General features: G+C 71.4%; 219 protein-coding genes, 1 tRNA gene, 3 pseudogenes and 1 riboswitch (2 of these 224 cut by a window edge). Of the genes and pseudogenes, 109 read left to right on the top strand and 114 right to left on the bottom strand.

The annotated features are described in order from the left end of the window. A protein-coding gene (locus RCR19_RS32385; protein ID WP_331268324.1) for a FadR/GntR family transcriptional regulator crosses the window boundary here: on the top strand, nt 1–481 show its 3' portion. Its footprint begins 257 nt before the window's first position; 481 of the gene's 738 nt are visible here — the last part of the coding sequence; the start codon falls outside the window, past its left edge; it ends in the stop codon at nt 479–481. A gap of 128 nt (nt 482–609) precedes the next feature. On the opposite strand, the gene RCR19_RS32380 is transcribed toward RCR19_RS32385, so the two are convergent. The 6 genes from RCR19_RS32380 to RCR19_RS32355 are packed head-to-tail and all read right to left on the bottom strand — an operon-like array spanning nt 610 to nt 10,083. Next, nucleotides 610–3,627 (bottom strand): glycoside hydrolase family 38 C-terminal domain-containing protein, encoded by a 3,018-nt coding sequence (locus RCR19_RS32380; protein ID WP_331268323.1) that lies wholly within the window; start codon nt 3,625–3,627, stop codon nt 610–612. Nucleotides 3,628–3,657: 30 nt separating this feature from the next. Next, the gene (locus tag RCR19_RS32375; protein ID WP_331268322.1) at nt 3,658–5,676 is read right to left on the bottom strand and encodes an endo-beta-N-acetylglucosaminidase; all 2,019 of its coding nucleotides are present in this window, start codon (nt 5,674–5,676) and stop codon (nt 3,658–3,660) included. Between the two features lie 40 nt (nt 5,677–5,716). Beyond that, a complete protein-coding gene (locus RCR19_RS32370) occupies nt 5,717–6,949 on the bottom strand; it encodes a glycosyl hydrolase (RefSeq protein WP_331268321.1) in 1,233 nt (410 codons plus the stop codon). A gap of 36 nt (nt 6,950–6,985) precedes the next feature. After that, complete coding sequence (locus RCR19_RS32365) at nt 6,986–7,891, bottom strand: carbohydrate ABC transporter permease (RefSeq protein ID WP_059126814.1); 906 nt, start codon at nt 7,889–7,891, stop codon at nt 6,986–6,988. Further along, a complete protein-coding gene (locus RCR19_RS32360; protein ID WP_331268320.1) occupies nt 7,888–8,781 on the bottom strand; it encodes a sugar ABC transporter permease in 894 nt (297 codons plus the stop codon). The genes RCR19_RS32365 and RCR19_RS32360 overlap by 4 nt, the downstream gene beginning before the upstream one ends. 6 nt (nt 8,782–8,787) lie before the next feature. Further along, a complete protein-coding gene (locus tag RCR19_RS32355; protein ID WP_331268319.1) occupies nt 8,788–10,083 on the bottom strand; it encodes an extracellular solute-binding protein in 1,296 nt (431 codons plus the stop codon). A 216-nt stretch (nt 10,084–10,299) separates the two neighbouring features. Between RCR19_RS32355 and RCR19_RS32350 the strand changes: the two genes are divergently transcribed. After that, complete coding sequence (locus RCR19_RS32350) at nt 10,300–11,379, top strand: LacI family DNA-binding transcriptional regulator (protein ID WP_331268318.1); 1,080 nt, start codon at nt 10,300–10,302, stop codon at nt 11,377–11,379. A 148-nt stretch (nt 11,380–11,527) separates the two neighbouring features. Here the strand turns inward: RCR19_RS32350 and RCR19_RS32345 are convergent, their stop codons facing one another. Continuing rightward, nucleotides 11,528–13,873 carry an alpha-L-fucosidase gene (locus RCR19_RS32345; protein ID WP_331268317.1) on the bottom strand — a complete coding sequence of 782 codons (2,346 nt, stop codon included), beginning with the start codon at nt 13,871–13,873 and terminating at the stop codon, nt 11,528–11,530. Between the two features lie 269 nt (nt 13,874–14,142). On the opposite strand from RCR19_RS32345, the gene RCR19_RS32340 reads away from it, so the two are divergent. The 3 genes from RCR19_RS32340 to RCR19_RS32330 all read left to right on the top strand — a co-directional run bounded on the left by RCR19_RS32340 (nt 14,143) and on the right by RCR19_RS32330 (nt 18,324). After that, a complete protein-coding gene (locus RCR19_RS32340) occupies nt 14,143–15,486 on the top strand; it encodes an amidase (RefSeq protein ID WP_331268316.1) in 1,344 nt (447 codons plus the stop codon). Nucleotides 15,487–16,739: 1,253 nt separating this feature from the next. After that, nucleotides 16,740–17,924, top strand: a complete 1,185-nt coding sequence (locus RCR19_RS32335; protein WP_331268315.1) for an alcohol dehydrogenase catalytic domain-containing protein — start codon at nt 16,740–16,742, stop codon at nt 17,922–17,924. A gap of 34 nt (nt 17,925–17,958) precedes the next feature. Then, on the top strand, nt 17,959–18,324 hold the full coding sequence (locus RCR19_RS32330) for a TraR/DksA C4-type zinc finger protein (RefSeq protein WP_331268314.1): 366 nt from the start codon (nt 17,959–17,961) through the stop codon (nt 18,322–18,324). 149 nt (nt 18,325–18,473) lie between these two features. On the opposite strand, the gene RCR19_RS32325 is transcribed toward RCR19_RS32330, so the two are convergent. Together RCR19_RS32325 and RCR19_RS32320 are read right to left on the bottom strand one after the other, a co-directional pair. Then, nucleotides 18,474–18,956 carry a GNAT family N-acetyltransferase gene (locus RCR19_RS32325; protein ID WP_331268313.1) on the bottom strand — a complete coding sequence of 161 codons (483 nt, stop codon included), beginning with the start codon at nt 18,954–18,956 and terminating at the stop codon, nt 18,474–18,476. A gap of 54 nt (nt 18,957–19,010) precedes the next feature. Continuing rightward, nucleotides 19,011–19,187, bottom strand: coding sequence for a hypothetical protein (locus RCR19_RS32320; protein WP_181923006.1), 177 nt, complete (start codon nt 19,185–19,187; stop codon nt 19,011–19,013). A 514-nt stretch (nt 19,188–19,701) separates the two neighbouring features. On the opposite strand from RCR19_RS32320, the gene RCR19_RS32315 reads away from it, so the two are divergent. Together RCR19_RS32315 and RCR19_RS32310 are read left to right on the top strand one after the other, a co-directional pair. Continuing rightward, on the top strand, nt 19,702–20,262 hold the full coding sequence (locus tag RCR19_RS32315) for an HD domain-containing protein (protein ID WP_331268312.1): 561 nt from the start codon (nt 19,702–19,704) through the stop codon (nt 20,260–20,262). Between the two features lie 262 nt (nt 20,263–20,524). After that, on the top strand, nt 20,525–21,724 hold the full coding sequence (locus RCR19_RS32310; RefSeq protein WP_331268311.1) for a glycosyltransferase 87 family protein: 1,200 nt from the start codon (nt 20,525–20,527) through the stop codon (nt 21,722–21,724). On the opposite strand, the gene RCR19_RS32305 is transcribed toward RCR19_RS32310, so the two are convergent. Then, nucleotides 21,694–22,398 (bottom strand): nucleotidyltransferase domain-containing protein, encoded by a 705-nt coding sequence (locus tag RCR19_RS32305; protein ID WP_331268310.1) that lies wholly within the window; start codon nt 22,396–22,398, stop codon nt 21,694–21,696. The genes RCR19_RS32310 and RCR19_RS32305 overlap by 31 nt on opposite strands. 172 nt (nt 22,399–22,570) lie before the next feature. Here RCR19_RS32305 and RCR19_RS32300 point away from each other — a divergent pair. Next, nucleotides 22,571–23,390, top strand: a pseudogene (locus RCR19_RS32300) (SDR family oxidoreductase). A 53-nt stretch (nt 23,391–23,443) separates the two neighbouring features. Here RCR19_RS32300 and RCR19_RS32295 read toward each other — a convergent pair. From RCR19_RS32295 to RCR19_RS32265, 7 genes are all read right to left on the bottom strand, one after another. Continuing rightward, nucleotides 23,444–23,677, bottom strand: a complete 234-nt coding sequence (locus tag RCR19_RS32295) for a hypothetical protein (protein WP_059126801.1) — start codon at nt 23,675–23,677, stop codon at nt 23,444–23,446. A gap of 100 nt (nt 23,678–23,777) precedes the next feature. Further along, complete coding sequence (locus tag RCR19_RS32290; protein WP_331268309.1) at nt 23,778–25,265, bottom strand: SDR family NAD(P)-dependent oxidoreductase; 1,488 nt, start codon at nt 25,263–25,265, stop codon at nt 23,778–23,780. Nucleotides 25,266–25,493: 228 nt separating this feature from the next. Next, nucleotides 25,494–26,855 (bottom strand): wax ester/triacylglycerol synthase family O-acyltransferase, encoded by a 1,362-nt coding sequence (locus RCR19_RS32285; RefSeq protein WP_331268308.1) that lies wholly within the window; start codon nt 26,853–26,855, stop codon nt 25,494–25,496. A gap of 145 nt (nt 26,856–27,000) precedes the next feature. Then, nucleotides 27,001–29,331: a GH92 family glycosyl hydrolase gene (locus RCR19_RS32280; protein ID WP_331268307.1), complete on the bottom strand. Its 2,331-nt coding sequence runs from the start codon at nt 29,329–29,331 to the stop codon at nt 27,001–27,003. A gap of 618 nt (nt 29,332–29,949) precedes the next feature. Then, nucleotides 29,950–31,170 carry a glucose-1-phosphate adenylyltransferase gene (gene glgC, locus RCR19_RS32275; protein ID WP_059126797.1) on the bottom strand — a complete coding sequence of 407 codons (1,221 nt, stop codon included), beginning with the start codon at nt 31,168–31,170 and terminating at the stop codon, nt 29,950–29,952. Between the two features lie 45 nt (nt 31,171–31,215). Further along, complete coding sequence (gene glgA, locus RCR19_RS32270) at nt 31,216–32,367, bottom strand: glycogen synthase (RefSeq protein ID WP_331268306.1); 1,152 nt, start codon at nt 32,365–32,367, stop codon at nt 31,216–31,218. Between the two features lie 75 nt (nt 32,368–32,442). Further along, entirely contained in the window at nt 32,443–33,180 is a 738-nt protein-coding gene (locus RCR19_RS32265) for a (2Fe-2S)-binding protein (RefSeq protein ID WP_331269615.1), read from the bottom strand. Nucleotides 33,181–33,390: 210 nt separating this feature from the next. On the opposite strand from RCR19_RS32265, the gene RCR19_RS32260 reads away from it, so the two are divergent. Next, nucleotides 33,391–34,467, top strand: coding sequence for a DMT family transporter (locus RCR19_RS32260; RefSeq protein ID WP_331268305.1), 1,077 nt, complete (start codon nt 33,391–33,393; stop codon nt 34,465–34,467). Between the two features lie 16 nt (nt 34,468–34,483). Here RCR19_RS32260 and RCR19_RS32255 read toward each other — a convergent pair whose 3' ends face one another. Then, nucleotides 34,484–35,629 carry a transglycosylase family protein gene (locus RCR19_RS32255; protein WP_331268304.1) on the bottom strand — a complete coding sequence of 382 codons (1,146 nt, stop codon included), beginning with the start codon at nt 35,627–35,629 and terminating at the stop codon, nt 34,484–34,486. A gap of 315 nt (nt 35,630–35,944) precedes the next feature. Between RCR19_RS32255 and gndA the strand changes: the two genes are divergently transcribed. Further along, nucleotides 35,945–37,384: an NADP-dependent phosphogluconate dehydrogenase gene (gene gndA, locus RCR19_RS32250; protein WP_331268303.1), complete on the top strand. Its 1,440-nt coding sequence runs from the start codon at nt 35,945–35,947 to the stop codon at nt 37,382–37,384. A 530-nt stretch (nt 37,385–37,914) separates the two neighbouring features. Here the strand turns inward: gndA and RCR19_RS32245 are convergent. Next, a complete protein-coding gene (locus tag RCR19_RS32245; RefSeq protein WP_331268302.1) occupies nt 37,915–38,586 on the bottom strand; it encodes an aspartate/glutamate racemase family protein in 672 nt (223 codons plus the stop codon). Nucleotides 38,587–38,600: 14 nt separating this feature from the next. Further along, a complete protein-coding gene (panD, locus tag RCR19_RS32240; protein WP_331268301.1) occupies nt 38,601–39,020 on the bottom strand; it encodes an aspartate 1-decarboxylase in 420 nt (139 codons plus the stop codon). Nucleotides 39,021–39,421: 401 nt separating this feature from the next. Here panD and RCR19_RS32235 point away from each other — a divergent pair, with 401 nt between their 5' ends. Beyond that, nucleotides 39,422–40,642 (top strand): metallophosphoesterase, encoded by a 1,221-nt coding sequence (locus tag RCR19_RS32235; RefSeq protein WP_331268300.1) that lies wholly within the window; start codon nt 39,422–39,424, stop codon nt 40,640–40,642. A gap of 144 nt (nt 40,643–40,786) precedes the next feature. On the opposite strand, the gene RCR19_RS32230 is transcribed toward RCR19_RS32235, so the two are convergent. Continuing rightward, nucleotides 40,787–40,993, bottom strand: a complete 207-nt coding sequence (locus tag RCR19_RS32230; protein WP_331268299.1) for a hypothetical protein — start codon at nt 40,991–40,993, stop codon at nt 40,787–40,789. Next, complete coding sequence (locus RCR19_RS32225) at nt 40,980–41,231, bottom strand: DUF6400 family protein (RefSeq protein ID WP_059126788.1); 252 nt, start codon at nt 41,229–41,231, stop codon at nt 40,980–40,982. The genes RCR19_RS32230 and RCR19_RS32225 overlap by 14 nt, the downstream gene beginning before the upstream one ends. A gap of 305 nt (nt 41,232–41,536) precedes the next feature. Here RCR19_RS32225 and RCR19_RS32220 point away from each other — a divergent pair, with 305 nt between their 5' ends. Beyond that, the gene (locus tag RCR19_RS32220) at nt 41,537–42,403 is read left to right on the top strand and encodes an oxidoreductase (protein ID WP_331268298.1); all 867 of its coding nucleotides are present in this window, start codon (nt 41,537–41,539) and stop codon (nt 42,401–42,403) included. Nucleotides 42,404–42,448: 45 nt separating this feature from the next. Here the strand turns inward: RCR19_RS32220 and RCR19_RS32215 are convergent, their stop codons facing one another. Then, nucleotides 42,449–43,687 carry a SpoIIE family protein phosphatase gene (locus RCR19_RS32215; RefSeq protein ID WP_331268297.1) on the bottom strand — a complete coding sequence of 413 codons (1,239 nt, stop codon included), beginning with the start codon at nt 43,685–43,687 and terminating at the stop codon, nt 42,449–42,451. A gap of 72 nt (nt 43,688–43,759) precedes the next feature. Next, nucleotides 43,760–45,649 carry an ABC transporter ATP-binding protein gene (locus tag RCR19_RS32210; RefSeq protein WP_331269614.1) on the bottom strand — a complete coding sequence of 630 codons (1,890 nt, stop codon included), beginning with the start codon at nt 45,647–45,649 and terminating at the stop codon, nt 43,760–43,762. Between the two features lie 204 nt (nt 45,650–45,853). On the opposite strand from RCR19_RS32210, the gene RCR19_RS32205 reads away from it, so the two are divergent. The 4 genes from RCR19_RS32205 (at nt 45,854) to RCR19_RS32190 (ending at nt 51,555) form a co-directional block, all read left to right on the top strand. Continuing rightward, nucleotides 45,854–46,816 carry a lysylphosphatidylglycerol synthase transmembrane domain-containing protein gene (locus RCR19_RS32205; RefSeq protein ID WP_331268296.1) on the top strand — a complete coding sequence of 321 codons (963 nt, stop codon included), beginning with the start codon at nt 45,854–45,856 and terminating at the stop codon, nt 46,814–46,816. 74 nt (nt 46,817–46,890) lie between these two features. Next, nucleotides 46,891–47,655, top strand: coding sequence for a crotonase/enoyl-CoA hydratase family protein (locus tag RCR19_RS32200; RefSeq protein WP_331268295.1), 765 nt, complete (start codon nt 46,891–46,893; stop codon nt 47,653–47,655). Nucleotides 47,656–47,981: 326 nt separating this feature from the next. Continuing rightward, a complete protein-coding gene (locus RCR19_RS32195; protein ID WP_319114263.1) occupies nt 47,982–49,079 on the top strand; it encodes a mechanosensitive ion channel family protein in 1,098 nt (365 codons plus the stop codon). 256 nt (nt 49,080–49,335) lie between these two features. Beyond that, nucleotides 49,336–51,555 carry an NADP-dependent isocitrate dehydrogenase gene (locus tag RCR19_RS32190; protein WP_331268294.1) on the top strand — a complete coding sequence of 740 codons (2,220 nt, stop codon included), beginning with the start codon at nt 49,336–49,338 and terminating at the stop codon, nt 51,553–51,555. A 143-nt stretch (nt 51,556–51,698) separates the two neighbouring features. Here RCR19_RS32190 and RCR19_RS32185 read toward each other — a convergent pair whose 3' ends face one another. Beyond that, nucleotides 51,699–52,592, bottom strand: a complete 894-nt coding sequence (locus RCR19_RS32185; protein ID WP_331268293.1) for a glutathione S-transferase C-terminal domain-containing protein — start codon at nt 52,590–52,592, stop codon at nt 51,699–51,701. A 407-nt stretch (nt 52,593–52,999) separates the two neighbouring features. Here RCR19_RS32185 and RCR19_RS32180 point away from each other — a divergent pair, with 407 nt between their 5' ends. After that, nucleotides 53,000–53,485, top strand: a complete 486-nt coding sequence (locus RCR19_RS32180; protein ID WP_331268292.1) for a MarR family transcriptional regulator — start codon at nt 53,000–53,002, stop codon at nt 53,483–53,485. 152 nt (nt 53,486–53,637) lie between these two features. Here the strand turns inward: RCR19_RS32180 and RCR19_RS32175 are convergent, their stop codons facing one another. After that, nucleotides 53,638–53,976 carry a GNAT family N-acetyltransferase gene (locus RCR19_RS32175; protein ID WP_059126778.1) on the bottom strand — a complete coding sequence of 113 codons (339 nt, stop codon included), beginning with the start codon at nt 53,974–53,976 and terminating at the stop codon, nt 53,638–53,640. 22 nt (nt 53,977–53,998) lie between these two features. Next, a complete protein-coding gene (locus RCR19_RS32170) occupies nt 53,999–54,988 on the bottom strand; it encodes a pirin family protein (protein ID WP_331268291.1) in 990 nt (329 codons plus the stop codon). Nucleotides 54,989–55,115: 127 nt separating this feature from the next. Here RCR19_RS32170 and RCR19_RS32165 point away from each other — a divergent pair, with 127 nt between their 5' ends. Then, nucleotides 55,116–55,604, top strand: a complete 489-nt coding sequence (locus RCR19_RS32165) for a carboxymuconolactone decarboxylase family protein (protein WP_331268290.1) — start codon at nt 55,116–55,118, stop codon at nt 55,602–55,604. Nucleotides 55,605–55,811: 207 nt separating this feature from the next. Beyond that, a complete protein-coding gene (locus tag RCR19_RS32160) occupies nt 55,812–57,074 on the top strand; it encodes an MFS transporter (RefSeq protein WP_331268289.1) in 1,263 nt (420 codons plus the stop codon). Nucleotides 57,075–57,128: 54 nt separating this feature from the next. On the opposite strand, the gene RCR19_RS32155 is transcribed toward RCR19_RS32160, so the two are convergent. From RCR19_RS32155 to RCR19_RS32145, 3 genes are read right to left on the bottom strand one after another with little or no spacing between them, the layout of a single operon-like run. Next, on the bottom strand, nt 57,129–57,401 hold the full coding sequence (locus RCR19_RS32155) for a DUF6510 family protein (protein WP_331268288.1): 273 nt from the start codon (nt 57,399–57,401) through the stop codon (nt 57,129–57,131). A gap of 30 nt (nt 57,402–57,431) precedes the next feature. Then, the gene (locus tag RCR19_RS32150; RefSeq protein ID WP_331269613.1) at nt 57,432–58,142 is read right to left on the bottom strand and encodes an FAD-binding oxidoreductase; all 711 of its coding nucleotides are present in this window, start codon (nt 58,140–58,142) and stop codon (nt 57,432–57,434) included. Nucleotides 58,143–58,144: 2 nt separating this feature from the next. Continuing rightward, nucleotides 58,145–58,744, bottom strand: a complete 600-nt coding sequence (locus RCR19_RS32145) for a molybdopterin-dependent oxidoreductase (protein ID WP_331268287.1) — start codon at nt 58,742–58,744, stop codon at nt 58,145–58,147. 201 nt (nt 58,745–58,945) lie between these two features. Here RCR19_RS32145 and RCR19_RS32140 point away from each other — a divergent pair, with 201 nt between their 5' ends. Then, nucleotides 58,946–59,362, top strand: a complete 417-nt coding sequence (locus tag RCR19_RS32140) for a hypothetical protein (protein WP_059126772.1) — start codon at nt 58,946–58,948, stop codon at nt 59,360–59,362. A 213-nt stretch (nt 59,363–59,575) separates the two neighbouring features. Then, the gene (locus tag RCR19_RS32135) at nt 59,576–60,112 is read left to right on the top strand and encodes an NUDIX hydrolase family protein (RefSeq protein ID WP_059126771.1); all 537 of its coding nucleotides are present in this window, start codon (nt 59,576–59,578) and stop codon (nt 60,110–60,112) included. Nucleotides 60,113–60,416: 304 nt separating this feature from the next. Here RCR19_RS32135 and RCR19_RS32130 read toward each other — a convergent pair whose 3' ends face one another. The 4 genes from RCR19_RS32130 to RCR19_RS32115 all read right to left on the bottom strand — a co-directional run bounded on the left by RCR19_RS32130 (nt 60,417) and on the right by RCR19_RS32115 (nt 67,145). Further along, nucleotides 60,417–61,571, bottom strand: coding sequence for an SGNH/GDSL hydrolase family protein (locus RCR19_RS32130; protein WP_331269612.1), 1,155 nt, complete (start codon nt 61,569–61,571; stop codon nt 60,417–60,419). Between the two features lie 44 nt (nt 61,572–61,615). Then, a complete protein-coding gene (locus RCR19_RS32125; RefSeq protein ID WP_331268286.1) occupies nt 61,616–63,985 on the bottom strand; it encodes a glycoside hydrolase N-terminal domain-containing protein in 2,370 nt (789 codons plus the stop codon). A 22-nt stretch (nt 63,986–64,007) separates the two neighbouring features. Beyond that, entirely contained in the window at nt 64,008–65,867 is a 1,860-nt protein-coding gene (locus RCR19_RS32120) for a carbohydrate-binding protein (protein WP_331268285.1), read from the bottom strand. Nucleotides 65,868–65,966: 99 nt separating this feature from the next. Then, a complete protein-coding gene (locus RCR19_RS32115; protein ID WP_331268284.1) occupies nt 65,967–67,145 on the bottom strand; it encodes an ROK family transcriptional regulator in 1,179 nt (392 codons plus the stop codon). Nucleotides 67,146–67,318: 173 nt separating this feature from the next. On the opposite strand from RCR19_RS32115, the gene RCR19_RS32110 reads away from it, so the two are divergent. The 6 genes from RCR19_RS32110 (at nt 67,319) to RCR19_RS32085 (ending at nt 73,079) form a co-directional block, all read left to right on the top strand. Further along, nucleotides 67,319–68,470, top strand: a complete 1,152-nt coding sequence (locus RCR19_RS32110) for an FAD-binding oxidoreductase (RefSeq protein ID WP_331268283.1) — start codon at nt 67,319–67,321, stop codon at nt 68,468–68,470. Beyond that, on the top strand, nt 68,467–68,766 hold the full coding sequence (locus RCR19_RS32105; protein WP_331268282.1) for a (2Fe-2S)-binding protein: 300 nt from the start codon (nt 68,467–68,469) through the stop codon (nt 68,764–68,766). The genes RCR19_RS32110 and RCR19_RS32105 overlap by 4 nt, the downstream gene beginning before the upstream one ends. Then, nucleotides 68,756–70,159 (top strand): NAD(P)/FAD-dependent oxidoreductase, encoded by a 1,404-nt coding sequence (locus tag RCR19_RS32100; protein WP_331268281.1) that lies wholly within the window; start codon nt 68,756–68,758, stop codon nt 70,157–70,159. The genes RCR19_RS32105 and RCR19_RS32100 overlap by 11 nt, the downstream gene beginning before the upstream one ends. 64 nt (nt 70,160–70,223) lie before the next feature. Next, nucleotides 70,224–71,120: a dihydrodipicolinate synthase family protein gene (locus RCR19_RS32095; RefSeq protein ID WP_331268280.1), complete on the top strand. Its 897-nt coding sequence runs from the start codon at nt 70,224–70,226 to the stop codon at nt 71,118–71,120. Between the two features lie 145 nt (nt 71,121–71,265). Continuing rightward, complete coding sequence (locus tag RCR19_RS32090; RefSeq protein WP_331268279.1) at nt 71,266–72,267, top strand: proline racemase family protein; 1,002 nt, start codon at nt 71,266–71,268, stop codon at nt 72,265–72,267. 119 nt (nt 72,268–72,386) lie between these two features. Beyond that, on the top strand, nt 72,387–73,079 hold the full coding sequence (locus RCR19_RS32085) for a GntR family transcriptional regulator (RefSeq protein ID WP_331268278.1): 693 nt from the start codon (nt 72,387–72,389) through the stop codon (nt 73,077–73,079). A gap of 60 nt (nt 73,080–73,139) precedes the next feature. Here RCR19_RS32085 and RCR19_RS32080 read toward each other — a convergent pair whose 3' ends face one another. Then, nucleotides 73,140–73,709: an ester cyclase gene (locus RCR19_RS32080; RefSeq protein ID WP_331268277.1), complete on the bottom strand. Its 570-nt coding sequence runs from the start codon at nt 73,707–73,709 to the stop codon at nt 73,140–73,142. Nucleotides 73,710–73,863: 154 nt separating this feature from the next. Here RCR19_RS32080 and RCR19_RS32075 point away from each other — a divergent pair, with 154 nt between their 5' ends. Beyond that, complete coding sequence (locus tag RCR19_RS32075) at nt 73,864–74,475, top strand: helix-turn-helix domain-containing protein (protein ID WP_331268276.1); 612 nt, start codon at nt 73,864–73,866, stop codon at nt 74,473–74,475. A gap of 63 nt (nt 74,476–74,538) precedes the next feature. On the opposite strand, the gene RCR19_RS32070 is transcribed toward RCR19_RS32075, so the two are convergent. Next, entirely contained in the window at nt 74,539–75,237 is a 699-nt protein-coding gene (locus RCR19_RS32070) for a TetR/AcrR family transcriptional regulator (RefSeq protein ID WP_331268275.1), read from the bottom strand. A 176-nt stretch (nt 75,238–75,413) separates the two neighbouring features. Here RCR19_RS32070 and RCR19_RS32065 point away from each other — a divergent pair, with 176 nt between their 5' ends. Continuing rightward, on the top strand, nt 75,414–76,418 hold the full coding sequence (locus tag RCR19_RS32065; protein ID WP_059126868.1) for a LuxR family transcriptional regulator: 1,005 nt from the start codon (nt 75,414–75,416) through the stop codon (nt 76,416–76,418). A gap of 66 nt (nt 76,419–76,484) precedes the next feature. On the opposite strand, the gene RCR19_RS32060 is transcribed toward RCR19_RS32065, so the two are convergent. After that, a tRNA-Pro gene (locus tag RCR19_RS32060) sits at nt 76,485–76,558 on the bottom strand. A 263-nt stretch (nt 76,559–76,821) separates the two neighbouring features. On the opposite strand from RCR19_RS32060, the gene RCR19_RS32055 reads away from it, so the two are divergent. The 3 genes and pseudogenes from RCR19_RS32055 (at nt 76,822) to RCR19_RS32045 (ending at nt 78,076) form a co-directional block, all read left to right on the top strand. Continuing rightward, on the top strand, nt 76,822–77,241 hold the full coding sequence (locus RCR19_RS32055; protein WP_331268274.1) for a hypothetical protein: 420 nt from the start codon (nt 76,822–76,824) through the stop codon (nt 77,239–77,241). A gap of 246 nt (nt 77,242–77,487) precedes the next feature. Then, a pseudogene (locus RCR19_RS32050) lies at nt 77,488–77,857 on the top strand (SHOCT domain-containing protein). A gap of 21 nt (nt 77,858–77,878) precedes the next feature. Then, on the top strand, nt 77,879–78,076 hold the full coding sequence (locus RCR19_RS32045; protein ID WP_220295033.1) for a hypothetical protein: 198 nt from the start codon (nt 77,879–77,881) through the stop codon (nt 78,074–78,076). A 58-nt stretch (nt 78,077–78,134) separates the two neighbouring features. Here the strand turns inward: RCR19_RS32045 and RCR19_RS32040 are convergent, their stop codons facing one another. The 5 genes from RCR19_RS32040 to RCR19_RS32020 form a co-directional block, all read right to left on the bottom strand. Further along, nucleotides 78,135–80,825: a LuxR C-terminal-related transcriptional regulator gene (locus RCR19_RS32040; protein WP_331268273.1), complete on the bottom strand. Its 2,691-nt coding sequence runs from the start codon at nt 80,823–80,825 to the stop codon at nt 78,135–78,137. A gap of 238 nt (nt 80,826–81,063) precedes the next feature. Further along, the gene (locus RCR19_RS32035) at nt 81,064–81,975 is read right to left on the bottom strand and encodes a YceI family protein (protein ID WP_331268272.1); all 912 of its coding nucleotides are present in this window, start codon (nt 81,973–81,975) and stop codon (nt 81,064–81,066) included. 146 nt (nt 81,976–82,121) lie between these two features. Next, nucleotides 82,122–83,210 carry a maleylacetate reductase gene (locus RCR19_RS32030; RefSeq protein WP_331268271.1) on the bottom strand — a complete coding sequence of 363 codons (1,089 nt, stop codon included), beginning with the start codon at nt 83,208–83,210 and terminating at the stop codon, nt 82,122–82,124. Beyond that, nucleotides 83,207–84,076, bottom strand: a complete 870-nt coding sequence (locus RCR19_RS32025; RefSeq protein WP_331268270.1) for a dioxygenase — start codon at nt 84,074–84,076, stop codon at nt 83,207–83,209. Before RCR19_RS32025 ends, RCR19_RS32030 begins: the two co-directional genes overlap by 4 nt. A gap of 49 nt (nt 84,077–84,125) precedes the next feature. After that, nucleotides 84,126–85,901, bottom strand: a complete 1,776-nt coding sequence (locus RCR19_RS32020; RefSeq protein WP_331268269.1) for an FAD-dependent monooxygenase — start codon at nt 85,899–85,901, stop codon at nt 84,126–84,128. A 129-nt stretch (nt 85,902–86,030) separates the two neighbouring features. On the opposite strand from RCR19_RS32020, the gene RCR19_RS32015 reads away from it, so the two are divergent. From RCR19_RS32015 to RCR19_RS32005, 3 genes are all read left to right on the top strand, one after another. Then, nucleotides 86,031–87,740, top strand: coding sequence for a helix-turn-helix domain-containing protein (locus RCR19_RS32015; protein ID WP_331268268.1), 1,710 nt, complete (start codon nt 86,031–86,033; stop codon nt 87,738–87,740). A 57-nt stretch (nt 87,741–87,797) separates the two neighbouring features. Continuing rightward, complete coding sequence (locus RCR19_RS32010; RefSeq protein ID WP_331269611.1) at nt 87,798–88,169, top strand: DUF779 domain-containing protein; 372 nt, start codon at nt 87,798–87,800, stop codon at nt 88,167–88,169. A 73-nt stretch (nt 88,170–88,242) separates the two neighbouring features. After that, on the top strand, nt 88,243–89,472 hold the full coding sequence (locus RCR19_RS32005; RefSeq protein WP_331268267.1) for a phosphodiester glycosidase family protein: 1,230 nt from the start codon (nt 88,243–88,245) through the stop codon (nt 89,470–89,472). A 3-nt stretch (nt 89,473–89,475) separates the two neighbouring features. On the opposite strand, the gene RCR19_RS32000 is transcribed toward RCR19_RS32005, so the two are convergent. From RCR19_RS32000 to RCR19_RS31975, 6 genes are all read right to left on the bottom strand, one after another. Further along, nucleotides 89,476–89,670, bottom strand: a complete 195-nt coding sequence (locus RCR19_RS32000; protein ID WP_059126747.1) for a hypothetical protein — start codon at nt 89,668–89,670, stop codon at nt 89,476–89,478. Between the two features lie 101 nt (nt 89,671–89,771). Beyond that, complete coding sequence (locus tag RCR19_RS31995; RefSeq protein WP_331268266.1) at nt 89,772–90,635, bottom strand: phosphatidylinositol-specific phospholipase C/glycerophosphodiester phosphodiesterase family protein; 864 nt, start codon at nt 90,633–90,635, stop codon at nt 89,772–89,774. 177 nt (nt 90,636–90,812) lie between these two features. Beyond that, a complete protein-coding gene (locus RCR19_RS31990; protein ID WP_331268265.1) occupies nt 90,813–91,904 on the bottom strand; it encodes an acyl-CoA dehydrogenase family protein in 1,092 nt (363 codons plus the stop codon). Beyond that, the gene (locus RCR19_RS31985; RefSeq protein WP_331268264.1) at nt 91,901–93,082 is read right to left on the bottom strand and encodes an acyl-CoA dehydrogenase family protein; all 1,182 of its coding nucleotides are present in this window, start codon (nt 93,080–93,082) and stop codon (nt 91,901–91,903) included. Before RCR19_RS31985 ends, RCR19_RS31990 begins: the two co-directional genes overlap by 4 nt. Then, entirely contained in the window at nt 93,079–94,050 is a 972-nt protein-coding gene (locus tag RCR19_RS31980) for an NADPH:quinone oxidoreductase family protein (RefSeq protein WP_331268263.1), read from the bottom strand. The genes RCR19_RS31985 and RCR19_RS31980 overlap by 4 nt, the downstream gene beginning before the upstream one ends. A gap of 138 nt (nt 94,051–94,188) precedes the next feature. Further along, nucleotides 94,189–94,761, bottom strand: a complete 573-nt coding sequence (locus RCR19_RS31975; protein ID WP_331268262.1) for an XRE family transcriptional regulator — start codon at nt 94,759–94,761, stop codon at nt 94,189–94,191. A gap of 78 nt (nt 94,762–94,839) precedes the next feature. On the opposite strand from RCR19_RS31975, the gene RCR19_RS31970 reads away from it, so the two are divergent. From RCR19_RS31970 to RCR19_RS31935, 8 genes are all read left to right on the top strand, one after another. Then, the gene (locus RCR19_RS31970) at nt 94,840–95,775 is read left to right on the top strand and encodes an NAD(P)/FAD-dependent oxidoreductase (RefSeq protein WP_331268261.1); all 936 of its coding nucleotides are present in this window, start codon (nt 94,840–94,842) and stop codon (nt 95,773–95,775) included. A 29-nt stretch (nt 95,776–95,804) separates the two neighbouring features. Further along, nucleotides 95,805–97,343 (top strand): ATP-dependent DNA ligase, encoded by a 1,539-nt coding sequence (locus RCR19_RS31965; RefSeq protein WP_331268260.1) that lies wholly within the window; start codon nt 95,805–95,807, stop codon nt 97,341–97,343. Then, the gene (locus RCR19_RS31960; protein ID WP_331268259.1) at nt 97,340–97,810 is read left to right on the top strand and encodes an NUDIX domain-containing protein; all 471 of its coding nucleotides are present in this window, start codon (nt 97,340–97,342) and stop codon (nt 97,808–97,810) included. Before RCR19_RS31965 ends, RCR19_RS31960 begins: the two co-directional genes overlap by 4 nt. A 74-nt stretch (nt 97,811–97,884) precedes the next feature. Then, a complete protein-coding gene (locus tag RCR19_RS31955; protein WP_331268258.1) occupies nt 97,885–99,270 on the top strand; it encodes an NADP-dependent succinic semialdehyde dehydrogenase in 1,386 nt (461 codons plus the stop codon). A gap of 25 nt (nt 99,271–99,295) precedes the next feature. Beyond that, nucleotides 99,296–99,526, top strand: coding sequence for a DUF6213 family protein (locus tag RCR19_RS31950; protein ID WP_059126737.1), 231 nt, complete (start codon nt 99,296–99,298; stop codon nt 99,524–99,526). Nucleotides 99,527–99,670: 144 nt separating this feature from the next. Beyond that, nucleotides 99,671–100,849, top strand: coding sequence for a type III polyketide synthase (locus tag RCR19_RS31945; RefSeq protein WP_331269610.1), 1,179 nt, complete (start codon nt 99,671–99,673; stop codon nt 100,847–100,849). A gap of 35 nt (nt 100,850–100,884) precedes the next feature. Beyond that, nucleotides 100,885–101,172, top strand: a complete 288-nt coding sequence (locus tag RCR19_RS31940) for a hypothetical protein (RefSeq protein WP_331268257.1) — start codon at nt 100,885–100,887, stop codon at nt 101,170–101,172. Between the two features lie 25 nt (nt 101,173–101,197). Further along, on the top strand, nt 101,198–101,755 hold the full coding sequence (locus RCR19_RS31935) for a cupin domain-containing protein (RefSeq protein WP_331269609.1): 558 nt from the start codon (nt 101,198–101,200) through the stop codon (nt 101,753–101,755). Here the strand turns inward: RCR19_RS31935 and RCR19_RS31930 are convergent, their stop codons facing one another. Further along, entirely contained in the window at nt 101,756–102,982 is a 1,227-nt protein-coding gene (locus RCR19_RS31930) for an acyl-CoA dehydrogenase family protein (RefSeq protein WP_331268256.1), read from the bottom strand. 189 nt (nt 102,983–103,171) lie between these two features. On the opposite strand from RCR19_RS31930, the gene RCR19_RS31925 reads away from it, so the two are divergent. Further along, on the top strand, nt 103,172–103,813 hold the full coding sequence (locus RCR19_RS31925; protein ID WP_331268255.1) for a TetR family transcriptional regulator: 642 nt from the start codon (nt 103,172–103,174) through the stop codon (nt 103,811–103,813). A gap of 72 nt (nt 103,814–103,885) precedes the next feature. On the opposite strand, the gene def is transcribed toward RCR19_RS31925, so the two are convergent. After that, nucleotides 103,886–104,446: a peptide deformylase gene (gene def, locus RCR19_RS31920; protein ID WP_331268254.1), complete on the bottom strand. Its 561-nt coding sequence runs from the start codon at nt 104,444–104,446 to the stop codon at nt 103,886–103,888. Nucleotides 104,447–104,588: 142 nt separating this feature from the next. On the opposite strand from def, the gene RCR19_RS31915 reads away from it, so the two are divergent. From RCR19_RS31915 to RCR19_RS31895, 5 genes are all read left to right on the top strand, one after another. After that, nucleotides 104,589–105,827: a MurT ligase domain-containing protein gene (locus RCR19_RS31915; protein WP_331268253.1), complete on the top strand. Its 1,239-nt coding sequence runs from the start codon at nt 104,589–104,591 to the stop codon at nt 105,825–105,827. Nucleotides 105,828–105,846: 19 nt separating this feature from the next. Then, nucleotides 105,847–106,575, top strand: a complete 729-nt coding sequence (locus tag RCR19_RS31910; RefSeq protein WP_059126729.1) for a glutamine amidotransferase — start codon at nt 105,847–105,849, stop codon at nt 106,573–106,575. 234 nt (nt 106,576–106,809) lie between these two features. Then, nucleotides 106,810–107,835, top strand: a complete 1,026-nt coding sequence (locus RCR19_RS31905) for a 6-phosphofructokinase (protein WP_331268252.1) — start codon at nt 106,810–106,812, stop codon at nt 107,833–107,835. Nucleotides 107,836–107,938: 103 nt separating this feature from the next. Next, nucleotides 107,939–108,889 carry a cytochrome c oxidase assembly protein gene (locus RCR19_RS31900; RefSeq protein ID WP_331268251.1) on the top strand — a complete coding sequence of 317 codons (951 nt, stop codon included), beginning with the start codon at nt 107,939–107,941 and terminating at the stop codon, nt 108,887–108,889. Nucleotides 108,890–109,355: 466 nt separating this feature from the next. Beyond that, entirely contained in the window at nt 109,356–109,514 is a 159-nt protein-coding gene (locus tag RCR19_RS31895) for a hypothetical protein (RefSeq protein ID WP_331268250.1), read from the top strand. A gap of 3 nt (nt 109,515–109,517) precedes the next feature. On the opposite strand, the gene RCR19_RS31890 is transcribed toward RCR19_RS31895, so the two are convergent. From RCR19_RS31890 to RCR19_RS31875, 4 genes are read right to left on the bottom strand one after another with little or no spacing between them, the layout of a single operon-like run. Continuing rightward, a complete protein-coding gene (locus RCR19_RS31890) occupies nt 109,518–110,723 on the bottom strand; it encodes a histidine kinase (protein WP_331268249.1) in 1,206 nt (401 codons plus the stop codon). Then, entirely contained in the window at nt 110,720–112,432 is a 1,713-nt protein-coding gene (locus RCR19_RS31885) for a cation acetate symporter (protein WP_331268248.1), read from the bottom strand. Before RCR19_RS31885 ends, RCR19_RS31890 begins: the two co-directional genes overlap by 4 nt. A gap of 9 nt (nt 112,433–112,441) precedes the next feature. Further along, nucleotides 112,442–112,798, bottom strand: coding sequence for a hypothetical protein (locus tag RCR19_RS31880; RefSeq protein WP_331268247.1), 357 nt, complete (start codon nt 112,796–112,798; stop codon nt 112,442–112,444). Nucleotides 112,799–112,809: 11 nt separating this feature from the next. Further along, entirely contained in the window at nt 112,810–113,568 is a 759-nt protein-coding gene (locus RCR19_RS31875; protein ID WP_331268246.1) for a LytTR family DNA-binding domain-containing protein, read from the bottom strand. A gap of 77 nt (nt 113,569–113,645) precedes the next feature. Here RCR19_RS31875 and RCR19_RS31870 point away from each other — a divergent pair, with 77 nt between their 5' ends. From RCR19_RS31870 to RCR19_RS31850, 5 genes are all read left to right on the top strand, one after another. Beyond that, nucleotides 113,646–114,149, top strand: a complete 504-nt coding sequence (locus RCR19_RS31870; protein ID WP_059126724.1) for an Lrp/AsnC family transcriptional regulator — start codon at nt 113,646–113,648, stop codon at nt 114,147–114,149. Nucleotides 114,150–114,270: 121 nt separating this feature from the next. Continuing rightward, complete coding sequence (gene ddaH, locus RCR19_RS31865; RefSeq protein ID WP_331268245.1) at nt 114,271–115,083, top strand: dimethylargininase; 813 nt, start codon at nt 114,271–114,273, stop codon at nt 115,081–115,083. Beyond that, the gene (gene rocD / locus RCR19_RS31860; protein WP_331268244.1) at nt 115,080–116,300 is read left to right on the top strand and encodes an ornithine--oxo-acid transaminase; all 1,221 of its coding nucleotides are present in this window, start codon (nt 115,080–115,082) and stop codon (nt 116,298–116,300) included. Before ddaH ends, rocD begins: the two co-directional genes overlap by 4 nt. A gap of 141 nt (nt 116,301–116,441) precedes the next feature. Then, entirely contained in the window at nt 116,442–116,858 is a 417-nt protein-coding gene (locus RCR19_RS31855) for a hypothetical protein (RefSeq protein ID WP_331268243.1), read from the top strand. Beyond that, entirely contained in the window at nt 116,786–117,394 is a 609-nt protein-coding gene (locus RCR19_RS31850) for an N-acetyltransferase (protein WP_331268242.1), read from the top strand. The genes RCR19_RS31855 and RCR19_RS31850 overlap by 73 nt, the downstream gene beginning before the upstream one ends. Here the strand turns inward: RCR19_RS31850 and RCR19_RS31845 are convergent. Then, a complete protein-coding gene (locus RCR19_RS31845; RefSeq protein ID WP_331268241.1) occupies nt 117,375–117,851 on the bottom strand; it encodes a TIGR00725 family protein in 477 nt (158 codons plus the stop codon). The genes RCR19_RS31850 and RCR19_RS31845 overlap by 20 nt on opposite strands. Before the next feature lie 189 nt (nt 117,852–118,040). Here RCR19_RS31845 and RCR19_RS31840 point away from each other — a divergent pair, with 189 nt between their 5' ends. From RCR19_RS31840 to RCR19_RS31820, 5 genes and pseudogenes are all read left to right on the top strand, one after another. Then, complete coding sequence (locus RCR19_RS31840) at nt 118,041–118,409, top strand: low affinity iron permease family protein (RefSeq protein ID WP_331268240.1); 369 nt, start codon at nt 118,041–118,043, stop codon at nt 118,407–118,409. 111 nt (nt 118,410–118,520) lie between these two features. Next, on the top strand, nt 118,521–118,712 hold the full coding sequence (locus tag RCR19_RS31835) for a hypothetical protein (protein WP_059126719.1): 192 nt from the start codon (nt 118,521–118,523) through the stop codon (nt 118,710–118,712). Nucleotides 118,713–118,943: 231 nt separating this feature from the next. Continuing rightward, entirely contained in the window at nt 118,944–119,669 is a 726-nt protein-coding gene (locus tag RCR19_RS31830; protein WP_331269608.1) for a lysophospholipid acyltransferase family protein, read from the top strand. Nucleotides 119,670–120,186: 517 nt separating this feature from the next. Further along, entirely contained in the window at nt 120,187–120,681 is a 495-nt protein-coding gene (locus RCR19_RS31825) for a LysM domain-containing protein (RefSeq protein WP_331268239.1), read from the top strand. 14 nt (nt 120,682–120,695) lie between these two features. Beyond that, nucleotides 120,696–121,028: pseudogene (locus tag RCR19_RS31820) on the top strand (transglycosylase SLT domain-containing protein); the annotation flags it as partial. 87 nt (nt 121,029–121,115) lie between these two features. Here RCR19_RS31820 and RCR19_RS31815 read toward each other — a convergent pair. From RCR19_RS31815 to RCR19_RS31780, 8 genes are all read right to left on the bottom strand, one after another. After that, nucleotides 121,116–122,714 (bottom strand): alpha/beta hydrolase, encoded by a 1,599-nt coding sequence (locus RCR19_RS31815; RefSeq protein WP_331268238.1) that lies wholly within the window; start codon nt 122,712–122,714, stop codon nt 121,116–121,118. A gap of 138 nt (nt 122,715–122,852) precedes the next feature. Beyond that, nucleotides 122,853–123,617, bottom strand: coding sequence for an urease accessory protein UreD (locus RCR19_RS31810; RefSeq protein ID WP_331268237.1), 765 nt, complete (start codon nt 123,615–123,617; stop codon nt 122,853–122,855). Next, nucleotides 123,605–124,282 carry an urease accessory protein UreG gene (gene ureG / locus RCR19_RS31805; RefSeq protein WP_331268236.1) on the bottom strand — a complete coding sequence of 226 codons (678 nt, stop codon included), beginning with the start codon at nt 124,280–124,282 and terminating at the stop codon, nt 123,605–123,607. Before ureG ends, RCR19_RS31810 begins: the two co-directional genes overlap by 13 nt. A gap of 98 nt (nt 124,283–124,380) precedes the next feature. Beyond that, a complete protein-coding gene (locus RCR19_RS31800; protein ID WP_331268235.1) occupies nt 124,381–125,055 on the bottom strand; it encodes an urease accessory UreF family protein in 675 nt (224 codons plus the stop codon). Beyond that, on the bottom strand, nt 125,055–126,776 hold the full coding sequence (locus RCR19_RS31795; protein WP_331268234.1) for an urease subunit alpha: 1,722 nt from the start codon (nt 126,774–126,776) through the stop codon (nt 125,055–125,057). The genes RCR19_RS31800 and RCR19_RS31795 overlap by 1 nt, the downstream gene beginning before the upstream one ends. After that, the gene (locus RCR19_RS31790) at nt 126,769–127,080 is read right to left on the bottom strand and encodes an urease subunit beta (protein ID WP_220294977.1); all 312 of its coding nucleotides are present in this window, start codon (nt 127,078–127,080) and stop codon (nt 126,769–126,771) included. Before RCR19_RS31790 ends, RCR19_RS31795 begins: the two co-directional genes overlap by 8 nt. A gap of 13 nt (nt 127,081–127,093) precedes the next feature. Next, the gene (locus tag RCR19_RS31785; RefSeq protein WP_059126710.1) at nt 127,094–127,396 is read right to left on the bottom strand and encodes an urease subunit gamma; all 303 of its coding nucleotides are present in this window, start codon (nt 127,394–127,396) and stop codon (nt 127,094–127,096) included. Between the two features lie 398 nt (nt 127,397–127,794). Continuing rightward, complete coding sequence (locus tag RCR19_RS31780) at nt 127,795–128,070, bottom strand: type II toxin-antitoxin system Phd/YefM family antitoxin (RefSeq protein ID WP_059126709.1); 276 nt, start codon at nt 128,068–128,070, stop codon at nt 127,795–127,797. 227 nt (nt 128,071–128,297) lie between these two features. Here RCR19_RS31780 and RCR19_RS31775 point away from each other — a divergent pair, with 227 nt between their 5' ends. The 4 genes from RCR19_RS31775 to RCR19_RS31760 all read left to right on the top strand — a co-directional run bounded on the left by RCR19_RS31775 (nt 128,298) and on the right by RCR19_RS31760 (nt 130,908). Then, nucleotides 128,298–128,933, top strand: a complete 636-nt coding sequence (locus RCR19_RS31775) for an ATP-dependent Clp protease proteolytic subunit (protein WP_331268233.1) — start codon at nt 128,298–128,300, stop codon at nt 128,931–128,933. Nucleotides 128,934–128,940: 7 nt separating this feature from the next. Further along, complete coding sequence (locus RCR19_RS31770; protein WP_115974934.1) at nt 128,941–129,246, top strand: hypothetical protein; 306 nt, start codon at nt 128,941–128,943, stop codon at nt 129,244–129,246. A 371-nt stretch (nt 129,247–129,617) separates the two neighbouring features. After that, nucleotides 129,618–129,815: riboswitch (cyclic di-AMP (ydaO/yuaA leader) on the top strand. Between the two features lie 3 nt (nt 129,816–129,818). After that, nucleotides 129,819–130,292: a C40 family peptidase gene (locus RCR19_RS31765; RefSeq protein ID WP_331268232.1), complete on the top strand. Its 474-nt coding sequence runs from the start codon at nt 129,819–129,821 to the stop codon at nt 130,290–130,292. Nucleotides 130,293–130,371: 79 nt separating this feature from the next. Beyond that, nucleotides 130,372–130,908, top strand: coding sequence for a DUF6328 family protein (locus RCR19_RS31760; RefSeq protein WP_331268231.1), 537 nt, complete (start codon nt 130,372–130,374; stop codon nt 130,906–130,908). Here RCR19_RS31760 and RCR19_RS31755 read toward each other — a convergent pair. Then, complete coding sequence (locus RCR19_RS31755) at nt 130,847–131,476, bottom strand: LysE family translocator (protein ID WP_331268230.1); 630 nt, start codon at nt 131,474–131,476, stop codon at nt 130,847–130,849. The genes RCR19_RS31760 and RCR19_RS31755 overlap by 62 nt on opposite strands. A gap of 107 nt (nt 131,477–131,583) precedes the next feature. On the opposite strand from RCR19_RS31755, the gene RCR19_RS31750 reads away from it, so the two are divergent. Beyond that, the gene (locus tag RCR19_RS31750; RefSeq protein ID WP_331268229.1) at nt 131,584–132,501 is read left to right on the top strand and encodes a LysR family transcriptional regulator; all 918 of its coding nucleotides are present in this window, start codon (nt 131,584–131,586) and stop codon (nt 132,499–132,501) included. A gap of 53 nt (nt 132,502–132,554) precedes the next feature. Here RCR19_RS31750 and RCR19_RS31745 read toward each other — a convergent pair whose 3' ends face one another. Beyond that, a complete protein-coding gene (locus tag RCR19_RS31745; RefSeq protein WP_331268228.1) occupies nt 132,555–133,013 on the bottom strand; it encodes an ATP-binding protein in 459 nt (152 codons plus the stop codon). Between the two features lie 249 nt (nt 133,014–133,262). Here RCR19_RS31745 and RCR19_RS31740 point away from each other — a divergent pair, with 249 nt between their 5' ends. Next, complete coding sequence (locus RCR19_RS31740) at nt 133,263–134,123, top strand: helix-turn-helix transcriptional regulator (protein WP_220294970.1); 861 nt, start codon at nt 133,263–133,265, stop codon at nt 134,121–134,123. A gap of 9 nt (nt 134,124–134,132) precedes the next feature. Continuing rightward, the gene (locus RCR19_RS31735; protein WP_059126702.1) at nt 134,133–134,357 is read left to right on the top strand and encodes a DUF397 domain-containing protein; all 225 of its coding nucleotides are present in this window, start codon (nt 134,133–134,135) and stop codon (nt 134,355–134,357) included. Between the two features lie 143 nt (nt 134,358–134,500). Here the strand turns inward: RCR19_RS31735 and RCR19_RS31730 are convergent, their stop codons facing one another. Then, nucleotides 134,501–135,628, bottom strand: coding sequence for an 8-amino-7-oxononanoate synthase (locus tag RCR19_RS31730; protein ID WP_331268227.1), 1,128 nt, complete (start codon nt 135,626–135,628; stop codon nt 134,501–134,503). Nucleotides 135,629–135,775: 147 nt separating this feature from the next. On the opposite strand from RCR19_RS31730, the gene bioB reads away from it, so the two are divergent. The 4 genes from bioB (at nt 135,776) to RCR19_RS31710 (ending at nt 139,755) form a co-directional block, all read left to right on the top strand. After that, entirely contained in the window at nt 135,776–136,963 is a 1,188-nt protein-coding gene (gene bioB / locus RCR19_RS31725; protein ID WP_331268226.1) for a biotin synthase BioB, read from the top strand. Continuing rightward, a complete protein-coding gene (locus RCR19_RS31720; protein WP_331268225.1) occupies nt 136,956–138,236 on the top strand; it encodes an adenosylmethionine--8-amino-7-oxononanoate transaminase in 1,281 nt (426 codons plus the stop codon). The genes bioB and RCR19_RS31720 overlap by 8 nt, the downstream gene beginning before the upstream one ends. 1 nt (nt 138,237) lies before the next feature. Next, on the top strand, nt 138,238–138,954 hold the full coding sequence (bioD, locus tag RCR19_RS31715; protein WP_331268224.1) for a dethiobiotin synthase: 717 nt from the start codon (nt 138,238–138,240) through the stop codon (nt 138,952–138,954). A gap of 141 nt (nt 138,955–139,095) precedes the next feature. Next, the gene (locus RCR19_RS31710) at nt 139,096–139,755 is read left to right on the top strand and encodes a class I SAM-dependent methyltransferase (protein ID WP_331268223.1); all 660 of its coding nucleotides are present in this window, start codon (nt 139,096–139,098) and stop codon (nt 139,753–139,755) included. Here RCR19_RS31710 and RCR19_RS31705 read toward each other — a convergent pair whose 3' ends face one another. Next, nucleotides 139,756–140,130 (bottom strand): fic family toxin-antitoxin system, toxin component, encoded by a 375-nt coding sequence (locus RCR19_RS31705; RefSeq protein ID WP_331268222.1) that lies wholly within the window; start codon nt 140,128–140,130, stop codon nt 139,756–139,758. It lies immediately after the preceding gene. 4 nt (nt 140,131–140,134) lie between these two features. Then, complete coding sequence (locus RCR19_RS31700; RefSeq protein WP_059126695.1) at nt 140,135–140,389, bottom strand: toxin-antitoxin system HicB family antitoxin; 255 nt, start codon at nt 140,387–140,389, stop codon at nt 140,135–140,137. Between the two features lie 214 nt (nt 140,390–140,603). Here RCR19_RS31700 and RCR19_RS31695 point away from each other — a divergent pair, with 214 nt between their 5' ends. The 10 genes from RCR19_RS31695 to mug all read left to right on the top strand — a co-directional run bounded on the left by RCR19_RS31695 (nt 140,604) and on the right by mug (nt 151,302). Then, on the top strand, nt 140,604–141,413 hold the full coding sequence (locus tag RCR19_RS31695; protein ID WP_331268221.1) for an ABC transporter ATP-binding protein: 810 nt from the start codon (nt 140,604–140,606) through the stop codon (nt 141,411–141,413). Between the two features lie 7 nt (nt 141,414–141,420). Continuing rightward, entirely contained in the window at nt 141,421–143,988 is a 2,568-nt protein-coding gene (locus RCR19_RS31690) for an FtsX-like permease family protein (protein WP_331268220.1), read from the top strand. Between the two features lie 44 nt (nt 143,989–144,032). After that, nucleotides 144,033–144,923, top strand: coding sequence for an LLM class F420-dependent oxidoreductase (locus tag RCR19_RS31685; RefSeq protein WP_331268219.1), 891 nt, complete (start codon nt 144,033–144,035; stop codon nt 144,921–144,923). 57 nt (nt 144,924–144,980) lie between these two features. Further along, a complete protein-coding gene (locus tag RCR19_RS31680) occupies nt 144,981–145,406 on the top strand; it encodes a GNAT family N-acetyltransferase (protein ID WP_331268218.1) in 426 nt (141 codons plus the stop codon). Nucleotides 145,407–145,571: 165 nt separating this feature from the next. Further along, nucleotides 145,572–146,897 carry a hemolysin family protein gene (locus tag RCR19_RS31675; RefSeq protein WP_331268217.1) on the top strand — a complete coding sequence of 442 codons (1,326 nt, stop codon included), beginning with the start codon at nt 145,572–145,574 and terminating at the stop codon, nt 146,895–146,897. Then, a complete protein-coding gene (locus RCR19_RS31670) occupies nt 146,894–147,925 on the top strand; it encodes a hemolysin family protein (RefSeq protein WP_331268216.1) in 1,032 nt (343 codons plus the stop codon). Before RCR19_RS31675 ends, RCR19_RS31670 begins: the two co-directional genes overlap by 4 nt. Before the next feature lie 93 nt (nt 147,926–148,018). Further along, complete coding sequence (locus RCR19_RS31665; protein WP_331268215.1) at nt 148,019–148,801, top strand: SGNH/GDSL hydrolase family protein; 783 nt, start codon at nt 148,019–148,021, stop codon at nt 148,799–148,801. A gap of 28 nt (nt 148,802–148,829) precedes the next feature. After that, nucleotides 148,830–149,189 (top strand): DUF4326 domain-containing protein, encoded by a 360-nt coding sequence (locus RCR19_RS31660; RefSeq protein WP_331268214.1) that lies wholly within the window; start codon nt 148,830–148,832, stop codon nt 149,187–149,189. Between the two features lie 128 nt (nt 149,190–149,317). Continuing rightward, nucleotides 149,318–150,760, top strand: a complete 1,443-nt coding sequence (gene purB / locus RCR19_RS31655) for an adenylosuccinate lyase (protein ID WP_331268213.1) — start codon at nt 149,318–149,320, stop codon at nt 150,758–150,760. Further along, nucleotides 150,757–151,302 carry a G/U mismatch-specific DNA glycosylase gene (gene mug, locus RCR19_RS31650; protein WP_331269607.1) on the top strand — a complete coding sequence of 182 codons (546 nt, stop codon included), beginning with the start codon at nt 150,757–150,759 and terminating at the stop codon, nt 151,300–151,302. Before purB ends, mug begins: the two co-directional genes overlap by 4 nt. 4 nt (nt 151,303–151,306) lie before the next feature. On the opposite strand, the gene RCR19_RS31645 is transcribed toward mug, so the two are convergent. Then, the gene (locus RCR19_RS31645; RefSeq protein ID WP_331268212.1) at nt 151,307–151,750 is read right to left on the bottom strand and encodes a hypothetical protein; all 444 of its coding nucleotides are present in this window, start codon (nt 151,748–151,750) and stop codon (nt 151,307–151,309) included. A gap of 495 nt (nt 151,751–152,245) precedes the next feature. Here RCR19_RS31645 and RCR19_RS31640 point away from each other — a divergent pair, with 495 nt between their 5' ends. Further along, nucleotides 152,246–153,403, top strand: coding sequence for an ROK family transcriptional regulator (locus RCR19_RS31640; RefSeq protein WP_331268211.1), 1,158 nt, complete (start codon nt 152,246–152,248; stop codon nt 153,401–153,403). A 132-nt stretch (nt 153,404–153,535) separates the two neighbouring features. Here RCR19_RS31640 and RCR19_RS31635 read toward each other — a convergent pair whose 3' ends face one another. The 3 genes from RCR19_RS31635 to RCR19_RS31625 all read right to left on the bottom strand — a co-directional run bounded on the left by RCR19_RS31635 (nt 153,536) and on the right by RCR19_RS31625 (nt 156,534). Further along, nucleotides 153,536–154,297, bottom strand: coding sequence for a GntR family transcriptional regulator (locus tag RCR19_RS31635; RefSeq protein WP_331268210.1), 762 nt, complete (start codon nt 154,295–154,297; stop codon nt 153,536–153,538). A 256-nt stretch (nt 154,298–154,553) separates the two neighbouring features. Then, nucleotides 154,554–155,438 (bottom strand): RNA polymerase sigma-70 factor, encoded by an 885-nt coding sequence (locus tag RCR19_RS31630; protein ID WP_331268209.1) that lies wholly within the window; start codon nt 155,436–155,438, stop codon nt 154,554–154,556. A 79-nt stretch (nt 155,439–155,517) separates the two neighbouring features. Beyond that, on the bottom strand, nt 155,518–156,534 hold the full coding sequence (locus RCR19_RS31625) for a transposase (protein WP_331269606.1): 1,017 nt from the start codon (nt 156,532–156,534) through the stop codon (nt 155,518–155,520). 517 nt (nt 156,535–157,051) lie between these two features. Between RCR19_RS31625 and RCR19_RS31620 the strand changes: the two genes are divergently transcribed. The 3 genes from RCR19_RS31620 to RCR19_RS31610 all read left to right on the top strand — a co-directional run bounded on the left by RCR19_RS31620 (nt 157,052) and on the right by RCR19_RS31610 (nt 161,469). Continuing rightward, nucleotides 157,052–157,882: an alpha/beta fold hydrolase gene (locus tag RCR19_RS31620; protein WP_331268208.1), complete on the top strand. Its 831-nt coding sequence runs from the start codon at nt 157,052–157,054 to the stop codon at nt 157,880–157,882. A gap of 283 nt (nt 157,883–158,165) precedes the next feature. Next, nucleotides 158,166–159,752: an alkaline phosphatase D family protein gene (locus RCR19_RS31615; RefSeq protein ID WP_331268207.1), complete on the top strand. Its 1,587-nt coding sequence runs from the start codon at nt 158,166–158,168 to the stop codon at nt 159,750–159,752. 283 nt (nt 159,753–160,035) lie between these two features. Then, nucleotides 160,036–161,469 carry a GNAT family N-acetyltransferase gene (locus RCR19_RS31610; RefSeq protein WP_331268206.1) on the top strand — a complete coding sequence of 478 codons (1,434 nt, stop codon included), beginning with the start codon at nt 160,036–160,038 and terminating at the stop codon, nt 161,467–161,469. Nucleotides 161,470–161,583: 114 nt separating this feature from the next. On the opposite strand, the gene RCR19_RS31605 is transcribed toward RCR19_RS31610, so the two are convergent. After that, entirely contained in the window at nt 161,584–162,807 is a 1,224-nt protein-coding gene (locus RCR19_RS31605; RefSeq protein ID WP_331268205.1) for a PLP-dependent transferase, read from the bottom strand. 60 nt (nt 162,808–162,867) lie between these two features. Here RCR19_RS31605 and RCR19_RS31600 point away from each other — a divergent pair, with 60 nt between their 5' ends. Next, nucleotides 162,868–163,371, top strand: a complete 504-nt coding sequence (locus tag RCR19_RS31600; RefSeq protein WP_331268204.1) for an Lrp/AsnC family transcriptional regulator — start codon at nt 162,868–162,870, stop codon at nt 163,369–163,371. A 130-nt stretch (nt 163,372–163,501) separates the two neighbouring features. After that, on the top strand, nt 163,502–165,196 hold the full coding sequence (locus RCR19_RS31595; RefSeq protein WP_331268203.1) for a DUF885 domain-containing protein: 1,695 nt from the start codon (nt 163,502–163,504) through the stop codon (nt 165,194–165,196). A gap of 46 nt (nt 165,197–165,242) precedes the next feature. Here the strand turns inward: RCR19_RS31595 and RCR19_RS31590 are convergent, their stop codons facing one another. The 3 genes from RCR19_RS31590 to RCR19_RS31580 form a co-directional block, all read right to left on the bottom strand. Further along, a complete protein-coding gene (locus RCR19_RS31590; protein ID WP_331268202.1) occupies nt 165,243–166,088 on the bottom strand; it encodes an SDR family oxidoreductase in 846 nt (281 codons plus the stop codon). A 1-nt stretch (nt 166,089) separates the two neighbouring features. Beyond that, nucleotides 166,090–166,605: an immunity 21 family protein gene (locus RCR19_RS31585; RefSeq protein WP_331268201.1), complete on the bottom strand. Its 516-nt coding sequence runs from the start codon at nt 166,603–166,605 to the stop codon at nt 166,090–166,092. 72 nt (nt 166,606–166,677) lie between these two features. Further along, nucleotides 166,678–167,193, bottom strand: coding sequence for a rhodanese-like domain-containing protein (locus tag RCR19_RS31580; RefSeq protein WP_331268200.1), 516 nt, complete (start codon nt 167,191–167,193; stop codon nt 166,678–166,680). Nucleotides 167,194–167,316: 123 nt separating this feature from the next. Here RCR19_RS31580 and RCR19_RS31575 point away from each other — a divergent pair, with 123 nt between their 5' ends. Continuing rightward, complete coding sequence (locus RCR19_RS31575) at nt 167,317–167,763, top strand: Lrp/AsnC family transcriptional regulator (protein WP_331268199.1); 447 nt, start codon at nt 167,317–167,319, stop codon at nt 167,761–167,763. A 6-nt stretch (nt 167,764–167,769) separates the two neighbouring features. On the opposite strand, the gene RCR19_RS31570 is transcribed toward RCR19_RS31575, so the two are convergent. The 6 genes from RCR19_RS31570 to RCR19_RS31545 form a co-directional block, all read right to left on the bottom strand. Next, entirely contained in the window at nt 167,770–170,763 is a 2,994-nt protein-coding gene (locus RCR19_RS31570) for an SMC family ATPase (protein WP_331268198.1), read from the bottom strand. 31 nt (nt 170,764–170,794) lie between these two features. Then, entirely contained in the window at nt 170,795–171,958 is a 1,164-nt protein-coding gene (locus RCR19_RS31565) for an exonuclease SbcCD subunit D (RefSeq protein ID WP_331268197.1), read from the bottom strand. Nucleotides 171,959–172,054: 96 nt separating this feature from the next. Next, nucleotides 172,055–172,681, bottom strand: coding sequence for a YigZ family protein (locus RCR19_RS31560; protein WP_331268196.1), 627 nt, complete (start codon nt 172,679–172,681; stop codon nt 172,055–172,057). A 22-nt stretch (nt 172,682–172,703) separates the two neighbouring features. Further along, a complete protein-coding gene (locus tag RCR19_RS31555; RefSeq protein ID WP_331268195.1) occupies nt 172,704–173,681 on the bottom strand; it encodes a hypothetical protein in 978 nt (325 codons plus the stop codon). Nucleotides 173,682–173,780: 99 nt separating this feature from the next. Then, the gene (locus RCR19_RS31550; protein WP_331268194.1) at nt 173,781–174,347 is read right to left on the bottom strand and encodes a histidine phosphatase family protein; all 567 of its coding nucleotides are present in this window, start codon (nt 174,345–174,347) and stop codon (nt 173,781–173,783) included. Continuing rightward, on the bottom strand, nt 174,344–175,027 hold the full coding sequence (locus RCR19_RS31545) for a hypothetical protein (protein WP_331268193.1): 684 nt from the start codon (nt 175,025–175,027) through the stop codon (nt 174,344–174,346). The genes RCR19_RS31550 and RCR19_RS31545 overlap by 4 nt, the downstream gene beginning before the upstream one ends. Before the next feature lie 181 nt (nt 175,028–175,208). Between RCR19_RS31545 and RCR19_RS31540 the strand changes: the two genes are divergently transcribed. After that, nucleotides 175,209–175,616, top strand: a complete 408-nt coding sequence (locus RCR19_RS31540) for a CoA-binding protein (RefSeq protein WP_331268192.1) — start codon at nt 175,209–175,211, stop codon at nt 175,614–175,616. 58 nt (nt 175,617–175,674) lie between these two features. Here the strand turns inward: RCR19_RS31540 and RCR19_RS31535 are convergent, their stop codons facing one another. Together RCR19_RS31535 and RCR19_RS31530 are read right to left on the bottom strand one after the other, a co-directional pair. Continuing rightward, nucleotides 175,675–177,255 (bottom strand): IS1182 family transposase, encoded by a 1,581-nt coding sequence (locus RCR19_RS31535; RefSeq protein ID WP_331269605.1) that lies wholly within the window; start codon nt 177,253–177,255, stop codon nt 175,675–175,677. 107 nt (nt 177,256–177,362) lie between these two features. Next, nucleotides 177,363–178,112, bottom strand: coding sequence for a PP2C family serine/threonine-protein phosphatase (locus RCR19_RS31530; protein WP_331268191.1), 750 nt, complete (start codon nt 178,110–178,112; stop codon nt 177,363–177,365). Between the two features lie 585 nt (nt 178,113–178,697). Between RCR19_RS31530 and RCR19_RS31525 the strand changes: the two genes are divergently transcribed. Further along, entirely contained in the window at nt 178,698–178,874 is a 177-nt protein-coding gene (locus tag RCR19_RS31525; protein WP_331268190.1) for a hypothetical protein, read from the top strand. Between the two features lie 8 nt (nt 178,875–178,882). Here the strand turns inward: RCR19_RS31525 and RCR19_RS31520 are convergent, their stop codons facing one another. The 6 genes from RCR19_RS31520 to RCR19_RS31495 form a co-directional block, all read right to left on the bottom strand. Further along, on the bottom strand, nt 178,883–179,743 hold the full coding sequence (locus RCR19_RS31520; protein ID WP_059126662.1) for an ABC transporter permease: 861 nt from the start codon (nt 179,741–179,743) through the stop codon (nt 178,883–178,885). After that, nucleotides 179,703–180,557, bottom strand: coding sequence for an ATP-binding cassette domain-containing protein (locus RCR19_RS31515; RefSeq protein WP_331268189.1), 855 nt, complete (start codon nt 180,555–180,557; stop codon nt 179,703–179,705). The genes RCR19_RS31520 and RCR19_RS31515 overlap by 41 nt, the downstream gene beginning before the upstream one ends. Next, nucleotides 180,554–181,009 (bottom strand): MarR family transcriptional regulator, encoded by a 456-nt coding sequence (locus tag RCR19_RS31510; RefSeq protein WP_331268188.1) that lies wholly within the window; start codon nt 181,007–181,009, stop codon nt 180,554–180,556. The genes RCR19_RS31515 and RCR19_RS31510 overlap by 4 nt, the downstream gene beginning before the upstream one ends. Before the next feature lie 79 nt (nt 181,010–181,088). Next, complete coding sequence (locus tag RCR19_RS31505) at nt 181,089–182,099, bottom strand: cation diffusion facilitator family transporter (protein ID WP_331268187.1); 1,011 nt, start codon at nt 182,097–182,099, stop codon at nt 181,089–181,091. A gap of 150 nt (nt 182,100–182,249) precedes the next feature. Further along, nucleotides 182,250–182,774, bottom strand: coding sequence for a DinB family protein (locus tag RCR19_RS31500; protein WP_331269604.1), 525 nt, complete (start codon nt 182,772–182,774; stop codon nt 182,250–182,252). Nucleotides 182,775–182,829: 55 nt separating this feature from the next. After that, the gene (locus RCR19_RS31495; protein WP_331268186.1) at nt 182,830–183,489 is read right to left on the bottom strand and encodes a helix-turn-helix domain-containing protein; all 660 of its coding nucleotides are present in this window, start codon (nt 183,487–183,489) and stop codon (nt 182,830–182,832) included. A gap of 355 nt (nt 183,490–183,844) precedes the next feature. Between RCR19_RS31495 and RCR19_RS31490 the strand changes: the two genes are divergently transcribed. The 4 genes from RCR19_RS31490 to ppk2 all read left to right on the top strand — a co-directional run bounded on the left by RCR19_RS31490 (nt 183,845) and on the right by ppk2 (nt 187,007). Next, complete coding sequence (locus RCR19_RS31490; RefSeq protein ID WP_059126656.1) at nt 183,845–184,402, top strand: NADPH-dependent FMN reductase; 558 nt, start codon at nt 183,845–183,847, stop codon at nt 184,400–184,402. A 290-nt stretch (nt 184,403–184,692) separates the two neighbouring features. Then, nucleotides 184,693–185,847, top strand: a complete 1,155-nt coding sequence (locus RCR19_RS31485) for an inorganic phosphate transporter (protein ID WP_331268185.1) — start codon at nt 184,693–184,695, stop codon at nt 185,845–185,847. 19 nt (nt 185,848–185,866) lie between these two features. Next, nucleotides 185,867–186,100, top strand: a complete 234-nt coding sequence (locus tag RCR19_RS31480) for a hypothetical protein (protein WP_331268184.1) — start codon at nt 185,867–185,869, stop codon at nt 186,098–186,100. 19 nt (nt 186,101–186,119) lie between these two features. Further along, on the top strand, nt 186,120–187,007 hold the full coding sequence (gene ppk2, locus RCR19_RS31475; RefSeq protein ID WP_331268183.1) for a polyphosphate kinase 2: 888 nt from the start codon (nt 186,120–186,122) through the stop codon (nt 187,005–187,007). 214 nt (nt 187,008–187,221) lie between these two features. On the opposite strand, the gene RCR19_RS31470 is transcribed toward ppk2, so the two are convergent. Further along, nucleotides 187,222–187,611 (bottom strand): metalloregulator ArsR/SmtB family transcription factor, encoded by a 390-nt coding sequence (locus tag RCR19_RS31470; protein ID WP_331268182.1) that lies wholly within the window; start codon nt 187,609–187,611, stop codon nt 187,222–187,224. A gap of 59 nt (nt 187,612–187,670) precedes the next feature. Here RCR19_RS31470 and RCR19_RS31465 point away from each other — a divergent pair, with 59 nt between their 5' ends. Further along, nucleotides 187,671–188,753, top strand: coding sequence for a cation diffusion facilitator family transporter (locus tag RCR19_RS31465; RefSeq protein ID WP_331268181.1), 1,083 nt, complete (start codon nt 187,671–187,673; stop codon nt 188,751–188,753). Between the two features lie 72 nt (nt 188,754–188,825). On the opposite strand, the gene RCR19_RS31460 is transcribed toward RCR19_RS31465, so the two are convergent. Both RCR19_RS31460 and RCR19_RS31455 read right to left on the bottom strand, forming a co-directional pair. Next, nucleotides 188,826–189,380 carry a YbaK/EbsC family protein gene (locus RCR19_RS31460; protein WP_059126650.1) on the bottom strand — a complete coding sequence of 185 codons (555 nt, stop codon included), beginning with the start codon at nt 189,378–189,380 and terminating at the stop codon, nt 188,826–188,828. A gap of 43 nt (nt 189,381–189,423) precedes the next feature. Continuing rightward, on the bottom strand, nt 189,424–189,996 hold the full coding sequence (locus RCR19_RS31455; protein WP_331269603.1) for an XRE family transcriptional regulator: 573 nt from the start codon (nt 189,994–189,996) through the stop codon (nt 189,424–189,426). Between the two features lie 93 nt (nt 189,997–190,089). Here RCR19_RS31455 and RCR19_RS31450 point away from each other — a divergent pair, with 93 nt between their 5' ends. Beyond that, nucleotides 190,090–190,947 carry a DMT family transporter gene (locus RCR19_RS31450; RefSeq protein ID WP_059126648.1) on the top strand — a complete coding sequence of 286 codons (858 nt, stop codon included), beginning with the start codon at nt 190,090–190,092 and terminating at the stop codon, nt 190,945–190,947. 1 nt (nt 190,948) lies between these two features. On the opposite strand, the gene RCR19_RS31445 is transcribed toward RCR19_RS31450, so the two are convergent. Beyond that, on the bottom strand, nt 190,949–191,713 hold the full coding sequence (locus tag RCR19_RS31445) for an acyltransferase (protein ID WP_331268180.1): 765 nt from the start codon (nt 191,711–191,713) through the stop codon (nt 190,949–190,951). A gap of 105 nt (nt 191,714–191,818) precedes the next feature. On the opposite strand from RCR19_RS31445, the gene RCR19_RS31440 reads away from it, so the two are divergent. Next, complete coding sequence (locus tag RCR19_RS31440; RefSeq protein WP_331268179.1) at nt 191,819–192,352, top strand: gamma carbonic anhydrase family protein; 534 nt, start codon at nt 191,819–191,821, stop codon at nt 192,350–192,352. 3 nt (nt 192,353–192,355) lie between these two features. Here the strand turns inward: RCR19_RS31440 and RCR19_RS31435 are convergent, their stop codons facing one another. Continuing rightward, the gene (locus RCR19_RS31435; protein ID WP_331269602.1) at nt 192,356–193,006 is read right to left on the bottom strand and encodes a DedA family protein; all 651 of its coding nucleotides are present in this window, start codon (nt 193,004–193,006) and stop codon (nt 192,356–192,358) included. A 330-nt stretch (nt 193,007–193,336) separates the two neighbouring features. Between RCR19_RS31435 and RCR19_RS31430 the strand changes: the two genes are divergently transcribed. Next, a complete protein-coding gene (locus tag RCR19_RS31430; protein WP_331268178.1) occupies nt 193,337–193,807 on the top strand; it encodes a GNAT family N-acetyltransferase in 471 nt (156 codons plus the stop codon). Between the two features lie 151 nt (nt 193,808–193,958). Here the strand turns inward: RCR19_RS31430 and RCR19_RS31425 are convergent, their stop codons facing one another. Both RCR19_RS31425 and RCR19_RS31420 read right to left on the bottom strand, forming a co-directional pair. Beyond that, nucleotides 193,959–195,080 (bottom strand): VanZ family protein, encoded by a 1,122-nt coding sequence (locus RCR19_RS31425; RefSeq protein WP_331268177.1) that lies wholly within the window; start codon nt 195,078–195,080, stop codon nt 193,959–193,961. A 302-nt stretch (nt 195,081–195,382) separates the two neighbouring features. Further along, a complete protein-coding gene (locus tag RCR19_RS31420) occupies nt 195,383–195,835 on the bottom strand; it encodes a DUF4442 domain-containing protein (protein WP_331268176.1) in 453 nt (150 codons plus the stop codon). Nucleotides 195,836–196,083: 248 nt separating this feature from the next. Between RCR19_RS31420 and RCR19_RS31415 the strand changes: the two genes are divergently transcribed. Beyond that, on the top strand, nt 196,084–197,082 hold the full coding sequence (locus RCR19_RS31415; RefSeq protein ID WP_331268175.1) for a hypothetical protein: 999 nt from the start codon (nt 196,084–196,086) through the stop codon (nt 197,080–197,082). Nucleotides 197,083–197,137: 55 nt separating this feature from the next. Here the strand turns inward: RCR19_RS31415 and RCR19_RS31410 are convergent, their stop codons facing one another. After that, nucleotides 197,138–197,983: a fused MFS/spermidine synthase gene (locus RCR19_RS31410; RefSeq protein WP_331268174.1), complete on the bottom strand. Its 846-nt coding sequence runs from the start codon at nt 197,981–197,983 to the stop codon at nt 197,138–197,140. A 118-nt stretch (nt 197,984–198,101) separates the two neighbouring features. Beyond that, entirely contained in the window at nt 198,102–199,271 is a 1,170-nt protein-coding gene (gene tuf, locus RCR19_RS31405; protein ID WP_331268173.1) for an elongation factor Tu, read from the bottom strand. 390 nt (nt 199,272–199,661) lie between these two features. On the opposite strand from tuf, the gene RCR19_RS31400 reads away from it, so the two are divergent. Then, complete coding sequence (locus RCR19_RS31400) at nt 199,662–200,435, top strand: TVP38/TMEM64 family protein (RefSeq protein WP_331268172.1); 774 nt, start codon at nt 199,662–199,664, stop codon at nt 200,433–200,435. Nucleotides 200,436–200,439: 4 nt separating this feature from the next. Here RCR19_RS31400 and RCR19_RS31395 read toward each other — a convergent pair whose 3' ends face one another. Continuing rightward, entirely contained in the window at nt 200,440–201,609 is a 1,170-nt protein-coding gene (locus tag RCR19_RS31395; protein ID WP_331268171.1) for a thiolase family protein, read from the bottom strand. Nucleotides 201,610–201,724: 115 nt separating this feature from the next. Between RCR19_RS31395 and RCR19_RS31390 the strand changes: the two genes are divergently transcribed. Next, a complete protein-coding gene (locus RCR19_RS31390) occupies nt 201,725–202,195 on the top strand; it encodes a helix-turn-helix domain-containing protein (protein ID WP_331268170.1) in 471 nt (156 codons plus the stop codon). A 6-nt stretch (nt 202,196–202,201) separates the two neighbouring features. Here RCR19_RS31390 and RCR19_RS31385 read toward each other — a convergent pair whose 3' ends face one another. Genes RCR19_RS31385 through RCR19_RS31375 form a run of 3 tightly spaced genes read right to left on the bottom strand, consistent with a single transcriptional unit; the run spans nt 202,202 to nt 205,115 of the window. Beyond that, a complete protein-coding gene (locus RCR19_RS31385; RefSeq protein ID WP_331268169.1) occupies nt 202,202–202,924 on the bottom strand; it encodes a cupin in 723 nt (240 codons plus the stop codon). Continuing rightward, nucleotides 202,918–203,847: a PmoA family protein gene (locus RCR19_RS31380; protein WP_331268168.1), complete on the bottom strand. Its 930-nt coding sequence runs from the start codon at nt 203,845–203,847 to the stop codon at nt 202,918–202,920. Before RCR19_RS31380 ends, RCR19_RS31385 begins: the two co-directional genes overlap by 7 nt. Next, nucleotides 203,844–205,115 (bottom strand): Gfo/Idh/MocA family oxidoreductase, encoded by a 1,272-nt coding sequence (locus RCR19_RS31375; RefSeq protein WP_331268167.1) that lies wholly within the window; start codon nt 205,113–205,115, stop codon nt 203,844–203,846. Before RCR19_RS31375 ends, RCR19_RS31380 begins: the two co-directional genes overlap by 4 nt. A 346-nt stretch (nt 205,116–205,461) precedes the next feature. On the opposite strand from RCR19_RS31375, the gene RCR19_RS31370 reads away from it, so the two are divergent. From RCR19_RS31370 to RCR19_RS31355, 4 genes are all read left to right on the top strand, one after another. Then, the gene (locus RCR19_RS31370; RefSeq protein ID WP_331268166.1) at nt 205,462–206,337 is read left to right on the top strand and encodes an undecaprenyl-diphosphate phosphatase; all 876 of its coding nucleotides are present in this window, start codon (nt 205,462–205,464) and stop codon (nt 206,335–206,337) included. A gap of 138 nt (nt 206,338–206,475) precedes the next feature. Then, nucleotides 206,476–206,739 carry a hypothetical protein gene (locus RCR19_RS31365; protein WP_331268165.1) on the top strand — a complete coding sequence of 88 codons (264 nt, stop codon included), beginning with the start codon at nt 206,476–206,478 and terminating at the stop codon, nt 206,737–206,739. 359 nt (nt 206,740–207,098) lie between these two features. Then, nucleotides 207,099–207,680 carry a HEAT repeat domain-containing protein gene (locus RCR19_RS31360; protein WP_331268164.1) on the top strand — a complete coding sequence of 194 codons (582 nt, stop codon included), beginning with the start codon at nt 207,099–207,101 and terminating at the stop codon, nt 207,678–207,680. A gap of 179 nt (nt 207,681–207,859) precedes the next feature. Then, complete coding sequence (locus tag RCR19_RS31355; protein WP_331268163.1) at nt 207,860–208,039, top strand: hypothetical protein; 180 nt, start codon at nt 207,860–207,862, stop codon at nt 208,037–208,039. Between the two features lie 136 nt (nt 208,040–208,175). Here RCR19_RS31355 and RCR19_RS31350 read toward each other — a convergent pair whose 3' ends face one another. Continuing rightward, nucleotides 208,176–208,916 (bottom strand): glucose 1-dehydrogenase, encoded by a 741-nt coding sequence (locus RCR19_RS31350; RefSeq protein ID WP_331268162.1) that lies wholly within the window; start codon nt 208,914–208,916, stop codon nt 208,176–208,178. 320 nt (nt 208,917–209,236) lie between these two features. Between RCR19_RS31350 and RCR19_RS31345 the strand changes: the two genes are divergently transcribed. From RCR19_RS31345 to lnt, 3 genes are all read left to right on the top strand, one after another. Beyond that, nucleotides 209,237–209,974 (top strand): hypothetical protein, encoded by a 738-nt coding sequence (locus RCR19_RS31345; protein ID WP_331268161.1) that lies wholly within the window; start codon nt 209,237–209,239, stop codon nt 209,972–209,974. A gap of 173 nt (nt 209,975–210,147) precedes the next feature. After that, the gene (locus tag RCR19_RS31340) at nt 210,148–210,633 is read left to right on the top strand and encodes a nuclear transport factor 2 family protein (RefSeq protein ID WP_331268160.1); all 486 of its coding nucleotides are present in this window, start codon (nt 210,148–210,150) and stop codon (nt 210,631–210,633) included. 90 nt (nt 210,634–210,723) lie between these two features. Beyond that, nucleotides 210,724–212,298 (top strand): apolipoprotein N-acyltransferase, encoded by a 1,575-nt coding sequence (gene lnt, locus RCR19_RS31335; protein WP_331268159.1) that lies wholly within the window; start codon nt 210,724–210,726, stop codon nt 212,296–212,298. On the opposite strand, the gene RCR19_RS31330 is transcribed toward lnt, so the two are convergent. Further along, nucleotides 212,216–213,127 carry a Gfo/Idh/MocA family oxidoreductase gene (locus tag RCR19_RS31330; protein WP_331268158.1) on the bottom strand — a complete coding sequence of 304 codons (912 nt, stop codon included), beginning with the start codon at nt 213,125–213,127 and terminating at the stop codon, nt 212,216–212,218. The genes lnt and RCR19_RS31330 overlap by 83 nt on opposite strands. Then, on the bottom strand, nt 213,124–214,323 hold the full coding sequence (locus RCR19_RS31325; RefSeq protein WP_331268157.1) for an FAD-dependent monooxygenase: 1,200 nt from the start codon (nt 214,321–214,323) through the stop codon (nt 213,124–213,126). The genes RCR19_RS31330 and RCR19_RS31325 overlap by 4 nt, the downstream gene beginning before the upstream one ends. Nucleotides 214,324–214,418: 95 nt before the next feature. Here RCR19_RS31325 and RCR19_RS31320 point away from each other — a divergent pair, with 95 nt between their 5' ends. Further along, nucleotides 214,419–215,009, top strand: a complete 591-nt coding sequence (locus RCR19_RS31320; RefSeq protein ID WP_331268156.1) for a TetR family transcriptional regulator C-terminal domain-containing protein — start codon at nt 214,419–214,421, stop codon at nt 215,007–215,009. An 803-nt stretch (nt 215,010–215,812) separates the two neighbouring features. Here RCR19_RS31320 and RCR19_RS31315 read toward each other — a convergent pair. From RCR19_RS31315 to RCR19_RS31280, 8 genes are all read right to left on the bottom strand, one after another. Beyond that, nucleotides 215,813–216,370, bottom strand: coding sequence for a hypothetical protein (locus RCR19_RS31315; RefSeq protein ID WP_331268155.1), 558 nt, complete (start codon nt 216,368–216,370; stop codon nt 215,813–215,815). Between the two features lie 162 nt (nt 216,371–216,532). Continuing rightward, nucleotides 216,533–217,216, bottom strand: a complete 684-nt coding sequence (ung, locus tag RCR19_RS31310; RefSeq protein ID WP_331268154.1) for a uracil-DNA glycosylase — start codon at nt 217,214–217,216, stop codon at nt 216,533–216,535. Nucleotides 217,217–217,300: 84 nt separating this feature from the next. Then, nucleotides 217,301–218,881, bottom strand: a complete 1,581-nt coding sequence (locus tag RCR19_RS31305) for an ABC transporter substrate-binding protein (RefSeq protein ID WP_331268153.1) — start codon at nt 218,879–218,881, stop codon at nt 217,301–217,303. A gap of 264 nt (nt 218,882–219,145) precedes the next feature. After that, nucleotides 219,146–219,907, bottom strand: a complete 762-nt coding sequence (locus RCR19_RS31300) for an SDR family oxidoreductase (protein WP_331268152.1) — start codon at nt 219,905–219,907, stop codon at nt 219,146–219,148. 20 nt (nt 219,908–219,927) lie between these two features. Continuing rightward, nucleotides 219,928–220,689, bottom strand: coding sequence for a 3-oxoacyl-ACP reductase FabG (fabG, locus tag RCR19_RS31295; RefSeq protein ID WP_059126621.1), 762 nt, complete (start codon nt 220,687–220,689; stop codon nt 219,928–219,930). A 160-nt stretch (nt 220,690–220,849) separates the two neighbouring features. After that, on the bottom strand, nt 220,850–221,233 hold the full coding sequence (locus RCR19_RS31290; RefSeq protein ID WP_331268151.1) for a DUF3037 domain-containing protein: 384 nt from the start codon (nt 221,231–221,233) through the stop codon (nt 220,850–220,852). Further along, on the bottom strand, nt 221,230–222,006 hold the full coding sequence (locus tag RCR19_RS31285) for a HipA family kinase (RefSeq protein WP_220294907.1): 777 nt from the start codon (nt 222,004–222,006) through the stop codon (nt 221,230–221,232). The genes RCR19_RS31290 and RCR19_RS31285 overlap by 4 nt, the downstream gene beginning before the upstream one ends. A gap of 119 nt (nt 222,007–222,125) precedes the next feature. Next, nucleotides 222,126–223,958 carry a serine hydrolase gene (locus RCR19_RS31280; protein ID WP_331268150.1) on the bottom strand — a complete coding sequence of 611 codons (1,833 nt, stop codon included), beginning with the start codon at nt 223,956–223,958 and terminating at the stop codon, nt 222,126–222,128. 360 nt (nt 223,959–224,318) lie between these two features. Here RCR19_RS31280 and RCR19_RS31275 point away from each other — a divergent pair, with 360 nt between their 5' ends. Then, nucleotides 224,319–225,150: the 5' end (the start) of a pectate lyase gene (locus RCR19_RS31275; protein WP_331268149.1), read on the top strand. Its footprint extends 980 nt past the window's final position; 832 of the gene's 1,812 nt are visible here — the first part of the coding sequence; it begins with the start codon at nt 224,319–224,321; its stop codon lies beyond the right edge, outside the window.

Here is a 225,150-nt window from a genome sequence, read left to right as displayed (position 1 = left end):
GACCCTGCTGGAGGCGGGCGACCTCCTGGAGACGTTCGGCGTGGTGGCGGATCTCTCGCGCGGACCGCGCCTGGTCGAGCTGCTCGAGGTCCGGCGCATCCTGGAGTCGACGGCCACGGCCCTCGCGGCCGCCCGGATCACGGACGATCAACTCGCCGAGGTCGAGAAGCACTTGACCGCGATGAACGCGACGGAGGACCCGGAGGAGATCCTCGCGCACGACCTCGCCTTCCACCGCGAGATCGCCGCAGCCGCCGGCAACGAGACCATGGCCGCGATACTGGAGGGCCTGTCCTCACGCACCTTCCGGGCCCGCGTCTGGCGCGGCTACCAGGAGGAGGGCGCCTTCGCCCGCACCCGCCGCGAACACGCTGCGATCCACCGGGCCCTGGTCGCCCACGATCCGGAGGCGGCCCGGGCGGCGGCCGCCGCGCACGTGGGCGAGGTGGAGCAGTGGCTGCGGGCGCAGCTCACCCCATAGGCGGCCGTCCCCGGGACGAGCACCATCGAATGCCCGCGCCCACCGCCGTCCTGTGATCAAGGGGCACAAGCCCCGGCGGGCTCCCGGCGGGGCACCGCGCGCCGAACGCGCGATGCCCCGCGCCCGCCTCAGGCCCGCTTCAACCGCAGGGTCACCAGCTCGAACGGACGCAGCCGCAGCGTGATCCGGCCGCCCTCGCGGTGCGGTGCGGGCGCATCGCCGAGCGGGCGCTCCAAGAGGTCCGTCGGCACCACCGCCGCCACCTCGAACCCCGCGGTGAGCGTGGCCTCGGTGCGACCGCCGCGGGACTCGTGGAAGCGCACGACGACGTCACCGCTGCCGTCGTCGGCCAGCTTGACCGCCGTGACCACGACCGCGTCCTGCGCCACCGTCACCAGTGGCTCAACCGCGCGCTCACCGTCCGCCCGCCGTTCCGGCAGGTTGATCCGCCAGCCCTCGCGCACCGCGTCCCCGATCGTGGCTCCCGGCGTCAGCGCGTGCCGGAAACGGTGGACACCCTGGTCGGTCTCCGGGTCGGGGAAGCGCGGGGCCCGCAGCAGCGAGGCCCGGACGGTGGTGGTCGTACCGGAGTCGGTGTCCCGCACCGTGCGGGTCACGTCGTGGCCGTAGGTGGAGTCGTTCACCACCGCGACACCCCAGCCGGGCTCCTCCAGATGCACGAACCGGTGGTTGCAGGCCTCGAACTTCGCCGCCTCCCAGGAGGTGTTGGTGTGGGTGGGGCGGTGGAAGTGCCCGAACTGGGTCTCGGACGCGTACCGTTCGGCATGCACGTCCAGGGGGAACGCCAGCTTCAGGAACTTCTCCGTCTCGTGCCAGTCGACCTCCGTGTCGATCTCCAGCCGCCGCTCGCCCGGCGCGAGCGACAGCACCTGGGTGACCCGTGAGTCGCCGAAGGACCGCACGACGCGCACCGACACGCCGTCCTCGCCCGGCCCGACCTCGTCGGCCTCGACCAGATCGGTGACCGAGTTGCGGTAAAACGCGTCCACGTCCCAGGCGTCCCACATATTGGGGAAATCGGGGTGGAGCTGGAGGAGGTTGGCGGCGCACCCGGGTGCGACCGTCTCACGCTCGGCCCGGAGGTCGTACACGGAGACGACCAGCCCCCGGGCGTCGATCTCCGTGCGCAGCAGCCCGTTGTGCAGGACGAAGCCGCCGTCGGAGCGTGCCGTCAGCGACACCTCGCCCCCGACTGCCGGCTCGCCCGCCCCGCCGGCGGGGACCCCGGACCGGGAGTGCGGGGCCGCGTTGAACACCAGCGGCACCGACCCCTCACCGGCCAGCGTCCGCTGCGCCGCCTCGATGATCCCGTTCAGTTCGCCGGCGATCCGCTCGTAGGTGGCCCGCGCCTCGCGATGCACCCAGGCGATCGAGGAGCCGGGCAGGATGTCGTGGAACTGGTGGAGCAGGACCGTCTTCCAGATGCGGTCCAGGTCCTCGGCCGGGTAGCGGAATCCAGACCGCACGGCCGCCGTGGCCGCCCACAACTCGGCCTCCCTCAGCAGGTGTTCGCTGCGCCGGTTGCCCTGCTTGGTCCTGGCCTGGCTGGTCAGCGTGGCGCGGTGCAGTTCCAGGTACAGCTCGCCCACCCAGACGGGCGGATGGGCGTACTCCCGCTCCGCCTTCTCGAAGAACTTCTCCGGCGTTTCCCACACCACCGTCGCCGAGCCCTCGAGATCCCGCAGACGTGCCGCCTTCGCGATCATCTCCCGCGTCGTGCCACCGCCGCCGTCACCCCAGCCGGTCGGCGCCAGCGAGTGCCTGGCGACCCCCTTGTCCTTGAAGTTCCGTGCGGCGTGGGCGATCTCGCTGCCCTTCATCGAGCAGTTGTAGGTGTCGACGGGAGGGAAGTGGGTGAAGATCCGGGTCCCGTCGATGCCCTCCCACAGGAACGTGTGGTGCGGGAACTTGTTGGTCTGCGACCACGAGATCTTCTGCGTGAGCAGCCACTTGGACCCGGCCGCCTTGATGATCTGCGGAAGTCCTGCCGCGAACCCGAAGGTGTCGGGCAGCCACGCCTCGTCGTTCTCGATGCCGAACTCGTCCAGGAAGAACCGCTTGCCGTGCACGAACTGACGGGCCATCGCCTCCGAGCCCGGCATGTTGGTGTCCGACTCCACCCACATGCCGCCCGCCGGCACGAACCGGCCCTCCGCCACGGCCTTCTTCACCCGCGCCCACACCTCGGGCCGGTGCTCCTTGACCCACGCCCACTGCTGGGCCTGGGACATGGCGAAGACGAACTCCGGCTCGTCCTCGATGAGCGCGGTCATGTTGGACGTCGTACGGGCCACCTTGCGCACCGTCTCACGCAGCGGCCACAGCCACGCCGAGTCGATGTGCGCATGCCCGACGGCACTGATGCGGTGGGCGGAGGGCGCGGCGGGGGCCGCCAGGACCTCGGTGAGCTGCGAACGAGCGCGTTCCGCAGTGCCGTTGACGTCCTGGAGGTCCACGGCGTCCAGCGCCCGGTCCACCGCGCGCAGGATCTCCGAGCGCCGCGCCGAGTCGACCGGCAGTTCGGCCATCAGCTCACCGAGTACCTCGAGATCGAGGACCAGCTGCCAGACGGGCTCGTCGAACACCGCGAGGTCCATGCGCTCCAGCCGGTACTGCGGTTCGGCGCCCGCCGTCTCCTTGTCGCCGAGCTGCGTGGGCCGGAAGGGGTGGTAGTCCAGGATGACTGGATTCGAGGCGGCCTCGATGCACAGCTCGACCTGCTCGCCGCCCTCGGCCGGGGACCCGATCCGCACCCACTGGTTGCGCGGGTTGAGCCCCTTCACCGGGGTGCCGTCGGGCCGGTAGACGAGGCCTTCGCACTGGAAGCCGGGCATGTTCTCGTCGAACCCGAGGTCCAGCAGGGCCTCGACGGTCCTGCCCGCCCAGGCCTCGGGCACGGTCCCGGTCACCCGGAACCAGCTGGTGCCCCACGGGGCGCCCCAGCGAGCGCCCACCGCGATCGGTTCGACGGGAGCGGCGAGCCCCTCGGCGACCGGTACCGGCTCCCCGGGTGCGTGCCACACAGCGACCTGGAGCGGCACGGACTCGGGATACACGGCGGGGCGGATGCGCTCGTCGAGGACGCGGCGCAGGCGGGCTTCGACCAGGGTGCGGTCGTCATGCATGGGGTGCTCCGTGGGGTGTGGGTGCGGGTGTTACCAGCGGTGGGTCGTCGTGGCCGGAGTCGAGACGTTGTAGAGCTCCCCGACAGCGCGCAGTTCGAACCGTGCGGCATTCTCGCCCTGCTCCGCCGTGAGCCCCCCGGCGTAGTAAGCCGACTGGCAGGTGCCGCCGAGGAAACGGCGCGTCCCGTCGGACAGGATCCGGTACAGCTCGTAGTGCCGTACACCGGGGGCCCCGGCCCTGTGGGCGGCGGGGGCCGCCTGCCAGGCGAACCGCAGATCGCCGCCCTCGGCGTCGATGACGCGCAGCCCGGCCGGGGCGGCCGGAGCGGTCACCGCGTCGCGGACGGCGAGCCGCCCGAGGCGCCAGCGCACCTCGCCGCCACTGCCGGTGAGTCGCACGGCCAGCCTGCGGACCGTGCCGGACAGGCCCGTCAGCGGCACGGTCGTGGTCTGCCAGCCGGCGCCGCCCGACAGCGGGAACAAGGCGTACGAGGGCGCCTGGCCCGCGGCGCCCGGCTCCGTGGTGGCGACAGCCAGCTCCGCGCGGACGTCGCCCGCGTCGGCCCGGTGGGTCACCTCCACGACCGTCTTCGGGCCGATCGGCAGCCGGGTCGCGTACAGCTCCAGGGTGGCCGGTGCGTCGAGGGCCCCGGAGACCAGCAGGCTGCTGCCGCCGCGCCAGGCGTCCGCGAAGTCGAAGGCGACCGAGGGGCGGGTGCCGCTGGTGCGGACGACCCACCGGCGGGAGGGCAGCCGGTCCTGCAGGCCGAGGTGGTTCCAGGGGGTGGCAGAGGTGGCCTCGCCGTCCTCGTACCACTTCAGTCCGTGCCCGGTGTTGAAGACGGTCGCGAACGGGAGCGCGTCGACGGTGGACCGGTCGGCGACAGACAGGGCCGGGGCGCGCCAGCCCGCCGTGGTGTCGGGCCGGGACGGGTCGAGCGACGCACCGGTCCAGAACAGGTCGTCGGCCGCGTGGAAGTCGCCGGGCGTGCGGTTCGCGGGCAGGTGGTTACGGGTCCACTCCGGCCGGTAGAAGCCGATCGACGTCACGTGCGCGGCGGTGGCCGGCACGATCGCGTCCCAGTTCACCGAGGTGCCGGTGCCGCCCGACTCCACGTCGACGCCGGCCCACAGCTCATAGCGGTTGCGCCCGAGCTGCCCGGCCAGCGTGCCCGAGGACGCCAGCGAGCTCTTCGACCATCTGAAGTCGACGAACATGGTGTCCGCCCACTGGAAGAACGCCTGGTTCTGGCTGTCGAGTGCGCCCTGCCACGAAACCGTGCCGTTCACGGTCATCGCGTCGTACCAGGTGACGCGCAGCCCTTTCGCCGCGCTGAGCGCCTTCAGCTCCTTGACGAACCCGAGCATGTCGGCGCCGAGCGCGCTGTCCCCGCCACCGGTCTCGGCGTTGACGAACCAGCCGTCGAAGCCGTACGCCTGCGCGACCGCGACGAGCTGCCGGGCGAGCGGAAAATGCCCCGAGACGTCCTTCTGGACGAGGTCACGAGTCCACTGGAGCTGTCCGCCGAAGGCCACGGGCGGCAGGAAGATGTTGCCGAGGACGGGTACGCCGTGCCGGTGGGCCGCGTCCACGATCGGGGCGTTGGGCGCGAGGACCAGTCCCTCGCCGGCCGAACCGCCCCAGAAGACGAGTTCGTCGACATACGCCCAGTGGGTCGGGGCGTAGTAGTCGGCGGTGGGCGCGCCCTGGGAGGGGTTGGCCGAAGTGGGCCCGAACGAGACCAGCGACTGGACGCGGGCCTGCCCGGAGCGTGCGGTGGTGTTCGCGGGGGTGGGGGTGAAGCGGGCGGCGAGCGGCACGGAGGCGGCGTTGAAGGCCAGGTCCGTGTCGGCGGCGGCGGTCCAGGTCTTCAGGCTGCGCCAGGTGATGCCGGTGCCCGGGGTGCCGGAGGGCAGGGAGTCGGGGTACCAGTAGGAGGCGTACGGCTGGAGGTCGCGGGTCGCCGCCGAGGCGCCGGACGTGGGCAGCACGGGGGTGAGCGCGGTTGCCGCTCCGGCGAGCAGGACGGCGCGTCTGCTGAGGTTCACTGTGTGCTCCGTTTCGTCGTGGGGACGGAGTGGGGACGGGCTACTCGGTGACCTGATCGGGGGTGACGACTTCGGTGATGCCACGGGCCGCGAGGTGCTCCTTGTCGTCGGCGCGGCTCGCGAGAACTGTGGTGGGCCGGGCCCCGTCGGCGGTCAGCCGGGCGAAGGCCTCGAAGACGGCGCCGCCGGGAGCGCAGACGGAGCGTCCGGCCGTTGTGTCGACGGCCAGTGCGGTGGTGCGGGGTGCCGGCTCGGCCGCCCGCCGTGCACCGGCGATCCGCGCGAGCGCCGCGGCCGCGGGTTTGGGCCGCCGGTCGTTGGTCAAGAGGCCGAGCCCGTATTCGAGTTCGGGGAAGTCGCCAAGATCGCGGCTGACGTCGTGCGAGCACCACCAGGTCACGCCCCACAGGTCCGGGCAGTCGAGCGCGTTGGTGACGGTCGCCTCGGTGAAGGCCGCGGCGTGCTCCGGGGGGATCAGCGGGGCGGGCGCACCGACCTCCTGGAGCCATACGGGGCGGTGCGGGTCGTCCGCCCAGGCCTTGGAGAGCTCGACGAGGTAGGCCGCGTGGTGCTCGGTGGCGGTCCCGGTGCGGCCGTGGCGCTGGGCGGTGCCGTTGAACACCCAGGAATGCACGGCGGTGAGATCGCCGAGGCGGGCCGAGTGCTCGGGGGTGAAGGGCTGGTCGTCCTGGTACCAGGCGGCGTCGTAGGAGGCGTGCAGATGCAGTCTGCCGGGGGCGCCCTCGGCGCACGCGGCGAGCAACCGGGTCAGCCACCGCCCGGCCTGCTCCGGGGTGATGCGGTCCGGGTCCGGATGCGGTCCTGCGGCGAACTGGTTGACCTCGTTGCCGATCGTCATGCCGATGAAGTTCGGCCGGTCGGCGAGCGCTGCGGCGAGCGTCCGCAGGTATGCGGCCTCGCCCTCGACGACCTGCGGATCGGTGAAGATGTTGCGCCGGTGCCAGGTCTGCGTCCAGGCGGGGAGGAAGTCGAAGCTCGACAGATGTCCCTGCAGACCGTCCACATTGACGTCCAGTCCGCGTTCGGCCGCCGCGTCGGCGAGCGAGAGGAGCTGCTCGACCGCGCGCGGGCGGATCATGGTGCGGTTGGGCTGGAAGTAGGGCCACAGCGCGAAGACCCTGATGTGGTCGAGGCCCAGCGCGGCGATCGAGTCGAGGTCGGCGCGTACGGAGTCCAGGTCGAAGTCGAGCCAGTGATGGAACCACCCCTCGCTCGGGGTGTAGTTGACGCCGAAGCGCACGGCAGGCGGCATGCGGATTCCTTCAGACAGTGGTGCACGTACGGAGGTTCAGCCCTTGACGGCGCCCTCGCCCACGCCGCGGAAGAAGTACCGCTGCAGGCAGGCGAAGAGGACCATGAGCGGCGCCACCGCGATGACGGTGCCCGCGGCGACGAGGCGCTCGTCGTTGGCGAAGGTGCCGTGCAGATAGTTGAGTCCGATGGTCAGGGTGAACTTCGACGGGTCGCTCAGCACGATCAGCGGCCACAGGAAGTCGTCCCACGAGAACATGAACGCGAAGATCGCGACGACGGCGAGGGTGCCCTTGACCGACGGCAGCGCGATCCTGGCGAACCGCTGCCAGACGTTGGCGCCGTCGACGAACGCGGCCTCCTCTATCTCGAAGGGGAGGTTGAGGAAGGCGTTGCGCATCAGCAGCACGTTCATGGCGCCGACGCTGCCCGGCAGGACGACGCCGACCAGCGAGTTGTTGAGGCCGAGCTCCCGCATGGTGGTGAACTGGGCGATGATGATGCTCTCCGCGGGGACCAGCATCGCCAGGATGAAGACGAGGGTGGCGACCCTGCGGCCCCGGTAGCGCAGCCGGGCCAGCGCGTAGCCCGCGAGGGCCGAGCCGACGCAGTTGGTCACGACGTTGGCGGTGGCGACCTTCAGCGAGTTGAGGGCGTAGTCCCACACGGGGATGGTGTCCGACACGCGCGCGTAGTTGTGCAGCGTCGGGTGGGCGGGCAGGAAGGAGGGCGGGGAGCTGAAGATGTCCTCGGTCGGGCCCTTGAGGGAGGTGGACAGCTGCCACAGGAACGGGCCCACCGTCAGCGCCAGCACGAACAGCAGCAGCACGTACCTCAGGACCAGTTCCCACACCCGGATGCGGCGGCCGTGCTCGTCGGTGACCGGTCCGCGGTGCACGACGGCCGGCGCGGGAGCCGGCGGCGCCTTCTCCACGACACTCATGCGTCCTCCCTCCGGTCCGCGCGCAGGACGAGCAGCATCAGCGCCACGGTGACGACGAACACGACGAGCGAGATCGCCGAGGCGTAGCCGACCCGGCCGGTCAGGCCCGTGCCGGTGCGCTGGACGAGCATGACCAGGGTCGTGTCCTCCCCGGCCGGGCCACCGGTGGGACCGGCCATCAGATACACCTCGGAGAACACCTTGAACGCGGCGACCGAGGAGAGCGCGGCGACCAGCACCATGGTGGAGCGGAGCGCGGGCACGGTGACCGTCAGAAAGCGACGCACGGCACCCGCGCCGTCCACGGCCGCGGCCTCGTGCAGTTCACGGGGGACATGGGCGAGAGCGGCCAAGTAGATGATCATGTAGTAGCCGAGGCCCTTCCAGACCGTGACGGCCATGGCGCTCAGCAGGAGCAGCCACTGGTCGCTGAGGAAGCCGACCCGGCCGACTCCGATCGTCTCCAGCAGCGAGTTCACCAGACCGCGCTCGTCCAGCAGCCACACCCAGATCAGCCCCACGACGACGATGGAGGCGACCACCGGGGTGTAGAAGGCGGAGCGGAAGAACGCGATACCGGGGATGTTCTTCTGCACCAGCAGGGCGAGCAGCAGAGGCAGCAGGACGAGCGCGGGGACCACCCCGAGGACGTAGAGCGCGCTGTTGCGCAGGCCGATCCAGAACATGTCGTCATGGAGCAGCTCGCGGAAGTTGGCGAGCCCGACGAACCTGCCCGGGATCAGGGTGCGGCGGTCGGTGAAGGCGTTCACCACGGTGGAGACGAACGGATAGAGGATGAAGACGCCGGTCACCACCAGCCCCGGCACGGCGAAGAGCCAGGGACTGGTGGGGAGTTGGCGCCGCACCCGCGACACGGTGGATGTGGCCATGATGGTTCAGCCCTGCTGCTGGAGAAGCTGGTCGCAGGCCTTGACAGCGTTGTCGAGTGCCGCCTTGGGGCTCTCCTTGCCCTGGAGCGCCTTGGCGACCTCGTTGCGCAGCGCTGTCTTCATCTGGTCGCTGAAGAGTACGGGCGTGTAGTTGACAGCGTTCTTCAGGGACTTGGCGGCCGCGATCCGCACCCGCGTCTCGTCCGTGCCGTCCTCCTTGGTGAAGTACGGGTCGTCGAGCGAGCCGGCGGTGCTCGGGAAGATGGCCACCTGCTTCGCGAACGACATCTGGTTCTGCGCGTCGGTCACGTAGTGCGCGAAGGCGACGGCCGCCGGGGTGTGCTTGGTACGGGAGTTGACCATCACGCCCATCACGTACATGTTGACGTGACCGGTGCTGGTGATCTGGTCGGTGATCCCGATGTTCTTGTACAGGTTCGGCGCCTGCTTCTTGAAGTTCTCCAGGTCCAGCGCGCTGCCCGGGTTCATGGCGACGGCCTCGGTGAGGAACTTCTTCCCGGAGGACTCGGGCGTGGCGGTCAGGGCCTGCGGGTCGAGCGCCTTGGCGTCGTACAGCTCCTTGTACTTGGTGAGGAGCTCGACGCCCTTCGCGTCGTTGAAGGCGAAGCCGGTGCCCTGCTTGTTCATCAGCTCGACGCCGTAGCGGCCGAAGTCCTCGACGGTGGGCACATTGGCGAGGGTGGCGACCTTGCCGTTGCTCTTCTGCGCCATCTGCAGGGCGTCGGTGAAGAGTTCGTCGTACGTCTTCGGGGGCGAGTCCGGGTCGAGTCCGGCCTTCTTGAACAGGCCCTTGTTGTAGAACATCGGGCCGGTGTTCAGGTACCAGGGGAAGGCGTAGGTACCGCCGACGCCCGGTGTCTGCTGCCCCGTCCAGGCACCGTCGAGGTACTCGGGCCGGTACTTGGCCGCCGCCTTGTCGAGGTCGAGGGCGAGCCCCGCCTTGACCAGGGGGGCGAGCAGGTCGGGCGAGACGTTGACCACGTCGGGCAGGGTCCCGCCCGCCGCGTCCGCGCTGAGCTTGTCGGCGTAGCCCTCGGCGGGCTGGTCGATCCACTTCACGTGGGTGCCGGGGTACTTCTTCTCGAAGTCGGCGATCAGGCCGTCGAAGTACGGCTTGAAGTTGGCGCGCAGGTTCCAGGTCTGGAAGGTGATGTCCCCCTCGACCTTGCCGGACGCGTCGGTGGATCCACTGCCGTCGTCCGAGGAACCGCAGGCGCTCAGCGGCAGGACGAGGGCGGCGAGGGCAGCGACGGCGAATGTTCTGCGGGATGGAGTGGGCACGGTGACACGGCTCCCTTGCGGCGTCGGCGGCTGGTGTCGCCAGCGACCATGCACGGCACGTTCGAGAGAAGTCAATGGATTCGCCTCAGCTAATGAAATACCTAGCTCATTAGTCCAGTTCAGAGCACCCCTCGAGGAGTACTTGCACGCTCCCACTAATGCGCTTTAGGGTCTAGGCACTCAAGCGCATTAGTCCGCTCAAAGAAAGGGGCCGCCGTGCCCGCCAAGCGGTCCCCCGCACGCCGTCCGACCATGAAGGACATCGCCCGGCGCGCCGGGGTCTCCGAGAGCGCCGTCTCCTTCGCGCTCAACGGGCGGCCGGGTGTCTCCGAGATCACCCGCGACCGGGTGCGCCGGGTCGCCGAGCAGCTGGGCTGGCGGCCGAGCACCGCGGCGCGCCAGCTCTCCGGGGAGGGCGCGGCCACGGTCGGCCTGGTCGTGGCGCGTCCGGCGGACACGCTGGGCGTGGACTCCTTCTTCCTCCAGCTCATCTCCGGCATCCAGGAGGTACTGGCGGAACGTCACCTGGGCCTGCTCTTCCAGGTGGTGGAGGATGTGGACGCGGAATGCGGCGTCTACCGTCGCTGGTGGGCCGAGCACCGGGTGGACGGCGTGCTGGTGGTCGATCCGCGTACGGACGATCCGCGCCCCGATCTGCTCGACGAACTGGGCCTGCCCGCGGTGGTGATCGGCGGGGTGCCGGACGCGCGCCATCCCGGACTGTCCACGGTCTGGGCCGACGACGCGGGCGCGATGACGGCGGTGGTCGGCCAGTTGTATGCGCTGGGCCACCGCAGGATCGTGCACATCGCGGGACTTCCGGGCCTCGCGCACACCGAGCGCCGCATCCGTACGCTGCGCACGGAGGCCGAACGGCGGGGCCTTCACGAAGTGCGGTCGGTGACCACCGACTACTCGGACGCGGAGGGCGCCGCCGTCACCCGCCGCGTGCTGGCCGAGGACGCACCGCCGACCGCGCTGGTCTACGACAACGACGTGATGGCGCTCGCCGGCGTCACGGCGGCGGCCGAGCTGGGCTTCGCGGTACCGGCCGACGTCTCGGTGATCTCGTGGGAGGACTCTGCGCTGTGCCGCATGGTCAAGCCGTGGCTGTCCGCACTCTCCCGTGACACGGTGGAGTTCGGCCGCAAGGCGGCGGAAGAGCTGACGGCGCTGCTGGACGGTGGCCCGGCCCGCACGGTGCAGGTACCCGTGCCGCGGCTGATCGAGCGGGAGAGCACCGGGGCGGCGCTCGACTCTCAGCCCCGGCCCCGGGGGAGCGAGTCCCCCGGGTGAGAAGTGCGGTGGACATGCGGGAGGCGGCGGGGATCACCCCGGCCTGACGACGACCGGACTCCCGCGCCCCCTCCCGGACCGTCGGCGACGAACCGGCTCCGCCCCGGGCACGACGCCCGGGGGGTTCGCCGCCGACGGCCCTTCTCGCTCAGCTGTGCCACTCCACCTTGAACACCCAGACGTGGCGGCCCGCCCTGCGCGCCGCCTGGGGCACGTCGATCACGAGCGAGCCGTTGCGCACCCGCCAGGTCAGTGGCCGGTCGTGGCCGAGCATCGTCACCTTGTCCCCGCCGCGGATCGGCACGGGCGCCTCCACCGTCAGGGTGCTGCCCGGCTGTGTCAGCGAGTGGATGTAGAACGCCTCGTTCTGCCGGACCGTGAAGCGGAGGTCCTCCCCGAGTTGCGCCATACGGGACCAGTACGTCGTGTCGTAGATCGCCTCGCCGTTGGTCTTCAGCCAGTCGCCGGTCTCACGCAACCGGGTCTGCATGATCTCCGGGATGGTGCCGTCGGCGCGAGGACCGATGTCCAGGAGGAAGTTGCCGTTCTTCGACACGATGTCGACCAGACTGTGCACGACTTCCTCGGTCGTCATGTAACGGTCGTCCGGGGTCGCCCGGTTGTAGCCGTAGCTGAACGGGTCGAGACCCCGGCTCGCCTCCCACTTGGCGACGACGGTGTTGTCGTACGTCGTGTACTCGGGGGTCGTGAAGTCGTGGAAGGCGATGCCCGAGCGGTCGTTGACGGCCACCTCGTACGGCTTCGGCCGGTTCTTGCCGTGGTTGAAATACTCGGCGACGACGTCGAGGCTGTCGTTGGCACCGCCGATGTCGCACCACAGGACGGCCGGGTCGTACCGGTGGATCAGCTCCAGCATCTGGGGGGCCTGGTAGTCCTTCACATAGTCCTTGCCCGCCGTGTATCCGGTGTACGGGACCGGCTCCAGGGTGTACGGATTGCGCGGCGCGTGACCCATCCACGGGTTGTCGGGGTTGAACCACTCGGGCATCGAGAAGTAGAGGCCCCGGTGCAGCTCCGGTGCGAACTTCGCTGAGGCGTCGAAGAGTTCCCGGATCAGATCGCGCTTCGGGCCCATCTTCACCGCGTTGCGGTCGGAGAGCTTGGTGTCCCACAGGGCGAAGCCCTCATGGTGCTTGGAGGTGAGCACGTGGTACTGGGCGCCCGCGTCCCGGAACAGTTCCACCCAGGCCCGCGGGTCGAACCTGGCCGCGGTGAACATCGGGATGAAGTCGTCGTAGGCGAAGTCCTCGCCGTAGGTCTGCGCGTGGTAGGCGTACACCGCGTTGTCCGCGCTCTGCAGGTTGTTCCAGTACCACTCGGCGTACTGCTGGCCGACCGGTGACCAGGCGGGCACGGAGTAGACACCCCAGTGGATGAAGATGCCGAACTTCGCACGGTGGAACCAGTAGGGCGCCTGGTGCCCGGCGAGCGAGGCGTCGGTGGGCCGGTAGTCGGGCACGCCGAGGGTGAGGTCCGCCGTCCGGGCGCCGACCTGGCGGCGGCCGCTGTGGACGGCGACCGTGCCGGACCGCACCGTGCCGGGGGTCGTGCCTCCGCGGTTGCGGATACCGATCCGTACCCGGGCCTGTTCACCGGGGTCGAGACGGCTGACCCGGCCCGGTTCGACGGTACGGGCACCGGGGACGTCGACGCTCACGGCCACCTCGTCGGCGGCCAGTACGGCGACCGTGCCCGCGTTGACCACGGTCGCCTCCACGCTCTGGGCACCGCCGGCCTCGAGAAGGGAGAACGTGGAGTGCGCGTCGCGCAGCGCCAGCGCCCGTCCCTCGGCGACCGGCTGCAGGGAGAGCGCGAAGACGTGCAGGGACGCCTTGCCCTCCTCGGCCGGGTTGGTGGTCGGCAGGGTGAGGCCGACCGCCTCGCGCCCGGGATCGATCCAGATCTCGGCCGTGCCGATGCCGACGGTGTGCTCGTCCTTGCTGCCGTCCGGTGCATAGCGGTACGGGGCCGACAGCGAACCGCCCGCCGCGTACCAGTCGGACCCGCCGAGCCCGCCGGTCGTCGTCGTCCCGTCCGCGTAGTGCACGGTGGCCCGACCGGAGGCGTTGCCGTAGCTGCCCGAGGTGAGGAACAGGGCGGAGAGGTAACGCCCCTTGGGCAGGTCGACGCGCTGTCCGAGGGCCACGATGTTGTTGGCGGCTCCCGCAGCGGAGGACGGGAAGTCGAAGAGGATGCCGTCGACGACCACGCGCCCTGCGGGCAGTTCCTCACCCGGGAAGGTGTAGCCGGAACCGTCGAAGTTGCCGCCGCGGGCAGAGGCGGTGTCGATGGCATCGTTGTCGAAGTAGCCGTCGAGGGCGACGGGAACGGGATCGGGAACCGGAACCCAGTGGGCGTCCGCGCCGGGTGAGCCGGCGGACCCGGCCGAGGCCGGGACGGCGAGGGGGAGCGTCGCCCCCGCGGCCACCACCGCGGCGGCTCCGAGAACCTGACGTCTTGGATACGCGTTCATGAGCACCTCCAATTCATCGGAGGTCTGATGATTGAGCTGTCTCCGGGAGACTGTCAATGGGGCGCGTAACGATAGGACTTGAGCCAGTGATCGGATGACCTTTCCGTCCCGGGTGCATGGAGTCGGCCACCCCGGCGATGACCCGGGGAGCGCGTGCGGCAAGGGCGCGGCCAGACCCTCGACGTGGCGCCCTCGACAGGGCACAGTTCTGCACGTACTCGCCAGTACGTGCACGCCTCGACCGCGCCGAGCACCGACAGGGAGCGCCCGTGACCAGCTGGGTCGGCCGTACCGCCGCAGAGATCGCCGCCGCCGTACGCGAGAAGCGGACCACCCCGCGCGAGGTCGTGGCCGAACACCTCGCGCGTATCGAGCAACTCGACGGTCGCGTCGGCGCCTTCCGCCGAGTGCGCGCGGACGCCGCACCGGCCGAGGCCGACGAGGTCGCGGACCGTACCGATCTGGCCGAACTCCCCCTCGCCGGCGTCCCGGTGGCAGTCAAGGACAATCTGGCCGTACGCGGGGAGTCCACCCGCAACGGCTCGGCCGCGACACCGGACACGCCTGCCGACCACGACCATGTCACGGTGGCCCGGCTGCGCGCGGCGGGGGCGGTCGTCGTCGGGCTCACGAACGTGCCCGAGCTGTGTGTCTTCGGCACCACCGAGGGGGTGTTCGGGGCCGCCCGCAACCCATGGGACACCTCGCGCACGGCAGGCGGCTCCTCCGGGGGCAGTGCGGCGGCGGTGGCCGCCGGGCTGGTGCCGATCGCGCTCGGCAACGACGGAATGGGCTCACTGCGCATCCCCGCCGCCAACTGCGGGCTCGTCACCATCAAGCCGGGACACGGCACGGTCCCCGCGGGCATCGGCAACGGCGACTGGTTCGGCATGTCCGAGAACGGGCCGCTCGCGACGACCGTCGAGGATGCCCGGCTGATGCTCCAAGTCCTGGCCGGCCGAAGGGAGACGAGCACGAAGCAGCCCGCCGCACTCACGATCGCGCTCTCCCTGCGCAGCCCCGTGCTCGGCGTGCGGGTGAGCCGTCCGTACGCGGAGGCGGCCCGATCCGCGGCAACCGTGCTCGCCGAGGCGGGTCATGACGTACACCCGGCCGACCCGCCCTACCCGTGGTGGCTGGGCACGACCTCCCTTGCGCACTGGACGGCCGGTACGGCGGTCGACGCCGAGGGCCTGGACACGGGACGACTGGCGCGCCGTACCCGGGTGCACGCTTCGGTGGGCCGCCGCTTCGTCCATGGCGCACGCTCCGGCGCCCGCCGCGAGCAGTTGCGCCGGATCCTGGAGCCGTTCTTCTCCGAGCACGACATCCTGCTGACGCCGGCGCTCGCCCGCCGCAGTCCGGCCGCGGAGCCGTGGCACGAGCGCGGCTGGCTGCGCAACATCCTGGTCAACACCAACTACTCCCCCATGACCCCGCCATGGAACCTGACGGGCTGGCCCGCGATGTCGGTCCCCTTCGGCACGTTCCCCAACGGTGCGCCCTGCGCGGTGCAACTGGTCGGACGGCCCGGCTCGGAGGCGGCTCTGCTGGATGTGGCGGGCAGGCTGGAGTCACTGCAGCCCTGGCGGCGTACGGCACCCCTGGGCTGAAGGGTGTCCCGGACGCCGGGCGCTTTCCCGTCCAGCAAGGCACCCCGGCTTACAAGTACTACGCGGAGATTCCGGCGCACGGGTACCCCAACGCCGCCGCGATCCCCATCAAGCCGTGGAAACTCGACGTCACCGTTCCGCGCAACCCGACCGTCCGGCCGCAGCCCACGCGCATCGACCAGCTGACGACCGGGATGGCTCTGGCGGGCGGCACCTTCCATCTGGAGGTGGCCACCGACGTGGAGGAGCGACCGGTCGACCCCAATGCGGCCGTGACCCTGGACCGCTGCTGGGGCCATCCGTACGACACGCAGCACCAGATGGGGAGGCCGGGTCCGACAAATCCCCGGTCGCCACACACTACGGCGAACCCGCCGTCCCCAGAAGGCGACAGTGCGGTCGCGGCCGTCGACGAGTGGCTGTGACGACCGCTTTCCCCGCACTCACCGGTCCGGGTGGATACGTCCGAGCGGCGCGCACGGACGGTGACGGCCGCGCCACGGTACGACGTCGACCGGCGCGATGGTGGTTTGGGTCAGCCGTCGGTGGGGACCCGACCGACTGGCGCCGAGCGGCCGGAGTGGGGAGAGCCCTCGCCGCCATCGGATGCAGAAGGAAGATGAAGCGTTGTGACCGCACACCCGAGCGAGACACCCGTCGTCCGCCCGCCTCAGCCGGGCCGGGACCAGTCCCGGATCCCAAGTGAGAACACCCTGCGTACCTGCATACCGGCCGTCGAGGACCGGACGGTCCCGAGGACGTGCCGTGGACCGGAGTCGAACATCGTCAGAGGCGAGGACTGACGACAGAGACGAGGACTGACGACGGCGCAGACCACCGGCCGGCAACGCCGAACAGGACGTGAATCGGGAGAGTGTGCCAGGGGGGCCAGTGTGCCCGTCGTTGCGCGGCGCGCCCCGCGACCATGCGGTCCGCCCGGGCACAACACATCGATGCGGCCGACGGCGGAACGCCGCGGCCGTCGCACGAACTGCGGACGTGCCTCGAGCGCCTGTGAGCCGCGGCCCGGCGGGCTTGTTCGTGCCGCTGATGCCGCCACGGGCCGCCCGGCACTACTGGGCGTCCGCGGCAGGGGCGGTACCGGGACGACGGTCGGGCGGCGACCGCCGCGAGACCGATCCGCCACGCTCCGTGACGGATGCCTGCTCGCCCGGGGAACGGGTGTGTCGAGGCGAGCCCCGCAGGGGACTCGGAAGAACGGCCCGATCCCTGCGAGACCGAGGAGCGAGACGATGCGAGCACTCACCTGGCAGGGCCGGCGGGATGTCCGTGTGGAGACCGTCCCCGACCCCCGGATCGAGAAGCCCGACGACATCATCGTGCGGATCACGTCCACCGGGATCTGCGGTTCGGATCTTCATCTGTACGAACTCTTCGGCCCCTATCTCGACCCCGGCGACATCCTGGGCCATGAGCCGATGGGCATCGTGCAGGAGGTCGGCCCCCAGGTGCACACCCTCTCGCCGGGGGACCGCGTGGTCATACCGTTCAACGTCTCCTGCCGCGACTGCTTCATGTGCGACCAGGGCCTGCATTCGCAGTGCGAGACGACCCAGGTGGAGGAGCGGGGATCCGGCGCCGCGCTGTTCGGCTACACCAAGCTGTACGGACAGGTGCCGGGTGGACAGGCCGAGTTCCTGCGGGTCCCGTTCGGCAACAAGCTGCCCATCAAGGTGCCCGAGGGCCCACCGGACGACCGTTACATATATCTGAGCGATGTGCTGCCCACCGCATGGCAGGCCGTCGAGTACGCGGCCGTTCCGCAGGGCGGGAGCGTGGCCGTACTGGGGCTCGGCCCCATCGGCGACATGTCCGCCCGCATCGCCCGTCACCGCGGCGCCGGACTGGTCATCGGCGTGGATCTGGTGGACGAGCGCCTGGAGCGGGCAGCGGCGAACGGCTTCACCTGCTTCGACCTCCGCCGGCACGGCAGGGATCTGACCGAGACCGTGCGGGACCTGACCGACGGACGGGGACCGGACGCCGTGATCGACGCCGTGGGCATGGAGTCGCACGGAGCGCCGTTCGCCAAGGCGGCGCAGTGGGTCACCGGCCATCTGCCCGACGCCGTGGCGCAGCCCCTGATGGAACACGCCGGAGTGGACCGCCTCGGGGCTCTGCACTCGGGCATCGACCTGGTGCGGCGAGGCGGCACACTGTCCGTTTCCGGGGTCTACGGGGGGACGGCGAGCCCCATGCCCCTGCTCACGATGTTCGACAAGCAGATCCAGGTGCGGATGGGGCAGGCGAACGTGTGGCGCTGGGTGGAGGACATCCTCCCCCTGCTCACGGACGAGGATCCGCTCGGCGTCGACGGCTTCAAGACCCACGCCGTGCCGCTGGAGGACGGTCCCAAGGCCTACGCGATGTTCCAGGCCAAGGAGGACGGAATGATCAAGACCCTCCTCGAGCCCTGAGACCCCGCTGTCCACCGATCGATCTGGAGTTTTCATGCCCACGACACTGTCGGCCGACGATCTGAAGGCGATCACGGATCGGCTCACCGTCGAGGCCGACGTACTGCGCGAGGAACTCGCGGACGCCGAGTCGAAGATGCCCGCCCTTTACGCGGACTGCGACCTCGACCCCGCCGACGTGGGTGCCCGGGTGAGCGCGCTCGCCGCCCTGCGCGCCGACGCCGATCGCGCACGGATTCTGCTGGACCGGGTGGTCGCCACCCTGCCCCGGGTGGGGACGCCGGGATTCGGCCGGTGCACGGTGTGCGGCGATGTGATCGGCCGGGACCGGCTGCTGGCGGTGCCGCACACGGAGCTGTGCATCGTGTGCGCCCGCGCCGGGACCGGCGCGCGGCCATGAGCCGACAGCGGTCCGCGTTCTCGGGCCCCGGGTGACCGGAATCTCCGGAACACCGCATACCACCGAGCGCGAGGAGAGCGCGGCGACGACGATCGTCGGCCACGCTACCGCCGGGGCCCCCGATTCCTCCCTGTGCCGCCCACGCACCCTCACAGTGCCCGGTACATGACATGCAGCCCCACCGAACCGAACCGTGGATGCTCGTACGCCTCGGGGATCGTGCCGACGATCGTGAAGCCCAGGGACGTCCACAGCCGGACCGCGGGGTTGGTCTCGACGACCGCGTTGAAGACCATTCCGCGATAGCCCTCGGCCTCGGCCGAGGCCAGGATGTGTTCGGCGAGGGCACGCCCGACACCGCGTCCGGCCCGGTCCGGGTCGACCATGAAGCCGGCGTTCGCGATACGGGCGGCGGGGCCGCCGTAGTTCGGGGTGACGAAGGCGGAACCGACGATCGCTCCGGAGTCGTCCTCGGCCACGTACACACGCTTGGCCGGCGCCATCCACAGGGCGCGGGCCGCCTCCTCGTCGGTGTCCGGGTCCCAGGTGTAGGTCTCGCCGGCGGCGACGATCCGGTGCCAGAAGGGCCAGATGCGCGGCCAGTCGCCGGCCGCGGCTTCCCTGATCAGCATGGGCGCGTGTCCGACACGCCCATGCCGCAGGCGATCACGACGGATCCTGCAGGGTCAGTCGACGCTCGGCAGGATGTGGGGTTCGGCAAGGTCGTCCTCGTAGCCCGCCAGACGGATCGGGGCCGAGTGTGCCCAGACGTCCAGACTGCCGAGCTTCTTCTCCGTCCGCAGGCCGCCGCGCTCCACGCGTTCCTTGGGGCGGTCATCGTGATGCGTCTTCTCCGGTGTCACCGCGCACTCCTTATGTGTCGGGTAACCCTCGGGACGTGCCGCCCCGGCCTGCTGCCGTGGCCCCGCGCGTCCGCTCGGGTCTGGGTCGAAATCTGTTCGGACGCGGTGGCGCCGGCAACTCGTACGAGAGCAGGCCGTGGTAAGCGGCTTGTCCCGGGACGGACCGTGGGTGTGGGTGGGACCCCAATGGCTGTCCGCTCGGTCCAGGGTAACCAAATGAGCGGGCTGCCGCTCGATGGGGCTGAAACAACCAGGTAACTGTCTTGAGTCGTCGGGCACCCATTCGCATGCATTATTAACCAATTTGTTGCCTGTCATCCCGTTTCGGTACACCCGTTCGGCGCAATCGTCGAACTGCTCATCGCCCCCTCACATGTACGGATCAGCGTTCCTCGGCGTGGCTCTACCCGGCGCGGTCCGGCTCGTGCTCAGTTCAAGTCCCGTTGGCCGAGTCGCAAGCTCGCCATGATCTGCTGACACTCGGCAACGGCTTTTCTCGCGAGAGGACTGACGCATGGAGCTGCGCAGCGTCGAGGAGCTGATGGATCTGCTGCACGCCTGCCGGGGCGCATGGGACACCCCGGATCGCAGCGGCGACCCGGTCGATCTGCACGACCACGCCCTGCAGACCGCCGCGCTGCTGCGCCGAAGTCGCCCTGCGGACAAGGAACTCCAGGTGGCCGGACTGGTCCACGACATCGGCCATCTGCTGCGGCCGGGCGACGACGCCGGACACGCCGACCTCGCGGCCGACGCGGTACGGCCGTTGCTCGGCGAGCGGGTCTCCCGCCTCGTGCGCCTGCACGTGGCCGCCAAGCGCTATCTGGCCGCGGTGTCCCCGGAGCGCGGGCTCTCCCCGCAGAGCGCGCTCACCCTGCGCCGTCAGGGCGGGCCCATGACGCATCGAGAAGTCCTCGCGTTCGAGCGGGACCCGTTGGCCGAGGACGCGGTCACGCTACGTCAGGCGGATGACGCGGCCAAGGTCATGGGGCTCAACGCCGGTGTGCTGGAGGACTGGCGCACGGTTCTGGAGCTGGTGGCGGCCGGACGCGTCCGGCTGGGGGTCATGGACTGACGTCTCCGCGGGCCGTTCCACGACCGTAGCGGTTCTGCCCCCAGGCGCCCGGTCCCGCGTCGACGCGGGACCGACGGCCGTTGCCGTGTGACGGCGGGCCCGGACGGCCCCCGTTGAGGAAAGCGTCTCCGCCTCCCGGTCGGCTGCGACATGCCACCGTCGGCGTAATGGCCGAGCAGGACGATCCGGCGACGACAGACTCTGCGAAGTGTGCCGCCGACACGGAATCGCCCCGGCACGGCTCCGCGTGATCGGAAAGTGGATGGCCGGCCATGCCGGCTGGTGCCTGGCCGCGTCCGTGGCCCTTCACGTACTGGCTGCCGTCTGCTTCTCCCCCGGGCCGCTGGATCTGCGCGTCTACCGGGACGCCTCGCCACTGGTGCTCTCCGGTCACCTCTACGACTACCGGCTGCACACCGGCCCGCCCATCCCGCTGCTGCCCTTCACCTACCCCCCGTTCGCCGCGCTGGTCTTCCTGCCGCTGTCGCACCTGCCCTGGACGGTCGTGGTCGTCCTGTGGCAGGCGGCCTCCGTGGCGGCCCTGGGGGTGATCGTCCACTGCGCCGAGCGGCTGCGGTCCGCCGGGCGCGGCCGTCCCCGGATGTCCCGTGTCATGCTCTGGACGGCGGGGGGCCTGTGGCTCGAGCCCGTACGGCACACCCTGGACCAGGGCCAGGTCAACCTGCTCCTCGCGGCCCTGGTCCTCGCGGCGGTGGCGGTGCCGCGCCCCGCGGCCGCCCGGGGCGCGGCCCTCGGTCTGGCGGCCGCGGTGAAACTCACTCCGGCCTTCGGCGCGCTGTATCTGCTGGCGACCCGGCAATGGCGGGCGACCGTCTGGGCTGTCACGGCCGCGGCCCTGGCCACGGCCCTGGCCTGGACGGTCGCCCCGCTGGAGTCGGCGCGCTACTGGTCCGGCCTGGTGACCCAGACCCAGCGCATCGGACCTTCGTGGTCCGTGCGCAACCAGTCCCTGCTCGGCGCGGCCGGCAGGCTCCTCGGACCGGACGCCCCGGTCACACTCGCCTGGTGCACGGCCCTGGCGCTGGCCACCGCACTGGCCTCGTGCGCACTGTGGAACGCGGTACGGCGCCGGGACCCGCTGGGTGTCCTGGTCACCGCCGAGCTGTACGGGCTGCTGGTGTCTCCCATTTCGTGGAGCCATCACTGGGTCTGGTGCCTGCCGGCCATGATGTGGGCGGCCCACGGGCCGGAGCGCCATCGGCTGCTCGGCCGGGTGGTGACCGCGGCCTGGCTCGCCGCCACGGCCACCCGCCTGGTGCCGTTCCTGATCCGCATGGAGGACGGGCTGCCGCACCCCACGCCGTACCCGGCTCCGCTGGCGTGGCCGGGCACGGCCTATGCCGCCTGTGCCGTGCTGTCCCTGGTCGCCGTCGCCGCCTCGGGACGGACGGCGGCCGACCGGCCCGCGCTTCAGCGGGTGGGGGCGGCCTCCGGTGCGTAGAAGTGGGCACGGACCCGGTGCAGCCAGGACTCGGCGGCCGCCTCGTCCGGTTCCTGCGGCAGCACGCAGCGCGCCTCGTCGAAGGCGTTCTCGTAGTGCCGGAGCAAGGACCGCGCGACCGTGGCGTCCTCGGCCACGTGCTCGCCGAACGCGCGGTAGTCCTGCGGGTCCTCCAGACGCACGGTCAGCTGTCCGGTGGAGTAGAGCTCCAGCCCCTGGTGGCACAGCCGCTTCAGGTGGCGGGCGTGTTTGGCGGTGCGCCTGCGCACGTCCGCCGACGGGTCCCGGTCACCCTTCGACTCCAGCCTCCTGACCTGCTGGGTGGCGTAGCCGAGATAGGCGGCCCGGACGCGCGGGGCGGACAGGAACGACGCGCGGATGCCGATCAGCTCGTCGCCGAGCGGGGTGCGGACCTCGTACAACTCGTCCGCCAGCCACACCAGTTCCGTCACGCTGGGGTTGCCGCCGAGCGCGAGCCGGCACCATTTCGCGGCCTCGTGGAAGGTCCGGTCGGGATCGGTACCGACGAGGGACTCCTTCGGCGGGTGCAGGCCGTGCAGCTTCTGCGTGGGCACGGCGAAGACGCCGAGCCGGTCCACGTCGGAACCGGCGTGCGCGAGCCCGTACGCCGTCGAGCCGACGATGCCGGACAGCAGGATGTGAGGGACGTTCACGGTCCGCGGCCTTCCTCGGGGTCGAACGGTACGGGCGGCGGTCCGGGCCGGCGCGGCGGAGCGAGGACTGCGCGTGAGGCTAGGCGGCCGCCCACCGGAACGGCCAGCGAATTTCGTACTGACGTACCTCGCCGGTCCGTCATCTGACGGAGCATCATGCGACGGTACGTGGATGACGTCGCCGTACGGGCTCCAGGGCAGGGTGGCCGTCGTCACCGGTGGGTCACGCGGGATCGGCAGGGCCGTGGCGGGAGCTCTCGCGGCGGCCGGCGCCCAGGTGTGCGTCACCGCGCGGGACACGCGGGCGGTGCGGCGCACCGCCGACGAACTCGGCGGTGCCGGACTCGCGGGTGACGTCGCCGACCCGCCCATCTGCAGGAACTCACCGCGTTCGCCCTCCGCACCTTCGGCCGGATCGACGTCCTCGTCAACAACGCCGCCACCAACCAGCCCTACGGCCCCCTCGTCGAGGCCGAACCGGGGCGCTGGCGGGAGGCGTTCACCGTCAACGTGGAGGCACCGCTGCGGCTCGTCCAGTGCGTCTGGCGGGCCTGGATGGGCGAGCACGGCGGCACCGTGGTCAACATCTGTACCGAGGGTGCCGGGCATGTCGGCCCGAACGTCGGCGCCTACGGAACCAGCAGGGCCGCCCTGCTGCACCTCACACGGCAGCTCGCCGGCGAACTCGCGCCGAAGGTGCGGTCAACTCCGTCTCGCCCGGGCTCGTCCGCACGGAGACGGCCCGATTCGTCTGGGAGAGCGGCGAGGACGCCGTCGCCGCGGGGCTGCCGCTGGGCCGCATCGGCGAGGTCTAGGACATCGCGCGCGCCGTGCTCTGGCCGGCGTCGGACGCGGCGGGCTGGATCACCGGCGCGGACCTGCTGGTCGACGGCGGAACCCGGGTCGGACCCGCGTACGTCCCGGAGTCCTCCGCCTCCGGGACGTACGCCATCCAGCATCGATTGCGCTCATGTGCGCCGCATCAGATCTGATGTCACGGGCGTCACCTCGTTCGGGACGACTGACTCGAAGGGTGGCCGATCGCTCACGGGAACAGTGCGATCCCGACGAGGACCAGGAGGATGATCCCTGCGACCAGCGCCACGGTCGCCCAGGTGCTGCGGTGCCTCACCGGGTCGGCCGGCCTGCCACCACGCGGCCGGTCCTCGGGCAGGACGGGCTGCTCCGGACGGTCGGACCGGTAGAACTGCTCGTCGCTCGTGTAGACGTTTCGCGGATCGCCGGTGGCGCGTGGATCGATCTCGTGTGGAATGGCCATGAGAACTCCTTGCGCGGTACTCACGGCAGGTCGAGTTCCCACTTGGCGGCGGGCCACACGCCGGGGGCGGCGCGTCGCCGCCCCGCGGACCGCTTCCGGATCACCACTTCCCGGGGGCGTAGTCCTTCAGGAAGACGCCGTACAGGTCTTCGCCCTGCTCGCCGCGCACAATCGGATCGTATACCCGGGCCGCTCCGTCGACGAGGTCCAGCGGAGCGTGGAAACCCTCCTGCGCCAGCCGCACCTTGTCCGGATGCGGGCGCTCGTCGGTGATCCAGCCGGTGTCGACGGCGGTCATCAGGATGTGGTCCTTCTCGAACATCTCCTGGGCGCTCGTGCGCGTGAGCATGTTCAGAGCGGCCTTGGCCATGTTGGTGTGCGGGTGGCCGGCGCCCTTGTAGCCACGGCTGAAGACACCCTCCATGGCGGAGACGTTCACGATGTAGGTCCGCCGGGCCGCGGAGCCGGCCAGCGCCGCCCGCAGTCGGCTGATCAGGATGAACGGCGCCGTCGAGTTGCACAGTTGCACCTCGAGCAGCTCGACCGGTGTGACCTCCTCGACCGCCTGGATCCAGCTGTTGGTGTCGTGCAGGTCGGGTACGAGCCCGCCCGCGTCGATCGCCGTGCCGGCGGCGATCCGCTCCAGGGAGGCGGAACCCGAGACCAGGGCGAGGCCCGTGACGTCCTGCGCGGTCAGTGCGCCGCCGGCCACCGGCAGCGCTGCCACGGCTCCGGAGCCGAAGGCGCCGATGACCTCGGCGGACGGCAGTTCGCCCGCGGGCAGCGGGGCGGACTCGGCGGCGACCAGTTCGCTGTAGGCCTGCGGGGAGCGGCGCACGGTTTGCGCCGCATTGTTGATCAGGATGTCCAGGGGGCCCTCGGCGGCCACCGAGTCGGCCAGCGCCACCACCTGGGCCGGGTCGCGCAGGTCGATACCGACGATCTTCAGCCGGTGGATCCACTCGTCGCTGTCCGGCTGCGCCTTGAAGCGGCGGATCGCGTCGTTCGGGAAGCGTGTGGTGATGGTGGTGTGGGCGCCGTCCCGCAGCAGCCGCAGCGCGATGTACATGCCGATCTTGGCGCGGCCGCCGGTCAGCAGGGCGCGCTTGCCGGTGAGGTCGGCGCGGGCCTCGCGGCGGGACCGGTTCTCGTCGGCGCAGTTCGGGCAGAGCTGGTGGTAGAAGTAGTCGACCTCGACATAGCGGGACTTGCACACATAGCAGGAACGCGGGCGCTGAAGTATGCCGGCGATCTGGCCGGACTCGGTGACGGAGGACGGCAGAATGCCCTCGGTCTCGTCGTCGATGCGCTGCGCGGACCCGGTCGCCGTCGCCTCGGTGACCGCCTTGTCGTGGGCGGTCTTGGCGGCACGGCGTTCCTGGCGGCGGCGCTGCTTGACCGAGCGGTAGATGCTCGAGGTGGCCCGGCGCACCTTGACCGCGTCCGGGTGGTCCACGTCGAGGTCGTCGAGTTCCGCGAGCACGCCGAGGCAGACGGCCAGTCGCTCCGGGTCGATGCCGGGCCCGTACGCCGTGTCGTCCATGGCCGCCGGGCCGGCGGCTGCCAGGCCGTCCTCTGTCACCGTCATCGCGCTGCCGTTCCTCGCTCCCGCGCAGCGCTCCGACCGCGCTCGCTTTCGAACAGCGAATTTTACGGAGCGCGCGGCCGGGTCTCCAAACCCGTGATCATCGGCGAACAGCGGCAGGTCCGGTCGGGGGCGCGGGAGCTCTCCCCATCGGCGCACGCCCCGCGGCCGGACAGCGTCGAGGGCGGCCGCGCACCGGCACGGCCGCCCTCGACGGGTGTGACGAACCGCTCAGACGCGGCAGGCCGCCAGCAGCGTCTCCACCTCGTCCGGCACCGCGCGCGCCAGGCGCGCCAGGTCCGGCACCGCGCGCGCGTCCGCGACGAACCCGTAGTGGACCCGGCCGCGGTAGGTCGAGATCGCCACCGCCAGGGACTGACCACGCGCCAGCGGGGCGAGCGGATAGATCTCGGCGAGCGGGTTGCCGCCGAGCTTCAGGCCGAGACTCGGCAGCGGGACGCTGGTGACCAGGATGTCGAACCACAGCCGGGCGGCCTGGCTGACGAGCGGTCCGCCCAGCCGGTGGCCCAGCGCGGGCACATGGTCGGCGAGCAGCGCGACGGCACCCGCGCCCCGGTTGGGCCCGGCGTCCTTGTTGCGGTCCATGGCCGTACGGACCGTCCGCAGCCGCTGCAACGGGTCCGGGTCGCCCACCGGAAGCCGTATCAGATAGCCCGAGAGCCGGTTGCCCTGCGGCTGCGCGGTGCGCGGGCGGCGGTTGGAGACCGGGATCAGGGCTCGGGGCTCGACGCCGGCGCTGCCGTCGCCGCGCTCGTCGAGCCATCGGCGCAGTGCGCCCGCGACGACCGCGATCAGGACGTCGTTGACGGTTCCGCCCGCCGACTTGCGCACCCGGTGCACGTCGTCGAGGTCGACGGCGACGCCCGCGGTGCGGCGGGTGCCGCTGGGCTCGGAGATGAGCGCGGACGACGAGCGCGTCCCGAGCGTCGACACGGCGACGGAGGCGCCGATGTCGAGGGCGCGGCCCACGTCGGCGAGCGTGCCGCGCAGCAGACCCGGCAGTCTGCGCATGTCCGGCAGAAGGCCGCGGGCAGGAGCCTGGGGGCGCGGCCGGGGCGCGGGCATGTCCATCGGGTCCATGACCGCGGCGGCCAGCGTGAGGGCGCGCAGTCCGTCGGCGAGCGCGTGGTGGAACTTGAACAGGACGGCGAAGGAGGTGCCGGACTCCCCCGGCAGCACATGCGCCTCCCATGGCGGTCGGCCGCGCTCCAGCGGGCGCTCCATGAGCCGTCCGGCGGCGGCGTGGAAGTCGGCGGTGGGCGCCTGCAGCCGTACATGGTCGAGGGGGTCGAAGTCGGGTGCGGGCTCGCGGGCCGCGCCGCCCAGGGCGAGCGGGAGGCGCGCCGCGGGGAGGGCCCGCCTCAGCAGTCCGTCCGGGAGCCACACGTCGCGGATCCGCATGCGCAGCCCGGGCACCGCGGCGGCACGACCCGCCAGCAGGTCGGCGGCGTGGGCACCCGCGGTGGGCGAGTTGCACGCGAACACCCCGAGGGCGCCCAGGTGCATCGGATGGCGGGCGGATTCGATGTTCCAGAACGCCAGGTCGAGTGGTGCGAGCAGGTCGGAAGTCAATGGCTTGCCTCGCGTCGACGATGGGAGAACACGAAGTCAACCTCCGACTGGCGATTACGGTCAAGTACGATCAGGCTACGCTCAGTTAACAGCAGATAAAGTCCCGCCTCTCCGAGAGAGGCGGGACTTTATGAGACGTGTGAGGTCACTTCAGCGCGGGTGGTGCAGCCTTCGGTGCCGTGCCCCACCCGGACGGCCGCGCGCCGACCGTGAACTCCAGCGTGCTCGGACGGCGCAATGTGTCGGTGGTGATGTACGTCCGTTCGTAGGCCTTTCCGTCGACGCGCACCCCCTGGATGTACCGCTGACTGCCGGACGTGCCGGGCGCGGTGACGGTCAGTCGACCTCCCGGGTAGTACGCCCGGTCCAGCGCCAGGTCGACCCGGTCGAACACGGGCGTGGTCAGTCCCCAGGTGCGGTATCCGGGCTGCACGGGGAAGATCCCGATCGACGAGAGCACGTTCCAGGCGGACATGGTGCCGAGGTCGTCGTTGCCGGTCATGCCCGTCGGCCCGTCGGTGAACAGGGTCAGCGCCGCGTGCACCACGTCGGTCGTCTTCCAGGGCTGGCCGGTGGAGAGGTACGTGTACGGGGCGATGAGGTCGGGCTCGTTCTGCGGGTTGTACTTGTCCGCGTTGTAGTAGGCGTACGGCCCGTTCACCCAGACATCGCGCGCGGTCCCCACGGGGTCCTTGAGCAGCCGGTCGTAGGCGAAGAAGGCGTCGAGCCGGTCGTTGGCCGCGCGGTCGCCCCCGATGAGACCGACCATGCCGCGCAGGTCCTGCGGCACGAGCCACTGGTACTGCCAGGCGGTGCCCTCGTGGAAGCCCACGCTCTTGGCCGGGTCCGCCGGCCCCGCGAAGGCGCCGGACGCGTCCCGGGCGCGGAAGAAGCCGGTCGAGCGATCGAAGACGTTGCGGTAGTTCCGCGAGCGGGCGGCATAGCGCGCCGCGTCCGCGTCATGGCCCAGGTCGCGTGCCATCTGGGCGAGCATCGCGTCGGACAGCGCGTACTCCAGGGTCACCGAGGCGCCGTAGTGGTAGTCGGAGTCACCCGGCTTGGAGTACGGACGGTTCTTGATGTAGGGCGCGAAGCCGTTCGCGATGTACTCGCGGTTCGACTCCCGGCCCACGTACATGGTGTTGGCGGGGGGAACGCCGTCCGCGTTCTTCTTCAGCGCACGGTAGGCCCGCTCCTCGTGTCCCTTCAGGAGCCCCTGCTGGTAGGCGTGGGTGAGGAACGGGGTCACCGGGTCGCCGCTCATGATGTTCGTCTCGACCGTGCCGTAGCCCCACTTGGGCAGCCAGCCGCCCTGCGCGTCGATCTCGAGCACGGAGAGCGCCATGTCGCGGGCCTCGCGCGGGGCGAGCAGGGACAGCAGCTGGGCCTGTGTGCGGTAGGTGTCCCACAGGGACCAGTTCTGGTAGTACGTGAACCCGTTGGTGCGGTGGATCCGCTGGTCCCAGCCTCTGTAGCGGCCGTCGGCGTCACTGCCGATGTTCGGCGCGAGGAACGACCGGTAAAGGGACGCGTAGAAGGTGGTCCGCAGGGTGCGGTCGCCCCCCTGTACCCGGACGTCGTCGAGGCGGTCCTCCCAGGCGCGACGGGCTGCCTCCCGGACCTCGTCGAACGAACCGGGCTGCGCGGCCGCGAGATTGGCCTCGGCGCCGCGCGCGTCCACATACGACAGCGCGGTCCTCGCCTCCACCGTCCGGTCCCTGGTGGTGTCGAACGTGACGTAGGCGCCGTTGCGCCCGGGGCCCGAGGACTTCGTCGCCTTCGGGGTGATCGAGTCCTGGTACCAGGTTCCGTGTGCCGTGAAGGGGCGGCTGAAGCGGGTGACCGTGTAGACCGTGTACGGGCGCGTGGAGCGGCAGAAGCCGCTGCCCGTGATCGTGGTGCGCACGGTGCGGTCGTCGAGGATCTCCACGTTGGAGGAGATGTTCTTGTGCAGCGCCTGGCCCGCGTTGAGCAGCACATTGGCCTTGCCGGTGGCCGGGAACGTGTACCGCTGCACTCCGGTGCGTGCGGTCGCCGTCAGTTCGGCCTGGATGCCGTCGCCGAGTCGGACCCGGTAGTAGCCGGGGCTCGCCTGCTCGTCGGCGTGGCTGAACGTGGCCGCGTACTTGGCGTAGTCGGTCTCCGTGACGTCACCGGTCGTCGGCAGCACGGGCAGATCCCCGCCGATGGCGCAGCCGACGCCGGAGAGGTGGACGAGGGAGAAGCCGCGGATCCGTCGCTGGGTGTAGTCGTAGCCGGTTCTGTGCCCGGTGTCCGGGGAGAGCTGGACCATGCCGAAGGGAACGGCGGCACCGGGGAAGGTGTTGCCTTCGTTCTGCGTGCCGATGAAAGGGTTGACCAGGTCGGTGAGTCTGCCGTCGGGCGGATCGGCGGCCGGGGTGGCCGGCGGGGAGCACAGGGCAGAGGCCGCGACCGCGCCCACGGCGGCGAGGCGCAGGCGCCGGGTCCATCTCATCTGGGAAGACCTCCGGGGGATCGACATCGTTGCCCACATGGTGGTGGCGCCGTGTCGGATTCCGGAGCATCCGAAGCGGTTGACCTGGGGCGCGTCGCGGAAGTCCGGTGCCCGGCAGCGGGGCCGCACGGGTGCGGGGAGTCGGCGAAGGACGGACGGTCTGCCGCCGTGGAACGCCCGAGGAACCGGGCGGAGTTCACCGTCCGGGGTCCGGATGTCCCGTCCCGCGGCGGGGAGCAGTCCGGGGCGGGCCGGATCGGTTGCGGGGCCGCCGTGGGGATGTCAGGACAGGTGGACCGTTCGGGGTCCGGGACGGGACGGCGCCGCCGACGGCGTCGTGGGGGCCGCGCGCGAGGAGCGCGTTCGGGGACACACTCGCCCGCGGGGAGGCGGGTGCACGCCTGCGTCGGTCATGTCCGACCTCGCTTTCGTCGTCCCCCGCCATGTGCCCGGGCCCGTTGCGGGAGCGTCCCCGCGCTCCCGGGCCGACGGCAAGTGCTCATGGGCGACGATAGGCGGCCGGTGACGGGCACTGCCTGCCGAGGGCCCCTCCGGTGCGTCATTCGGGTGGCCGGACCGTGTGCCCCGGCCGCCGCGGGGGCACACGCGCCGGACCGCCTACGGCACGTGCTGCCCCTTCCCCAGTGCGATCACCCCGCCCTTCGACACCGTGTACAGCTCCGTGTCCCGGTCCGGGTTGACGCCGATCGTCGCGCCCGGCGGTACTTCGACGTTCTTGTCGAGGATGGCTCCGCGCACGATCGCGCCCCGTCCCACATGGACGTTGTCGTGCAGGACCGAACCCTGCACGACGGCACCGGGGTCCACGACAACGCCCGGAGACAGCACCGACTGCGTCACCTGCCCCCGGATCAGGCACCCCGCGCTGATGATCGACTCGCTGGCGATGCCGCCGGCGTTGAAGCGGGCGGGCGACAGCTGGCCGGAGTGTGTGTAGATCGGCCAGCTGCGGTTGTAGAGATTGAAGGCCGGCCGCTCCGCGATCAGGTCCATATGGGCGTCGTAGTACGCGTCCAGCGTGCCGACGTCCCGCCAGTACCCCCGGTCGCGGCTGGTCTCGCCCGGCACGTGGTTGGCGCTGAAGTCGTACAGCTGCGCCTCACCGCGGTCGGTGAGGGCCGGCAGGATCGAACCCCCCATGTCGTGTACGGAGTTCGGGTCCTCGGCGTCCCGCTGCAACGCCTCGATCAGTGCTTTGGTGGTGAAGATGTAGTTGCCCATCGAGGCGAAGACGCACTCGGGGTCGTCCGGCAGCCCGGGCGGGTCGGCGGGCTTCTCCAGGAAGCGCTCCACGGTCAGGCCGTCCGAGCCCGGGCTGATCACGCCGAAGGAGGGGGACTCGGCGCGCGGCACCCGTATCCCCGCGACGGTCACGCCCGCTCCGCTGTCGATGTGCCGGGCGAGCATCTGCCGCGGGTCCATCCGGTAGACGTGATCGGCCCCGAACACCGCCACGTACTCGGGCTGTTCGTCGTATATCAGGTTCAGCGACTGCAGGATGGCGTCCGCGCTGCCCAGGTACCAGCGCGGACCGAGCCGCTGCTGGGCCGGGACGGGGGTGACGTAGTTGCCGAGCAGACTGGACATCCGCCAGGTGGTGGTGATGTGCCGGTCCAGCGAGTGCGACTTGTACTGCGTCAGCACGCAGATGCGCAGGATGTCGCCGTTCACGAGGTTGGACAGGACGAAGTCGACGAGGCGGTAGGTTCCGCCGAAGGTCACGGCCGGTTTCGCGCGGTCGGTGGTCAGCGGCATCAACCGCTTCCCCTCCCCGCCGGCCAGTACGATTCCCAGCACCGAAGGTCCACCGCGCCGCATGCCGCCGCCCCTCTAAGCCCGGTTGTGCCGCTCTCTGTTCACTGACTACCCCTGTTCGAGGAGTTCCTCGTACAGGCGAACCGTGCGGCGGGCCACCGTGTCCCAGCCGAACTGCTTCACCGCCCGCTCCCGGCCGGCCTCCCCGAGGCGCTCGGCCGCCACCGGGTCGGCGAGGACCGAGTCCAGGGCGCGGGCGAGGTGCTCCTCGAAGTCGTCGTCCACGTCGACCAGCAGACCGGTGCGACCGTCGTCGACGACCTCCGGGATGCCCCCGGTGCGCGAGGCCACGACCGCCGTACCGCACGCCATGGCCTCGAGGTTGACGATGCCGAGCGGCTCGTACACCGACGGGCAGACGAACACGGTCGCGTGCGTGAGGAGCTGGATCACGTCCGGACGCGGCAGCATCTTGGGGATCCAGTGGACGCCCTCGCGACTCCTGCTCAACTCCTCGAACAGGTCCCGGAACTCGCGGTCGATCTCCGGCGTGTCGGGGGCGCCGGCGCACAGCACGACCTGGGTGTCGGGGGCGATGTGCCGGACCGCGCGCAGCAGATGCGGCACGCCCTTCTGGCGTGTGATGCGGCCGACGAACAGGACGTACGGGCGGCCCGGGTCGAGGCCGAGGCGGGCGAGGACGTCCGTGCCGGGGTCGGGCCGGTAGAGCGAGGTGTCGATGCCGTTGTGCACGACGTGGACCCGGGCGGGATCGAGGTCCGGGTAGCAGCCGAGGATGTCGTCGCGCATGGCGCCGGAGACGGCGATCACGGCGTCCGCCGCCTCGACGGCGGTCCGTTCGGCCCAGCTGGAGAGGGCGTACCCGCCGCCGAGCTGCTCGGCCTTCCAGGGGCGCAGCGGCTCGAGCGAGTGGGCGGTCATCACATGCGGGATGCCGTACAGCAGTTTGGCCAGGTGCCCTGCGAGGTTGGCGTACCAGGTGTGGGAGTGGACCAGTTCGCGGTCCTGGAGGACGGCGGCGATGGAGAGGTCCACGGAGAAGGTGCGCAACGCGTCGTTGGCGGTGTCCAGGGCCGGCCACGACCGATGGCGTACGACGCCCCCGGCACCGCCCTCGCCCCAGCAGTGCACGTCGAGGTCGGTGAGGGAGCGCAACTCCCGTGCGAGGAACTCGACATGAACACCCGCGCCGCCGTACACGTCCGGCGGGTACTCCCGGGTCAGCAGGCCCACACGCACCCGGAACCCCCTGTCTCAGCGGCTGGTTCCCACATGGTCACCCAGATACCGCGGTTGCGGAAGACCACACGGGTGTCAGTCCCGGCCCGGTGGGCGGTCGAAGCAGCAGTCGCCGCACACACCGCCGCCGGGCAGCCGGTAGTAGAGGCAGCAACTGCGGCGCCGGCCGGTCGTGGGATCGAGGGTGCCGGACAGGTCGGGATGCGCGAACAACCCGGCGGCCAGCCCGCGGGCCCGCTCGGCGACGTCCGCGCGGCCCTCCGTCCGGGCCCAGTGGCCGATCATGCGCACGGCGCCCGCGAGAGCGGAGCCGGCGTTGCCCCACAGCAGCCGTTCGGAGACTCCGTGGCGAGAGGCCAGGGCGGTGGTCAGCGGGACGAGATGGGCCTCGCGCACGACGGCGTCGAGCGCGTCGACGGGCAGCGCGCGCACCTCGTCCAGCCACAGGTCCTCGGGCGCGCTGCCGTCCGGGTCCCAGGACAGCCGCCCCGGGTCGAGGTCTGGAACCCTTCCGTACAGCACGGCGCACCCGAGCGCGACGGACCAGAGCCGGGCCGCCAGGCCCTGGTGGGCGATGGAGGCGGCGACCCGGGCCTCGGGGGCGTGGAGACTCCGTGCGACCTTGCGGACGCGGAAAGTCAGCGGATCCCGGTAAACATCCTCGGGGCCGTCGGACGGGGCGGCCGTGTACGCGTGCGCGAGGTCCGGCAGAGCCCCGCGCCGGGGTACTCCGGTGCGTAGTACGAAGAAGCCGCCCAGGGAGCCGAGCGCCGCGAGTTCGGGGTCGAGGTCCACGAAGGCCAGTAGTACCAAGGCCCGCACTGCCTCTCAGCAGGGGGGATCCATCCGTGGTCACCCCTCCAGGGGAGGACGGGAACGTGTTCGTACTCCATCGGCAGTATGACCCAATGCGTGCTCAGGTACGACGACGGGAAGGGTTCGGCACGGCATCGTGTTGATTATGGACGCCGACTGTCAGCCGCGCCGGGCATCACGCTCCGGCCCCCCGCAGAGGAGCCGCTCATGAGCGCCCTCGCGTTGTCCGTGCTCCTTTCACTGTTCTCCGCCGTCGCCTACGCCGGTGGAGCGATCGTGCAGGAGCGGGTCGCCGTGTCCTCGCCGGACGAGTCCTGCGCGCCGCTGCGCCGGCCGGCCTGGTGGGCGTCGGTCGTGCTGAACGGTCTCGGCGGGTTGCTGCACGTCGCGGCGCTCGCCTACGGTCCCCTGAGCCTGGTCCAGCCGCTCGGCGCGCTGACCATCGTCTTCGCCCTGCCCATGGCCGCCCTGTTCGTGGGCCGCAGGGCCGGGGCGACGGCCTGGCGGGGCGCGGTCATGGCGACCGTCGGCCTGGCGGGTCTGCTGTCTCTGGTGGGCGCCTCCGACGCCCAGACGCTGAGCGGCGCCCAGCGTGTGACGGTCGCCCTGGTCACCGCGGGCGGCGTGCTGGCGCTCATGGTGGCGGCCCGCGCGGCACACCGGCATCCGGCGATACGCAGTGTGCTGCTGGCCACCGGGTCCGGTGTCGCGTTCGGCATGTCGTCGGTGTTCACGAAGACGGTCGCGGTGGACTGGAAGAGCGGGGTCGCGCTCGCCGATGTGCCGAGCCTCGCGGTGATAGGCGTCTTCGCGACGGCCGGTCTGCTGCTGTCACAGGCCTCCTACCGGGGTGCGGGCCTCGCGGCCCCGCTCGCCACGCTCACGGTCGTGAACCCGGTGGCCGCGGCGGCGGTCGGCATCACCATGTTCGGCGAGACCTTCCGCTACGGCAGCACGGGCACCGCCCTCGCCCTCGGTTGCGGTGTCGTGGCCGCGGGCGGTCTCATCCTGCTCACGACGGAGCGGATCGGCGGCGAGCAGCGCACGGCGGCCCCGTCGGCCGCCCCGGAACCCGTCTGCGAGCCGGAGCCGCTCCAGACGGTGATCGCCCCGGTGCCCACCCAGGCACCGGTCCCTGCCGAGGAGGACGTGCCCGCGGCGGCGCCGGCCAAGGAGGACAGCTACGGCGACTGGGAGCCGGCCCCGTTGTACGCCCCCTTCTACGGCGGGCCCTTCGTGCCCGTGCCCGCCCCGGACCGGCACCGGGCCCGCGTGAAATCCTGACCGCTTCGGACGGGCGTCAGAGCCTGACGCCGCCCGCGCGGAGATAGGCGAGCGGATCGATGTCGCTGCCGAACGCGGGCCCCGTCCGTACCTCGAAGTGCAGATGCGGGCCGGTACTGTTGCCGGTCGAGCCGGAGCGGCCGATGCGCTGGCCGCCCACCACACTCTGCCCGTCCTTCACGGAGATCGCCGACAGATGGGCGTACTGCGTGTAGCGGCCGTCGGCGTGCCGGACGACCACCTGGTAGCCGAAGGAGCCACCCCAGCCCGCGGCGACGACGTGCCCCGAGGCCACCGCCTTCACGGAGGTTCCTGTGGGCACGGGGAAGTCGACGCCCGTGTGGTAGCCCTTCGACCATGCCCCGCCCGCGGCGTGGTAGGGCGTGCCCGTGGCCGCGGTCACCGGGGCGACCATGGAGTGGGTGGTGGTCCGCTCCGAAGTCTGCTTGCGGGTGGACGACTTGTGGGTCCGGGAGGGTGCGGGTTCCGTGCGCGCCGGGGCCTTGGCGCGCAGTTGCAGCCGCTGACCGGGCAGGATCAGATCCGGGTCGGCCCCGACGGCCTCGCGGTTGGCCGCGTACAACCGCTGCCAACCACCCTGGACATGATGGGTGTCGGCGATCCCGGAGAGCGTGTCCCCGCGCACCACGGTGTACATCTCGGCGGTACCCGCCTGCGACTGGGGCGTGGTCTGTGGTTTCACATCCCGTACGGAGCGCTCGGCGGCCCGCGTGGCGGTGCCGGGGGTGTCGCCGGTGGGCCCGCTCGAACGGGCCCCGGAGTCGTCGCGGGTGAGGCCCGCGCGTACGGAGCAGACCGGCCAGGCGCCCGGGCCCTGTCCCTTGAGGACCTTCTCGGCCACCGCGATCTGCTGGTCCCTGGTGGCGAGATCCGCGCGCCGGGCGTAGGCCGTACCGCCGTAGGCCTCCCAGGTGGACTGGGTGAACTGCAGTCCGCCGTAGTAGCCGTTGCCCGTGTTGATGCTCCAGTTGCCGGTCGACTCGCAGGCGGCGACCTTGTTCCAGGTGTCCATGTCCGCGGCGTGCGCGACCCCGGCACCGATCAGCGGGATGGCCATCCCCGCACTGCCCGCCGTGACGGTGAGCGAGGCGCGGTTGATCCTTGTCGGCTGATACCGGCGGTGCCGGCCGCGTACGGCCATGGGAACCCCCTCGACATGCGTCAGGAGGGGCAAAAGTAAGCGTTGCGAACAGGCCATGACAAGACGGCAATCGGCCTCTTCGGCGGGCCAACTGACCTGGTTCCGCCCCCCGTTTCCGGACGGGCGAGGACGACCTGCCCGTGCGGCTGCCGCCTGCGCGCCCCTCGCCGCGACACGCGGATGTGCGGTGGGCGTACCGGCACGTCAGGATGGTCACCGGGCAATACTGACGAACACGACCGGCACCACCCCCTGAGGATGTCCTCAGGACCGAACCGGCACCGCCGATTCCAGGACCTCTAGGAGCCAACCGTCATGAGCACTTCAGCCCAGATCGGCGTCACGGGTCTCGCGGTCATGGGCCGCAACCTCGCCCGCAATTTCGCGCGCAACGGCTATACGGTCGCCCTGCACAACCGGACCGCGGCACGGACCCACGACCTAGTGAAGGAGTTCGGCCACGAGGGCGACTTCGTGGCGACCGAGACCGCGAAGGACTTCGTTGCGGCGCTCGAGCGGCCCCGGCGTCTGATGATCATGGTGAAAGCCGGGGCGCCGACCGATGCGGTGATCCAGGAGTTCGCCCCGCTCCTGGAGCCCGGCGACATGATCATCGACGGCGGCAACGCGCATTTCGCGGACACCCGCCGACGTGAGAAGGAGCTCCGCGAACAGGGCATCCACTTCGTCGGCACCGGTATCTCGGGCGGTGAGGAGGGCGCACTGCACGGCCCGAGCATCATGCCCGGAGGCTCGGCCGAGTCCTACGACTCCCTCGGCCCGATGCTGGAGAAGATCTCCGCGAAGGCCGAGGACGGCGCGCCCTGCGTGACCCACGTCGGGCCCGACGGCGCCGGCCATTTCGTGAAGATGGTGCACAACGGCATCGAGTACGCCGACATGCAGCTGATCGGCGAGGCGTACCAGCTGCTGCGCGACGTCGCCGGCTACACCCCCGCGCAGATCGCCGAGATCTTCCGCACCTGGAACACCGGGCGGCTCGACTCGTACCTGATCGAGATCACCGCGGAGGTGCTCTCGCACGTGGACGCGGCGACGGGCAAGCCGTTCGTGGACGTGGTCCAGGACCAGGCGGAGCAGAAGGGAACCGGACGCTGGACCGTGCAGATCGCCCTCGATCTCGGGGTGCCGGTGTCGGGCATCGCCGAGGCGGTGTTCGCGCGCTCGCTGTCCGGGCACTCGGCGCTGCGCGAGGCCTCGCGCGGCCTGGCCGGCCCGAAGCCGGCACCGCTGGCCGAGGACGAGGCCCGGGCCTTCGCCGACCGGGTGGAGCAGGCGCTGTACGCGTCGAAGATCGTGTCGTACACCCAGGGCTTCCACGAGATCGCCTCGGGCAGCGAGGAGTACGACTGGAACATCGACCTCGGCAGCATCGCCTCCATCTGGCGTGGCGGCTGCATCATCCGCGCGGCCTTCCTCGACCGCATCCGCGCCGCCTACGACGCCCGCCCCGATCTGCCGAGCCTGCTCTCCGACGAGACCTTCGCCCGTGAGATCGGGCAGGCGCAGGACGACTGGCGCGAGGTCCTCGTCGCGGCGACCCGCCAGGGTGTCCCGGCACCCGGGTTCTCCGCGGCGCTCGCCTACTACGACGCGCTGCGCGCCGAACGGCTGCCTGCCGCGCTCACCCAGGGGCAGCGGGACTTCTTCGGGGCGCACACCTACCGGCGCACGGACCGCGAGGGCTCGTTCCACACGCTGTGGGGCGGGGACCGGACGGAGGTCGGGGCGTAGCGCGCCCCACGCACCGCATGACGGTGGCCCGGTGCCCGGAGGGAGACCTCCGGGCACCGGGCCACCGCGCGGCGCCGGCCTACTTCAGGGGCGGCCCCGGCTCGGGCTCCGGCACCGGGTCGGGCCCCGGTGGCTCCGGGATCGGGGACGGAGGCGGCTGAGGCGTGGGCCGGGGTTCCGGGTCGGGCACGGGCTCCGGTCCGGGACGCGGACGATCGGGACCCGGACCGGGCGGAACGGGGCCGGGTACGGGCGGCACCGGCGCCGGGCCGGGCGGTACGGGTTCGGGCGGCACGGGTTCCGGGCCCGGCGCGGGCCCCGGCTCCGGAGTCGGATCCGGTCCCGGGGTCGGTCCCGGTCCGGGCGGCGGTCCCGGCCGTGCGGGATCGGGGAACGGATGCGTCATCGTGTCCTCCAGCCATTAGCTGCGTCGGCCCTGGACTTGTGCCCCGGGTACCCGGGGCACCGATCGGCACTCACCCCGTCGCGGGACACCGGCAGGACCGGGTGGGCCACGGACCGACCGGAAACTACCCGGTCGGCCGTGCGGCGCCGCGGAGCGCCGCCGCGGCCGCCGCCAGCCCCGGTTCGGGGCTGGCGAGGACCGGGACGTCGGTCGAGGTCAGGTACCCCGCGGGGGCCATGGACGCCTGGGCCAGGACGATCGCGTCGGCATCGGTGACCGTGTCGGCGCTGCCCGCGACCGCCCGCACGTATCCGTCGGTGTCCCCCGCCTCGAACCGCTCCCACGCCCCCTCGACGAGTACGGTGCGCACCTCGACGTCGCCGCCGGCCGCCTCCTCCCGGATCAACGCGACCGTGGGCGCCAGGGTGCTCTCCACCGTGGCGATCACGACGATGCGGGGGCCCGTCGCCACCGCTGCGGCGGCCATCGGCCGGTCCACCCGGAGCACGGGCACGTCCACCTCCGTGCGCTCGGCGACCGCACCGATGGTCGAGCAGGTGCACAGCACGGCGCGGGCGCCCGCCGCGACCGCCGCGTCGAGGAGATGCCGGACGGCGTCTGCCACGGCGTCCGGGCCATGGACGCGGGCACGTTCGAGCAGTTCCTCGGCCACGAGATGCCTGAGTTCGAGCCCGGGATGGAACCGGTCCCGCAGGGCGTCGAAGACGGGGACATGGGCGGATGAGGTGTGCAGCAGGGCGAGCGCACCGCGCCCCCCGCCGTCGACTGTGGACACGTTCTCCCCCTCGGTCAGGCCGTGACGGCCTGCGGGCTGCGCTCCTGGTCCGAGCCGGGTACGGGGGCGGACGGGTCCGACCCCTGGGCCACGATCCGGTTCTCGCGGTCCACGTGCACGACCCTCGGCCGCAGGGCCCGCGCCTCGGCGTCGGAGACCTGGGCGTAGCTGATGACGATCACCAGGTCGCCGGGGTGCACAAGATGGGCCGCGGCACCGTTGATCCCGATGACGCCGGAACCGCGCTCGCCCTCGATGACATAGGTCTCCAGCCGGGCGCCGTTGGTGACGTCGACGATGTGGACCAGTTCACCGGGCAGCAGATCGGCCGCGTCGAGCAGGTCCGCGTCGATGGTCACGGATCCCACGTAGTGCAGGTCGGCCTCGGTGACGGTGGCACGGTGGATCTTGGACTTGAACATGGTGCGCAGCATGGGGAAACTCCCGGAAGTAGGCTCCCTGCCTGCGTTTTTGCAGGTCAAGGGCGTTCTTCACCTTACACCGGCACGCGTCGGACACGACGGGTATCAGGAACGTCGCCTCCTCCTGACGAGGAGGGCTTCCGGCCCGGGCTTCCGCGCGAACCTGGCTGTCGTGACATCGCCGGCCATGCGCCTGCCCGGGCGCTCGTCGCCGAATGCGGCGGGACTGCCGCTGATGAAACACCGACATACCTGACGTCGCATCAGGGAAACGGAGGTGTCTGCGGGCCGGCGCTGCCGTCACGGGGAGAACCCTCCGTCCCAAGGGGCCCCGCCCATGAACGCCGGTCCGGCCGGCTCGAGGGCGACCGGATACAGTACGCGAGACGGCAGCCTGGTCAGGGAGGGGAAGCATGACCCACACCAGCGACACCCGACCCGCCGACAGCGAGGCACAAGCTCCGCGCAGGAGTCGGCTGCACCGCCTGATGCGCTACATCCCCCTGATCGCCCCCGTCCTGCTTTGGACCGTGCCCTGCTGGGTGCTCCTGTACACCGGCCAGCACTGGCCGCTGCCCGTCACGCTGGTCGGCACCGCCCTGTTCGCCCTCGGTCTCATCGCTATGCCGCTCACGATGGTGCGCGGCCACGGCCGGCGCCAGCAGGACCGGGCGGCGATCATCGGTGACACCCTGCTGGGCACCAGCTGGATTGTGTTCACCTGGTCCGTTCTGCTCGGCATCCTCTTGCGGCTCGCCCTGACCGTGGCCGACGTCGGCGGGAGCCAGGACCGGGCCCGAATCGTCACCTGGGCCGTCCTCGGCGTAGCCGTCGTACTGCTCGGCTGGGGGTATGCCGAGGCCCGCCGCGTGCCACGGGTGCGCCGTCTCGACGTGCAACTCCCTCGACTGGGTGCCGGGTTGGACGGCCTCCGGGTCGTCCTCGTCACCGACACCCACTACGGCCCACTCGATCGCGCTCGCTGGTCGGCACGGGTGTGCGAGACGGTGAACGATCTGGAAGCCGACCTGGTCTGCCACACCGGGGACATCGCGGACGGCACGGCCGAACGCCGACGCGCCCAGGCCACCCCGCTCGGTACCGTGCGGGCGACCCGGGCCCGTGTGTACGTCACCGGCAACCACGAGTACTACAGCGAGGCCCAGGGCTGGGTCGACCTGATGGACGAGCTGGGCTGGGAGCCGCTGCGCAACCGCCATCTGCTGCTCGAACGCGGAGGCGACACCCTCGTGGTCGCCGGCGTGGACGACGTCACCGCCGAGTCCTCCGGCCTGGCAGGTCACGGCGCCGACCTCGCCGAAGCTTTGAACGGCGCCGACCCCGACCTGCCCGTCCTGCTCCTGGCACACCAGCCCAAGTTCGTCGACCAGGCGGCAGCCGACGGCATCGACCTCCAGCTCTCCGGCCACACCCACGGCGGCCAGATCTGGCCCTTCCACCACCTGGTCCGCATCGACCAGCCCGCCCTCGCCGGCCTCAGCAACCACGGCGCCCGCACCCTCCTCTACACCAGCCGCGGCACCGGCTTCTGGGGCCCGCCGTTCCGCGTCTTCGCCCCCAGCGAGATCACCCTGCTAGTCCTCCGCTCCCCACACCTGCCCACCTCGCCGTAGCACTGGGCGGGGCCGACACTTCGGCTCGGAGCTGTCCACGAGCCGCAACACGGCGTGGTCGCCGGTAGCCAGCCCAGGGGGCTGAGGTGTGCGAGCGGAAAAGGACCGCCGCCGCACCGGATACGCAGGAGCCGGTCGAAGGGGTCAGGCGGTCGTGTCCTCGAACCACACATGCGTGCAGTTCGGGCATTGCAGATGGACCACGGGCCCGGAGTTGGACAGCAGATAGCGCCAGTGGACGTGGCAGGTGCGGCCGGCCAGGCAGTTGTCGCAGTCCTCGTGGTCCCGGCAGTTCGGACACGGGAGCCAGGCGCGACGCGCCCTGTCGGCGTGGGGGTCAATCGGCAGCACGGCCCTGCCCGAGATCGGGGGGCAGCACTCCGGCGGCCACCAGGCGCTCGTAGATCCGCTGCTGATGCTCGTCGAGGCCGGAGTACAGCATCCGGTACGCCTCGTCCTCGGCCGCCATCGCCGCCACCGGGTCCCAGCCGGGCTCCATCGCCGCGAAGAACTCCGTACGCCGGCGCGCCTCGTCCGCGGTGAGGTCCATCTCGAATATGTGATGGTCGGGGGTGCTCTCGTGGGCCATGAGCGGGCTTTCCTGAAGGAAATAGATGACTATTACACATTCCTAGCAGGGTTTGCCCGAATTTCGAACAGTCCGGCCACGAGATCCTGGTCACGCGGAGGCGAGCTCTCCGGGGCGCAGCCGGGGACAAGCCGCCCGTACGCGTCCGTGGCTGGTCCTGTCGGTCCCAGGAACACCGGGGAACTGCCGTCGTCCTCGACGCGCTTCGAGGATGGACAGCACGCCGGGACGATCACCCGGCGACGGCATCCGGGTCTCCCAGCGGCACAGGCCCGCTGCGGGACATGGAACGAGAGGAACCCCCGATGACCACCACCCTTGCCGGCGGCACGTTCGACCTCGCGGACGGCATGACCGTCTCGCGTATGGGCTACGGCGCCATGCAGCTCGCGGGCCCGAACGTGTTCGGACCGCCCCGGGACCGCGAACAGGCCGTCGCGGTCCTGCGCGCGGTCGTCGAGGCGGGCATCACGCACATCGACACCGCCGACTTCTACGGCCCCGCCGTGGTCAACGAACTGATCAAGGAAGCGCTCTACCCGTACCCCGCCGGCCTGCACATCGTCACCAAGGTCGGCGCCCGCCGGGCCGCCGACGGGCGCTGGGTCCCGTCACTGGACCCGGCGGACCTCAAGGCGCAGGTGCGGGAGAACCTCACACACCTGGGACTGGACACCCTGGACGTGGTCAACCTGCGCGTCGGCGGTCACGACGCCCCGGACGAGGAATCCCTGGCGGAGCAGTTCGGTGCCCTCGCCGAGCTCCAGCAGCAGGGCCTCGTCCGTCACCTCGGGCTCAGCGGCGTCTCCGCCACGCAGCTCACCGAGGCCCAGTCCATCGCGCCCGTCGTCACGGTGCAGAACCTCTACAACCTCGCCAACCGGCAGGACGACGCCCTGGTGGACCGGTGCGCGGCCGAGGGCATCGCCTTCGCACCCTTCTTCCCGCTCGGCGGATTCAGCCCGCTGCAGTCCGACACCCTGCACAAGGTCGCGGCCCGTCTGGAGGCCTCCCCCCAGCAGATCGCCCTCGCCTGGCTGCTGCAGCGTTCACCCGCCGTCGTCGTCATCCCCGGCACGTCCTCGCCCGCCCATCTCCGGGAGAACATCGCCGCGGCCGACCTCGTCCTGCCCGCCGACGCCGTCGCCGAGCTCGACACCATCGGCCGCTGAGCCGGCCGGATCGCCCGTCCGCCCGAGGCCGGCGGCAGTGTGCCGTCACAGCCGGACGACAACCAGGGCGATGTCGTCGCGGGCGCCGCCCTCCACTCCCAGTTGCGTCAGCAGAACGTCGGCGAGGTGTTCCGGGCTGAGTGCGCAGTGCCGGCGCAGCGCGTCGGTGAGCCGGGCCAGCCCGGCTTCGATGTGCTCGCCGCGGCGTTCGATCAGGCCGTCGGTGTAGAGCACGAGGGTGTCGCCTGGGGTGTAGGTCTGGCCGGCCTGCGGGCGGGGCAGATGCTGCGGCCGGGCCGCGAGCGGCGGGTCCGTCGCCTGGTCGAGCAGCTCGTGCGACCCGTCCGCGTGGACGAGGATCGGGGGCGGGTGACCGGCGCTGCTGTAGATGATCAGCTGGCTGCGGGTGTCGACCATGGCCTTGACGGCGGTGGTGTTCAGCGCACCCTCCACCGACCGCGCGTACAGACCCAGGACCTCCAGCGCCTGGGCGGGCCGCTCCAGCGCACGGATGGCCGCGCTCAGCGCGCTGCGGAGCATCCCCATGACGGCGGCGGCCTCCAGTCCGTGCCCCACTACGTCGCCGACGGCCACCGCGAAGCGCGTGTCGGACAGGTCGATGAAGTCGTACCAGTCGCCGCACACGTTCAATGAGCCGGTGGCGGGCAGATAGCGCACCGCGACGTTCTCGTGCCGGGCCAGGTCGGGCGACTGGAGCATGGCCTCCTGCAACGCCACGGCCACCCGCCGCTCCCGGGTGTGAGCGAGCCGCAGCTCCTCGTTCAGCCGCTGCAACTCGCGCGCCCTGGAGTACAGCTCGGCCTCGAGGGCCTCGCGGGCGCTGGGCCGCTCGGACTGCGGCCAGCCGCCCCGGAGGTGGGTCTGGATGTAGGAGGTCACGTCCTCGGCCCGGTGGATGATGCACGTCACGCCGCCGTCCGGACCGAGGATCGGTGTGTTGATCGGGGACCACCAGCGCTCCTCGAACACGCCCGGACGGTCGATGATCGGGATGTCGTACTTCTGCAGCGCCATCGTGTCGGGGCGCCGGGAGATCAGGACCCGGTGCAGCGAGGCGCTCAGGTTGCGCACACCGTCGGCCTCGGGGTCGGCCGGGTTGTCGGGGAAGGCCTCGAAGACGTGCAGCCCGATGAGGTTGTCCCGGGTCCGTCTGGTCGCGTCCAGATAGGCCTGGTTGACCTCGACGATCGTCAGGTCGGGAGCCAGCACGAGGTAGGGGCTCGGCGTGGCGGCGAACAGTGCCGCGTAGTCCATCCCTGACATCGTCACCGTCTCCCTGGGCAGCGCCTCCCCACCATCACGCTAAGGTCCGGCCTGCTCGGGCGCCCACCGCGACTAGGCCACCGCCTCGGCGCCGGTCCCCCGGACCGCCGCCTTGTCGAACTGGGTCCGGTACAGCTCCGCGTACCGCCCGCCCGCGGCCAGCAGCTCCTTGTGCGTGCCCCGCTCCACGATGCGCCCCTCCTCGACGACGAGGATCAGGTCGGCGGACCGCACGGTGGACAGCCGGTGGGCGATGACCACGGCGGTACGGCCCTCCAGCGCCTCCGTCAGTGCCTCCTGCACGGCGGCCTCCGAGGTGTTGTCGAGATGCGCGGTGGCCTCGTCCAGGATGACCACGCGCTGCCGAGCCAGCAGCAGGCGTGCGATGGTCAGCCGTTGCCGCTCGCCGCCTGACAGGCGGTAGCCGCGCTCGCCGACGACCGTGTCGAGACCGTCGGGCAGGGACCGTACGAGATCCTCGAGCCGGGACCGGCGCAGCGCGTTCCACAGGTCGTCCTCGGTCGCGTCCGTGCGGGCCAGGAGCAGGTTGGCCCGCACGGTGTCGTGGAACAGGTGCCCGTCCTGGGTCACCATGCCGAGGGTCTCGCGCAGTGAGCGCGCGCTCAGGTCACGGACATCGGCGCCGCCCACCCGCACCGCGCCCTCGTCGACGTCGTACAGCCGAGGCAGGAGCGCGGCGATGGTGGACTTGCCGGCGCCGGAGGATCCCACCAGCGCGACCGTCTGCCCGGGTTCGGCACGGAACGACACCCCGTGCAGGATCTCCGTCCCGCCCCGTGTGTCCAGGGCCGCCACCTCCTCCAGCGAGGCGAGCGAGACCTTGTCGGCGCTGGGATAGGCGAACCGTACGTTGTCGAACTCCACCGCAACCGGCCCCTCGGGGATCTCGCGCGCATCGGGCCGCTCCTCGATCAGCGGCTTGAGGTCCAGCACCTCGAAGACACGCTCGAAGCTGACGAGCGCGCTCATGACCTCGACCCGCGCACCCGCGAGCGAGGTGAGCGGTGCGTAGAGCCGGGTGAGCAGGAGTGCGAGCGAGACGACGGATCCCGCCTCCAGGGTGCCGCGCAGGGCGTACCAGCCGCCGAGTCCGTAGACCAGGGCGAGCGCGAGGGCGGAGACCAGGGTGAGCGCGGTGATGAACGCGGACTGCGCCATGGCCGTGCGCACCCCGATGTCCCGCACGCGCCGGGCCCGCGCCGCGAACTCGGCGGACTCCTCCTCCGGCCGTCCGAAGAGCTTCACGAGCGTGGCACCGGGCGCGGAGAAGCGTTCGGTCATCCGGGTGCCCATCGCCGCGTTCAGGTCGGCGGCCTCGCGCTGGAGCCGTGCCATGCGGCTGCCCGTCCGTCTGGCCGGAACCACGAAGACCGGCAGCAGCAGCAGTGCGAGCAGGGTGATCTGCCAGGACAGCGTCAGCATCACGGCGAGTGTGAGCAGCAGCGTGACGAAGTTGCCGACGACTCCCGAGAGCGTGTTGCTGAAGGCGCGCTGCGCACCGATGACGTCGTTGTTGAGACGACTGACGAGCGCACCCGTACGCGTACGTGTGAAGAACGCGACCGGCATGCGCTGCACATGATCGAACACAGCCGTGCGCAGATCGAGGATCAGCCCCTCCCCCAGCGAGGCCGACAGCCGGCGCGCGAGGAGTCCGAGCGCCGCCTCGGCGAGCGCGATGACGGCGATGAGCAGCGACAGCCGTACGACCCTCCCTCCGTCGCCGTGCGACACGATCGCGTCGACGACGCGTCCGGCGAGAACGGGCGTCGCGACGGCGAGCAGCGCGGTCACCACGCTGACCACGACGAACTGCGCGATGCGGCGGCGGTGCGGACGGGCGAACGCGCCGATGCGGCGCAAAGTGGCGCGGTCGAACGGGCGGCGCTCCCGTTGCGCGGTCATGACACTGTGCAGTTGCTGCCAGGCGGTGGTCTCCATACTCATGTGACCGACGTTAGAACCTCGAGCGATGTTGAGGTCAATGCACGACGTACGCGGGCCATGGGCCCCGGCGGAAGTGCCGCCGCGCGGGGACGGACGGCAACTGCGCCCCTCGGTGCATCCGTGCCTTGCCCAGCACGTCAACCGCTGTCTCCGCGCCCGCAACCTCACGTTGGTGCGGCACGGAAAACCTCTGCCGATGTGAGTGCCGTACGTCTCCCCCAGGGATTCCCCAGACGTGTTCCGGTCCGCCAGATCCTGTGCTTGCTCCCGCTCGTGCTCGTCCTGGTGGTCGCAGTGCAGCACCGGGCCGTGCTCGCGGCGGGATTCGGCCAGCTGGCCTCGGCCGAGTGGCCATGGCTGGTGGCCGCCGCCGGTGCGACCTGTCTGACCTGGGTCGCGGCCGCCTTCACCCGTCAGGGCGCCGTGGTCCAGCGGCTGCCCGTGCGCCGGCTGCTCGCCACGCAGTTCGCGGCGGGCGCGGCCAACCACCTCCTGCCGACGGGGCTCGGCGCGAGCGCGGTCAATCTGCGCTTCATGGCGGTGTGCGGGGTGCCGCTGGCCAGTTCCTCCGCCGCGGTCGCGCTGTATCTGCTCGCCGAGTCGATCGCCCGGACCGGTCTGCTGCTGGCGCTGCTGATCGCCTTCCCGGACTCCCTCCGCCTCAACAGCCTCGTGCCCGCCCCGGCGGTGGGTCCGGTGCTGCTCGCCGTGGCCGGGGTGGTGTGCGTGGCGGCCGTGGTGGTCCTCGCCGTCCGGAAGCTGCGTACCGCCGTGTTCACCTTCCTGCGCTCGGCGCTCGGCGAGGCACGGACGGTGCACACCCGTCCCTCCCGCGCGCTCGCCCTGTGGGGCGGATCGCTGGCCTTCCCCGCGCTGCAGGCGGCGGGGCTCGCCGCGGTCGGTCGGGCGCTGGAGCTCCCGGTGCCTCCCGCGCACATGGCCGTGGCGTACCTGGCCGCCACCATCGCGGTCGCCGCCGTACCCACCCCGGGCGGCATCGGCTCGGTGGAGGCGGCGCTGATCGTCGCCCTGGTGGCGGCGGGCGCCCCGGTGGCCCTGGCGACCGCGGTCGTCCTCGCGTACCGCATCATCACGGTGTGGGTGCCCCTGCTGCCCGGCGCGCTGACCCTGGGCGCGTTGGTTCGGCTGAAGGTGATCTGAGACCGGACAGCGACCGTACTCCCGGGTAACCTCGGCGGGGCCAGCCCTACCGTCCGTGTGAAAGGGGCAGCCCGATGCCGGTCCGGATCGAACGTCAGGGGTACGTCACCACCGTCGTGCTCTCCCGCCCCGAGGCCCGGAACGCGGTGGACGGCCCCACGGCCGCCGCACTCACCGCCGCCTTCCGGGAGTTCGAGGCGGACGCCTCCGCACGGGTCGCGGTGCTGTGGGGCGAGGGCGGCACGTTCTGCGCGGGCGCCGATCTCAAGGCGGTCGGGACCCGGCGCGGCAACCGGGTGGCCCAGGACGGCGACGGCCCGATGGGGCCGACCCGGCTCAGGCTGTCCAAGCCGGTGATCGCCGCGGTCGCCGGGCACGCGGTGGCGGGCGGTCTGGAGCTGGCGCTCTGGTGCGATCTGCGGGTCGCCGAACAGGACGCGGTGTTCGGGGTCTTCTGCCGCCGCTGGGGCGTACCGCTCGTCGACGGCGGGACGGTGCGGCTGCCGCGGCTGATCGGCACCAGCCGGGCGATGGACATGATTCTCACCGGCCGTCCCGTGACGGCCCAGGAGGCAGCGGAGATGGGGCTCGCCAACCGCGTCGTCCCGACGGGCCGCTCGCGCGCCGAAGCCGAGGAACTTGCCGCCTCGATCGCCCGGTTCCCGCAGGCCTGCCTGCGGGGCGACCGCGCCTCCGTGCTCGACCAGGAGGGCCTGGCGGAGACCGCGGCCATGCGCGGTGAACTGCGTTACGGCATGGACGTGCTGGCGGAGGGCCTGGAGGGAGCGGCCCGCTTCTCCTCGGGGGCCGGGCGGCACGGGTCGTTCACGGACCTGTGACCGCGGCCCTGAGGAGCGGCGAACTCCCCGTCCGCACCGGGGAACCGACGACCGCGGCCGGCACCCGGCCGACGGGGCGGATGTGGCTGAGCACACGTCAGTGGCCGTTCGGGATCGGCCCGGTGACGGCCGGACACCCGAATACGGCAGGATGAACCTTCGCCCCGGACGGCGTACACCCGATCCGGGCGTGATCGTGCATCCCCTCCACACCGCGTCGTGCCTCCGTGAGCGCGCGGCCGTGCGGTCCGTATTCGAGCAGGTGGCAAGGTGACGACTCCTCACATCCGGCCCTCGGGCGACCTCCTGGCCCCGGGAGGTGGGCGGTGAACCGCGCGCTCACCCTCGACGACCTCGTACTCGCCGGAATCGCCCTCGTCGCGGGTCTGGTCGCCGCGTTCCTGCTGCGCATCGTGATGCGCTGGCTGGGCGGGCACGCGCGGCGCACCAGGTGGAGCGGCGACGACGTGATCGTGGACGCCCTGCGCGCGCTGGTGCCCTGGGCGGCGATCGCCGGCGGCGCGGCCTCGGCGGCGGCGCTGCTGCCGCTCACACCGACGGTGCAGCACCACGTCGACCAGACGCTGAGCGTGCTCCTCATCTTCGTGGCGACGGGGACGGCCGCCCGGGTGATCGCCGGCCTGGTGCGGACGGTCACCCAGTCCCGCTCCGGGGTCGCCGCGTCGGCCACGATCTTCGTCAACATCACCCGGGTCGTGGTCCTCGCCATGGGCTTCCTGGTGATGCTGCAGACGCTGGGCATCTCGATCGCACCCCTGCTCACCGCCCTGGGTGTGGGAGGTCTGGCCGTCGCGCTCGCCCTTCAGGACACTCTCGCGAACCTCTTCGCGGGCATCCACATCCTCGCCTCCAAGACCGTCCAGCCGGGCGACTACATCCGGCTGAGCAGCGGGGAGGAGGGTTATGTCGTCGACATCAACTGGCGTCAGACCACCGTGCGCCAGCTCTCCAACAACCTGGTCGTCATCCCCAACGGGCAGCTGGCGAAGACGAACATGATCAACTACACCCGCCCCGAGCAGCAGCTGACCGTCCTGGTGCAGGTGGGCGTCGGCTACGACAGCGACCTGGAGCACGTGGAGAAGGTCACCACCGAGGTCGTGGCCGAGGTGATGGCGGAGATCACCGGCGCGGTCCCCGACCATGAACCGGCCGTCCGCTTCCACACGTTCGGCGACTCGCGGATCGGCTTCACGGTCATCCTGGGCGTCGGCGAGTTCAGCGACCAGTACCGGATCAAGCACGAGTTCATCAAGCGTCTGCACCAGCGGTACCGGACCGAGGGCATCCGCATCCCGGCACCCACCCGGACGGTGGCGCTGCAGCAGGGTTCGGCCGTCATACCGCACCCTCGCAGTGGCGACGACATGGTGGTCCACCAAGGCGGCATCGACCCCCTGTGACGGCGTCCGGGGCGCCCGGCCCGGGTGCCGGGCCGCCGGGCCGTACGGGACACCGCCGGGGCGGATGGAGGCTCGTCCGGGGGCCGGTTCGCCGGCCCCGCGGGCGGGTCCGGGGCCGTGGGGCGCAGACCGGCCCGCGGCCCGCCGGTCCGGCGCCGCGGACGGGGAGCCTCCGGCGCGGACCCCTGTCGAGCCGGGCGCGCTCACGAGATATCTTGATGTCGAGCAATGTTGCAGACGTGGAGCGGAGCACCCGGTGACTGACTCGACCATCATCTACACACACACTGACGAGGCCCCGGCCCTGGCGACATATTCCTTCCTGCCGGTGGTCCAGGCGTACGCCTCGCAGGCGGGTGTCACTGTGGAGACGCGTGACATCTCCCTGGCCGGGCGCATCCTCGCGGTCTTCCCCGAGTACCTGACCGAGGACCAGCGGATCGGCGACCACCTGGCGGAACTCGGTGAGCTGGCCAAGACCCCCGCGGCCAACATCATCAAGCTGCCGAACATCTCGGCCTCCGTCCCGCAGCTGAAGGCCGCGGTCGCCGAGCTGCAGGGCCAGGGCTTCGCGCTGCCGGAATACCCGGACGAGCCGAAGACCGACGAGGAGCGGGAGATCCGCGCCCGTTACGACAAGATCAAGGGCTCCGCCGTGAACCCGGTCCTGCGTGAGGGCAACTCCGACCGCCGTGCCCCCGCCTCGGTGAAGAACTACGCCAAGACCCACCCGCACCGCATGGGCGCCTGGACCTCCGAGTCCAGGACGAACGTCGCGACCATGGGCGTGGACGACTTCCGTTCGACCGAGAAGTCCGCGGTGATCTCCGAGGCGGGTTCGCTGCGCATCGAGCTGAAGGGCGACGACGGCTCCACCACCGTGCTGCGCGAGTCCGTGCCGGTCCTCGCGGGCGAGGTCGTGGACGCCTCCGTGATGCGCGTCGCCGCGCTGCGCGAGTTCCTGACCGCGCAGGTCGCCCGCGCCAAGGAGGAGGGCGTCCTGTTCTCCGTGCACCTCAAGGCCACGATGATGAAGGTCTCCGACCCGATCGTCTTCGGTCACGTGGTGCGCGCCTTCTTCCCGAAGACGTTCGCGAAGTACGGCGAGACGTTCGCCGCGGCGGGGCTGACCCCGAACGACGGTCTCGGCGGCATCTTCAAGGGCCTCGAGGCCCTGCCCAACGGCGACGAGATCAAGGCCTCCTTCGACGCCGAGCTCGCCGAGGGCCCGCAGCTGGCGATGGTCGACTCCGACAAGGGCATCACCAACCTGCACGTCCCCTCCGACGTCATCGTCGACGCCTCCATGCCCGCCATGATCCGCACCTCCGGCCACATGTGGGGCCCGGACGGCCAGGAGCACGACACCCTCGCGGTGCTGCCGGACTCCAGCTACTCGGGTGTCTACCAGGCCGTGCTCGACGACTGCCGCGCCAACGGCGCATACGACCCGGCGACCATGGGCTCCGTCCCGAACGTCGGCCTCATGGCGCAGAAGGCCGAGGAGTACGGCAGCCACGACAAGACCTTCGAGATCCCGACCACCGGCACGGTCCGCCTGGTCGACCAGGCCGGGAACGTCGTCCTGGAGCAGACGGTCTCCGCGGGTGACATCTACCGCGCCTGCCAGACCAAGGACGCCCCGATCAAGGACTGGGTGAAGCTCGCGGTCACCCGGGCCCGTGCCACCGGCGACCCGGCCGTGTTCTGGCTGGACGCGACCCGCGCCCACGACGCCAACCTGATCGCCAAGGTCGAGCAGTACCTGCCGGAGCACGACACCGAGGGCCTGGACATCCGCATCCTGGCCCCCGTCGAGGCCACCAAGCTGTCCGTGGAGCGCATCCGCCGCGGTGAGAACACCATCTCCGTGACCGGCAACGTGCTGCGTGACTACCTCACCGACCTGTTCCCGATCCTGGAGCTGGGCACCAGCGCCAAGATGCTGTCGGTCGTCCCGCTGATGGCGGGCGGCGGCCTCTTCGAGACGGGCGCCGGCGGCTCCGCCCCGAAGCACGTCCAGCAGCTGGTCAAGGAGAACTACCTGCGCTGGGACTCGCTCGGTGAGTTCTTCGCGCTCGTGCCGTCCTTCGAGCAGTACGCGAAGGCCACCGGCAACCAGCGTGCGCAGGTCCTGGCCGACACCCTCGACCGCGCCACGGCGACGTTCCTCAACGAGGACAAGTCGCCGACCCGTCGCGTCGGCGGCATCGACAACCGCGGCAGCCACTTCTTCCTGTCCCTGTACTGGGCGCAGGAGCTGGCCAAGCAGACCGACGACGCGGAGCTGGCCAAGGCGTTCGCCCCGCTCGCCGAGACGCTCGCCGCGAGCGAGCAGAAGATCGTCGAGGAGCTGGCCGCCGTCCAGGGCAAGCCGGCCGACATCGGCGGCTACTACCAGCCCGACCCGGCCAAGGCCGCCGCGGTCATGCGCCCGTCGGCGACCTGGAACGAGGCGCTGACGACCCTCGCCTAGACAGCGGGCCTCAGCGTGACAGCCGCCCCGGCCGGATCGAATCCGGCCGGGGCGGTCGCGTGTCACCGTTCGGCGTGACGGGGAGGGAGGCGGCGGAGGCCGTCACCTGTGGACAGGAGGACGACCCGGGACCACCCGCCGTGTCACCGGCGGGTGTCCGCGACCGCTCGCGCCGTTTCAGGCAAGTGCCCGCACCAGTCCACGATCTGCACCGCCGCCCCCGCAGCCTCGAGTCCCCGGCAGTGCGCGTGGTGCCTGCGGGCGAGGCCGTCGAGGTCGAGAAGGCCGCCGAAGGCGGGGTGGGCGGCCAGCGCGCGTGCGTAGGCCCACAGACGTGGATGGTCGGCGATGCGGTGTACCGCGGCAGCATCGAGGTGCCAGCGGTGCACGGTGTCCAGTTGCACCAGACTCACCCACAACTCGACGTCGGCCGCGGTGAGTTGCCCACCGAGCAGATAGTCCGCGTCGGTCAGCCGGCCCTCCAGCGCACCGAGAGTGCGCAGCAGCGAGCCGAGCGCCGCGGCCCGCTCCTCGGCGTCCGCGTCGACCCGTCCGGCGCGCTGTGCGGCCGTGTCGACACCCAGCTCGCACAGCCGCCGCACGCCCTCGATCTCGGCTTCGGCGCCCGGCGGATACAGCGCCGTCGCGCCCGTGCCGAAGTGCAGGGCCAGATCGCGCATGATGTCCGGGGCGTGTGTGCTGACGATCCGGCCCGACCAGTCGTCGCTGAGCACCGGTGCCACGGCCGCCCCGGGGTAGTGGTGGGCGCTCGCCTCGTAGAGCGGCCGCAGTGCGGAGTGCTCGCCGCCCGGCCCGTCGGGGACCGTGGGCAACAGCGTCACGGGGCAGTCGGCCTCCAGGCCGAGCAGGCCGTGCACGACGGCCGTCCGCAGACAGGGCGGACAGGACAGGCACAGATGGAGGCGGTAGCGGCGCGGTACGGCGTAGTGGCCGCTGCGCGCGTCGCGGCCGATACGGCCCCGGAAGACCGGGACGGGCCGGGGCGTCGGGAGGGCGGTCGGGTCATGAGCGGACATGTGTCTCCCCGGGTACTGGTGCGCGAGGGTGCAGAGGACGGCGGCCACGGGGCGGTCGGGACGCCCGGGCGGCGCGCGGGTGAGCGGCGGGGCCCGGCACGGGCCGGTTCAGCGCAGGGGGCCGGCCGCGCTGCAGACACGCAGCAGATCGATGTGACGGCGGGAGGTCAGAAGGAGGGACTGCCGGCGTGTGCGACTCACACTGCCGATGGCCGGCTCCAGGCGCCCCATACTTCCCTACCGATCCACTAGGAAATTCACTCCGAGTGTCGATCCGGCTCCGGCCTGCGTCAAGAGGGGCGTCCGCACTGTGAGAAGCAAGGGGGCCAAGGAGCCGAGGGTGTGTTGGTCCCGGAGACGAACTCCATCTCTCATCCAATTCTGGACAACCGGTAAACTCAGGGACCATGGCCCACTCATCCACGCCCGCCGACCAGCCCGCATGCGACGGGACGGACGAGAGCGGGCTGCTGCCGGCCGAACTGCGGGCCTGGATGCAGTTGCTGGCCGCGGCCGGGGCCATCGAACAGCGACTGCGCTCCCAGGTCAAGGACACCCTCGGCGTCTCGCACGACGAGTTCCTCGTGCTGTGCCTGCTGGCCGACCAGCCGGGCGCGGCCCTGCGCATGTCGCGGATCGCCGAGATGCTGGGCCGGCCCAAGACACGCCTCACCTATCAGATCGCCTGTCTGCACCACGCGGATCTGGTCACTCGGCGCTCGGTGTGCGGCGACAAGCGCGGCATCGAGGTGGCCCTCACCGAGAAGGGGCGCCGACTGCTGCGCGAGGTGTCGCCGACGCTGGCCGAGACGGTCACCGAGGCCGTCCGGCACATGATCGACCACCGGCAGTGCGAGACCCTGCGCGGGCTGCTGCCGGGGGCGGCGGAGTAGGGGTGCGGCAACGCCGGCGGCCCTGCGGGTGAGGGGCGCGTCCGGGCGGAACCGGGTGCGTCGCCCCGGGCCACCGCTCCCCCTCCGCCCGACGGTCCGCGGGTCGGCCACGAGCCGCCGGGCTCCCGGCCTCTGCTCCGCCCTTCGCGCGGTCAGCCCAGCTGTGTGTCCAGCCACTCCAGGACATCGGGGGTGACCGGGTCGGCGATGTCGGCGAACTCCTCGTGCCGGCCGAGGAACTTGGCGACGTAGGGGCAGACGGGCACGGCACGCTTGCCGGAGGCCCGCACATCGGTCAGCGCCTCCTGGACGAGCCGCGACGCCAGGCCCTGTCCGGCGAAGGCGTCGTCGACCTCGGTGTGGTAGAAGACGCGCTGGTCGCCGTGGTCGCGGTAGGCGGTCAGACCGGCGCGCTCGCCGTCGACCAGGATTTCGTAACGGTGCTTGGCGTCGACACGCTCGACGGTCGGTTCGGCGGACGGCTGGCTCATGTCAGTGCCTTTCAGCTGCGGTTCAGCGTCGCGGTGGGTTCCTGCGGGGCATGATGACGGCGTTGGGCAGGGCGGGAGCGGGAAGGCGGTCGCCCGGGTATCCCTCCACCACGCCGAAGCGGTCGGAGGAGTTCTCCCAGTCCTCACGGGCACGGACGATGTCTTCATGGCTGCGGCCGATGAAATTCCACCACATGACGATCTCCTCATCGAACGGGGTTCCGCCGAGGAGAACCGTCCGCGCCCTTTCCTGCGACTCGTTCACGAGCGTCAACGAGTCGCTGCCCGTGGGCGCGTAGCCCAGCTCCGCCGCGTCGAGCAGAGTGCCGGCCATGCCGACCCGGCCGTGGTCGACGAGGAGACCGTGCTCGAAGGCGGGGTCGACGCCGAGTGTGACCGTGGCTCCCGGCTCGAGGACGATCTCAGCGCCCAGCAGGGGCGTGAACGTCCGCACCGGCGAGTCGTGTCCGGCGAGGGAGCCGAGGAAGACCCGGACTTCGGCCCCGTCGAGCCGCACCGGCTCGGGTACGTAGTGCTGGAAGTCCCGCTCGGTGAGGCGGTGTTCCGCGGGGAGCGCCACCCACAGCTGCACCCCGTGCAGGACCGTGGTCCCCGGTGTCGAGACCTCCGAGTGGCTGATGCCGTGGCCGCCCGTCATGAGGTTCAGCTCGCCGGGGCGTACGAGGGCGTGGCTGCCGAGGCTGTCGCGGTGCTCGATCTCGCCGCTGAAGAGCCAGCTCACGGTCTGCAGACCGGTGTGCGGATGCGGCGCGACATCCGTGCCCCCCGTCTCGGCGACATCGTCGGGACCGTAGTGATCGGCGAAGCACCAGGCGCCGATCAGGGTGCGGGCGCGCTGCGGCAGCGTACGCCGCACGGTCATGGCCCGCGGGCCGCCCAGCGGCACGTCGCGCGGGGTGAGCACCTCGATCTGCGGCACCTTCGACTCCCGTCGGTCGTCCACTGACGCTCCGCAGCGCAGTTCGACGGACTCCGCCTCGACGTTACTCATGGGACACCGCCCTCCACCCCTATGATGGTTCTACTTTCAACAAGTATATCGTGATCATAGGACGACAACCCGACCGGAGCACCCCACACCAGCGGAGCCGGAGCGGCGACCCCGAAGGAGTCCCAGGTTGAGCACGGACACGACCCAGCCCCCCGGCCGGCGGATCTTCATCGACAAGCAGAGCCCCAAGGCCTATCACACGCTGCTCCAGACGTCCGAGACGGTCCGGGCGACCGCGGCCGACGCAGGGCTCGACCGCACCCTCGTGGAGCTGATCAACCTTCGGGTGTCGCAGCTCAACCACTGCGCCTACTGCCTCGACCTCCACACCAGGGCGGCCCTGCGCGCGGGCGAGACCACCCAGCGGCTGGGCGTGCTGGCCGCCTGGCGCGACACCGAGGTGTTCACCCCGCAGGAACGCGCGGCGCTCGCCCTCGCGGAGGCGGTCACCGATCCGTCCGACGCCGCCGCTCAGGAGTCCGCCTACACCGCGGCCCGCGAGGTGCTCACCGACGACCAGGTCTCCGCCGTGATCTGGGTGGCGATCACCATCAACGCGTTCAACCGGGTCTCGATCCTGAGCAGGCACCCGGTACGGGCAGCCGCCGTGCAGTGACCCGTCGCTCCGCCCGGGGCCCACAGTCCCGGGTCTGTGCTCCATCAATGTGAGAGATGGGCACCATCAGGAATCATCAGCGCGGGTGAGGAAGCACAGCAAGGCGCCCGACGCTTGTCTCACCGTGGGCGCAGCGACGAAGCCGCACGGCCACCACAGGCAGTCCCTGCGCCGCCGGGTTTCCGGCCTCTCGAGAAAAGTGTCCTCGTGCCTCAGTCATCCGCTCTGCGAGCCGCACGCCGGAACAGCACCGGCGCAGAACCCGACCACGGCATACCCGGCTGGCTGATCGCGCTGTTCGCCGTCGCCTGCGGCATGACGGTCGCCAACCTGTACTACGCACAGCCCCTGCTCTCCTCGCTGCGCGACGTCTTCCATGTCAGCTCGGCCACCGCGGGCCTGCTGATCACGCTCACCCAGGTCGGCTATGTCATCGGCATGCTCTTCCTGGTCCCGCTGGGCGACCGGCTCGAGAAGCGCACCCTCATCACCACCCTGCTCGTCGTCACGACGCTCGCCCTGGTGGCGGCCGGCCTCGCGACCGGGTTCCCCATGCTGCTGGCCGCCTCGCTGATCAGCGGTGCCACCTCGGTCGTCGCCCAGATCCTGGTCCCGTTCGCCGCGGGCCTCGCCCCGGACCATGCGCGCGGCCGGATCGTGGGCCGGGTGATGAGCGGCCTGCTCACCGGCATCCTGCTGTCCCGGACGGTCAGCAGCCTGGTCTCCGACATCGCCGGCTGGCGTGTCGTCTACCTCGGCTCGGCCGTCCTGATGGCCCTGCTGGCCCTGACCCTGCGAGCCGCGCTGCCCCGGCACGCCCCGACGACGGCCGTGCCCTACGCCCAAGTGCTGCGCTCCACGTTCGCGCTGATGCGCACCCATCCCGCACTGGTGCGCCGCGGCCTGTACCAGGCGGCGATGTTCGCCGCCTTCAGCGCCTTCTGGACCACCGTCTCCTACCTCCTCACCGGCCCGCACTTCCACTACTCACAGGTCGGCGTGGGCCTCTTCGCCCTTGTCGGTGCGGCCGGTGCGGCCGTGGCCCCGCTCGCCGGACGCTGGGCCGACCGGGGGCTCACCCGCACCATGACGGGCATCGCGTTCGGCGCCGCCGCACTGGCCTTCGCCGTCGCGGGCCTGGCCGGGCACAGCATCGTGCTGATCGCCCTGGCCGCCGTCGTGCTGGACATGGCCGTGCAGACCACGATGATCCTCGGCCAGCACACCATCTACCGGCTCGACCCCCACGCCCGGGCACGGCTCAACGCCGCGTTCATCGCCACCTTCTTCGTCGGCGGCGCACTCGGGTCCCAGATCGGCTCGATCGCCTACCGCGACGGCGGCTGGGGCGCGGTCGGCGTCCTCGGCACCGCCCTTCCGGCCCTCGCGCTCCTGTACTGGACCACCGAGTACCGCTCCGGCGGCTCGGGAAAGGGTGCTGCCGGCGCCACGGCCGGCGCGGGCGCCTGAGCGAACCGCCTCCCCTGCCGCCGGTCCGCCCCGCGGCGGGCCCGACGGAGCCCCTCAGGCCGTGCTGAACCGGAACGCGCCGGAGCCGCCGCCCACCGTCAGCCAGATGTGCTCACCCTCCCTGACCAGCCGCAGGGCGATGTACGAACACCCCGGGCAGCGGACGGTCAGACCGGGCTCGGGCCCGTAGACATGCAGCCCGGCCAGTGGCCCCGACCGGGTGCACTCCGGGCAACGCCACCAGGCCGTGGTGGGCTCCACGGCCAGGATCTCGGACAGCGGGCCGGCAAGGCAGTTGCCGTCGAGGTGGACGGTGCCGTCTGTCATGGGAACCTCCCGAGGTGCGAAAGCGCCCGGTCACCCGAAGCGCTCGGTGCGGATGGTGGCGGGATCTCGTCCCATGTCGGTCAGCAGATCGCCGACGGCCTCGACGAAGCCGGTGGGACCGCAGACGTAGACGGGACTTGCCGGTTGCAGACGGGACGCGGGTCCGTCGAGGTCGGACCGTCCGACCCGGCCCGGTGCGCGCTCGCCGGCCGGCGGGCCCTGCCGCGTGTAGACGATGCGGACGTCGTGGCGGGGGTCCCCGTCGGCCAGGTGGTCGCGGTACCAGACGTCGTCGGGGGTGCGCACCGAGTACAGCAGCTGGAAGGTGCTGCGCGACTGCGTGCGGTGATGGGCGCGGATCATGGCCGCCAGGGGGACGACACCCGAGCCGCCGGCGACAAGGAGCACCGGCTCCGGCTGCTCGGTGCGCCACACGAACCAGTTGCCGAGCGGCCCGCGCACCTCTACGTCCGCACCGAGTGGCAGATCGTCGGCGAGATACGGCGAGACCTCCCCGCCGGGCACGGTCTGCACTCCCAGCTCGATGCTCTCGTCGTCGGCGGGTGCGGCCAGCGAGTAGCTGCGCACCGCCCGGTAGCCGTCGTCCGCGGTGAGCCGCACATCGACGTGTTGGCCGGGCAGATGTCCGGGCCAGCCGGGCGCGGCGAAGACCAGCGAACGGGCGCTGGGAGTCTGGGAGCGGCGCTCGACCAGCCGGACCCTGCGCCAGGGCACGGGCATCCTCAGTCGCCCCAGGTGCGCTGCTCGCGCCACGGGTCACCGTAGCTGTGGTAGCCGATCGACTCCCAGAACCCGGGCTCGTCCTCGATGGCGAGCCGAAGCCCGCGCACCCACTTGGCCGACTTCCACAGGTACAGATGCGGGACCAGCAGCCGGGCGGGCCCGCCGTGCTCGGGCGACAACGGATACCCCTCGTAGCTGTGGACGATCCACGCCCTGCCGTCGAGCAGGTCCTCCAGCGGCATGTTGCTGGTGTAGCCGCCGTAGCTGCTGACCACGGCGAAGCCGGCGTCCGTCGCCACGTCCTCGAGGAAGGCGTCGATGGGAACCCCGCGCCACCGGGTGTCGAACTTGGACCAGCGCGTCACGCAGTGGATGTCCTGCACGATCCCCTGCTGCGGCAGGGCCGTCATCTGCTCCCACGTCCAGGTGCGCGTGTCACCTCGTTCCGTGGTCACGGTGAAGGCCCAGTCCTCGGTGGACACCCGCGGGGTGGGTCCCGCGGACAGCACGGGAAAGGACTCGGTCGGGTACTGCCCGGGTGGCAACCGCTCGGCCAGGGAACGGCGGCGCCCGCGGAAACCGGGTGACAGGGAGTTCACAGCATCGTCTCCTCAGCCGTTGTGCGGGCCGGCCCGGCGACCGACCCTCCAGGACCCGGTGCCGGGCGGGGCTGCCCCCGACCACCGGAGCCGCCGCCCGGGTGCACATCCCCCTGTGTGCTGCCGTGCCCGACGGCCCTGGGTCCGGACGAAAGCCGTCCCGGGGGGATCAGCCCGCGGCCCAGTGGGTACCCCACCAGTGTGGAGCTCGTCCCGCGCACCGCCCAGTTGAAAGGCCTCACCTGCATTCTCGACGAGGCGGTCGCGCTCCAGATCATGACGGACCGTGCCGTGGCCGCCTGCGGTGAGCCCGGCCCCGTGCCCGGCCAGACCGCCCGGGACTGCCACCGGCAGAGCGTCGCCCTGCACCGGCTGCTCGGACGCCTGCGCAGTCTCCCCCTCACGGACCCCGACCTCGTCGCGGCCCAGCACCGCGCGGGCCGGCTGCTCGTCTGCCAGCAGTGGATGGTGCGCCAGGCCCTGAACCTCGCGTTCACCATGCACCCGGACCCCCGGACCGAGGCTGCCCGGCTCGGCCTGAACGGTCTGGGCCGGCCGGCGGACGACCTGCGCCGGCTGCGCGACAGGCTGCGCGACCAGGCGCCGGCGGGGAACTGACGGCTGCGACGGTCGGCCGTCGCAGGCCGCGGCAGGGCCCGGACAGCGTGGCCACGGAGGGCTGTCGGCGCCGTCCAACGCCCGGTTGATGCCGGCCGACCGGATCCCCCCTCGGTGGGTGGCTGTGGGCCGGGAGGAGCACCGTCCGTGTGACTTGCGTCTGACCTGGAGTGACACGCGGACAAGGCGAGTTGTGGACCGTACGATCGGGCAATGCCTGACACGACCGAAACCACGCCCGGCTGGCTGAGTGCCGACGACCTCGAGTCGGCACGTGCCCGCATGCCGATCCTGTACGTGGAAGCCGTGCCCGTGCGCGTCGACGACAGCGGTGAAGTCACCAGCATCGGACTCCTGCTGCGGATCGGGCCCGACGGGACCGTCAGCCGCACGCTCGTCGCCGGACGGGTCCTGCACCACGAGCGGGTCCGTGACGCACTCCTGCGCCACCTGGAGAAGGACCTCGGGCCGGTGGCGCTGCCGCGCGTCCCGCCCTCGTTGCAGCCCTTCACCGTCGCCGAGTACTTCCCGACCCAGGGGATCACCCCGTTCCACGACCCCCGTCAGCACGCGGTGGCCCTCGCCTACATCGTCCCGGTGACCGGCGACTGCCGCCCGCGCCAGGACGCGCTCGACCTCGTGTGGTTCAGCCCCCAGGAGGCGGCTTCGGCCGTGGTCCAGAACGACATGCCGGGCGGCCAGGGGGTCCTGCTCAAGCAGGCCCTCGCGCACGTCGGCTGCCTGTCCTGAACGTCGTGTCGGGCCCGGTGCCTCGATCTCCGCGGCGCCGGGCCGACGACAGCAACGCGCTGAACACGCTCTCCGGCCGCTCCGTGATGTCGCCCTTGCGGCCGCGCACCCACCGCTCGCCCGCTCCCCGGAGCAGCCCCTCGGGGTGGTCCGCAGCGAGCGCTCGGTGGGCGGTCCGACGGGGAACGCCGTCATGAGCCGAGCTCCTTCACGGTCCCGGATGCCCGCCAGGCCTCGAGCGCAGGCACCCGGGCGGCCCGGGTGCCTGCGCTGGACGGCGTCCGGCCGTCCCGCCTCTCCGGCGCTAGGAGCGGCAGTCGAGGCTCGTGAGGTCGACCGCGTCGGCCATCGCCTGCATGCCCTTGTCATTGGGGTGCAGATGGTCGCCGCCGTCGAAGAACGGCATGACCCGTTCGGGGTCGTAGGGGCTGCGCAGTATCCGGTCGAAGTCGGTGACCCCGTCGAACTCGCCGCTGTCCCTGATGAACGTGTTGACCTCCTGTCGTACGGCCTCCGCCGCCGGGTCCCACTCCGACCAGCCCTTGAAGGGCGCGACGGTGGCTCCGACGACGCACTTCCCGGCCGCGTGGGCACGGTCGATGATCTGCCGGTAGCCGTCGATCATGTCCTCGGCCGTGACACCGGTGTGGGCCTTGATGTCGTTGACCCCCTCGAAGAGGAAGACGGTGCGCACACCGGGGTGGGAGAGGACGTCCCGGTCCAGCCGGTTCAGAGCGCTCTGTCCCGCCCCGTCCGCGAGGACCTTGTTGCCCGAGATCCCCTCGTCCGCCACGCCCTTGACCGCGGTGTCCGCCTTCTGGAGCCGGCGGGCGAGGTAGTCGGGCCAGCGCCGGTTGGCGTCGGACGAGGACGCCCAGCCGTCCGTGATGGAGTCACCGAGCGCGACCACGGCTCCCGTGGCCGCGCCGGTCCGCACGGTCACGGAGTCGAGATAGAACCAGGACCCCGTCGTGCCCGTCCAGCCGGCCGCGTTCTCCTCGGCGGTGCGGTCGCCCTGGGCGATGTACGACGTCTGCATCGCCATCCCGTGCCCGGTCGCCGGCCCCGCCGCGTCCGCCACGTGCAGGCTGATGACCAGGTCGGTTCCGGCGGCCAGCCTGCCGGGGAGCGGGTCGCTGTACACGGTGGCACCGGCGGGCGCGGTCACGGACCGCGCACCGCCGAACGTCAGTCGCCGGTTGCTGCCGGGCACCAGTTCGGCGCCCTGACGGCGCAGACCGGCGTAGACGCTGTCGAACGTCACCGGCCGGTCGCCGAAGGCATTGGACAACCGGATGCGCAGATCGTCCCCGGCCGCGCTGGTGTGCACGACCAGCCGGTAGCTCCGGTCGGCGACGGCGTCACCGAGGCGATCGGCACTCGCTCCCCAGGTGATCACGTCGTGCCGGCCACCGGACGCCTGCGCCGCCGCGGGCGCGGCCTGCAGACACGCGGTGATCAGCGCCACCGCGCACAGACGGCGCGCGTGTGCGTACCGGGGCCTCACCGGGCGAAGTCCTTCAGCGTGACCGACCCTCCGGGCTTCAGGCTCACCGTGCGGGACGAACCCGCGAACTCCACCGTCGTGGTCCGTCCGCCGACACTGCGGACACGGGCCTCGGTGGGCTTTCCGTCCCGCCAGCTCAGGTCGACGACGAACCCGCCGCGCACGCCGACTCCGGTGATCGAGCCGGACTCGGCCCAGGCGTCGGGGAGCGCGGGGAGCAGTTCCAGATGCCCCGGACGCGAGTAGAGCAGCATCTCGATCATCGCCGCCGGAGTGCCGAAGTTGGCGTCGATCTGGAAGATGCCGCGGCCCTGTTCCACCTCGTAGATGTCGAAGAGGTTGAAGGCCGTGCCGTTGCTGCCGTCCGTGGACGGGTGGAGGTTCGTCGCGACCAGTTGGTACGCCTTCTCCGCGTTCTTCAGGCGTGACCAGCACAGGCTGCGCCAGGCGTTCGCCCAGCCGAAGCTGTTCATGCCGCGGGCGGTGAGCAGCGCGGTGGCGCCGTCGACGATGTCGGACGGAGTCGAGCCGTCGGGCCGGATCCGGTCCCCGGGGAAGAGCCCGATCAGCGGCGACAGATGCCGATGTGTGGTCTCACCGAGGTTGTCGGGTGACATCCACTCCTCCAGCCAGCCCGTCTTCGGGCTCACCTGGGGAAGATACAGCCGCTCCTGGAGCCCGGCGATCGTCTTCGCGTACCCGGTGTCCTTGCCCAACTCCGCCGACGCCGTACGGAAGTTGGCGAACAGCGCCCACACCAGCTCCTGCGCGTAGGTGATGCCCTTCGCGTCGAGCGGGCCCTGTTCGGGCGACCAGTCGCTGTCGGTGATGAGCACCTCGCGCCCGCTGTCCGCAAGCGTGTACGGCAGGAGCCGGGCCTCCCAGAACGCACAGGCGCCCTTGAGGAGCGGATAGATCTTCTCGAGGTGGGAGCGGGAGAGCGTGTACTCGTAGTGCTCCCACAGGGTGTTGCAGAGCCAGGCGTTGCCCGCCGGATGCCACCACCAGCCGCCTCCCCCGTGGGGGTTGGTCGAGATGGCGACGGTCCAGCCGGCGATCTTCCCGGAGGAGTTGCGGTAGCGGTTGCGGGAGTCGTTGAACAGGGTGCGGGTCAGCTCGGTCCACGAGGGCAGCTGGGCGACGCAGTAGTCGGTGAGCGCGTCGAAGCACTGCGACAGTCCGGCCCGATCCGCCATCCAGTAGTTCATCTGGATGTTGATGTCGGTGTGGTAGTCGCCCATCCAGTCGGGGTCGTTGCCGTCCAGCCACAGCCCCTGGAGCCCCATCGGAAGGCTCCCGCGTGACCCGGAGATCATCAGGTAGCGACCGAACTGAAGGTAGGCGGCCTCGAGTTCGGGGTCCGGGGCGCTGTCCAGGGCGCGGGCCCTGACCCGCTCCCAGGTGTCCAGCGAACGCTGTGTCCCGGACGAGGTGCCCAGCGATACGTCCAGCTTCCCGAACAGCGAGTGGTAGTCGGCGACATGGCTGCGCAGCAGCGTGTCCGCCGAGTGGGAGGCCGCGGCACGCACCTTGGTGCGGGCCAGTTGCTCGGGGTCGAGGGAGGGGTCGCGGTAGTGGTGGGAGGCGTCTGGGGCGTAGTTGGTGCCGCCGCTCACCACCACGGTGAGGTCCTTGCAGTCGGTGAACGATATGCGCGAGCCGCTGACGCTCACCCGGCCGCCGCTGCCGTACGCCGCGACCGCCGCTCCGTAGCGCAGCCCGCCGGGGAAGGTTCCCCCGAACGAGGAGGCGCCTGCGGTGGTTTCCCCGTGGGTGCCCTCCAGGGTGAGGGTGCCGGTGTAGCGTCCGCCTCCGCTCTGGGTGAAGTGCACCACGATGGCGTCGTCCGGACGGCTGGCGAAGACCTGTCGCTCGTACGTCACCCCCGAGCGGACGTACGACGTGGTCACCACGCCCCGGGTGAGGTCCAGTGCGCGCCGGTAGCGGGAGACGGCGGACAGGTCGTGGTCGGGGATGTCGACCGCGAGCCGGGCGAGAAGGGTCAGCGAACCGAAGTGCTCACGGTCGTAGGGGAACTGACCGTCTCCGTCGAGGGAGTCGTTGAGGCCGCCGGTCCACATGGTGGCGTCGGTGATCAGCAGGAGTTCACGGCCGGGGTCGTTGCTCGCGAGAGCTCCGATCCTGCCGTTGCCGACCGGCAGACCCTGCTCGATCATCGAGTGGTCGTCGGCGGGGGCCTGCCACCAGAGCTCCTGGCGGGAACCTCCGTCGATCGTGGGCGCGGAGTCGGGGCGGCGGGGCGCCGCGGTGGCGGTGAAGGCGGGAAGGGACGCGAGCGCCCCGGTGGCGGCGGCGAGAGCGAGCAGGCTGCGTCTGGACGGCCGGTCGAACGGATCAAATGACATGTCGGGCTCCGTGGGGGCTCGGTCAGGAAGACGTCTTCGGTACGTCGATCCGGTCGATGTCCGGGGCGTAGCCGGACTCGCCGCTGTCGAAGGTGATCGTGTTGGCACCCGCCTTGAGGGTGAGGGGCACGCTGACCGTCTCGACGGTTCCCCAGTCACCGGTGGAGGGGAACTTGTGGCTGGTCGCACCGCTGCCGTTGACGGAGACCGCGGCCGAGCGGGCGTCACCGCTGACGTAGGCGATCTTCACCGTGTACGTGCCCGCCTTGGGGACCACGATGTCGTTGAAGCGCAACGTGCCGCCGAGGTAGAGGTTGCCGACCTTGTGGGCGCCCGAGCAGGCGGAGCAGTCGGCTGTGGACGCGTTGCCGCCGAGCGTGTTCCCCGGCGCCTCGGCCTCGTAGGCGGTCGCGGTGAGCGCACCGCCACGCGGGGTGACCGTGAACAACCGGGAACCGTGGGCGGGAAGCGCCTCGGTCACCTTGTTCTTGTATGTCCCGAGGTTCTCATGGTTCCACAGGTCGCGGACCGAGGCCTGGCCGGTGAATCCGAGGGCCGCCCAGTCGGCGGTGACGGCGGCGGGCGCGTCGGCCAGGTTGAACAGGGCGACGGTGTAGCTGCCGTCGGCGTTCTCGGCCGCCCACACCTGCTGGGCGTCGGCCGGGGTGACGGGACGAGCGGCCGGCGTGGCGTTCTGGTCGACCGCGATGACCTCGCGGTTGGTCAGCAGGGAGAGGCCGTAGGAGTCGAGCCGGGTGAGGTCGTCTCCGGTGTAGAGCGGGGACTTGGAGATCGCCCAGAGCGTCGCGTAGGTCTGCCGCTCGGCCTTGGTGAGACCGTCCATGGCGCCGTTGCCGACATCGAGGGAGTCGAGGTCGTTCCAGCCGCCGGGACCTGCCTGGCGGCTCCAGGCGGGAGCGTCGTCGAAGCGGTCGTCGACCGAGTTCTCCCAGCTGACCAGGGTGTTGCAGTAGCACTCGACGTCGGTGTCGATGCGCCAGCCGTTGGAGTACTTCTTCCAGTCCGCCGCGTGTCCCCGGTCCAGGGACCAGGACAGCTCGAAGTGGATCGGGCGTCCGGTCGCCGCGATGGCCTTCTGCCAGGCGGCCACGTCGGCCACGTTGTCGTACTGGTCGCCGCTCTTGCCGGAGCCGGGCCCGACACCGTCGAGCTTGAGGAAGTCATAGCCCCAGTCGGCGAGCATCCGGGCCTGCGAGTCGATGTACTTCTCCGCGCAGGGGCGGGAGAAGTCCAGCTTGTACGCGCTGTCCCAGCCGTTGGTGGTGCGCAGGTCGCCGTAGACGATGTCGGCCGTGGTGCACCCTGGAGCGTCCTTGATCGGGGTCTTGCCGTCGCCGTAGGCCTCCTTCTCGAGGCCGACCGGCAGATAGATGCCGGCCTTCAGGCCCCGTGCGTGGATGTGGTCGGCGACCGACTTCATCCCGTTCGGGAAGCGGACCGGGTCGGGCGTCTGCCGGGCGTACGCGTCGAATTCGGGCTTCCACGCGTTGTCGCGCCACCATCCGGCGTCGATGTTGACGTACTCGTAGCCGAACTGCTTGAGCTTGGCGGCGAGGGCGTCGGTCTGCTTCAGGACGTTGGCCTCGGTGAGATAGCTGTAGTCGCCGTCCGGGTTGAGGCCCGGGTACTTCGACGACTGCATGCTCCAGCTCGACCAGCCCATGTACGGCTTGGCGGCCTGCTCCTGGCCGCCGGCGGCGTCCGCCGCGGCAACGGCCCGGTGGACTTGCCCGGCCGGGGTGCCGGTCGTCGGGCCCGCGTGGGCGATCGGGGCGACCGTCGCGAACCCCAGGGCGACGGCCAGCACGGCCGCGGCTCTGAGGGTGCGGACGGGCAGGACAAAGGACGAGGATGACCGCATGGGTCCTACCTCCTGTGGATTCGGGGGCGGCTCTGCATGGGTGGGGATCACGGCCCTCGGGGTGGGGCCGCGATCGGGTTCTGGGGGCACCCGTGGGTGTCAGTGGCGGGCTTCGGATCGGATGAAGGACTGGATGGCGGTGGCCGCGGCACCGCGCGCCCACTCGTCGAAGGGCAGCGGGCGGGTCTTGAGGTCGCACTGCGCGGCCGTGCCGAAGGCCGCCGCGGCGAAGGCGTCGCGGATCTGCTCGGCGAACAGGTCGTAGGCCGCGAGGCCCTCGCCGGAGATGATCACGCGTTCGGGTCCGAACAGATTGGCCACGGTGCCGATGGCACGCCCGATGGCGTCCCCGGCCCGGGTGTAGACGTCGCGGGCACCCTGGTCCCCCCGGTGGGCCAGCTCCAGGGCTCCGGCGGCGTCGGTCACGGCCACGCCCGTTCTCTCGCGCACCGCGGCGACGATCGCGGGGTCCGCGGCGATGGCCTCGACGCAGCCGCGGTTGCCGCAGTGGCAGGGCGGGCCCGCGGGATCGATGACGACATGGCCGATCTCGCCGGCCACGCCGTGGGCACCGGACACGACCCGGCCGTGCACCACGAGACCGCAGCCGATACCGGCGCCGACGGTCACCAGCGCGAAGTCCGAAAGCCCCACGCCCGCGCCGAACCACTGCTCGGCGACGGTCAGCGCGCGCACGTCGTTGTCGACGGTGACCCTCAGGCCCGTCGTCATCCCGAGGAGTTCGGCGAGCGGGACGTCGTGCCACTCCAGGAAGGGCGAGTAGCGCACGACACCGGCCGCGCGGTCCACGTCGCCGGAGACGGCGACGCCCAGACCGTGCACCGGGGCGCCGAACCCGTCGGCCTCCGCGAGCAGTTCGCGCACCAGCTCGGACGCCAGGGTCAGCACCGCCCCGGGATCGCGGGCGGTCAGCGGAAGGTGCCGGGCCACGCGGATCCGGCAGCACAGGTCGGTCAGCACGGCGATGATCTCGTCGCCGGTGATCTTGACCCCGATGAACAGTGCACGTCCGCCGTCCACCCGCACGGGGTTGGCGGGCCGGCCCAGGGACGGGCGGGTCTCCTCCCCCACGTCCTCGACCAGGTAGCCGGCCTCGATCAGGGGCCGCACCGCCTTGGTCACCGCGGCAGCCGACAGGCCCGCCCGCCCGCCGATGTCCGAGCGGGTGAGGGGGCCGTGGCAGAGCACGGTGACGAAGACCTGGGAGGCGGCCGGTGTGTGCGCCGGGAACGCCTCCGTGGGAGGACTCGAGGGCATGGCCCCGGAACCTAAGTGGGTTCTTTTCCGCTGTCAATAAAAGAAGCAGGAGGCTTCCGAGGTTTTGCCGTCGGCGGCCGACACCCTACAAATGCCGGCCCGGCCCGGCGAGTTGGCGAACGATGCAAGGAAGGTCTTGCTTCCCCCCTTGAACCATGTGACATAGTACTGATGTGAGCGAGCAACTGACCTGCGACGTCGTGGTCGTGGGAGCCGGGATGGTGGGCGCGGCATGCGCCCTCTACGCCGCCCGCGCCGGTCTGGACGTGGCGCTCGTCGACCGCGGCCCCGTGGCCGGAGGCACGACGGGCGCGGGTGAGGGGAATCTGCTCGTCTCCGACAAGGAGCCCGGTCCGGAACTCGAACTGGCCCTGCTCTCCTTGAGGTTGTGGGACGAACTGGCCGACGAGCTGGGCCCGGCCGTCGAGTACGAACCCAAGGGCGGAGTCGTCGTCGCATCGGCACCCGAAGGACTCGCGGCCCTGGAAGGACTCGCGGCCGGACAGCGGGCCGCCGGAGTCGAGGCGGTGGACGTCCCCGCGGACCGACTGCACGACCTCGAACCGCACCTGGCTCCCGGACTCACGGGCGGTGTGCTGTACCCGCAGGACCGCCAGGTGATGCCGGCCCTCGCCGCCGCCCATCTGGTGCGGGCCTCGCGCGCCCGGCTGCTGACCGGGCGGACGGTGACCGGCGTACTGCGCACACGTCAGGGGGCCGTGCGCGGTGTGCGCACCGACCGCGGCGACGTACACGCGCCCGCCGTCGTGAACGCGGCCGGGACCTGGAGCGGCGAAGTCGCCGCGCTCGCCGGGGTCACGCTGCCCGTGCTCCCCCGCCGTGGATTCGTCCTCGTCACCGAGCCGCTGCCGCCGCGGGTGCGGCACAAGGTCTACGCCGCCGACTATGTCGCCGACGTGGCCAGCGACTCGGCGGCCCTCCAGACCTCCCCGGTCGTCGAGGGCACGGCCGCCGGCCCGGTCCTCATCGGCGCCAGCCGTGAACGGGTCGGATTCGACCGCTCGTTCTCGCTGCCGGTGGCACGGGCGCTGGCAGCGGGCGCGACCCGGCTGTTCCCGTTCCTCGAACAGGTGCGGGCGATGCGCACCTACCTGGGATTCCGGCCCTACATGCCGGACCACCTGCCCGCCATCGGCCCCGACCCGCGGGCACCGGGGCTGTACCACGCCTGCGGCCACGAAGGGGCCGGGATCGGGCTCTCCACCGGAACGGGCCACCTGATCGCGCAGATACTCGGCGGGGGCGGCCCGGAGCTCGACCTCACCCCCTTCCGGCCGGAACGATTCGAACAGGAGGCCGTGTGAATCCCCTGGAGCTGGCCGGCGCCAGGCCCGAGCCCGCCTTCACGGTCACCTTCGACGACCGCGAGCTTCAGGCACTGCCCGGCTGGACGGTCGCCGCGGTGCTGTGGGCCGCGGGCATCACCTCCTGGCGCACCACCCGGCGGGACGGCAGGCCGCGCGGGATCTTCTGCGGCATCGGCGTCTGCTTCGACTGCCTCGTGACCGTCAACGACCGGCCGAACCAGCGCGCCTGCCTCGTAGCGGTACGGCCCGGCGACGTGATCCGCACACAGGAGGGAACGGGGCATGCCGACTGACCTGGCGGTGATCGGGGCCGGTCCGGCCGGGCTCGCCGCGTCGATCGCGGCGGCCGCCCGGGGCGTCCACGTCACACTCGTCGACGCCGCGCCCTCGGCGGGCGGGCAGTTCTACCGGCAGCCCGCGACCGGACTCGGCGCCCGGCGCGCACAGGCCCTGCACCATCAGTGGCGCACCTGGACCAGGCTGCGTGAAGGACTCGACCGGCACATCGCCGCCGGCCGCGTCACGCACCTGACGGACCACCATGTCTGGAACGTGGAACGGACGAGCGCCGGCCTGACCGTGCATGCGCTGTCCGGGCCCGAGCAGGAGAAGCCGGTCGCCGTCCGCGCCGACGCGGTGCTCCTGGCCACCGGCGGCTACGAGCGTGTGCTTCCCTTCCCCGGCTGGACCCTGCCCGGTGTCCTCACCGCCGGCGGGGCGCAGGCCATGCTCAAGGGCACGCTCGTGGTGCCGGGCGGCCGGGCGGTCGTGGCCGGGACCGGACCTCTGCTGCTGCCGGTGGCGACCGGGCTCGCGGCGGCGGGGGTCGCCGTCGCCGCGCTCGTGGAGTCCGCCGGCCCCGAGGACTTCGCCCGGCATGCGGGAGCCCTCGCCGCCCAGCCCGGGAAGGCCGTCGAGGGGGCGCTGTACACCGCCGGGCTGCTGCGGCACGGGGTACGGATCCTCCCCCGGCACACGGTGCTCGAGGCCCACGGGGACGACCGGCTCGAGGCGGTGACCGTGGCCGCCGTGGACTCCGATGGACGTCCGCGGCCCGGTACCGCCCGCCGCATCCCCTGCGACACCCTGGCCGTCGGGCACGGCATGCTGCCGCACACCGAACTCGCGGACACGCTCGGCTGCCGGATCGACGGGGTGGCGGGCGTGGCCGTCGACGCCGAACAGCGCACCGACGTTCCCGGGGTGTGGGCTGCGGGCGAGGCCACCGGAATCGGCGGTGCGGCACTCGCCCTCGCCGAGGGCCACATCGCCGGTCGTTCGATCGCCGCCCGGCTCTCCGGCACCGCGCCCGATCCCCGGCAGTGGGAACGTGCCGCCCGCAGCCGCGCCGCCCTGCGGAGGTTCTCCACCGCGCTCGACGGCGTCTACGCACCACCCGCCCACTGGGCCGACCAGGTCGACGACGACACCGTGGTGTGCCGCTGCGAGGAAGTGCGCGCCGGGTCGGTACGGGAGGCCGTCGGCCGGTTGGGCGCCGGGGACCTGCGCACCGTCAAGCTGCTCACCCGCGCGGGAATGGGCTGGTGCCAGGGCCGGATCTGCGCTCCCGGGGTCGCCGGGGTCGCCGGGTGCGCGCCGACGGCGGCGCGCAGTCCGTTCGCACGTCCGGTACCGCTGGACGTGCTGGCCCGCGAGCCGCTCGAAGAAGGGCCGGACCCATGCTGAGCCACCGGCCGGCCCATGCCTACGTCAGTACCATGTCACACATCATCGAGATGGGGGATCGCCCATGACCGTCCCGCAGCACCGCCCCTGGCGCGGCGTTCTCGTCGCCACCGCACTCCCGCTCACCGCCGAGCTGGCCGTCGACCACGCCCGGTTCGCCGACCACTGCACCTGGCTGGTGGAGAACGGCTGCGACGGCGTCGTGCCGAACGGCTCGCTCGGCGAGTACCAGGTGCTCACTCCCGAGGAGCGCGCCGAGGTCGTGGAGACCGCCGTGTCCGCGCTCGGCGGCGAGCGGGTGATGCCCGGGGTCTCCGCGTACGGGGCCGCCGAGGCCCGCCGCTGGGCCGAACAGGCACGTGATGCCGGCTGCGCCTCGGTGATGCTGCTGCCGCCGAACGCCTACCGCGCCGACGAGCGGTCCGTTCTGGCCCACTTCGAGGAGGTCGCGAAGGCGGGCCTGCCGGTCGTGGCGTACAACAACCCGATCGACACCAAGGTCGACCTCGTCCCCGAACTGCTCGCCAAGCTGCACCGCGAGGGCTTCGTCCAGGCGGTCAAGGAGTTCTCCGGAGACCCGCGGCGCGCCTACCGGCTCGCCGAGCTCGCCCCGGAACTGGACCTGCTGATCGGTGCCGACGACGTCCTGCTGGAACTCGCGGTCGCGGGCGCCAAGGGCTGGGTGGCCGGTTACCCCAACGCCCTGCCCCGGGCGTCTGTGCAGTTGTACCGTGCCGCGGTCGCCGGCGACCTCGACACCGCGTTGCCGCTGTACCGTCAGCTGCATCAGCTGCTGCGCTGGGACTCGCAGGTGGAGTTCGTGCAGGCGATCAAGCTGTCGATGGACATCGTCGGCCGGCACGGCGGTCCCGTGCGGCCGCCGCGCGTCCCGCTGCTGCCGGCGCAGGAGGCCGCGGTCCGCGCCGCGACGGAGAAGGCCGTGGCCGCCGGCCTCGCGTGAAACGGACCACCGTGCGTGAACCCGCCGGTTCGCGCACGCGTCGCGCGGGCACGGGGTCCCGTGCCCGCGCGACGCCGACCACGGTGGGTCTCCCGACTCGGGCCGGGCGCCGCGGAGGCGGACCGGGCGTCATGATTGGAGGGCCATGCGCAGCAAACTCGTCCTGCACGCCGTCGACTCCCACACCGAGGGCATGCCGACCCGCGTGATCACCGGCGGGATCGGCACGATCCCCGGCAGCACCATGAACGAACGTCGCCTGTGGTTCCGTGAACACCGCGACGACGTCAAGCAGTTGCTCATGAACGAGCCCCGCGGGCACGCGGCGATGAGCGGCGCGATCCTTCAGCCGCCCACCCGTCCCGACTGCGACTGGGGGGTCGTCTACATCGAGGTCTCGGGCTATCTGCCGATGTGCGGGCACGGCACGATCGGGGTGGCGACCGTACTCGTGGAGACGGGCATGGTGGAGGTCGTCGAACCGGTCACCACCATTCGCCTGGACACCCCGGCGGGACTCGTCGTCGCCGAGGTCGCCGTCGAGGGCGGGGCCGCGAAGGCGGTCACCCTCAAGAACGTGCCGTCCTTCTCGGTCGGCCTCGACCGCAAGGCCACCCTGCCGGACGGGCGGACGGTGACGTACGACCTCGCGTACGGCGGCAACTTCTACGCGATCCTGCCGCTGGAGGAGTTCGGGCTGCCCTTCGACCGCGCCCGCAAGGACGACATCCTCGCCGCGGGGCTGTCGCTGATGGACGCCATCAACGCCGAGGAGGAGCCGGTCCACCCCGAGGACCCGACCATCCGCGGCTGTCACCACGTCCATCTGTACGCGCCCGGGTCCACCGCGCGGCTGTCCCGGCACGCGATGGCCATCCATCCCGGCTGGTTCGACCGCTCCCCGTGCGGCACCGGCACCAGCGCCCGCATGGCCCAGCTGCACGCCCGTGGCGAACTCCCCCTGCACACCGAATTCGTGAACGAGTCCTTCATCGGTACGCGCTTCACCGGCCGGCTGCTCGACACGACGCAGGTCGCCGGCGTCCCCGCGGTACTGCCCAGTTTCACCGGGCGGGCGTGGGTGACCGGAACCGCTCAGTACCTTCTGGACCCGGAGGACCCCTTCCCCGCGGGCTTCGTCCTGTAGCGGCACACCACCGCGCCCGTACACGGGATACTGGTGGTGCGTGACATTGCACCCTCACATGGTGGGGACCGTGTGATGTCAGGCCCGCCACACCGCACATGCCCGTTCGAGGAGACCCCATGCCCGCCCCGCGCCCCAGCTCGCCCCCCGCCGCTCCCTCGCTGCCCACGCTGGGCGGCAAGAAGAGCAGCTACCGCGAGAAGGTCGCCGACGCCCTGCGGGCGGCGTTGATCGCGGGCGAGCTGCGTCCCGGTGAGGTGTACTCCGCACCGGCGCTCGCCGCGCGATTCGGCGTCTCGGCCACGCCGGTGCGGGAGGCCATGCTCGACCTGGCCAAGGAGGGTCTCGTCGCCACCGTCCCGAACAAGGGCTTCCGGGTCACGGACGTGTCGGAGAAGCAGCTCGACGAATACGGACATCTGCGCTCACTCATCGAGATCCCCACCACCGTTCGTCTGGCCGGGACCGCGGACCGGGTCTCGCTCGAGGCCCTTCGACCGGCAGCACGGGAGATCGTCGCCGCGGCGGCGGCCGGCGATCTGATCGCCTACGTCGAGGCCGACACCCGCTTCCACCTCGGACTGCTCGCTCTCGCCGGGAACGCGCATCTGGTCGAGGTCGTCGGCGACCTGCGCAAGCGGTCCCGTCTGTACGGGCTGACCGCCCTGGTCGCGGCCGGCCGGCTCCTCGCCTCCGCCCAGGAGCACCTGGAGCTTCTGGACGCTCTGCTGGAGCGGGACGAGGAGGCCGTACGGAAGGTGATGACCCGCCACCTCGGCCATGTGCGAGGCATGTGGGCGGCCAAGGACTGAGCCTCAGGTGGGGGGCGCGGTCCGTGTCGCGCGCCGCCCGCCGTCGGGGACAACCGCGCGTCAGGCGCCCAGCGAGGCGGCCGCCCGGGCCGCCTCGGCCGTGACCTGGGCCGCGGCGCGGGAGGCCCGTCCGGTGACCCGCCAGGCGACCATACGCAGAGCGGTGGGCGGGGCCGGGGGAAAGACCCCGAGCTGGCCGAGCATCGTGATGTCGTCCCGGACCGCTTCGTGTCCGATCACCTTGCCGTCGCGGAGCTCGAGCACATGGATCTGCTCGAAGTCGATCTCACGGCCGGTCGGCGGGATGGCCTGGTCGAGCGCGCCGTCCCGGTAGCGGACGAACGCGCCGGTGTGGCGGCCCTGCATACGCAACCGTACCCAGATCTGTTCGTCGTTGCGGGCGACGGCGAGGACGGGGAAGCGCAGGCCGCTGAAGGCGAAGCGCATCCACGCCCCCGATGCGAGGGTCCCCGCCGGTCCCGGCAGGGCGCAGGCCGCGGGTGCCACGGCCGCCTCCCGGTTGCGGAAGTCCTCGTGCACCACGTCGACGGCCAAAGCCGGATCCCCCGTGGCGAGGACCCGGAAGAGCCCCTCGGCCAGTTCCGTGGCGTCCATACCCATGACGTTCATGCCTCTCAGCAGTCGTGCGACTCCGTTACCGCACGACGATGCGACGGCCACGGCAGCCCTGAACACGCCGGGCCCTGCGGCCTGCGCAAATTGAGGTTATAGCCCGCCTAATGAATAGGGCAACCATGTGATGACGTTCACTAGGATGGCGCCCATGCCCACTCCTCGCCCGTATGTCTCGCCGTTGCGCGAGCAGGCCGCCGCACGCACGCGTTCGCTGATCCTGCAGCGGGCGACGGAACTCTTCGCCGACCGCGGCTATGCCCGGGTGACCGTCGCGGACATCGCCTCCGCGGCCGGGGTCGCCGCCAAGACGGTCTTCGCGAGTGTCGGGAGCAAGGGCGACATCCTGGACCGGATCGTGGAGCAGGGAGTGCGGGAGTCCGACTACGAGCAAGCCCTGGCCGCGCTGCTCGACCTGCGGACACCGGAGTCGGTCCTCGAGGCGCTGGCCCGCGGTACGCGGTTCGGCAACGAGAGCCAGTTCCTGGTGCACGAGGCCATCCGCAAGGCGCTGCCCGTGCACGAGCACGGCGAGGCACTGTGGGAGCGCTACACCACGGCCTACCGGGACGCGCTCCGCGCCGCCGCCCGTCATCTGCACACGCTCACCCCGGCACCCCCGTACTCCGTAGGGGAGACCGCGGACCTGCTGTGGTTCTGGTTCGGCCCGTCGGGCTGGCGGACGCACGTGGTGGAGAACGGCTCCTCGTGGGGCCGCGCGGAGACCCTCCTCCTGCGCACCGCGGTCGCCGCACTGCGCTGAAACGGCGCCGTCTTCGACCTGAGCCGATGCCGTGAGGCCGGCTTCCGCACCCGACCGCGGCCCTCAGTCGGACGGACCGTCGGCGGGGATTCGTTCGAGCCACTCCTCGAGGAGGCCCGACTCGGCGGGGGTGAAGGGGGCGGGGGTGAGCCCGTCCAGCGAGGCGAGCAGGGTGGAGGCGGCGGCCACCCGGGCGTCCCTGGCCGAGGTGTCCACGCCCCCTTCGACCAGAATGGCGTGGTGGATCGCGTCACGGACGAGGGTCGACAGGCCGGCGTCCGGGTACAAAGCGGGCCGGGTGATCAGGGACAGGGCGACCCCGGTGTTGGCCGACATGACCATGCGGGCCGCGTCATCGGCCGGGACCCGGAGACGGCCCTGCGCGGCAAGCCGTTCGAGGACCTCCCGCAGGATGCGCATCGCCTCCCGGGCCGCCTCGGGTGCGGAGCGGAGGGTCGGGGCGAACATCAGTTTGTAGGCGTTGGGGTGGGCCAGCGCGAACGCGGTGTGGCTGTCCCACCCGGCACGCAGGTCCTCCAGCGGGTCGGCGGACTTCTCGGCCACGCGCTTGGTACCCAGGTACTGGTCCCAGACGTGGTCGACCGTGGCCGCGAGGAGACCTTCCTTGTCGCCGAACAGACGGTAGAGCACCGGCTGCTGCACCCCGGCCGCCTCGCACACCCCACGGGTGGACACGTCACCGCTCGGTGACCGCGCCAGCAGCTCGGCCGCGGCCTCGATTATCGCCTGTTTCGTGTCCATGTGGTCGACGATAACAGCTCATGTAATCAGCGACTGCACCGTTATCGTATCGATGATACGAAAAGAGCCCTGCGTAACCGTAGGGGACACCGATCCGGCATGATCGCCTCCGCTTTACGCGCTCCATGCAGTACGGTGTCCAACCGTTGAAGACCGGAGGTCTCGGGGAGGGCGCCGTGACGCTGGAGGCGGCTGGGGTCTCGGATGTCGAGGAGTCCGTGTACCGGGTGCTGGTGAACACGGGCCGGGCGACCGCCGTCGACGTCGCGCGCAGGACCGGGCTGAACGAGGCCGAGTGCGCCCGCATCCTGTACATGCTCACGTCCAAGGGCATGGCGAACCACACGGACGGCATCCCCCGGTACTTCCGGGCGACTCCCCCCGACGTGGCGCTGCTGCCCCTGCTCAAGCGCAGCGCCGACGCGCTGGACCTGGCCCGGGCGGAGGCCACCAGCCTGCTCGAGGTCTACCGGGACACCGTGCGCAGGCAGGACGCCGGCCAGCTGATCGAGGTCATCACCGGCGCGGAGGCGCTGCGCCAGCACCTGCGGCAGATCCAGGCGAGTGCGCACGACGAGATGCTCTGGTTCTGCAAGGCCCAGTACGTGGCCATGCCCTCGGGCAGCAACACGGCGGAGTTCGAGGCCCTGGAACGCGGAGTGCAGTACCGCGTGCTGTACGAGAAGGCCTTCTTCGACGACGAGGGCGCCGTGGACAATGTGGTGGCGGGCGTACGCGCCGGGGAGATCGCGCGCGCCGTGCCGCATCTGCCGCTGCGCCTCGCGATAGCCGACCGCTCGATCGCGATCTTCCCGCTCGTACCCGGAGGCCCCAACGGCAGCCCGGACGAACCCACCACCGCACTGGTGCGCGACAGCAATCTGCTGGCCGCCCTGATCGCCCTCTTCGAACGCTACTGGGAGGACGCGGTACCGCTGGGCGCCGACGACACCGGAGCGCTGTCGGGTGCCGACGGCACGAACGGACCGGACCCGCTCTCCGCCACCGACCGGCGGCTGCTCGCCCTGCTGGTGGCCGGAGTGACCGACAAGGCGATCGCGACCCAGATGGCCCTCAGCCGGCGTACCGTGCAGCGCCGTATCCAGCACATGATGGAACTCGCCGGCGCCGCCACCCGTATGCAACTCGCCTGGCACGCGGCACGTCGCGATTGGCTGTGAGCGGGCCGGACACAGCGGAGGCCGTCCGAAGACGGCCTCTGAACTGCGACGAAACGTACTGCACCGTCGGGACGACAGGATTTGAACCTGCGACCCCTTGACCCCCAGTCAAGTGCGCTACCAAGCTGCGCCACGTCCCGGTGCGTCCTCCGCGGCATTCCGCGTGATCACGCACGTAAACCCTACCGCACGCCCCTGAGGGCGTTTTACACCGGCGCCGGGCCGAGTCGCTGCACCTGCACCAAGGCAGCGGCACCGTCGCCGCCGGCGGGAACCATGATCGATCACACGTGCGAGTGTTTGGGCCCTCACCCCTTCCGGGTGAGGAACAGGGCGCGCGCCGGGCGCACGCTCACAGATGAGGCTGTGAGCAGCAGCCGGGCAACGAACGGAGGTCCCCCACATGGCCACCACCCCGTCGCACCAGCGCTCGGCCGGCACCATGGCGGCCGCGACAGGTCTGACGCTCTTCGCCGCCGTGATGCTTCTCGTCTCCGGCGTCCTCGATGTCTTCCGGGGCATCATGGCGATCGCCCAGGACGCGGTCTTCGTCTCCACCCCCCAATACGTCTTCCGGTTCGACCTGATGGGCTGGGGCTGGGTCCACCTGGTCCTCGGGGCGCTCGCCATGATCGTGAGCATCGGCCTTTTCATGATGGCCACCTGGGCGAGGGTCCTCGGCGTGGCGATCGCGTCGTTGCTGATCATCACCAACTTCCTGTCGATCCCGTACTACCCCGTCTGGTCGCTCACGCTGATCGCGCTGTACGGGTTCATCATCTGGGCGCTGTGCGTGGCGCCGAAGGACGCCCCCGAGCGGTAGGCGCCGCCGGGTTCCGCCTGTACGGCCGCCCACCGCGTGAGCCCGCGGGTCGAGCGGGGGTGGCCCGGGCGCGCAGACGGTTCCCGGTCCCCCTGCGACGCCACCCGCTCCGGGTGATCCCGGGAACCCGCACCCGCGCCCACCGTGGACTGCGTCAGGAGTCACAGCCCGCCGCGCGTGCCGAGGGGCGGGCCGGCACCGGAGGTCATCGTGAGCGATTACCCGCTGCTCAGCGCGTTCCTCACCATGTTGTGGTTCTTCCTGTGGGTCATGTGGTTCATGCTGCTGTTCCGCGTCGTCAGGGACGTCTTCGACGACGACGGCCTCAGTGGATGGGCCAAGGCCAGCTGGATGCTGTTCGTGTGCGTGCTGCCGTTCGCCGGTGTCCTCGTGTACCTGATCGCCAGGGGGAGGTCCATGGGCGAGACGTGCCGTGCGGCGTGCGGAGGCCCGGGAACGGGCCTTCCGCGCCTACGTGCGGGAGGCGGCCGCGTCCGCCCCCGAGACCGGTACGAGCAGTGCCGACGAGTTGGCCGAACTGGCCGGCCTGCACGACCACGGGCACCTCACCGACGCCGAGTACGAGGCGGCCAAGGCCAAGGTGCTCGTCCACTGAGCGGCCGCGGAAAGCGTTGTCATGCGATACGAGTTCCGCGTCGACGGCCAGATGTCGGACGTGCTGACCAAGGCGTTCCCGGAGTTGGAGAGCGTCGTCGGTCCGGACCAGACCATGCTCTTCGGCCAGGTCGTCGACGAGGAGCACCTCTACGGCCTGCTGGCCCGCTGTCAGTCGCTCGGACTGCACGTCGTGGAGATGCGGCGCCTTCCCGAGTGACACGGGCCCGTCCCGGGTGGTTCCGTGCGGCAGCCGCACCGCGGACCGGGCAGCGCGCTCACAGCAGGTGCAGCTCCCGGGCCCGGCGCACCGCCTCGCCCCGCCTGGTCGCGGCGAGTTTGCGGTAGAGGCTCTTCAGATGCGTCTTCACGGTGTTCACCGACAGATAGAGGTCGGCGGCGATCTCCTCCGTCGACATCATCTGCGCCAGCCGCTCCAGCACCTCGTGCTCGCGCTCGCTGAGCGGCTCGGTCACCGGTGCCGGTCCGGGATCGGGCGCGTCCGCCGCCGGGACGTGCCCGACGAGCGAGGCCGACAGCCATTCGTGGCCCTGCGCGAGGTCCGGCCGGCGGCGCGCCAGCCGCCGCAGCCAGGGTCCGGCCTCCAGGAACGGCCGTCGCAGTCGCTCCGGTCTGGCCACGCTCAGAGCGCGTGCGACCAGGCGCTGGGCCTCGCTCCCGTCGCCTGCCGCGTCCGCCGCCTGGGCGCGTGCCAGCAGCGCTCGTACCGTGATGGCCGGCCCCTCCCCGTTTCCCGTGGGAAGGCCCTCGAGCAGATCGTGTGCCGCCGTGCCGTCTCCGGTGGCGAGCCGGGCACGGGCCGCGGCGACCACGCTCTCCGGTCCCTCGGCGCCCTCCTCCTCGAGCACCTCCTGTGCGGCCTGCGGACGGCCCTCGGCGAGGTAGGCACCCGCGATCGTCAGGGCGGTTCGGTCGTTCACCCAGGGCGAGGGCTCGAGGAAGTCCGCCGGCCGCCGGTGCTCCTCCAGCAGGCGCAGTGCCGCCTGCGGATGGCCCTTGGCGAGCAGCAGGCGGGACCGCAGCAGCGCCAGCCCCGCGCTGACGAGGGGGTCGCGCGGAAGCGTGGAGGAGGCGGCGTGGTCCAGGTGGGTCCGTGCCGTGTCGAGGTCGTCGCGGTCGATGGCGACGGCGCCCAGCACCAGCTGGGCGATGCCGGTGCACGCCTCGGGCGGCAGCCCCGACCGCTCGGCCTCGGCCACCGCTTCGCGGGCGTGCGCCTCCGCGCGGCCCGGCCAGCCGTTCAGGAAGTCGATCAGGGCCAGCCGGCCGAGGCACTCGTGCCGCGGCAACGCGGTCTCCGGTCCCGTGTCCACCTCGGCGGCCGCGGACAGCGAGGCCTGGGCCGCCTCGAACCGCCCCGCCCACAGCTGGGCCGAGCCCAGGTCCGTGAGCATCAGGGCGGGAACCTCCGGGTGCCGGGCCAGGGACTCGGCGGGGACGGCTCGCTCCGCGGTCTCCACGTCGGCGGCGGCCGCCTCGGCACGATCGGCCGAGCCGGTCATCCTGGCGGCGAGGACGCGCAGCAGGGCGCAGCTCAGACGCAGGGCCGGTGAGCGGGGGTCCCCGTCGGCCGGGAGGTGCTGTTCGGCGCGGTGGAGATGTTCGACACCGCGGTCGATGTCGTGGTGGGCGAGTTCGCGGGCGGCGCGCACCAGGTCCGCCGCCGGGCCCGTGGCGTCGGGGGGCATCCGGGAGAAGAGCGCGTCCAGTTGGTCGGAGTCCAGCCCGGTCAGCAGCCGGCCGATCGACAGCTCGTCGACGAATCGGGTGGCGGCCAGTTCCCAGTCGCCCGCATCCGCCGCGTGCGGCAGGGCCTCGGTGAGCAGGCCGGCCTCGCTCAGCCAGTGCGCCGCCCTGCGATGGAGTTCGCACTCGAGCCCCGGGTGCCGTACCCGCAGATGCACCCGGAGGATCTCGGCGAACAGGGGGTGGAGCCGGTACCACTCGTGCCCGATGACCTCGACGAAGGCGTTCGCGCGTTGCAGCCCGGCGAGGATCGCCTCCGCGTCGTCCCGCCCGGTGAGCGCGTTGGCGAGGTCCGGGTGGATCTGTTCCAGGACGCTGGTGCGCAGCAGCAGGTCCTGCGTCTCGACCGGCTGGGCGTCCAGCACCTCGGCCAGCAGGAAGTCGGCGAGCGTGCTCCGGCCGGCCTCGAAGTCCTTCAGGAAGGTCTCCGGGTCCTCGGCTCCCTGTGCCGCCAGAGTGCACAGCCGCAGTCCCGCCGCCCAGCCGCCGGTGCGGTCGGTCAGTGCCGTGACGGCGTCGTCCGACAGGTGCATACCGTGCCGGCGCAGCAACTCGGCCGTCTCCTCCGGACGGAAGGCCAGATCGGCGGCGCGGATGTCGGTGACCTCGCCGGCGGCGCGGTACCGGTGCAGCGGGAGCAGCGGCTCGGTACGGCTGATGATCAGCAGACGCAGTCCGTCACCGGCGTGCCTGAGCACGAACTGCAGTTCGTCGGCGACCTCCGCCGACTGGCCCACCCGGTCGAACTCGTCGAGGACCAGGAGCAGCGGCCCCTCATGCCGGCTCAGCTGCGCCGCGAGCCTGGTCAGCAGGGAGTGGTCCACCTCGCCGGGGCGTGCGGGGCTGCCGATGTCGTCCCCGGCCGCGAGCCCGTGCCGTCGCAGCGACTCCAGCACATAGGTCCAGAAGACGCCGGGACCGTTGTCCTCGGGCGCCACCGTCAGCCAGGCCGCCCGGCCCCGTGCCCCTTCGGTGGCGATCCAGTCGGCGACGAGCAGCGTCTTGCCGGCTCCGGCGGGCCCGTTGACCAGGGTCAGCGGGCCCTGGACGCCCTCGCTGAGCCGCTCCGTCAGACGGGGCCGGCGCACGAAGGTGTCCGGGGTCAGGGGCACGCTGAACCGCGCGGCGAGGACGGGGTCCCCGTTCGGGGCGAAGGGCCCGGGGGAAGGCTCCCGGTGGCCGCCGGACGTCGAAGGAGTCATGGCACCCACCGCAACACCCCAGCTCGTTAGCCGGACAATCCCCTTTGAGCTTCGCCCCATGCCCACGAAGCCGCAACGGAAGGGTGCCCCGCCCTCGGCGGCCCCGGCTCGGTGCGCCCGCCCCGCACCGGCGTCGTCCGGCGCGCCCGGCGGGAGAGGTCATGGTCACGGGCACAGACGACCGGAGGCCGGGCCGCGCCCCCTCCGAGCTGGGGGTACGGCCCGGCCTTCCGAGGTCCTATTCCGGCGGCGTCGGCGTGTCGTGGGTGCGGTACATGGCCTGGACGTCCAGCTCCAGCTGCACCGTCGGTCCCACCACCGCGATCCCGCGGGCCAGCATCGAACGCCAGTTGAGCGTGTAGTCCTCGCGGTGCAGCTCCGCCTTGGCCAGGGCCGCACAGCGCAGTTCCTCGCCGTAGCCGCCGTTCACGGTGCCGAGGTACGTCGTGTCCAGGGACACCGACCGGCTCACTCCGTGCATCGTCAGGGAACCCTGCAGGCCCCACTTGCTGCCGCCCCGGTAGACGAACCGGGTGCTCGCGAAGTCGATGTACGGGAACCGTTCGACGTCCAGGAAGTCCGCCGAGCGCAGATGGTTGTCGCGGGTGTTGTTGCCGGTGGTGATGCTCGACGCGTGGATACGCACGTGGACACGGGACTGCGTCATGTCCTGGGCGACCTGGATGCCGCCGTCGAAGCGTTCGAAGCGGCCGTGGACGTGCGCCATGCCGACATGCTTGGCGATGAACCGGATCGCCGTGTGCGGGGGGTCGAAGAGCCAGGTGCCGGGCACCGGTAGCTGCTGGCTCTCGGCCGGCTGCAGCCAGATCCGCTCGCCGGCCAGCGTCGTGCCCGCCGCGATCTCCAGCGTCTCGCGGTGGGGGTGCAGCCCTTCCGCGGCGACCAGGAGACTGTAGTGGCCGGGCGGCAGCGCCGCGAGGAAGAATCCGTACGGGTCGGTCGTGCCGCGGGCGGCGACACGGTGTGTATCGAGCGCGGTGACCGTGACGTCGGCGCCCGCCATCGGCGAGCCCATGGGGTCGACGACCTCACGGGCGACGGCGCCCGCGCCCTGCGGGAGGGGGAGCGAAAGGCCCGCCGCGGCAGAGGCACCCTTGGGCCGCCGGCGCCGGAGCAGTGCGAGGGCCATGATGTTCACCTTTCTTCGGGGCGCGCAGCCGCGCGAGCGGCGGTCGTGGGTACGCCGAAGCAGCCGCGCCTGCAAACGATCCGCCCTTCTCGATCTTGTGGCACACCGCCCCGCGGCGGGTGTCTCATTACGAGACACCCGGCGTCCTATCCCGCCGCCCCGGCGGAGTCCGGCTCCCGCCCCTCGTAGGCGGCCGTCAGCACACCCAGCACCCCGTCCGCCGTCACGGGACGCGGGTTGGCGTACGGCAGACCCGCGACCTGGGCGGCGGCGACCGCCAGATCCTCGCGCTCGAGGCCGAGTTCGGCGAGCGAGCGCGGCCCGCCGAGGCGACCCGCCAGTTCCCACAGGGCGCGCGGTACGTCCCGCGCGCCGAGGGCCCCGCTCAGCGCGGCCACCGCCGCGGGCGCCGCGAGCGCGTTGTGGGCGAGGACGTGGGGGAGCACCACCGTGTGCGTCGCCGCGTGCGGCAGTCCGAACGTGCCGCCCAGCACGTGGCACAGCTTGTGGTGCAGCCCCATGGTGGTCGCGCCGAGGCACGCGCCGCACAGCCACGCCCCGTACAGGGCCCTGCCGCGCACGTCGAGGTCCCCGGGATCTGCGGCCACCGACGGAAGCGCCCCGGCCATCGCCCGTACGCCTTCCTGCGCCATGAGCGAGACCAGCGGGGAAGCGTCCGGTGCGTACAGCGCCTCCACCGCGTGGGCGACGGCGTTGAAGCCGCTGGTCACCGTGAGCGGCACCGGGAGGGAGAGGGTGAGTTCGGGGTCGTAGACGACGCTGCGGGGCTGGACGACGGGGTCGCGGCCGGTGCGCTTGACGCCATGCTCGGTCAGGCCCCACACCGGGGTCATCTCCGAACCCGAGTAGGTCGACGGCACGGCGATCAGCGGCAGCCGGGTGCGCAGCGCGATCGCCTTGCCCAGCCCGATCGCCGAACCGCCGCCGACCGCGACGCATCCGTCGGCCCCCGCGGCCCGCGCGACGTCCACGGCCCGGTCGGCGACGTCGGCGGGTACGTGCATACGGGCCTCGGCGTGCACTCCCGCACAGGCGTCGCCCAGCGCCTGCGCGACCGTGCGCGCGATGGGCTCGCCCCGGCCGCCGCAGACGACCAGCAGCCGCCGCAGACCGAGGCGTCCGGCCTCGTCCGGGGTCGCGGTCACGACGGCACCCGGACGGAAGACGACCCGCACGGGCCGGGTCTCGTAGGAGAAGTCGGCGGGCACGGTCATGCCGAACGCTCCAGCACGAGATCGAAGCGGGCGTGCCGGAACGGGTTCGGGACGCCGAACTCACGGGCCAGGGACGGATCGTCGGTCGGAGCGAAGTCCTTCACCAGGCTCCGTTTCACCGCGAACACGGCGTCCGAGTCGAGATGGTCGCTGCCGCCCACGAAGATGTGCGTGGTGACGGGCTCGTGGCCGTCGGCCGTAGCGATGAAGTGGATGTGGGCGGGGCGGTGGGGTTGCCGGCCGGTGGCGCGCAGGAGTTCACCGACCGGGCCGTCGGTGGGGATCGGATACGGCGCCGGTACGCAGGTGCGGAACCGGAAGCGGCCTTCGGAGTCGGCCGTGAACAGTCCGCGCCCGTTGCCCGCGGGCCGCAGGTCCGGCCGCTGCACGTCGTAGTACCCCTCGGCGTCCGCCTGCCAGACGTCGAGGACCGCGCCGGGCAGTGGCGTTCCGTCCTCGTCCAGGACCCGGCCGCTGACCACGCAGGGCTCGCCGTCGCCCACCAGGTCGATGGAGTCCCCGAGTTCACGTACCGGGGACGCGCTCATGTGGAAGGGGCCGAGGACGGTGGACCGGGTGACGCCCGCCGTGTGGTGACCGTTGACGGTCTCGACCAGCATGGAGACGCCGAGCACGTCCGACAGCAGGATGAACTCCTGCCGGGTGTCCGTACAGGTCTGCCCGGTCTCCGTGAGGAAACCGACGGCCTTATCCCACTCCTCGCGGGTGAGCCGGGTCTCGCGCACGAAGTCGTGCAGATGGCGGACGAGGCCTTCGATCAGCTCGTGCAGCCGCGGGTCCGCGGTCGCGCGCAGGGCTGCGACGACCTCCTCGGTGACGGTGGTCTCGGTGGCGTCCGCGGTCATCCCGGCTCCTCGTTCCTCTGCGAGTCCCGCTCACTCCATGGTCGCGCGCTCAGGCGCGGCCCAGGATCCGCTCCAGCGCGTCCGTGAGCAGTGCGGCCGCGTCCTCGGCGGCCGACGCGTGCCGGAAGGCGACGAACCCGTCGGGCCGCACCAGCAGCGCTCCCGAGTCGGACACCTCCCGCAGCCGGGCCCAGTCGCCGTAGGGGTCCTCGTACTCCCGGCCGGGCCCGACGACCACGGTGGCGATCTCGACCGCCTGCGCCTCGGCCGCCCGCACCCAGCGCTCGCCGCCGATGCCGGTCAGCAGGGTGAAGCGCCCCTTGCCCACCGTGTCGAGCGTGGACAGGGTGCGGGTGCCCGAGGTGATCCAGGCGTGCGGAAGCCTGGCGCCCGGACGCGAGGAGGGCTGGTGGTGCAGTTCGGGGTCGCGCGTGAAGCCGGGGTCGGGGGTGCCGTCCGGCACGATCCCGTCCGAGGCGTACCGCTGGTTGAGGTCGACGCCGTGGGCGTTGAACTCGTAGACCTTGAAGGCGATCGCCTCGCGCAGTGCCGTCCGCTGGGTCTCGGCGGCGTCCGTCGCGTCCTTGCGTGCCGCGATGTTGGCCCACAGCTGCTCGGGGGTCTGCGGGGAGAGCCCGTCGAGGGCCTCGAATATGGGGGCGGTCTCGCGGATCGACTGGTTGGCGCGGGTGACGATCTGCCGGCCGACCGGCGCGCGCTCAGCGGTGTAGGTCTCAAGCAGCTTCGGATCCGCGACGCCGTCGAGCACCAGCTTCAGCTTCCAGGCCAGGTTGTACGAGTCCTGGATCGAGGTGTTGGAGCCGAGGCCGTTGGACGGCGGATGCCGGTGCACGGCGTCACCGGCGCAGAAGACACGGCCGGCGGAGTAGGTCTCGGCGTACATCTCGTTGACCGTCCAGGCCGAGGACGACCTGACGGTCACCGGGATCTCGTCGTCGCCGATCAGTTGCCGGACGATCGACTCGGCGTACTCGGTGGTCAGATCGGGGGCGCCGGCCTCGACGTCGTACCCCCAGACGATGAGCCACTGGTTCCACGGCCGCACACAGCGCACCAGCCCCGCGCCTATACCGCCGACGGTCGCGCCGGGCGCGAGCACCCAGTAGAGGGTGGACGGGCGGTGCGCCGTGTACCTGCTCAGATCCGCGTCGAAGACGATGTTGATGCTGCCGGCGACGCCCATCTGACCGCCCATGGGCAGACCGGCGTCCTCGGCGACCTTCGAACGGCCTCCGTCCGCGCCGATCAGGTACCGGGCGCGGATCTCGTAGGTGTCCCCGCGCAGCCGGTCCCGCACGGTGGCGGTCACCCCGTCGGCGTCCTGGGTGTGGGAGAGGTACTCGGTCCGGAAGCGCAGGCTGGTGCCGCGGGCGACGGCCGCGTTCACGAGGACCGGCTCCATCAGGTGCTGCGGCATGTCGCACATGCGGGTGGGACTGGCGAGTTCGTGTTCCGCCTGGACGAGCGGGTCGTTGCCCCAGGAGCGCACCCGGCCCAGTTCCTCACCGGCCAGGCTGGTGCAGAAGGTCGTGTCACCCATCAGGTGCTGCGGGGTGGCGTGCGCGATGACGTCCTGTTCGACGCCGAGGTCGCGCAGCACCTCCATGGTGCGCTGGTTGGTGATGTGCGCGCGGGGCGTGTCCGCCAGGCTCGCGTAGCGGGTCACGACGATGTTGGGCACACCGTAGGTACTCAGGGCGAGCGCGGCCGAGGCACCGGCCGGGCCGCTGCCGACGATGAGGACGTCGGTCTCGACGACGGTGGACACGGGACGCTCCTGACGGTGGGAACGGACACCAGGCATTCAAGATCATGGAGCGGCCCACGGGGTCGTGGGTGTCTCAATACGAGACAGCTCCGCACGGCCGGCGACGACGGCCACGGGACCCGTGATTGTTGTCCCTTCAACGGAGGGCGATACGGTGGGAGTGTCGTGACCACCACTGAGCACTCCCCCGCCGGCACCTCCCTCACTCCGCTGCGCCGGGCCCGCGAACGGTTCCTGTCCGGGCGCCCACTGCCCGAGGACGTACCGGAGGAAGTTGTCGCCTCATGGCGGCGGGCGCGGTTCTTCGGAGTGCCGCACGACCTCCAGAAGGGCACCGCCGGCCCCCTGCGGCCGACCGGGGCGGCCCTGCTCGGCACCGCCCGCCCCGTGCTGGAGCGGATCGCGCCCGCCCTCGGCAACGGTCGCTGCGTCCTCCTCCTCACCGACGAGCGGCCCCGGGTGCTGTGGAGCGCGGGCAGCGCAGCGGGACCCGAGCAGTGGGCCGACCTTTCGGAGCGGACGGTGGGTCCCAACAGCGCGGCCCTCGCGCTGCGCAGCCGTCGCCGGGCAGAGGTACACGGTCCCGAGCACTTCCTCGACCGCTGGCAGGACGTGTCGGCCGTCAGCGTTCCGGTGACGGCGCCGGAGACGGGGCAGGCGCTCGGCACGGTGACCGTCGTGTCCCCGCTGTGGTCCGGAGCGGGACCGCATCCGGGCGCGGCGCTCGCCGAGGCCGCAGCGGCGGCGGTGGAGGCCGAACTCCTCGCCGGGGCGCGGCGGACCGAACGGGTGCTGCTCGACGCCTATCTGCGGTCCGCACAGGGTCGTGGAGTTGCGGTGGCCGTGCTGGACGGGCGCAATCGCCTGGTCAGCGCGGCGGCCGAGCGGATGCTGTCGCCGCAGGCCCTGGATGCTCTGGAGCGTACGGCGATCGCCGTACGACAGAAGGGCGTTCCCGTCGACCCGGACCTGCCCGCGGAGGCGGGGTGCACCGCCCGGATCACCCCGGTGCGCCATGAGGGAGCGGCCGTCGGCGTCGTGGCGGTAGTGGAGCCGCTGGACGGCGCGGTGGCGTCCCCGCCACGGCGGTCCGTCGCATTGATCGGCTCCTCGGTCCCGTGGCGGCATGCCACCGGTCAGGCCGTCGCCCTGGCCCGCGTCCCCGAGCCGCTGCTGCTGACCGGTGAGCGGGGGACGGGCAAGACGGCGCTGGCCCGGGAACTGCTCGGTGAGCGGTCCGCCCGGGTGGCCGACGCCGCGCAGGACAGCGAACTCGGGCCCGCCCTGGCCGAACTGGCGGCCGGCCGCCCTCTCCTGCTCCGTCACGCCGAGCGGCTGGCCCAGTCCGGCGTCGCCGCCCTCAACTCCCTGCTCGACAAGCACCCCGACGCGCGGCTGCTCATGACCTACACCCCCGGAGCGCCGGCCGGCCCCTGTCTCCAGCGGCTCCTCGACACGCTCGCCGCCCGCTCGGTGACCCTCCCCGCGCTGAGGGAACGCCCCGAGGACATACGGGACCTGCTGCCCGTCCTTGCCCCTCGGCCGGCCCCGGGGCAGCCTCCGCTGACCTGGACACTGGACGCCCTACGGGCGCTGGAGCGGTATCCCTGGCCCGGCAACGTCACCGAACTCGCCCATGTCGTACGGGCCTTGGCCGAGGACCGACGGGCGTCGGGACCGGTCCACCGGGCCGAGCTGCCCGACCCCGTGCGCGAGGGCCCCGCGGCCCGGCCCCTCAGCCCGATGGAGCACGCCGAACGCACCACGATCCTCGAGGCGTTGCGCCGCCACGGCGGCAACAAGGCGCGTACGGCGGCGGCGTTGGGGATCGGCCGGGCGACGCTCTATCGGAAGCTGCGCGGTTACCGAGGCTGAGCGAGGACCGTGGACGTCCCGCGGGTGCAACGTCGTTGCAACGTGCTCCGCGCTGGAATGGGGCCCGTGACGACGGACATGACTCCGCGCGTGGAGCTCACCCCCGCGGCCGCCGAGCTGGTGCGGAAGCTGCGCGAGGTCCACGGACCGCTGATGTTCCACCAGTCCGGCGGCTGCTGCGACGGCAGCGCCCCCATGTGCTATCCCCGCGGCGAGTTCCGCACCGGTGGAGCGGACGTGCTGCTCGCCGAGCTCGACGTCGACGGTGTGGGCGAACCGGTGGGCTTCTGGATGTCCCGCAGCCAGTACGAGGTGTGGAGCCACACCCGGCTGATCGTCGACGTCGTCCCGGGCCGCGGCAGCGGCTTCTCCCTGGAAGCACCCGAAGGAGTGCGTTTTCTCATCCGTTCCCGCGTCGTCGACGCCTGAACACCGCGCGGGACCCCCCGGTCTGGTGCACTTCCCCTGAATCCCGAGAGGTGACGAGACATCAGGGGGAGTTGTGACGCGTCGCGTCGGACGGTTCAGAACAGCACTGACGGTACTCGTGGCATGGAGCGCGCTGACCGGCGCGGCTCTGGTGACGGCCGGTCCGGCCGGTGCCGCGGCCCGGTTCCGGACGGTCGCACCGGGAGTCCGGTACAGCCAGTTCGACATCTCCGCCGCGCACGGGGTGACCCATGCACACCTCGTCACCGTCGACCTGGGCAACCCCCATGTGCGCGTGGGCCTGTTGCACCCCGGCGTCGTCGCGGCGCGGGACGTCGTGTCACACCTCGCCGACGCCCAGCGGGCCGTGGCGGGGATCAACGGCGACTTCTTCAACATCTCCGAGACACAGCACCCTGGGGTCGAGGCCACGGGCTCGGCCGTGGGCCCCGCCGTCGCGAACGGACGTGCGCTGAAGGCCGCCGTGCCGCGCGGCCAGCGCTTCGGTCCCGGTCTGCCTGCCGGTACGACGACAGAGGACGTGCTGGGGGTGGGCACCGACCGCAAGGCCCGCCTGGACCGGCTGTCCCTCACCGGTTCCATGACCACCCCCGAAGAACAGCTGCCCCTGCGCGGGCTCAACCAGTACGCGCTGCCGCAGGGTTCGATCGGGGCGTACACCTCGGACTGGGGCAGCGCGTCCCGGGTGCGGGCGACCTGCGGCACCGACACGAACCGCGGCGCACCGTGCAGCGACGACACCTACGAGGTGACGATCAGGAACGGACGGGTCGTCGCCGCTGCCGACGCGCCCGGCAGGGGTTCCATTCCCCGCGGGACCACGGTGCTGGTCGGCCGTGAGGCGGGGGCCCAGCACCTGCGCAAGCTGTTCGAGGGTGAGCCGGTCCAGGTGCAGCACCGCCTGGTGGCCGCTTCGTCCGGCGTCCCCTTTCTCTTCGCGATCGGCGGGTTCCCCGTGCTGCGGCACGGCACGCCGCTGCCCGGACTCGACGACGAGACGTCCGCGGTGCGTACCGCGGTGGGCATCGCGGACGGCGGCCGGCAACTGCTGCTGCTCGCCACGGACGGCGGGGCCGCCTACCGCAGCGGCCTCACCGTCGCCGAAATCGCCGCGGTCCTGCGGGCATCGGGCGCGACGGACGGCTTCAACCTGGATGGTGGAGGCTCCACGACGCTGGTCACCCGGGCACCGGGCGCACGCACGGTGACGGTGCGCAACCACCCCAGCGGGGGCGCCGAGCGGCCGGTCGCGGACGGGGTCGGGGTCTTCTCCGGCTCGTGAGCGTCAGGGGCGCAGGCTGCCGACGATCTGCGCCGTCGCCGCCAGTCCCTGGTGGATGGTCGGAGCCATGCTCGAGCTCGCCAGGAAGAAGCCCAGTAGCAGGCAGACGATGGCGTGTGTGATCTTCAGCGCGCCGTTGCGCATGTAGATCACCATGATGATCAGGAGCAACAGCACCACAGAGATGGAAATAGCCACCCTCAGCCTCCTCCGCCACGTCATTACGCGGCTTTCGGCCGCAAGTGTGGCGTAGCGGAGGGTCCCTTCGGGCGGCTGACATGTCCCCCGATCGTGTGGTTCTACGGCCGTCGGTGAGAGTCGAGGAACGACTCCAGGCCGGCGAGGTCGTCCGTGTTGAAGTAGTCGGCCCCGGCGTCGAAGAGCGCGCTCCACAACGCGTCCCGGGCCGGTCCCGCGGCGTCGGGTGTCGCCCAGAAGCGCACCTTCTGTCCGCGGCCGTGCGCCCCGGCGAGGATGTCGCGCAGCTTCTGCCGCTCGTCGGCGGGGAACGGACCGTCGCCCGTCCAGCTGAAGTTGAGCGTCCAGTTGTCGCTGATCAGCGGAATGAAGGAGGCGGGGGCGGAGGTGCCGAGGTCGCTGAGACGTCCGTCGTAGAAGGCGCGCCGCACGGTCTGCGCCTCCATCGGGGCGCGGGCCGCCCCGTCACCGGAGACGACCGCGGTGACCGGGCCCGGGTGCACACGACCGTGCGCACAGGTCGTGAACAGGTTCCGATAGCGCCTGAGGTGACGGTCGAGTTCGAGATACGTCGAGGCGCCCTCCGTCTTGATGTCGATCAGGAGCTGCAGCGGTGCCCGCCATCCCCGGTGGACGGAGCCGTGGTTGGACTTCACCAGGGCGGCCAGCGGGTCGAGGTAGAGCGACTCCAGGGTCCGCTCGGGGTCGAGGTCGACGGGGTCGTGGGCGACCAGAAGCTGGTCGCCGACCAGGTAGATGTCGGCCTCGACGCTGCCGAAGCGGTGGTCGAGGGCGTCGAAGAGGGGACGCGGGTGGTCGTAGTCGTTGTGCGCGTGGGCCCGCCACAGCGGACGGGGACCGTGCTTGCCCGCCTCCGCCGACGCATGCGCGGCGGGCAGGACGAGCGAGCCCGCGAGGGCGGCGCCGAGGGTGGTGAGGGCTCTGCGACGGGTGGTGAGGGCCATGCTCTGCCTCCCTTGTAGGGCCTTACCGGACCTCAGGGAGTATGCGGCCCTTCCGCGGTCACCTGCCGCCGCCCCGGCAGGAGTTGGCCGGACCGCCGCCGCTCGTTCACTTCGTCCGGGCGGCGGTCCGGGAGCAGGCCCGCGTCCCCCGGGGCGCGGGCCTGCTCCGTGAAGGGCCTACAACGGCGGCCGCAGGTCGGCCAGTCGGGCCAGTGCCTCGCGATGGGCGCCGGCCGTTCCGTACGCGATCGAATCCGCCTTGGCGCGCTTGAGGTGGAGATGCACCGGGTGCTCCCAGGTCATCCCGATCCCGCCGTGCAACTGGAGGGCCTCCTCGGCCGCGTGGACCGCGACGGGTGCCGCGTAGGCCGCGGCGACCGCGACGGCGACGTCCGTGTCCTCACCGCTCCCGGCGAGCGCGTCGGCGGCGTTCCTGGCGGCGGCCCGCAGGCTCACGATCTCCAGCCACAGCTGGGCGAGGCGGTGCTTGAGCGCCTGGAACCCGCCCACGACCCGGTTGAACTGCTTGCGCTCCTTGAGATGGCGCAGGGTCTCGGTCAGGCACCAGTCGGCGACGCCGAGTTGCTCGGAGGCGAGCAGTCCGGCGCCGGCCCGCAGCGCTCGTCGTACGGCCGCCGGTGCGTCGTTGCTGAGCCTGCGCGCGGGCGCCCGGTCGAACGTGAGGGTGGCGACCGGCCGGGTGAGGTCGAGGGAGGCCTGCGGGGTGACGGTCACGGCGTTCGCGGCCACCGCGTACAGGCCCCCGTCGTCGGCCGGTACCAGCAGCACATCGGCGACGGCCGCGTCCGCGACTGCGGTGACCTGCCCGGACAGGGCACCGCCCTCCTGCCGTACGACACCGAGTTCGCCCTCCGGCCGTGCGGCGAACCCGACGGCGAGCGCGGCCACGGTCCGCCCGGACGCCAGCTCCGTCAGCAGCTTCTCGGCCTCCGCCCCCTCACAGGCGAGCAGGGCCTCGGTGGCCACCACCGCGCTCGTCAGGTAGGGCACCGGAGCCACCGCGCGCCCCAGCTCCTCCAACACGACGGCGGCTTCACGGTGCGTGGCGCCCTGGCCGCCCAGGGACTCCGGCACGAGGAGTCCGGCCAGGCCCATGCTCTCCGTGAGCAGCTTCCACAGCGAGCGGTCGTGCGGAGTGTCCGCCTCGATGCGCGCGAGCACCGACGCCGCGTCGCAGTGATCGGCCAGCAGGTCGCGGACGGCCGAACGCAGCGCCTCTTCCTCGTCCGAGTACAGCAGATCGGTCATCGGGCGAGGTCCTTCCAGGCGACGTCCTTGTCGGTGCGCGGCTCGGGGGGCAGTCCGAGCACCCGCTCGGCGACGATGTTCAGCAGGACCTCGCTGGTCCCGCCCTCGATGCTGTTGCCCTTGGAGCGGAGGTAGCGGTACCCGGCCTCACGGCCGGTGAAGTCCACGAGTTCGGGCCGGCGCATGGTCCAGTCGTCGTACAAAAGGCCCTCCTCGCCGAGGAGTTCCACTTCCAGACCGCTGATCTCCTGGTTGAGACGGGCGAAGGCGAGCTTCATCCCGGAGCCCTCGGGGCCGGGCTGGCCGGCGGCGAGCTGCTGCCGCAGCCGCTCGCCGGTGAGCCGGGCGACCTCGGCCTCCACCCAGAGCCGCAGCAACCGCTGGTGCAGGTCGTGGGTGCGCAGTTCGGGGCGCTCGCGCCAAATCTTCGCGACCGGGCCGATCATGCCTCCCTCGCGCGGAATGCGCATGCCGCCGATGGAGACTCGCTCGTTCATCAGCGTGGTCTGTGCGACACGCCAGCCGTCTCCGACGTCCCCGAGGCGCCGGGTGTCGGGGATGCGGACGTCGGCGAGGAAGACCTCGTTGAACTCGGCCTCGCCGGTGATCTGCCGCAACGGCCGGACCTCGACACCGGGGTCGGTCATGTCGCAGATGAAGTAGGTGATGCCCTGGTGCTTGGGCACGTCCGGGTCGGTACGGGCGATGAGGATGGCCCAGCGGGCGAGATGGGCGCTGGAGGTCCACACCTTCTGCCCGTTGACCCGCCACCCCTCGCCGTCCCGTACGGCCCGGGTGCCGAGCGCGGCGAGGTCGGATCCGGCGCCGGGTTCGCTGAACAGCTGGCACCACACCTCCTCGCCCGTCCACAGCGGCCTGAGGTACTGCCGCTTCTGCTCCTCGGTGCCGTAGCGGAGGATCGTCGGCGCGGCCATGCCCAGACCGATACCGATACGACGGGGGTCGTTGTCGGGCGCGCCCGCGGCCTCCAGTTCGGAGTCCACCACGGCCTGGAGCGAGCGCGGCGCGCCGAGGCCGCCGAGCCCTTCCGGGTAGTGCACCCAGGCGAGCCCCGCGTCGAAGCGGGCCCTGAGGAAGTCCAGGCGGCCCGTGTCGGCGGGCGGGTGCGACGCCAGCAACTCCCGGGTGCGGTCCCGCAGTTCGGCTGCGTCGGTCATGCGGAGGCTCCGTTCCCCGGTACGACCGCGACCCGGCCGGTGGTCACGCCGTCGGCGACGCGCTGGACGGCGGCCGCCGCCCCGCTCAACGGCACCCGCTCGCTGACGAGGGGCTTGATGGCGCCACGAGCGGCCAGTGCGGTGAGCTGCTCGTGGCAGTGCTGCACCAGCTTGGGGTTCTTGGTGTTGTACAGGCCCCAGTGCAGCCCGAGGATCGAGTAGTTCTTGACCAGGGCGTGGTTGAGCGCCGGGCTGGGGATGGACCCGCCGGCGAAACCCACGACGACGATCCGCCCCTCGAAGGCGACGACCTTCGTGGACTGCGTGTACGCGTCGCCCCCGACCGGGTCGTAGACGACGTCCACGCCCCGGCCCCCGGTGGCCTCCTTGACGGCCGCGACGACGTCCTGCGCGTGCCGGTCGATGACCACGTCGCAGCCCAGTTCCCGGGCGACGGCGGCCTTCCCGGCTCCGCCGACGACACCGATGACGGTGGCGCCGGCCGCCTTCCCGAGCTGTACGGCCGCGCTGCCGACCCCTCCCGCCGCAGCGTGCACGAGCAGCGTCTCGCCGGCTTCCAGACCGGCGCGCCGGTGCAGGCCGAACCAGCCCGTCTGATAGCCGATGTGCAGCGCCGCGGCCTCGGCGTCGTCGAGCGCGTCGGGTGCGGGCAGCACGGCCGCGGCGTCGGCGACGGCGTACTCGGCGAAACCGCCGAACGGCAGTACGGGGTTGGCGATCACCCGCCGACCGTCCTCGGTCTCTCCGCAGATCTCCACGCCGGGAGTGAACGGCAGCGGTGGCCTGACCTGGTACTGACCCCGGCACAGCAGTGCGTCCGGGAAGTTGATGTTCGCGGCGCGCACCGTGAGCAGGATCTGGCCGTCGCCCGGCGTGGGCCGGTCCACCTCCTGGAGCCGCATCACCTCGCTCGGCTCGCCGTTCTCGTGCACCTGCCATGCCTGCATGCGGGGCCTCCAGCTTGTCTTGTCCGCCTCCGGAGGGCCTCGGCCGGTGAAAGGGACCGATCGGGGCCGATCGCATACTAAGCGGTCGCTTGCCGATCGGGGAACCATCGGGTGCTCACGGGCGGCGGGCGCCGGACGTCACGAGCGCCGGGGCCGCGCCCGTACGTGCATCCGCTCCCCCTGCGGACCGAACAGGCTCAGGAACTCCACCGGACCCTCCCCCGTCGAGCCGAACCAGTGCGGGACCCGCGTGTCGAACTCGGCCGCCTCCCCTGCGGCGAGCACGACGTCGTGCTCACCCAGGACCAGCCGCAGCCGCCCCGACAGCACGTAAAGCCACTCGTAGCCCTCGTGCGTCCGCGGATCCGGTTCGGGACGCCGCTTGGGCTCGAGCACCTTGAAGGCCTGCAGGCCGCCGGGCTGGCGGGTGAGCGGCCAGTGGGTGCGGCCATGGCGCACGATCGGCTCGGATCGCACCCTCGGGTCCCCCACCGGCGGGGCGCCGACCAGCTCGTCCAACGGCACCTGGTGGGCCTGCGCGATCGGCAGCAGCAGCTCGAGGCTGGGTTTGCGCAGCCCCGACTCCAGCCGCGAGAGAGTGCTCACGGAGATGCCGGTCGCCTCGGACAGCCCCGCGAGCGTCACCTCCCGCTCCTTCCGGATCCGCCGCAGCCGGGGACCCACCTCCGCGAGAACCTCGTCCGTACTCATGACAGGTATTGCAGTTCCGGCAAACTTGTTTGTCAATCCTGCGCCGTCCGGGCGACCGTCTCCGCGGAGGTGGTCACCATGACCGAGAAGTACGAAGTGATCGTCGTCGGCGGCGGTACGGCCGGACTGTCCGCGGCCCTGGTCCTGGGTCGGGCGCGGCGCCGCACGCTCGTCGTCGACGCGGGCGAGCCGCGCAACGCGCCCGCGGCCCATATGCACGGATATCTCTCGCGCGACGGCATGCCGCCCGCCGAGTTCCTCGCCGTGGGCCGCGAGGAGATCGCCCGCTACGGCGTGGGGCTCCGGCGCGGCCGGGTGGTCGACGCCGTCCGGGACACGCACGGGGAGTTCGAGGTGACGCTCGCGGAAGGGCCGGTCCTGCACGCCCGGCGGCTGGTGGTGGCGACCGGCCTGAAGGACGAGCTGCCCACGGTTCCCGGTGTCGCCGAGCGCTTCGGGGACGATGTGCTGCACTGCCCGTACTGCCACGGCTGGGAGGTGCGCGACCAGGCCTTCGGGGTGCTCGCCTCGACACCGATGAGCGTGCACCAGGCCCTGATGGTCTCCCAGTGGTCGAAGGACGTGACCCTGTTCCTGCACACCGTCGCCGAGGACGAGATCGCCACCGAGGACCTGCGCCGGCTTGCGGCGGCCGGCGTCACGGTGGTTCCGGGCGAGGTGGCTGAGCTGGTGGTGGACGACGACCGGCTCACCGGCGTCCGGCTCGCGGACGGCACCGCCCACGACCGCTCGGTGCTGTTCGTTGCGCCCCGCCCCGTTCCGCAGATCGGCCTGTTCGAGCGCCTCGGTGCCGAGCTGAACGAGACCCCGTTCGGCACCTACCCGGTGGTCGACGAGCGGGGGCAGACCACCGTGCCCGGCCTGTGGGCGGCGGGCAACGCCGGCGGTTTCGCGGAGCAGGTCGTGAACGCGGCCAGCCGCGGCTACCGGGCCGGTGCCGCCATCAACGGCGAGCTGCTGATGACCGACCTGGACGCGATCGCGCGGGTGTAGACCCGGCGCCCGCGGTGCACCATGACTGCATGCTGCTGAGCCGGCTCGCACAGGTGTCCAGGGAGGTCGCCGCCACATCGGCGCGATCACGGAAGATCGCGCTGCTGGGCGAGCTGTTCCGGGCTGCCGACGCGGACGACGTGCCGATCGTCATTCCGTATCTGGCCGGGCGCCTGCCGCAGGGCCGGCTCGGCATCGGGTGGAAACTGCTCGCTCAGTCCGTTCCGCCCGCCCCCGGGCCGACGCTCACCGTGCGCGACGTCGACGAACGGCTGACCGGGATCGGGGCGGCGACCGGAACAGGGTCGCAGGCCGCGCGCAGGCGGCTGGTGGGCGAGCTGCTGGCGGCGGCCACCGAGGACGAGCAGCGGTTCCTCGTCGGACTGCTCACCGGCGAGGTACGCCAGGGCGCCCTGGACGCCCTCGCCGCCGAGGGCCTGGCCGAAGCGACCGGGGCCGTCCCGTCGGACGTGCGCAGGGCGGTCATGCTGGCCGGATCGCTGCAGACGGTGGCGCAGGCCCTGCTCGCCGACGGCCCGGAGGCACTCGACCGGTTCCGGCTCACGGTGGGCCGCCCGGTGCTGCCGATGCTCGCGCGGACGGCGTCGTCGGTCGCGGAAGCGGTCGCGAAGCTGGGCGCCTGCGCGGTCGAGGAGAAACTCGACGGCATCCGCGTCCAGGTCCACCGCGACGGCGACGAAGTACGCGTCCACACCCGCACGCTCGACGACATCACCGACCGGCTGCCCGAGGTGACCTCGGCCGCCCTGGAGCTTGCGGGCGAACGGTTCGTCCTCGACGGCGAGGTCATCGCCCTGGACGAGAAGGGGCGCCCGCGCTCGTTCCAGCAGACCGCCGGACGCGTAGGGTCGCGGGTGGACGTGGCGGCGGCCGCGGCCGCCGTACCCGTCTCCCCCGTGTTCTTCGACGTCCTGTCGGTGGACGACCGGGATCTGCTGGACCTGCCCTTCGCCCGACGCCACGCCGAGCTGGCCCGGCTCGTCCCGGAGCCGATGCGGGTGCGGCGCACGCTGGTGGACGGGCCGCAGGACGTCGCCGCCGCGGAGGACTTCCTCGCCCGGACGCTGGGCCGCGGCCACGAAGGAGTGGTGGTCAAGGCACTCGACGCGCCCTACAGCGCGGGCCGGCGCGGCGCCTCCTGGCTGAAGGTCAAGCCCGTCCACACCCTGGACCTGGTGGTACTGGCCGCCGAGTGGGGCCATGGCCGCCGTACCGGCAAGCTCTCCAACCTCCACCTCGGTGCACGCAACCCGGACGGCTCCTTCGCCATGCTGGGCAAGACGTTCAAGGGCATGACGGACGCGATGCTCGCCTGGCAGACCGGGCGGCTGCGGGAACTGGCCGTGGACGACAACGGCTGGGTGGTGACCGTACGCCCCGAACTGGTAGTCGAGATCGCCTACGACGGACTGCAGCGGTCGACGCGCTACCCCGCGGGCGTGACCCTGCGGTTCGCCCGGGTGGTGCGCTACCGCGAGGACAAGCGGCCCGAGGAGGCCGACACGGTCGAGACCGTGCTGGCCTCCCACCCGGAGGCGGCCCCGTGAGCGCCCGGGCGAGGCACAGCGCCGGACTCCTACTCTTCCGGCGCACCGAGCACGGCCCGGAGGTACTGCTCGGCCATATGGGCGGCCCGTTCTTCGCCCGCCGTGACGCGGGGGCGTGGACCCTGCCCAAGGGCGAGTACGAGCCCGGCGAACCCTCGTGGGACGCCGCCCGTCGCGAGTTCCAGGAGGAACTGGGACTGCCGCCGCCCGACGGGCAGGCCCTTCCGCTCGGCGAGGTGCGGCAGGCGGGCGGCAAGACCGTGACGGCATGGGCTCTCGAGGCGGACCTCGACCCGGCGACGGTCGTGCCGGGCACCTTCACCATGGAGTGGCCGCCGAGGTCGGGGCAGCTGAAGGAGTTCCCCGAACTGGACCGCGTGGAGTGGTTCGGCCTCGACCGGGCCCGGGATCTGATCGTGAAGGCCCAGGCGGCGTTTCTCGACCGGCTCGTGGAGCACTCGGGCTGAGTGCGCAGTACGCGTTGCGGTGGCCGCCGTCGCGCGGGAAGGTCGGAACAAAGCCTGTTCTCAGGAGGTCAGCCATGCCCATCGCCACCGTGAACCCGGCGACCGGCGAGACGCTCAAGACGTACGACGCCCTCGGCGAGGAGGAGATCGAGCGCAGGCTCGCCATCGCCGATGCCGCCTACCGCAGTCACCGTACGACGACGTTCGCCGAACGCGCGCTGCGCATGAACAGGGCGGCCGACCTGCTCGACGAGGACCAGCAGGACATCGCGCGGGTGATGACCACCGAGATGGGCAAGCCGATCAAACAGGCCCGTGCCGAGGCCGCCAAGTGCGCCAAGGCGATGCGCTGGTACGCCGAGCACGCGGAGGGGCTGCTCGCCGACGAGGAACCGGCGGAGCGGGACGTGAAGGACTCGGGTGCCTCCTGGGCGCTCGTGCGCTACCGGCCGCTGGGCCCGGTGCTCGCCGTGATGCCGTGGAACTTCCCCATGTGGCAGGTGGTCCGGTTCGCGGCGCCCGCACTGATGGCGGGCAACGTCGGACTGCTCAAGCACGCCTCGAACGTCCCGCAGACCGCGCTCTACCTCGAGGACCTGCTGCGCCGGGCCGGCTTCGCCGAAGGCTGTTTCCAGACCCTGCTCATCGGCTCGGGCGCCGTCGAGCGGGTGTTGCGCGACCCGCGGGTCAAGGCCGCGACCCTCACCGGCAGCGAGCCGGCGGGCCGCTCCGTCGCCGCGATCGCCGGGGACGAGGTCAAGAAGACGGTCCTTGAGCTGGGCGGCAGCGACCCGTTCATCGTCATGCCCTCGGCGGAGCTCGACCGCGCCGCCGAGGTCGCGGTGACGGCACGGGTGCAGAACAACGGGCAGTCGTGCATCGCGGCCAAACGGTTCATCGTGCACACGGACGTGTTCGACGCGTTCGCCGAGCGGTTCGCGGCCGGCATGGCGGCGCTGAAGGTCGGCGACCCGATGGAGGAGGAGACGGACATCGGGCCGCTCTCCACCGAACAGGGCCGCGCGGACCTGGAGGAACTCGTCGAGGACGCGGTCGGGGCGGGCGCCCAGGTGTTGTGCGGCGGTGAGCGCCCGGACCGGCCGGGCTGGTTCTACCCGCCGACGGTCCTCGCCGGCATCACCCCCCGGATGCGCATCCACCAGGAGGAGGCGTTCGGCCCGGTCGCCACGCTGTACCGGGTCGCGGACCTCGACGAGGCCGTGGCGGTGGCGAACGACACGCCGTTCGGACTGAGTTCCAACGTCTGGACGCACAACGGCGTCGAACTCGACCGTTTTGTACAGGATCTCGAGGCGGGCGGCGTGTACGTCAACGGGATGACGGCATCCCATCCCGCGTTCCCCTTCGGCGGGGTCAAGCGCTCCGGGTACGGCAGGGAGCTGTCCGAGCACGGAATCCGAGAGTTCTGCAACATCACCACGGTATGGCACGGAGCGTGAGGGTTCCGCGGTTACGATCCCCTCTGTGAACCGCGAAGTGACCCTCCCTCTGATCGTCGACGACCACGGCACGTTGCAGGTGGCAGCCGCCGACGTCAGCAAGCTGCTGCGTACGCTCGGCGGCCGGTGGGTGCGCCTGGTCGAGGCCGGCGAGGAGGGGCTGGACGAGGACACGGTGGCGACGCTGACCATCGAACTCGCGAAGTTGGCGGACCGGATCGACGTGGCCTGCATCGCGCACAGTTCACGCCGCTAGGAACACCGGAGCGGCGGCCGTGGCGCCGGTTGCCCGCGCGGTCCCGCACTTCGTCCGGAGACCGGCTCTCACCTGCCACCATCACACAAAGTAGTCGTTCGCTCACTCTGTGTTTGTCGCTGAAGTGGAGTAGGCCGACGAGATATCCCCGGGCCACCGGGTGATCGTGGGTGGGCACCCGCAGACGGGTGCCCACCCCTTCCGCCGGGGGAGCCAAGTCCCCCGCCAAGGCGAAAGAAGGCGCGCTCCATGGCGACTCTGTGCAGACCTGCGGTCTCCGTTCCGGAATATGTGATCACGATGGAGGAGACGCTCGAACTCGCGCGTACCCGCCACCCCGACCACCCCCAACTCCCGCTGGCACTGCGACTGATCGAGAACACCGGGGTCCGCACCCGGCACATCGTGCAGCCCATCGAGGAGACGCTGAAGCACCCCGGGTTCGAAGAGCGCAACAACCTTTACGAGGCCGAGGCGAAAGCCCGTGTGCCCGCGGTCGTCCAGCAGGCCCTGGACGACGCCGAACTGCTCACCCGGGACATCGACGTGATCATCTACGTGTCGTGCACCGGCTTCATGATGCCCTCGCTGACCGCGTGGTTGATCAACTCGATGGACTTCGAGACCGACACCCGGCAGATACCCATAGCCCAGTTGGGCTGTGCCGCCGGCGGCGCGGCCATCAACCGGGCGCACGACTTCTGCACGGCGTACCCCGACGCCAACGCGCTGATCGTGGCCTGCGAGTTCTGCTCGCTGTGCTACCAGCCCACCGATCTGGGCGTCGGCTCGCTGCTGTCCAACGGCCTGTTCGGTGACGGCATCGCGGCGGCGGTCGTACGCGGCAAGGGCGGCACCGGCATCAAACTGGAGCGCAACGGCTCGTACCTGATCCCCAAGACGGAGGAGTGGATCGCGTACGACGTCCGGGCCACCGGATTCCACTTCCTGCTGGACAAACGGGTTCCCACCACGATGGAACCGCTCGCCCCGGCCCTCAAGGAACTGGCGCGACAGCACGGCTGGGACGCCTCCGACCTGGACTTCTACATCGTCCATGCGGGCGGCCCGCGCATCCTGGACGACCTGTGCAGGTTTCTGCAGGTGCCGCCCCATGCCTTCCGGTTCAGCAGGGCCACGCTCACCGAGTACGGCAACATCGCGAGCGCGGTCGTCCTGGACGCCCTGCGCCGGCTGTTCGAGGCGGGCGGCGCCGAGCACTCGGCCCGCGGTCTGCTGGCGGGCTTCGGACCGGGCATCACCGCGGAGATGGCGCTGGGCCGCTGGCACATCCCGGCCAACGGGTCCAACGGGTCCAAGTGAGACGACCACCGACACGGACAGTGAGGCGGCGCGAGATGACCGAAGAGACGATCAACGGCACCCTGCCGCCGGTCCGCTCCTGGCCCGCCGCCGAACCGACCGGTGTCGACTTCGACCCGGCGCCGGCCGGGCTGATGCACAAAGGCCCGGTCACCCGGTTCGAACTGCCCCAGGATGAGGGCCGGAACTGCCTCACGACGGGCTACGACGACGCGCGTACGGTCGTGAACGGCCCCCGCTTCGGCCGCGAGTCGGTGGCGGGACGGCAACCCGCCGGGTCCCCCGCCCACTTCGCGCCGCGGCCCGGCGCCGTCGTGCGGTGAGCCGCTCATGACGACGACCGAAGGAATGGCGGCGACCGAGGGCACGGGTGCCGGCGACGGGGCCAGGGCGAGCGAAGGGCTGCTCGTGCCGCCGGGCCACGGACGCGTGGTGCGCACACCGGCCCAGCACGTGACATTCAAGGTGACGGGCTCGCACTCGCGCACGGCGTCCACGTTCGAGGTGATCGTGCCGCCGGGGTTCGACGTCGGCGCACATGTGCACACACGCAGCGAGGAGCTGTTCTACGTCCTCGAAGGCGAGCTGGACGTGCTCGCCTTCGAACCGCGCGTGCGGACCCCCGACCACTGGCAGAAGTGGGAGTCCCGCTCGGGCACCCGGGTGGTGCGGGCGACCCCGGGCACGATCATCGTCGTACCGCCGGGGTGCCCGCACGCCTTCGCGAACCCCACGGAGACCCCGGCGAAGATGTTCTTCCAGGCCTCCCCGCCGCCCGATCACGAACGGTACTTCGAGGAGCTGCTGGAGATCCTGGGGCAGGAAGGACCACCGGACCACGAGGCGATCGAGGAGCTGCGCAGGCGGTACGACATCGAGCAGCTGACACCGCTCAGGCACCGTTGACTATCGGATCGGCAGCCCCGAGAGGGTGCGCGCGATCACCAGTCGCTGGATCTCGCTCGTGCCTTCGAAGATCGTGTAGATGCCTGCGTCGCGGTGCATCCGCTCGACCGGGTACTCGCGCGTGTAGCCGTTGCCGCCGAGGATCTGGATCGCCTGGGCGGTGACCTTCTTGGCCGTCTCGCTCGCGAACAGCTTCGACATGGAACCCTCGGCCGCCGTGAACGGCCTGCCGTTGATCGCCATCCACGAGGCCCGCCACACCAGCAGCCGCGCCGCGTCGATCTGCGTGCGCATGTCGGCGAGCTGGAAGGCCACGCCCTGGTTGTCGATGATCGGCCGCCCGAACTGCTCGCGTGTCTTCGCGTAGTCCAGCGCCACCTCGTAGGCCGCCCGGGCGGTGCCCACGGCCATCGCGCCCACGGCGGGACGGGACGCCTCGAACGTGGCCATGGCGGCGTTCTTCACCCGCTCGCCGCCCGCCTTCGCCCTCTCCCGGGCCCTGGCGAGCCGCTCGTCCAGCTTCTCCTTGCCACCGAGCAGGCAGGAGCCGGGGACACGCACGTTGTCGAGGATCACCTCGGCGGTGTGCGAGGCGCGAATGCCGTGCTTCTTGAACTTCTGGCCCTGGGCGAGGCCCGGCGTGTTCGGCGGGACGATGAAGGACGCGTGGCCCTTGGAGCCCAGCCCGGGGTCGACGACCGCGACGACGACGTGGACATTGGCGATCCCGCCGTTGGTCGCCCAGGTCTTTGTGCCGTTGATCACCCACTCGTCCTTGGCCTCGTCGTACACGGCGCGTGTACGCATGGACCCGACGTCGGAGCCGGCGTCGGGCTCCGAGGAGCAGAAGGCTGCCACCTTGACGTCGTTCGGGTCGCCGTACATCTGGGGGATCCAGGTGCCGATCTGCTCCTCGGTGCCGTTGGCGAGGACGCCGACGGCGGCGAGGCCGGTGCCGACGATGGACAGGGCGATGCCCGCGTCACCCCAGAACAGCTCCTCCATCGCCACGGGGATGCCGAGGCCGGTGGGGTCGAAGTACTGCTGGGCGTAGAAGTCGAGGGAGTAGATGCCGACCTTCGAGGCCTCCTGGATGACCGGCCAGGGAGTCTCCTCACGCTCGTCCCATTCGGCGGCCGCGGGGCGGATCACATCGGCCGCGAAGCCGTGCAGCCAGTCCCGGACCTCCTTCTGTTCGTCGTTGAGCTCCATGGTGAACTCGGCCATGTCCCCTCCAGCGCTGCGCTAAGCTGTTACTTGCGGTAACCGCAGTCTGTTACTCACCAGTAGGAAAGTCAACTCCCCGGCCGGAGCCGAAGGTCTTCGGCGGGTGGTCGGCAGCTCGTTCGATACCGACCTGCCTTTCAGTGTTAGTTTGCGCAGGCGTCACCGATACAGCACGGGTGGGGAGAGATCATGGAGACCACGCAGCGGGCCGATCAGCAGCGGTCCGCCGACCGCCGACGGCGCGAGCTGCTGGAGGCCGCCGACCGGGTGGTGCTGCGCGACGGCCCAGGGGCCTCGATGAACGCCATCGCCGCCGAAGCAGGCATCACCAAGCCGATCCTCTACCGCCATTTCGGCGACAAGGGCGGACTGTACGCCGCTCTCGCCAAACGCCACACGGACGCGCTCCTCGACTCGCTGCGGGCGGCACTGGACGCCCCGGCCGAGCGAAGGGAGCGGGTCGAGGCCACGCTGGACACGTATCTCGCGGCGATCGAGGCCCGTCCGCAGGTCTATCGCTTCCTGATGCATCCGGCGGAGGGCGGTACGCCGAGCGACCAGGGCTTCGACACGCGGCACTCCATCCCGGTACTGCGCCGGATGGGTGAGGAGCTGGCCGTGTTCATCGAGGAGCGGCTGGACCTCGGGCCGGGCAGCCACCAGCTCGCTCGGGTCTGGGGACACGGCATCGTCGGGATGATGCACGCGGCCGGCGACTGGTGGCTCGGCGAGCGGCCCTGCTCCCGGGCCGAGTTGGTACGTAGCCTGGCGGACCTGCTGTGGGGCCGGCTGGCCGCCGCCGGGGACCGCGTGGGCGGCCCGGGGTTCTGAGCGGGCGCCCGGCGGCGGCTCTGCCGGGGCCGGGCGCACCCGCGCGAGGGCGATCGGCACGGACCGGCGCCGCTAACGGGTCCCGGCGGCGGCCCGGCCGCCCCAGGACGCCCTGGCCGCCTGCCGCATCACCCGGCGCTGCCTGCGGCCGTCGAGCCGGTCGACGTACAGGCCTCCGTCCAGGTGGTCGCACTCGTGCTGAAGGCACCGGGCGAACCACCCGGTGCCGTGCACCGTGAGCGGCTCGCCGTCCACCGTGAACCCCTCCACGACCGCATGGTCGTACCGCTCCGTACCCGCTTCGAGGCCGGGCAGCGAAAGACATCCCTCGGGGCCGCGCAGCACCACTCCGTCGGCCTCGACCAGCCGCGGGTTCACCACGTGCCCCAGATGGCGGACGTCCTCGTCGTCGGGGCAGTCGTACACGAACACCCGCAGCGGCTCACCGATCTGGTTCGCCGCCAGCCCCACTCCCTGCGCGGCGTACATCGTGGCGAACATGTCCTCGACGAGCCGGGCCAGTTCGGGGCCGAAGCCGGTGACCGGCTCACAGGGGTTGCGCAGCACCGGGTCACCGAGCAGGGTGACGGGCCTCACGCGCCCTCGGGCGCCCGGGATCGAGCCATGTCGCATGGCGGCAAGGGTACGGTCCTCAAGGCAGCGCGAACGTCGGCGTGGTGCCACGATTCGGGTGCGTGAACGGATCTCGATAGGCTGAGGTCCACACGTTGCCGGGACAGGGCGCGGCGCCGTATGCAAGGAGGATCGAGAACTGATGGCAGGCAACTCGGACCCGCTGACGCCGCGGGCCAAGCTCGCCGTGACCGCGGGCAAGGCGGTCGCTGCGGCATCCCGCGCCGCCGGACGCGGAAGCGGATCGGTGATCGGCGGCCGAGTCGCGCTCAAACTCGACCCCGACCTGCTCGCCCGACTGGCCCAGAACCTGGACGTGATCCTGGTCTCGGCCACGAACGGCAAGACCACGACCACCCGGCTGATCGCCGAGGCGCTGGGCGCCGCGGGCCCGGTCGTGTCCAACGCGCTGGGCGCCAACATGCCCGCGGGCATCACCTCGGCGCTGGCCGGCGGCTCGGACGCCAAGTTCGGCGTGATCGAGGTCGACGAGAAGTACCTCGCCGGCGTCGCCCGGGACACCGACCCGAAGTGCATCGCGCTGCTCAACCTCTCCCGCGACCAGCTCGACCGCGCCGCGGAGACCCGCATGCTCGCGGAGAACTGGCGCGAGGGCCTTGCCGGTTCCAAGGCCGTCGTGGTCGCCAACGCGGACGACCCGCTGGTCGTCTGGGCCGCCTCCTCCTCGCCCAACGTGGTCTGGGTCGCCGCCGGGCAGATGTGGAAGGACGACGCCTGGTCCTGCCCCTCCTGCGGCGGTGTGATGCAGCGCCCCGGCGACGACTGGTACTGCGGCGAGTGCGGATTCCGCCGGCCGACCCCGTCCTGGGCGCTGTCCGGCGACCACGTCCTCGACCCGCACGGTTCCGCCTGGCCGATCCACCTCCAGCTGCCGGGCCGGGCCAACAAGGCCAACGCCGCGAGTTCGGCCGCGGTGGCCGCCGTCTTCGGCGTGCCCCCGCAGGTCGCCCTGGAGCGCATGTACCAGGTCCAGGCGGTGGCCGGGCGCTACGACGTCGTCCAGTTCCAGAGCCGCGACCTGCGCCTGCTGCTCGCGAAGAACCCGGCCGGCTGGCTGGAGACCTTCTCGCTCATCGACCCGCCGCCGACCCCGGTGATCCTCTCGGTGAACGCCCGCGGCGCGGACGGCACCGACACCTCCTGGCTGTGGGACGTCGACTACACGCGGCTGACCGGCCACCCGATCTTCGTCATCGGCGACCGCAAGCTGGACCTCGCCGTGCGCCTGGAGGTCGCGAACCAGTCCTTCCAGGTCTGCGAGAACCTCGACCAGGCCGTCCAGCAGGCACCGCCCGGCCGGATCGAGGTCATCGCGAACTACACGGCCTTCCAGGACCTGCGCCGCCGCGTCGGCAACTGACCACTAAGGACGATCTTCGATGAGTGACAACAGCCTGCGTCTGGTGTGGATCTACCCGGACCTGCTCAGCACCTACGGCGACCAGGGCAACGCCCTCGTCGTGGAGCGCCGGGCCCGTCAGCGCCGACTCGACGTGGCACGCCTGGACGTACGCAGCGACCAGCCCATCCCCACCTCCGGCGACATCTATCTGATCGGTGGCGGTGAGGACCGTCCGCAGCGGCTCGCGGCGGAGCGGCTGCGCCGCGACGGCGGCCTGTACCGGGCCGTCGAGAACGGTGCGATCGTCTTCTCGGTCTGCGCGGGCTACCAGATCCTCGGCCACGAGTTCGTCAACGATCTCGGACAGCGTGAACCGGGTCTCGGCCTGCTCGACGTGGTGTCGGTGCGCGGCGAGGGCGAGCGGTGTGTCGGCGACGTGCTCGCGGACATCGACCCGCGCCTCGGCCTGCCCCAGCTCACCGGCTTCGAGAACCACCAGGGCGTCACCCACCTCGGTCCCACCGCCCGCCCCCTGGCGCAGGTGCGGCTCGGCCGGGGCAACGGCACGGGCGACGGCACGGAGGGCGCGTACAACGACACGGTCTTCGGCACGTACATGCACGGCCCCGTCCTCGCCCGCAACCCGCTGATCGCGGACATGCTGCTGAAACTGGCGCTCGACGTGAACGCGCTGCCGCCGGTCGACGACCGCTGGTACGAGGCCCTGCGCACCGAGCGCATCGCGTCGGCCGAGCAGCCTGCCTAGGCCCTGTCCCGCCGGCCCGGAAACGGTTCTTCGGCGCCCGCCCGAGGGCGTGCGCACCGGCCGGGCCGACGGGCGGGACCGGCCCGTCTGACGGTCTGTCCGCACAGCTGAGCGGGCGCGTCCAGCAGGCGGACGCACGGTGCGGCGCCGCCCCCCTCCGCCGGTAGGCTGGCAGGGATCGAACCGGACAGCGTGGTCCGGTCCCCGGCCCACGTGGAGAAGGTATTTCGGGCTATGCGCATTGGTGTCCTCACCTCCGGCGGTGACTGCCCCGGCCTGAACGCCGTCATCCGGTCCGTCGTGCACCGCGCCGTCGTCGACCACGGCGACGAGGTCATCGGCTTCCGCGACGGCTGGAGGGGCCTCCTGGAGTGCGACTACCTCAAGCTCGACCTCGACGCGGTGAGCGGCATCCTGGCTCGCGGCGGCACCATCCTCGGCTCCTCCCGGGTCCGCCCCGAGCATCTGCGGGACGGTGTGGAGCGGGCCAGGGGCCATGTCGAGGAACTCGGTCTCGACGCCATCATCCCGATCGGCGGTGAGGGCACCCTCAAGGCGGCCCGGCTGCTGTCGGACAACGGTCTGCCGATCGTCGGCGTGCCCAAGACCATCGACAACGACATCGCCGTCACGGACGTCACCTTCGGCTTCGACACGGCCGTAGGCGTGGCGACCGACGCCCTCGACCGGCTGAAGACCACCGCCGAGTCCCACCAGCGGGTACTGATCGTCGAGGTCATGGGCCGGCACACCGGCTGGATCGCGCTGCACTCGGGCATGGCGGCCGGCGCCCACGCGATCGTCGTTCCGGAGCGCCCCTTCGACATCGAGGAGTTGGCCGCGCGGGTGGGTGAGCGGTTCGACGCAGGCAAGCGGTTCGCGATCGTGGTGGCCGCCGAGGGCGCCAAGCCGAAGCCGGGCACCATGGTCTTCGACGAGGGCGGCAAGGACGTCTACGGTCACGAGCGCTTCGCCGGTATCGCGCGCCAGCTCTCCGTGGAGCTGGAGGAGCGGCTCGGCAAGGAGGCCCGTCCCGTCATCCTCGGGCACGTCCAGCGCGGCGGCACGCCGACGGCCTACGACCGCGTGCTCGCCACCCGGTTCGGCTGGCACGCTGTCGAGGCGGTGCACCGCGGCGAGTTCGGAAAGATGACCGCGCTGCGCGGCACGGACATCCTGATGGTGTCGCTCGCCGAGGCCGTGGAGACGCTGAAGACGGTGCCGTCCGAGCGCTACGCCGAGGCCGAGACCGTCCTGTAGGCACCGCCCGGTCCCAGCCGCCCCCGGTCGCGAGCGCGACCGGGGGCGGTTCTACTCTGGTGCGGACAGACAGCGCACACCCCCACGAATCAGGAGCCGGCGGATGGATCACAGCGGGCACGGCATGACCACGGATCTGCCGCCGTTCACGCTGGGACGGGGTCTGGAGTGGTCCACGGACCCGTTCTTCCTCGTCGCCTGCCTGGCCGGGCTCGCACTGTACGGCTGGGGTGTCGCACGGCTGGTCCGGCGTGGCGACAAGTGGCCCGTGGGCCGCACGATCGCCTACACCGTCGGCGTGCTGATGGTGATGCTGTCCATGTGCACGAAGCTGAACGACTACGGCATGGTCATGTTCAGTGTGCACATGGTGCAGCACATGGTGATCAGCATGCTCGCCCCGATCCTGATCCTGCTGGGTGCGCCGATCACCCTGGCGCTGCGGGCGCTGCCGACCGCGGGCCGCGACCGCACGGGTCCGCGCGAACTGCTGCTGATGCTGTTGCACAGCCGCTACATCCGGATCATCACCCACCCGGCCTTCACGATCCCGCTGTTCATCGCCAGCCTGTACGGCCTCTACTTCAGCCCCCTGTTCGACTTCCTGATGGGGTCGAAGGCCGGGCACATCGCGATGATGGTCCACTTCCTCGCCGTCGGCCTGGTGTTCTTCTGGCCGATCATGGGCATCGACCCGGGGCCGCACCGCCCCGGCCATCTGATGCGCATGCTGGAGCTGTTCGCGGGCATGCCGTTCCACGCGTTCTTCGGAATCGCGCTGATGATGGCCTCCACGCCGATGGTCGCCACCTACGAACACCCGCCCGCCTCCCTCGGCATCGACGCGCTCGCCGACCAGACCTCGGCGGGCGGCATCGCCTGGGCCTTCAGCGAGGTCCCCTCGGTGCTCGTCCTTCTGGCCCTGCTCTTCCAGTGGTACGGCTCCGAACAGCGGCAGGCCAAGCGGATGGACCGGGCCGCGGACCGCGACGGCGACAAGGAACTCGAGGCGTACAACGCCTATCTCGCCTCACTCAACGCACGCGGTAACTGAATCCTGGTGTCCCACACGTCCGCCGAGGAGGCACGCCTCCGGGGGCGCGCCGAGTGCGCGCAGCGGGCGCAGGAGATCCGGGAACGGCTCACGGACGTCCGCGGCCCGGCCCGGGTGCCGACCCGCGCCGGCTTCGAGACGTCCGGGGGCGCACCTTCTGCCTGGTGCCGCGGGCGCACGGACCGGTGTACGGGCCGCTCGGGGACCGTGGCAGACAGGGCATGGCGTTCGCCGACACCGCCGACATGCGGTAGCGGGACCGCCTGGACGTCCCGTCGCCGCGGGTGGCGCGGCTGGTGTCCTGCGGGGGAACCACGACCCGCGGCCATGGCCCGTCCCGCCACGAATCGGCCTCCTGGACGGGCGGAGCCGCCTGGAAGTCCGGAACTCATCTGGTCGTCTGCACCGTGCGCAGGCGGAACGGGAGGCACCATGGAAGGCGACGAACCATGAGGAGGGTGTTGCGATGCCCGGTTCCACGAAGGCGATGGGGATGCTCACCGTAGGTGGGCTCGTGGTGGTGACGGCCTACACGGTGGCGCTCGGCGGCAACGGCTGGCTGTGGTTCGGCTGGATCGTGCTCGGCCTGATCACACTCGGCATGGTCGCCACCCGCAATTCCTGAGGGTCACTGCCGGGGGAACCGACCCGCCGAGTGCACCCCCGGCTGGTACTTGGGCAGCCGGGCGGTGATCTTCATGCCTGCACCCACCGCGGTCTCGATGACGAGCCCGTGGTCGTCGCCGTACACCTGGCGCAGCCGGTCGTCCACGTTGGACAGGCCGATGCCGCCCGACGGGCTGATCTCTCCGGCGAGGATCCGGCGCAGCAGCTCGGGGTCCATGCCCGCGCCGTCGTCCTCGATGACGACCAGAGCCTCGGCGCCCGTGTCCTGCGCGGTGATGCTGATGTGCCGTTTGTCGGCCGTCTCCTCCAGGCCGTGCTTGACGGCGTTCTCCACCAGCGGCTGAAGACACAGGAACGGCAGCGCGACCGGCAGCACTTCGGGGGCGATCTGAAGGGTGACCGAGAGACGATCGCCGAAGCGGGCCCGCACCAGCGCCAAGTAGTGGTCGATGGCGTGCAGTTCGTCGGCGAGCGTGGTGAAGTCGCCGCGGCTTCTGAAGGAGTAGCGGATGAAGTCGGCGAATTCCAGCAGCAGCTCGCGGGCCCGCTCGGGATCCGTGCGTACGAACGAGGCGATCACGGCCAGCGAGTTGAAGATGAAGTGCGGGGAGATCTGCGCGCGCAGGGCCTTGATCTCGGCCTCGATCAGCCGCGTACGGGACTGGTCGAGGTCCGCCAGCTCCAGCTGTACGGAGACCCAGCGCGCGACCTCGGCGGCCGCCCGGACGAGCACGGCGGACTCCCGGGGCGCGCAGGCCACCAGCGCGCCGTGCACCCGGTCGTCGACCGTGAGCGGGGCGACGACGGCCCAGCGCAGTGGGCAGTCCGGCTCGTCGCACCGCAGGCGGAAGGCCTCACCGCGGCCGGTCTCCAGCGGGCCGACGAGCCGGCCCAGCACTTCGTCGCGATGGTGTTCCCCGGCACCGTCCCAGGCCAGCACCGCCTCCCTGTCGGTGAGGCACAGCGCGTCCGTGCCCAGCAGCGTGCGCAGCCGGCGTGCGGACTTGCGGGCCGTCTCCTCGGTGAGCCCCGCACGCAGCGGCGGAGCCGCCAGGGAAGCCGTGTGCAGGGTCTGGAAGGTGGCGTGCTCGACGGGTGTGCCGAGCCCGCCGAGACTCTCCGGGCGCGCGGTGCGCCGCCCCAGCCAGAACCCGGCGGCGAGCAGTGGGAGCACGGCCACGCACAGGCCCGCGAGGAATCCGCTCACGCCTTCACCTCCGCCCGCAGTTCCTCGGGGAGATGGAACCGGGCCAGGATCGCGTCCGTCTCGGCCGGAACCCGCCCCGGCGTCGCCAGCGACACGAGCACCATGGTCAGGAATCCGAGCGGCACCGACCAGAGCGCGGGCCAGGCGAGCAGGGCGTGCAGGGTCCCGGTGCCCGGATAAGCGGCCATGGTCGCCGTGACGGCGACGAACGCGGAACCGCCCCCGACCAGCATGCCCGCAGCGGCCCCGGGCGGGGTCAACCGGCGCCACCAGATGCCGAGGACGAGCAGCGGGCAGAACGACGACGCGGACACGGCGAAAGCGAGCCCCACCGCATCGGCGACGGGGAGTCCGCCGACGAGGACGCTCGCCGCCAGCGGCACCGCCATGGCCAGCAGTGTGCCGAGCCGGAAGTGGCGTACGCCCCGCGACGGCAGTACGTCCTGGGTGAGCACTCCCGCCACCGCCATGGTCAGTCCCGACGCCGTGGACAGGAAGGCCGCGAACGCCCCGCCCGCCACCAGTGCGCCCAGCAGGTCCCCGCCGATTCCGCCGATCATCCGGTCGGGCAGCAGCAGCACCGCTGCGTCCGCGTCCCCGGTGAGGGTGAGTTCGGGGGCGTAGAGCCGCCCGAGGGCCCCGTAGACGGGCGGCAGGAGGTAGAAGGCGCCGATCAGGGCGAGCACGGCGACCGTGGTGCGCCGGGCGGCGACACCGTGGGGGCTGGTGTAGAAGCGGACCACCACGTGCGGCAGCCCCATGGTGCCCAGGAACGTGGCGAGAATCAGTCCGTACGTGGCGTACAGCGGGCGTTCCTCGCTGCCGGATTCCGGGGACGTCGACATGTCGCCGTTGTCGCCGCCGTCGGCGACGGGGACGCGGTCGCCCTTGCCGAAGGCGAGCCGGGTACCGCGTTCGACGTGGTGGACGCCCGGGGCCAGGTCCACGCGCTGCTCCGTGTACCGCCGCCCGTCGACCGTGCCCGTCGCCGTGACGTCGAGCCGGCGGGACAGCTTCAGATCGAGGCTCTCGTCGATCCGCACCACGCGGTGGTCGCGGAAGGCCGGCGGTTCGGCGAAGGCGCCGCGCGGCGCTCCGTCCCCCTGCCAGGCCAGCACCAGGAAGAGCGCGGGCACCAGCAGAGCGCTGAGTTTGAGCCAGTACTGGAACGCCTGGACGAAGGTGATGCTGCGCATACCGCCGGCGGCGACGGTCGCGACGACGACGACCGCCACGATGATCCCGCCGAGCGGGTCGGGCGCACCCGTGAGCACCGTCAAGGTGAGACCCGCGCCCTGGAGCTGGGGCAGGAGGTACAGCCAGCCGACGCCCACGACGAAGGCCCCGGCGAGTCTGCGCACGGGATGCGAGGCCAGCCGGGCCTCGGCGAAGTCCGGCAGCGTGTAGGCACCGGAGCGGCGCAGCGGGGCGGCGACGAACAGGAGCAGGACGAGATAGCCGGCGGTGTAGCCCACCGGGTACCAGAGCATGTCGGGGCCCTGGACGAGGACAAGACCCGCGATACCGAGGAAGGAGGCGGCGGAGAGATACTCACCACTGATCGCGGCGGCGTTCAGACGGGGCCCGACCGTGCGGGAGGCGACGTAGAAGTCGGACGTGGTGCGGGAGATCCGCAGCCCGAAGGCGCCGACGAGGACCGTGGCGAGCACGACCAGGGCGACCGCGGGAACGACGTAGTTCTGGTTCACGACGGTCCCTCAGCGGTCCTCGACGAGCCGGACGAAGTCTCTTTCGTTGCGCTCGGCGCGGCGCACGTACCAGCGGGCGAGCAGGACGAGCGCCGGGTAGAGGCAGAAGCCGAGCACCACCCATTCGAGGCCCGCGTTCCGAGTGGTGGCGAACACCAGGGGAAGTGGCCCCACCAGGAGGACCAGTACGGTGAACACGACGACGGCCACCCGCAGCTGACTGCGCATCAGGGAGCGGACATAGGTGTGACCGAGCGTGGTCTGCTCGTCGATCTCGGTACGCGGCCGGTAGTACCCGGAGGTCCTGCGGGTACGCCGGGGCGGACCCGTGACGACGACACGGCGTTCGGTGGGGTCCTGGGGCACGCCGTTGCCCCTCACCGGCCGGTGGTCCGGCGCATGAGCAGATCCCGCAGCTCACGGGCGTGACGCCGGCTGACCTGTAGTTCGACCGAGGCGACGAGGACGCTCACCGTGCCCGCGTCCAGGCGGAGTTCGTCGACATGACGCAGGGCGACGAGATGGCGGCGGTGGATGCGGACGAACCCCCGCGTACGCCAGCGCTCCTCCAGGGTGGACAGCGGGATGCGGACGAGATGGCTGCCGTGGGCGGTGTGCAGGCGGGCGTAGTCCCCGTGCGCCTCCACGTGGGTGATGTCCTCGACCGGCACGAACCGCATCACACCGCCGAGCTCCACGGATATGTGGTCCGGGTCGGGTTCGTGCACGGGTATCAGCGGTGTGGCCTCCCGCAGTTCCGCTGCCCGGCGCACGGCCTCGGCGAGCCGTTCGCGGCGCACCGGCTTGAGGACGTAGTCGACCGCCTTGAGGTCGAAGGCCTGTACGGCGAATCCCTCGTGTGCGGTGACGAACACCACCAGTGGCGGCCGGGCGAACCCGGTCAGCAGCCGGGCCATCTCGAGGCCGTCGAGTCCCGGCATGTGGATGTCGAGGAAGACCACGTCGACCGCGTCGGGACCGGCGGGCCCGGTCTCCAGGGCACGGTTGATACGGCGCAGCGCCTCCGTCGCGTCGCTCGCGCCCTCCACGCTGCCGATCCGCGGATCCGCTTGCAGCAGATACAACAACTCCTCGAGAGAGGGGCGTTCGTCGTCGACGGCGAGGGCGCGCAGCATGAACGTGGAGTGTAGGAGCATTCCGCACGTGTGGACATGTGCGCAGCATGGACGTTCTCGCTGGATACAGTGCCCGCATGAACAGCAGGCCAGCGCCGTTCGACGAGCTCGACCGGAAGATCGTCACCGCTCTGATGGCGAATGCCAGGACCAGTTTCGCCGAGATCGGCGCAGCCGTCGGCCTGTCGTCCACAGCGGTCAAGCGCCGGGTGGACCGGCTGCGCGAGACGGATGTGATCACCGGGTTCACGGCCACGGTCAAGCCGTCGGCGCTGGGCTGGCGTACGGAGGCGTACGTCGAGGTGTACTGCGAGGGCGCGGCGCCGCCCCGCAGGCTGGCGGAGGTCGTGCGCAACCATCCGGAGATCACGGCCGCCATGACCGTGACGGGCGGCGCGGACGCCTTGCTGCACGTGCGGGCGCGGGACGTGGAGCACTTCGAGGAGGTGCTGGAACGCATCCGCACGGAGCCGTTCATCCGGAAGACGATCAGCGTGATGGTACTGTCCCATCTGCTCCCGGAGAGCCCTGAGGCGGGCGCGAGCAACGTCGCCCCCGACAGCGCAGCAGACGTGCGCTGACCAGCCCGAAGACGCATCATTCATGCGTCGACGCGCAGCCATCCTTGCTTGTCGGCCGTCCCCGTCGCTTCCTACCTTGGTCTCACCCAGTCAACGCCCCAGGAAGCGGAGGAACCCCTCTGTGCCCGACATCCGTGTGCCGCGGCGGCGGCGCTTCCTCGTCTGCGAACCCAGACACTTCGCCGTGCAGTACGCGATCAATCCCTGGATGCATCCCGACCTGCAGGTGGACGTGGATCTGGCCCGGGACCAGTGGCAGTCGCTGATCCACGTCTACCGCGACCACGGCCACACCGTGGACACCGTGGAGCCGGTGCCCGGCCTCCCGGACATGGTGTTCGCCGCCAACTCCGCGGTCGTCGTCGACGGCCGCGTCTTCGGCTCCCTGTTCCACGCGCCCGAGCGGCGTCCCGAGTCCCTCCACTACGAGACGTGGTTCAAGGCGGCCGGCTACACCGTCCATCGCCCCGAGTCCGTCTGCGAGGGCGAGGGCGACCTGGTGTGGACGGGCCGCTATGTGCTCGCCGGCACCGGATTCCGTACGACCCGCGAGGCGCATCGCGAGGTCCAGGAGTTCTTCGGGCACCCGGTGATCAGCCTGACCCTGGTCGACCCGTACTTCTACCACCTGGACACGGCGCTGTTCGTCCTCGACGACGACAACATCGCGTACTACCCGGAGGCGTTCTCCCCCGGCAGCCGCGAGGTCCTCGCCCGGCTGTACCCGGACGCGGTGCTCGCCACCCACGACGACGCCATGGCCTTCGGTCTCAACTCCGTCTCCGACGGACGCCATGTCTTCATCGCCCCGAAGGCCGAGGCGCTGGCCGCCCGGCTCACCGAGCACGGCTACGACCCCGTCCCCGTCGACCTGTCGGAGTTCCAGAAGGCCGGCGGCGGCATCAAGTGCTGCACTCAGGAGATCCGCCCATGACCGCACCCGCCCGTACCCGCTCGTCCGCGGAGCTGATCCGTGCCGAGGAGCCGGTCCTCGCGCACAACTACCATCCGCTTCCGGTGGTCGTCGCCCGCGCCGAGGGCGCCTGGGTCGAGGACGTCGAGGGCCGCCGTTACCTCGACATGCTCGCCGGCTACTCCGCCCTCAACTTCGGGCACCGCAATCCGGTGCTGATCGAGGCGGCCCACCGCCAGCTGGACCGGCTGACCCTCACCTCGCGCGCCTTCCACAACGATCAGCTGGCCGAGTTCGCCGAGTCCCTGGCCGCGCTCACCGGCCAGGACATGGTGCTGCCGATGAACACGGGCGCGGAGGCGGTGGAGAGCGCGGTCAAGGTGGCCCGCAAGTGGGCGTACGAGGTCAAGGGTGTCCCGGCCGACCGGGCGACGATCGTCGTGGCGTCCGGCAACTTCCACGGCCGCACGACGACGATCGTCAGCTTCTCCACGGACGAGACGGCACGCTCGGGCTTCGGCCCCTTCACACCGGGCTTCCGGATCGTTCCGTACAACGACCTGGCCGCTCTGGAGGCGGCGGTCGACGAGACGACGGCGGCCGTGCTCATCGAGCCCATCCAGGGCGAGGCGGGCGTGGTCATCCCCGACGAGGGATACCTCGCGGGGGTGCGTGCGCTCACCAGCCGGGCGGGGTGCCTGTTCATCGCCGACGAGATCCAGTCGGGCCTCGGCCGCACCGGCCGCACGCTGGCCGTGGACCACGAAGGTGTCGTACCGGACGTCGTGCTGCTCGGCAAGGCGCTCGGCGGCGGCATCGTGCCGGTGTCCGCGGTGGTGGCACGCCGGGACGTCCTCGGCGTGCTGCGGCCCGGGGAGCACGGCTCGACGTTCGGCGGGAACCCGCTGGCGGCGGCGGTGGGCTCCGCGGTGGTGGGCCTGCTCGAGACGGGCGAGTTCCAGCGGTGGGCGGCCGAGCTCGGCGCGGTGCTGCGGGACGGCCTGGCCGCGCTCGTCGGCAAGGGCGTCGTCGGCTTCCGCGCCCGCGGGCTTTGGGCCGGCGTCGACGTCGACCCCGCGATCGGCACGGGCCGCGAGATGAGCGAGCGGCTCATGCAGGAGGGGATCCTGGTCAAGGACACCCACGGTTCCACGATCCGCCTGGCCCCGCCGCTGACGATCACCGACGCGGAGCTGCGGTCCGCCCTGGAGACGCTGGAGAAGGTGCTGGCGGCCTGACACGACGCGGCGCCCGGGGCGGTATCCGACCGCCCCGGGCGCCGTGCCCGCATACGGGCCCCGGGCGCCGTGCCGCGTACGGCCCCCGGGCGCGCCCATATCCCGTTGCGGCGCCCGGGACGGTTCCCCGACAGTGAGCGGATGACTCTCACCGTGCGCCCGGCCGCCTTCGACGACGTCGCCGGCCTGTGCGAACTCCTGAACGCCGTCGATCTGGCCGAGATCGGGCGGCCGGAGACCGACCCGCACACCGTCGAGTCCGATCTGCGGCGTCCGGGGGTCGACCTCGCGCGGGACTCGTGGGTCGGGGTCGACGGGGACGGCCGGTTCGTGGCCTACGGACTGCTGTGGGACGTGGCCGGAGGAGAGCGGATCGACGTCGACCTGTACACGCTTCCCGACGAGGACGCGGCGGGCCGGCGGCTGCTGGAGCTGATGGAGGACCGGGCGGCGCGGAAGGCCGCGGAGAACGGTGTCCCGAGCGCGTGGTGCACCTGTACCTCAACTCCTCCCCGACCTTGGACACGACGCTGCTCGACGCCCGCGGCTGGCGGGTGATACGGCGGTTCAACGTGCTCACCCGCCCCTTGTCGGCGGCCGGGGACCCGCTGCCCGTGCCCGACCCGGTGACGGGCGTGACGCTGCGCGAGTGCCGCACGGACGCCGACCGCCGGCGTGTGCACGAACTGCTGGACGCCGCCTTCGCCGACCACTTCGAGTACCACCCGCGCCCCTACGACGAGTGGCTGGCGGGTCTCGGCAGCGACCGGACCGACTGGTCACTGGTGTGGATCGCTTCCTTGGCCGGCCTCGGGGACGCGGGCGTCCTCATGGCGAGGAACGACGACACGAGCAGGGGCTGGATCCGCCATCTCGGCGTCCTGGAGGCGGCCCGGGGCCGCGGGATCGGCAGCCACCTCCTACGGCACGCCTTCGGCGCCTTCGCGGCCCGTGGACGGGACACGGTGGGCCTCGGCGTCGACACGCAGAACACCTCCGAGGCGCTGCGGCTGTATCTGCGCCACGGCATGACCCTGCACTACGCCGTGCACACCTGGCAGGTCGAACTGCCGGTCAGGACCACAGCCCGGTGAGGTCGAGGGCCTCGGCGGGCGTCCGCGCACAAGCGACGCCGGGCAGATCCCGGCCGTCGGCGTCGACCGGACGCCAGCCGTCGCCGAGCTGCACCACCGGCACACCGCCCCGGCGCATCGCGAGCGCCAGCTCCGAGAAGGTCCCCCAGGATCCGCCGACCACGACGACGGCGTCCCCGCTGTGGACGATGACCGCGTTGCGCGCCTGCCCCATACCGGTGGCGATCGCGACACTCAGATCGGGCCCGGCACCCGTGCGATCGGCGCCCGGCAGCACTCCGACCACCAGACCGTCGCGGGACCGTGCACCCGCCGCGACGGCCGCCATCACCCCGCCGTGCCCACCGCAGATCACCACCGCTCCACGCTCGGCGAGCAGCCGGCCGAGCTCGTGCGCGAGGTCCCACTCCTGCTCGCCGCACCGCGCCGGTCCGCACACCGCCACCTGCACCGCCATGCCGGCCACCTCCCGCGGGGACGTTACGCCCGGCGGACCGCCGCGGCCCACAGCCTCACCGGGGCCCCGGTCCCGCAAGGTGCCGGGGCCGCCGAAGGTCCCCCGCGCGGGTGCATGGCCGCGGGTGTGAGGACCGCTCGGCGGTGAGGCCTCCCCCGGCCACGAGGAAAGCCGGGTGATTCTTCCACCATGACCTTTCAGAGTCCCGCCGAGCGCGGCGGTCCGCGGCGAGGCAGATTCGAGGAACTCGCGGAAAAAGTCTCCAATTTGACGAGCTCCCCGCTCTTCTTCCTGATCTGCCTGGCCCTGGTCGGCTTCTTCGTCTCGGTCCATGTGGCGAAGCTGCCGCTGGAGTGGCTCCTGCTCGCCGGGGAGTCCATGACGGCGGTCACGCTGCTCCTCCTCGCGCTGCTCAAGAACTCGGAGATGCGGGCCGAGCACGCCGTCCAGCGCAAGCTCGATGCCATCGCGCGTGCCCTTCTGGAAATGAACGATGGCAAAGACAGCCCCGCCATGGAACAGCTCAGGAAGTCGATCCGCTTGGAGGAGGAGACATAAGGCGGCCCGTGCGCCCGGGACTCCGCCGATATGCAGGGGAATCCGACTCGTGCCAGGCTGAACGGGGGCGGAGTTGCGCCCCTGTCTCACCTCGTCGAGGAGTGAGCCGACATGACCGATCGGGAACATGACCGGTACGCGGATGAATCGGGCCACCTCAAGGACATGACAGAGGAGACCCTCGGCGCCCAGGAGCAGGAGCGCCAGGAACGTCAGCACCGGCAGGATGCGCGACGGCAGGACGGCCGCCGGACGGAGGAGAGGACGTTCTCCCTCGAGCAGGGGGACGACGAATACCGGTGACCTCCCGCTCCGCGACATCCACACGCTTCGTGCGGTCCGCCCCGGCGGGCCGCACGAAGCGTGTGCGGCCCGCCGAACTCGCTGTCGGACCGTCAGAAACATCGCCAACGGGGCGAGTCCGGTCCGACGCGGTTCCGGCGGACCGAACCTGACCCTAGACTCCCCACGACAGTCCGGTTGAGCTGCTAGAACGCGGCGGTGGAGCCGATCCGCTGGAGTGAGGAGCACCCCTTGTTCTACTACCTGCTCAAGTACGTCGTTCTGGGACCCCTGCTGAGGCTGGCCTTCCGGCCGCGCATCGAGGGTCTGGAGCACGTACCGGCGGACGGCGCGGCCATCGTCGCCGGCAACCACCTCTCCTTCGCCGACCACTTCCTCATGCCCGCGATCCTGAAGCGTCGCATCACCTTCCTCGCGAAGGCCGAGTACTTCACCGGGCCGGGCATCAAGGGCCGCCTCACCGCCGCCTTCTTCCGCAGCGCCGGGCAGATCCCGGTGGACCGCTCCGGGAAGGACGCCGGGCAGGCCGCCATCCGCGAGGGCCTCGGCGTGCTGCGCAAGGGCGAGCTGCTGGGCATCTACCCCGAGGGCACCCGCTCTCACGACGGCCGCCTCTACAAGGGCAAGGTGGGCGTCGCGGTGATGGCCCTCAAGGCCGGGGTCCCCGTGATCCCGTGCGCGATGATCGGCACGTTCGAGGCACAGCCGCCCGGACAGGTCATCCCCAACATCCACCCGGTGGTGATCCGTTTCGGCAAGCCGCTGGACTTCTCCCGGTACGCCGGCATGGAGAACGAGAAGGCCATCCTGCGCGCCGTCACCGACGAGATCATGTACTCCATCCTGTCGCTCTCCGAGCAGGAGTACGTCGACCGCTACGCAGCCGCGGTCAAGGCGGAAGAGGCCGAGGACACGGCGCAGAAGGCCGGCAGATTCCCCCGGATGCCGCTGAGCTGACCGCGGCCCGCACCCCGGGACACCGCGCCCCCACGGCGAACGGGGGCGTTTGCGTGTCCGTTTTGGGCCTTTAATTCTTATTGCGATACTAATGGCTATTTAAGTCATTGGGGCCCCTTGGACTGAACTGCCGCTTAAGTACATCAAGAAAGCGGCATTACTGTTCCCTGAATCACGCCCATTCCCGCTTTGCGTAGAACGTGATGCACTTCACTTACGAAGCTCGCTAGTGCTTTATCCGGTCCTTACTGCCCTGATTTCCCAGGGCAAAGGGGGCCCTGCACTGCCAGGTCCCCACTAGCCTGCTTAGTAAGGAGGGTAATTGCTTAGTAATTTGCGGCGGCTAAGAATGACACCGCCGCAGCGCGCCGCTAACCGAAATGCGGGGCTGTTTGTCGACGGGAATCGGCAGCTGCGGACAGGCAATCGCTAGAACGAGGTCCGCACCATGCCTATTCCTGCTTCTCACCGAAAGGCCCGGGTCCGGCGACTCGGGGGTCGAACCACCGTTGTCGGCATGTTCGCCCTGTGCTGCACGGCCGTGCTGAGCACCGTCCAGGCCAACGCCGCACCCGCCGCCAAGGCTGTGGCCGGGAACTCCGTGCCCACCCACACCGTCCAGAACGGCGACACTCTCTACCGAATCGCCCGCTCCGCGCACGTGGCGGGTGGCTGGCAGGCCCTCGCCGAGGCCAACAAGATCTCCAGCCCCTACACCCTCGTGCCCGGCCAGGTCCTGAACCTGTCCTCGTCCGGCGGCGACTCCGGCTCGTCCGCCGAGGCCTCCTCGACCACCTACACCGTCCAGCCGGGCGACACGCTGTACCGCATCGCCCGCACCTACCAGGTGCCGGGTGGCTGGGAGGCCCTCGCCGAGGCCAATGACATCTGGTCCCCCCGCCATCTCGCGGTCGGTCAGGTCCTGACCCTCCCCGACGGCTCGACCTCGCCCGACTCCGGCGACAGCGCGACCTCCACCCCCGCGAAGACCGCCACCCCCGCCAAGGCCTGAAGACCGCCACCCCGGCCAAGGCCTACGCCAACAACCTGGACGGCTGGATCCGTGAGTCGCTGGCCATCATGGCCCAGCACGGCATCCCGGGGTCCTACAACGGCATCTACCGCAACGTCATGCGTGAGTCCTCCGGCAACCCCAGGGCCATCAACCTGTGGGACTCCAACGCAGCCGCCGGCATCCCCTCCAAGGGCCTGCTGCAGACGATCCAGCCCACGTTCAACGCGTACCACGTGGCCGGAACCTCGTGGGACATCTACGACCCGGTAGCCAACATCACCGCCGCGTGCAACTACGCGTACCACCGCTACGGCTCGATCGACAACGTCAACGGTCCCTACTGACACTCCCCGCGGTGCCCCTGACGGCATCGCCCGGGGTACGACGAGGGGGCGGCCGGGATCCGGCCGCCCCCTCGCGTCTTTGCCCCGTTACGGCTTCGGGGTGGCGTGCGGCGTGCACGTCACGTCGGAGCCGTCCGTCCTTCCGGTGAGCAGGTAGGTGTCCACCCGGTTGTTGATGCACGGGTTGACCAGACCGGTCACGCCGTGGGAGCCCGCGTCCTTCTCGATGATCAGGCGGGAGCCCTTGAAGCGCTGGTGCAGCTCGACCGCGCCGTCGAACGGCGTCGCGGCGTCACGCGTGGACTGCACGATCAGTACGGTCGGCAGGCCCTTGCCGGTCTTCACGTTCACCGGGGTCTGCTGCTTGACCGGCCAGGTGGCGCACGGCAGGTTCAGCCAGGCGTTGGCCCACGTCATGAACGGGTAGTCCTTGTGCAGCCGGCTGTTGTCCCGGTCCCACTTCTGCCAGCTCGTGGGCCACTTGGCGTCGGTGCACTCGACGGCCGTGTAGACCGCGTTGCCGTTCTCCGCGGAGATGTTGCCCGCCGTGTCCGACAGGTCGGGCGCGGCCGCGTCGACGAGCGCCTGGGTGTCACCGGCGACGTACTGGCTGAAGACGGTCGCGACCGGCACCCAGGAGGAGTCGTAGTACGGGGCGCTCTGGAAGAAGGAGATCAGCTCGGCCGGGCCGACGACGCCGCCGATCGGATGCTTCTTCGCCGTGGCACGCAGCTGGAGCCACTTCGCCTGCACCGCGGCACGGGTGGTGCCCAGGTGGAAGGAGGCGTCGTTCGTCGCGACCCAGTCCTCCCAGTCCTTCCAGCGGCCCTCGAACGCGACGTCCTGGTCGAGGTTGGCCTCGTACCAGATCTTCTCGCGCGACGGGTTCACCACGCTGTCGACGATCATGCGGCGGACGTGGCCCGGGAACATCGTGCCGTAGACGGCGCCGATGTACGTACCGTAGGAGACGCCCAGGTAGTTGATCTTCTTCTCGCCCAGCCCGGCACGGATGACATCGAGGTCGCGCACCGTGTTGGGCGTGGTCATCTGCTGCAGCATCGCGCGGCCGGTGCGCTCGAGGCATCCCTGCGCGTACTCACGGGCGAGCTTGCGCTGCGCCGACTTGTCCGCCTCGGTGTCGGGGACCGGGTCGGCCTTGGGCGCCTTGACGAACTCCTGCGGGTCCGCGCACGAGATGGGCGCCGAGTGGCCGACACCGCGCGGGTCGAAGCCGACGAAGTCGTAGGCCTTCGCCACGTTGGCCCAGACCGGGTTCTTGCCGGTCACCCGGGTGGGGAAGCGCAGCCCCGAGCCGCCGGGCCCGCCCGGGTTGTAGACGAGGGCGCCCTGGCGCTCCTGCTTGGTGCCCGTGTTCCCGATACGGTCGACCGCGAGCTTGATCTGCTTGCCGTCCGGGTGGGCGTAGTCGAGTGGAACGGTGACCCAACCGCACTGGATGGGCTTCACCAGACCCCAGTCGGCCGGACAGTCCGTCCAGTCGATCCCGGCCCTGGCCGCACGCGCCGCGGCGATCGCGGCGCCGCGTGCCTCCCGGTCCTGGCCGTGGCGCGTGTCGGCGGTGGCCGACGGTGCCGCCACGGCCCCGGCTATCAGCGTCGCCGTGACGAGCGCCCCCGCGGAAGCGAGCGCGGTGACCCGTCGCGTCGGTCTGAATCCCCTCAAGTGGGACCTCCCCCTCCAAGATTTCCTATGGGTACGGGGATCCTTCCGTCTGTGAGGTACCTGAGAACAGGGGGCGCTTGACTTTCTTTGCCAATCCGATAAGCGGTATGTCACTCTCCGTTGAGCGGAGAAGAGGACTCAACTCAGGTCACGCAACGCGCCGTCCAGGACATGTCGCAGGCGCAGCGCGTCGGGCGCGACCGCGGTGACGAGCGCGGCGGGACCGGCGAGCGGGCACAGCGCGGCGCACTCGCCGAGCGGCCTCGCCGCGACCGGTGCGCCCACGAACTCCGGGCGAACCACGAGGAGTTGACCGAGGGCCCGATGGCCGGCCAGCACGGCCGGACCGTCCCATCCGCCCGGGGCGCCGGGCCCGCAGGACAGCTCCTGGTCGAGCAGCGGCCGCCCGTCCAGACGTACGGCGAGCCGGCTGGTGAGCCGCCCCGGTTCCTCGCCGAAGCGGCCGAGGACCTGTTCCTCGCGGTACACGAGACGAGCGCCCGCGGCGAGCCGAATACGTGTGGTGACGGTCAGCCCACTTCCTCGCGCCGAGATCAGCTGCTCCGGCAGCCAGTGCAGCTCCGCCCCCGCGGCCACGTCCAGACGGACCTCGTAGCGGGCCTCCTCCTTGGTCTGCCCGGGCAGGGCGATGGTGGCGGCCGACGAGCCGAGGCGCAGCCGGGCGCCGTCCGCCGCCTTCGCCTCGACCGTGAAGCGGTCGCCGCCGAGCGGTCCGCTCATCGCACCGACGAGCAGGACGCGCGCCTCCTCCCCGCTCGCCCGGGTACGGCGCACCGCGAGCGGCCCCTCGCCTTCGAGCACCGGCAGGGATGTGCCGCCCCGCCCGTCCCCCCGGGCCACGATCCGCGCGGCGGCCCGGACCCCCGTGCTCACGCCGTCCATGCGGCCAGCCGCGTCCGCACCCAGTCGGCGACGGCGGTGACGCCCGCCTCGGTGCGCAGCGACTGGAACACGACCGGCAGCTGCGCCCGCTGAGCCTTCGCGTCGGCGGCCATCCGGGCGAGGTCGGAGCCGACGTAGGGTGCGAGGTCGGTCTTGTTGACGACGAGCAGATCGGCCGTGGTGACCCCGGGACCGCCCTTGCGCGGAATGTCGTCCCCGCCCGCGACGTCGATGACGAAGATCTGGGCGTCGACGAGCCCCTTGGAGAACGTGGCCGTGAGGTTGTCGCCGCCGGACTCGACCAGGACGAGATCGAGCGGGCCGGTGTCGTCCTCCAGGTCCTCGACGGCCTCGAGGTTGGCGGAGATGTCGTCCCGGATGGCGGTGTGCGGGCAGGCCCCCGTCTCGACGGCGGTGATGCGCTCGGGCGGCAGTACGGCCTCACGCAGCAGGAAGGCGGCGTCCTCCCGGGTGTAGATGTCGTTGGTGACGACGCCGAGCGCCACTTCGTCGCGCAGGGCGCGGCACAGTGCTGCGACGGTCGCCGTCTTGCCCGAACCCACCGGGCCGCCGAGCCCGATCCGCAGGGCACGGCGGGTGCCGTCCGGCCGTCGGGCGTCGGCGCCGACGGCCGCCGGGCCGTCGTGCAGATGGTCGAGGTGCATGGTTGCTGCTCCTGTTCAGCCGGGGTCGGCCGGCATCGGCCGTCCGGCGCCCGGAGGCGGAACGGCAAGGTCGGTGAAGGTCGGGGGCAGAGTCCGGGTCAGGACGCGAACAGACGTACAGGCCACGCGGCATGCGCTTCGGCGCCGATCTCGAGGAGCGGGGCGGATGCCGCAGGCAGGGCGTCGGCCCCTTGGTCCAGCATCCGGTGCGCGGCTCGTACCGCCTGGTCGGCGACCCGGTCCACCTCGGGCGCAAGCCGCGCCAGCACGGCCGTGGCCTCGAAGGGATCCAGGCTGAGCAACCGCACCGTCGCGGTTGCCGGTCCGCCGACGCACTCGTACGCCGCACAGTGCGCCGCGTCGGCCGCCCCGAGCCCGGCGGCACGCGCCACCAGCCCCAGCACGACGGGTTGGTGCGCCCCCTTGGGGAACTCCCTCGCCAGCGCGTCCAGTTCCGTGGCGGGCCAGGCCGGCCGGGCGGCCCGCAGCAGCTGTCGTCCCAGCCTGCGTGCGGCGGCACGCAGGGCGGGCGACGGGGACCGGGCGTCCGCGGCCGCGTCCAGGACGACGGGGTCCGCGCCGAGTGCGGCCGCCGCGGCCAGCGCTGCCGACACCAGCCCGGTCGTGTGCAGACGGCCTCTGCAGAACTCCTCCAGACTCGCCGCCCCGGTGACCCGCCCGGCGCGCACGGCCGCCTCCGCCCCGCCGGAGTGCGCGTGCCCGCCGGCGGGGAAGCGGCCGTCGGCCAGGACGAGAAGCGCTGCCCTGGTCATCAGAAGAGGAAGTACCGCTGGGCCATGGGAAGTTCGGCGGCGGGCACCGCCTGGACCAGCTCGCCGTCGATGTGTACGGCGAAGCTGTCCGGGTCGACCCGCACGTGCGGACGTGCGTCGTTCTCGCGCATGTCCGCCTTGGTGACCCGCCGTGTCGACTCGATGGCCACGAACTTCTTGCCCAGCGTGAGCCGTTCGGGCAGTCCGTCCTCGATCGCCGACGGTGCCACGAAGTTGACCGAGTTCGACGCCGGAGCCCGCCCGATCGCCCCGTACATCGGCCGCGGCAGGATCGGCTGAGGCGTGGGGATGGACGCGTTGGCGTCGCCCATCTGGGCGTAGGCGATCTGGCCGCCCTTGATGACGAGGTGGGGCTTGACGCCGAAGAACGCCGGCTCCCACAGAACGAGGTCGGCGAGCTTACCGGTCTCGACGGAACCGATCTGATGGGCGAGGCCCTGCGCGAGCGCCGGGTTGATGGTGTATTTGGCGACATAGCGACGCACCCGGCGGTTGTCCGCGCGGTCGTCACCCGGGAGCGCGCCGCGCCGTCGCTTCATCACATGAGCCGTCTGCCAGGTCCGCATGATCACCTCACCGACCCGGCCCATGGCCTGGGAGTCGGAGGAGATGATCGAGATCGCGCCCAGATCGTGAAGGATGTCCTCCGCGCCGATCGTGGACGGACGGATCCTGGATTCGGCGAACGCCAGGTCCTCCGGCACCGCAGGATTGAGGTGGTGGCACACCATCAGCATGTCGAGGTGCTCCTCCGCCGTGTTGACGGTGAACGGACGGGTCGGGTTCGTCGAACTGGGCAGCACGTGCGGCTCGGACACCACGGTCATGATGTCCGGAGCGTGGCCGCCGCCCGCCCCCTCCGTGTGGTACGCGTGTATGCCGCGCCCGTTGACGGCCGCGAGGGTGTCGCCCACGAAACCGGCCTCGTTGAGCGTGTCGGTGTGGATGGCCACCTGGACGCCGGTGCGCTCGGCGACGGTCAGGGCGGCGTCGATGACGGCCGGTGTGGAGCCCCAGTCCTCGTGCAGTTTCAGCCCGAGCGCGCCGCCGCGGATCTGGGAGAGCATCGCCTCGTGCGAGACGGTGTTGCCCTTGCCGAGGAGACCGAGGTTGACCGGGTACTGCTCCATCGCCTCCATCATCCGGGCCAGATGCCAGGGACCGGGAGTGACCGTGGTCGCCTTCGAGCCCTCGGCGGGTCCGGTGCCGCCGCCGACGAGTGTGGTGATGCCCGAGGCCAGCGCCTCTTCCGCCACCTGCGGGCAGATGAAATGGACATGGGCGTCGACGGCGCCGGCCGTGACGATCCGCCCGTTGCCCGCGATGATCTCCGTCTCGGGGCCGATCACCAGGTCCGGGTGCACTCCGTCCATGGTGTCCGGATTACCGGCCTTGCCGATGGCGCTGATCCGGCCGTCGCGGATGCCGATGTCGGCCTTGACGATCCCCCAGTGGTCGATGACGACGGCACCCGTGACCACGGTGTCCGGGGTCCCGTCCGCACGCGTGGCGCGCGACTGCCCCATGGACTCACGGATGACCTTGCCGCCGCCGAACACGGCCTCGTCCCCGGCGAGTCCGGGCCCGCCCGAGCGGTCCTCCTCGATCTCGACGATCAGATCGGTGTCGGCGAGCCGGATGCGGTCCCCCGTCGTCGGCCCGAACAGATCGGCGTACGCGGCACGCGAGATCTCAGGCATCGAGGGCACCTCCGGTCTCTCCGCGCAGGCCGGGCACCACACGGGCGCCCCTGATCGGGACGAGTTCCACGTCGACGGGGATTCCGGGCTCGAAGCGCACCGCGGTCCCGGCCGCGATGTTCAGCCGTCTGCCGTGCGCGGCGGCGCGGTCGAACTCCAGGCCGGGGTTGGCCTCGGCGAAGTGATAGTGGGATCCGACCTGGACGGGCCGGTCGGCGGCGTTGAGGACGGTGAGCCGGGTGACGTCGAGGCCCGCGTTGCAGAGCACGGGCTCGTCGGCGAACAGGATCTCTCCGGGAATCATGGCCGCTCCCTGCTCACACGATCGGGTCGTGGACGGTGACGAGCTTGGTGCCGTCGGGGAAGGTGGCCTCCACCTGGACGTCGTGGACCATCTCCGGGATGCCCGCCATCACGTCGTCACGGGTGAGCAGCTTGCGCCCGGATGCCATGAGCTCGGCGACCGTTCGGCCGTCACGGGCGCCTTCCAGGATGTGCGACGTGATGAGCGCGACCGCCTCGGGGTGGTTGAGCTTCAGCCCCCGGGCCCGGCGCTTCTCGGCCACGTCGGCGGCCACATGGATCAGCAGCCTCTCTTGCTCGTGCGGGGTCAGTTGCAATGTCCCACCTCACAGTCCTCGCTTCGGACCCGGCGGGGCCCGGCTGCCGCGGCCATGGGGCAGAGCCCCTGACGGTGTGGAGGGGCACGTTAGTTGGACCGGGTTTCCACGACGTTAACCGAGCTGCGATCCCGCCCCGCCCACGAGCGCCCGTCCCCGTAAGGCAGCCCGCGCCCGTGAAGGGCGCTCTGGCGTCTTTGCGGCCGTCGGGTCCGGGAGCCGATCCCGGCCGCTCCGGAATCCGCAATCGCATCGAACGAGGGTGCGAAGGCCGGACCGTATACCGCACGACGGCCGTCGGCGCGACATGGGGCCGCACCGCCGACCGCATCCACCCCGCCCCGGCGGCTTGCGCGGGCACCGGATGCCGGCACCCCGGCGCCCTCACCGGTACGCCGTCAGGACGCGCTGTGCCCCCGGTGCTCGGCGGCGATACCGAAGCGATGCCGCTCGCGCGGGGCCGAGGAGACCTCACGGACGCTGGAGACCGAGGTGATCACCTGCTCCTCCTCGGCGTCCAGTGCGGCGAGCCGCTCCAGGTCGGCGGCGGAGACCAGGGCGACGAGAGGCTTGCCGTGCCGCGTCACGACGACACGCTCGCCGCCGTACACCACACGGTTGATCAGATCGGCGAGTTCAGCCCTGGCTTGCGTCACCGAAATCTCGTAGGCCATGTGGTCCAGCTTAGACGGAGGTCCTGACCGGCCCCTCCCGACGGAAGATCCCGTTCTGCCCCGAGGGGGACACCTGCCCGGTGCCCCGTCCGGCCGCAGGCGTGAAGGCCGGGCGGCCCGCCCCCGGATCCCGCGGCGGCGCCGTTTCGCTCTCAGCATGCTTTCCCCCCTCGGACACGTACGTCCTGTACATTTTTTACAGAAGCGATCCCGAGGAGGCGCGTGCCATGAACCGACCGACCGCCCGCTCAGTCCTGCCCGAGTTCACCGAACGCACCGGTTATGGGCAGCGGACCCTCGATCCGTACGCAAAGCTGCTGGACGAGCGGATCGTGTTCCTGGGGGCGCCGGTCGACGACATCTCGGCCAGCGATGTGATGGCGCAGTTCATGCACCTCGAGTACCTGGACCCGGACCGGGACATCTCGCTGTACATCAACTCCCCCGGCGGCTCGTTCAGTGCGATGACCGCCGTCTACGACACGATGCAGTACGTCAGTTGTGACGTGGAGACCGTCTGCCTCGGCCAGGCCGCGTCCGCGGCGGCGGTACTGCTCGCGGGAGGCACGCCCGGCAAGCGGTTCGCACTGCCGGGCGCGCGGATCCTGATCCACCAGCCGTCCCTGCCCGAGCCTGTCCAGGGGCAGGCCACCGATCTGGCCATCCAGGCCGCAGAGTTGACGCGTACCCGCAATCAACTGGAGGACATGCTCGTACGGCACACCGGCCGAAGCCCCGAGCGCATCGCGGCGGACATCGAGCGGGACAAGATCTTCGACGCGCCGGCGGCCGTGGAGTACGGACTGATCGACGGCATCATCGCGAGCCGCAAGGCGTCCCGCACCGCGCCCGGCGCGAGGTGAGCGGCCGATGCTGCCCCCCGAACTTCCCCCGTTGCCCGCACTCACCCGTGCCGAGGCCGAGTTGATCGACCGTTACCTCGATGTGGTCGATCTCCTCGGCCGCATCAACCCGGTGCACTCCGGTGACACCTACCGCGGACTGCGGGCCGCCCAGGCCCTGGTGAGCAAGGCGTCGGCACTGCGGGAGGCACTCGCACTCATGCACCAGAGAGGGGAGAACGAGTTGCACGGCCCCACTCTCACCCGGGCGCTGCGGGTTCTGGACGGTGAACGCCGCGCCGCCCGCATCGCGGTGCCGCCCGGCGCGGACTGACGGAGCGTGACCGTCGCGCGGTCAAGGGTGAGTTGCGGCGATGGGGGCCGCCGCGCGGTGCTCTGGGGGACACCGACCGTCCACGCGCGGTTCAAACGAACCAAATGGTGTACCCCTGGTTGGAGTAGGAGCGCCTCCTTCGGAGAGCCCGTGAAGATGGACAACGCGCGTGGCCTCAGGGCGGCATGAGACGCTCCGGTGCAGGTCGGGGCCTCACGCATCCCCCCAACGGCCCCCGGTCACGCGGCTGTCCAGCCGAACGAGTGAGTGGTGAGTAAACCCACAAACCCCCGATTTCGTTGTGATTTTCCGACGCCTGTACGTGAAGATCCCTTCCTGACGACAAGCCCCCGCCACCCGCGGCGGGGCGGTCCGGGCGGACGCCGAGTCCTGCCGCCGCCCGGACGACCGGTCGACAGGAGTGGATCGGCAGGAGTGGAGGACCCGGCAAGGCGGGCCGTCCGAGAGAGATCCGGACGGTCCTTGGGGTGAAGCCGCGTGAGCGGCCGGGCTACTTCGCCAGCCCGAATCCGACAGGTCATCCTTCACAGGCGGCTGACGAAGGGTTGCGCATGACTGCGCTCAATCGTGTCCCGTCGCTGTTGACCCGGGCCGGCACCGCCTCGGCCCTCACCCTCGCCGCCGTCGGCGGCAGCATCACCGTCCCCGGTCTCAGCGCCGACGCGGCCGCCGCTTCCCTGGCGACGAAGGCTCTCCAGGTCGCGGCGGCGAAGAGGGGCGCCCCGTACCAGTACGGCGCCACCGGGCCACGTCGCTTCGACTGCTCGGGGCTCACGCTGTACGCGTTCAAGAAGGCGGGCAAGAAGCTGCCCCGCACGGCCGCGGCACAGTACAACAGGACGCACCACATCTCCGCCTCCCGGCGCAGGGCCGGAGACCTGGTGTTCTTCCACTCGGGTCGGAACGTCTACCACGTCGGCATCTACGCCGGGAAGGGAAGGATCTGGCATTCACCGAAGACCGGTGACGTCGTGAGGCTCCAGAAGCTCTGGACGAAGCGCGTCTGGTACGGCCGGGTCGGCTGACCCGTCCGGTGGGGTGGCGGCGCGACACGCCGCCACCCCACCCGCGCGTGAGGCGGTCCGGAGCGGTTACTCGTTGACCATGGCCGACCGATCCCCTCACGACGAACGGAACGAGACGCCGCTGGAGCGCGCCGATCGGAACTTCGCCGAGCTGCTGCAGGAACTGCGCGTCATCCAGACGGGCGTGCAGATCCTCTTCGCCTTCCTGCTCACCCTGGCCTTCACCCAGCGCTTCCCGTCCCTCGACACCGCCCAGCGCACCACATACGTCTGCACCCTCCTGCTCTCCATGCTGGCCGCGGCGCTGTTCATGGCACCCGCCGCGCTGCACCGCACGCTGTTCCAGCAGCACGCCAAGCAGGCCATCGTGCGGATCTCGTCCCGTCTGGCCGCAGCGGGACTGGTGGTCCTCACGCTCGCGTTCACCGGGTCGGTGCTGCTGGTGGTGGATGTGTCCCTCGGCCGCGCCGCCGGTGTCGCGGCCGCCGCGGGCACCTTCGCGGTCTGCGCCGGGCTGTGGCGGATCCTGCCCCGGCTGGTCCAGCGGGCCGTCGTCAGATCAGCAACGGCTCCAGAACGAGCAGCAGGCCCAGAGCGGTCAGAGCACTCCCGGTGACCGCCTCCAGCGCTCGTGCCGTGCGAGGGCTGCGCAGCCACCTGCCGAGCCTGTCGACCAGCAGCGCCACGACCGGGAACCACACCAGGGCGAGCACAAGGACGATCAGCGCGAGCTCCAGGGTCCGGGGAAGCGCGGGGCTGCCCGCGGGCACGAACTGCGGCAGCAGGCTCAAGAACGTGAGGGAGGCCTTCGGGTTGAGGGCGTTGGTCACGAACCCCTGCCACAGGGGCCGCCCCGAAGATGCCTCCTGTTCCGACTGCTGCGGCGCGGCGGCGCGACGCGGGCGCCTCGCCGCACCCAGCGCCCGCACACCCAGATACAGGACGTAGGCCCCGCCGAGCAGTTGGAGGGTGCGGAACAGCCCGGGCACGGCCACCAGCACCGTCGCGACCCCGGCGACCGCAAGCGTGGTGTGGATGAGCAACCCGGCCGCGATCCCCAGGGCGCACGCGACCCCGGCCCGCCGGGAGATCAAGGCGTTGCGCACGACGACGGTGAAGTCGGCACCCGGCATGGTGACCATGGCTGCGGCGACCCCGGTGAAGGCGACGAGCTGTGTGTCCATGCGCACCACCCTGCCGGGAGTGAGCCTTCAGCAGGTATATGGAATATCCTGGGTCTGCCTTAAGCATTTCTTTGGTCTCGTCGATCCATGGAACCCAAGGGGCGCACGTGTACGACCCGACCCGGCTCGCGGCGCTGGTGGCGGTGGCCGAGGCCGGTTCGATCACCCGGGCCGCCGAGCGGCTCGGCTACACCGCGCCCGCGCTCTCCCAGCAGCTGACCAAACTGGAACGCGACGCGGGAACGGCGCTGCTGGTACGCCACGCCCGCGGCACGCGGCTGACCGGCGCGGGCGAGGTGCTGGTGGTGCGGGCCCGACGTGTACTGGACGAACTGGAGCGGGCGCGGCACGAACTGGCACGCCTGGCGGGCCTCGCGGGTGGCATGCTACGGCTCGGCACCTTCCCCACCGCGGGAATCCATCTGCTGCCGCCGGCGCTGAGCGCCTTCCGCCGGGCCTATCCGGACGTCGAACTGGCGGTCGCGGACTACGACCCGCCGACCGGGGTGCACGCCGTCGCGGCGGGCGACATCGATCTGGCACTCACGCACACCTACGAGCCCGCCGAACCCGTGCCGCTGCCGGCCTCGGTGTCCCTGGAACCGGTACTGGTGGAAGAGCTGGTGCTGGTCACGAGCCCCGGCCACGCACTCACCGCGGACGCCTCACGGCTGCCGCCCGCCGAGCTCGCCGGGCAGCCGCTGATCAGCATGGCGCCCCGGCACCCGGCCAGGCAGGGCGTGGAGGCCGCCCTCGCCGCTGCCGGAGCCACGCCGTCGGTGGTGGTGGAGACACCCGGATACGCCGTGGTGTGCGCCCTGGTCAGTGCGGGACTCGGGGTGGCGGTGGTGCCGGAGATGGTGGCCAGGACCGCGGCGACACCGGTGGGGTCGCGTCACCTGGAACCGGGCACCCTGCGCCGTACGATCTCGGTCGTCTACCGCACCGACGAGGCGGCACCCGCGGCCGACGCCTTCCGGGCGCTGTTGCGCGGCGCCTTCGGCCGCGCTGCCCGGCATGTCTGAGGAGGTGCCGCGTCGGGCCCTGCGGTCCGGTCCGGGCACGGCCCACCACCGCTTCAAGGTTCCTGCTGGCCGACGGCCGTGACCGACTGCACCGGTGCGGCCCACGGCAGTTCGATCGCCACCGTCTTGCCTCCCTCGCGGGTGGGCCGCACGGTCAGTCTGCCGCCGTGCTCCGCGGTCAGCCAGCGGATGATCACCATGCCGCGGCCGTTGTCCTGCTGCACGGCCGCGGGCAGTCGCTTGGGGAAGCGCGGATGGCTGTCGGTGACCCCGATGCGCAGCAATTCGTCCCGGTCGAGCACGATGTCGACCGTGAACGTGGGGGACTGACCGAGGGTGTGCTGCACCGCGTTGGTGGCGAGTTCGGAGACGATGAGGCGTACGGTGTCGGCGACTTCCGTGTCGCTCGGCAGTCCCCATTCGGCGAGGACGTTCGAAACATATTGTCGGGCGGCGGAGACCGAGGCGGGATCGCTCGGCAGAGTGACGGATGCTTCCTGATGGTCTGCCATGGCGACGTCGTCCCTTTCCCTCGGGACCGGAGTCCGACACGGAGCGGTTGGTTCAGTAACGGTCCCGGACTTGGTGCTGCGCGCCACACTGCCATCACCAGGGCCCCATCGGGTGCGATCCCTCGAGATATGCATATATCTGTCGCCCGAAGCGGTGAACTCTCCGACGACCGACCGTATTTGGGTGAGTGTCGGGCGCATCCTCTACCGTCGCCGTGAAAACCGCGCGCCATGCGGAGGGAGTCGGCCGTGCAGTACGGACCAGCGGTGCGTCGTCGCAAACTCGGTACCGAATTACGTGCCCTGCGGACCGGGGCGGGGCTCACGAGTGGTGAGGCCGCGTCTCTCGTCGGCTGGCACCAGTCGAAGGTGAGCCGGATCGAGACGGGTTCCAGCGGTGTGAAACCGACCGACGTGCGTCTGCTGCTGGACGCGTACGGCGCCGAGGACCCCGAGCTGCGCGAACTGCTGCTCGTACTGGCCGGCTCCGAGGACGGCGGCGGGCGGCAGAACTGGTGGCACGCGTACCGCGGAGTGCTGCCGCCGACCTACCGCGACTTCATCAGCCTGGAGTCGCAGGCGAGCGGGATGCGCACGCTGGAGACCTCCGTGGTGCCGGGGCTGCTGCAGACGCCCGAATACGCGCGCGCCGTCACCCGGGCCGCCGTGGGCGCGCTTCAGGATGCGGAACTGGACACCCTGGTGGAGGTGCGGCTGGCCCGCCAGGACGTACTGCGGGCGGATCCCCCGCTCGAACTGTCCGCCGTGCTGGACGAGGCGGTGCTGCGCCGGGTGGTCGGGGGGCCGCAGGTGATGGCACACCAGTTGCGGCGGCTCCGGGACGCCGCCCGACTGCCGCAGGTGCGGCTACAGGTCCTGCCGTTCGCCGCCGGCGCGCACATCGGGGTCACCGGTCCTTTCGTAATCTTCTCATTTCCGAGCAGATCTGATCTGGATGTCGTCGTTCTCGACCACTTGACGAGTAGCCTCTACCTCGAGCGGAAAGAAGACCTCCAGGCCTACAGCGAGGCCTTCGACGCCCTTCAGATCCACGCCCTTTCACCCGAGGACTCGTTGGATTACATCGCCGCGTTGGCCGGCGAAGCATAAGGAGGCACCATGTCAGCACTGCCTCGGCACATCGACGCCAGTACCTCCCTGCACGGCGTGCGATGGCTGCGCAGCAGCCGGAGTACGGGAATGAACAACTGCGTGGAGACCGCGCGGCCGACCGCCGGGCGCTGGACCGGACTTGTGGCCGTGCGCGACTCGAAGAACGTGACCGGCCCCGCCCTGCTGTTCACCCCCGACGCCTGGGAGGAGTTTCTGACCGGACTGAGTTGATCACCTTCGAAGCAACTCGGTCATATATCAGCCAATTTTCCGCTGATTTCCGAGTCACTTCCGTAGCGATTTCTCCCTCACGACTGCGTACGACTCCCGGCGCACCACCCGTACGACACGCGACGCACGGCCGTTTCGCCGACTCACGGCCGCGTCTCGCCGATCACACGTACGGCGCGCTCGACCTGCTCATCGGTGAGGTCGGCGCGAGCGGTCAGTCGCAGCCGTGAAATCCCGTCGGGCACCGACGGTGGGCGGAAACAGCCGACGGCGAGCCCCGCCGAGCGGCAGTCCGCCGCCCACCGTAGGGCCAGTTCGGGCGAGGGCGCCCGCACGGAGACCACGGCGGCGTCCGGCCGCACCGCCTCATGGCCCTCGGCCGCGAGGCGTGCGTACAGCGTCGCCGCCACCGCGCGGGCCCGCTGTGCACGCTCGGGCTCGCGGCCCAGCAGGCGCAGCGCCGCGAGCGCCGCGCCCGCCGCGGCCGGGGCGAGCCCGGTGTCGAAGATGAACGTCCGGGCCGCGTTGACCAGATGGTCGATCACCCGCGCGGGCCCCAGGACGGCGCCGCCCTGACTGCCCAGCGACTTCGACAGGGTCACGGTCACCACCACGTCGGGTGCGCCCGCGAGGCCCGCCGCGTGCGCGGCACCCCGTCCGCCGGCACCGAGCACCCCGAGTCCATGGGCGTCGTCGACGATCAAACCGGCTTCGAACTCACGGCAGACAGACGCCAGTTCGGCCAGGGGAGCCGCGTCGCCGTCGACCGAGAAAACGGTGTCGGACACCGCGACGGCAGGCCCGCGGTGGGTGTCCAGTGCCTTACGGGTCGCCTGGGGATCGGCGTGCGCGACGACCTGGGTGGTGCCCCGCGCGAGTCGGCAGCCGTCGATGAGCGAGGCGTGGTTGCCCGCGTCGGAGACGATCAGGGAACCGTGCGGCGCGAGTGCGGTGACCGCCGCGAGGTTGGCGGCATATCCGGAGGAGAAGACAAGAGCCGACTCGAAACCGCAGAACTCCGCGAGCTCGCGCTCCAGATCGCCGTGCAGTTCGGTGGTTCCGGTGACGAGCCGGGAGCCGGTCGAGCCGCCGCCCCACACCCGGGCCGCCTCCGCCGCCGCCCCGGTGGTCTCCGGGTGGCGTGCCAGACCCAGGTAGTCGTTGCTCGCCAGGTCGAGGAGCGGGGAGTCGGCGGCGCGGGGGCGCAGCGTGCGCACGAGTCCCGCCCGGCGGCGTGCCCGGGCCTGGTCGTCGATCCAGCCGAACGCCATGGGTCCTCCGGGTCTTTTGTAGGCAGTGCACAGACACTAGCGGGACGACCAGCCGCCCAGGGTGTGGCAATACCCACACGTCGAACGGAGTCTGTTGTGCGAAGTCTCCTTGGCCCGGACCCCTCGGGTAGGACAGGATCGGCTTCCATGGACCTGCTGAACACGCTGGTGGACAAGGGGTTGCGGCGCGAGACGCCGACCCGCGAGGAGGCTCTGGCCGTCCTCGCCACTTCCGACGACGACGTGCTCGATGTGGTGGCCGCGGCCGGCAAGGTGCGCCGTCACTGGTTCGGCCGGCGGGTGAAACTCAACTATCTCGTCAACCTCAAGTCCGGTCTGTGCCCCGAGGACTGCTCCTACTGTTCCCAGCGGCTCGGTTCGCAGGCCGGGATCCTCAAGTACACCTGGCTCAAGCCCGACGAGGCCTCCCGGGCCGCGGCGGCCGGTGTCGCGGGCGGGGCCAAACGGGTGTGCCTGGTGGCGAGCGGCCGCGGGCCCACCGACCGGGACGTGGACCGGGTCTCCGACACCATCAGGACGATCAAGGAGCAGAACGAGGGCGTCGAGGTGTGCGCCTGCCTCGGCCTGCTCTCCGACGGCCAGGCCGAACGGCTGCGCTCGGCCGGCGCCGACGCCTACAACCACAACCTCAACACGTCCGAGGCGACGTACGGGGGCATCACCACCACCCACACCTACGCCGACCGTGTCGACACGGTCAACAAGGCCCACGCCGCCGGCCTGTCGGCCTGCTCGGGGCTGATCGCCGGTATGGGCGAGAGCGACGAGGACCTGGTCGACGTGGTCTTCGCACTGCGGGAACTGGACCCCGACTCCGTTCCGGTGAACTTCCTGATCCCCTTCGAGGGCACCCCGCTCGCCAAGGAGTGGAACCTCACCCCGCAGCGGTGTCTGCGGATCCTCGCGATGGTGCGGTTCGTGTGCCCCGATGTGGAGGTGCGTATCGCGGGAGGGCGCGAGGTCCATCTCCGCACGCTCCAGCCGCTCGCCCTGCACCTGGCCAACTCCGTCTTCCTGGGCGACTACCTGACCAGCGAGGGCCAGGCGGGCCGGGCCGATCTGGAGATGATCGCGGACGCCGGGTTCGAGGTGGAGGACACTGACCGGCTGACGCTGCCCGAGCACCGTCTGCCCGGTGGCTGCGGGTCCCACGGCGGCGCCGGATGCGGAGCCCACGAAGGCACGGGGTGCGGGGCCCACGAGGACGGTGTCGCCGGTGCTTCCGACTCGGCGCCGCAGGCCGGCGAGCCCCGCACCGATCTCGTCGCCGTCCGCCGCCGGGGCGCCGGAACGGATCTCGCACCCAATGCCTGACCTGTCCGTGGACGAGCTGCTGGCGATCGACCGGCAGCACGTCTGGCACCCGTACGGTCCCATGCCCGGCCGGCAGGAGCCGCTCGTCGTGGAGTCGGCTAGCGGAGTGCGCCTGCGTCTGGCCGACGGCTCCGGCGAACTGGTCGACGGCATGTCGTCGTGGTGGTCGGCCATCCACGGCTACAACCACCCGGTGCTGAACGAGGCCGTGCACGAACAGCTGACGCGGATGAGCCATGTGATGTTCGGCGGGCTCACCCATGAGCCCGCCGTCCGGCTGGCGAAGCTCCTTGTCGACATGTCGCCCGACGGTCTCGAGCACGTCTTCCTCGCGGACTCCGGATCCGTCTCGGTCGAGGTCGCGGTCAAGATGTGCCTGCAGTACTGGCGTTCGCTCGGCCGCCCCGCCAAGCAGCGGTTGATGACCTGGCGGGGCGGCTACCACGGCGACACCTGGCACCCGATGTCCGTGTGCGACCCCGAGGGCGGGATGCACGAGCTGTGGCGGGGCGTCCTGCCGCAGCAGCTCTTCGCCGAGGCACCGCCGGCCGCCTACGAGGAGTCCTACGCCGACCTGTTGCGCGACATGATCGCCCGTCACGCCGACGAACTGGCCGCGGTGATCGTCGAGCCCGTGGTGCAGGGCGCCGGGGGCATGCGGTTCCACTCCCCCGCCTATCTGCGGGTGCTGCGCGAGGCGTGCGACGCGCACGACGTCCTGCTGGTGTTCGACGAGATCGCCACCGGGTTCGGCCGCACGGGCGCGCTGTTCGCCGCGGACCATGCGGCGGTGACCCCGGACGTGATGTGCGTGGGCAAGGCCCTGACCGGCGGCTACCTGACCCTGGCGGCGACGCTGTGCACCCCGCGCGTGGCCGACGGGATCTCCCGGGGAGAGGTGCCGGTGCTCGCGCACGGGCCCACCTTCATGGGAAACCCGTTGGCGGCCGCGGTGGCCTGTGCCTCGATCGAACTGCTGCTCGGCCAGGACTGGCACGCGGAGGTCAAACGGATCGAGACCGGTCTCACGGAGGGGCTCGCGGAGGCGGCGGCGGTCCCGGGCGTGCGTGACGTGCGGATCCTCGGCGCCATCGGGGTCGTACAGCTCGACCACGAGGTGGACATGGCGGCCGCCACCCGGGCGGCGGTGCGGGAGGGCGTCTGGCTGCGCCCGTTCCGCGACCTCGTCTACACGATGCCGCCCTATGTCACGGGGGATGCGGACGTGGCACGGATCGCGCGCGGAATGTGCGCGGCGGCACGGGAGGGCTGAGATGTCGGTACTGGTGATCACGGGGACCGGCACCGAGGTCGGCAAGACCGTGACGACGGCTGCCGTCGCCGCGGCCGCCGTCGCCGCGGGCCGGTCGGTGGCCGTCCTCAAGCCCGCGCAGACGGGGGTACGGCCCGACGAACGCGGGGACGCCGACGAGGTGGCCCGGCTCGCCGGCGCCGTGACGACCCGGGAACTGGCGCGCTTTCCGGAGCCGTTGGCCCCGGCCACCGCGGCACGACGGGCGGGCATGCGGGCCGTGCGGCCGCACGACGTGGCCGAGGCGGCCTCCGAACTGGCCGCCGGGCACGACCTCGTGCTCGTCGAGGGGGCCGGCGGACTGCTGGTGCGGTTCGACGACGAGGGCGGAACCCTGGCGGACGCGGCCCGGCTGCTGGCGGCTCCGGTGCTCGTGGTCGCTGCGGCGGGCCTCGGCACACTGAACTCCACCGAGCTGACGGCACGTGAACTGCGGCAGCGGGGCCTCGAGCTGGCGGGCGTGGTCATCGGCAGCTGGCCCGTCGCGGCCGATCTCGCCTCACGGTGCAATCTCGCGGACCTGCCCGTGGTCACGGAGTCACCCCTGCTCGGTGCGCTGCCCGCCGGAGCGGGGGCGCATCCGCCGGCCGGTTTCCGCGCCGCGGCACCGGGGTGGCTGGCACCGCGACTGAGCGGGACATGGGACGCGGGCGCGTTCACCTCGGAGTTCGCGTCGTAGCGTGGCCGGCGTTCGTGTCGCGCCACCTGGCGGCGGGCGCGACACGGCAATGGTTCACCCTTCGCCGCGGGAACAGGCGGGCGTGTGCCCGGTGTGTCCGGGGGAGAATCCCGGTATCGCCCGCCCTCCGGGAGGCCCGTCATGCCGCCTCGCGCAGCCCAGGACATCGTTCACCACCCGCTGTTCGCACGCTTCTACGCCCGCTGCAGCGTGGCTGCCGAACGCACCGTCGGCCCGCACCGGGACGAACTCCTCGCCGGTCTGTCGGGGCGGGTGATCGAGATCGGCGCGGGCAACGGTCTGAACTTCGCGCACTACCCGCGCACCGTGTCCGAGGTGGTCGCCATCGAACCGGAGCGTGCGCTGAGGCAGTTGGCGGCGACCGCGGCCCTGCGCGCCGACGTGCCGGTGGACGTGGTGCCCGGCGCCGCGGAGGCCCTGCCGGTCAAGAGCGAGGCCTTCGACGCCGCCGTCGCCTCGCTGGTGCTGTGCAGCGTGCGGGATCTCGCGCGTGCGCTGACCGAGATACGGCGGGTGCTGCGTCCGGGTGGGGAGCTGCGGTTCTTCGAACACGGCCGGGGCGGCGGGCGCATGATGAAGGTGACCCAGCAAGCGCTGGACCGCACCGTGTGGCCGCGGCTCTTCGGCAACTGCCACGTCGGCCGGGACCCGATCGCCGCGATCAGGTCGGCCGGCTTCGAACCGGGCCCCTACCGCCAGGTGCTGGTTCCGGAGAAGGGGCCCCGGCTGCCTTCCTCGTACTGCGTCCTGGGCACGGCACGGCGGCCCGGCGCCGAGTAGTCAAAGGCTCCACTGGCGCAGTTCCCGCGCGATGTCGTGCACCGACGCCTCACCGCCCTTGACCAGCCGGGCGAGGTCGCGCACCTGTTCCGCAGAGGTGACGACCTTGACGCCGCTGGCCACCAGATAGCCGTAGGCGACGGCGGAGGCGAACAGTGCGTTGGACCGCTCCAGCGCCGGGACATGCAGCAGGAGTTGGAGGAGGGCGGCGGCGCGCGCGTAGGGGCCGTCGTAGACCGGGACGCCGAATATCTCCGCGTCGTGCCGGCTCACCGCGGCGACCAGCGCGCCCCAGTCGGTGACCTGCGGGTCGCCCGGTGTCTTCTGTTCTGCGACCATCAGCAGCCAGGCGAGGTCGATGGAGAGGTCGTTCAACGGTTCAGTGACGACCTTCGCTCCGGTGCGCGCCCGAACTCTCACCCTGGGCGGCGCCGAACTCCTCCGCGAAGACCGACTCGTACTGCTTCATGAAGTCGGCGGCGGCCTCGACGAACGTATGGCCGGCCTCTCCGGTGTCCTGCCGGACCAGCTCCTCTATGTACCGGTTGACGCTCATGCCGCGCTCCAGGGCACGCTCACGGGCGGCTCGGGCGGTGTCCTCGTCCACCCGCACGTTCAGCTGGGTCTTCGCCATACCTCGACGCTAGCGCGACCGTGCTAGCACCGGCAAGGGGGCGGCGGGTCTCCACCGCAGGGTGGAAGGTGCCCCTTACACCGGCCTCAGGGGCACGACCTTCGGTGGAGAGGCGTCTGGACTTCGGGGGGATACCGGGTGTGCGCCGCGTCACACTACGCTCTGCGGAGAGGGAGACCGGAACGTGGGGACGTCCACCAACGAGGAGGCGGTCTTGTCCACTGCTGCTGCCGAGCACGCCCGGGGCCGCCCGGAGGCGGACGGCACCGCCGCTCGCGCCCGGGGCCTGACGAAGGCGTACGGTTCGGGCGAGACGACGGTGCTCGCCCTCGACGCGGTCGACGTGGACATCGCCCGCGGCCGCTTCACCGCCGTCATGGGCCCCTCGGGATCGGGGAAGTCCACGCTGATGCACTGCCTGGCCGGGCTCGACACCGTCTCGGCCGGACAGGTGTGGCTGGGCGACACCGAGATCACCGGGCTGAAGGACCGCGAGCTGACACGACTGCGCCGGGACCGGATCGGGTTCATGTTCCAGTCGTTCAATCTGATCCCCACCCTGAACGCGGCCGAGAACATCACGCTCCCCATGGACATCGCGGGTCAGAAGCCCGACCCGAAGTGGCTGGACCAGGTGATCGACACACTGGGGCTGCGGGACCGGCTGACACACCGCCCGGCACAGCTGTCGGGCGGGCAGCAGCAGCGTGTCGCCTGCGCAAGGGCACTCGCCTCACGCCCCGAACTGATCTTCGCGGACGAGCCGACGGGCAACCTCGACTCCCGAGCCGGGCTGGAGGTGCTCGGCTTTCTTCGGGAGGCGGTGGACGCACTGGGGCAGACCGTCGTCATGGTCACGCACGACCCCGGCGCGGCCGCCCACTCCGACCTCGTGCTCTTCCTGGCGGACGGGCGGATCGTGGACGAGATGGAGCGGCCCACGGCGGAGGCGGTGCTCGAACGGATGAAGCGGTTCGACACGATCCGGGCGGCCTTCGGCGACGCGTCCGGCCCCGGGGACTGATTCCGCCGTGCTCAAGGCGACTCTGCGCAGCTTCCTCGCGCACAAGGGACGGCTCGCGCTCTCGGCGCTCGCCATCGTCCTGTCCGTGGCGTTCGTCGCCGGCAGCCTGATCTTCTCGGACACGGTCACCCGGACGTTCGACCGGCTGTTCGCCTCCACGGCGGCCGACGTGACGGTGAGTCCCAAGGAGGATCTGACCTCGCAGATCCCGTCCGGGGTGACGCCGACGCTTCCCGCCTCGCTCGCCGCGCGGATCGCCGGGGTCGACGGCGTCGCCGCTACCCATGTGGACGCCTCCGTCACCAACCTCACGGTCGTCGACAGCAGGAACGACCCGGTGGGACCCACGACCGGCGCCCCCACCATCGCCAAGAACTGGTACGTCACCGAGCGCAGCCCGGTCGAACTCACCTCCGGACATGCGCCGCAGGGCCCCGGCGAGGCACTCCTGGACGCCGACACCGCCCGGCACAAGCACGTGGCGATCGGCGACACGCTCACGATCCTGGCCCGGCCCGGCTCGTTCAGGGTGCGGGTCGTCGGCATCGCCACCTTCACGACCACCAATCCCGGCGCCGCCCTGGTCTTCCTGGACACCCCGACCGCCCAGAGCAGGCTGCTGGGCAGTCCCGATGCGGCCACGAGCATCGCGGTCGACGCGGCGCCCGGCGTCGGCGACGCCCGGCTCAAGCAACGGATCGCGAACCGGCTCGGCTCCCCCGCCTACGACGTGAAGACCGCGAGCGAACAGGCCAAGTCCGACACCGACCAACTCGGTGCGTTCCTGGACGTGATCAAGTACGTGATGCTGGGGTTCGCCGGCATCGCGGTGCTCGTGGGCGTGTTCCTCATCGTCAACACGTTCTCCATGCTCATCGCCCAGCGCACCCGCGAACTGGGACTGCTGCGCGCCCTGGGCGCCGACCGGCGGCAGGTGCGCCGGTCGGTGCTCACGGAGGCGCTGCTGCTCGGCGTGGTCGGCTCCACGCTGGGGCTGGCCGCGGGCATCGGGCTCGCTGCCGCGCTGATCCGGCTGATGAGCGCGTTCGGCATGAATCTGAAGTCCACCGAGATGGTGATCGGCTGGACGACCCCGGTCGCCGCGTATGTGGTCGGGGTCGGGGTGACCTTCGTGGCCGCCTACCTCCCGGCGCGGCGCGCGGCGGGCGTGTCCCCCATGGCGGCCCTCGCCGACGCCGAGGTCGCGGGCGTCGGCCGGCCGCTCAAACTGCGCGCCGTGGCGGGGGCGGTCGTCGGCGCGCTCGGTGCGGCCGCGCTGGCGGGGTGCGCCCGGGCGACGAAGACCGCGCCCGCGGCCTCCCTGCTGGGACTGGGGGTCGTCCTCACCCTCGTCGCGACCGTCATCGCGGGACCGCTGCTCGTGCGACCGGTGATCCGTGTGCTGGGCGGCGCCTTCCCGGCCCTGTTCGGTTCGGTGGGACGGATGAGCCAGCGCAACGCCCTGCGCAACCCGCGGCGCACCGGCGCCACCGCGTCGGCGCTGATGGTGGGACTCGCGCTGGTGGGCGGGATGTCGGTGGCCAGCGCATCCATGTCCACGTCGTTCGACCAGCAGATCGACAAGACGCTGGGCGCCGACTTCGTGGTGCAGAACAGCAACTTCCAGCCCTTCCCGCAGGAGATCACCGCACGGGTCCGCGCCACGGAGGGCGTGGGACTCGTGGTGCGCCAGCGATTCACGCCCGTCGCCGTGCGGCTGCCGGACGGCAGGCGCGTCGAGTCGACGGCCGCCGGCTACGACCCGCGGCTCGACGACGTCGCCCACATCGCCTACACCCGGGGCGACACCGCCGCCGCGCTCGCGGACGGGTCCCTCGCGATGGACAGGAAGTTCGCGTCGAGTCACGGTGTCCGTGTCGGCAGCACGATCCCCGTCACGTTCCCGGCGGGGCGGCGCGCCGATCTCAGGGTCGGTGCGCTCACCGACCAGGGCGGATCCGGCGGCTTCGGCACCCAGGGCGGGCTCTACTTCGGGATGGCGACGCTCCAGAAGTACGTTCCGGACGGGCAGGACTCGGGCCTGTACGTCAATGCCGCTCCCGGCACCCCCAAGGACGAGTTGCGCTCCCGGCTGGAGAGGACCCTCGACCCGTACCCCCAGGTCCAGGTCCGCGACCAGGCCGACTACAAGAAGCTGGTGCACGACCAGATCGCCGTGCTGCTCTATCTCGTCTACGCCCTGCTCGGCCTGGCGATCGTCATCGCGGTGCTCGGGGTCGTCAACACCCTTGCCCTGTCGGTCGTCGAGCGCACCCGCGAGATCGGACTGCTGCGCGCGATCGGGCTCGCCCGCAGGCAGCTGCGGCGGATGATCCGGCTGGAGTCGGTGGTGATCGCCGTGTTCGGTGCCGTGCTCGGACTGGCGCTGGGGCTCGTGTGGGGTGTGTGCACCCAGCAGGTGCTCGCGTTGCAGGGGATGGAGGCCCTGGAGATCCCGTGGGGCACGATCGTCGCCGTGGTCGTGGGATCGGCGGTCGTGGGTGTGGTCGCGGCGCTGCTGCCCGCCCTGCGCGCGTCGCGCATGAATGTGCTGGCGGCGATCGCACACGAATGATGTACTCGGCACGTACTCAAGTCGCGTCCCGCTGAGGAGAGTTCATGCCGCGTCCGTTCCGCTTCGGCGTCAACCTGCTCGAGCCCGCACCGGCGGGTGAGTGGCGCGCCAAGTGCCGTCGGGCCGAGCAGCTGGGCTACGACGTGATCCTGGTCCCGGACCATCTCGGCCTGCCGGCGCCGTTCCCCGCCCTGGTGGCGGCCGCGGATGCCACCGAGCGCCCCAGGGTCGGCACGTTCGTGCTCAACGCTGGGTTCTGGAATCCGGCGCTGCTGGCCCGGGAGGTGGCGACGGCGGACGCACTGACGGGCGGCCGCCTCGAGCTGGGTCTCGGCACCGGTTACGTGCAGTCGGAGCACGAGGAGGCCGCACTGCCCTACGGTTCGCCCGGCGAGCGTGTGGATCATCTGCACCGGACGGTGCGCGAGCTGGACGAACTGCTCGGCGCGGGGACGCATCTTCCGCGACCGGTGCAGAAGCCGCGCGTGCCACTGCTGATCGGTGCCAACGGAGACCGAATGCTGCGGATCACCGCGGAGCACGCCGACATCGCGGCGTTCACCGGGGCGCGCCCGGTCGCGGGGAGCACGACGGGACGCCTGGCACCGCTCTCGGCCGAGGAGCTCGACGCGCGCGTCGCCCTGTACCGGCGGCTGGCGGCCGGCCGCCAGGAGCCCGCCGAACTCAATCTGCTCATCCAGCTGGTGGCCGTCACCGACGACCCTGCGGGCGTGGTCCGTCCGCTGCTGGAGCGCAACCCCGACCTGACCCTCGAGGAGGCTCTGGCGCTGCCCGTCGTCCTGGCCGGCCCCCTGGAGGAGATCGTCGAGCGGGTGCGGACCCAGCGCGAACGCTTCGGGTTCTCGTATTTCACGGTTCTGGAGCCTTGCATGGAGGCGTTCGCGCCGGTGATCGAGTCCCTGCGCGGAAAGTAGCCGTCCGCATGCCGGAAATAGCGCTTCCGCCGGCTCCCTCCGTGATGGGATCCCCGCATGACCGATCTGCGGATACGCCCCGCGCGCCCCGAGGACCTGGACGCCGTGCTCGCCTTCTGGAAGACGGCCGCGGAGGGCACGAGCATCAGCGACGACCGGCACGGCGTGGAGGGCCTTGTCGCCCGCGATCCCGAGGCGCTGATCCTGGCCGAGCACGCCGGCGCACTGGTCGGCACCGTGATCGCGGGCTTCGACGGCTGGCGCTGCCATCTGTACCGGCTCGCCGTGCATCCCGAGCGGCGGCGCTCGGGCATCGCATCCGCGTTGCTGGCCGCCGCGGAGGAACGGTTCGTCCGGCTCGGCGGGCGCCGGGGCGACGCGATGGTCCTGCAGCGCAACACCACCGCCCAGCACGCATGGCGGTCGGCGGGGTACGCCCCCGAGGAACACTGGCGTCGCTGGGTGAAGCCCCTCACGGACTGAATGACTTTGCTGATCCTTTACCATGGATGCATCGAGCCCTCCCCCGGACGGGTCAACTCGTCCCAGCATGGAAAGGTGTGAGCGTCCGCCGATGGGCGAGCCTCCCAGTATCCGACCTCGCGCGGTCTCCGCGTCCCTGGCCGATCATGGGACGGAGGTGACCCGATGACCGAAGTGCTCCTCCTGCTGGTGGCGGTACTGCTCTCACTCGCCTGCGGTGGGTTCGTCGCGGCGGAGTTCTCGCTCACCACGGTCGAACGCAGCGCCCTGGAGCATGCGGTCAAGCGCGGCGAGCGTGGCGCCACCGGTGCCCTCAAGGCCGTGCGGAGCCTGACGTTCCAGCTCTCCGGCGCCCAGCTCGGAATCACGGTCACCAACCTCGTGGTCGGCATGCTCGCGGAACCGTCGATCGCCAAACTGCTCGCCGGCCCGCTCGCAGCGCTCGGACTGTCGCGCTCCGCGGCCACGTCCTTCGCCCTCGTGATCGGCACGGGCCTGTCGACCGTGTTCCTGATGGTGGTCGGCGAGCTGGTGCCCAAGAACTGGGCGATCTCCTCGCCGCTGGCCGTGGCCCGGCGCGTCGGCACGCCCCAGCGCTGGTTCAGCGCCGCCTTCCGCCCCTTCATCACCCATCTCAACAACACGGCGAACCACGTCGTACGCCGCTTCGGCCTCGAACCGGCCGAGGAGCTCGCCTCCGCACGCGGCCCCCAGGAACTGGTGGCACTCGCGCGGCACTCCGCCAAGGAGGGCGCGCTCGAGGCGGACACCGCCGAGCTGTTCGTCCGCACCCTCAACCTCGCCGACCTCACCGCCGAGAACGTGATGACGCCACGCGTCCGGGTCATGGCCCTGGAGGCGCAGGCGAGCTGCGAGGATGTGGCGAACGCGACCCGCGCGAGCGGTCTGTCGCGCTTCCCCGTCTACCGCGGGAACCTCGACACGGTCGTCGGAATCGCACACATCAGGGACGTCGTGGCCGTACCCGCCGAGAAGCGGCAGCACTGCTCGGTCGCCCGGGTGATGCGGGAACCGCTCTTCGTCCCGGAGTCCCTCACCGTCGACAGGCTGCTCGACCGGCTCTCCGGAAAGAACACCATGGCCGTCGTCATCGACGAGTACGGCGGCACCGCCGGGGTCGTCACGCTGGAGGACATCGTCGAGGAGGTCGTCGGCGAGGTCCACGACGAGCACGACCCCCAGGAGGCGCCCGACCTTGCCCCGGCCGGCACGGACGACACCGGCCGCACGCTGTACCTGGCCGACGGTTCGGCCCGCACCGACCAGCTCGCCCGTGTGGGGCTGCGGGTGCCCGAAGGCCCGTACGAGACCCTCGCCGGACTCGTCGCCGCGGAGCTCGGCCGCATACCCGCGAAGGGCGACCATGTGGACGTCTCCGGCTGGCGCCTGGACGTGGTGGACGCCTCCGGACGCCGGGCCGCGCGCGTCCTCATGCACGCACCGGTCGTGGAGCGGGAGGGGGAGCCGTGACCGTCGTCCAGTTGCTGATCGGTCTGCTGACCCTTGTCGCGAACGCGTTCTTCGTGGGCGCCGAGTTCGCGCTGATCTCCGTGCGCCGCAGCCAGATCGAGCCCCATGTCGAGGCCGGCGACCGGCGCGCCCGCAGTGTGCTGTGGGGCCTGGAGCATGTGTCGGTGCTGCTGGCGGCCGCGCAGCTCGGAATCACCCTGTGCACCCTGGTCCTCGGTGTGGTCGCCGAACCCGCGATCGAGCATCTGCTGGAACCCGTCTTCCACGCGGTGGGCATCCCACCGGAAGCGGGCCGTGTGGTGTCGTTCGTGATCGCGCTGACCCTGGCGACCTATCTGCACATGCTCTTCGGCGAGATGGTGCCGAAGAACGTCGCACTCGCGGAGCCGGTGCGCCTTGCGCTGCTGCTCGGCCCGCCGCTCGTGGCACTGTCCCGGGCCCTGCGCCCGGTGATCTTCACCGTGAACACCTTCGCGAACACCCTGCTCACACTGCTGCGCGTGGAGACCAAGGACGAGGTCACCGCCACCTTCTCGGACGACGAGCTGGCACGACTGGTCAAGGCCTCCACCGCCGCCGGGCTCATCGACGACCGCGCCCAGGAGCGACTGCACGACGCCCTGGAACTGGGCCGCCGGCCCGTGCGGGACGTGGTCGTCCCACTGGAACGCGTGGTCTACACGCATGTGGGCGTCACCCCGGATCAGCTGGAGCGGCTCTCCGCCGAGTCCGGGTTCTCACGCTTCCCCGTCGTGGACGAGAACCGGCGGATCATCGGCTACCTGCACGTCAAGGACGCGCTGGACGCGACAGCGCCCGACGAGCCGTTCCGGCTGCGGGACATCCGTGCCGTCCCGCGGGTGCGGGAGGACACGCCTCTCGACGACGTGCTCACCGCCATGCGCCGCAACCGCACGCACCTCGCGGCGGTCAACGACGAGGACGGCCGGCTGGCCGGGCTCGTGACGATGGAGGACGTACTGCGGGAACTGTTCGGACAGCCGCGGGAGCCGGGCACGGTCGGCTGACACCCCCCTCCCTCCGACGGACCGGCCTGAGCCGTCGGGGGGTGCGGGGCGACCGACCGGCGGGTATGCGCGCGGGATACCATCAACGGCGCCATGCAGACGAACCCCATGTACACCAGCCTGGTCGCCGTCGGCGACTCCTTCACCGAGGGCATGTCGGACCTGCTGCCCGACGGCACCTACCGCGGCTGGGCCGATGTCCTCGCGGGCCGGATGGCCGCGCGGTCGCCCGGTTTCCGGTATGCCAACCTCGCCGTCCGCGGCAAGCTGATCAAGCAGATCGTCGACGAGCAGGTGGATGTGGCGGCCGCGATGCAGGCCGATGTCATCACCCTGGTCGGCGGGCTGAACGACACGCTGCGGCCCAAGTGCGACATGGGCCGGGTCCGAGGTCTGCTCACCGAGGCCGTGGAGCGGCTGGCACCGTCGTGCAAGCAACTGGTCCTGATGCGCAGCCCCGGCCGGCAGGGCCCGGTCCTCGAGCGCTTCCGGCCCCGCATGGAGGAGCTGTTCTCCTGCGTGGACGAGCTCGCGGAACGGCACGGTGCCCTTGTGGTCGACCTGTACGGGGCGGCATCGCTCTCCGATCCCCGGATGTGGGACGTGGACCGGCTGCACCTGACGGACGAGGGGCACCGCCGGGTGGCGGAGGCCGTATGGCAGACCCTCGGGTACGAGGCCGCGGACGCCGAGTGGCGCACGCCGCTGCCCCCGTCCGCACCGCCGAACTGGCTCGCCCGCCGGACCGCGGACGTGCTCTTCACCCGGCAGCATCTGCTGCCCTGGATAGGCCGCAGGCTGACCGGCCGCTCGTCCGGCGACGGCCTCCCGGCCAAGCGCCCGGACCTGCTGCCGTACGAGGGACCCGCCGTTTAGGAACGGCACGCTTCGAAGGGGGTCGTGCATGACCACGACGGTGATCAACCTCAAGGGCCGCCTCCAGGAGTTCGGCCCCGCCCTGGAGTACGGCCCGGAGGACGTCGTCTACATCGGCCGCCGCATGGTCAGGGGCGGCTGGAACCTCCCCGGGCACCCGCTGTACAACCCGTTCCAGATCGACACCCCGCAGAAGAAGCGCGACGGGACACGGGCCGAGGTGATGGACAAGTACCGGGAGCACCTGAAGTCCCGCCCCGATCTGCTGGAGCTGGTGCCCGCACTGCGCGGCAGGACTCTGGCCTGCTGGTGCGCGCCCGAGGCGTGCCACGGTGACATCCTGGCGGAGATCGCGGACCGCACCGGAGGCCTCGGGCACGGGTCGTAGGAACCGGCCCCGCGGGCGCCACCCGGCTCCGCGGCGGCGGAGCCGTACGCGGTGACGCCGCTCTCGTAGTTTCCGCCGAATCGGCCCATGGCGCTGGCCTGCACGAATCGCCAGTAGACTCGGTGCACGTGACTGCTGCGCCCGCAAAGCCCCGAATCCCGAACGTCCTCGCCGGACGCTACGCCTCCGCCGAGCTCGCCACGCTCTGGTCCCCCGAGCAGAAGGTGAAGCTGGAGCGGCAGCTCTGGCTCGCCGTCCTGCGGGCCCAGAAGGACCTGGGGATCGAGGTCCCCGACGCGGCGATCGCCGACTACGAGCGCGTTCTCGACCAGGTGGACCTCGCCTCGATCGCCGAACGTGAGCGGGTCACGCGCCACGACGTGAAGGCGCGGATCGAGGAGTTCAACGCCCTGGCCGGGCACGAGCACGTACACAAGGGCATGACCTCGCGCGATCTGACGGAGAACGTCGAGCAGCTGCAGATCCGGCTGTCTCTGGAGCTGGTGCGCGATCGCACGGTGGCGGTACTGGCCCGCCTCGGCAAGCTGGCGGCTGAATACGGCGAGCTGGTCATGGCCGGTCGCTCCCACAACGTCGCCGCGCAGGCCACCACCCTCGGCAAGCGCTTCGCCACCGCGGCCGACGAGCTGCTGGTGGCCTTCGGCCGGGTCGAGGAGCTGCTCGGCCGCTACCCGCTGCGCGGCGTCAAGGGACCTGTGGGCACCGCGCAGGACATGCTCGACCTGCTCGGCGGCGACGCGGCCAAGCTCGCCGAACTGGAGCGCCGGATCGCGCATCACCTGGGCTTCTCGCAGGCCTTCACCTCGGTCGGGCAGGTCTACCCGCGCTCGCTGGACTACGAGGTCGTCACCGCGCTGGTCCAGCTGGCGGCGGCGCCGTCGTCGCTGGCGAAGACGATCCGGCTGATGGCCGGGCACGAGCTGGTCACCGAGGGCTTCAAGCCGGGACAGGTCGGCTCCTCCGCGATGCCGCACAAGATGAACACCCGCTCCTGCGAGCGTGTCAACGGCCTGATGGTCGTCCTGCGCGGCTACGCGTCGATGACCGGTGAGCTGGCGGGCGACCAGTGGAACGAGGGCGACGTCTCCTGCTCGGTGGTGCGCCGCGTGGCACTGCCCGACGCGTTCTTCGCGCTGGACGGACTGCTCGAGACGTTCTTGACGGTGCTCGACGAGTTCGGCGCCTTCCCCGCGGTCGTCGCACGTGAGCTGGACCGCTATCTGCCGTTCCTCGCCACGACCAAGGTGCTGATGGCCTCGGTGCGCGCGGGCGTCGGCCGGGAGGTCGCGCACGAGGCCATCAAGGAGAACGCCGTCGCCTGCGCCCTGGCCATGCGGGAGCAGGGCGCCGAGCGCAACGAACTGCTGGACAGGCTGGCCGCCGACGAGCGCATCCCGCTCGACCGCGATGCGCTGGACGCGCTCATGGCCGACAAGCTGTCCTTCACGGGCGCCGCGGCCGACCAGGTCGGTGCGGTCGTCGGCCGTGTCGACGAGATCGTGAAGCAGCACCCGGAGGCCGCCGATTACTCCCCGGGGGCGATCCTCTGACCCGGTTCACCCCGGCGGAACTGGAGGCCGCCCGCGACCGGCTGGTACCGGACGTGGTCGCGGACGGCCTCGCCGTTCTGTTCTGCGGCATCAACCCCGGTCTCATGACGGCGGCGACGGGCCATCACTTCGCCCGCCCCGGCAACCGCTTCTGGCCCGTACTGCACCTGTCCGGTTTCACCCCGCGGCTGTTCAAGCCGTCGGAGCAGGCGGAGTTGCTGACGTACGGGCTCGGCATCACCAATGTGGTGGCGCGGGCGACCGCACGGGCGGACGAGTTGGACGCCGAGGAGTTCCGCGAGGGCGGGCGCGTCCTCGGCGCGAAGGTGGAGCGGCTGCAGCCGCGGTGGCTCGCGGTCGTCGGAGTGACCGCGTACCGGGCGGCCTTCGACGACCGCAGGGCCGTCGTCGGTCCGCAGGAGCGCACGATCGGGTCGAGCCGGATCTGGGTCCTGCCCAACCCCAGTGGCCTCAACGCACATTGGACGGCGGCGACGATGGCGCAGGAGTACGGTCGGCTGCGCGAGGCCGCTGGGCACTAGCGGATCAGGGCGGGTCCCGGTCCGTGACGGCGGCCAGCAGCCTTATCTCGTCCGCCCCGTCGCGCTCGGCCACGCCGAGGGCCACCCATCGGCCGGTGCCGTCCGGCCGCCACAGATACAGCTCGTCCACAAGGTCGCCGAGTGTCGCCCAGGGCTCCGGTATCTCCTCGCCGCGTGCCTTGCGGACGCCGACGGTCAGTGACCACCAGCGCAGCCCCTCCCCCCAACGGTCGTCCAGCCGCTGGGCGATGGCCTCCTTCCAGGCGTCGAGATCCTCCGCCCAGCGCTCCCGCTCCGCGCCGTCACCCGTACCGAGACCGGCGCTCACCGCCAACGGGGCGATGTGGAACCCCGGGCCCCCGAAGCCCACGTCCGACACACCGCTCCGCGCCGGGAACTCCCGCGCGCGCAGCAGGTCGATCGTGGCCAGGTGCTGATCGATGGTCATACCTCCAGTACAGCAGTCGTCACTGACAATTGGCGGGGAGTCAGCCACCTTGAGGGTTCCGTTCGTTCGGCTCCCCGATGGGTCGGGCGTCCTGGCGGCCGCGGCGTACGGCGGCACGGGCAGGGCGCGAGCCCGGGAGGCGGTGCGTCGGGCGTGGCGCCGGGCGATCGGGAGGCGGAGGCGCGGCCGTTGGCGCACGGCCTGCCGGACCCGCAGACGGCCGCGCATCAGGTTGTCGGCACGGAGCCGGTGAAGCCGTAGCCGGCGCCGTGAAGACGTCGTCGGTGACCCGCGACCGCACGCAGGCCGTGATCCCGGTCCACGGGTCCGCCTTCGTCGTACCGGGCTGACACGACGCCGGGCGCGAGCCCGGCTCGCCCGTGATGTGCGACCTGCCCGGAAGGTCGGTCCGCTCGTTTGGTGCCTGGCCCTCGCGGGTGTGTGCGGCGCCGAGTACGATCCGCCCAACACGCGCACGAGCTGGGAGGACGGACGTTGGGGCGGCTGACCGGCGGGGACCCCTCTCTGCTGAGAAGGATCAACTCGGCGGTGGTGCTGCATGCGCTCCGCGCCACGGACCGCGCGACCCTCACCGAGATCACACGGGTGACGGGGCTGTCCCGGCCGACCGTGGAGGGCGTGGTCGAGGGCCTGATCGAGGCCGGGCTGGTGGTGGAACAGGCGGCCGAGGAGGGCGCCGCCCGACGGCAGGGACGGCCCGCACGGACCTTCCGCTTCCGGGCGGAGGCGGGCCATCTGCTGGGCATCGACGTGGGCGCGCACCGGGTGACCGCGGTCCTCGCCGATCTCGACGGCCGGGAGCTCGGCACCCTGTCCAAGGAGATCTCCGAGACGGCGCCGGCGGACGAACGTCTGGAGCGGCTGCGGAGCACGGTGGCCGAGCTGCTGCGCCGGGCGGGCGTGGCGCGCGACTCGCTGCGCGCGGTCGGCGTGGGCAGTCCCGGGATCGTGGAGGCCGACGGGACCGTCCGGCTCGGCACGGCACTGCCCGGGTGGACCGGGCTGAAGCTCGGCGATCGGCTCAGCCGTTCCTTCAAGTGCCCGGTGCTGGTCGAGAACGACGCCAACGCGGCGACCGTCGCGGAGCATTGGAAGGGAGCGGCCACCGAGTCCGACGACATCGTGTTCGTGCTGGCCGGGCTGAGTCCGGGCGCCGGTGCGCTCATCGGCGGCCGGCTGCACCGCGGCTTCGGCGGAGCGGCCGGCGAGATCGGGGCGCTGCACCTGCTGGGCCGCGAGGCGACTCCGGAGACACTGCTGTCGACCACGGACCAGCCGCTGCATCCGCTGGACGAACAACAGGTCGCGGACGTCTTCGCGCTCGCCAGGGAGGGCGACCAGCGCGCCCGCGCCGCCGTCGACCGCTTCATACAACGGCTCGTGCACGACGTGGCGGCGCTCGTCCTGGCACTCGACCCCGAACTGGTCGTCATCGGCGGCTGGGCGGCGGGCCTGGACGGCGTGCTCGCCCCGCTGCGGAACGAGCTGGCCCGCTACTGCCTGCGCCCCCCGAAGGTCACCCTTTCGCAGCTGGGCGAGGCCGCGGTGGCGACCGGAGCACTACGGCTGGCGCTCGACCACGTGGAGGAGCAGTTGTTCGCGGTGGAGGGCACCGTGACGGCACGGCGCTGAGCCGGGCCACGCGGCCGCACGGCTCGCCTACGACGTCGTGCCCCGGACCGATGGGTCCGGGGCACGACGTCGTACGCAGGCCGTGGGAGCGCCGGTGGACCGTGGTGGGGTCACGGACACCGGGCGGGGCGGTCAGGAGGCGCGACGCTCCGGGTCGTGGTGGATCTCCACACCGCCGGTGGCTCCGAAGGTCAGGCGGCAGGTGTCCGCACGGTAGGTGGCGACGGAGACCGCCGCGGTGCGGGCGTCGGCGTAGAAGCGGGTGGTGACGACGAGGACGGGGGCACCGGGCAGCCGATCGAGCTCCCTCGCGTCCTCGGCACTGACCGAACCCAGCTCCACGGACTGCTCCTGGCCCTCGAGCTCGAGGTGCTGCAGCTCGCGGAGCAGCGCACGCGCCCGCGCCGGGCCCGAAGGTGCGTCTATCGCGGAGAGGTCGGGCACCGAGGACTCGGGGATGTAGATCAGCTCGGCCGCGACGGGCTGCCCGTGGCTGACCCGGGAACGGCGCACCGTGTGCACGTTCTCGTCACGGTCGGTCTCCAGGAGGTCCGCCACGGTGGCGGGCGCGACCGCGAGGGTGCAGTCGGTGGGCTTCCAGGCGTCGTCCGCCGCACCCGGCCAGGTGTGCTGCTCGGAGCCCACGGCCACGCCCATGCGGGGCGGTGCGACGGTGGTGCCCACACCGCGGCGGCGCTGCAGCCGGCCTTCCAGTTCGAGCTGTTCGAGCGCCTGGCGGAGCGTGGCGCGGGCGACTCCGAAACGGGCCGCGAGGTCCCGCTCGTTGGGCAGGATCTCGCCCACGGAGAACTCGGAGTCGAGTGCTTCGGTGAGTACGGTCTTGAGGTGCCAGTACTTAGGCTCCGGCACCGTTTCCAGCTGCGTGGTCCCCACCCTGTCCTCCGCAATCGCCGTGGCGCGCCGGCGTTTAAGCGCCCTTGTTTATTAAAGGTTGTTGCACTTCTCTGCGACCATAGGGCGGCCCCCACCCTTGGTCAAGACCAATCCTCGATCCCTTACGCACCGCATAGGCTCCGCACCGCAGAGCGTTCACACGGCGTTCGTGATGGACGCCGCCGGTGACATGGCGGCGTGACCCCGGTTCGGAAGACGTTCATGAAGCGGGGCTACGGGGTGGTCCGTACGACGGCTAGCCGACGGACAGGGATCCCAGCTTGTCCGGGTTGCGCATGATGTAGATGCACTGGATGAGCCCGTCCACGACCTCCACCTGGAGGACGGTGTCCGGCTTGCCGCCCGACAGCACGAGCAGGGCCGTGCCCCCGTTGAGCTCCAGGAATCGGAACGACACGTCCTCGATGCCCTTGGCGGCCACACCGGCCAGGAACCTGGCGACCTTGTCGGCGCTCTCCAGAACCCGCAGCGGTGCCTTGGTACGGCCCCCGCTGTCCCCGACCAGACGGACGTCGGGGGCCAGCAGCCGCAGCAGCCCGTCCAGATCACCCTCGACCGACGCGGCGAGGAACCGCTCGGTCAGATCGCGCCGTTCTGCCGGGTCGACCTCGTAGCGCGGCCGCCGCTCGTCGACGTGCCTGCGGGCCCGGATGGCGAGTTGGCGCACCGCGGCCTCACTGCGGTCCAGGGTGGCGGCGATGTCCGCGAAGGGGTAGCCGAAGGCCTCCCTGAGCACGAACACCGCACGCTCCAGCGGCGACAGGGACTCCAGGACGACCAGGACGGCGAGCGAGACGGAGTCGGTGAGTACGGCCCGGTCCGCCGTGTCCGGCACCGCGTCTTCGAAGTCGGTGGCGTACGGCTCGGGCAGCCAGGGACCGACGTAGGACTCCTTGCGTGCCTGCGCCTGACGCAACCGGTCGACCGCCAGCCGGGTGGTGACGCGCACCAGGTATCCGCGCGGCGCGCGCACGGCGTCGCGGTCGGCGCGCGACCAGCGCAGCCACGCCTCCTGGACCACGTCCTCGGCGTCACTCACCCGGCCGAGCATGCGATAGGCGACACCCATCAGTACGGGGCGATGCTCTTCGAAGACCTCGGTCGCGGCGTCGATGGTCACCGTTCCATCCCATCCGACCCGCTCCGCCCTGTCCAGGTGACGCAACTGTCGGACACAACACATTGGCGTCCTCCTGGCCCTAAGGGGCCGGGATTCCCGGGGCAGCGCTTCGCGCTGCCTTCGAGGCTCGGCCGGTTGCCCGGCTTACGGGTTCCTGCTTCGTGGACCGGCTGGCGCCGAGGTCTCCACAGGCTGACACGGCATGCCCTGCCGCGTGTTTGATGTTGACGGCCGCATTGACGTCGGCATGGGCGGTGTGCCCGCAGCCGGGGTTCTTGCACCGGAAGACCGCTTGGCTTTCGCGGTTCGATTCCGATACGAACCCGCAGGCGGAGCACCGCTGCGACGTGTACGCGGGATTGACCTTCACCACCGTCGTGCCGGTGTAGCGGGCGGCGCTCAACAGGGCGAGCTCGAGGCGGTGCCATCCCTTGTCGAGGATGGCCCGGTTCAGACCCCGTTTCTGCGCGCCTCCCACCCCGAGCGCCCCGGCCGTCCCGGACGCCGAGGCGGACATGCTCTTGACCCGCAGGTCTTCGAGGCCGACGAGCGCGTTCCTCGCCACGACCCGACAAGCGGTCTGCGCACAGAAGTCGGTGCGCCGGTCCGACACCCGACCCATGATCCGGTTCATGGCTGTGATCGTCTTGCGCCGGTTGGTGCTCCCCTTCCGGGCGCGGGCCAGGCGCTGCTGAAGCCGCCGGTAACGCGCGGCCTCGCCGGCGCGGATGAACGACCTGTCATGGAAGTCTCCGTCGGAGGTGACGGCCGCCGCCTTGACGCCCCGGTCGATCCCGACGGCCGTATCCGGCATGGCATGCCGCTCGGGCGTGACGGCCTGATCGTCCACGAGGAAGGACACGAACCAGTGCCCGGCCTTGCGGGACACCGTCGCGGAGCGGATCACGCCACCGAGGGCACGCGACCAGCGAAAGCGGATCCATCCCAGCTTCGGCAGCTTGACCCGGCCCCACCTGCGGCCCAGGCGTTCCACCTGAATCTGTTTCGGGTCGGGGAAGCGGAACGAGGGGGACCAGCGGGCCTTGGAGCGCCGGCGGACCTTAAATGCGCCGTGCTCCCGGCATGCGCGGTCCAGGTCCTTGAGGTGTCAGCTGCAACGCGTGCGACGGCGCGGCCTTCAGCCACGGATGGTCGCGCTTGGCGTCGGCCAACTCGGCGCACTGCGGCGCATAGTTCATCCACGCCCCACGGCGCCGATACTCCCGCCGCTGCTCCAGGGCGGTGTTCCACACCGCCCGGCAGACATTCCCGAACTCCTCACACATGACCTCTTGCTCCAACGTGAGCGCGAGACGGTACCGGCGACCCGACAGCACGACAACACCCCCCAAAAGACACGAAGTTGCCGAACTTCAGCAGCATGTGCGCAGGTCAGAGAATCATGCAGACCTTTCTACTGCGGCGTCCCGCGCCGCCGGAGCGAGGATGGGCCAACCCCGCTCCGAAGGACCGGGCTCGCGCCCAAGAAATCTGGTCAACGGGCCGCCGCGCGGGAGGGGTTCACCCCGATCGGGGGCTACCCGCCGGTAGCAGTTGCTGACAGGCTGTCTACGACAGCGTTCTCCGGCGTGTAACGGACGAGGAGCAGCAGTATGCCCGCCACGGTCTCCTTCAGCGTCACCTCTCCGCACGGCCCGCGGACCGTGACCGTCTCCTACGCACGCGTGGGATCCGGCGAACCCCTGCTCCTGCTGCACGGGATCGGCCACCACCGTCAGGCCTGGGACCCGGTGGTGGACATCCTGGCGACCGAACGCGACGTGATCGCCGTCGACCTCCCCGGCTTCGGTGCGTCCCCGGCCCTGCCGGACGGACTCGCGTACGACCTCTCGACCGTGGTGCCCGCGCTCGGTTCGCTCTGCGGGGCGCTCGACGTCGACCGCCCGCACGTCGCCGGCAATTCCCTGGGGGGTCTGCTGGCCCTGGAACTGGGTCGCGAGAAGCTCGCACGATCCGTCACCGCCTTCTCCCCGGCCGGGTTCTGGACCCCGGCAGAGCGGCGGTACGCGTTCGCGGTGCTGCTCGCCATGCGCCACACGGCGCAGCGGATCCCGCTGCCGGTGGTGGAGCGGCTGTCGCGCACGGCGGCCGGCCGCACCGTGCTCACCAGTTCCATCTACGCCCGCCCCGGCCGCCGTTCACCGGAGGCCGTGGTAGCAGAGACGCTCGCGCTGGCCGGCGCCGAGGGTTTTGCCGCCACGCTCCGGGCGGGCGCCTCCGTCCGGTTCACCCAGGACCTGCCCGGTCTGCCCGTCACCGTGGCGTGGGGCACCAAGGACCGTCTCCTGGTGCGCCGTCAGGGTGTCCGCGCCAAGCAGATCATCCCCAGGGCCCGGCTCGTGCGACTACCCGGCTGCGGGCACGTGCCGATGAACGACGATCCGGCGCTGGTCGCGCGGGTCATCCTGGACGGCAGCCGCTGACCGTACCGGTCCGCGTGCCGCACGGTCGCGCGACCGGTGCGCCGCCCCGACACGCCTGTTCCCAAGGCGACTTGGGCTGCCGTGGGCGCCCTCGGAGACACCCGCGCGGACCCATGACGAACGCCGTGCGCCCCGCCGTCCCTCTCCTGTCCGGGACGCCTCACGCGCTCTGTGGTCCCCGTGTCACGGCGGTCAGTTGTTCATGTGCGGTTTCCATGTGCGCTGCGGCACACGAGTAGTTGTGGCAGTGCCCATCGCCCGGAACCGAACCTGGAGGCGCTTCATGTCACACCGTCCCACGCCCGGTCGCCGCAGCGTGCTGCGCGGCTCCCTGGCCGCCTCGGCGGCCCTGACCCTGCCCGCCGCGCTCGGCGCGGCGCCGGCGTTCGCCCTGTCGGGACGCCCGAAGGCGGGCTGGGGTGTCCAGACCGGTGACGTGACCGCGGACTCCGGTCTCGTCTGGGTGCGCTCCGACCGCCCGGCCCGGATGATCGTCGAGACCGCCGCGACCGAGTCGTTCCGCAATCCGCGCAGATGGCACGGCCCGCTGCTGGGCGCCGGCACCGACTTCACGGGCACCACACGGCTGCACGGGTTGCCCGCGGGTGAACAGATCCACTACCGCGTGCTGCTGGCGGATCCGGACGACCCGCGCCGCACCGGCGAACCCGTCGGGGGCACCTTCCGCACGACGCCGCCCGGGCGCCGCCAAGGAGTGCGCTTCCTGTGGTCGGGCGACCTGGCGGGCCAGGGCTGGGGCATCAACCCCGACTTCGGCGGCTACACCATCTACAAGGCGATGGCGAAGCTCGACCCGGACTTCTTCCTGTGCAGCGGCGACAACATCTACGCCGACGGCCCTCTCTCCGCCACCCAGGCCCTGCCCGACGGCAGCGCCTGGCGGAACATCACCACCGAGGAGAAGTCCAAGGTGGCCGAGACCCTGGCCGAGTACCGCGGCAACTTCCGCTACAACCTGCTGGACGAGAACCTCAGGCGGTTCAACGCCCAGGTGCCGTCGATCATCCAGTGGGACGACCACGAGGTCCGAAACAACTGGTACCCGGGCGAGGTCATCACCTCCGCGGACCCGCGCTACACCGAGAAGAGCATCGACGTGCTCGCGGCCCGCGCCCGGCGCGCGTTCAGCGAGTACTTCCCCCTCTCGACGCTCCAGCCGCAGGACCGCCACGACCGCGTGTACCGGGTCATGCGGCACGGTCCGCTGCTCGATGTCTTCGTCCTGGACATGCGCACCTACCGCAACGCCAACTCGCCCGACAACCAGGCCGTCGACCCGCAGGGCATCCTCGGGGCGGAGCAGTTGGAGTGGCTCAAGCGGGAGCTGTCCCGGTCCCGCGCGGTGTGGAAGGTGATCGCCGCGGACATGCCCATCGGGCTCGTCGTGCCCGACACCACGGAGGGCCTGCCGAACATCGAGGCGGTGGCGCAGGGCGACCCGGGCGCGCCGCTCGGCCGCGAACTGCAGATCGCCGAACTGCTTCGCTTCATCAAGCACCGGCGGATCACCGGCACGGTGTGGCTGACCGCGGACGTCCACCACACCTCGGCGCAGCACTACCAGCCCTCGCGCGCCGCGTTCACCGACTTCGAGCCCTTCTGGGAGTTCGTGTCCGGGCCGCTCAACGCCGGTGCGTTCCCGGCGAGCGCACTCGACGGCACATTCGGCCCCGAGCGGGTGTTCGTGAAGGCGCCCACGGACTCGAACGTCTCCCCGGCGGGGGGCTACCAGTTCTTCGGCGAGGTCGACATCGACGGGGGCAGCGGGGAACTGACCGTCCGGCTGCGTGAGCAGGACGGCACCGTGCTGTTCACCCAGGTGTTGCAGCCGGGCCGCGTGGGTCAGTAACTCTCCTCCGTTGAAGGCGACTTGAGGGAGCGGGTCGCAGAGCAGCGGAGACGCCGCACCACGGCTGCCGGTTCCACGTTCGGCCGCCGGCTCGCGTACCCTCGGTCACCGCGCCGCGCACCGGAGTCATCCCCCGGTGCGCGGCTTGCGAGCGGACACACGGCCGGGGTACCCGCGTTCCACGCCATGGTCAAAAGAACAACAAAAAGGGCAGAAGCATACTTTACTCATCAGACACACGACGTTCGTGATCACGCAACACCCTTCCTTCACAGTGGTTTGCATGACTCCAGACATGTCTGATGTGAGGCGAGCCAGGCACGGCCGCCCCGTGCACCACTGGCGACGGGACGTCATCGAGCTCGCCGCCCTGTTCACCGCGGTCGCGGTTGCCGACGCGGTGGCCAACCTCGTCGGGCACGGACCCGACGGACCCGCTCTCCTCGGCCTGTCCGCGGCGGCTCTGGTCGCGACGGCCGGATTCCACACATGGTGGGCACGCCGCCACGGTCACGCACCGCCCGTGAGCGATACCGGCGCCCGGCCGCCCGTCGTGGAGCGGCAGGCCGGGCCGTCCGGGACCGACACGGCCGGAGCCTCCACCGTGCTGTGGCGGATGCGGACGACGGTGCGTGACGAACCCGGCTCGCTGGCCACCCTGTGCACGGCGCTGGCCTCCCTCCGGATCGACATCCTCAGTCTGCAGACGCACCCGCTGGCACAGGGCACAGTCGACGAGTTCCTGCTGCGGGCGCCGGCGGAGCTGGAAGCGACCGGCATCACTCGGGTCGTCGCGTCGGCGGGCGGCACCGGCACCTGGATCGAGCGGGCCGACGCGCACGACCTGGTCGACGCCCCGACCCGGGTACTTGGCCTGGCCACACGCACCGCGCTGGACGCGGCCGAACTCCCGCTGGCGTTGCGGCAGTTGCTCGGCCGCTGCACCATCCGCTCGCTGCCCGCCGTCTCCCCCGCCTCCGGCCGCGCGGAGGACGACGTCCCCGTCGAGGGAACCCTCGAGGACACGGTGATGCGCCTGCGCGCGCCGGAGGGAGGGGTGATCACGGTGGAGCGGCCGTATCTGCCGTTCACGCCCACGGAGTTCGCCCGGGCGCGGGCTCTGGTCGAGCTGGACGCCCGGCTCGGACCGCGCATCCCCCGCAGCCAGGACGTGCTCACGCTGCCCGAGGGCAAGTCCATCACCGTACGGCGGGCCGACGCCTCGGACCTCCAGGCGGCGAAGGAGATGCACGAGCGGTGCTCGGCGCGCACGCTCGGCATGCGCTACCACGGGCCGGTCGGGGACGCGGACCGCTACCTCAGGCACCTGCTCAGCCCGCGGTTCGGCCGGACCCTCGCGGTGCAGACGACGTCGGGCCGCATCGTGGGCCTCGGACACCTGCTCTGGGACGGCGACGAGACGGAGGTCGCGCTGCTCGTCGAGGACGCCTGGCAGCGGCGCGGCATCGGCACCGAACTCCTCGGCCGGCTGGTGACGATGGCGGTCGAGGCGGGCTGCGAGAACGTCTACGCGGTCACCCAGGCGTCCAACACCGGCATGGTCGCCGCGATGCGCGGGCTCGGACTGCCCCTCGACTACCAGATCGAGGAGCGCACCCTCGTCATCACCGCACGGCTGGACGCGACCCCCGTGGCCTCGCGTCTGCCGTACGGAGAGGCGGGCGGGTCGCACGGTGCACGGGGCACACGAGACTGACCGTCCCGCGCCCCCGGCGCACACGACCCACCGAACGGCCCGGCGCGATCCGGCGGGCCGTTCGCCGTGCGGGGGTCCGGGCGGCCGCGGACGGCACCCGCACGCCGTAGCCGGCTACCGGCCCACGGCCTCCTGCCGCCGCGCCGGGGCCGGACCCCGCGCCGCCCCCAACGCGGTGTCCAGATCGGACCACAGGTCCTCGACGTCCTCCAGGCCCACCGACAACCGCAGCAGCCGGTCGCTCACCCCGGCGTCCCGGCGGTCCGTCGCGTCGACGATGCGGTGGCTGATGGACGCCGGGTGCTGGATGAGGGTGTCGACGCTGCCCAGGCTGACGGCGGGCGTGATCAGGCGGACCCGTCCGATCACCGCGTGCGGATCGCCGTGCACCTCGAAGGCGATCATCGCGCCGCCGATGCGCGGGTAGTGAACCCGGGCCACCCGTGGGTCGGCGGCGAGCCGGCGGGTGAGTTCCTCGGCGGTCGCGGACGCGGCCCTGACCCGTACCGGCAGCGTCGACAGACCGCGCAGCAGCAGGTAACCGGCGAGCGGGTGGAGCACCGCACCCGTCGCGAAGCGCATCTGGCGGAGCCGGCTCGCCATCTCCTCGTCGCAGGCCACCACCCCGCCCATCACATCGCCGTGCCCGCCGAGGTACTTCGTGGCGCTGTGCAGTACCAGCCGCGCCCCGAGCGCGGCGGGCCGTTGCAGCACGGGCGTCGCGAAGGTGTTGTCCGCCAGCAACGGCACCGAGCCGCAGGCGTGGGCGATCGCGCGCAGATCGACCTCCGCGAGCGTCGGATTGGCCGGGGACTCGACCATGACCAGGCCGGTGTCGGGGCGCAGGGCGTCGGCTATGCCCGCCGGGTCGGTCCAGGTCACCTCGTTGCCCAGCAGCCCGGCGGTCAGCAGATGGTCGCTGCAGCCGTACAACGGTCGTACGGCGACGACATGGCGCATTCCCAGCGTGTTCCTGGCGAGCAGGACGGCGCTGAGCGCGGCCATGCCGCTCGCGAAGGCGACCGCGCCCCCGGTGCCCTCGAGCCGCGCGACCGCGGTCTCGAAGCGGGCGACGGTGGGGTTGCCGAGCCGCCCGTACACGGGCGGCCCGTCGGGTTCCGCGCCGTCGGCCGCGAACGCGTCGATGCGGGCGGCCTCGTCACGGCTGTCGTGCGAGGGGTAGGTCGTGGAGAAGTCGAGTGGTGGGGCGTGCAGCCCCAACTCGGCGAGGTCCTCACGTCCGGCGTGCACGGCCTCGGTGGCCAGTGCCCGGCGGGCGGGGAGATCCACCGCGAATCCGTCCTGCGCGTCGTGGGTGCCATGAGTACGGGAGTCCATGGATGGCAGACTGAACACCGGCCGGGATCACGGCGCCGAAACCCGTGTTACGTTCGCCGCATGGCCGAATCCGTCGTACTGGACCCGGTGGATCTCCATCTTCTGCGGCTGTTGCAGAACGACGCCCGGACGACGTACCGCGACCTCGCGGCGCAGGTCGGCGTCGCGCCCTCAACCTGTCTGGACCGCGTGACGAGGCTGCGCCGCTCGGGCGTCATTCTCGGCCATCAACTGCGGCTCGACCCGGCGAAGCTGGGGCGCGGACTGGAAGCGTTGCTGTCGGTGCAGGTCAGACCGCATCGGCGGGAGCTGGTCGGCCCCTTCGTGGAACGCATCCGGGCGTTGCCCGAGTCCCGGACCGTCTTCCACCTCACCGGCCCCGACGACTACCTCGTGCATGTCGCGGTCGCGGACATGGCGGATCTCCAGCGGCTGGTCCTGGACGAGTTCACGGCCCGGCGGGAGGTGGCCCGGGTGGAGACCCGGCTGATCTTCCAGCAGTGGGACTGCGGTCCCCTGCTGCCACCGGGCCAGAGCCCGCCGAAACCCGCTCAACAGCCCTAGCTGCACGGATCACGCCGACGTCGCGCGAAAGCCGCGGTCCCTCCCGGCCGACCTGATCCGAACGACAGGCCCTAAGCCGAGCGCGGAATCCCCGTGACGCACCCCACGGTGTCGTATCAGGATGGTCCGCATGTCAGACACCACCAGGAGCCCTCTGCCCCGGGAGGTCGCCGACGCCTACGTCGACGCCCTCGTCGCCCTCGACCCCGTCACCGGTACCTACCTCGGTGTGAAGGAGAGTTCGAGCAAGCTGCCCGACACCTCGCCCGCGGGCCAGGAGGCGCTCGCCGAGCTGGCGCGGGCGACCCTCGCCCGGCTCGACGAGGCGGAGCGCCGCCCGGGCGCGGACAGCGACATCGAACGCCGGTGCGCGCGACTGCTGCGCGAGCGGCTCACCGCCGAACTCGCCGTGCACGAGGCCGACGAGGGTCTCAGGACGGTGAGCAACCTGCACAGTCCCGTGCACTCCGTGCGTGACGTCTTCACGATCACCCCCACCGCGACGGACGAGGACTGGGCGGCGATCGTGGAGCGGCTGCGCGCCGTTCCCACCGCACTGGCGGGCTACCGCGAGTCCCTCGCCCTGGGTCTCGAGCGCAAGCTGCACGCCGGACCGCGCCCGACCGCGACCTTCGTCGAGCAGCTCACCGAGTGGTCCGACACGGACGGCCGGGGCCGCGGCTGGTTCGAGGAGTTCGCCTCCGAGGGGCCCGAGTCGCTGCGCTCGCAGCTCGACGACGCGGCCCGTGCGGCGACCGCGGCCGTCGTGGAGCTGCGGGACTGGATGCGCGACGTCTACGCACCGACGGTCGAGGGCGCGCCGAACACGGTCGGCCGCGAGCGCTACGCCCGCTGGGCGCGCTACTTCAACGGCACGGACCTGGACCTCGACGAGGCGTACGCATACGGCTGGTCCGAGTACCACCGGCTCCTGGGCGAGATGAAGAAGGAGGCCGAGAAGGTCCTCCCCGGCGCCGCGACACCCTGGGTCGCGCTTGCGCATCTCGACGAGCACGGCACCCACATCGAGGGCGTCGACGAGGTCCGCGCCTGGCTGCAGGGCCTGATGGACGAGGCGATCGAGGCCCTCGACGGAACGCACTTCGAACTCGCCGAGCGGGTCCGCAAGGTGGAGTCCTGCATCGCGCCCCCCGGCAGCGCGGCGGCGCCGTACTACACGGCGCCCTCCGCCGACTTCTCCCGCCCGGGGCGGACCTGGCTGCCGACGATGGGCCAGACCCGGTTCCCGGTGTACGACCTGGTCTCGACCTGGTACCACGAGGGCGTCCCCGGCCACCATCTGCAACTGGCCCAGTGGGCACACGTGTCGCAGGACCTCTCCCGCTACCAGGCGACCGTGGGCGGTGTCAGCGCCAACGCCGAGGGCTGGGCCCTGTACGCGGAGCGCCTCATGGACGAGCTCGGCTTCCTCACCGACCCGGAGCAGCGGCTCGGCTATCTGGACGCCCAGATGATGCGTGCGGTCCGCGTCATCATCGACATCGGCATGCATCTGGAGCTGGAGATCCCGGCCGACTCACCGTTCCACCCGGGTGAGCGCTGGACGGCCGGGCTGGCACAGGAGTTCTTCGGCTCCCACTCCAGCCGTCCCGCGGACTTCGTGGAGAGCGAGCTGGTCCGCTATCTGTCGATGCCCGGCCAGGCGATCGGCTACAAGCTGGGCGAGCGGGCCTGGCTGCTGGGCCGGGAGAACGCCCGGAAGCGCCACGGCGACGCGTTCGACGCGAAGGCCTGGCACATGGCGGCGCTCTCGCAGGGTTCGCTGGGCCTGGACGTCCTGGTGGACGAACTGTCGCGGCTCTGAGCCGGACGGGCGGCCGGTCCCGGGGCGTCGCCTCCGGGTCCGGCCGTCACCGGCGGAATCCGCCCTCCGAGTCGATGACCTGCCCGGTGATCCAGGCGGCCTCGTCCGTGGCGAGCCAGGCGACGAGGCGGGCGGGGTCGTCCGGCATGCCCCAGTGTCCGGCCGGGAACCGGGCGGCGACGGCCTCGTACGCATCACCGGTCAGATAGTCCGTGTCCACGGGGCCGGGGTTGACCGTGTTGACGGTGACGCCCCGCTCCGCGAGCGCGGTCGCGAGCGAGCGTGTGATGGAGGCGAGGGCGCCCTTCTGCAGCGCATAGGCGATCTCCTCGGGCATACCGCCCGCGATGTCCTGCCCGGAGGTCATCATCACCACCCGACCGCCCGTTCCCGCCGCGGGCGTCGCCGCGCGCCGTCGGGCGTACGCCTGGACCAGGAGCAGGACGGAGCGGGTGTCCACCGCCCAGTGGGCGTCCAGCACGGCGGCGTCGACGGTGTCGAGCGTCCCGCCGCTGCCGCTGAGCGCGTGGTTGGCGACGAGGATGTCCAGTCGTCCGCCGAGCGCCTCGGCGGCCGTCGCGATCAGTTCGGCGGGGGCGGAGGGGTCGGACAGGTCGGCCGGTCCGTCGGCGACCGGGGCGTCCGGGTCGCCGAGGGCCGCGCGCACTGCGGCGACCACCTCCTCGGGACGGTCGGCGCCCCAGGGCATCGCGGCGTCGTGCGGCACATGGTGGTGCAGATAGACGCCGGCGCCGTAGGCGGCCAGCCGCCGGGCCACCGCGTAACCGATGCCTCCGCGCCGGCCGGCGCCGGTCACGAGGGCGGTCCTGCCGCGCAGAGGCAGGGGGTCGCGGCGGAGTTCCCCGGCCGTGGGGGACGGGAGCCGTGGCACGTCAGCCGCCCGTGCGGCGGACCTGGACGAGCCCCATCCAGATCTCGGGGCCCGGCTCCACGTACGCCGCCCGCACCGTGTACCGCCCGGGTTCGAGCGCCACCCGAAGATGTTCCGTGCGTGTGGACTCGTGTCCCGGCCAAGCCGCGTCGAACAGCACCACGTCGCCCGGCACGTCCCACTGCACCTCCGGCTCCCACTGCGCGGTACGCAGCGCCTCGGGGACGCGGTCGAGCAGCGCGGCCTCGGAGTCCGCGGCGCACCAGCGTACGAATGTGCCGAACTCCGCCAGGAAGGCGGTGGAGGCGGGCTCGTCGCCCAGGACCAGGGCGCGGGTGTCCCCGACCGGCACCAGCCCGATGTATCCCTCGATCTCACAGGCCCGGTCGTAGTCGGAGGACGTCTCGTCGCCGTCGGCGCCCGCCCAGAACGGCAGCACCACCTCCGGTATCGCGATGAGCGGCCCGCCGCCCGACTCGACCCACACGACCGCACCTTGATCCGTATGACTGACCATGCTCAGAAGCTACACGCACGCGACGCAGCGGAGGCACCGCTTCCGCAGGGTGGGAAAATCGGCGGCGGAACGTCAGCAGCCGCAGTCCAACTGCGGTGCACCCGTGGAAGGTTGGCCTCCCACGTGAGCACCGGTCAAGCCCGAGAGGGAGTCGGCGGTGCGACGCCCTCGGCCCTCCCGGGTCTCGAACTCCAGGCCCTCGCGGGCCCAGTACTCGAAGCCGCCGAGCATCTCCTTGACCGAGAACCCGAGCTCGGCGAGAGCAAGGGCCGCACGGGCAGCACCGTTGCAGCCGGGACCCCAGCAATAGGTGACGACCGGGACGGACTTGTCGAGCACCCGCTCGGCCTGCTCCGGAACAAGGGCCGTGGGGAGGTGGAGCGCACCCGGGATGTGGCCCTGGTCCCAGGCCGCGGTGGACCGCGAGTCGAGGAGGGTGAATCCCGGGTCCCCAGCCGCCAGCGCGGAGGCCACGTCGGACACGTCGGTGTGGAAGGCGAGGCTCGCCCGGAAGTGGGCGGCGGCCACCGCGGGGGCGGCGGGCGGGATGCGCAGGACGGGGTTGGCGAGGGTCGTGGTGTCGCTCACGTCGGGCCCTTTCATGGGGGTGTCTGGATGACCCGAAATCTACGGTCGTCCGTCGGCGTCCTGAAGGTGCGATCCACGGCACACCTCTTGATCGGCCGGGGATCTCCCTGCTATCTCTCGAAGATGACCGCGTATTCACCGGACGCCACCGACTGGCGCATTCTCGACGTCCTTCAGCGCGAAGGGCGCGTCAGCTACGCCGAGCTGGCCCGCGCCGTGGCCATGTCCCCGAGCGCGGTGACCGAACGGGTCCGCAGGCTGGAGGAGGCCGGCGTCATCCAGGGGTACGCGGCGGTCGTCGACCCCGAGCGGCTCGGACTGCCGATCCTGGCCTTCGTACGGCTGCGGTACCCGAACGGCAACTACAAGCCGTTCCATGACCTGGTCGGCGCGACGCCCGAGATCCTGGAGGCACACCACGTCACGGGCGACGACTGCTTCGTCATCAAGGTCGCGGCGCGCTCGATGAGGCATCTGGAGGAGGTGTCGGGCAGGATCGGCACACTGGGATCCGTGACGACGAGCGTCGTGTACTCGTCGCCCCTCCCCCGTCGTCCCCTCGGCCGCTGAGCCGTCTCAGCCGGCGCCCCGCTGCCGCAGGACCGAACCCGTCCTGCCCTTGACGACCTCCAACTGGGCGTGGACACGGCGCCGCAGGTCCGCGACATGGCTGACGATGCCCACACTGCGGTCGCGTTCCCGAAGCGAGTCGAGGACGTCGAGGACCTCGTCCAGGGTCTGGTCGTCGAGGCTGCCGAACCCCTCGTCGATGAACAGTGTGTCGAGGCGGACACCACCGGCCTCGTCGGTGACGACGTCCGCGAGTCCGAGGGCGAGCGCCAGGGACGCGAAGAACGTCTCCCCGCCGGAGAGGGTCGCCGTGTCCCGCTCCCGCCCGGTCCATGCGTCGACGACGTGCAGGCCGAGGCCGCTGCGGCCGCGGCCCGAGCGGTCGTCCGAGTGCACCAGGGTGTAGCGGCCCGAGGACATGCGCTGCAGTCGCACGGTCGCGGCGGCCGCCACCTGTTCGAGACGGGCGGCGAGCACATACGACTCCAGGCGCATCTTCCGTTCGTTGTCGGCGGAGGTGCCCGCCGCAAGCGAGGCCAGCCCGGCCACGCGGTCGTACTCCTCGCGCAGGGGCGCCAGCCGGTGGACGGCCACGCCCGCACGCACGGACAGCCGGTCGAGTTCGCTGCAGCGGCGGGCCGCGGCGTCCTGGACGGAGACCGCCTCCTGGAGCCGCCGGACAGCGGCTTCGGCGGCCCGTTCGACGTCTTCGAGGTCCGCGGGCGGCTGCTGCGCGGCCGCCACGGTGTCGGCGTCGGTGAGCACCGCGCGCACGGCGGCCTCCTCCTGCTGCCAGGCGTCGAGCCGCCGCTGCAGATCGCGATGCGCCTCGTCGTCGAGGAGCGCCTCGGCAGCCGCCCGGGGGGTGTCGAACCCGGCGCGGAACGCCGCGTCGGCGAGGCGCGCGTCGGCGTCCTTCAGCCGCTGCGCGGTGTCCTGCGCGGCGCGGGCGGCGTCGGCGGCGTCGGCGAGCAGCGCGGCCCTGCGCTCCAGTTGCCCCGAGCGCGCCGAGACACTGGCCGCGTCACCCCGGGCGCGCAGCAACTCCTCCTCCAGCAAGGCCTGTTCGCGGTCCAGGGCGTCCCTGCGGGAGATACGGGCCGCCCCGCGCAGCGCGGCCTGCTGCCGGTCCGCCGTGCGCCGCTCCCACTCGTGCTCGTTCCGCCTCGACTCCTCCTGCGCGGAGTGGAGTCGTGCGGCGCCGGCGCGCGCGGTGTCGTAGAGCCGCTCCAGTTCCTCCCACTCCTCGGCCAGCAGGGACGTGGGGGCGTCCCCGGCCTCGGCCGTCGCCGCGGCGAGCGCCTCCCGGACTAGGCCGAGCCGCCGCTCGTCCTCGGCGCGCTGTTCGTCGGCGTCACGGTGAGCCGCGAGGGCCCGCTCCTCCGCATCGCGGTCGACGTGTCCGGCGACCTTCTGCGCGGGCGCGGGGTGTTCCACGGCGCCGCACACCGTGCAGGGCTCGCCGTCGACGAGCCCTGCCGCGAGTTCGGCGGCGATGCCCTTGAGCCGCCGTTCCTTCAGGTCGAGCCAGTGTTCGCGGCTCTTCAGCGCGCGTTCGCGGGAAGCCAGGGTACGGGCCTGGGCCGCCTCGGTGTCCCGGGCCAGCTCGTCACGCTGACGTGCCGCCCTCAGCCGGCGCTGCGCGGGCTCGCGCTGCACCGCGAACTGCTCGGCCCGGCCGGCGTCCTGCTGTGCCGCGTCAATCCGGGCCTGCAGGTCCGCCCGGACCTTCTCCCAACCGGCCAGCCACTCCTCGGCATCCTGCAGGACCGTCTCGTCGGCACGCTCCTCACGCTCCAGATCCGCACGCTCCGCGGCGAGTCCGGCCAGACGCTGTTCGGCACGGCGGGCCGACTCGAGTCCGCCGAGCTCCTCGGCGACCCGACGGGCCGCGGCGGCGAGCCCCGCCGCCCCGTCCTGGGCGAACGTCCCGGGCAGCCGAGTACGCGCGCGTGCCTCGTCGCTGGCGGCCTGACGATGCTCGGCCTCCGTGGTCTCGCGCAGGTCGAGGGCGGGCGCCACCCTCTCGGCCTTGCGGGAGCGCTCGAGGCGCGCCTGTGCCTCGCTGCGCAGGCCGGCCCGCTCCTCGAGCAGTGCCGCCCGCTCCCGGGCCTCGGCGAAGATGCGCTGGAGCCGGGCCCGTTCGCGCGTGCCACCGAGCAGTCCCTCGGCCTCGGCCCGCAGCGACTCTGCGGCGGTGCGGGCGCAGTGTGCATGGGTGAGCCGCTCGCGGGCGGTGCTGCGGGCGACCGCGGCCCAGCCGAGAACGGCGTCGGCGAGCCCGGGGTCGCCCGGGGCGAGCTCCGGCAGGGGCAGGGCGTCACCGGCCGCCTGCTGCATCCGGTGGGCGTCCGCCAGCAGCACGGCGTCACCGTCCCGCACCCCGGACTCGGTCGCCCTGCGCCGCTCGGCGAGGCGCTTTTCGACCTCGGCGAAGCGATGGGTGTCGAAGAGGCGCCCGAGCAGTTTGCCGCGGGCCTCGGCGTCGGCGCGCAGAAAACGGGCGAAGTCGCCCTGCGGCAACAGTACGACCTGGCAGAACTGCTCCCGGCTCATGCCGAGCAGCTGGGTGATCTCCTCACCGATCTCCTGGTGGGAACGGCTGAGGTCCTTCCAGGCGCCGGCCGCCGTGTCGTACTCGCGCAGCCAGGTCTGGGCCTTGTCGGTCGTCGTACCGGTGCCGCGCTTCTTGGGGCGCTCCCACGGCGGTTGCCGGGTGACCTCCAACCGGCGTCCGGCGACGGTGAGTTCGAGCCTGATCCCGGTGCGCGTCTCCGGGGCCGCGTGGTCGCTGCGCAGGGTCACGCCCTGGCCGCTCTGCCGGGCGCCGGGCACGGCCCCGTACAGGGCGTAGCACACGGCGTCCAGCACGGACGTCTTGCCGGCGCCCGTCGGTCCGTGGAGCAGGAACAGACCGGCGGTGGAGAGCTCGTCGAAGTCGACCCGCTGGGTCCCGGCGAAGGGTCCGAAGGCGGTGATGTCGAGCCGGTGCAGCCTCACTGGGCTCCCTCCGTGTCGGGCGGGCGCACGGTCACCGGGCGACCTCCCGGACCGCCGCGTCGGCGCGCGCCGCGTCGAACGCGTCCTGGAGCACGAGCCGTTCCCGCTCGTCGGGCCCCGAGCCGCGTACGTGCGCGACGAAGTCCTCCGCGATCTCCTGGTCGGAGCGGCCCTCAAGCCGGCGGGCGTACGACGCCCCGGGCTCCTCGGGGGCGCGCTCCGGTTCGAAGACGAGGCTGAGCGTGTGCGGGAAGCGCTCGGCCAGCCGGGCCATGGGCTCGGCGGGCCGGACCGGATCGGTGAGGGTGGCCTCCACCCACGCCTCTTCGTGGCGCGCCAGCTCCGGATCCTCGAGCAGGCCCTCCAGCCGACCCCGGATCCGCGCGAGGGGGCGCGGCACCGGGCAGTCGAGGCGCTCCGCCGTGACCGAGCCGTCGCCTCCGAGGTCGACGAGCCACATGCTCTTGCGGTGACCGGCCTCCGAGAAGGAGTACGCCAAGGGGGAGCCGGAGTAGCGGATCCGCTCACCGAGGGTCTGGCTGCCGTGGAGATGTCCGAGCGCCACGTAGTCCACGCCGTCGAAGACACCGGCGGGGACCGCCGCGACACCGCCGACCGTGATGTCCCGCTCGCTGTCGCTGGACTCTCCGCCGGTGACGAACACATGGGCGAGGACGACGGAGCGTGTGCCCGGCGCGCGCGTGGCGAGATCGGCCCGCACCCGGTCCATCGCGGCCGTCAGCACCGCTTCGTGGCCCGCCTGCTCCACCATGAACTCGTCCTTGACCAGGGCCGGTTCGAGGTAGGGAAGGCCATAGAAGGCAACGTCCCCGTGGGTGTCGGACAGCACGACCGGCGTCCCGCAGGCCGCGGGATCCGTCCGCAGATGGATGCCCGCACGCCCGATGAGCCCCGCGCCGACGCCGAGACGGCGCGCCGAGTCGTGGTTGCCGGAGATCATCATCGTGGGGACGCCGAGGTCGGCGAGCCGGTGCAGGGCGTCGTCGAACAGCTCGACGGCGGCGAGCGGCGGCACCGCACGGTCGTACACGTCTCCCGACACGACCACCGCGTCCACACCGCGTTCGCGCACGGTGGTGACGACGTGGCGGACGAACTCGGCCTGGGCGTCGAGCATGTTCACCCGATGGAACGCCCGGCCCAGATGCCAGTCGGAAGTGTGCAGCAGCCTCATGATCCCCGAGACTAACGGGCGGGTCCGACACCACGGGCGGTTACTCCCGTTTCGGCCCCTCGGGGCCGGCTGCCCTCGGACGTCCCCGTCCGTCCGTCATGCGTCCCCGTAGGCCTCTCCGCCCGTTTCGAACCCGGCCGTGCCCGCGGTGACGTCGGCCAGCCACGCGCGGAAGGCCTCCACCTCGGAGTCCGGCAGACCGATCTCGATCGTGACGGCCTCCCCGTACCGAACGGCCCGCACCGCACGTCCGGTCGACCGCAGGTCGTTCTCCACCTTGCCCGCCCGCTGGTGGTCGACCGTCACCGTGGCGAGCCGGAAGCGGCGGCGGGTGATCGTCCCGACGGTGTCCAGGGCCTCCCCCACGGCACCCCCGTACGCCCTGATGAGTCCACCGGCGCCCAGTTTCACGCCGCCGTAGTACCGGGTGACGACGGCGACGACGTAGCGCATGTCGCGGCGCAGCAGCATCTGGAGCATGGGCACGCCTGCGGTGCCGCCGGGTTCGCCGTCGTCGCTCGCCTTCTGCACCGCGGCGTCGGCGCCGATGACGTACGCGTAGCAGTTGTGGCTGGCGTCGGCGTGTTCCCTGCGGACGGCGGCGATGAAGTCCTGGGCCTCCTGCTCACTGGCGGCCGGGGCCAGCGCGCACAGGAACCGGGAGCGGTTGATCTCGGTCTCGTGTACGCCCGCGCGGGCGACGGTGTGGTACTCGTCCTGCATCGGACCAGCGTATGGGGCGCGATCAGGAGGTCGCGGGGAGGGTGAGGCCGGTGCCCGGGAGGAGGTACGCCCCGGACACGTAGGTACCGGGACGGGCCGTCACGGAGTTCTCGGGCACCGATCGGTTCGCCTCGAGGATCTCCTCCCATTGCCCCGGATCGCCGAGGTACCGGGCGGCGAGGCTGCACAGCGTCTCTCCGCTCGCGACCCTGTGCGTGGTCGTGGGTCGCCCGGTCTGCGCCATGGTGGACGGGGCGGCAAGCGAAGGGGACTGCGAGGGAGGAACCGAGGTGGGCGACGAGGCCGGCGGACCGCTGGGGAACGCGGTCGGCGCGCTCCTGGCGGGATTCGGCGGCGCGCTGCCGTCCTGCGGGCCCCGCGAGGGCACCCCGGGCGCCCGCGACGCCGTCGGGGCCACCGGACCGCTCGCCGTGAGCGGCGCGGACGCCATCGACTGCTGAGCCACCGAGGGAGCCGACCCGGTGCCGTCGTGGGTGGGCGGGTGTTCCTGGGGCGCCGCACCGGTCGGTGCGGGGACGTTCGGATATCCGGGCGGCAGCGCGTAACCCGGTGCCACGACGACCGGATACCCCGGCGGCACCACGTAGACCGGCGGCGGGACGGCCGCGTACCCCGGCGGCAGGGCGTAGGCCGTTGCGGGGGCGCTCGGATACCCCGGCGGCAGCGCGTACCCGGGTGGCGGGACGACCGGATAGCCGGGCGGCTGCGCGTAGGCCGTGGGCATCGACGACTTCTCCTGTGACCGGTCGTTGTCCCCAGGCGGCGCGTCGGCGTACCCCTGCGACGGCGAGTCCGGACGACCGGGGGGCTCCACGGCCGATGACGCCAGGGGTGCCGGGCTGTTGGCGACGGTCGAGGAGCTCGGCATCAGGGTCATGGCGCCTGCTGCCACCGCCATGCCGGTGGCGGCCGCCAGGGCAAGTCGTACGCCGGGGCGTATTCGCTGGGCGGGGGGTTCGCAGGACGGATCGCGTCGCATACTCCACCTCCAAGCCTGCATGCACGGAATGTCACTCTTTCGTGACGATATGTGATTCGAGTGGCTGACGGCCTTCAGAGGTAGCCCGGAGGAGTGGCGTCACCGGTCCCGCCCGCGGTGCCCCTGCTCCTTCCCTCCCCGCGGCACGATCACGTCCGTCAGGAGTGCCGTGCCGGCGGCCAGGGAGTCCCAGGTGTCTCCGTGCCAGGCGAGAACCGCGATCCCCGAGGTGGGGAACTTGGCCCTGACCCGGTCCACGGTGTCGCCGAGGCCGTCCCCGGCCAGTTCGAGGATCAGGTCCGTGAGACCCGGGTTGTGGCCGATCAGCAGCAGCGCCCGCGCCTCGGTGGGCGCGTGGTGCACGCTCTCCAGCAACTCGGGCACGTCGGCGGCGTACAGCTGCGCGTCGAACCGCACGGGTGGCGGGGTGCCCCACTGGGCAGAGGCCAGCTCCCAGGTCTGGCGGGCGCGGACGGCCGTCGAGCACAGGACCAGATCGGGCAGCCAGTCGGACTCGGCGAACGCGCGTCCGGCCGCCGGCGCGTCGCGGCGGCCGCGCGGGGCGAGCGGCCGCTCGTGGTCGGGTACCCCGGCGGGCCAGGCGGACTTGGCGTGCCGGAGCACCACGAGTCGGTGCAGCGGGCCGGCCGGGGACCGGGTGATCATGCCGAGGCCCCGATCTCCCGGGTCAGTTCCAGACCGAGCAAGCGGTCGGCGTAGGCGTAGGCCTCGAAGCGAGCCCCGTCCGGCATGTCGTCGGCGGCCTCCACACGGCGCAGCGTCGCCAGCACGGCCGGCACGTCGAGGTCGTCCTCCCAGGCGGTGCGCAACGCCTCCCGCACCTCTTCAGGGACGGGCCTGGAGGGGCGGGTTGCCCAGCCGGCGACGGCCGCGCGCCAGCGGTCGAGTGTGTCCCGTGCCTCGGCCAGCGCTGCCGCGCCGAGATCGACGGGCTGCCGGCGCCCCTGAGCGAGCAGGGCGAGGCGTACGGCCGACGCGGGGGCGGCGGTGCCGGCGGGGCCGGTCACCGGGGCGACCTCGACACGCACCCCGTCGGGTGCGGTGTCCTGCCCACCGACGACGTGCAGCACCCGTCCGACCCCCGGGGCGTCCGGCTCCGCCGGCCGGATACCGAGTTCGTCGGCGCGTGCCCGGAGCGCGGGCGTCGGGGCGGCGACCGTGACGACGGGTGTTCCGCCCATCTCCAGGGCCCGGGCCAGCACGTCGGCCGTCAGCAGGACCCGCAGGGCCGAGGTGTCGGCGGCGGTCACATGCGCGTGGACGCGCACGAGACCCGGACGGACGTCGATGGGCTCGCCGCTGCGGGCGTCGAAGATTCGGAGCACGCAGCGAGCGTAGGCGCGCGAGCGTCCCGGCGCGGGGAAGCGGGCGGCTTTCCGGACACACAGCCCTCGGGTCACGAACCGGTGTCCCGCGGTTCCGGGGGAATCCCGGTGTCCGGCTCGCTGTTGCCCCCACAGCAGCCGGGGCGGAACTGCCGCACCGGGACGTCGAAGGAGACCGGCCGTGTACGGCGACTCAGCAACGATCCGCAAGATCCTCACCGAGCTGGGCGACACCTGGGCCGTCGTGGGCCTGTCCACGAACCAGGACCGTCCCGCCTACCGGGTCGCCGCCGTCCTCCAGCGCTTCGGCAAGCGCATCGTGCCGGTCCACCCGAAGGCCGAGACGGTACACGGCGAGCAGGGCTACCCCTCGCTGGACGCCATCCCGTTCCCGGTCGACGTGGTCGACGTCTTCGTCAACAGCGATCTGGCGGGGCCGGTCGCCGACGAGGCCGTCGCGATCGGCGCCAAGGCAGTCTGGTACCAGCTGGGCGTCGTCGACGAGAAGGCGTACGACCGCGCCCGGGCGGCCGGCCTGGAGATGGTCATGGACCACTGCCCGGCGATCGAGATCGGCAATCTCGCCTAGAAGACTCATGAAGATCTTGGTGGGGCTGTCTGGTTTCTGGGCCGGGTGGCCCCTTGGTCTATGCGGTGGCGGGGTTGATCGTCCAGGTGTTGCCTGTGCGGGTGAGTCCGAGGTTGATCAGTCGGCGGAGGTTGAGGGCGGCGGCTCGGGTGTGGAGCCAGGTGTCGTTGGCGATGGTGCCGCGGTAGCGGAGTCTGCGGTTGCCGTGGTGGACGAGCCAGGCGACGGCGCGTTCGACCGGTGGTCTCCAGCGGCGGTAGTCGGCTTGCCAGTCAGGGTCGGCGGTGGCCTGGCGGCGGGCGGCCGCGAGCAGGTCGTGGTGGGGACGGATGGTCAGGATGCGGCCGGCCTTGGCTTTGGTGCACCGCTCACGTAGGGGGCATCCGGTGCACAGGTTCCCGAAGGCAGCCTTGCGCTGGTTGTTCTGCCCGCCGGGGTCCGACAGGGGGACGGTGTGTCCAGCGGGGCAGCTCACCGTGGCGGCGGCGGTGTCGATACGGAAGTCGTCCAGGGTGAAACCGCCGGGGACGGCAGGCCGTAGCGGGGCGGGTTTGAAAAACAGCCGGTGGCCTGCTGCTTCGAGGGCCTGGCGGGCCTCGCCGGTGGAGTAGGCGGTGTCGCCGAAGGCGTCCACCGGCCCGTCTTCCTCGGCGAGCAGGTCCACGCCGATGGTGGCCTCGTGGTGCTCGGGCCCGACACCGGGGGTGAGGGTCACAGCGGTGTATAACGCGGTCTCCGGCTCGATGGCCAGGTGGGCTTTGTATCCGTCCTGCTGGTGGGTGCGTGTCTTGTGGATGTGCCGGGCTTCGCCATCGACGGTGGAGACCATCCGGTCGTAGGCGGTGCCCCGAGTGATGCGCCAGCGCCCGTCACGGCCGTCGGAGTCCTCGGCGGGTTCGACGTCCTGTCCGGCGACCAGGGCCAGCAGGCCCACCGCGTTCGCAGCCTTCTCACCGAGCTGCTGGTCAGGCAGGTGGCCCAGCAGCCTGAGCGCGTCACCGACGAGGGAGTCGACGAGGTCGGCGCGGGCCTGCTCATCGTTCCAGGCGATGCGCGGTTTGCCGGGATCGGTGTAGTCGTGCGCGGTGCACTGCACGGCCGCGATCTGGTCGGCGCCGGGAACCTCGCGGATCACCGCGCGGATGGCGGCGATGATCTGGGTGACGGTGTCCTGGGTGGCGACCGCGTCGTCCAGCACGGTGGAGTCCAAAGCCCGCCGGTGCTTGCCCTTGAGGACACCGGTCGCCTTCACCACCTCCCGCACCGCCTCGAAGACCCGATTCGGCCGGGCCGACCGGGAAAGGCGGCGGCGGAAGTAGGCCAGCAGCGACGGATCGAACGCCATGTCGTGCAGGCCGAGTCCGCAGGCGGCCTTCCACCGCAGGTCGCACCGCAGTTCCTGGACCGTCTCGAAGTCCGACAGCCCGTGCAGGGCCTGCAGCGTGACCGCCGAGGCCAGGATCTGCGGCGGCATGCTGGGCCGTCCGTTCCCCGAGGGGTACATGTCCGCGAACATCTCCGCCGGGAACAGCGCACCGCGGTGCTCGGCCAGGAACGCGAACACACTCCCTGCCGGGATCAACTCCCGGCAGGTCTCCCACACATCCGGCCCGACCGTCTCCCCGACCCATTCCCCCATCACCACACAACGAGTCTGGCCCCACCGCTCACACGGTGGGGCCAGAACCCCAAGATCTTCATGAGTCTTCTAGGGCTGCCTGCCGACCCGATCCGAACGGCAGCCCGCTAGTCCTCCGTCATGCGTACGACCGCCAGCGTGATGTTGTCGGGGCCGCCCGCCGCGATGGCGGCCTTCCACAGCTCGAAGGCCGCCCGGCAGTCGTCCTGCTCGCTCATCACGTCCTCGATGACCTCCGTGGTCAGCGGGTCGGTCACACCGTCGGTGCAGATGAGGTAGCGATCGCCGGGCGACAGGCTCGCGGTGGCGACATGAGGCCGGACGGCGCGGTGGGTGAGGCTGCCGCCCAGGCACTGGGTGACCAGGGACGTGGTGCGCTGCCCGGGCTCGACCGGTGGGCTGTCGTCCACGCTGACCTGGTGCAGCCCTTCGGGGGAGACGCGGAAGACCCGGCTGTCGCCCACGTTGAACACCAGGAGCGAGTCGGGCTGTACGACGATGCCGGCGACGGTCGTCCCCATGGCGGCGAGCACGGTCGCCTCGTCGCCGCCGGACGCCTCGAACACGGCGCGGTTGCAGGCGTCCAGGGCGTCGCGTACGGCCTCCTCGTCCGTCAGGACGGCGCCGACCGACGCGAGCCGGCGCGCCACCAGGGAACTGGCCACATCGCCGCCGGGGTGCCCGCCGAGCCCGTCCGCGACGGCGACGACGAGCGGCGTCCCCGGTGGAAAGAGCAGGGTCTGCGGATTCTCGGTCACCGTGGCGCACAGGGTCCACGGTCCGACGACAAGACTGTCCTCGTTCCGCTCGCGCAGCAGCCCCGGATGACTCAGCGCGCTCACACTCACGTAGGGCATCGGCGCCACCGCCTTCCCGTACCGGACAGAGCTTCGGAAGCCGGGCCTCCGTTCCCAGTCTAAGAACCGGTCCCCTCGGCTGCCGGGTCCGCCCCCACCGGCCGGTGCGGCCCGTCCGGCACCCGCCCGGCGTGCAGGGCGGAAGGCCGTCGCGCGACCTAACGGGTGAACGAATGTGCGGGTCACGCGTGTTCGGGTTGCTCGCGCGGTTATGGTCGATATCGCGAAGCTACTGGTCAGGCGGCGACGAGGAGTCTGCCCCGGCACCGCCAGCGTCGACGAGACGGGGCCGTACAGGTCGCCGAACTCGCCGGACTCGAAGACGCCGTCCCCGCCGGACTCGCGGGACAGGACACACGGCAGTGGCGCCGAACCGCTCGACCACGAGCGCCACACCATGCCGACCGGGTGGAGGAAGGCTTCCTCGCTGGGGTCCGCCCCGCTCCCGGGACCGTGCCGCCAGGTCCGCAGCCGGCGGGCGCTGCGAGATGACAGGTGTCCGCCTGCCTCCGTGGAGGCCTTCGCACCATGGCGAAGCCTCCCGGAAGCAGCGGCCGGTACCGTCCGGGAGGCACTGTGTGGACCGTGCTGGAGCAAGTGGCCGCTGCCGCGCCGCAGCTCTTCCTCTACGTCGTGGGCCTCTTCGTCGTCATGATCCTGCTGTCGCTCCTCATCAGCCTGCGCCGTGCGGAGGCGGCGGATCGTCCCGAGATCATCAGGGCCCTCGCGGACCTGATGGCCTCCTTCTGGAAGAGGCGGTGACGGCCGTGTCAGCGGGCCAGCCGCGCCAGCAGCGACGATGCCGAGGTGATGCCCAGGGCCGCGGCCACCAGGAGGACGGCGAAGTCGGACAGCAGATGCGAGGGTGTCCCGAGCAGCAGTCCGCGCAGGGCGTCGACCTGGTAGCTCAGCGGGTTGACCTTGCTGATGGCCTGGAGCCAGCCGGGCATGACGGACACCGGGTACAGGGCGTTGGAGCCGAAGAAGAGCGGCATCGTGATCGCCTGCCCGATGCCCATCAGCCGGTCACGGGTCAGGACGATGCCCGCGATCGTCATCGACAGGCAGGAGAAGAAGGCCGAGCCCAGCACGACGGCCCCCGCCACGCCGAGCAGCCGCAGCGGGTTCCAGGTCATCGCGACCCCGAGCACCGCGGCGATCAGCACGACCACGATCGCCTGGATCAGCGCCTTGACCCCGGCCGCGAAGGCCTTGCCCGTGATGAGCGCCGAACGCGGGGTCGGTGTGACCAGCAGCTTGGTCAGGATTCCGGCGTCCCGCTCCCAGATGATCATGATGCCGTAGAAGATGGCGATGAACATCGCGGACTGCGCGATGATGCCGGGGGCCAGGTAGTCGAGGTACGGGATGCCCCCGGTCGGGATCGCCCTGATCCGGGTGAACGTCTCACCGAAGATGAGCAGCCAGAGCGCCGGCTGGATGGCGCGGGTGTAGAGCTCGGTGCGGTCGTGGCGCAGCTTCTGCAGCTCGACCGCGCACAGAGCCGCGACCCGCGCGGGCAGCACCTTCCAGCCGGTACGGGCCCGCGGCGGGACCACCAGCAGGTCGAGGTCGGCCAGGTGCACGGGGTCAGCCGACACGGGACGCGGTGCGGCGGGTGCTTCGGACATCGCGGAAGTCTCCTGACTGATCGTCGAGTCCGCTGCCGGCGACGTCACGGAAGACGTCTTCCAGCGTCGGCAGCGGGCCTTCGGTGCCGAGCCGTTCCCTGAGACCGGTCCTCAGCTCGTCGGGGGTGCCGAGGGCGCGGACGCGGCCGCGGTGCATCAGGGCGAGCCGGTCGCAGTACTGGTCGGCCTCGTCCATGTAGTGGGTCGTGACGAGGACGGTCATGCCGGTGGCGGCACGCACGGCGTTGATGTGTTCCCACACGTTGGTCCGGGCGATCGGGTCGAGGCCGATGGTCGGCTCGTCGAGCATCAGCAGCCGGGGCGCGCTCACCAGGGCCTGGGCGAGTTCCAGCCTGCGGACCATGCCGCCTGAGTACGTCCTGGCCAGCCGGTCGGCCGCGGCGGTGAGATCGACGGCTTCCAGCGCCTGCTCGACCCGCCGGGCGCGCTCGCGCCGGGAGACGTCGAAGACACGGGCGAACAGGGCGACGTTCTCCCGCCCGGTGAGCCCGGCGTCGGCCGAGAGCTGCTGCGGCACATAGCCCAGCAGGCGCCGTACGGCCATGCGTTCGCGGGTCGCGTCGTGGCCGAAGACACGGATCCTGCCGGCCGGCACCGGGAGCAGTGTGGTGATGCAGCGGATGGCCGTGGTCTTGCCGGCTCCGTTGGGGCCGAGCAGTCCGAACACCTCGCCGTCGCGGACGGACAGGTCGAGGCCGTCCACCGCCTGCGTCTCCCCGAAGGAGTAGCGCAGTCCGTCACAGGTGACGGCGTCGACCGCCGGGGCCCCGTCGTCCTTCGCGTTCCGCGTCATGTCTCCTCGGCCTCCTCGTGCAGGTTCTCCGCCAGCTTGCGCAGCGCCGGAAGCGCCGCCTCGAGCGCCTTGCGGTCCATCTCGTCCAGGTGGCCCACCTGGCGGCGCACCAGGGCCGTGCGCCGCTCACGCCAGTCACGCAGCCGTGCCTCCGCCGCCTCCGTGGGCAGCAGCCGCGCGGCCCTCCGGTCGGCCGGGTCGGTCTCGCGGACCAGATAGCCGTCCCGGACCAGGTGGTTGACGAGCGTCGAGACCGAGTTGCCCGCAAGATGCAGCTCCCTGGCGGCCTCCGACACGCCCATCCCCGGTCGTGCCGCCACCAGACGCAGCAGCTCGACCTCCGCACCCCGCAGCGGTGGCGAGGTCATCCCACGGCGCAGATGCCGCCGTATGAGCCGCTGCACTCCGAGAAGTGCGTCGGCCAGGTCGTCGGGAAGGCTTTCCGATTCCACACCAAGACATTAGCTCTGTGTCAGAGGTATTCGGGGAAAGAGAGGGTCAAGACAGTGGCAGGAAGCGCCATCGCCCTCGTCAGTGGTGGTGGGGTTCGTCCCGGTGGACGGGGCCGTGCGGGGCCTCGCAGTGCCCGGGGTCGCCGGCCGTCTCCCGCTCCCCCGGCAGGGCCAGCTGAAGGACCTCCTCGGCGGCGTGGTCGACCTGAAGGGTGGTGTGGGTGATGCCGTAGCCGCTGCGCAGCACGTCCTCCAGGTCGCGGCGCACGGCGTGGCAGTCGCCGCCCGGTTCGACCAGCACATGGGCGGACAGCGCCGACTGACCCGAGGTGATCTGCCAGACGTGCAGGTCGTGCACCTCGACGACGTCCGCACGGGCGACGAGCCGGTCGCCGAGCGCGTCCGGGTCGACATCGACGGGCGCCGCCTCCAGGAAGATCCGGCCGGAGTCACGCAGCAGTCCGTACGCGGCCTTCACCATCAACGCGACGACCACGAGCGTGGCGATGGCGTCGGCGCGCTCGAAGCCCGTCGTCACGACCACGAGCGCGGCGATCGCGGTACCGACGAAGGCGAACAGGTCGTTCAGGATGTGCTGGTAGGCGCCCTCGACATTGAGCGAGGAGCGGTTGGCACGAGAGATGCACCAGGTGGCGGCCACATTGACGGCGATGCCCACGAGCGCGGTGACCAGCATCGCGATGCCCGCCACGGCGGGCGGGGCGATCAGCCGCCGCACGGCCTCGTACGCGAGCCAGGCGCCCAGCAGGAGCAGGGTGAGCCCGTTGGCCTGGGCCGAGAGGATCTCCGCGCGCTTGAGTCCGTAGGTGAAGCCGCCGCGGGCCGGGCGGGCGGCGAGCCGCATCGCGACGAGAGCGAGCACGATGGATGCCGCGTCGGTGAGCATGTGGGCCGCGTCGGAGAGCAGGGCCAGGGACGACGCGAGGACACCGACGACCACCTCGGCCGCCATGAACACGGTGATCAGGGCGAGTGCCAGGCCGAGCCAGCGCCGGTCGGCGTCCGCCGACACACCGTGGGAGTGCCCGGAGTGCCCTCCGGGGCCGTGCTCGTGACCGTGGCCGCTCATGTGGTCCGCCTTCCCCCTCGTATCGGGTCCCTGGACGGCAGTGAAACGCATAACGGCACCCCGCGGCAAAGGCTGCACCGGTGACCGTTGTCATGTCCGATAGTACGCCGCTGACCTGCGTAAACGCCGCACGACGAGGTACGGCGCCGCTTATACGCCGATGGCCCCGTCGATACGCTCCCGCAGCAGGTCGGCGTGGCCGTTGTGCCGGGCGTACTCCTCGATCATGTGGATGAGCACCCACCGGAGCGAGACGGTGCCGCGCCAGGAGTCGTGGCCCTCGACGTCGAGATGGGGTGCGTCGGCGACGAACGCCTCGGCGAAGGCGACCTCCTCGCGCCAGGCCTCCCAGGCCCGGGAGACGACGTCCGGATCGGGCACGGCACCGGTGAAGTCGCCGTCGGGCTCCGAGGGCGAGGAGAACCGGGGGGATGCGTCCCGCCCCGCCAGGACCTGCCGGAACCAGCGACGTTCGACGTCGGCGAGATGGCGTACCAGACCCAGCAGCGAGAGCGTGGACGGTGCCACCGAGCGCTGCGACAGCCGCGTCTCGAGGCCGGCGCACTTGAGTTCCAGCGTGGCGCGCTGAGCGGCCAGGAAGTCGACGAGAAGGGCGCGTTCGCCGCCCGTGGCGGGGCCGAGGGTGCGGGGATCGTGCTCGGCGGGGACGAACATCTCGGCTCTTCTGGTCATGGACGTCACGCGCACCATCATCGGCCGTGCGGCGGCGTCAGTCCCCGCATCGGTGCGTGAACCGGTCGACCAGATCGCACCAGCCGGCCTCCACCCGCTCCTCGGACATCCCGCGACGGGTGAGCAGATGGTCGACGAAGACCGTCTCCAGATAGCCCAGCAGGGTGTGTGCGACGAGTTCGATGTCGCCCTCGACCCGGGACTCGCGCAGCAGCATGGACACATGGGTCAACCGGAACTGGTACGGCGCGTTCGTCCGGTGGCGCCGCGGGTCCGCGTGGGCGGCCATGTACAGGTCCCGGTGGGCGTGTTCGTGACGGATGACGCCCATGCCGAAGGCGCGCAGCCGCTCCACGGGAGGCGTCCCGGGGCCGAGCGGCGGCGGGCCGGAGATCAGGGCGGCCTGCAGCTTCTCCTCCTGATGGCTCAGCAGCTCCACCAGCAGGCCCGCGCGGTCCCCGAACCGCCGGAAGACCGTGCCCTTGCCGACGCCGGCGCCGCAGGCGATGTCCTCCATGGTGACGTTCGCTATGCCGCGTTCGGCGGCCAGACGCTCGGCCACTTCCAGCAGTCGCGTGCGGTTGCGGGCGGCGTCGGCGCGCAACTGGGTGGGTTTGAGTGGCGTGAGGGTGCGGTCCGCGGGGTCCTCGCTGTCCGCCTGCGGCGGCACGGGAGCGGGCGGAGGCTGCTCGGTCATGAACCTCAGCCTAGAGCCCGTCGTGCGGACGGTGCAGGCGTCGCGGGGCGTGGCACGCACATCTGCCGCGTTGTCGTCGGTTGCCGACGCTCCGCGTCGTCGCCCTCCTCCGCCTTGCAGCTGCACGCACCACGCCCCGCTCGGGTCGATCGAAAGGCGCAGTGTCCCCCAGCCGACCTGATCCAAACGACAGACCCTAGCGGCGGGAAGAGATTCGGACCTGGGTCCGTTTAGACTCCACGGGAAGTGGACCGCGGTCCGGTTGGAGTGGTACAAACTTCAACGAAGGACCTACCGGTTCCTCCCGGTCCGTCCTGGTCCGGTGGTTTTTATTGCATATTCTGGGAGTGTCGCCATGTCCGTTCGCATCCTCGCCCTCGTCGGCAGCCTTCGTGCCGGTTCGCACAACCGTCAGCTCGCGGAGGCCGCCGTCAAGCACGCCCCCGAGGGTGTGGAGGTGGTGCTCCAGGAGGGGCTGGCCGACGTCCCCTTCTACAACGAGGACATCGACGTCGAGGGCAACGTGCCCGCTGCCGCCGCCACTCTGCGTGCGGCCGCAGGCCAGGCCGACGCCCTGCTGCTCTTCTCGCCCGAGTACAACGGCACCATCCCGGCCGTCCTGAAGAACGCGATCGACTGGCTGTCCCGTCCGCACGGCGCCGGCGCCCTGTCCGGCAAGCCGGTCGCCGTCGTCGGCACCGCCTACGGCCAGTACGGCGGCGTGTGGGCGCAGGACGAGGCCCGCAAGGCCGTGACGATCGCCGGTGGCACGGTCGTCGAGGAGGCCAAGCTCTCCATCCCCGGCTCCGTGGTCCGCTTCGCCGAGACCCACCCGGCCGACGACACCGAGGTCGTCGAGGGGCTGACCAAGGTCATCCAGCAGCTCACGCAGGCCACGCCCGCCGCTGCCTGATCCCCGGGGCCGGCATCGGCCCCGGCACCGATCCACCGCATCGCCAGTGGGCCAGGACACAGCGTCCTGGCCCACTGCCGTTCACTGCTGCCGCCGGACCGGGCACACCGCCGTACGCGCGCACCGGTTCCCTCGTCCGCGTGGTCCGCGAAATCTCTTCACATACCCTTCGCGGCCGCTTCGACACCCCTGATCAGCTGCGGTTTCGGTGTCTGATCGCCCATCAGACGCATGCCCGGGCTTTGCCTGTGCTTCTCCGGCAGGTCGCCTTCGATTGCTTGCATCGTGGCATGGACCACATCACGTTCCTAGTGGCCGTCGTCATCGTCACGGCGCTGGCCTTCGACTTCACGAACGGATTCCATGACACCGCGAACGCGATGGCCACCTCCATCGCCACCGGCGCGCTCAAGCCGAGAACCGCGGTCCTGATCAGCGGGGTGCTGAACATCGTCGGTGCGTTCCTGTCGACCGAGGTCGCGAAGACCATCTCGGGCGGCATCGTGGACGACACACTGGTGACCCCGGGGATGATCTTCGCGGGGCTGGTGGGCGCGATCCTGTGGAATCTGCTCACCTGGCTCCTCGGGCTGCCGTCCAGTTCGTCGCACGCGCTCTTCGGCGGCCTCGTCGGCGCCGTCTGGGTGGGTGCGGGCAGCGACGGCGTGCACTTCGACAAGGTCGTCGAGAAGGTCCTCATCCCGGCGGTCGCCTCCCCCGTGGTGGCAGGGATCGCCGCTCTGCTGGCCACCTACCTGGCCTACCGGATCACCGCCCGTGCCCGCAAGGAGTCGGTGACCCGGGGCTTCCGTCTCGGCCAGATCGCCTCCGCCTCACTGGTCTCCCTGGCCCACGGCACCAACGACGCACAGAAGACGATGGGCGTCATCACCCTCACCCTGATCTCGGCCGGCGCGCTCGGTCACGACGCGGGGCCGCCCGTATGGGTGATCGCGTCGGCCGGTCTGGCCATCGGCCTCGGCACCTACATCGGCGGGTGGCGCATCATCCGCACGATGGGCAAGGGCCTGACCGACATCCAGTCGCCGCAGGGCTTCGCAGCCGAGGCCGCGTCCACGACCGTCATCCTGACCTCGGCCCACCTCGGCTTCGCCCTGTCCACCACCCAGGTCTGTTCCGGCGGCATCCTCGGAGCGGGCCTCGGGCGACGGCTCGCCGAGGTCCGCTGGGGCACCGCCGGCCGGATGGTGATCGCCTGGCTGGTGACACTTCCGGCGGCCGCCCTGGTGGGCGGCGTCTCCGCGAGCGTCGTCAAGCACGGCGGAAACATCGGCACCGCGGTGATCGCCCTGGTCGCCGCCGCCGTCGCCGCGTTCATCGTGGTCGTCTCGCGCCGCAACCCGATTCACGCCCACAATGTGAACGAGAGCCACGAGGTCACGCTCCGTGGCACCACCCCCACGAGCGTCGGCACCGCCGCCTGAGGCAGGGAGAGTTCTAGCCATGCACCTTGACTGGACCGCCCTCGGCGAGGTCACCGCGGTCAGCATCGGAGTCACCGTCGCCGTGGTCGTCGTCTTCGCGCTCGGCGTGCTCGGCATCGCCCAGGTCGAGAGCGCCCGTGAGCGGGACGGCGGTACCCACGCCCTCGGCCTGGCCCAGGCCGGGCTCTGCTTCCTGGCCTGCGCCGCGGTCGTGGGTTACGGAATCTATCTGATCGTGCCGCAGTTCCACTGAGAGAGCGGGAGGAGGACGGATGACACCTCTGGTGACCGATGGCCTGCGGGTCGACTACACCGACCACGACGATCCGGTGTTGCTGCGCCCCGACGGCAGCCCCGTGGACACCTGGCGGGAGAACTACCCGTACGACGAGCGGATGGAGCGCAAGGAGTACGAGTGGCACAAGCGGCTCCAGCAGATCGAACTGCTGAAGCTGCAGAGCTGGATCAAGGCGACCGGCCGGCGGCTGGTGATCGTCTTCGAAGGGCGGGACGCGGCCGGCAAGGGCGGCACGATCAAGCGCTTCACCGAGCACCTCAACCCGCGCGGCGCCCGGGTGGTCGCGCTGGAGAAGCCGACCGAGCGTGAGCGCGGGCAGTGGTACTTCCAGCGGTACGTCGAGCACCTGCCGACCGAGGGCGAGATCGTGCTTTTCGACCGGTCCTGGTACAACCGGGCCGGTGTGGAGCGCGTCATGGGCTTCTGCACCGACGACGAGTACCGCCGCTTCATGCGGCAGGCCCCGCTGTTCGAGCGGATGCTCGTGGACGACGGCGTGGACCTGGTGAAGTTCTGGTTCTCGGTCTCGCAGAGCGAGCAGCGCACGCGGTTCACGATCCGCCAGGTCGACCCCGTGCGGCAGTGGAAGCTGAGCCCGATGGACCTGGCCTCCCTCGACCGCTGGGACGACTACACCGCGGCCAAGGTTTCGATGTTCCGCGAGACGGACACGGAGTACGCGCCGTGGACCGTGGTGAAGAGCAACGACAAGAAGCGGGCACGCGTGGAGGCGATGCGCAGTGTCCTCGCCCGCTTCGGCTACACCGACAAGGACGAGGAGATCGTCGGCAGCCCCGACCCCAGCATCGTGGGTGCGGCTGTGAACCTGCTGGAGGCGGGCGAGGACGACAGCGCCCACTGAACCGCTCTGCCCGAGCGCCGGGGCCTGCGGCGCGCGGCGGCCACGGCCTCGCGCGCCCGCGGTACCCGGCGCTTCGTCGTGCGGCCCGTCGACCGCCGGTCCGCGTGGTGCCCGTGGGCCGCGCGGACGCGGCGTGGGCCGCTGACCTCACCGTCCCGATGACGGCGTTCACCCGCCGCGCGAGGGTCGACCGGCCGGTGCGCGGGCCGGAGGGTCAGTCGTGGGCGGGGCGGTTGCTGAGCCGGTGGTCGGCCAGGCTGAGCGCCTCGTCCACGACCCGGCGCAGATGGCCGTCGCGCAGCGAGTACACCACCCGGCGGCCCTCCTTGCGCGTGTCGACCAGGCCCGCGAGCCGGAGCCGCGCCAGATGCTGGCTGACGGCGGGGCGCGCAGCGCCGCACGCCTCGGTGAGCGTGGAGACGTCGGCCTCACCCCCGGTCAGGGCGTGCAGCAGGGCGAGCCGGGTGCGGTCACCGAGCAGGGAGAGCAGCTCGGCGGCCAGCGCGAACTGTTCGTCGCCTGGGGTCCGGGGGTGCCCCGCGGCCGTGCCGTCCGTGCGCGACTGCGCCGGTTTCGCAGCTGACAGGTGCATGCGTGCGCTCATACGCACATAATGGCTCCGTAGGGGGAACGCGTCCACATCGCGGCGAAAGGGGTCCTCAGGTGAGTCACGACCACGAGGCGCACGGACACGCGCACGTCCACCACCACCACCACCCCGCACACGAGCACCCGCACCCTCGTCCGCGCGGCCTCGGCCTCCTGCCCCGTATCCGTCATCTCCTCACACCCCACTCCCACGAGACCGCGGACAAGCTCGACTCCGCACTGGAGTCCTCCGCCCGTGGCATGCGCGCACTGTGGGTGTCGCTGGCCGTGCTCGGCGGGACGGCCCTGGCGCAGGCGGTCGTGGTCGTGATCTCCGGGTCGGTCGCGCTGCTGGGCGACACCGTGCACAACGCCGCCGACGCCCTGACCGCGGTGCCGCTCGGCGTCGCCTTCGTCCTGGGCCGCAGGGCGGCCACCCGCCGTTTCACCTACGGATTCGGCCGCGCCGAGGATCTCGCGGGCATCGTGATCGTGCTGACCATCGCCGCGTCCGCCGCGTTCGCCGCCTGGGCGGCGGTCGAGCGGCTGCTCGACCCGCGTCCCGTGCAGCACATCCCCGCCGTCGCCGTCGCGGCCGTCATCGGCTTCGCAGGCAACGAGTGGGTCGCCCGGCACCGCATCCGGGTGGGCCGGGCGATCGGCTCGGCGGCACTGGTGGCCGACGGGCTGCACGCCCGTACCGACGGATTCACCTCGCTCGCGGTGCTGATGGGCGCGGGCGGAGCGGCGCTCGGCTGGCAACTCGCCGACCCGCTCGTGGGGTTGGCGATCACGGCCGCGATCGTCCTGGTGCTGCGGGACGCGGCACGCGAGGTCTTCCGCAGAGTGCTCGACGCCGTGGAACCGGCGCTGGTGGACCGGGCCGAGCAGGTGCTGCGCGGTGTGCCGGGTGTGCGCGAGGTCGGCGAACTGCGGCTGCGCTGGATCGGGCACCGGCTGCGCGCCGAGGTGGCGGTGGTGGTGGACGGCGAGGTGAGCGTACGACGGGCGCACGAGATCGCGGTCGCGGCCGAGCACGCCCTGCTGCACGCCGTCCCGAAACTCACCGCGGCCCTGATCCACCCGGATCCGGCCCCGGCACCGGGCGAGACGGACCCCCATCTGGCCCTGGCCCACCACGGTCACCCGGGGGCCTGACGGGCCGGCTCCTCGCGCCGATCGCGCCCGGCCGCTCGGCCGTCCCTGCGCACGCCCCGATCCGCGCGGCGGTCAGGCCCCCAGGCCCTCGAGCACCACCGCGTTCGGCAGCTCCGCGAACGCCTTCCCAGGCACCAGCAGCTTGCCCCGGCGCCGGCCGCTGCCGACCAGCACATACGGCAGGTCGACGACCGCCGAGTCCACCAGCACCGGCCAGTCGGCGGGCAGTCCGATCGGCGTGATGCCGCCGTACTCCATCCCTGTCTCCCCGGTCGCCACGTCCATCGCCGCGAAGGACGCCTTGCGGGCACCCAGTTGACGGCGGACCACGCCGTTCACGTCGACCCGGGTGGCGGAGAGGACCACACAGGCCGCCAGCGTCGTCTCACCACCGCGCTTGGCCGCGACGACCACGCAGTTGGCGGACCGGTCGAGGAGGTCCTTGCCGTAGTGCTCCAGGAAGACCGCGGTGTCGGCCCAGTCCGGCTCGGTGTCGACGTAGACGATCCGGTCGGCCGGCACGGCGCCGCGCCAGGCCCGTACGGCGTCCGCCACCGGAGCGGTCAGCTCGTCGAGGCAGTCGGGGGCGGGCGTGGCCTGGTCGAAGTCTCCGATGGGTGCGCGCATGACCGCACGCTAACAGCCGCGGGCGGGCCGCCGGCGGGGCGTCTCAGCGCACGGGCGGCACCGAGATCGACATGACCATCTCCATCGGCACGTCGCCGTCGTTGCCGTAGGTGTGCGGGGTGTCCGCCTCGAAGGAGGCGCTCGCACCGGTCGGGACGAGGTGCGCGACGCCGTCCACGGTGAGGGTCAGTTCGCCGGTGGTGACGTGGACGAGTTCCACCGTCCCCGAGGGGTGCGGATCGGAGGCGCTGCTGTCGCCCGGCATCAGCCGCCAGTCCCACATCTCCAGCGGTCCGGGGGCCTCTGTCCCGGCGAGGAGTCGGTTGTAGCTGCCCGCGTCGGTGTGCCACAGCCGTACGGCCTGGTCGGCGGGCACGATACGGACCTTGGGGCCCTGCTCGTAGTCGAGCAGGGTGGTGATGCTGACGCCGAGCGCGTCGGCGATCTTGACCACCGTGCCGATGCTCGGGTTGGTACGGGCCTGCTCGATCTGGATGAGCATGCCGCGGCTGACTCCGGCGCGGGCGGCGAGCGTCTCCAGGGTGAAGCCCCGCTCGGTCCGCCAGCGCTTGACGTTGCGCGCCAGGGACTGGGTCAGCAGGTCGAGATCCGACACATTCCGTCCAATATTGTGTATGACAGAGTCCATCAGAATGAACTATGGTGTGGTGCACCTGACCGTTCACTGCACTGTACTGCGAGGCGGCCCATGACAGCACTGTTCGCCCTGGCCACCAGCCTCCTGTGGGGGCTGGCCGACTTCGGCGGCGGCCTGCTGACCCGGCGGATGCCCGCGCTGACGGTGGTGGTGGTGTCTCAGACCATCGCGGCGGCGGTCCTCGGCGCGCTCGTGGTGGCAACGGGCGGGTGGAGCGAGGCGGGACCGCGGCTGTGGTTCGCGCTCGCGGCCGGCCTGGTCGGGCCCGTCGCCCTGCTCTCCTTCTACCAGGCACTCGCCCTCGGCCCGATGGGTGTCGTCTCACCGCTCGCCACCTTGAGCGTGGCCGTGCCCATCGGGGTCGGGCTCGTGCTCGGCGAACGCCCCGGGCTGCTCCAGGCCGCCGGGATCGCCGTCGCCGTGCTCGGCGTGGTCCTCGCGGGCGGACCGCAGCTCAGAGGCGCGCCGGTGCAACGGCAGGCCATCCTGCTCACCCTGGTCGCGGCGCTCGGCTTCGGTACGGTGTTCGCGCTGATCGCCGAGGCGTCGACCACGGTGACCGGGTTGTTCCTGGCCCTGTTCGTGCAGCGCCTCGCGAACGTCGTCACGGGCGGTGCCGCCCTGTACATCGGCATGCGCAGGGGCGCCGCGGCCCTCCCGGACGAAGGCCTCCCCTGGCGTTCCGTCCCCGCCCTCGCCTTCGTCGGACTCGCCGACGTCGCCGCCAACGGCACGTACGCCCTCGCCGCCCAGCACGGTCCGGTCACGGTGGCCGCCGTGCTCGCCTCGCTCTACCCCGTCGTCACGGCGCTCGCCGCGCGGGGCTTCCTCAGCGAACGGCTGCGCCCGGTGCAGGCGGCGGGCGCGGGCCTCGCCCTGGTGGGCTCGGTACTGCTGGCCACCGGGTGAGTCAGGCCTCGGCGTCCAGCTCCGCGAGCCGGGCGACATCGCCGTCGTCGAGCTCCGAGAGCGCCAGCAGCTGCTGCGGCGTGACACCGTCCGGGATCGGCACCGGGGCGGGTGTCCTGAGCGGCGGCTGCCATCCGGTGTCCGGGGTCCAGCGCCGCACGACCCGCGCCGGAGCCCCGGCCACCACGGCATGGTCCGGCACATCACCGCGTACGACCGCCCCGGCCGCCACCACCACGTTCCGCCCGATCCGGGCGCCGGGAAGGATCACGGCGCCCGTGCCGATCCAGCACCCCGGGCCGATCTCCACCGGCTCCATGCGCGGCCACTGCTTGCCGATGGGCTGATGCGGGTCGTCGTAGGAGTGGTTCGTGGAGGTCACGTAGACGTAGGGCCCGAAGTAGCAGTCGCTGCCGATGGTGACCGTGGTGTCGGCGATGACGTGGCTGCCCCGGCCGAGGACGACGCCGTCACCGATGCGCAGGATCGGCTCGGGGCCGAGGTCGAGGTCCGGCATCAGCCCGGCGGTCAGCGTGACCTGCTCGCCGATGATGCAGTGGGAACCGAGATGGATCCAGGGTTCGCCGAAGACGGTCCCGAGCGGAAAGGCCAGCCTGGTACTCGTTCCCATCGCGCCGAAGCGGAAGCGGCCCGGGCGCTCGGCGGTCACGGAGCCCGTGCGCTGCACCCAGGCCCAGCCCGCGTGCACGGCCCGCTGCGCGAGACCGTGACGCCATGACGAGAACGTGTTCTTGCTCCTGGGCACCCGCTCACGGTACTCAGCGCCGGGTACGCCGATGCGTCAGGACGGCTGTGATCTTCGCCCTACCGATGGCGTACGGTGCCGATGGACCGACCAGGAGGAGAGGCAATGACGCACAGGGCGCTGATAGCGGGCATCGGCGGCAGGGATCCCCAGGTGGACCGGGAGGCGTTCGTGTCGCCCACGTCCTCGGTGATCGGGGACGTGACGCTGCACGCGGGCGCGAGCGTCTGGTACGGCGCGGTCGTGCGCGGCGACGTCGAACGGATCACCGTCGGGGCGAACAGCAATGTGCAGGACAACTGCACGCTCCACGCCGACCCCGGTTTCCCGGTCTCCGTCGGCGAGCGGGTCTCCGTCGGGCACAACGCCGTGGTGCACGGCGCCACCGTCGAGGACGACTGCCTGATCGGCATGGGCGCGACGGTCCTCAACGGCGCGGTGATCGGCGCGGGTTCCCTCGTCGCCGCTCAGGCACTGGTGCCACAGGGCATGCGTGTGCCCCCGGGTTCACTCGTGGCGGGCGTGCCCGCGAAGGTCAGGCGTGAGCTGACCGCCGAGGAGCGCGAGGTGATCACCCTGAACGGAACGATGTACGCGGACCTGGCGAGGGCACACCGAGAGGTGCACGAGAAGCCCTGAGGCTCACTCGGCGGCCGGGACGGCCTCCCGCTCGGCGGCCTCCTTCTCCTGCGTGGCCTTCTTCGCCTTGCGCCTCACGACGAGCATCGAGGCGACCCCGATGACCACCGCCGCCGCGAGACCCACCCAGGAGAACTTCTTCAGCCAGGACTCGGCGACGACGCCGACGTAGTAGATGACCGCGGTGGTGCCCCCGGCCCAGACCACTCCGCCCAGCAGGTTCGCGGTCAGGAACTTCCAGTACGGCATCCGCAGCACACCGGCGAGCGGTCCGGCGAAGATCCGCAGCAGGGCGATGAAGCGGCCGAAGAACACCGCCCACATGCCCCACTTCTCGAAGGAGCGCTCGGCGGTGGCGACGTGACCCTCGCTGAAGTGCCTGGGGAACCGCTTGGCGAGCCAGGCGAGCAGCGGCCGGCCCCCCTTGCGCCCGATGGCGTAGCCGATGGAGTCGCCCACCACTGCGCCGAGGCTGGCGCAGGCGCCCAGAACAACGGGGTTGATTCCGGAGTGCTGGGAGGACAGCAGCGCGGCCGACACCAGGACGATCTCGCCGGGCAGCGGAATACCGAGACTCTCCACGCCGATGACCAGGGCCACCACGGCGTAGACCGCGACCGCGGGCACCGTGTCGAGCCATTCCTGGACGTGCAACGCCGGCTCCTCCCGTTCCACTCTGCGCGATCCGTGTCGTGTGCGACGACAGCGCGCTTCCCCCTCGGACGTACCCCGGGAAGCCTACCTGCTCGCCCCCTTCGAGCACGTCCTCGCTCACGGGGATCGGGGACGCACGGTCGGTCCCGGCGCCCGGCGCCCGATCACGCCCCGGCGCGCCAGTCACGCTCCGGATCGCCCGCGTCGCATACGCTGCGAAAACGTCCCGAATCGGGTACTCGGCAGCCCGGACGGACGGGACTGCCGCCCGGTGGCGGCTCCTCCCACAGGCCCGGACGGCGCAGCTGCCGGATGCGGAAGAGGAGTGACATGAGTTCCCCAGGCGTGCACCTACGGGAGATCACCGACGACAACCGGGAAGCCGTTCGCGACCTTCACGTGCGGCACGACCAGAAGCAGTTCGTCGCCTCCGTGTCCAAGTCGCTCAAACAGGCGGCCAAGGACCCGGAGGCCAGGCCCTGGTACCGCGCCGTGTACCGCGGCGACGAGCCGGTCGGTTTCGTGATGCTGTCGTGGAAGCCGCCGACCGGTCCGTACGCGGGGCGGCACTTCCTGTGGCGTCTGCTCATCGACAAGCGGTACCAGGGGCAGGGAATCGGCCGGGAAGCGCTCGCACAGGTCATCACCCTGGTGCGCGAGGACGGCGCCACCGAGCTGCTGACCAGCTACGAGCCCGGCGACGGCGAGCCGTGGCCCTTCTATCAGAAGTTCGGGTTCGTACCCACGGGTGAGCTCGACGACGACGAGATCGTGCTGCGGCTCGCCTTCCCCGATCGGTGAGCCCGGGCGCCATGTCCTGATCACCGCGCTTCCCGGGCCGGCACACCGCCGCGGCGCGGCTACCGATGTCGCGCCGCGCCACCCTCGGTCGTCGGCACAACCGATGCCGAGGACCGGGACCGCCCGCCGTGGAGCCGGTTCGGCAAGGCCGTCAACGGCAGTCACCGGGGCCGCCGTCGGAGGCAGCGGCCAGGCGGACGCCGCGGAGTCGTCCGGCGGAGTCGACGGTCGCCCGCAGCGACGTCACGGACGGCATCCGGTCGTCGTGGTAGGGGTAGGTGACGGTCCACGTCCCGTCCCCGCCGTCGGCGCGCTCCACCACCGGCCGCTTCCGGTCGGCGGTGGGGTAGTGCGCGGCCACGTACCGGCCTGCGGCCTGCTCGGCGGCCGCCTCGTCGTGCACGGATCCGGCGAAGCCCGGGATGGGATACCCGGCTGTCGCGTCCGATGCCTCGGGACCCACCGACACATCGATCTGGAACCGGTCACGGTCGGGCCAGCTCAGCGAGGCGATACCGCTGGGTTTCAGCTCGGCCCACACCTCTTCGTTCACGCCGTCCACGCCGCACGGCGTGTTGTCCGAGACACTGACGACCCTGAAATCGTCGCCGAGTGCCGTGCGGACCGCCTCCCCGATCACCGTCCGCTGTTCCGCGGACGCCTCCCTGCTCGGCTCGGCGTGATCGACGACCCGTACATCGACGACGGTCGCCATCACACAGGCGACGGCCGCGAATCCCACCCCGGTCGCGACCGGCAACCAGCGGCTGCGAGTGGGCCAGGGCGACAGCGGCGAACCGGCGGTGCGCAGGGACAGGACCCCGAGGCCCACGCCCACGGCGCCGCCCACGACATTGGTGATCAGGTCGCTCGTGTCGCAGTAGCGGCCGATCACGGGAAGACAGGCCTGGGCGGTCTCGATCCCGCAGGCCAGCAGGACGGACAGCAGCAGCGGGGGCATCGGCCGCCGGGCCGCACGCACCCCGAAGAAGCCGATCGGCACGAAGAGCGCGACGTTCATCCAGCCCTGGACCGTCCCGAAGGGCTCCAACAGGTCCTTGCTGATCGTGCATCGCACCACTCCCGTACCCACGGGCCTGAGCCAGAGCGTCAGGAACAGGGTGGCCGTCGTCATGGCCGCCCAGGCCCCGTAGGCCCACGGCCGTTCGGTCCGGTCACGGAGAAGGAGCGTGACGACCCCCAGCACCGACGCCGAGACAAGGGCGACGAGGAGGACGTACACGAGGTGCCCTCCGAAGACGAGAGCGAACAATGTCGTGCCTTTCGCAAACGCGAGGAGATCGGTCGACAACGCACGGAATCCGGCGCGTCGGAGATCACCATGGCGTCCACAGGTCATGGCGGTTGGCTCAACCCATGACCAAGCTGTAACGGGTGGCGGGGCGGTGTCGGATGCCCCGAGACCGCAAGAGAAACGGGCGGTCGGTCGACTGCGTACGACGGTGGATGCGCGGGCCCGTGCCCGTGATGGAGTCCTGCGCCGTGCACACCGAAGGGCCCCGCCCGGGAGTCGTCTCCCCCGGTCGGGGCCCTTCGGTGTCCTGTGCGGTCGTGTCAGCCGTTGGGGCGCAGGGTCCAGACGACCGTCATCTCCCCGGTCACCGCGCCGTCCCCGCGCCGGATCGTGATGGTGACGGGGAACTCGGGGCGGTTGCCGGCGTCGAGTTCGGCGACGATCTCGGCGGCGGGGCGGCCGAGCGTCGCGGTCGCGGTGACGGGGCCCATCGCGAGCTTCTTGTAGGCGATCTCGGCGCTCACGGCCAGCGGCACGGCACGCGACAACTGCTCACCGAAGGCGGCCAGCACGATCGCGCCGCTCGCCGACTCGCCCAGTGTGAACATCGCACCGGCGTGCGGTCCACCGACGTGGTTGTGGAACTCGCCCTGGTCCGGCAGGGCCACCACGGCCTTCTCCGGCGTGGTCTCCAGGAACTCCAGGTTGAGGGTCCTGGCCATCGGCACCGTGGCGGCGAGCATGTCGCCGATCGACGTCTGGTCTGCGCTCATGGCTGGATGTTACCCATGGGTAGCGACCTCTGGCCAGGGCCCGGACCGATCGCGTACCGGGCCTCGACGTGGATCGGCGTGCGGCCGCCGGGGCGCGGCGGGCAGACGCCCCGCGCCACCGTGCGGTCCACCGCTCGCGCCCCGCGGCTCCCGGTGTGCGTGGACGTGCTCAACTCCCCTTTTCCGGTACGGGTCTGACGACGGGCAGTGACCGAAACGTGTCACGGGCGGCACTAGGGTTGTGGCCCATGTGGCCAGGACAGCAGCCGCCCGGGGGCGAGCAGAACCCGCAGAACCAGAACCCCTACCAGCAGCCGGGGTATCAGCAGCAGAACCCGTATCAGCAGCCGGGTTATCAGCAGCCCAACCCGTACCAGCAGCCCGGCGGGCCGCAATGGGGGCCGCCCACGCCCATGGGCGCACCGCAGCCGCCGGGCGGCGGCGGCAACCGGACCAAGGTCGTCGCGATCGTGGCGGCGGCGGCCGTCGTCGTCACCGCGGGCGTCACGGCTTTCCTGGTCCTCGGAGGCGACAAGGACGACAAGGCCGGGGGCGACGACAAGCCGTCGGCAAGTACCTCGCAGAGCGCGACGCCTTCGACGTCCGCGTCCGCCAACCCGCGCGGCGGCGAGAGCGAGAAGCCGACCGTCCCGGGCTGGAAAGTCGTCGTCAACCCCAAGTGGGGCACGGCCTTCGACGTCCCGCCGGAGTGGGATGTGAAGTCGCCCGGGCTGTTGATCGGGTTCGAGGACGACAATCCCAAGGCCGAGGGAAAGCCGCTGATCACCATGTCCGCGCCGGCGTTCCTCAAGGAGAAGTGGTGCACGTCCGACGACAACAAGGACGGGCAGACCGACGACAAGGCGCTTGCCGGGACCGGGACCAAGGGCGCGAGCGGGGCCAAGTCCACCGATGAGGTGGCGGTGAACCAGGTGGCCTGGTGGGTGTACGGCGGTTACACGCAGCCGGACAAGAAGAGCATCACCTTCGACAAGAAGGCCAAGCCCTACACCACCGCGGCGGGCATACAGGGCAGCATCGCCTGGGCCCGGTCCAAGAACACGCCCCAGAAGGGCAAGTGCGCCTCCGACGGCAAGGCCGTGACGTTCGGGTTCAAGAACTCCGCCGGCGACTTCGTCGCATGGAGCCTGTACGGCGCCACGGGTGTGAAGGACGAGGTCCCGGACGCGACGATCCTGAAGATCCTGAGCACGGTACGCCTGCACGGCGACCCGACGGCGTCCTGAGCCCGCGCACCGGGTGCCGCTCGGACCGTGGCACCCGGTGGTGGTCGAGCCGCCGTCAGCCGATGGTGAAGGCCCCGTCGGGCGGTTCCGGCGACGGGACCGCGGTCTCGTCGTGCACGGGCCCGGCGTCACCCATGAAGTCCCGCAGCGCGTCGCCGTGTTCGACACGGGCAGGGAAGGCGTCCGCAGCGGTGCGGCGGGACAGCGGCGCGACGTCGAGCGCCCGGTGGGCGGCGATGAGCACGGCGTTGCCGAAGCGCCGTCCCCGCAGCACGCTCGGCTCGGCGATCAGTGCGAGTTCCTCGAAGGCCTCCGCGAACGTGGCGAGTTGGGAGCGCAGGAAGTCGAAGGGCGCGGCGTCGGCCAGGTTCGCCAGATAGACGCCGTCCGGACGCAGCACCCGTTCCGCGGCACGTGCGTACGCCACCGTCGTCAGATGGGCGGGCACGCGGGAGCCGCCGAAGACGTCCGCGATCACCATGTCGGCGCAGTCCGGTGGAGCGGCCTCCAGCCAGTCTCGGGCATCGGCCGGGTGCAGCGTGATGCCGGAGCCCGCGGGCAGGGGCAGATGCTCCACGACGAGTTCCAGCAGGGCCCGGTCGGCCTCGACGACGTCCTGCCGGGAGCCGGGCCGGGTCGCCGCCACATACCTCGGCAGGGTGAGCGCTCCCCCGCCGAGGTGCAGCACGTCGAGGGGCCGCCCCGGCGGCGTGACCGTGTCGAGCACATGCCCGAGCCGTTGTGCGTACTCGAACTCCAGATGCGTCGGCTCGTCGAGGTCGACGTACGACTGCGGCGCCCCGTCCACCGTGAGCAGCCAGGCCCGCTCCCGGTCGACGTCGGGCATCAGCTTGGCGACGCCGTGATCGACGGTGCGGGTGACGGGTACGGTCTCGCTCACCCCTCCATTGTGCCGGGATCCGTGGCCGCCGGGCACCGCGACGGCATCGCGGGGGAGTGGGGAACCGCGCCACCGTCCCACGACGGCACGCGGTTCCCCACCCGGCGGAAGCAGTCCCTCATTCCACGGCTGTCACCGTGCCCGCGCCGACCGTCCGGCCGCCCTCGCGGATCGCGAAGCCCAGGCCGGGCTCCAGCGGGACGTCCCGGCCGAGCTCCACCGCCATGGTCACGGTGTCGCCGGGCCGCGCGACGGCCGACTCACCGAGGTCGATGTCGCCGACCACGTCCGCGGTGCGGATGTAGAACTGCGGCCGGTATCCGGTCGACACCGGGGTGGTCCGGCCGCCCTCCCTCCCGGACAGCACGTACACGCGCGCCGTGAACCGCCGGCTCGGCGTGACGCTGCCGGGCGCCGCGACGATGTGCCCGCGTCGGACCGCGTCGCGCGGCACCCCCCGCAGCAGCAGGGCCACATTGTCACCGGCCTGCGCCTCGTCCATCGGCTTGCCGAAGGTTTCCAGGCCGGTGACGACGGTCTCCAGACCGGCGCCGAGCACGTCGACCCGGTCGCCGACGCGGACCGTACCGCGCTCGACGGCGCCCGTGACGACCGTGCCGCGGCCGGTGATGGTGAGCACGTTCTCCACCGGCAGCAGGAACGGCGCGTCCAGGTACCGCTCGGGCATGGGCACATAGGTGTCCACGGCGTCGAGCAGCGCCTCGATCGCACTGGTCCAACGCGGGTCCCCTTCGAGGGCCTTGAGCCCGGAGACGCGTACCACCGGTACGGAGTCGCCGGGATATCCCTGTGCGGTGAGCAGTTCGCGGACCTCGAGTTCGACGAGGTCGGTGAGCTCCTCGTCGCCGGCGTCGGCCTTGTTGAGGGCGACGACGATGTGGTCGACGCCCACCTGCCGGGCCAGCAGCACGTGTTCGGCGGTCTGCGGCATGATCCCGTCCAGCGCGGAGACGACGAGGATCGCTCCGTCCAGCTGAGCGGCCCCGGTGACCATGTTCTTCACGTAGTCGGCGTGGCCCGGCATGTCCACGTGCGCGTAGTGCCGGGTGTCGGTCTCGTACTCGACATGGGCGATGTTGATGGTGATGCCCCGCGCCGCCTCCTCCGGGGCGCGGTCGATGCGGTCGAACGGCACGAACGTGCCGGTGCCGCGGTCGGCCAGCACTTTCGTGATGGCGGCGGTCAACGTGGTCTTGCCGTGGTCCACATGGCCCATGGTGCCGATGTTCAGATGCGGTTTGGTGCGCACGTATGCCGTCTTGGGCATGGCTGTACCTCGAAGCCTTCTCAGAGTGGTGCCGAGTGACGGCCCCGGCGGCGGGAGGACCGGCCGGGACGGGGACCCCAAGAACCTGCCGACCCTCCCCCTCCGGGGTCCGCCGGACGATCCGGGGAGGGTCAGCTTCGGGCGCCGTCGACGGCGGCCACGAGGATCAGGACGGCAGCCTTCGGAGCATCCGCGGCGGCGGATGCCGTGAGGACGAAGGCGAACCGGAACATGTCGCAGATCATCGCCCAAGGCCGCGACCGGCGTCGAATGGTTTTCGCAGGCAGCCGAGTTCGACGGGTCGACGGCCGGATGAAGGCTTCCCGAACAGTGGTGCCGGGGAGACGAACCATACGGCGATCACACACATCGGTCGGTTAGGGTCGACGAATGCTCGATGCCACCACCCGCTCTGGGGGCACCGCCACGGCCTCTCCCCAGGCCGCCACTGCGCCACCCGTCGCCGCGCCCGCGGTCGTCCCACCGGCCGGATTCGCCGCCCGGTGCACCCGGGTGCTGCTCTCCCCCTGGTCACGGCTGTCCCTGTTGCTGGTGCTGCTCGCTTCCGCCGCGACCTGCATGCTGCTGTTCGAGCCGCAGCGCCTGGTGACGCACGGCTGGCCGCCGCAGTTCGGGGGCGTCGCGGCGGCCGCCGTCTTCGCGCTGGCCTACGGCCTGATCACGGTCGCGTTCGTGCCGCGTCCACTGCTCAACCTCGCGGCAGGTGCGCTGTTCGGCTCGGAACTGGGCACGGGCACGGCGCTCGTCGGCACGGTGCTCGGGGCCGCGATCGCCTTCGGGCTCGGCCGGGCGCTCGGACAGGACGCGCTGCGCCCGTTGCTGCGGGGCCGCTGGCTCAAGGCGGCGGACGGGCAGCTCAGCCGGCACGCCTTCCGCTCGATGATGGCGGCACGGCTCTTCCCCGGCCTTCCGTTCTGGGGGGTGAACTACTGCGCGGCCGTCTCGCAGATGCGGTGGACGCCCTATCTGCTCGCGACGGCGCTCGGCTCGACCCCGAACACCGCCGCGTACGTCGTCGCCGGCGCCCGTGCCAGCACGCCGACCTCGCCCGTCTTCCTGATCGCGATGGCCTTCATCGCGGTGCCCGCGCTGGCCGGCGTGGTGGTGGCCTGGCGCAAGCGCCACCACCTGCGCGGGCATTGAGGGCTCAGACCGCCTCGAGGACCATGGCGTTGGCGAGGCCGCCCGCCTCGCACATCGTCTGCAGCCCGTAGCGGGCGCCCCGTGCGCGCAGTGCGTGCACCAGGGTCGTGGTCAGACGGGTTCCGCTCGCGCCCAGCGGGTGGCCGATGGCGATGGCCCCGCCGTGCACGTTGACCTTCGCGAGGTCGGCCCCGGTCTCCTGCTGCCAGGCCAGCACGACGCTGGAGAAGGCCTCGTTCACCTCGAACAGGTCGATGTCGTCGAGGGTCAACCCCGCCTTGCGCAGCACCTTTTCGGTGGCGGGGATGACACCGGTGAGCATCAGCAGGGGGTCGGAGCCGGTCACGGCGAAGCTGTGCAGGCGGGCCAGCGGGCGCAGGCCGAGACGGGCCGCGGTCTCGCCGGACATGATGAGCACGGCCGACGCGCCGTCGTTGATGGGGCTCGCGTTGCCGGCGGTGACGTTCCACTCGATCTGCGGGAACCGCTCGGCGAAGCCGGGGTCGTAGTACGCGGGCTTGAGCCCGGCGAGGATCTCGGCGCTGCTGGAGGGCCGGATGCACTCGTCGCGGGCCAGTCCCTCCAGGGGCGCGGTCTCGGCGTCGAACAGGCCCGCTTCCCAGGCGGCCGCCGCTCTGTGGTGCGAGGAGACGGCGAAGGCGTCCATCTGCTCACGGGCGATCGACCACTTGGCGGCGATCAGTTCGGCGCTGATGCCCTGCGGGACCAGCCCGTCCGGGTACCGCTCGGCGACGCCCGGTCCGAAGGGGTCCTTGCCGGCAGGCACGTTGGACCACATCGGCACCCGGCTCATGGACTCCACACCGCAGGCCACGACGATGTCGTAGGCCCCCGAGATGACGCCCTGCGCGGCGAAGTGCACCGCCTGCTGCGACGAACCGCACTGGCGGTCCACGGTGGTCGCGGGCACCGTGTCCGGGAAGCCCGCGGACAGGACGGCGTACCGGGTGGTGTTCATGGCCTGCTCGCCGACCTGGTCGACGGTGCCCCCGATGACGTCGTCGATGAGGGCCGGAGAGACCCCGGACCGCTCGACGAGGGTGCGCAGCGTGTGCGCGAGGAGTTCAACGGGGTGGACATGGGCGAGGGCGCCGTTCGGCTTGCCCTTGCCCACCGGGGTGCGTACGGCTTCGACGATCACGGCGTCGCGCATGGTGCGGGCCTCCTTGCCCGGCGTGTGCCGGTGTGACGGTTACCGGTGAGTAGGAAATCTGGATCCACCATAACGCCGAGAGTTGGAAAAACAAACCCTTGCCTAGACTGGACTCATGGCCGTCTCCAAACACCCACGCCCCTGTTCGATCGCCGACACGCTGGCCCTCGTCGGGGAGAAGTACTCGCTGCTCGTCATGCGCGAGGTCTGCCTCGGCAACGGACGCTTCGACCAGCTCGTACGCAACATCGGCGCACCCCGGGACATCCTGGCCACACGGCTGAAGCGCCTGGTGGAGGCGGGGATCCTGACCAAGAGGATGTACAGCGAGCGCCCGCAGCGCTTCGACTACCTGCCCACGGCCGCGGGCCTCGAACTGGAGCCGGTCCTCATGACGCTCATGGCGTGGGGCGACCGCCATCTGCGCGAGGACGGCGACCGCCCCATGGTGATCGAGCACAAGTGCGGCAGCGAACTGGTTCCGGTCGTCACCTGCTCCGCCTGCGGCGAGGAGGTCCGCCACGGCGACAAGACGGCGCACCCCCAGGCACCGGGCTGGACGGTGTCCGGTCCGACCGCGGCATAGGACCGCCTACGACGTCTCCTCGTACACGTCGAGCCGACCGCACATCCCGAACTTCCCGACGGCGGACGGCCGGCGGGCCCGTACGACCGCCTCGGCAAGGTGGGAGACGTCACCTCGCTCCAGACGGTCGAGTTGTTCGCCCGTCGCCGCGGCCGCGGCCCGTGCACCCGTGGACCACCGCGCACGCCACTCGGCCAGCCGCGGGCGCACCAGCGCCACGGCTGCCAGGTGGAAGGCGGCCAGCGGCTCCGGGCCCTCCGCCTCGCGCAGCGCCCGGAAGCCCTCCAGGGCCAGATCCCGGCGGGCACGCGCGATCCGCTCGCGCTCCGCCTCGGGAGCGCCCGCCGGGATCACCGTCGCCGCCGCGTAGGCCCGCGGATCGGCCAGGTACTCCGCGGGCAGGGTGAGAACCGCGTCGCCCGCCTCCGGCAGCCCGCCGTTCTGCATGAGCACGGTGATGCGCAGCTCGTCCTCGTCGACCAGCCGGTGGACGGTTCCGGGTGTGAACCAGGCCACGGTGCCCGCTTCCAGCGGCGTGACCTCGAAGCCGGACGTCGTCAGCGTCTGTACCGCGCCACGGCCCCCGACCACGACGTACGCCTCCGAACAGGTCAGATGCAGATGGGGGGTTCCACCGCACAGGCCGTCGGCGGCGGGCCAGTCGTACACGGACAGATGCGAGACGGCCACGGCGCCCGGCAGTCCCGTGAACCCGCCGGGGCTCACCATGGGTGCTCCTCGAGGTAGTCGGCGATCTGCTCCCGCTCCCAGGCGCCGTCCGCCACCACCACGCGGTACCGCCGGCGCAGCGTGTCGCCCGGGGCCAGCTCCAGCTCCTCGTGGAAGGCCCAGGAGGGGGCGACGGCCGCGAAGGGCTCGTTGCGGACGAACCAGTGGGCGGGATGGGTGCCCCGCTCCCCCAGGTGATCGTTCTCCGGGGCGTGCACGAAGACGAGTGTGGCCCGCCGGTCGGCGCCGTCGTGTTCCCCCGAGTACGCGAGCCAGGGCGCCTGCCGCCCCATCGGCCAGGGTCCGCCGGGATCGGGCCCGGTGACCCGGCCGCCGCGAAAGGCCCGTGGCCCGCGCCAGAACAGCCCGGTGTATCCGGCCAGCTCCCGCCCCGACGTGGTCGGGCTGCCGAAGAGCAGGGCCTCGTCGCGGCGATTGGTGATCGAGGAGGTCCAGGTCAGCGCCCAGGACCGGGAGGTCGCGTCGACGTCGTGGACCTCGATGCGGCGCTCCTCCTCCGCCCACAGCGCACCGCCGTGCGGGTGCCAGGTGAGCCGTTGGGCGATGACCGCACCGCCGTCGTGCGCGGTGATCTCGTCGAAGCCGGTGTGCGCCATCGAGCCGACCAGCTCCGGCAGGGCGAGATACCCCTCTCCGTGGACATAGGTGTTGCCGCCCCACAGGTTCTGCCCGGACAGGTGCGAGGCGGTGAGCTGCAACCCCTTGTGCCAGCGGTGATCGTTGGGCCGGTAGTCGGTGACGATGTCGCCGGCGAGCGTCCGCATCGGGTGCAGATACGGCTTCGGCGCCTCCCAGGCCGCCTCGGGGGCGTAGACGTAGGCGAACAGTTCCACGCCGGTGGTGGGTTCCGTGAGCGTGATGCGATCGCCGTGCGTGTGCACGATGCGCAGTTTCACGGTCATGCGGAGACCTCCCGGCCCGGTGCCGCCGCGGACTCGCCGGTGCCCTCGGGTGCCCAGCCGGGAGCGCCTCCGTGCAGGGCCGTGTAGAAGGGGTCACCTGGACCGATGTCCCCGGCGCGCACGGTCGTGTCGGTGAACGCGGACTTGTACAGGGCGGTGATCAGCTCCAGGCTGGACCGGCCGTCCGCGCCGCTGCTGCGGGGCCGTTCACCGGCGCGCATGCTCGCGACCAGCTCACGCAGCTGCGCCAGATGGGAACTCGGCACGTCGGGGCCGAAGTCCCGCCAGCCGGCGGCCTCTTCCTCGGGCACCCCGGGCGCGGCCGTGATGCGCCAGTCGCCGTTGCGGTGCCCGTACAGATGGGTCAGCTCGACGGTGGCCCGCTCGCAGTCGATGCGGATACGGCTGGTCTCGTCGGGGCTGAGCACACTGTTCACGATCGTGGCGAGGGCGCCGTTCCGGAAGCGGACCAGCGCCGTGGAGACGTCCTCCGTCTGCACCTCGTGCACCAGCCGCCCGGCCATGGCCCGCACCTCACTCCAGGGTCCGAGCAGGTCCAGCAGGAGGTCCATCTGGTGGATCCCGTGCCCCATGGCCGGTCCCCCGCCCTCGCTCCGCCAGCGGCCGCGCCAGGGAACGGCGTAGTAGGCCGCGTCGCGGTACCAGGTGGTCTGGCAGTGCGCCACCAGCGGCCGTCCCATCGCCCGCCCGCCGAGCAGCCGTCCGACGTGCCGGGCGCCGGAGCCGAAGCGGTGCTGGAAGACGATCGCCGCGTACGGGCCGCCGTTCGCGCCTTCCTCCGCCTCGACGGCGTCGAAGTCGGCCAGCGCGGGCACCGGCGGCTTCTCGCACCACACCCAGGCACCGGCCCGCAGTGCCGCGACGGTCTGCTCGCGGTGCAGGACGGGCGGCGTGCAGACGACGACCAGATCGGGCCGCCGTTCCGCGAGCATGCGGCCGAGGTCGCGGTACGCGTGCGGGATCCCGCCCTCTGCGCAGAGCCGCCCGAGCGCGTCCGCGTCGATGTCGGCCGCGGCGACGATCTCGAGTTCGCCCTCGGCGCCGAGCCGGGCGAGCGCGGGCAGATGGGCACTCCGGGCGATACCACCGGCGCCCACGACGGCGGCCCTGATGCGCCGGCCGGCGAACGGGGACGTCGGACGGCCCGGACGCGGGTCCGGGCCGGGAACTTCGTCGGGATTCGGGTTCTTGGTGGTGTCTGGGCCGGTGGCCTCGACGGCTGGGGACGCATGGCGAGCAGTGGGCATGGACGTGATCAGCGCTCCATCGGACATGACGTCAGACGTCGGCCAACGCGTGTCGAGTTCCGAGGACTGCGGGGCGGCAAGCGCTTTCTCCCCGGTGTCACGAAAGCACCCGCCCGAAGGGGCGGTCAACACCGCGTACCGCCCCTACCCCGGGCCGGACGGAGGGCTCCGGCGCGCGCGGTGCGGCCCGAGCGCCCCAAGCGTTGGTAAAGCCCCGGTGCGGGCGCCGCCGTCGCGGGGCGCTACGCTGCGGCTCTGCGCACTCGATCGACGGTTTCGGCACGGCAGCCGGCGTTCGGTGCGCCCGCCGCCGTATCCACGATCAGCGCTTGGACCCCTTCACTTCATGTCTTGGCTTGAATCCCTCATCCTCGGGCTCGTCCAGGGGCTGACCGAGTTCCTCCCCGTCTCCTCCAGCGCCCATCTGCGGCTGACCGCGGCCTTCGCGGGCTGGGAGGACCCCGGGGCGGCCTTCACCGCGATCACTCAGATCGGCACGGAGGCCGCGGTGCTGATCTACTTCCGCAAGGACATCGCGAACATCGTCTCCGCCTGGTTCCGCTCGTTGTTCGACAAGGAGATGCGGCGGGACCACAACGCGAAGATGGGCTGGCTGGTGATCGTCGGCTCGATACCGATCGGGGTGCTCGGCGTGACGCTGAAGGACCAGATCGAGGGTCCCTTCCGCGATCTGCGGATCACGGCGACCATGCTGATCGTCATCGGCGTGGTCATCGGTGTCGCGGACCGGCTCGCGGCGCGTGACGAGACCGGCGGCAGACACCGGGCCGCTAAGCAGCGCAAGACACTCGAGAACCTCAACACCAAGGACGGCCTCGTCTACGGGCTCTGCCAGGCCATGGCGCTGATTCCCGGCGTCTCCCGCTCCGGGGCCACGATCAGTGGCGGCCTGTTCCTCGGCTACCAGCGCGAGGCGGCGGCCCGCTACTCCTTCCTGCTGGCCGTTCCGGCCGTCCTCGCCTCCGGCGCGTTCGAACTCAAGGACGCCGCGGAGTCGGGGCATGTGAGCTGGGGACCGACCCTGTTCGCGACGGTGATCGCGTTCGCCTCGGGCTACGCGGTCATCGCCTGGTTCATGAAGTTCATCTCGTCGAAGTCCTTCATGCCCTTCGTGTGGTACCGGATCGCCCTGGGCCTGGCCATCATCGCCCTGGTCACCGCGGGCGTCCTCAGCCCGCACGCGGCGGAGTCCGCGGGCTAGCGAGGGGGCGGCGGCCCGGGCTCGTGGGCCCCGTGCGATGCACGCGACGAGGCCGCGACGACGAGTTCGGCTCTGCGGCCTCGGCGTTCGGATGGGAGCATGGCGCGACGGTCACGAACACACCGAGGAGCGGCCCGCATGAGCGAGAGTGTCGACCCGTACGAGCTGAGGGCCCGCCAGCTCCGCATCCTGGCCAAGCTGCACCGCAAGCGCGCCGCCGAACTGGACAGGACCGCCGCGGCCATGCTGGCCTCACGCTCGATGCGTCGCCTTGTGGACGTGCTGACGCAGGCGGAGATCCGTGATCTGGCCGAACACCCGGACCTCGCCGAACTGAACGTGCAACTGGACGGCTTCTACGGCGACGATCCGGTGGACCCGGACGAGGGGAACACCGGGTGAGCGGCGTGACGTGGGCGGGTGGCCTTCGCCTCGCCCCCTCGCGCTATTTGCGGCCGGCCGGCCATGTGCGACGCACCGCATGACGAAGCGGCAGCCGTACGGGGGGAGGCAGGGTCGCGTTCTGCGCCCCCGCCCGGCCTCACGGCCGGGCCGTTCGACTGCCGCACGAGGGACGCTACGCCCCACCCGACGCGCCTGTCACCATCCCGAACGGGTGAGGATCGGCTCGGATGTGACGGCTGTGACACGGCCTCGTTCGGTATCCCGTCCTCGCGGAGGTGTCCGCCGAGGGCACTGCCGCCTGCCACGCGGCCGAAATCCCTTTGCCGGCAGCCGGTGGAGCGTTCGACACTGAACTCATGCTCGGCTTCGTCAGAACCGACAACAACGCCCTCGTCGCGTGTCTGGGTGACCCCCAACGCACGGTCGCGGCATACCGCGAACTGCTGCGACGCGGGACGAACGCGCTGAGTGCCGTTCGGGCCGGCCTGTACGACGAGAATCCGGCCGTCCGTGAGGGCTGCTGCCGTCTTCTCGATCATTTGGTCGACATGGAGTCCATGGACGCACTCGTCACCATGGTCGACGACCCCGACTCGCGGGTCAGGATCGCCGCGTTCCACGCCCTGGCGTGTGACCGGTGCAAGGGCGACACCTGCGCTCCGGGCGCGGACCGGGTCCTCGAACCCGCACTGCGCCACCTGGCCTCGGACCCCGACCCGCACGTCAGGGCGAGGGCCGCCGAGCTCGTCGGCAAGTTCGCCCACTTCGACGCACGCGCTGTCGCCGCACTTCATGAGTCCCGCACCGGCGACCCTGACCCCGCGGTGCGGAAGAAGGCGGGCTGGTTCGTACCCGGCGGAACCATCTACGAACGAACCCTCCCACCGGGCGTACAGAAGACGCGCCCCGGCCGGACACGGGTCATGAGGTCGAGGTGAGCAGCCGGGCCCGGTGCGCACACCGGGCCCGGGACGATCCGGTCATCACGTCACGGTTCGTTCCCCGACGCCGCGGAATCCCCCAACTCCCTTCCACAGAAGCGATCGTGACCAACCACATACTGCGCGCGTAGCCGCTCGGTAGCGCGCTGTCAGCCCTTGCCCCTAGGCTTGTCCGCATGTCCCCCGATTCCATGAGCCCTGGTTCCGCACGGTCCGCCGACGACGTGAACGAGCGGATCCGTGCGCTGTGGCTGCGGGCCGGCGGCACGCTGTCGGCTCAGGAACGTGCGGAGTACGAGCTGTTGGTCGTGGAGTGGGCGGAAGCGATGCGCGGCAAGATCATCGAGGCGGCCTGAGCACGCGCCGACCGCTCCGGCCCGACAGCTGTTCGAAGGTGATCCCGATCAGTTCATCCCCAGGGCTCGCCATGCCATAGCCCGACATGCCGTCGCGGGAGACGCCCGGAACGCGGTCCGGGCGTCGCTCCGGGCGTCACCGTCCTCCGGAAACCCTCAGCACGGCACCTGTGGTGTACGAGGACTCCGGTGACATCAGCCAGGAGATCGCCGCGGCGATCTCCTCCGCGCGGCCGGGCCGGCCCAGCGGAACGGTGGGGGCCAGACGGCTGGGACGCCCGGGATCGCCCATCGCCGCATGGATCTCGGTCTCGACGATCCCCGGCGACACAGCGTTGACGCGGATGCCGTCCGGACCCAGTTCCTTGGCGAGACCCACGGTCAGCGCGTCGACCGCGGCCTTGGACGCGGCGTAGTGCACGTACTCGCCGGGGCTGCCCAGCGTCGCCGCGGCCGAGGACACATTGACGATGACTCCGCTCTTGCGCGGGGTCATCATCCGGGCCGCGCGACGTGAACACAGCAGTACGCCGAGGACGTTGACCTCCACGACTCGGCGGAGATCGGCGGTGTCGGCGTCCGCCAGCCGACCGTGCGGGCTCGTCACGCCCGCGTTGTTCACAAGGCCCGTCACCGCTCCGAGCTCCCGGGCTGCCGTGTCGAAGAGACGGTCCACGTCGGACTCGTCGGAGGTGTCGGCCTGCACGGTGACACACCGTCCGCCGGCGGCCCGCACGGCGGTCGCGGTCCGCTCGGCCGCGGCGTCGTCCCGCACGTACGAGAGCGCCACGTCGTGTCCGTCCGACGCGAGTCGCACACAAGTCGCGGCACCGATCCCCCGGCTTCCGCCCGTGACCACGGTGACGGGACGCGTCATGGATGTCTCCTCCTGCCGAACGCACGTGGACGGATCATCCCACGGCCGCAAACCGCGGGTCAGCCCCGGTCGGGGAGCGAGGACCAACCCATCGGCAACAGCACCCCACGACCACGGAGTTCGACCCCGGACGGCGCCCCTGACAAAGCGCCAGGCGCGGACGGCGCAGTCGCGACACGCCGTCAGAGCCGCGTTTGCACCCGACCGGCGGCACGGGATCACTCCGAGGGCATATCCGATATGACAGCCAAAAGTTGCTATCAGTACTTTCGTTAGAGATCGGCTGCCCGGCCGGCGTCTCTACGAGAGAGGGAACTGACATGCCGACGCGTACCATCGCCGTGACCACCGCCGCAGTGGGCGCTGCGGTCCTTGTCACCGCCGGGATCACCTACGCCTCCACCACCGAATCCACCAAGGCCGCCCCGTCCGCAAAGCTGGCTGCCCCTGCGCCCCACAAGGCGCCCTCCCTCCGGACGGCCGTGGCTCCGCTGGAGGCCGTCCCGGCTGCAGCACCGCAAGATGGCGGCACCGCGAGCGGCGGGAACAACGGAGGGAACGGCGGGAACAACAACGGGAACAACTACGACCACGGCGGCAACGGCGGCAACGGCGGCAACAACAACGGGAACAACTACGACCACGGCGGCAACGGCGGCAACAACAACGACGACGACCACGGCGACCGTGAGGGCGGCGGGGACCGTGGCCACCACCAGAAGAGGATCGGAAGGATCTACTTCAACGAGCGGTCGTTCTCCGCCGCCATCGACGGCTGCGTCCCCGCGGCCAGCGGACTGGGCTCCACCAGCTTCAGCGTCGACAACGACAGCGACAAGATCGTCGAGGTCTACCGCGGCTTCAGCTGCGACAACGGCTCGCCGGTCGCCACCGTGGGCCCCTACGGCAGCACCTACGGCGTCGTGACCGGCAACAACGACTACTCCGGCGACGGAGGCTACGGAAGCCCCTTCGGAAGCGGCTTCGCAGGCGCCCTCTTCAACAGCGCCGTCGCGGGGAGCTTCCGCGTCGTCGACCGCCACGACTACGAGTGGTGATCACGCCCCCGGGAGCGCAGGGATCACCGGCCCGCCGGAATCGGGCCTGGCGATCACGGCGCCCCGGGCCGGCCGGACCGCCTGCCCCGCTGTCCGGGGTCAGGCGGTCCGCCATGTCCTGAACCCTCAGCACACCTCTTGGCTGCGCGTCCCCCGTCCCCAACACTGAACCGATGACCCAGCGCGTGGAACTCGCGACCGTGATGGATCGGCTGGCCCTCGACGGACTCGTCACCGAGTACGCGGTGGCCGTGGACGACGGCGACTGGACGGCGTACCGAGGGCTGTTCACGGCGGACGGGCGGGCCGACTACCGGTCGGCCGGCGGCATCGAGGGGGAAGCGGGGCGGGTCGCCGACTGGCTGGAGGGGACGTTGCGTCTGTTCCCGATGCGCCAGCACCTGATCGTGAACCGGCGGGTCCGGTTCGGCGCCCTGGCGCACGACGTCGGCGACACGGCCGGGATCCGGGCCGACTACGTCAATCCCATGCGGTTCGCGACGAAGGACGGCGAGCAGACCGAGCCGGACTTCGTCTGCGGCGGCCGGTACGCCTTCGCGTTCCTGCGCACGGACGAGGGCTGGCGGCTGCGCGAAGTGGTCGTCGAGGAGAAGTGGCGTCGCATGCCGCTTCCACGCGGCCAGGAGTCCGGCACCTGACCGAGCCCGTCCCGCGCACCTCCATGCCCTCTGTCGTAGATCTTCCGCGGCGCGCACACTGGAGACATGCACCGGGGAGGGATGCGCCGTATGAGGATGCCCAGCGACTGGCTCTCCTCCCGCTTCGGGCGCGGTGCCGCCGCCGCGCTCGCGGGCGCCCTGCCCATGTTCGCCTTCCCGGCACCGTCCTGGTGGTGGTTCGCCCACGTCTGCCTGGTCCCCTGGATCCTGCTGATCCGGACGGCTCCGACCGGACGGCGCGCCCTGTACGACGGCTGGCTCGGCGGCTTCGGCTTCATGGTGGCCGTGCACCACTGGCTGTTCCCGAGCCTGAACGTGTTCACGTTCGTCATAGCCGCGCTGCTCGGCGTGCTCTGGGCGCCCTGGGGCTGGCTGGTACGGCGTTTCCTGGCCGGGGTGCCGACGGCCGGGCGGGTCGGCGCCGCCCTCGTCGTACTGCCCTCCGGCTGGCTCCTGGTGGAGCTCGTCCGCTCCTGGCAGGGGCTCGGCGGCCCCTGGGGCCTGCTCGGTTCGAGCCAGTGGCAGGTGCAGCCCGCGCTGCGGCTGGCCTCGATCGGCGGGGTGTGGCTGCTGAGCTTCCTGGTGGTGCTTGTCAATGTGGCCGTCGCCGTGCTGGTGTCGGTGCGTGCGTCACGGGTCCCCGCGGTGGCCGGTCTGGTGGCCACGGCCGTCGCGACCACGGCCGCCTGGGCCTGGTCGCCGCACCCGGACCCCGACGGGCGGATGCGGATCGCGGTCGTGCAGCCGGGGATCGTCAGCGGCGCGGACAGCGGGATGAAACGCTTCGACCGGGAGGAGCAGCTGACCCGCGCGCTTGCCGGACAGCAGCTGGACCTGGTCGTGTGGGGCGAGAGCAGCGTCGGGTTCGACCTCGCGCAGCGGCCCGATCTGGCGAACCGGATCGCGGCGCTCTCCCGGCTGGTGAACGCCGAGATCCTGGTCAATGTGGACGCACGGCGCTCCGATCAGCCGGGCATATACAAGAGCTCGGTGCCGGTCGGCTCGGACGGCCCGACCGGGCAGCGCTACGACAAGATGCGGCTCGTCCCGTTCGGCGAGTACATACCGGCACGTTCCGTACTGGGCTGGGCCACCTCCGTGGGCAGGGCGGCCGGCGAGGACCGCAGGCGCGGCACCGAGCAGGTGGTGATGGACGTCGGGCACGGGCTGCGCATCGGCCCGATGGTCTGCTTCGAGTCCGCGTTCCCCGACATGAGCCGCCATCTCGCCGAGGACGGCGCGCAGGTGCTGCTCGCCCAGTCCTCCACCTCGACGTTCCAGCACAGCTGGGCGCCGGAGCAGCACGCCTCGCTGGCCGCGCTGCGGGCCGCCGAGACCGGCCGGCCGATGGTGCACGCCACACTCACCGGTGTCTCCGCCGTCTACGGTCCGAGCGGCGCACGCGTCGGCTCCTGGCTCGGGACCGACCGCAGCGCTTCCGAGGTCTACGACGTTCCGCTCGCCCGGGGCGTCACCCCGTACGTCAGGTTCGGCGACTGGCCCGTCCACGGGGCCCTGCTGATCCTCGCCGGGATGTGCGCGGCCGAGGGCCTGCGTGCGCTCAGAGTGCGACGGGGCGCTCCTGCACCGCAGCCACCACCCGCTCGCACAGTTCGTGAGTCGCCAGTGCGTCACGGGCACTGAGCACCTTGCCCGCACGGACGGCGTCGAGGAAGGCCAGCGTGGCCTGCTCGATACCGCGCTGCCGGGCCACCGGCACCCAGTCCCCGCGCCGGCGCACGGTCGGCTGACCCTTGTGGTCCACGACCTCGGCGAGGTTGAGCACCTGCCGCTTGGAGTCCTGGCCCGATACCTCCAGTACCTCCTCGGCCGAACCGCTCAGCCGGTTCATCACACCGAGCGCGGTGAAGCCGTCGCCCGCCAGCTGCAGCACCACATGGTGCAGCAGTCCGCGCTCGACCCGGGCGCGCACCGTCACATCGTCGACCGGGCCCGGGACCAGGAACCGAAGGGTGTCGACGACGTGGATGAAGTCGTCGAGGATCATGGTCCGCGGTTCCTCGGGGAGTCCGACCCGGTTCTTCTGCATCAGGATCAGCTCTCGCGGATGTTCGGCGCACTGCACATATCCGGGAGCGTGGCGCCGGTTGAAGCCGACCGCGAGGCCGACGTCGCGGTCCTCCGCGAGCCGCACCAGCCGCTCGGAGTCGGCGAGTTCATAGGCGAGCGGCTTGTCCACGTACGTCGGCACGCCGGCCTCCAGCAGCCGCGTGACGATCTCGGCGTGGGCACCGGTGGGCGCGTGCACGAACGCGGCGTCGAGACCCTGGGCGAGCAGTCCTTCGAGGTCGGCATGCCGCTGGGCGGCCGGAAGGTGCAGTCCGTCGGCGACGCGCCGGAGCGTCGCCGGAGTGCGGGTCTGCAGATGCAGTTCGAGCCCCGGCTGCATCCCGAGCACCGGCAGATACGCCTTCTGCGCGATGTCACCGAGTCCGATGCAGCCGACCTTCACGGGGTGTCTCCTACGGGGTTGCGGACCGGTGCCTTGCCGGAAGCATACGGCTGCTGCGGCGGACGCCAGTCGGCGATGTCCTCGAAGCCCCGCAGGAGGAGCCCGGGGGCGACCCGCGACAGCGCGGCGATCGCGGCGTTGCGGACGGCGATGCCCGAACGGCTGCGGGTCAGACCCACGCCGGCGGCCCTGACCGCCTTGCGGGCGACCGCCGTCGTACGGGGCAGCCGGGCGGCGGTGTAGGCGGCGAGGTCCTCGCCGTGGTGGGCGAGCACGATGGCGTCCTCGACGGCCTGGTTCCCGCCCTGGCCGAGCTGGGGCGGCATGGCGTGGGCCGCGTCCCCGAGCAGCGCGACCCGGCCCGAGTGGAACGCGGGCAGCGGCTCGGCGAGGTGGTGCACGTCGTGCCGCAGGATCTGCTCGGGGCGGACCGCGGCGAGGAGGGCGGGGATCGGTTCGTGCCAGTGCCCGAACCGGCGCACGAGTTCGGCCCGCTCGTCGTCCGGCGCGTGCAGGCCGGCGGGAGAGACGGCCGCGGCGTAGGCGTACACCCTGCCGTCCTTGAGCGGCTGTGTGCCCCAGAAACGGCCCGGGCCCCATGTCTCGTGGGGTGCGAACTCCACGCCGGGGGGCGCCGAGACGAGCCGCCAGGTGGTGAATCCGGTGTAGAGGGGCCCGGGGTGCTCCGGAAACAGCGCACGGCGCACGGCCGAGTGGATGCCGTCGGCGGCCACCACCAGGTCCGCCTCCAACTCGCCGTCGGAGACGGCGACGCGGGCCGGGCGTGTGGCGTCTCCCGGGTCGACGAGACTCGCGGCGGACGCCGTACGGATCGTCCCCGGCGGGAGCTGTGCCGCCAGGGTGTTCACGAGGGTGGCCCGGTGCAGCAGCACGATCGGTCCACCGAGACGCTCGGCCGCATCGGCGGCGGTGAGGCGCGAGACCCAGCGCCCGGACGGTGTGCGCAGCCCGCCGTTCCCCTGCCAGGCCGCGAGGTCGCGAAGCTCGTCCCCCAGCCCGATGACGTCGAGGGCGCGCAGGGCGTTCGGGGCCAGCGAGATCCCGGAGCCCACCGGATCCAGCGAGCCGGCCCGCTCCAGAACGGTTACCTGACGGCCGGATCGGTACAGAGCCGCCGCCGCGGTCAGCCCTCCGACACCACCACCGATGACGACGACCCGCGACGCCGGTGCCATGGCCCCTCCTCGTGCCGCACAGATGCGACTACACCTGTAGTGAGCAGATATGGCGACACTACTACAGGCGTAGTGCTACGGATAGGTTGGCGTTCATGTCCGCACGTACCGAAGGCACCTCCCGCGCCGACCTCATCGCCGACACCGCGCTCTCCCTGCTCGCCGAGCGCGGCATGCGGGGGCTGACGCACCGGGCGGTCGACGAGGAGGCGGGGCTGCCCCAGGGCTCGACCTCCAATCTGGCGCGGACCCGGCTGGCGCTGCTGGAGCTCGCGGTGCGGCGCCTCGCCGACCGGGAGGCCCGGGTACTCGCGCCGCACGAGATGCCCGCCCCCACCAGCGGGCCGGACCAGGTGGTGGACGCGCTGGCCCTGGCCGCCCACCGTGCCCTGACCCACCACCGCGCGCTGACTCTCGCCCGGTACGAACTCGCCCTCGAGGCCACCCGCCGGCCGGAGCTGCGCCGGCACTTCGACGCGGTCGGCGCCCGCTTCCGCGACCAGCTCAACGCCCTGGTCACGGCCATGGGTTCGGCCGACCCGGACCGCCACGCACTGTCGCTCGTGGCCTGGCTGGACGGGCTGATGTTCTCGTGCGTCGCGGGATCCTTCACCGCCGATGTGCCCGGCCCGGGCGAGGTGCGCGCCGGCCTGCGCGAACTGCTCGACGGCATGCTCCGCGACTGACGGCAGCCGCGGGACGGGGTGCGGTCGGCCACGGGAAGGACTGACGGCGCCGGGTCCGGCCTGTGGCACCCGGGCGGACCTGACGGCGGCCACCGAGGAGACCGGCGTCAGCCGCGATGGACGCGGACCCTCCGTAGGGGGCGGGAGATCACCCATGCGGGGCATCCTGCGCCTGTCAGCTCCCCAAACCGGCCATGACCTTGCAGAGTTGCGCGGGTGCATCGAACGACGACGACCGCCGCGCTCCTGGTCACCGTGGCCGTCTCGGCCCTGACCGGCTGTGTGACCGTCCAGCGACCGCCGGCTTCCGGACCGCCCCCCTCGCCCACGCTCCCCTCGGCACCGCGCCCCGACGGCAGCACGGACCCCCGCGTCGTCCAGGCCCCGGCCCGGGAGGCGCTGGAGATGGTCCGGCCCTCCGAGCCTCCCTCACCGTTCAGGACCGGCCCGAACCGCTCGGCCCCGCCCGCACCGGGCATCGCTCCGCCCGCCCCCCCGGCCCCACCCGCCCGCCGACCCGCAACCGCGGCGGACCGGTCAAAGGGGTCCGGTGCAGTTGCCGCCGACCGTCTCCGGGGGGCTCCCGAGGAACGCGGACGTGTGCGCGCTCGGCCGCAGATACGGAGGGTGGCGGCCCGACAGCCCCGAGGCGAGGATCTGCCGGAGCGCCTACGGGCGTTGAGCCACGCAGAGCGTCCGAGCGGGCGGGCCCCATGTCGAGGTTCTGCCGTCCCGTGGGCGCTCGCCGGCCCGAGATGCCTGGACCGACCGTCGTCCCCTTCGTACCGGTCGCGGCGGTCGCCTCAAGGGCGCCGTCTCTGGGGTCCCAGGGTGTCCCCGCCCGGGCCGTCCGGCGGGCCGGGCTCCGGAGTGCCACCCCTCGGCCACCGCTCGGCGAGCCGCAGCTCCAGACCTACGAGCGCCGCCCTGACCCCTTCGCCGTACGAGTCGTCGTCCAGGGCGCCGACCGCGCCGCGCGCCCGGCCCAGATGGACCCGGGCGGCCTCGCAGCGGCCGAGCTTGATGTAGTCGGCCGCCAGGTTCAGATGGAGCGAGGGGTAGAACGCGCGCACCGCCAGCACCCCGTCGTGACCGGCGAGGCGTTCGTCGGTGAATTCCTCGGCGGCGGACAGCGCCCGCAGGTCCCAGGCGAGCTCGTCCGCGGGATCGTCCTGAGTGTCCGCCATGTAGTGCGCCAGCGTGCAGCGGTGGAGCGGATCGCCGTCCTCGCCGATCTCCGCCCACAGACGCAGAAAACGGTCCCTGGCCTCTTCGCGGTCGCCACCGTGGTGCAGCATGACGCCCTGCCCGATCCGGGTCATGACGGCGTCCGGCGCCGCCTGCTCCTGTCGCTTCACCACGGCTTCCTCCGCGCTCGTCACCCTCCCTCACCACGACGCTAACCGCCTCGTCCGGCAATCGCGGTCAGGCGGCTCCGTACGGGCGCTGGGCCAGGACGGTGACGATGCGGCGCCCGTGGGCCGGCGGGCGGGGCCGGACCGGGCACGGCCCCGCCCCGGGCCTCATCCCCGATTCGGCACGGTCCACTCGATCGGCTCGTGTCCCTGCCGGGCCACCGCCTCGTTGATCTGCGTGAACGGGCGCGAGCCGAAGAACTTCTTCGCGGACAGCGGCGAGGGGTGCGCACCCTTGACGACGGCATGCCGCGACTCGTCGATCAGCGGCAGCTTCTTCTGCGCGTAATTGCCCCACAGCACGAACACCGCCGGGTCGGGCCGGCCGGCGACGGCCCGGATCACCGCGTCGGTGAACTTCTCCCAGCCCTTGCCCTTGTGCGAGTTCGCCTCGCCCGCGCGCACCGTGAGCACCGCGTTCAGCAGCAGGACGCCCTGCTCCGCCCACGGCAACAGATAGCCGTTGTCGGGGATCGGCGTGCCCAGCTCCTCGTGCATCTCCTTGTAGATGTTCCGCAGGGACGGCGGGATCTTCACACCCGGCCGTACCGAGAAGCACAGACCGTGCCCCTGGCCCTCGCCGTGATACGGGTCCTGGCCGAGGACGAGGACCTTCACCTTGTCGTACGGCGTGGCGTCGAGAGCGGCGAAGACCTCCTCACGCGGAGGGTAGACGGGACCCTTGGCGCGCTCCTCCTCGACGAACTCCACGAGCTCCTTGAAGTAGGGCTGCTGCAGTTCGTCGCCCAGTACGCCCCGCCAGGACTCCGGCAGCATGGCGATGTCGGTCACGTCAACTTCCTCCGATGTGCGGTCACTTCCAGGCCTCAGAACCTACAGGCGACCACTGACAACGGGCTCAGGTGCCCGCGGGGGCTACCAGCTGGTCTTGCGGTGCAGCTCCCACATCATCATGATCGTCGACGGGTCCAGCGCCCGCTCCCCGCCGGAGATGTCCTCGCTCGCCGCGACGAACTGCTTGCCCTGCCACAGGGGCAGCAGCCTGGTGTCGTCCACGAGGATCTGCTGGGCCTTCTCGAACGCGTCCACCACCTTGGCACGATCGCTCTCGCGCCGCGACGACGGCAGCAGGACTCCGGTGATCCGCGGTTGCGGATAGGGCGTGCCGAGGGCGTTCTGCTCGCCGACGAAGGGGGCTATGTAGTTGTCGGGGTCCGGGAAGTCGGGGAACCAGCCTCGTCCGAAGACCGGGTACTCGCCCTTCTGGTAGCCCTCCACGTACGACTTCCAGGGGCGGGACTCGAGGGTGACCCGGAAGAGGCCCGAGTCCTCGAGCTGCCGCTTGAGCTCCTTGAACTCGGGCGCGGTCTCCGAGCCGTAGCGGTCGGTGGTGTACCAGAGGGTGAGCGGCACGGGCCGGTTGATGCCCGCCCGGGAGAGGATCTTGCGCGCCTTGGCGGTGCTGGGCTCTCCGAAGTCGTCGAAGAACGCCGTGGTGTGGCCGGTCAGCCCCGCCGGGATCATGGAGTAGAGCGGGTCGACGGTGTCCCTGTATACGTTGTGGGCGATCGCGGCCCGGTCCACGACCTGGGCCACCGCCTTGCGCACGGCCGCCTTGCCGGTCCAGGGGTCCTTCGGGTTGAACACCAGATAGCTGATCTCGATCCCCGAGTTCTCCACCAGCTGGATGTCCTCGTCGGACGAGTGTTCCTGGAGGGCGACGACGTCGGAGGCACCGAGACCGCGGTAGGTGACGTCGATCTTCCTGCCCCTGAGCGCCTGGACCATGGCGGACGAGTCCTTGAAGTAGCGGATGGTGACCGCGTCGTTCCGGCGGTGGGCGTAGCCCTTGTAGCGCGTGTTCCCGGAGAGCCTCGCCTCCTTGCCGTCCCGGTAGGACTCCAGCGTGTACGGACCGGAACCGGTGACCTTGCCGTCCCGGCGCACCTGTGTGGCCGGGTAGTCGGCCGGGTCGACGATCGACATGGCGGGCGTGGCGAGGACGAACGGGAAGGTGGCGTCGGGCTTGTCGAGGTGGAAGACCACCTCGCGGTCGCCCTTGACCTCCACCCGGTCGAGGCTGCCCAGCAGACCCGCCGGGCCGCCGGGCACGTTCATGCGCTTGATCCGGTCGAACGAGTACTTCACGGCCCGGGCGTCGAGCTTGTGCCCGTTGGAGAACGTCAGCCCCTCACGCACCGCACAGCGGTACGCCAAAGTCGTCGCATCCGTGAAGCGGCACTGCTCAGCGGCGTCGGGACCCGGCTCGGTCGCGCCGTTCGGGTAGTTCAGGAGGGTCTGGTAGACGTTGCGGAACAGCTCCCAGGAGTTGTCCCAGGATGCGGCCGGGTCAAGGGCGGTCGGGGCGCTGGTGGTGCCCACGACGATCGGTCTCCTGTCGTCGGAGGACCCCGACGAGAGCGCACTGCAACCGGCCACCAGGGACAGGGACGCGATCGCCGCCAGTCGACGCCGACAACGGTTGCGGTTGAACACGCGCACGCTCCTCGATCTGCCGTACCAAGGGTGGGCGGCAGACCCTACCGCAGCCTCGGCGCGGCCGGACCCGCTTGGACGGGGCGCTCGAATCGGGGCGTCCATGACGACGTTGTCATCCGTCTGTGTGTCTTGTGATCGCCGGCACCGGCGCCACTTCCGTCGAAGCGGCACCCGTGCCCTCCGCGGGGAGAGCCGCGGACCGGCCCCTCGGCCGCCGGCCCGGTGCCCCGCGCCCGTCATGGACGCGGGACCCGACTCAACTCATCCGACCCCGGCGTTCAGGAAGATGCCGCCGTCCACGACAAGCGTCTGGCCGGTGATCCAGTCGGACTGGTCCGAGGTGAGGAACACCGCGGCGCCGCCGATGTCGGAGGGCACCCCCAGCCGGCCGAGCGGATAGGCCGCGGCGGCCTCCGCCTCGCGGCCCTCGTACAGCGCCTGGGCGAACTTGGTCTTCACCACGGCCGGCGCGATCGCATTGACCCTCACCAGGGGCGCGTACTCGTGTGCCAGCTGCACGGTCAGGTTGATCATGGCGGCCTTGCTGATGCCGTACGCGCCGATGAACGGTGAGGCGGAGAGCCCCGCCACCGACGCGATGTTGACGATCGCGCCGCCGTTCTCACGCTGCCAGGCGTGCCAGGTCCGCTGGGCGAAGCCGAGCGCCGAGACGACGTTCGTCTCGAACACCTTGCGCGCCACGTTCAGGTCGAGGTCGGCGATCGGGCCGAACACCGGATTGGTACCGGCGTTGTTGACCAGGAAGTCGACCCGGCCGAAGACCTCCATGGTGCGTTCCACGGCCAGGGCCTGGTGGTTCTCGTCGTGCGCCTTGCCTGCGACGCCGATGACGCGGTCGGCGCCGAGCTTCTCGACGGCCTCCTTGAGGGCGTCCTCGTTGCGTCCCGTGATGCAGACCCGGTCGCCGCGGGCGACGAGGGCCTCGGCGACGCCGTGGCCGATGCCCCGGCTGGCGCCCGTGACCAGTGCGACCTTGCCGGAGAGAGGGGGCAGTTCAGTCATGTGTCCGTGCTCCTGTGGGCTCAGTCGAGCGGTCCGCCGGCGACGTACAGCACCTGGCCGGAGACGAAGCCGGCCGCCTCGCCCGTGAAGAAGGCGATCGCGTTGGCGATGTCGTCGGGCTCACCGACGCGCTGCACGGGGATCTGGGTGGCGGCCGCGGCCTTGAAGTCCTCGAAGCCCATGCCGACCCGGTCGGCGGTCGCCTTGGTCATCTCGGTGGCGATGAAGCCGGGGGCGACGGCGTTGGCGGTGATGCCGAACTTGCCGAGCTCCTTGGCCAGGGTCTTGGTGAAGCCCTGGAGACCGGCCTTGGCCGCGGAGTAGTTCACCTGACCGCGGTTGCCGAGCGCCGAGGACGAGGAGAGGTTGACGATACGTCCGAAGCCCGCGTCGACCATGTGCTTCTGTACCGTGCGCGACATCAGGAAGGCGCCCCGCAGGTGGACGTTCATGACGGTGTCCCAGTCCGCGACGCTCATCTTGAACAGCAGGTTGTCGCGGAGCACACCCGCGTTGTTGACGAGGATCGTCGGCCCGCCCAGCTCCTCGGCGATACGCGCGACGGCCGCCTCGACCTGCGCCTCGTCCGAGACGTCGCAGCCGACGGCGATGGCCCTGCCACCGGCGGAGGTGATCTTCTCCACGGTGTCCTTGCATGCCGCTTCGTCGAGGTCGATCACCGCGACGGCATGGCCCTCGGCCGCCAGTCGTACTGCGGTGGCGGCGCCGATGCCGCGCGCGGCGCCGGTGACGACCGCGACCCGCTGCTCAGTGGTGGACATTGCTGCTTCTCCTCGCCCTTGGAAAGCCTGGAACGCCTTGGAAACTCTGCGGCTCCCGCGGCACGCCCATCAGGTGAGCGACCGCTTAGTACCTTCAGCAGACGTGACGCTAGAAGCCCCGGCACCCGGTGTCAACGGCCCACCCGGCGCATGTGATCCATTACCTCACCAGGAGGTCCAGCAATCGTTCCGCCTCGGCCGCCGGATCGGCGGTCAGCCCCGTATGCACGGGCCCGGGCTGGACAACCGTCGACCGGGGCGCGATCAGCCAGCGGAAACGGCGCCCCGGGTCGTCGTGCGCCGCCTGCCCGGCCGCCGCCCCGCCCGCGCACACGCCCTCGACCGCACGCAGCGCGGCATGCACGCCGGGCACGTCCGCGCCGGGATCCAGCGCCAGCAGCCTCCGCTCGTCGAGGTGCGTCCGGGCGGCGACGAAGGACTTGGCGCGGCAGTAGACCAGCACCCCCGCGTTGATGCACTCGCCCCGCTCCACCCGCGGCACGACCCGCAGCAGCGCGTACTCGAAGACGTCCCGCCCGTTCACTTGCCGGCCCCCCGGTGGGTCTCGATGCCCTGGATGCGTTCATGGACGTCGGCGGCGCGGGCGAGCAGCGGCCGTGCGTAGGCCCGGCGCAGTGCGTCCGGGGTGTCGAAGCCGGGTTCACCGGCCAGCCACTCGTCCGGGATCCCGGCGGTCACCTCGGCGAGCAGATCCTCGGTGACCAGCGGCGCCAGCGCGGCGGCGGCGCTCGCCACATCCGGCGCGAAGGAAGCGAGCGCATGGTCGGAGGCGTCGTAGGGCCGCGCCGCTGAGGTCTCGGCGCCGCGCCAGTTGTGGTGCCAGATCATCGTGGCGCCGTGGTCGATGAGCCACAGTTCGCCGTGCCACATCAGCAGATTGGGGTTGCGCCAGGAGCGGTCCACGTTGTTGACCAGCGCGTCGAACCAGACGATGCGGCCGGCCTCCTCGGAGCCGACGGCGAAGGCGAGCGGGTCGAAGCCGATGGCGCGGCTGAGGAAGTCCATGCCGAGGTTGCGTCCACCGCTCGCCTTGAGCAGCTCCTGCACCTCCTGGTCGGGCTCGCCGAGGCCCAGCACCGGGTCGAGGCCGATGGTCACGAGGCCGGGCACCCGCAGGCCGAGCCGACGGGCGAGTTCACCGCAGACGACCTCGGCGACGAGCGTCTTACGGCCCTGTCCGGCACCGCTGAACTTCATGACGTACGTCCCGAGGTCGTCGGCCTCGACGAGTCCCGGCAGCGAACCGCCCTCACGCAGAGGGGTGATGTAGCGGGTCGCCGTCACTTCCTTGAGCATTTCCCCAGGCTATCCGGTCGCCGGGGTCGCCGTTCCGAGCAGCGGCGGCCCGGATCCCGGGGCCGGGCCCCGGGATCCCACGCGCCGACACGGGCGCGGCAACCGGCCCCTTTCCCGGCTCAGTCCTGCTCGCGTGTCCAGCCCACCGACTGCACCCGGGAGTTGTCGCCGGGACGGGCGTCGGAGTACAGCAGCGCGCGTCCGGACCGGACCTTCAGCGCCCCGACGTACACCCCGCGCCCCACATAGAGCGAGTCGGTGGTGTAGCGCCAGCGCACGAGCAGGGACCCATCGGCGGGGAGCACGGCGTCGAGTGCGTGCCACACACGGCCGTTGTAGCCGGTCACGGCTCCGTCGTCGTGGGTCACGGGCCCGGCGCCACCGGGCGCCCGAGTGGTGAACGGCAGCGGCTGCCAGGTCGCGCCGCCGTCGGTGGACGTCTCGGCGCGCAACGCGTCGGAGCCGGGCTCGGTGTCCCACCACAGATCGCAGGCGAGCCGTGCCCCGGCCGAAGTGTCGAGCGCCGGCAGGGTCAGCGTGGCGGTGGTCGCGCTCGCCATGCCGCCGAACCACGCCGTGCCGCCGTGGGCGGGTCGCACCGGAACGGCCCTCGCGAACCGGTCGCCCGCGGCCACGCGAGGCGCCGAACCGGACCGCCAGGTGCGCACCGGGTGAACGGAGTTGCCCATGATGACGAGGAAGGAGTCCGTCGTGGGGTCGAGGACGATGCTGGTCCCGGTGAAGCCCGTGTGCCCCCCGGTACTCGGGGTGGCCATCGCGCCCATGTACCAGTGCTGGTAGAGCTCGAAGCCCAGGCCGTGGTCGTCACCGGGGAAGGCGGTGTTGAAGTCGGAGAACATCAGGTCCACCGACTTCTCGCTCAGGATGCGCACGCCGCCGTACACACCGCCGTTGAGCAGGGTCCGCGCGAGCACGGCCATGTCCCAGGCCCGGGAGAAGACGCCTGCGTGACCGGCGACGCCGTCGAACGCGTAGGCGTTCTCGTCGTGCACCTCGCCCCACACCAGTCCCCGGTCGAGACCCGACCAGGGCAGCCGTGCCACCTCGGTGGCCGCGATGCGCGGCTTCCAGGAGGCGGGCGGGTTGTAGCGGGTCGCGGTCATGCCCAGCGGCCCGGTGATCCCCTCGGCGACCAGTCTGTCGAGCGGCTTGCCGGTGACCCGCTCGAGGACCTGCTGGAGGGAGATCATGCTGAGGTCGGAGTACAGATAGACGGTCCCGGGCGGGTTGACCGGCTTCTCGTCCCACAGTGCCTGGAGCATCTCCTGCCGGCTGCCGAACTTGTAGAAGGCGATGTCGGCCTGGAGCCCCGAGGTGTGGGTGAGCAACTGCCGGACTGTGATGTCCTGCTTGCCGCCCCCCGCGTACTCCGGCACATAGCGCGCGACGGGCGCCTCCAGCTCGATGCGGCCGCACTCGATGAGCTGCACGGCGACGAGGGAGGTGAACAGTTTCGACAGCGAGGCCAGGTCGTACACCGTGTCGGGCGTCGCGTCGATCTGCTGGTCGGGCGGGAACTCGACGGCGGTGTCGGTCGCGGAGTCGTAGTCCTGGTACCGCACGGCCTTGCCGACGGCCTTCTCCAGGGCGACCGTTCCCCCACGACCGGCGAGCACCACGGCGCCCGCCCAGTACGGATGCCTGGGCGACGGTCCGAGGTACCGCTCGGCCACGGCGGTGACCTCGTCGACGTGCTCCGCAAGCAGTCCGGCCCGCGCGGCGGAACCGTGTCGCAGCGTCGTCCCGTGTCCGGCCGGCCGAAGCGGCGCGTTCGCCGCACGGCTGCTGTCGTCCGCCGCGGCGGACCCGGTTCCCAGCGGGGCGACCACCAGCGCACCGCCGAAGGACAGCACCCCCACCCCGAACCGGCGCCGGCTGAGTGGGCCCCGACCGGGACCGCCGGACTCTCCGGGCCGTTCCACCTGCTCCATCGGACCTCCGAAAGAAGTTTTCAATCCGACCCCTGCGGTCTGAAACTTTCCTTCCGGAACTCGCGCCCTGTCAATCCCCGTGCGTCACGGGCGGGTTGCCGGCCGCAGCACCGAAGCGCCGATCCCCGGGCTCTCCACAGGACGGACCGACCTCGGCTCCTGAGTTCTTCTATCAAAATGCCGTCCACATACTTGTCCGACGTTGGCACACTCATTACCGTCCACCGAGGCAACACAGCGCCCGAGTTCATGTCGGTGGACCGGGCGATCCCGCGACGCCGGCAGGACAGCGGGTGCAGCCGCTGGGCCTCCGAAGCCGCACGCACCTTCCGGACTACGCATACGTGAGGAAGGCACTTCGTGGAGAACCTGAGCCGCCGCACGTTCAGCCGACTCGCCGTCACCCCGCTGATCGCCCTGCCCGCCGTGACCCACCCGGCAGCGGCCTCGGCGTCGACCGTCGGCACGGCCCCGACCGGTACCGATCAGCGGACCGAGACGGTCCGCGCGATGAGCAGAGCCGCCACATACATGGACGGCACCGTCTCCTACCGGGGCGGTTACGTCTGGAACTATCTGCCGGACCTGTCGGTGACCTGGGGCGAGATGGAGGCCAAGCGCACCATGTGCTGGGTCCAGCCGCCCGGTACCCCGTCCGTCGGGCACAGCATGCTCGACGCCTACCACGCCACCGGCGAGGAGGTGTTCTACCGGGCCGCGGAGCGCACCGGTCTCGCCCTCGTGGACGCCCAACTGCCGGTCGGCGGCTGGAACTACATCCATGACTTCGCCGGCGAGAAGTCCCTCAGGGACTGGTACGCGACCATCGGCGCGAACGGCTGGCGCCTGGAGGAGTTCCAGCACTACTACGGCAACGCCACCTTCGACGACGCGGGCACGTCCGCCGCCGCCCAACTGATCCTGCGGCTCTACGTGGAGCGCGGCGATCGTCGGTTCGAGCGCGCCCTGGACCGTGCGATCGGCTTCGTGCTGGCCGCCCAGTTCGGCGGGGGTGCGGCCGACGGCGGCTGGCCGCAGCGCCATCCCGCTCATCACGGCTCGGTCAGCAGGATGCCGTGGCCCGAGCGGCGGCCCCCGTGGCTCCCCGGCGACGTGACGCACGGGATGGAGGACGGCGAGTACACCCAGCACGTCACCTTCAACGACGATGTGCTCGGCGAGAACATCAAGT

The organism is Streptomyces sp. WAC07094 (genome assembly GCF_036320405.1).
Classification (GTDB): domain Bacteria; phylum Actinomycetota; class Actinomycetes; order Streptomycetales; family Streptomycetaceae; genus Streptomyces; species Streptomyces lannensis.
The sequence above is the reverse complement of the archived record's forward strand: the minus strand, read 5'-3'. Positions and strand labels throughout refer to the sequence as shown.

Excerpts from the sequence above, each read along its gene's own strand:
- RCR19_RS32380 (WP_331268323.1), bottom strand. The coding sequence starts at position 3,627 with ATGCATGACGACCGCACCCTGGTCGAAGCCCGCCTGCGCCGCGTCCTC.
- RCR19_RS32370 (WP_331268321.1), bottom strand. The coding sequence starts at position 6,949 with ATGCCGCCTGCCGTGCGCTTCGGCGTCAACTACACCCCGAGCGAGGGG.
- RCR19_RS32365 (WP_059126814.1), bottom strand. The coding sequence starts at position 7,891 with ATGAGTGTCGTGGAGAAGGCGCCGCCGGCTCCCGCGCCGGCCGTCGTG.
- RCR19_RS32360 (WP_331268320.1), bottom strand. The coding sequence starts at position 8,781 with ATGGCCACATCCACCGTGTCGCGGGTGCGGCGCCAACTCCCCACCAGT.
- RCR19_RS32345 (WP_331268317.1), bottom strand. The coding sequence starts at position 13,873 with ATGAACGCGTATCCAAGACGTCAGGTTCTCGGAGCCGCCGCGGTGGTG.
- RCR19_RS32335 (WP_331268315.1), top strand. The coding sequence starts at position 16,740 with ATGCGAGCACTCACCTGGCAGGGCCGGCGGGATGTCCGTGTGGAGACC.
- RCR19_RS32330 (WP_331268314.1), top strand. The coding sequence starts at position 17,959 with ATGCCCACGACACTGTCGGCCGACGATCTGAAGGCGATCACGGATCGG.
- RCR19_RS32325 (WP_331268313.1), bottom strand. The coding sequence starts at position 18,956 with ATGCTGATCAGGGAAGCCGCGGCCGGCGACTGGCCGCGCATCTGGCCC.
- RCR19_RS32315 (WP_331268312.1), top strand. The coding sequence starts at position 19,702 with ATGGAGCTGCGCAGCGTCGAGGAGCTGATGGATCTGCTGCACGCCTGC.
- RCR19_RS32310 (WP_331268311.1), top strand. The coding sequence starts at position 20,525 with ATGGCCGGCCATGCCGGCTGGTGCCTGGCCGCGTCCGTGGCCCTTCAC.
- RCR19_RS32295 (WP_059126801.1), bottom strand. The coding sequence starts at position 23,677 with ATGGCCATTCCACACGAGATCGATCCACGCGCCACCGGCGATCCGCGA.
- RCR19_RS32290 (WP_331268309.1), bottom strand. The coding sequence starts at position 25,265 with ATGACGGTGACAGAGGACGGCCTGGCAGCCGCCGGCCCGGCGGCCATG.
- RCR19_RS32280 (WP_331268307.1), bottom strand. The coding sequence starts at position 29,331 with ATGAGATGGACCCGGCGCCTGCGCCTCGCCGCCGTGGGCGCGGTCGCG.
- glgC (WP_059126797.1), bottom strand. The coding sequence starts at position 31,170 with ATGCGGCGCGGTGGACCTTCGGTGCTGGGAATCGTACTGGCCGGCGGG.
- RCR19_RS32260 (WP_331268305.1), top strand. The coding sequence starts at position 33,391 with ATGAGCGCCCTCGCGTTGTCCGTGCTCCTTTCACTGTTCTCCGCCGTC.
- RCR19_RS32255 (WP_331268304.1), bottom strand. The coding sequence starts at position 35,629 with ATGGCCGTACGCGGCCGGCACCGCCGGTATCAGCCGACAAGGATCAAC.
- gndA (WP_331268303.1), top strand. The coding sequence starts at position 35,945 with ATGAGCACTTCAGCCCAGATCGGCGTCACGGGTCTCGCGGTCATGGGC.
- panD (WP_331268301.1), bottom strand. The coding sequence starts at position 39,020 with ATGCTGCGCACCATGTTCAAGTCCAAGATCCACCGTGCCACCGTCACC.
- RCR19_RS32235 (WP_331268300.1), top strand. The coding sequence starts at position 39,422 with ATGACCCACACCAGCGACACCCGACCCGCCGACAGCGAGGCACAAGCT.
- RCR19_RS32225 (WP_059126788.1), bottom strand. The coding sequence starts at position 41,231 with ATGGCCCACGAGAGCACCCCCGACCATCACATATTCGAGATGGACCTC.
- RCR19_RS32220 (WP_331268298.1), top strand. The coding sequence starts at position 41,537 with ATGACCACCACCCTTGCCGGCGGCACGTTCGACCTCGCGGACGGCATG.
- RCR19_RS32215 (WP_331268297.1), bottom strand. The coding sequence starts at position 43,687 with ATGTCAGGGATGGACTACGCGGCACTGTTCGCCGCCACGCCGAGCCCC.
- RCR19_RS32210 (WP_331269614.1), bottom strand. The coding sequence starts at position 45,649 with ATGGAGACCACCGCCTGGCAGCAACTGCACAGTGTCATGACCGCGCAA.
- RCR19_RS32200 (WP_331268295.1), top strand. The coding sequence starts at position 46,891 with ATGCCGGTCCGGATCGAACGTCAGGGGTACGTCACCACCGTCGTGCTC.
- RCR19_RS32185 (WP_331268293.1), bottom strand. The coding sequence starts at position 52,592 with ATGTCCGCTCATGACCCGACCGCCCTCCCGACGCCCCGGCCCGTCCCG.
- RCR19_RS32180 (WP_331268292.1), top strand. The coding sequence starts at position 53,000 with ATGGCCCACTCATCCACGCCCGCCGACCAGCCCGCATGCGACGGGACG.
- RCR19_RS32175 (WP_059126778.1), bottom strand. The coding sequence starts at position 53,976 with ATGAGCCAGCCGTCCGCCGAACCGACCGTCGAGCGTGTCGACGCCAAG.
- RCR19_RS32170 (WP_331268291.1), bottom strand. The coding sequence starts at position 54,988 with ATGAGTAACGTCGAGGCGGAGTCCGTCGAACTGCGCTGCGGAGCGTCA.
- RCR19_RS32155 (WP_331268288.1), bottom strand. The coding sequence starts at position 57,401 with ATGACAGACGGCACCGTCCACCTCGACGGCAACTGCCTTGCCGGCCCG.
- RCR19_RS32150 (WP_331269613.1), bottom strand. The coding sequence starts at position 58,142 with ATGCCCGTGCCCTGGCGCAGGGTCCGGCTGGTCGAGCGCCGCTCCCAG.
- RCR19_RS32135 (WP_059126771.1), top strand. The coding sequence starts at position 59,576 with ATGCCTGACACGACCGAAACCACGCCCGGCTGGCTGAGTGCCGACGAC.
- RCR19_RS32125 (WP_331268286.1), bottom strand. The coding sequence starts at position 63,985 with ATGTCATTTGATCCGTTCGACCGGCCGTCCAGACGCAGCCTGCTCGCT.
- RCR19_RS32120 (WP_331268285.1), bottom strand. The coding sequence starts at position 65,867 with ATGCGGTCATCCTCGTCCTTTGTCCTGCCCGTCCGCACCCTCAGAGCC.
- RCR19_RS32115 (WP_331268284.1), bottom strand. The coding sequence starts at position 67,145 with ATGCCCTCGAGTCCTCCCACGGAGGCGTTCCCGGCGCACACACCGGCC.
- RCR19_RS32100 (WP_331268281.1), top strand. The coding sequence starts at position 68,756 with ATGCCGACTGACCTGGCGGTGATCGGGGCCGGTCCGGCCGGGCTCGCC.
- RCR19_RS32095 (WP_331268280.1), top strand. The coding sequence starts at position 70,224 with ATGACCGTCCCGCAGCACCGCCCCTGGCGCGGCGTTCTCGTCGCCACC.
- RCR19_RS32090 (WP_331268279.1), top strand. The coding sequence starts at position 71,266 with ATGCGCAGCAAACTCGTCCTGCACGCCGTCGACTCCCACACCGAGGGC.
- RCR19_RS32085 (WP_331268278.1), top strand. The coding sequence starts at position 72,387 with ATGCCCGCCCCGCGCCCCAGCTCGCCCCCCGCCGCTCCCTCGCTGCCC.
- RCR19_RS32080 (WP_331268277.1), bottom strand. The coding sequence starts at position 73,709 with ATGAACGTCATGGGTATGGACGCCACGGAACTGGCCGAGGGGCTCTTC.
- RCR19_RS32075 (WP_331268276.1), top strand. The coding sequence starts at position 73,864 with ATGCCCACTCCTCGCCCGTATGTCTCGCCGTTGCGCGAGCAGGCCGCC.
- RCR19_RS32070 (WP_331268275.1), bottom strand. The coding sequence starts at position 75,237 with ATGGACACGAAACAGGCGATAATCGAGGCCGCGGCCGAGCTGCTGGCG.
- RCR19_RS32055 (WP_331268274.1), top strand. The coding sequence starts at position 76,822 with ATGGCCACCACCCCGTCGCACCAGCGCTCGGCCGGCACCATGGCGGCC.
- RCR19_RS32045 (WP_220295033.1), top strand. The coding sequence starts at position 77,879 with ATGCGATACGAGTTCCGCGTCGACGGCCAGATGTCGGACGTGCTGACC.
- RCR19_RS32040 (WP_331268273.1), bottom strand. The coding sequence starts at position 80,825 with ATGACTCCTTCGACGTCCGGCGGCCACCGGGAGCCTTCCCCCGGGCCC.
- RCR19_RS32035 (WP_331268272.1), bottom strand. The coding sequence starts at position 81,975 with ATGGCCCTCGCACTGCTCCGGCGCCGGCGGCCCAAGGGTGCCTCTGCC.
- RCR19_RS32030 (WP_331268271.1), bottom strand. The coding sequence starts at position 83,210 with ATGACCGTGCCCGCCGACTTCTCCTACGAGACCCGGCCCGTGCGGGTC.
- RCR19_RS32025 (WP_331268270.1), bottom strand. The coding sequence starts at position 84,076 with ATGACCGCGGACGCCACCGAGACCACCGTCACCGAGGAGGTCGTCGCA.
- RCR19_RS32020 (WP_331268269.1), bottom strand. The coding sequence starts at position 85,901 with ATGCCTGGTGTCCGTTCCCACCGTCAGGAGCGTCCCGTGTCCACCGTC.
- RCR19_RS32010 (WP_331269611.1), top strand. The coding sequence starts at position 87,798 with ATGGGGCCCGTGACGACGGACATGACTCCGCGCGTGGAGCTCACCCCC.
- RCR19_RS31995 (WP_331268266.1), bottom strand. The coding sequence starts at position 90,635 with ATGGCCCTCACCACCCGTCGCAGAGCCCTCACCACCCTCGGCGCCGCC.
- RCR19_RS31990 (WP_331268265.1), bottom strand. The coding sequence starts at position 91,904 with ATGACCGATCTGCTGTACTCGGACGAGGAAGAGGCGCTGCGTTCGGCC.
- RCR19_RS31985 (WP_331268264.1), bottom strand. The coding sequence starts at position 93,082 with ATGACCGACGCAGCCGAACTGCGGGACCGCACCCGGGAGTTGCTGGCG.
- RCR19_RS31980 (WP_331268263.1), bottom strand. The coding sequence starts at position 94,050 with ATGCAGGCATGGCAGGTGCACGAGAACGGCGAGCCGAGCGAGGTGATG.
- RCR19_RS31975 (WP_331268262.1), bottom strand. The coding sequence starts at position 94,761 with ATGAGTACGGACGAGGTTCTCGCGGAGGTGGGTCCCCGGCTGCGGCGG.
- RCR19_RS31970 (WP_331268261.1), top strand. The coding sequence starts at position 94,840 with ATGACCGAGAAGTACGAAGTGATCGTCGTCGGCGGCGGTACGGCCGGA.
- RCR19_RS31965 (WP_331268260.1), top strand. The coding sequence starts at position 95,805 with ATGCTGCTGAGCCGGCTCGCACAGGTGTCCAGGGAGGTCGCCGCCACA.
- RCR19_RS31955 (WP_331268258.1), top strand. The coding sequence starts at position 97,885 with ATGCCCATCGCCACCGTGAACCCGGCGACCGGCGAGACGCTCAAGACG.
- RCR19_RS31940 (WP_331268257.1), top strand. The coding sequence starts at position 100,885 with ATGACCGAAGAGACGATCAACGGCACCCTGCCGCCGGTCCGCTCCTGG.
- RCR19_RS31935 (WP_331269609.1), top strand. The coding sequence starts at position 101,198 with ATGGCGGCGACCGAGGGCACGGGTGCCGGCGACGGGGCCAGGGCGAGC.
- RCR19_RS31930 (WP_331268256.1), bottom strand. The coding sequence starts at position 102,982 with ATGGCCGAGTTCACCATGGAGCTCAACGACGAACAGAAGGAGGTCCGG.
- RCR19_RS31925 (WP_331268255.1), top strand. The coding sequence starts at position 103,172 with ATGGAGACCACGCAGCGGGCCGATCAGCAGCGGTCCGCCGACCGCCGA.
- def (WP_331268254.1), bottom strand. The coding sequence starts at position 104,446 with ATGCGACATGGCTCGATCCCGGGCGCCCGAGGGCGCGTGAGGCCCGTC.
- RCR19_RS31915 (WP_331268253.1), top strand. The coding sequence starts at position 104,589 with ATGGCAGGCAACTCGGACCCGCTGACGCCGCGGGCCAAGCTCGCCGTG.
- RCR19_RS31910 (WP_059126729.1), top strand. The coding sequence starts at position 105,847 with ATGAGTGACAACAGCCTGCGTCTGGTGTGGATCTACCCGGACCTGCTC.
- RCR19_RS31905 (WP_331268252.1), top strand. The coding sequence starts at position 106,810 with ATGCGCATTGGTGTCCTCACCTCCGGCGGTGACTGCCCCGGCCTGAAC.
- RCR19_RS31900 (WP_331268251.1), top strand. The coding sequence starts at position 107,939 with ATGGATCACAGCGGGCACGGCATGACCACGGATCTGCCGCCGTTCACG.
- RCR19_RS31895 (WP_331268250.1), top strand. The coding sequence starts at position 109,356 with ATGCCCGGTTCCACGAAGGCGATGGGGATGCTCACCGTAGGTGGGCTC.
- RCR19_RS31875 (WP_331268246.1), bottom strand. The coding sequence starts at position 113,568 with ATGCTGCGCGCCCTCGCCGTCGACGACGAACGCCCCTCTCTCGAGGAG.
- RCR19_RS31870 (WP_059126724.1), top strand. The coding sequence starts at position 113,646 with ATGAACAGCAGGCCAGCGCCGTTCGACGAGCTCGACCGGAAGATCGTC.
- rocD (WP_331268244.1), top strand. The coding sequence starts at position 115,080 with ATGACCGCACCCGCCCGTACCCGCTCGTCCGCGGAGCTGATCCGTGCC.
- RCR19_RS31855 (WP_331268243.1), top strand. The coding sequence starts at position 116,442 with ATGACTCTCACCGTGCGCCCGGCCGCCTTCGACGACGTCGCCGGCCTG.
- RCR19_RS31845 (WP_331268241.1), bottom strand. The coding sequence starts at position 117,851 with ATGGCGGTGCAGGTGGCGGTGTGCGGACCGGCGCGGTGCGGCGAGCAG.
- RCR19_RS31840 (WP_331268240.1), top strand. The coding sequence starts at position 118,041 with ATGACCTTTCAGAGTCCCGCCGAGCGCGGCGGTCCGCGGCGAGGCAGA.
- RCR19_RS31835 (WP_059126719.1), top strand. The coding sequence starts at position 118,521 with ATGACCGATCGGGAACATGACCGGTACGCGGATGAATCGGGCCACCTC.
- RCR19_RS31825 (WP_331268239.1), top strand. The coding sequence starts at position 120,187 with ATGTTCGCCCTGTGCTGCACGGCCGTGCTGAGCACCGTCCAGGCCAAC.
- RCR19_RS31810 (WP_331268237.1), bottom strand. The coding sequence starts at position 123,617 with ATGGACGGCGTGAGCACGGGGGTCCGGGCCGCCGCGCGGATCGTGGCC.
- ureG (WP_331268236.1), bottom strand. The coding sequence starts at position 124,282 with ATGCACCTCGACCATCTGCACGACGGCCCGGCGGCCGTCGGCGCCGAC.
- RCR19_RS31800 (WP_331268235.1), bottom strand. The coding sequence starts at position 125,055 with ATGACCAGGGCAGCGCTTCTCGTCCTGGCCGACGGCCGCTTCCCCGCC.
- RCR19_RS31795 (WP_331268234.1), bottom strand. The coding sequence starts at position 126,776 with ATGCCTGAGATCTCGCGTGCCGCGTACGCCGATCTGTTCGGGCCGACG.
- RCR19_RS31790 (WP_220294977.1), bottom strand. The coding sequence starts at position 127,080 with ATGATTCCCGGAGAGATCCTGTTCGCCGACGAGCCCGTGCTCTGCAAC.
- RCR19_RS31780 (WP_059126709.1), bottom strand. The coding sequence starts at position 128,070 with ATGGCCTACGAGATTTCGGTGACGCAAGCCAGGGCTGAACTCGCCGAT.
- RCR19_RS31775 (WP_331268233.1), top strand. The coding sequence starts at position 128,298 with ATGAACCGACCGACCGCCCGCTCAGTCCTGCCCGAGTTCACCGAACGC.
- RCR19_RS31770 (WP_115974934.1), top strand. The coding sequence starts at position 128,941 with ATGCTGCCCCCCGAACTTCCCCCGTTGCCCGCACTCACCCGTGCCGAG.
- RCR19_RS31765 (WP_331268232.1), top strand. The coding sequence starts at position 129,819 with ATGACTGCGCTCAATCGTGTCCCGTCGCTGTTGACCCGGGCCGGCACC.
- RCR19_RS31760 (WP_331268231.1), top strand. The coding sequence starts at position 130,372 with ATGGCCGACCGATCCCCTCACGACGAACGGAACGAGACGCCGCTGGAG.
- RCR19_RS31755 (WP_331268230.1), bottom strand. The coding sequence starts at position 131,476 with ATGGACACACAGCTCGTCGCCTTCACCGGGGTCGCCGCAGCCATGGTC.
- RCR19_RS31745 (WP_331268228.1), bottom strand. The coding sequence starts at position 133,013 with ATGGCAGACCATCAGGAAGCATCCGTCACTCTGCCGAGCGATCCCGCC.
- RCR19_RS31735 (WP_059126702.1), top strand. The coding sequence starts at position 134,133 with ATGTCAGCACTGCCTCGGCACATCGACGCCAGTACCTCCCTGCACGGC.
- RCR19_RS31730 (WP_331268227.1), bottom strand. The coding sequence starts at position 135,628 with ATGGCGTTCGGCTGGATCGACGACCAGGCCCGGGCACGCCGCCGGGCG.
- bioB (WP_331268226.1), top strand. The coding sequence starts at position 135,776 with ATGGACCTGCTGAACACGCTGGTGGACAAGGGGTTGCGGCGCGAGACG.
- RCR19_RS31720 (WP_331268225.1), top strand. The coding sequence starts at position 136,956 with ATGCCTGACCTGTCCGTGGACGAGCTGCTGGCGATCGACCGGCAGCAC.
- bioD (WP_331268224.1), top strand. The coding sequence starts at position 138,238 with ATGTCGGTACTGGTGATCACGGGGACCGGCACCGAGGTCGGCAAGACC.
- RCR19_RS31710 (WP_331268223.1), top strand. The coding sequence starts at position 139,096 with ATGCCGCCTCGCGCAGCCCAGGACATCGTTCACCACCCGCTGTTCGCA.
- RCR19_RS31700 (WP_059126695.1), bottom strand. The coding sequence starts at position 140,389 with ATGGCGAAGACCCAGCTGAACGTGCGGGTGGACGAGGACACCGCCCGA.
- RCR19_RS31685 (WP_331268219.1), top strand. The coding sequence starts at position 144,033 with ATGCCGCGTCCGTTCCGCTTCGGCGTCAACCTGCTCGAGCCCGCACCG.
- RCR19_RS31680 (WP_331268218.1), top strand. The coding sequence starts at position 144,981 with ATGACCGATCTGCGGATACGCCCCGCGCGCCCCGAGGACCTGGACGCC.
- RCR19_RS31675 (WP_331268217.1), top strand. The coding sequence starts at position 145,572 with ATGACCGAAGTGCTCCTCCTGCTGGTGGCGGTACTGCTCTCACTCGCC.
- RCR19_RS31665 (WP_331268215.1), top strand. The coding sequence starts at position 148,019 with ATGCAGACGAACCCCATGTACACCAGCCTGGTCGCCGTCGGCGACTCC.
- RCR19_RS31660 (WP_331268214.1), top strand. The coding sequence starts at position 148,830 with ATGACCACGACGGTGATCAACCTCAAGGGCCGCCTCCAGGAGTTCGGC.
- RCR19_RS31645 (WP_331268212.1), bottom strand. The coding sequence starts at position 151,750 with ATGACCATCGATCAGCACCTGGCCACGATCGACCTGCTGCGCGCGCGG.
- RCR19_RS31620 (WP_331268208.1), top strand. The coding sequence starts at position 157,052 with ATGCCCGCCACGGTCTCCTTCAGCGTCACCTCTCCGCACGGCCCGCGG.
- RCR19_RS31615 (WP_331268207.1), top strand. The coding sequence starts at position 158,166 with ATGTCACACCGTCCCACGCCCGGTCGCCGCAGCGTGCTGCGCGGCTCC.
- RCR19_RS31610 (WP_331268206.1), top strand. The coding sequence starts at position 160,036 with ATGACTCCAGACATGTCTGATGTGAGGCGAGCCAGGCACGGCCGCCCC.
- RCR19_RS31605 (WP_331268205.1), bottom strand. The coding sequence starts at position 162,807 with ATGGACTCCCGTACTCATGGCACCCACGACGCGCAGGACGGATTCGCG.
- RCR19_RS31600 (WP_331268204.1), top strand. The coding sequence starts at position 162,868 with ATGGCCGAATCCGTCGTACTGGACCCGGTGGATCTCCATCTTCTGCGG.
- RCR19_RS31595 (WP_331268203.1), top strand. The coding sequence starts at position 163,502 with ATGTCAGACACCACCAGGAGCCCTCTGCCCCGGGAGGTCGCCGACGCC.
- RCR19_RS31585 (WP_331268201.1), bottom strand. The coding sequence starts at position 166,605 with ATGGTCAGTCATACGGATCAAGGTGCGGTCGTGTGGGTCGAGTCGGGC.
- RCR19_RS31575 (WP_331268199.1), top strand. The coding sequence starts at position 167,317 with ATGACCGCGTATTCACCGGACGCCACCGACTGGCGCATTCTCGACGTC.
- RCR19_RS31565 (WP_331268197.1), bottom strand. The coding sequence starts at position 171,958 with ATGAGGCTGCTGCACACTTCCGACTGGCATCTGGGCCGGGCGTTCCAT.
- RCR19_RS31560 (WP_331268196.1), bottom strand. The coding sequence starts at position 172,681 with ATGCAGGACGAGTACCACACCGTCGCCCGCGCGGGCGTACACGAGACC.
- RCR19_RS31555 (WP_331268195.1), bottom strand. The coding sequence starts at position 173,681 with ATGCGACGCGATCCGTCCTGCGAACCCCCCGCCCAGCGAATACGCCCC.
- RCR19_RS31550 (WP_331268194.1), bottom strand. The coding sequence starts at position 174,347 with ATGATCACCCGGTCCCCGGCCGGCCCGCTGCACCGACTCGTGGTGCTC.
- RCR19_RS31535 (WP_331269605.1), bottom strand. The coding sequence starts at position 177,255 with ATGGGGGAATGGGTCGGGGAGACGGTCGGGCCGGATGTGTGGGAGACC.
- RCR19_RS31530 (WP_331268191.1), bottom strand. The coding sequence starts at position 178,112 with ATGCCCTACGTGAGTGTGAGCGCGCTGAGTCATCCGGGGCTGCTGCGC.
- RCR19_RS31520 (WP_059126662.1), bottom strand. The coding sequence starts at position 179,743 with ATGTCCGAAGCACCCGCCGCACCGCGTCCCGTGTCGGCTGACCCCGTG.
- RCR19_RS31515 (WP_331268189.1), bottom strand. The coding sequence starts at position 180,557 with ATGACGCGGAACGCGAAGGACGACGGGGCCCCGGCGGTCGACGCCGTC.
- RCR19_RS31505 (WP_331268187.1), bottom strand. The coding sequence starts at position 182,099 with ATGAGCGGCCACGGTCACGAGCACGGCCCCGGAGGGCACTCCGGGCAC.
- RCR19_RS31500 (WP_331269604.1), bottom strand. The coding sequence starts at position 182,774 with ATGTTCGTCCCCGCCGAGCACGATCCCCGCACCCTCGGCCCCGCCACG.
- RCR19_RS31495 (WP_331268186.1), bottom strand. The coding sequence starts at position 183,489 with ATGACCGAGCAGCCTCCGCCCGCTCCCGTGCCGCCGCAGGCGGACAGC.
- RCR19_RS31490 (WP_059126656.1), top strand. The coding sequence starts at position 183,845 with ATGTCCGTTCGCATCCTCGCCCTCGTCGGCAGCCTTCGTGCCGGTTCG.
- RCR19_RS31485 (WP_331268185.1), top strand. The coding sequence starts at position 184,693 with ATGGACCACATCACGTTCCTAGTGGCCGTCGTCATCGTCACGGCGCTG.
- RCR19_RS31480 (WP_331268184.1), top strand. The coding sequence starts at position 185,867 with ATGCACCTTGACTGGACCGCCCTCGGCGAGGTCACCGCGGTCAGCATC.
- ppk2 (WP_331268183.1), top strand. The coding sequence starts at position 186,120 with ATGACACCTCTGGTGACCGATGGCCTGCGGGTCGACTACACCGACCAC.
- RCR19_RS31470 (WP_331268182.1), bottom strand. The coding sequence starts at position 187,611 with ATGAGCGCACGCATGCACCTGTCAGCTGCGAAACCGGCGCAGTCGCGC.
- RCR19_RS31460 (WP_059126650.1), bottom strand. The coding sequence starts at position 189,380 with ATGCGCGCACCCATCGGAGACTTCGACCAGGCCACGCCCGCCCCCGAC.
- RCR19_RS31450 (WP_059126648.1), top strand. The coding sequence starts at position 190,090 with ATGACAGCACTGTTCGCCCTGGCCACCAGCCTCCTGTGGGGGCTGGCC.
- RCR19_RS31440 (WP_331268179.1), top strand. The coding sequence starts at position 191,819 with ATGACGCACAGGGCGCTGATAGCGGGCATCGGCGGCAGGGATCCCCAG.
- RCR19_RS31430 (WP_331268178.1), top strand. The coding sequence starts at position 193,337 with ATGAGTTCCCCAGGCGTGCACCTACGGGAGATCACCGACGACAACCGG.
- RCR19_RS31420 (WP_331268176.1), bottom strand. The coding sequence starts at position 195,835 with ATGAGCGCAGACCAGACGTCGATCGGCGACATGCTCGCCGCCACGGTG.
- RCR19_RS31415 (WP_331268175.1), top strand. The coding sequence starts at position 196,084 with ATGTGGCCAGGACAGCAGCCGCCCGGGGGCGAGCAGAACCCGCAGAAC.
- tuf (WP_331268173.1), bottom strand. The coding sequence starts at position 199,271 with ATGCCCAAGACGGCATACGTGCGCACCAAACCGCATCTGAACATCGGC.
- RCR19_RS31400 (WP_331268172.1), top strand. The coding sequence starts at position 199,662 with ATGCTCGATGCCACCACCCGCTCTGGGGGCACCGCCACGGCCTCTCCC.
- RCR19_RS31395 (WP_331268171.1), bottom strand. The coding sequence starts at position 201,609 with ATGCGCGACGCCGTGATCGTCGAAGCCGTACGCACCCCGGTGGGCAAG.
- RCR19_RS31390 (WP_331268170.1), top strand. The coding sequence starts at position 201,725 with ATGGCCGTCTCCAAACACCCACGCCCCTGTTCGATCGCCGACACGCTG.
- RCR19_RS31385 (WP_331268169.1), bottom strand. The coding sequence starts at position 202,924 with ATGGTGAGCCCCGGCGGGTTCACGGGACTGCCGGGCGCCGTGGCCGTC.
- RCR19_RS31380 (WP_331268168.1), bottom strand. The coding sequence starts at position 203,847 with ATGACCGTGAAACTGCGCATCGTGCACACGCACGGCGATCGCATCACG.
- RCR19_RS31375 (WP_331268167.1), bottom strand. The coding sequence starts at position 205,115 with ATGCCCACTGCTCGCCATGCGTCCCCAGCCGTCGAGGCCACCGGCCCA.
- RCR19_RS31370 (WP_331268166.1), top strand. The coding sequence starts at position 205,462 with ATGTCTTGGCTTGAATCCCTCATCCTCGGGCTCGTCCAGGGGCTGACC.
- RCR19_RS31365 (WP_331268165.1), top strand. The coding sequence starts at position 206,476 with ATGAGCGAGAGTGTCGACCCGTACGAGCTGAGGGCCCGCCAGCTCCGC.
- RCR19_RS31360 (WP_331268164.1), top strand. The coding sequence starts at position 207,099 with ATGCTCGGCTTCGTCAGAACCGACAACAACGCCCTCGTCGCGTGTCTG.
- RCR19_RS31355 (WP_331268163.1), top strand. The coding sequence starts at position 207,860 with ATGTCCCCCGATTCCATGAGCCCTGGTTCCGCACGGTCCGCCGACGAC.
- RCR19_RS31350 (WP_331268162.1), bottom strand. The coding sequence starts at position 208,916 with ATGACGCGTCCCGTCACCGTGGTCACGGGCGGAAGCCGGGGGATCGGT.
- RCR19_RS31345 (WP_331268161.1), top strand. The coding sequence starts at position 209,237 with ATGCCGACGCGTACCATCGCCGTGACCACCGCCGCAGTGGGCGCTGCG.
- RCR19_RS31340 (WP_331268160.1), top strand. The coding sequence starts at position 210,148 with ATGACCCAGCGCGTGGAACTCGCGACCGTGATGGATCGGCTGGCCCTC.
- lnt (WP_331268159.1), top strand. The coding sequence starts at position 210,724 with ATGAGGATGCCCAGCGACTGGCTCTCCTCCCGCTTCGGGCGCGGTGCC.
- RCR19_RS31325 (WP_331268157.1), bottom strand. The coding sequence starts at position 214,323 with ATGGCACCGGCGTCGCGGGTCGTCGTCATCGGTGGTGGTGTCGGAGGG.
- RCR19_RS31320 (WP_331268156.1), top strand. The coding sequence starts at position 214,419 with ATGTCCGCACGTACCGAAGGCACCTCCCGCGCCGACCTCATCGCCGAC.
- RCR19_RS31300 (WP_331268152.1), bottom strand. The coding sequence starts at position 219,907 with ATGACTGAACTGCCCCCTCTCTCCGGCAAGGTCGCACTGGTCACGGGC.
- fabG (WP_059126621.1), bottom strand. The coding sequence starts at position 220,689 with ATGTCCACCACTGAGCAGCGGGTCGCGGTCGTCACCGGCGCCGCGCGC.
- RCR19_RS31285 (WP_220294907.1), bottom strand. The coding sequence starts at position 222,006 with ATGCTCAAGGAAGTGACGGCGACCCGCTACATCACCCCTCTGCGTGAG.
- RCR19_RS31280 (WP_331268150.1), bottom strand. The coding sequence starts at position 223,958 with ATGGAGCAGGTGGAACGGCCCGGAGAGTCCGGCGGTCCCGGTCGGGGC.